193 protein-coding genes and 1 pseudogene (2 of these 194 cut by a window edge) are annotated in these 230,686 nt (G+C 65.5%); 95 read left to right on the plus strand and 99 right to left on the minus strand.

Annotated elements, in window-relative coordinates; genetic code table 11:
- Window positions 1–469 carry the 3' end of an ABC transporter permease gene (locus ABD188_RS17835; protein ID WP_425561356.1) on the plus strand. Its footprint begins 587 nt before the window's first position, so 469 of the gene's 1,056 nt are visible here — the last part of the coding sequence; its start codon lies off the left edge, out of view; the stop codon is at window positions 467–469.
- Window positions 470–592: 123 nt separating this feature from the next.
- Complete coding sequence (locus ABD188_RS17840; protein WP_344067226.1) at window positions 593–1,768, plus strand: ROK family transcriptional regulator; 1,176 nt, start codon at window positions 593–595, stop codon at window positions 1,766–1,768.
- Window positions 1,769–1,835: 67 nt separating this feature from the next.
- Here the strand turns inward: ABD188_RS17840 and ABD188_RS17845 are convergent, their stop codons facing one another.
- The 3 genes from ABD188_RS17845 to ABD188_RS17855 are packed head-to-tail and all read right to left on the minus strand — an operon-like array spanning window position 1,836 to window position 5,118.
- On the minus strand, window positions 1,836–2,546 hold the full coding sequence (locus ABD188_RS17845; protein WP_344065467.1) for a glycosyltransferase family 2 protein: 711 nt from the start codon (window positions 2,544–2,546) through the stop codon (window positions 1,836–1,838).
- On the minus strand, window positions 2,543–3,907 hold the full coding sequence (locus ABD188_RS17850) for a PIG-L family deacetylase (protein ID WP_344065470.1): 1,365 nt from the start codon (window positions 3,905–3,907) through the stop codon (window positions 2,543–2,545). The genes ABD188_RS17845 and ABD188_RS17850 overlap by 4 nt, the downstream gene beginning before the upstream one ends.
- Window positions 3,907–5,118 (minus strand): acyl-CoA dehydrogenase family protein, encoded by a 1,212-nt coding sequence (locus ABD188_RS17855; RefSeq protein WP_344065473.1) that lies wholly within the window; start codon window positions 5,116–5,118, stop codon window positions 3,907–3,909. The genes ABD188_RS17850 and ABD188_RS17855 overlap by 1 nt, the downstream gene beginning before the upstream one ends.
- Window positions 5,119–5,324: 206 nt before the next feature.
- Here ABD188_RS17855 and ABD188_RS17860 point away from each other — a divergent pair, with 206 nt between their 5' ends.
- The 4 genes from ABD188_RS17860 to ABD188_RS17875 all read left to right on the plus strand — a co-directional run bounded on the left by ABD188_RS17860 (window position 5,325) and on the right by ABD188_RS17875 (window position 8,196).
- Window positions 5,325–6,068 carry a DUF72 domain-containing protein gene (locus ABD188_RS17860; protein WP_344067229.1) on the plus strand — a complete coding sequence of 248 codons (744 nt, stop codon included), beginning with the start codon at window positions 5,325–5,327 and terminating at the stop codon, window positions 6,066–6,068.
- Window positions 6,069–6,078: 10 nt separating this feature from the next.
- Window positions 6,079–6,408, plus strand: coding sequence for a VOC family protein (locus ABD188_RS17865; RefSeq protein ID WP_344065476.1), 330 nt, complete (start codon window positions 6,079–6,081; stop codon window positions 6,406–6,408).
- Between the two features lie 59 nt (window positions 6,409–6,467).
- Window positions 6,468–7,547 (plus strand): DNA polymerase IV, encoded by a 1,080-nt coding sequence (locus ABD188_RS17870; RefSeq protein WP_344065479.1) that lies wholly within the window; start codon window positions 6,468–6,470, stop codon window positions 7,545–7,547.
- A 103-nt stretch (window positions 7,548–7,650) separates the two neighbouring features.
- Window positions 7,651–8,196, plus strand: coding sequence for a hypothetical protein (locus ABD188_RS17875; protein WP_344065483.1), 546 nt, complete (start codon window positions 7,651–7,653; stop codon window positions 8,194–8,196).
- Here ABD188_RS17875 and ABD188_RS17880 read toward each other — a convergent pair whose 3' ends face one another.
- The 6 genes from ABD188_RS17880 to ABD188_RS17905 form a co-directional block, all read right to left on the minus strand.
- Complete coding sequence (locus ABD188_RS17880) at window positions 8,197–9,183, minus strand: aldo/keto reductase (protein ID WP_344065486.1); 987 nt, start codon at window positions 9,181–9,183, stop codon at window positions 8,197–8,199.
- A gap of 216 nt (window positions 9,184–9,399) precedes the next feature.
- A complete protein-coding gene (locus tag ABD188_RS17885) occupies window positions 9,400–11,133 on the minus strand; it encodes a glycoside hydrolase family 35 protein (RefSeq protein WP_344065488.1) in 1,734 nt (577 codons plus the stop codon).
- Window positions 11,134–11,178: 45 nt separating this feature from the next.
- The gene (locus ABD188_RS17890) at window positions 11,179–12,105 is read right to left on the minus strand and encodes a carbohydrate ABC transporter permease (RefSeq protein ID WP_344065491.1); all 927 of its coding nucleotides are present in this window, start codon (window positions 12,103–12,105) and stop codon (window positions 11,179–11,181) included.
- Entirely contained in the window at window positions 12,105–13,064 is a 960-nt protein-coding gene (locus ABD188_RS17895) for a carbohydrate ABC transporter permease (protein ID WP_344065494.1), read from the minus strand. Before ABD188_RS17895 ends, ABD188_RS17890 begins: the two co-directional genes overlap by 1 nt.
- Before the next feature lie 106 nt (window positions 13,065–13,170).
- A complete protein-coding gene (locus ABD188_RS17900) occupies window positions 13,171–14,526 on the minus strand; it encodes an ABC transporter substrate-binding protein (RefSeq protein ID WP_344065497.1) in 1,356 nt (451 codons plus the stop codon).
- A gap of 47 nt (window positions 14,527–14,573) precedes the next feature.
- A complete protein-coding gene (locus ABD188_RS17905; protein WP_344065500.1) occupies window positions 14,574–16,673 on the minus strand; it encodes a beta-galactosidase in 2,100 nt (699 codons plus the stop codon).
- 180 nt (window positions 16,674–16,853) lie between these two features.
- Here ABD188_RS17905 and ABD188_RS17910 point away from each other — a divergent pair, with 180 nt between their 5' ends.
- From ABD188_RS17910 to ABD188_RS17940, 7 genes are all read left to right on the plus strand, one after another.
- A complete protein-coding gene (locus ABD188_RS17910; RefSeq protein WP_344065503.1) occupies window positions 16,854–17,909 on the plus strand; it encodes a LacI family DNA-binding transcriptional regulator in 1,056 nt (351 codons plus the stop codon).
- Between the two features lie 237 nt (window positions 17,910–18,146).
- The gene (locus ABD188_RS17915; protein WP_344065506.1) at window positions 18,147–18,587 is read left to right on the plus strand and encodes an iron chaperone; all 441 of its coding nucleotides are present in this window, start codon (window positions 18,147–18,149) and stop codon (window positions 18,585–18,587) included.
- A gap of 150 nt (window positions 18,588–18,737) precedes the next feature.
- The gene (locus tag ABD188_RS17920; protein ID WP_344065509.1) at window positions 18,738–19,760 is read left to right on the plus strand and encodes a 3-oxoacyl-ACP synthase III; all 1,023 of its coding nucleotides are present in this window, start codon (window positions 18,738–18,740) and stop codon (window positions 19,758–19,760) included.
- On the plus strand, window positions 19,754–22,447 hold the full coding sequence (locus ABD188_RS17925) for an alpha/beta fold hydrolase (RefSeq protein ID WP_425561384.1): 2,694 nt from the start codon (window positions 19,754–19,756) through the stop codon (window positions 22,445–22,447). Before ABD188_RS17920 ends, ABD188_RS17925 begins: the two co-directional genes overlap by 7 nt.
- Window positions 22,444–23,412, plus strand: coding sequence for an NAD-dependent epimerase/dehydratase family protein (locus ABD188_RS17930; RefSeq protein ID WP_344065515.1), 969 nt, complete (start codon window positions 22,444–22,446; stop codon window positions 23,410–23,412). The genes ABD188_RS17925 and ABD188_RS17930 overlap by 4 nt, the downstream gene beginning before the upstream one ends.
- Before the next feature lie 126 nt (window positions 23,413–23,538).
- Window positions 23,539–25,761: a PEP/pyruvate-binding domain-containing protein gene (locus tag ABD188_RS17935; RefSeq protein ID WP_344065518.1), complete on the plus strand. Its 2,223-nt coding sequence runs from the start codon at window positions 23,539–23,541 to the stop codon at window positions 25,759–25,761.
- Window positions 25,762–25,867: 106 nt separating this feature from the next.
- Window positions 25,868–26,575, plus strand: a complete 708-nt coding sequence (locus tag ABD188_RS17940; protein ID WP_344065521.1) for a head GIN domain-containing protein — start codon at window positions 25,868–25,870, stop codon at window positions 26,573–26,575.
- A 37-nt stretch (window positions 26,576–26,612) separates the two neighbouring features.
- Here ABD188_RS17940 and ABD188_RS17945 read toward each other — a convergent pair whose 3' ends face one another.
- From ABD188_RS17945 to ABD188_RS17960, 4 genes are all read right to left on the minus strand, one after another.
- Window positions 26,613–29,792 (minus strand): phospholipase D-like domain-containing protein, encoded by a 3,180-nt coding sequence (locus ABD188_RS17945; protein ID WP_344065524.1) that lies wholly within the window; start codon window positions 29,790–29,792, stop codon window positions 26,613–26,615.
- Window positions 29,789–33,382 carry a hypothetical protein gene (locus ABD188_RS17950; RefSeq protein WP_344065527.1) on the minus strand — a complete coding sequence of 1,198 codons (3,594 nt, stop codon included), beginning with the start codon at window positions 33,380–33,382 and terminating at the stop codon, window positions 29,789–29,791. Before ABD188_RS17950 ends, ABD188_RS17945 begins: the two co-directional genes overlap by 4 nt.
- Window positions 33,379–40,890 (minus strand): hypothetical protein, encoded by a 7,512-nt coding sequence (locus ABD188_RS17955; RefSeq protein WP_344065530.1) that lies wholly within the window; start codon window positions 40,888–40,890, stop codon window positions 33,379–33,381. Before ABD188_RS17955 ends, ABD188_RS17950 begins: the two co-directional genes overlap by 4 nt.
- A 92-nt stretch (window positions 40,891–40,982) precedes the next feature.
- Window positions 40,983–42,167 (minus strand): AI-2E family transporter, encoded by a 1,185-nt coding sequence (locus ABD188_RS17960; RefSeq protein WP_344065533.1) that lies wholly within the window; start codon window positions 42,165–42,167, stop codon window positions 40,983–40,985.
- A 198-nt stretch (window positions 42,168–42,365) separates the two neighbouring features.
- Here ABD188_RS17960 and ABD188_RS17965 point away from each other — a divergent pair, with 198 nt between their 5' ends.
- Window positions 42,366–42,536, plus strand: coding sequence for a CsbD family protein (locus ABD188_RS17965; protein ID WP_344067232.1), 171 nt, complete (start codon window positions 42,366–42,368; stop codon window positions 42,534–42,536).
- An 86-nt stretch (window positions 42,537–42,622) separates the two neighbouring features.
- Here ABD188_RS17965 and ABD188_RS17970 read toward each other — a convergent pair whose 3' ends face one another.
- Window positions 42,623–43,984: a class I SAM-dependent methyltransferase gene (locus tag ABD188_RS17970; protein WP_344065536.1), complete on the minus strand. Its 1,362-nt coding sequence runs from the start codon at window positions 43,982–43,984 to the stop codon at window positions 42,623–42,625.
- Window positions 43,981–45,360 carry an FAD-binding oxidoreductase gene (locus ABD188_RS17975; protein WP_344065539.1) on the minus strand — a complete coding sequence of 460 codons (1,380 nt, stop codon included), beginning with the start codon at window positions 45,358–45,360 and terminating at the stop codon, window positions 43,981–43,983. The genes ABD188_RS17970 and ABD188_RS17975 overlap by 4 nt, the downstream gene beginning before the upstream one ends.
- A gap of 89 nt (window positions 45,361–45,449) precedes the next feature.
- Between ABD188_RS17975 and ABD188_RS17980 the strand changes: the two genes are divergently transcribed.
- A complete protein-coding gene (locus ABD188_RS17980) occupies window positions 45,450–46,130 on the plus strand; it encodes a hypothetical protein (protein WP_344065542.1) in 681 nt (226 codons plus the stop codon).
- Here ABD188_RS17980 and ABD188_RS17985 read toward each other — a convergent pair.
- Together ABD188_RS17985 and ABD188_RS17990 are read right to left on the minus strand one after the other, a co-directional pair.
- Window positions 46,091–47,395 (minus strand): glycosyltransferase, encoded by a 1,305-nt coding sequence (locus ABD188_RS17985; protein WP_344065545.1) that lies wholly within the window; start codon window positions 47,393–47,395, stop codon window positions 46,091–46,093. The genes ABD188_RS17980 and ABD188_RS17985 overlap by 40 nt on opposite strands.
- A complete protein-coding gene (locus ABD188_RS17990) occupies window positions 47,392–49,557 on the minus strand; it encodes a glycosyltransferase (RefSeq protein WP_344065548.1) in 2,166 nt (721 codons plus the stop codon). The genes ABD188_RS17985 and ABD188_RS17990 overlap by 4 nt, the downstream gene beginning before the upstream one ends.
- A gap of 117 nt (window positions 49,558–49,674) precedes the next feature.
- On the opposite strand from ABD188_RS17990, the gene ABD188_RS17995 reads away from it, so the two are divergent.
- Window positions 49,675–50,853 carry a polysaccharide pyruvyl transferase family protein gene (locus ABD188_RS17995; protein WP_344065551.1) on the plus strand — a complete coding sequence of 393 codons (1,179 nt, stop codon included), beginning with the start codon at window positions 49,675–49,677 and terminating at the stop codon, window positions 50,851–50,853.
- A 29-nt stretch (window positions 50,854–50,882) separates the two neighbouring features.
- Here the strand turns inward: ABD188_RS17995 and ABD188_RS18000 are convergent, their stop codons facing one another.
- Entirely contained in the window at window positions 50,883–51,218 is a 336-nt protein-coding gene (locus ABD188_RS18000) for a winged helix-turn-helix transcriptional regulator (RefSeq protein ID WP_344065554.1), read from the minus strand.
- A gap of 79 nt (window positions 51,219–51,297) precedes the next feature.
- Here ABD188_RS18000 and ABD188_RS18005 point away from each other — a divergent pair, with 79 nt between their 5' ends.
- Window positions 51,298–51,957, plus strand: a complete 660-nt coding sequence (locus ABD188_RS18005) for an FMN-dependent NADH-azoreductase (protein ID WP_344065556.1) — start codon at window positions 51,298–51,300, stop codon at window positions 51,955–51,957.
- 36 nt (window positions 51,958–51,993) lie between these two features.
- On the opposite strand, the gene ABD188_RS18010 is transcribed toward ABD188_RS18005, so the two are convergent.
- From ABD188_RS18010 to ABD188_RS18030, 5 genes are all read right to left on the minus strand, one after another.
- Entirely contained in the window at window positions 51,994–52,890 is an 897-nt protein-coding gene (locus ABD188_RS18010) for an SDR family oxidoreductase (RefSeq protein WP_344065558.1), read from the minus strand.
- A 97-nt stretch (window positions 52,891–52,987) separates the two neighbouring features.
- On the minus strand, window positions 52,988–53,683 hold the full coding sequence (locus ABD188_RS18015; protein ID WP_344065560.1) for a hypothetical protein: 696 nt from the start codon (window positions 53,681–53,683) through the stop codon (window positions 52,988–52,990).
- Between the two features lie 101 nt (window positions 53,684–53,784).
- Entirely contained in the window at window positions 53,785–54,414 is a 630-nt protein-coding gene (locus ABD188_RS18020; RefSeq protein ID WP_344065562.1) for a hypothetical protein, read from the minus strand.
- Between the two features lie 42 nt (window positions 54,415–54,456).
- Window positions 54,457–54,999, minus strand: coding sequence for a methyltransferase family protein (locus ABD188_RS18025; protein ID WP_344065564.1), 543 nt, complete (start codon window positions 54,997–54,999; stop codon window positions 54,457–54,459).
- A 62-nt stretch (window positions 55,000–55,061) separates the two neighbouring features.
- Window positions 55,062–55,916, minus strand: a complete 855-nt coding sequence (locus ABD188_RS18030; RefSeq protein WP_344067235.1) for an aldo/keto reductase — start codon at window positions 55,914–55,916, stop codon at window positions 55,062–55,064.
- Window positions 55,917–56,098: 182 nt separating this feature from the next.
- Here ABD188_RS18030 and ABD188_RS18035 point away from each other — a divergent pair, with 182 nt between their 5' ends.
- From ABD188_RS18035 to ABD188_RS18045, 3 genes are all read left to right on the plus strand, one after another.
- Complete coding sequence (locus ABD188_RS18035) at window positions 56,099–56,488, plus strand: SHOCT domain-containing protein (RefSeq protein WP_344065566.1); 390 nt, start codon at window positions 56,099–56,101, stop codon at window positions 56,486–56,488.
- A 190-nt stretch (window positions 56,489–56,678) separates the two neighbouring features.
- Window positions 56,679–57,692 carry a pyridoxal-phosphate dependent enzyme gene (locus ABD188_RS18040; RefSeq protein ID WP_344065567.1) on the plus strand — a complete coding sequence of 338 codons (1,014 nt, stop codon included), beginning with the start codon at window positions 56,679–56,681 and terminating at the stop codon, window positions 57,690–57,692.
- On the plus strand, window positions 57,689–58,846 hold the full coding sequence (locus ABD188_RS18045) for a cystathionine gamma-synthase (protein ID WP_344065568.1): 1,158 nt from the start codon (window positions 57,689–57,691) through the stop codon (window positions 58,844–58,846). The genes ABD188_RS18040 and ABD188_RS18045 overlap by 4 nt, the downstream gene beginning before the upstream one ends.
- Window position 58,847: 1 nt before the next feature.
- On the opposite strand, the gene ABD188_RS18050 is transcribed toward ABD188_RS18045, so the two are convergent.
- The 5 genes from ABD188_RS18050 to ABD188_RS18070 form a co-directional block, all read right to left on the minus strand.
- Window positions 58,848–59,069, minus strand: coding sequence for a three-helix bundle dimerization domain-containing protein (locus tag ABD188_RS18050; protein ID WP_344065570.1), 222 nt, complete (start codon window positions 59,067–59,069; stop codon window positions 58,848–58,850).
- Between the two features lie 157 nt (window positions 59,070–59,226).
- On the minus strand, window positions 59,227–59,667 hold the full coding sequence (locus ABD188_RS18055; protein ID WP_344065572.1) for a DUF1801 domain-containing protein: 441 nt from the start codon (window positions 59,665–59,667) through the stop codon (window positions 59,227–59,229).
- Between the two features lie 4 nt (window positions 59,668–59,671).
- Window positions 59,672–60,061, minus strand: coding sequence for a hypothetical protein (locus ABD188_RS18060; protein WP_344065574.1), 390 nt, complete (start codon window positions 60,059–60,061; stop codon window positions 59,672–59,674).
- A 249-nt stretch (window positions 60,062–60,310) separates the two neighbouring features.
- Window positions 60,311–62,068 carry an AfsR/SARP family transcriptional regulator gene (locus tag ABD188_RS18065; protein WP_344065576.1) on the minus strand — a complete coding sequence of 586 codons (1,758 nt, stop codon included), beginning with the start codon at window positions 62,066–62,068 and terminating at the stop codon, window positions 60,311–60,313.
- A 34-nt stretch (window positions 62,069–62,102) separates the two neighbouring features.
- The gene (locus tag ABD188_RS18070; protein ID WP_344065578.1) at window positions 62,103–62,354 is read right to left on the minus strand and encodes a DUF4242 domain-containing protein; all 252 of its coding nucleotides are present in this window, start codon (window positions 62,352–62,354) and stop codon (window positions 62,103–62,105) included.
- 178 nt (window positions 62,355–62,532) lie between these two features.
- Here ABD188_RS18070 and ABD188_RS18075 point away from each other — a divergent pair, with 178 nt between their 5' ends.
- Window positions 62,533–63,417, plus strand: a complete 885-nt coding sequence (locus ABD188_RS18075; protein WP_344065580.1) for an SMP-30/gluconolactonase/LRE family protein — start codon at window positions 62,533–62,535, stop codon at window positions 63,415–63,417.
- 29 nt (window positions 63,418–63,446) lie between these two features.
- Here the strand turns inward: ABD188_RS18075 and ABD188_RS18080 are convergent, their stop codons facing one another.
- From ABD188_RS18080 to ABD188_RS18090, 3 genes are all read right to left on the minus strand, one after another.
- Entirely contained in the window at window positions 63,447–64,070 is a 624-nt protein-coding gene (locus ABD188_RS18080; RefSeq protein ID WP_344065582.1) for a Pycsar system effector family protein, read from the minus strand.
- An 86-nt stretch (window positions 64,071–64,156) separates the two neighbouring features.
- The gene (locus tag ABD188_RS18085) at window positions 64,157–64,912 is read right to left on the minus strand and encodes an AfsR/SARP family transcriptional regulator (protein ID WP_344065584.1); all 756 of its coding nucleotides are present in this window, start codon (window positions 64,910–64,912) and stop codon (window positions 64,157–64,159) included.
- Window positions 64,913–65,018: 106 nt separating this feature from the next.
- Entirely contained in the window at window positions 65,019–66,020 is a 1,002-nt protein-coding gene (locus ABD188_RS18090) for a hypothetical protein (RefSeq protein ID WP_344065587.1), read from the minus strand.
- 115 nt (window positions 66,021–66,135) lie between these two features.
- Between ABD188_RS18090 and ABD188_RS18095 the strand changes: the two genes are divergently transcribed.
- The 11 genes from ABD188_RS18095 (at window position 66,136) to ABD188_RS18145 (ending at window position 77,254) form a co-directional block, all read left to right on the plus strand.
- Window positions 66,136–66,762 carry a Pvc16 family protein gene (locus ABD188_RS18095; protein WP_344065590.1) on the plus strand — a complete coding sequence of 209 codons (627 nt, stop codon included), beginning with the start codon at window positions 66,136–66,138 and terminating at the stop codon, window positions 66,760–66,762.
- Window positions 66,759–67,574, plus strand: coding sequence for a hypothetical protein (locus ABD188_RS18100; protein WP_344065593.1), 816 nt, complete (start codon window positions 66,759–66,761; stop codon window positions 67,572–67,574). Before ABD188_RS18095 ends, ABD188_RS18100 begins: the two co-directional genes overlap by 4 nt.
- 10 nt (window positions 67,575–67,584) lie before the next feature.
- Window positions 67,585–69,441: a phage tail sheath family protein gene (locus tag ABD188_RS18105; RefSeq protein ID WP_344065596.1), complete on the plus strand. Its 1,857-nt coding sequence runs from the start codon at window positions 67,585–67,587 to the stop codon at window positions 69,439–69,441.
- Between the two features lie 29 nt (window positions 69,442–69,470).
- Window positions 69,471–69,923 (plus strand): phage tail protein, encoded by a 453-nt coding sequence (locus ABD188_RS18110; protein ID WP_344065599.1) that lies wholly within the window; start codon window positions 69,471–69,473, stop codon window positions 69,921–69,923.
- Window positions 69,920–71,935 (plus strand): phage tail sheath family protein, encoded by a 2,016-nt coding sequence (locus ABD188_RS18115; protein WP_344065602.1) that lies wholly within the window; start codon window positions 69,920–69,922, stop codon window positions 71,933–71,935. Before ABD188_RS18110 ends, ABD188_RS18115 begins: the two co-directional genes overlap by 4 nt.
- Window positions 71,925–72,443, plus strand: a complete 519-nt coding sequence (locus ABD188_RS18120) for a phage tail protein (protein WP_344065605.1) — start codon at window positions 71,925–71,927, stop codon at window positions 72,441–72,443. Before ABD188_RS18115 ends, ABD188_RS18120 begins: the two co-directional genes overlap by 11 nt.
- Entirely contained in the window at window positions 72,440–73,663 is a 1,224-nt protein-coding gene (locus ABD188_RS18125; protein WP_344065608.1) for a CIS tube protein, read from the plus strand. The genes ABD188_RS18120 and ABD188_RS18125 overlap by 4 nt, the downstream gene beginning before the upstream one ends.
- Window positions 73,664–73,697: 34 nt before the next feature.
- Window positions 73,698–73,886, plus strand: a complete 189-nt coding sequence (locus ABD188_RS18130) for a hypothetical protein (RefSeq protein ID WP_344065612.1) — start codon at window positions 73,698–73,700, stop codon at window positions 73,884–73,886.
- Window positions 73,879–74,964: a phage late control D family protein gene (locus ABD188_RS18135; RefSeq protein WP_344065615.1), complete on the plus strand. Its 1,086-nt coding sequence runs from the start codon at window positions 73,879–73,881 to the stop codon at window positions 74,962–74,964. Before ABD188_RS18130 ends, ABD188_RS18135 begins: the two co-directional genes overlap by 8 nt.
- Window positions 74,964–75,635 (plus strand): phage baseplate assembly protein V, encoded by a 672-nt coding sequence (locus tag ABD188_RS18140; RefSeq protein WP_344067238.1) that lies wholly within the window; start codon window positions 74,964–74,966, stop codon window positions 75,633–75,635. Before ABD188_RS18135 ends, ABD188_RS18140 begins: the two co-directional genes overlap by 1 nt.
- A 95-nt stretch (window positions 75,636–75,730) precedes the next feature.
- Window positions 75,731–77,254, plus strand: coding sequence for a hypothetical protein (locus ABD188_RS18145; protein ID WP_344065618.1), 1,524 nt, complete (start codon window positions 75,731–75,733; stop codon window positions 77,252–77,254).
- A gap of 156 nt (window positions 77,255–77,410) precedes the next feature.
- Here ABD188_RS18145 and ABD188_RS18150 read toward each other — a convergent pair whose 3' ends face one another.
- Complete coding sequence (locus ABD188_RS18150) at window positions 77,411–78,466, minus strand: eCIS core domain-containing protein (protein WP_344065620.1); 1,056 nt, start codon at window positions 78,464–78,466, stop codon at window positions 77,411–77,413.
- Window positions 78,467–78,583: 117 nt separating this feature from the next.
- Between ABD188_RS18150 and ABD188_RS18155 the strand changes: the two genes are divergently transcribed.
- From ABD188_RS18155 to ABD188_RS18195, 9 genes are all read left to right on the plus strand, one after another.
- Entirely contained in the window at window positions 78,584–78,997 is a 414-nt protein-coding gene (locus ABD188_RS18155) for a GPW/gp25 family protein (RefSeq protein ID WP_344065623.1), read from the plus strand.
- A gap of 7 nt (window positions 78,998–79,004) precedes the next feature.
- Window positions 79,005–81,158, plus strand: a complete 2,154-nt coding sequence (locus ABD188_RS18160; RefSeq protein WP_344065626.1) for a putative baseplate assembly protein — start codon at window positions 79,005–79,007, stop codon at window positions 81,156–81,158.
- Window positions 81,158–83,314, plus strand: coding sequence for a phage tail protein I (locus ABD188_RS18165; RefSeq protein WP_344065629.1), 2,157 nt, complete (start codon window positions 81,158–81,160; stop codon window positions 83,312–83,314). Before ABD188_RS18160 ends, ABD188_RS18165 begins: the two co-directional genes overlap by 1 nt.
- Window positions 83,315–83,334: 20 nt before the next feature.
- Complete coding sequence (locus ABD188_RS18170; RefSeq protein WP_344065632.1) at window positions 83,335–84,918, plus strand: hypothetical protein; 1,584 nt, start codon at window positions 83,335–83,337, stop codon at window positions 84,916–84,918.
- A complete protein-coding gene (locus ABD188_RS18175; protein WP_344065635.1) occupies window positions 84,911–86,893 on the plus strand; it encodes an ATP-binding protein in 1,983 nt (660 codons plus the stop codon). The genes ABD188_RS18170 and ABD188_RS18175 overlap by 8 nt, the downstream gene beginning before the upstream one ends.
- On the plus strand, window positions 86,877–88,343 hold the full coding sequence (locus ABD188_RS18180; RefSeq protein ID WP_344065638.1) for a hypothetical protein: 1,467 nt from the start codon (window positions 86,877–86,879) through the stop codon (window positions 88,341–88,343). Before ABD188_RS18175 ends, ABD188_RS18180 begins: the two co-directional genes overlap by 17 nt.
- A 148-nt stretch (window positions 88,344–88,491) precedes the next feature.
- Window positions 88,492–90,210, plus strand: coding sequence for a hypothetical protein (locus ABD188_RS18185; protein WP_344065641.1), 1,719 nt, complete (start codon window positions 88,492–88,494; stop codon window positions 90,208–90,210).
- Window positions 90,211–91,435: 1,225 nt separating this feature from the next.
- The gene (locus ABD188_RS18190; RefSeq protein WP_344065644.1) at window positions 91,436–91,744 is read left to right on the plus strand and encodes a hypothetical protein; all 309 of its coding nucleotides are present in this window, start codon (window positions 91,436–91,438) and stop codon (window positions 91,742–91,744) included.
- A gap of 40 nt (window positions 91,745–91,784) precedes the next feature.
- Window positions 91,785–93,365 carry a hypothetical protein gene (locus ABD188_RS18195; protein WP_344065647.1) on the plus strand — a complete coding sequence of 527 codons (1,581 nt, stop codon included), beginning with the start codon at window positions 91,785–91,787 and terminating at the stop codon, window positions 93,363–93,365.
- Between the two features lie 1,122 nt (window positions 93,366–94,487).
- Here ABD188_RS18195 and ABD188_RS18200 read toward each other — a convergent pair.
- The gene (locus ABD188_RS18200; RefSeq protein WP_344065650.1) at window positions 94,488–97,013 is read right to left on the minus strand and encodes a hypothetical protein; all 2,526 of its coding nucleotides are present in this window, start codon (window positions 97,011–97,013) and stop codon (window positions 94,488–94,490) included.
- Window positions 97,014–97,613: 600 nt separating this feature from the next.
- Here ABD188_RS18200 and ABD188_RS18205 point away from each other — a divergent pair.
- Window positions 97,614–98,033 (plus strand): hypothetical protein, encoded by a 420-nt coding sequence (locus ABD188_RS18205; RefSeq protein ID WP_344065652.1) that lies wholly within the window; start codon window positions 97,614–97,616, stop codon window positions 98,031–98,033.
- A gap of 493 nt (window positions 98,034–98,526) precedes the next feature.
- Here the strand turns inward: ABD188_RS18205 and ABD188_RS18210 are convergent, their stop codons facing one another.
- Window positions 98,527–98,691 carry a hypothetical protein gene (locus tag ABD188_RS18210; protein ID WP_344065655.1) on the minus strand — a complete coding sequence of 55 codons (165 nt, stop codon included), beginning with the start codon at window positions 98,689–98,691 and terminating at the stop codon, window positions 98,527–98,529.
- Window positions 98,692–98,825: 134 nt separating this feature from the next.
- Between ABD188_RS18210 and ABD188_RS18215 the strand changes: the two genes are divergently transcribed.
- Window positions 98,826–99,947, plus strand: coding sequence for a hypothetical protein (locus ABD188_RS18215; protein ID WP_344065658.1), 1,122 nt, complete (start codon window positions 98,826–98,828; stop codon window positions 99,945–99,947).
- 474 nt (window positions 99,948–100,421) lie between these two features.
- Entirely contained in the window at window positions 100,422–100,595 is a 174-nt protein-coding gene (locus tag ABD188_RS18220; RefSeq protein ID WP_344065661.1) for a hypothetical protein, read from the plus strand.
- 108 nt (window positions 100,596–100,703) lie between these two features.
- On the opposite strand, the gene ABD188_RS18225 is transcribed toward ABD188_RS18220, so the two are convergent.
- From ABD188_RS18225 to ABD188_RS18265, 9 genes are all read right to left on the minus strand, one after another.
- Window positions 100,704–100,964, minus strand: a complete 261-nt coding sequence (locus tag ABD188_RS18225) for a hypothetical protein (protein ID WP_344065664.1) — start codon at window positions 100,962–100,964, stop codon at window positions 100,704–100,706.
- A gap of 442 nt (window positions 100,965–101,406) precedes the next feature.
- On the minus strand, window positions 101,407–102,474 hold the full coding sequence (locus ABD188_RS18230; protein ID WP_344065667.1) for a hypothetical protein: 1,068 nt from the start codon (window positions 102,472–102,474) through the stop codon (window positions 101,407–101,409).
- Window positions 102,475–102,722: 248 nt separating this feature from the next.
- Complete coding sequence (locus tag ABD188_RS18235; RefSeq protein ID WP_344065669.1) at window positions 102,723–102,992, minus strand: hypothetical protein; 270 nt, start codon at window positions 102,990–102,992, stop codon at window positions 102,723–102,725.
- Between the two features lie 91 nt (window positions 102,993–103,083).
- The gene (locus tag ABD188_RS18240; RefSeq protein ID WP_344065673.1) at window positions 103,084–103,476 is read right to left on the minus strand and encodes a sulfate permease; all 393 of its coding nucleotides are present in this window, start codon (window positions 103,474–103,476) and stop codon (window positions 103,084–103,086) included.
- Between the two features lie 138 nt (window positions 103,477–103,614).
- Window positions 103,615–107,061, minus strand: coding sequence for a MobF family relaxase (mobF, locus tag ABD188_RS18245; RefSeq protein ID WP_344065676.1), 3,447 nt, complete (start codon window positions 107,059–107,061; stop codon window positions 103,615–103,617).
- 122 nt (window positions 107,062–107,183) lie between these two features.
- Window positions 107,184–108,299 carry an alpha/beta hydrolase family protein gene (locus ABD188_RS18250; RefSeq protein WP_344065679.1) on the minus strand — a complete coding sequence of 372 codons (1,116 nt, stop codon included), beginning with the start codon at window positions 108,297–108,299 and terminating at the stop codon, window positions 107,184–107,186.
- The gene (locus ABD188_RS18255; protein WP_344065682.1) at window positions 108,296–109,240 is read right to left on the minus strand and encodes a hypothetical protein; all 945 of its coding nucleotides are present in this window, start codon (window positions 109,238–109,240) and stop codon (window positions 108,296–108,298) included. Before ABD188_RS18255 ends, ABD188_RS18250 begins: the two co-directional genes overlap by 4 nt.
- An 11-nt stretch (window positions 109,241–109,251) precedes the next feature.
- Complete coding sequence (locus ABD188_RS18260; RefSeq protein WP_344065685.1) at window positions 109,252–109,767, minus strand: hypothetical protein; 516 nt, start codon at window positions 109,765–109,767, stop codon at window positions 109,252–109,254.
- Window positions 109,768–109,858: 91 nt separating this feature from the next.
- Complete coding sequence (locus ABD188_RS18265) at window positions 109,859–110,533, minus strand: helix-turn-helix domain-containing protein (protein WP_344065688.1); 675 nt, start codon at window positions 110,531–110,533, stop codon at window positions 109,859–109,861.
- A 301-nt stretch (window positions 110,534–110,834) separates the two neighbouring features.
- Here ABD188_RS18265 and ABD188_RS18270 point away from each other — a divergent pair, with 301 nt between their 5' ends.
- The 17 genes from ABD188_RS18270 (at window position 110,835) to ABD188_RS18350 (ending at window position 127,468) form a co-directional block, all read left to right on the plus strand.
- Entirely contained in the window at window positions 110,835–111,884 is a 1,050-nt protein-coding gene (locus tag ABD188_RS18270; protein ID WP_344065691.1) for an ArdC-like ssDNA-binding domain-containing protein, read from the plus strand.
- Window positions 111,881–112,771, plus strand: coding sequence for a bifunctional DNA primase/polymerase (locus tag ABD188_RS18275; RefSeq protein ID WP_344065693.1), 891 nt, complete (start codon window positions 111,881–111,883; stop codon window positions 112,769–112,771). The genes ABD188_RS18270 and ABD188_RS18275 overlap by 4 nt, the downstream gene beginning before the upstream one ends.
- Before the next feature lie 29 nt (window positions 112,772–112,800).
- Window positions 112,801–113,442, plus strand: coding sequence for a DUF2637 domain-containing protein (locus ABD188_RS18280; RefSeq protein ID WP_344065696.1), 642 nt, complete (start codon window positions 112,801–112,803; stop codon window positions 113,440–113,442).
- Between the two features lie 459 nt (window positions 113,443–113,901).
- Entirely contained in the window at window positions 113,902–114,723 is an 822-nt protein-coding gene (locus ABD188_RS18285; RefSeq protein ID WP_344065699.1) for a hypothetical protein, read from the plus strand.
- Window positions 114,720–115,775, plus strand: coding sequence for a ParB N-terminal domain-containing protein (locus ABD188_RS18290; protein WP_344065702.1), 1,056 nt, complete (start codon window positions 114,720–114,722; stop codon window positions 115,773–115,775). The genes ABD188_RS18285 and ABD188_RS18290 overlap by 4 nt, the downstream gene beginning before the upstream one ends.
- 94 nt (window positions 115,776–115,869) lie before the next feature.
- Window positions 115,870–116,499: a hypothetical protein gene (locus ABD188_RS18295; RefSeq protein WP_344065705.1), complete on the plus strand. Its 630-nt coding sequence runs from the start codon at window positions 115,870–115,872 to the stop codon at window positions 116,497–116,499.
- Between the two features lie 4 nt (window positions 116,500–116,503).
- Window positions 116,504–117,667, plus strand: a complete 1,164-nt coding sequence (locus tag ABD188_RS18300) for a M23 family metallopeptidase (protein ID WP_344065708.1) — start codon at window positions 116,504–116,506, stop codon at window positions 117,665–117,667.
- A complete protein-coding gene (locus ABD188_RS18305) occupies window positions 117,664–117,936 on the plus strand; it encodes a DUF6112 family protein (RefSeq protein ID WP_344065710.1) in 273 nt (90 codons plus the stop codon). Before ABD188_RS18300 ends, ABD188_RS18305 begins: the two co-directional genes overlap by 4 nt.
- A 74-nt stretch (window positions 117,937–118,010) precedes the next feature.
- Window positions 118,011–118,280 (plus strand): DUF6112 family protein, encoded by a 270-nt coding sequence (locus ABD188_RS18310; RefSeq protein ID WP_243073697.1) that lies wholly within the window; start codon window positions 118,011–118,013, stop codon window positions 118,278–118,280.
- 28 nt (window positions 118,281–118,308) lie between these two features.
- Window positions 118,309–119,601, plus strand: a complete 1,293-nt coding sequence (locus ABD188_RS18315; RefSeq protein WP_344065717.1) for a TrbL/VirB6 family protein — start codon at window positions 118,309–118,311, stop codon at window positions 119,599–119,601.
- A complete protein-coding gene (locus ABD188_RS18320; RefSeq protein WP_344065721.1) occupies window positions 119,598–121,061 on the plus strand; it encodes an SCO6880 family protein in 1,464 nt (487 codons plus the stop codon). The genes ABD188_RS18315 and ABD188_RS18320 overlap by 4 nt, the downstream gene beginning before the upstream one ends.
- Before the next feature lie 33 nt (window positions 121,062–121,094).
- Complete coding sequence (locus tag ABD188_RS18325) at window positions 121,095–121,859, plus strand: hypothetical protein (protein WP_344065724.1); 765 nt, start codon at window positions 121,095–121,097, stop codon at window positions 121,857–121,859.
- Entirely contained in the window at window positions 121,856–123,334 is a 1,479-nt protein-coding gene (locus ABD188_RS18330; protein WP_344065727.1) for an ATP-binding protein, read from the plus strand. Before ABD188_RS18325 ends, ABD188_RS18330 begins: the two co-directional genes overlap by 4 nt.
- 44 nt (window positions 123,335–123,378) lie before the next feature.
- Window positions 123,379–124,377 (plus strand): DNA-processing protein DprA, encoded by a 999-nt coding sequence (gene dprA / locus ABD188_RS18335; protein ID WP_344065730.1) that lies wholly within the window; start codon window positions 123,379–123,381, stop codon window positions 124,375–124,377.
- A gap of 34 nt (window positions 124,378–124,411) precedes the next feature.
- Window positions 124,412–126,217 (plus strand): TraM recognition domain-containing protein, encoded by a 1,806-nt coding sequence (locus tag ABD188_RS18340; RefSeq protein WP_344065733.1) that lies wholly within the window; start codon window positions 124,412–124,414, stop codon window positions 126,215–126,217.
- A gap of 224 nt (window positions 126,218–126,441) precedes the next feature.
- Entirely contained in the window at window positions 126,442–126,888 is a 447-nt protein-coding gene (locus ABD188_RS18345) for a single-stranded DNA-binding protein (protein WP_344065736.1), read from the plus strand.
- A 16-nt stretch (window positions 126,889–126,904) separates the two neighbouring features.
- Window positions 126,905–127,468: a hypothetical protein gene (locus ABD188_RS18350; RefSeq protein WP_344065739.1), complete on the plus strand. Its 564-nt coding sequence runs from the start codon at window positions 126,905–126,907 to the stop codon at window positions 127,466–127,468.
- Between the two features lie 613 nt (window positions 127,469–128,081).
- Here ABD188_RS18350 and ABD188_RS18355 read toward each other — a convergent pair.
- Window positions 128,082–128,735: a TetR/AcrR family transcriptional regulator gene (locus ABD188_RS18355; protein WP_344065741.1), complete on the minus strand. Its 654-nt coding sequence runs from the start codon at window positions 128,733–128,735 to the stop codon at window positions 128,082–128,084.
- Window positions 128,736–128,805: 70 nt separating this feature from the next.
- Between ABD188_RS18355 and ABD188_RS18360 the strand changes: the two genes are divergently transcribed.
- Window positions 128,806–129,084, plus strand: a complete 279-nt coding sequence (locus ABD188_RS18360) for a putative quinol monooxygenase (protein WP_344065745.1) — start codon at window positions 128,806–128,808, stop codon at window positions 129,082–129,084.
- A 38-nt stretch (window positions 129,085–129,122) separates the two neighbouring features.
- The gene (locus ABD188_RS18365) at window positions 129,123–130,358 is read left to right on the plus strand and encodes an FAD-dependent oxidoreductase (RefSeq protein WP_344065748.1); all 1,236 of its coding nucleotides are present in this window, start codon (window positions 129,123–129,125) and stop codon (window positions 130,356–130,358) included.
- Between the two features lie 151 nt (window positions 130,359–130,509).
- Here ABD188_RS18365 and ABD188_RS18370 read toward each other — a convergent pair whose 3' ends face one another.
- Window positions 130,510–131,097 (minus strand): TetR/AcrR family transcriptional regulator, encoded by a 588-nt coding sequence (locus ABD188_RS18370; RefSeq protein WP_344065751.1) that lies wholly within the window; start codon window positions 131,095–131,097, stop codon window positions 130,510–130,512.
- Between the two features lie 199 nt (window positions 131,098–131,296).
- Between ABD188_RS18370 and ABD188_RS18375 the strand changes: the two genes are divergently transcribed.
- The 5 genes from ABD188_RS18375 to ABD188_RS18395 are packed head-to-tail and all read left to right on the plus strand — an operon-like array spanning window position 131,297 to window position 135,817.
- Window positions 131,297–132,316: a fumarylacetoacetate hydrolase family protein gene (locus ABD188_RS18375; protein ID WP_344065754.1), complete on the plus strand. Its 1,020-nt coding sequence runs from the start codon at window positions 131,297–131,299 to the stop codon at window positions 132,314–132,316.
- A gap of 51 nt (window positions 132,317–132,367) precedes the next feature.
- Complete coding sequence (locus tag ABD188_RS18380) at window positions 132,368–133,387, plus strand: VOC family protein (RefSeq protein WP_344065757.1); 1,020 nt, start codon at window positions 132,368–132,370, stop codon at window positions 133,385–133,387.
- The gene (locus tag ABD188_RS18385) at window positions 133,384–134,607 is read left to right on the plus strand and encodes an acetyl-CoA C-acyltransferase (protein WP_344065760.1); all 1,224 of its coding nucleotides are present in this window, start codon (window positions 133,384–133,386) and stop codon (window positions 134,605–134,607) included. Before ABD188_RS18380 ends, ABD188_RS18385 begins: the two co-directional genes overlap by 4 nt.
- Window positions 134,607–135,461, plus strand: coding sequence for an ABC transporter substrate-binding protein (locus ABD188_RS18390; protein WP_344065764.1), 855 nt, complete (start codon window positions 134,607–134,609; stop codon window positions 135,459–135,461). Before ABD188_RS18385 ends, ABD188_RS18390 begins: the two co-directional genes overlap by 1 nt.
- The gene (locus ABD188_RS18395; protein ID WP_344065767.1) at window positions 135,458–135,817 is read left to right on the plus strand and encodes a hotdog fold thioesterase; all 360 of its coding nucleotides are present in this window, start codon (window positions 135,458–135,460) and stop codon (window positions 135,815–135,817) included. The genes ABD188_RS18390 and ABD188_RS18395 overlap by 4 nt, the downstream gene beginning before the upstream one ends.
- A 4-nt stretch (window positions 135,818–135,821) precedes the next feature.
- On the opposite strand, the gene ABD188_RS18400 is transcribed toward ABD188_RS18395, so the two are convergent.
- The 3 genes from ABD188_RS18400 to ABD188_RS18410 are packed head-to-tail and all read right to left on the minus strand — an operon-like array spanning window position 135,822 to window position 139,355.
- Window positions 135,822–137,747 carry an acetoacetate--CoA ligase gene (locus ABD188_RS18400; RefSeq protein WP_344065770.1) on the minus strand — a complete coding sequence of 642 codons (1,926 nt, stop codon included), beginning with the start codon at window positions 137,745–137,747 and terminating at the stop codon, window positions 135,822–135,824.
- A gap of 49 nt (window positions 137,748–137,796) precedes the next feature.
- Window positions 137,797–138,393, minus strand: a complete 597-nt coding sequence (locus ABD188_RS18405; RefSeq protein ID WP_344065773.1) for a cupin domain-containing protein — start codon at window positions 138,391–138,393, stop codon at window positions 137,797–137,799.
- On the minus strand, window positions 138,390–139,355 hold the full coding sequence (locus ABD188_RS18410; RefSeq protein ID WP_344065776.1) for a fumarylacetoacetate hydrolase family protein: 966 nt from the start codon (window positions 139,353–139,355) through the stop codon (window positions 138,390–138,392). Before ABD188_RS18410 ends, ABD188_RS18405 begins: the two co-directional genes overlap by 4 nt.
- 193 nt (window positions 139,356–139,548) lie before the next feature.
- On the opposite strand from ABD188_RS18410, the gene ABD188_RS18415 reads away from it, so the two are divergent.
- Window positions 139,549–140,772, plus strand: coding sequence for an FAD-dependent oxidoreductase (locus tag ABD188_RS18415; RefSeq protein ID WP_344065779.1), 1,224 nt, complete (start codon window positions 139,549–139,551; stop codon window positions 140,770–140,772).
- Window positions 140,773–140,929: 157 nt separating this feature from the next.
- Here ABD188_RS18415 and ABD188_RS18420 read toward each other — a convergent pair whose 3' ends face one another.
- From ABD188_RS18420 to ABD188_RS18475, 12 genes are all read right to left on the minus strand, one after another.
- Entirely contained in the window at window positions 140,930–141,973 is a 1,044-nt protein-coding gene (locus ABD188_RS18420) for a family 43 glycosylhydrolase (protein ID WP_344065782.1), read from the minus strand.
- Entirely contained in the window at window positions 141,970–143,187 is a 1,218-nt protein-coding gene (locus tag ABD188_RS18425) for an SGNH/GDSL hydrolase family protein (protein WP_344065785.1), read from the minus strand. The genes ABD188_RS18420 and ABD188_RS18425 overlap by 4 nt, the downstream gene beginning before the upstream one ends.
- Window positions 143,188–143,221: 34 nt before the next feature.
- The gene (locus ABD188_RS18430; protein WP_344065788.1) at window positions 143,222–144,238 is read right to left on the minus strand and encodes an ABC transporter permease; all 1,017 of its coding nucleotides are present in this window, start codon (window positions 144,236–144,238) and stop codon (window positions 143,222–143,224) included.
- Window positions 144,235–145,101: an ABC transporter permease gene (locus tag ABD188_RS18435; RefSeq protein WP_344065791.1), complete on the minus strand. Its 867-nt coding sequence runs from the start codon at window positions 145,099–145,101 to the stop codon at window positions 144,235–144,237. Before ABD188_RS18435 ends, ABD188_RS18430 begins: the two co-directional genes overlap by 4 nt.
- Window positions 145,102–145,216: 115 nt before the next feature.
- On the minus strand, window positions 145,217–146,296 hold the full coding sequence (locus ABD188_RS18440) for a sugar ABC transporter substrate-binding protein (protein ID WP_344065794.1): 1,080 nt from the start codon (window positions 146,294–146,296) through the stop codon (window positions 145,217–145,219).
- Window positions 146,297–146,377: 81 nt separating this feature from the next.
- On the minus strand, window positions 146,378–147,193 hold the full coding sequence (locus ABD188_RS18445; RefSeq protein ID WP_344065797.1) for an ATP-binding cassette domain-containing protein: 816 nt from the start codon (window positions 147,191–147,193) through the stop codon (window positions 146,378–146,380).
- A 127-nt stretch (window positions 147,194–147,320) separates the two neighbouring features.
- Window positions 147,321–148,346, minus strand: coding sequence for a LacI family DNA-binding transcriptional regulator (locus tag ABD188_RS18450; RefSeq protein WP_344065800.1), 1,026 nt, complete (start codon window positions 148,344–148,346; stop codon window positions 147,321–147,323).
- A gap of 176 nt (window positions 148,347–148,522) precedes the next feature.
- On the minus strand, window positions 148,523–149,146 hold the full coding sequence (locus tag ABD188_RS18455; protein WP_344065802.1) for an MFS transporter: 624 nt from the start codon (window positions 149,144–149,146) through the stop codon (window positions 148,523–148,525).
- Window positions 149,121–149,810, minus strand: a complete 690-nt coding sequence (locus tag ABD188_RS18460; RefSeq protein ID WP_344065805.1) for an MFS transporter — start codon at window positions 149,808–149,810, stop codon at window positions 149,121–149,123. The genes ABD188_RS18455 and ABD188_RS18460 overlap by 26 nt, the downstream gene beginning before the upstream one ends.
- A gap of 46 nt (window positions 149,811–149,856) precedes the next feature.
- Window positions 149,857–150,924, minus strand: a complete 1,068-nt coding sequence (locus tag ABD188_RS18465) for an alpha/beta fold hydrolase (protein WP_344065808.1) — start codon at window positions 150,922–150,924, stop codon at window positions 149,857–149,859.
- Window positions 150,925–150,927: 3 nt separating this feature from the next.
- Window positions 150,928–152,307 carry a hypothetical protein gene (locus ABD188_RS18470; RefSeq protein ID WP_344065810.1) on the minus strand — a complete coding sequence of 460 codons (1,380 nt, stop codon included), beginning with the start codon at window positions 152,305–152,307 and terminating at the stop codon, window positions 150,928–150,930.
- 31 nt (window positions 152,308–152,338) lie between these two features.
- On the minus strand, window positions 152,339–152,515 hold the full coding sequence (locus tag ABD188_RS18475) for a hypothetical protein (RefSeq protein ID WP_344065811.1): 177 nt from the start codon (window positions 152,513–152,515) through the stop codon (window positions 152,339–152,341).
- A 69-nt stretch (window positions 152,516–152,584) separates the two neighbouring features.
- Between ABD188_RS18475 and ABD188_RS18480 the strand changes: the two genes are divergently transcribed.
- Together ABD188_RS18480 and ABD188_RS18485 are read left to right on the plus strand one after the other, a co-directional pair.
- Window positions 152,585–153,826, plus strand: coding sequence for a PucR family transcriptional regulator (locus ABD188_RS18480; protein WP_344065813.1), 1,242 nt, complete (start codon window positions 152,585–152,587; stop codon window positions 153,824–153,826).
- Window positions 153,827–154,323: 497 nt separating this feature from the next.
- A complete protein-coding gene (locus ABD188_RS18485; protein ID WP_344065815.1) occupies window positions 154,324–154,695 on the plus strand; it encodes an amidase family protein in 372 nt (123 codons plus the stop codon).
- 301 nt (window positions 154,696–154,996) lie between these two features.
- Here ABD188_RS18485 and ABD188_RS18490 read toward each other — a convergent pair whose 3' ends face one another.
- Genes ABD188_RS18490 through ABD188_RS18505 form a run of 4 tightly spaced genes read right to left on the minus strand, consistent with a single transcriptional unit; the run spans window position 154,997 to window position 158,861 of the window.
- Window positions 154,997–156,511, minus strand: a complete 1,515-nt coding sequence (locus ABD188_RS18490) for an acyl-CoA synthetase (protein WP_344065818.1) — start codon at window positions 156,509–156,511, stop codon at window positions 154,997–154,999.
- 36 nt (window positions 156,512–156,547) lie between these two features.
- A complete protein-coding gene (locus ABD188_RS18495; protein ID WP_344065821.1) occupies window positions 156,548–157,000 on the minus strand; it encodes a MaoC family dehydratase in 453 nt (150 codons plus the stop codon).
- Window positions 157,001–157,016: 16 nt separating this feature from the next.
- Window positions 157,017–157,895: an amidohydrolase family protein gene (locus ABD188_RS18500; protein ID WP_344065824.1), complete on the minus strand. Its 879-nt coding sequence runs from the start codon at window positions 157,893–157,895 to the stop codon at window positions 157,017–157,019.
- 48 nt (window positions 157,896–157,943) lie between these two features.
- On the minus strand, window positions 157,944–158,861 hold the full coding sequence (locus tag ABD188_RS18505) for an SDR family oxidoreductase (protein ID WP_344065827.1): 918 nt from the start codon (window positions 158,859–158,861) through the stop codon (window positions 157,944–157,946).
- Between the two features lie 126 nt (window positions 158,862–158,987).
- On the opposite strand from ABD188_RS18505, the gene ABD188_RS18510 reads away from it, so the two are divergent.
- Window positions 158,988–159,467 carry a MarR family winged helix-turn-helix transcriptional regulator gene (locus ABD188_RS18510; protein WP_344065830.1) on the plus strand — a complete coding sequence of 160 codons (480 nt, stop codon included), beginning with the start codon at window positions 158,988–158,990 and terminating at the stop codon, window positions 159,465–159,467.
- Window positions 159,468–159,475: 8 nt separating this feature from the next.
- Here ABD188_RS18510 and ABD188_RS18515 read toward each other — a convergent pair whose 3' ends face one another.
- Together ABD188_RS18515 and ABD188_RS18520 are read right to left on the minus strand one after the other, a co-directional pair.
- Complete coding sequence (locus tag ABD188_RS18515; RefSeq protein ID WP_344065834.1) at window positions 159,476–160,651, minus strand: serine hydrolase domain-containing protein; 1,176 nt, start codon at window positions 160,649–160,651, stop codon at window positions 159,476–159,478.
- Between the two features lie 54 nt (window positions 160,652–160,705).
- Window positions 160,706–161,584 (minus strand): alpha/beta hydrolase, encoded by an 879-nt coding sequence (locus ABD188_RS18520; RefSeq protein WP_344065838.1) that lies wholly within the window; start codon window positions 161,582–161,584, stop codon window positions 160,706–160,708.
- 162 nt (window positions 161,585–161,746) lie between these two features.
- On the opposite strand from ABD188_RS18520, the gene ABD188_RS18525 reads away from it, so the two are divergent.
- The 5 genes from ABD188_RS18525 (at window position 161,747) to ABD188_RS18545 (ending at window position 167,179) form a co-directional block, all read left to right on the plus strand.
- Entirely contained in the window at window positions 161,747–163,282 is a 1,536-nt protein-coding gene (locus ABD188_RS18525) for an ABC transporter substrate-binding protein (RefSeq protein WP_344065841.1), read from the plus strand.
- Between the two features lie 131 nt (window positions 163,283–163,413).
- Window positions 163,414–164,262, plus strand: coding sequence for a carbohydrate ABC transporter permease (locus ABD188_RS18530; protein ID WP_344065848.1), 849 nt, complete (start codon window positions 163,414–163,416; stop codon window positions 164,260–164,262).
- Window positions 164,259–165,092 (plus strand): carbohydrate ABC transporter permease, encoded by an 834-nt coding sequence (locus tag ABD188_RS18535; protein WP_344065851.1) that lies wholly within the window; start codon window positions 164,259–164,261, stop codon window positions 165,090–165,092. The genes ABD188_RS18530 and ABD188_RS18535 overlap by 4 nt, the downstream gene beginning before the upstream one ends.
- Window positions 165,093–165,094: 2 nt before the next feature.
- Complete coding sequence (locus ABD188_RS18540; protein WP_344065854.1) at window positions 165,095–166,078, plus strand: alpha/beta hydrolase; 984 nt, start codon at window positions 165,095–165,097, stop codon at window positions 166,076–166,078.
- A 72-nt stretch (window positions 166,079–166,150) separates the two neighbouring features.
- On the plus strand, window positions 166,151–167,179 hold the full coding sequence (locus tag ABD188_RS18545; RefSeq protein WP_344065857.1) for a helix-turn-helix domain-containing protein: 1,029 nt from the start codon (window positions 166,151–166,153) through the stop codon (window positions 167,177–167,179).
- 47 nt (window positions 167,180–167,226) lie between these two features.
- On the opposite strand, the gene ABD188_RS18550 is transcribed toward ABD188_RS18545, so the two are convergent.
- On the minus strand, window positions 167,227–168,255 hold the full coding sequence (locus ABD188_RS18550; RefSeq protein ID WP_344065860.1) for a LacI family DNA-binding transcriptional regulator: 1,029 nt from the start codon (window positions 168,253–168,255) through the stop codon (window positions 167,227–167,229).
- A 279-nt stretch (window positions 168,256–168,534) separates the two neighbouring features.
- Here ABD188_RS18550 and ABD188_RS18555 point away from each other — a divergent pair, with 279 nt between their 5' ends.
- The 5 genes from ABD188_RS18555 to ABD188_RS18575 all read left to right on the plus strand — a co-directional run bounded on the left by ABD188_RS18555 (window position 168,535) and on the right by ABD188_RS18575 (window position 173,851).
- Complete coding sequence (locus ABD188_RS18555) at window positions 168,535–169,830, plus strand: ABC transporter substrate-binding protein (protein ID WP_344065863.1); 1,296 nt, start codon at window positions 168,535–168,537, stop codon at window positions 169,828–169,830.
- Window positions 169,831–169,908: 78 nt separating this feature from the next.
- The gene (locus tag ABD188_RS18560) at window positions 169,909–170,817 is read left to right on the plus strand and encodes a carbohydrate ABC transporter permease (RefSeq protein ID WP_344065867.1); all 909 of its coding nucleotides are present in this window, start codon (window positions 169,909–169,911) and stop codon (window positions 170,815–170,817) included.
- Entirely contained in the window at window positions 170,814–171,638 is an 825-nt protein-coding gene (locus ABD188_RS18565) for a carbohydrate ABC transporter permease (RefSeq protein ID WP_344065870.1), read from the plus strand. Before ABD188_RS18560 ends, ABD188_RS18565 begins: the two co-directional genes overlap by 4 nt.
- A gap of 75 nt (window positions 171,639–171,713) precedes the next feature.
- On the plus strand, window positions 171,714–172,685 hold the full coding sequence (locus tag ABD188_RS18570) for a glycoside hydrolase family 68 protein (RefSeq protein ID WP_486348059.1): 972 nt from the start codon (window positions 171,714–171,716) through the stop codon (window positions 172,683–172,685).
- Window positions 172,682–173,851 (plus strand): serine hydrolase domain-containing protein, encoded by a 1,170-nt coding sequence (locus ABD188_RS18575; protein ID WP_344065878.1) that lies wholly within the window; start codon window positions 172,682–172,684, stop codon window positions 173,849–173,851. Before ABD188_RS18570 ends, ABD188_RS18575 begins: the two co-directional genes overlap by 4 nt.
- Before the next feature lie 292 nt (window positions 173,852–174,143).
- Here ABD188_RS18575 and istB read toward each other — a convergent pair whose 3' ends face one another.
- The 5 genes from istB to ABD188_RS18600 all read right to left on the minus strand — a co-directional run bounded on the left by istB (window position 174,144) and on the right by ABD188_RS18600 (window position 179,575).
- Window positions 174,144–174,941, minus strand: coding sequence for an IS21-like element helper ATPase IstB (istB, locus tag ABD188_RS18580; RefSeq protein WP_344065881.1), 798 nt, complete (start codon window positions 174,939–174,941; stop codon window positions 174,144–174,146).
- Window positions 174,941–176,152, minus strand: coding sequence for an IS21 family transposase (istA, locus tag ABD188_RS18585; protein ID WP_344065884.1), 1,212 nt, complete (start codon window positions 176,150–176,152; stop codon window positions 174,941–174,943). The genes istB and istA overlap by 1 nt, the downstream gene beginning before the upstream one ends.
- 193 nt (window positions 176,153–176,345) lie before the next feature.
- The gene (locus ABD188_RS18590) at window positions 176,346–177,587 is read right to left on the minus strand and encodes a ricin-type beta-trefoil lectin domain protein (protein WP_344065887.1); all 1,242 of its coding nucleotides are present in this window, start codon (window positions 177,585–177,587) and stop codon (window positions 176,346–176,348) included.
- Between the two features lie 202 nt (window positions 177,588–177,789).
- Window positions 177,790–178,395, minus strand: a complete 606-nt coding sequence (locus tag ABD188_RS18595; RefSeq protein ID WP_344065890.1) for a cysteine hydrolase family protein — start codon at window positions 178,393–178,395, stop codon at window positions 177,790–177,792.
- Between the two features lie 16 nt (window positions 178,396–178,411).
- On the minus strand, window positions 178,412–179,575 hold the full coding sequence (locus ABD188_RS18600; protein ID WP_344065893.1) for an alcohol dehydrogenase catalytic domain-containing protein: 1,164 nt from the start codon (window positions 179,573–179,575) through the stop codon (window positions 178,412–178,414).
- A 172-nt stretch (window positions 179,576–179,747) separates the two neighbouring features.
- Between ABD188_RS18600 and ABD188_RS18605 the strand changes: the two genes are divergently transcribed.
- On the plus strand, window positions 179,748–180,809 hold the full coding sequence (locus ABD188_RS18605) for an FUSC family protein (protein ID WP_344065895.1): 1,062 nt from the start codon (window positions 179,748–179,750) through the stop codon (window positions 180,807–180,809).
- A gap of 49 nt (window positions 180,810–180,858) precedes the next feature.
- Here the strand turns inward: ABD188_RS18605 and ABD188_RS18610 are convergent, their stop codons facing one another.
- The 8 genes from ABD188_RS18610 to ABD188_RS18645 form a co-directional block, all read right to left on the minus strand.
- The gene (locus tag ABD188_RS18610) at window positions 180,859–181,854 is read right to left on the minus strand and encodes a VOC family protein (RefSeq protein WP_344065897.1); all 996 of its coding nucleotides are present in this window, start codon (window positions 181,852–181,854) and stop codon (window positions 180,859–180,861) included.
- On the minus strand, window positions 181,851–182,747 hold the full coding sequence (locus tag ABD188_RS18615; RefSeq protein WP_344065901.1) for an alpha/beta fold hydrolase: 897 nt from the start codon (window positions 182,745–182,747) through the stop codon (window positions 181,851–181,853). Before ABD188_RS18615 ends, ABD188_RS18610 begins: the two co-directional genes overlap by 4 nt.
- Complete coding sequence (dmpG, locus tag ABD188_RS18620) at window positions 182,744–183,793, minus strand: 4-hydroxy-2-oxovalerate aldolase (protein WP_344065904.1); 1,050 nt, start codon at window positions 183,791–183,793, stop codon at window positions 182,744–182,746. Before dmpG ends, ABD188_RS18615 begins: the two co-directional genes overlap by 4 nt.
- Window positions 183,790–184,746 (minus strand): acetaldehyde dehydrogenase (acetylating), encoded by a 957-nt coding sequence (locus ABD188_RS18625; RefSeq protein WP_344065907.1) that lies wholly within the window; start codon window positions 184,744–184,746, stop codon window positions 183,790–183,792. Before ABD188_RS18625 ends, dmpG begins: the two co-directional genes overlap by 4 nt.
- Window positions 184,747–185,559, minus strand: a complete 813-nt coding sequence (locus ABD188_RS18630) for a 2-keto-4-pentenoate hydratase (RefSeq protein ID WP_344065910.1) — start codon at window positions 185,557–185,559, stop codon at window positions 184,747–184,749.
- A gap of 12 nt (window positions 185,560–185,571) precedes the next feature.
- On the minus strand, window positions 185,572–187,338 hold the full coding sequence (locus ABD188_RS18635; RefSeq protein ID WP_344065913.1) for an FAD-dependent monooxygenase: 1,767 nt from the start codon (window positions 187,336–187,338) through the stop codon (window positions 185,572–185,574).
- Window positions 187,339–187,364: 26 nt separating this feature from the next.
- Window positions 187,365–188,702, minus strand: a complete 1,338-nt coding sequence (locus ABD188_RS18640; RefSeq protein WP_344065916.1) for an MFS transporter — start codon at window positions 188,700–188,702, stop codon at window positions 187,365–187,367.
- Window positions 188,703–188,806: 104 nt separating this feature from the next.
- On the minus strand, window positions 188,807–189,754 hold the full coding sequence (locus ABD188_RS18645) for a 3-carboxyethylcatechol 2,3-dioxygenase (RefSeq protein WP_344065919.1): 948 nt from the start codon (window positions 189,752–189,754) through the stop codon (window positions 188,807–188,809).
- 322 nt (window positions 189,755–190,076) lie between these two features.
- Between ABD188_RS18645 and ABD188_RS18650 the strand changes: the two genes are divergently transcribed.
- Window positions 190,077–190,763, plus strand: coding sequence for a GntR family transcriptional regulator (locus ABD188_RS18650; RefSeq protein ID WP_344065922.1), 687 nt, complete (start codon window positions 190,077–190,079; stop codon window positions 190,761–190,763).
- 369 nt (window positions 190,764–191,132) lie between these two features.
- Window positions 191,133–192,182 carry a cytochrome P450 gene (locus tag ABD188_RS18655; protein WP_344065924.1) on the plus strand — a complete coding sequence of 350 codons (1,050 nt, stop codon included), beginning with the start codon at window positions 191,133–191,135 and terminating at the stop codon, window positions 192,180–192,182.
- Window positions 192,183–192,284: 102 nt separating this feature from the next.
- Here the strand turns inward: ABD188_RS18655 and ABD188_RS18660 are convergent, their stop codons facing one another.
- From ABD188_RS18660 to ABD188_RS18680, 5 genes are read right to left on the minus strand one after another with little or no spacing between them, the layout of a single operon-like run.
- The gene (locus ABD188_RS18660) at window positions 192,285–193,490 is read right to left on the minus strand and encodes a cytochrome P450 (protein ID WP_344065926.1); all 1,206 of its coding nucleotides are present in this window, start codon (window positions 193,488–193,490) and stop codon (window positions 192,285–192,287) included.
- Window positions 193,491–193,506: 16 nt separating this feature from the next.
- Complete coding sequence (locus ABD188_RS18665; RefSeq protein ID WP_344065930.1) at window positions 193,507–194,274, minus strand: ABC transporter permease; 768 nt, start codon at window positions 194,272–194,274, stop codon at window positions 193,507–193,509.
- The gene (locus ABD188_RS18670) at window positions 194,274–195,071 is read right to left on the minus strand and encodes an ABC transporter permease (protein ID WP_344065933.1); all 798 of its coding nucleotides are present in this window, start codon (window positions 195,069–195,071) and stop codon (window positions 194,274–194,276) included. Before ABD188_RS18670 ends, ABD188_RS18665 begins: the two co-directional genes overlap by 1 nt.
- Window positions 195,061–195,945 carry an ABC transporter ATP-binding protein gene (locus ABD188_RS18675; protein WP_344065937.1) on the minus strand — a complete coding sequence of 295 codons (885 nt, stop codon included), beginning with the start codon at window positions 195,943–195,945 and terminating at the stop codon, window positions 195,061–195,063. The genes ABD188_RS18670 and ABD188_RS18675 overlap by 11 nt, the downstream gene beginning before the upstream one ends.
- Window positions 195,942–197,027, minus strand: coding sequence for an ABC transporter substrate-binding protein (locus tag ABD188_RS18680; protein WP_344065939.1), 1,086 nt, complete (start codon window positions 197,025–197,027; stop codon window positions 195,942–195,944). The genes ABD188_RS18675 and ABD188_RS18680 overlap by 4 nt, the downstream gene beginning before the upstream one ends.
- Window positions 197,028–197,163: 136 nt before the next feature.
- On the opposite strand from ABD188_RS18680, the gene ABD188_RS18685 reads away from it, so the two are divergent.
- Genes ABD188_RS18685 through ABD188_RS18705 form a run of 5 tightly spaced genes read left to right on the plus strand, consistent with a single transcriptional unit; the run spans window position 197,164 to window position 202,626 of the window.
- Window positions 197,164–198,297 (plus strand): CapA family protein, encoded by a 1,134-nt coding sequence (locus ABD188_RS18685; protein ID WP_344067241.1) that lies wholly within the window; start codon window positions 197,164–197,166, stop codon window positions 198,295–198,297.
- Window positions 198,294–199,676 carry an MmgE/PrpD family protein gene (locus ABD188_RS18690; protein ID WP_344065942.1) on the plus strand — a complete coding sequence of 461 codons (1,383 nt, stop codon included), beginning with the start codon at window positions 198,294–198,296 and terminating at the stop codon, window positions 199,674–199,676. Before ABD188_RS18685 ends, ABD188_RS18690 begins: the two co-directional genes overlap by 4 nt.
- A 32-nt stretch (window positions 199,677–199,708) precedes the next feature.
- On the plus strand, window positions 199,709–200,242 hold the full coding sequence (locus ABD188_RS18695) for a MarR family winged helix-turn-helix transcriptional regulator (protein ID WP_344065945.1): 534 nt from the start codon (window positions 199,709–199,711) through the stop codon (window positions 200,240–200,242).
- Window positions 200,187–200,825, plus strand: coding sequence for an HtaA domain-containing protein (locus tag ABD188_RS18700; protein ID WP_344065948.1), 639 nt, complete (start codon window positions 200,187–200,189; stop codon window positions 200,823–200,825). Before ABD188_RS18695 ends, ABD188_RS18700 begins: the two co-directional genes overlap by 56 nt.
- Window positions 200,818–202,626 carry a glycoside hydrolase family 3 protein gene (locus ABD188_RS18705; protein WP_344065951.1) on the plus strand — a complete coding sequence of 603 codons (1,809 nt, stop codon included), beginning with the start codon at window positions 200,818–200,820 and terminating at the stop codon, window positions 202,624–202,626. Before ABD188_RS18700 ends, ABD188_RS18705 begins: the two co-directional genes overlap by 8 nt.
- Window positions 202,627–202,683: 57 nt before the next feature.
- Here the strand turns inward: ABD188_RS18705 and ABD188_RS18710 are convergent, their stop codons facing one another.
- The 6 genes from ABD188_RS18710 to ABD188_RS18735 are packed head-to-tail and all read right to left on the minus strand — an operon-like array spanning window position 202,684 to window position 209,848.
- Window positions 202,684–203,901 carry an ROK family transcriptional regulator gene (locus ABD188_RS18710; protein ID WP_344065954.1) on the minus strand — a complete coding sequence of 406 codons (1,218 nt, stop codon included), beginning with the start codon at window positions 203,899–203,901 and terminating at the stop codon, window positions 202,684–202,686.
- A 17-nt stretch (window positions 203,902–203,918) separates the two neighbouring features.
- Window positions 203,919–205,352, minus strand: coding sequence for a glycoside hydrolase family 5 protein (locus ABD188_RS18715; RefSeq protein ID WP_344065957.1), 1,434 nt, complete (start codon window positions 205,350–205,352; stop codon window positions 203,919–203,921).
- Window positions 205,353–205,366: 14 nt separating this feature from the next.
- Window positions 205,367–206,248 (minus strand): carbohydrate ABC transporter permease, encoded by an 882-nt coding sequence (locus ABD188_RS18720; protein ID WP_344065960.1) that lies wholly within the window; start codon window positions 206,246–206,248, stop codon window positions 205,367–205,369.
- The gene (locus ABD188_RS18725; protein WP_344065962.1) at window positions 206,235–207,113 is read right to left on the minus strand and encodes a carbohydrate ABC transporter permease; all 879 of its coding nucleotides are present in this window, start codon (window positions 207,111–207,113) and stop codon (window positions 206,235–206,237) included. Before ABD188_RS18725 ends, ABD188_RS18720 begins: the two co-directional genes overlap by 14 nt.
- Window positions 207,114–207,166: 53 nt before the next feature.
- Entirely contained in the window at window positions 207,167–208,411 is a 1,245-nt protein-coding gene (locus tag ABD188_RS18730; RefSeq protein WP_344065965.1) for an extracellular solute-binding protein, read from the minus strand.
- 39 nt (window positions 208,412–208,450) lie between these two features.
- On the minus strand, window positions 208,451–209,848 hold the full coding sequence (locus tag ABD188_RS18735; RefSeq protein ID WP_344065968.1) for a GH1 family beta-glucosidase: 1,398 nt from the start codon (window positions 209,846–209,848) through the stop codon (window positions 208,451–208,453).
- 330 nt (window positions 209,849–210,178) lie between these two features.
- Here ABD188_RS18735 and ABD188_RS18740 point away from each other — a divergent pair, with 330 nt between their 5' ends.
- Complete coding sequence (locus tag ABD188_RS18740; protein ID WP_344067243.1) at window positions 210,179–211,528, plus strand: glycoside hydrolase family 30 protein; 1,350 nt, start codon at window positions 210,179–210,181, stop codon at window positions 211,526–211,528.
- Between the two features lie 43 nt (window positions 211,529–211,571).
- On the opposite strand, the gene ABD188_RS18745 is transcribed toward ABD188_RS18740, so the two are convergent.
- A complete protein-coding gene (locus tag ABD188_RS18745) occupies window positions 211,572–214,409 on the minus strand; it encodes a discoidin domain-containing protein (RefSeq protein WP_344065971.1) in 2,838 nt (945 codons plus the stop codon).
- Window positions 214,410–214,858: 449 nt separating this feature from the next.
- Window positions 214,859–217,936: a beta-glucosidase gene (locus ABD188_RS18750; RefSeq protein WP_344065974.1), complete on the minus strand. Its 3,078-nt coding sequence runs from the start codon at window positions 217,934–217,936 to the stop codon at window positions 214,859–214,861.
- Window positions 217,937–218,905: 969 nt separating this feature from the next.
- Here ABD188_RS18750 and ABD188_RS18755 point away from each other — a divergent pair.
- Window positions 218,906–219,658 carry a GntR family transcriptional regulator gene (locus ABD188_RS18755; RefSeq protein WP_344065977.1) on the plus strand — a complete coding sequence of 251 codons (753 nt, stop codon included), beginning with the start codon at window positions 218,906–218,908 and terminating at the stop codon, window positions 219,656–219,658.
- Between the two features lie 296 nt (window positions 219,659–219,954).
- Here the strand turns inward: ABD188_RS18755 and ABD188_RS18760 are convergent, their stop codons facing one another.
- The 5 genes from ABD188_RS18760 to ABD188_RS18780 all read right to left on the minus strand — a co-directional run bounded on the left by ABD188_RS18760 (window position 219,955) and on the right by ABD188_RS18780 (window position 224,283).
- A complete protein-coding gene (locus tag ABD188_RS18760) occupies window positions 219,955–220,161 on the minus strand; it encodes a LacI family DNA-binding transcriptional regulator (protein WP_344065980.1) in 207 nt (68 codons plus the stop codon).
- A complete protein-coding gene (locus ABD188_RS18765; protein WP_344065983.1) occupies window positions 220,139–220,711 on the minus strand; it encodes a hypothetical protein in 573 nt (190 codons plus the stop codon). The genes ABD188_RS18760 and ABD188_RS18765 overlap by 23 nt, the downstream gene beginning before the upstream one ends.
- 163 nt (window positions 220,712–220,874) lie before the next feature.
- On the minus strand, window positions 220,875–221,771 hold the full coding sequence (locus tag ABD188_RS18770) for a carbohydrate ABC transporter permease (protein WP_425561385.1): 897 nt from the start codon (window positions 221,769–221,771) through the stop codon (window positions 220,875–220,877).
- Between the two features lie 32 nt (window positions 221,772–221,803).
- A complete protein-coding gene (locus ABD188_RS18775; RefSeq protein ID WP_344065986.1) occupies window positions 221,804–222,802 on the minus strand; it encodes a carbohydrate ABC transporter permease in 999 nt (332 codons plus the stop codon).
- Window positions 222,803–222,954: 152 nt separating this feature from the next.
- On the minus strand, window positions 222,955–224,283 hold the full coding sequence (locus ABD188_RS18780; RefSeq protein WP_344065989.1) for an ABC transporter substrate-binding protein: 1,329 nt from the start codon (window positions 224,281–224,283) through the stop codon (window positions 222,955–222,957).
- Window positions 224,284–224,480: 197 nt separating this feature from the next.
- Here ABD188_RS18780 and ABD188_RS18785 point away from each other — a divergent pair.
- Together ABD188_RS18785 and ABD188_RS18790 are read left to right on the plus strand one after the other, a co-directional pair.
- Window positions 224,481–224,603 (plus strand): annotated as a pseudogene (locus ABD188_RS18785) (LacI family DNA-binding transcriptional regulator); the annotation flags it as partial.
- Window positions 224,604–224,666: 63 nt separating this feature from the next.
- Window positions 224,667–225,455, plus strand: a complete 789-nt coding sequence (locus ABD188_RS18790; protein WP_344067247.1) for a substrate-binding domain-containing protein — start codon at window positions 224,667–224,669, stop codon at window positions 225,453–225,455.
- A gap of 65 nt (window positions 225,456–225,520) precedes the next feature.
- Here ABD188_RS18790 and ABD188_RS18795 read toward each other — a convergent pair whose 3' ends face one another.
- A complete protein-coding gene (locus ABD188_RS18795; RefSeq protein ID WP_344065992.1) occupies window positions 225,521–228,412 on the minus strand; it encodes a glycoside hydrolase family 2 TIM barrel-domain containing protein in 2,892 nt (963 codons plus the stop codon).
- Between the two features lie 437 nt (window positions 228,413–228,849).
- On the opposite strand from ABD188_RS18795, the gene ABD188_RS18800 reads away from it, so the two are divergent.
- A protein-coding gene (locus ABD188_RS18800; RefSeq protein ID WP_344065995.1) for a glycosyl hydrolase 115 family protein crosses the window boundary here: on the plus strand, window positions 228,850–230,686 show its 5' portion. The gene runs 1,661 nt beyond the window's last position; only the first 1,837 of its 3,498 coding nucleotides appear in the window; its start codon is at window positions 228,850–228,852; the stop codon falls past the right edge of the window.

Genomic DNA, 230,686 nt, shown 5'->3' on the forward strand with positions numbered 1-230,686 from the left:
CATGCTGATCTGGATCTTCGCGATCGTCGCGGCCCTCGGCTGGGTGCTCCTGAATCGCACGACCTTCGGCCGGCGCACGGTCGCGATCGGCGGCAACCGCGAGGCGGCGCGCCTCGCGGGCATCAACGTCAAGCGCCACACCATGTGGCTGTATGCGATCTCCGGGCTGTGCGCCGGCATCGCAGCGGTCATGATCATCGGCCGCACCACCGCGGGCACCTCAACGCACGGCGGGCTGTACGAGCTCGACGCGATCGCCGCGGTCGTCGTCGGAGGCACCCTGCTCGTCGGCGGACGCGGCACGATCACCGGCACCGTTTTCGGCGTCCTCATCTTCGCCACCCTGACGAACGTGTTCGTTCAGAACAATCTCACGTCGTCCGTCCAGCAGGTCGCGAAGGGCATCATCATCGTGGTCGCCGTTCTGCTTCAGCAGCGCTTCGCCAAGCCCACCGGACGACAGACGTGACGGATGCCGCGCCGCGTCGCAGCGGACTATTGATCGACCCTCGTTACGCGGGCGCGGCATCCCGTCGAAAGTCCGGCGGACTTCGGCGCCCGGCAGCCCGCCGATAATCGGAATGTGGCGAAGATGACCATCGAGCCGACTCCCACGGTGTCGGGAGTGAGCCAGCTCTTCCAGCTTCTGCGCGACGGCGTTCCGCGTACTCGCGCCGAACTCGCGAAGTCCACGGGGCTCGCACGCTCCACGATCGCGGCGCGGGTCGACGAACTCATGCGCCTGGGGCTCATCATCCCGATCGCTGAGACGGTTTCCACCGGCGGCAGGCCCCCGTCGCGGTTCGCGCTCAATCCGACCGCCCGACTCGTGCTCGCCGCCGATATCGGCGCCTCCCACGCGACTCTCGCCATCACCGATCTCGCCGGCTCCATCATCATCGAACACAGCGAGCCGCTCGATGTCACGCTCGGGCCGGTGCCGGTGCTGACGTGGACGGTCGAGAACGCCATCGCGATGCTCGAAGGCATCGGTCGCTCGACGAAGGACCTCACGGCGATCGGCATCGGCGTGCCAGGACCCGTCGAGCACTCCACGGGCCAGCCCGTGAATCCCCCGATCATGCCGGGTTGGGATCGCTTCGACGTCCCGGGGTGGGTGCAGCAGCACCTCGATGTGCCTGTGCTCGTCGACAACGACGTCAACATCATGGCTCTCGGCGAGCGGGCGTTCGCGTGGCCCGGGGTGGACCACCTCATCTTCGTGAAGGTCGCCACGGGCATCGGAGCAGGGGTCATCTCGGGAGGATCGCTGCAGCGCGGCGCGCAGGGCATCGCCGGCGACATCGGTCACGTGCAGGTCGCCCGTGGCGCGGGAGTGCCATGCCACTGCGGCAACAAAGGATGCCTCGAGGCTCTCGCCTCGGGACCCGCCATCGCGCGCGCCCTGCGCGCCCAGGGGGTTCCCGCCGAGAACGGCGACGATGTGGTGGATCTCGTCAAGCGGGGGAACATCGATGCGATTCAGGGGGTGCGCCAGGCGGGCCGCGACATCGGCGAAGTGCTCACGACCTGCGTGAGCCTCGTCAACCCTTCCGTGATCGCCATCGGCGGCTCGATGGCCCGCGTGGGCGAGCACCTCATCGCCGGGGTGCGCGAGGTGGTCTACACGCGATCGATCCCGCTCGCGACCGAGCATCTGGCGATCGTGCAGTCCGCGGCCGCCCGCAACGCCGCCGTCCTCGGTGCCAGCATGCTCGCCATCGAGCATGCGCTCTCACCCGAGACGCTGACGCTCGTCCACGCCTGACCGCGCGGCGGGCCGACCGGTCAGCGGACGAAATCGCTGATCGCGGCCTCGGCCGAGCGCATCACGGTCAGTCGATGTCGATCGCGAGAGCCTGCTCACGGAGGTAGCCGGCGTATCCACCGGGCGTACGTCCGATGGTGCGGCCCGATGTGAGCACCTCCGCATCGTCGCTAGCGACGACTTCTCCGCCGAGGCGCCGGCAGCGATCGACGAGCGACACATCCTCGTGCTCGGGTGCCGCCTCGAATCCGCCCGCCTCGAAGTAGATGCCTGCGCGCACGCCGAGACTGGCGCCGTGCACGTGGCCGTTGGGAACGCCGGGCGTGTGGGTGGCATGCCAGTGCCGCTGGTGACGCGGGTCGAGATCCGCGAAGTCCGGCCGGACCGTACCGACGAAGATGTCGGCGCCCGCGTGCGCCGCGGCGATCTGCACGGTCAGCCACGACGGAGGCACGGCCGAGTCCCCGTCGGTGTTGGCGATCCACACCTGGTCCGGTGCGAGTGTGTCCACCTCGTTCCACGCCGCCGCGATTCCCAGCGCTCGCGCCGCGCCCACGAGGTTCTCCTCGACCGCCAGGGCGGTCAGTCCATGCGCGCCGACGATGCGCGCCGACCCGTCGGCGCACGCGTCGAGTACGACTCGCACGATGCAGAGCATCCCGGTCTCGCTGAGGCGATCGATGGCGATCTTCAGCGCCGTGAGACACCGATCGAGCAGCGCGGCCTCGTCGTGCACCGGGACGACCACGATGACGGCCTCGATCGGCGCTCCGGTCATGCCAGTCCCTCGCGCTGCGCCACCGATCGCGCCGGGGAGCGCTCGAAGACCTCGAGCACGAAGTCGCGCTCTTCGTGGCTCACCGTGGTGTCCCATCCCGCCATGCGTCGCAGTGCCCGGTGCACGGCATCGCCGGTTTGCGGATAGTCGGAGACGGGATGGCGCCAGTGGCAGGCCACCAACAAGCCCGCCCCGCACGACTCGATTCGATCGATCAGCCGATCGAGATCCTCCGGCGAGAAGTAGTAGCCGATCTCTGAGAGCACGACGGTGTCGAATGTGCCCTGGGGCCACTCGTCGGGAACGCGCGCGACGATGAATCGCACGTCGTCGCCGACCACGCGGCGCCGCGCCTTGCCCACCGCGGCGGGCGCGGCGTCGATCGCGGTCACGGTGTCGGCTCGCAGTCTGAGCTCGGCGGTGACGTGCCCGGTCGCGCATCCCACTTCGAGCACCCGTCCGAGGCGCTGGAAGGGTAGCGAAGCCATCAGGATCTCGCGTTTGCGCTTCTCATACCAGCGGGATTCGAAGCCCCAGGGGTCTTCGTGGCGGTCGTAGAAGCCGTCGAAGTACTGCGTCGGCACGGAGGCCGACGAGGCGGATTCCTGCACGAACACCTCCCGTGCGCGCTCGAAGTGCATCCTCATCCGTTCGTGCAGAATCGGCTCGTCACCCGGGGACTCCGAGAGCGGGTCGATCTGAGTGCGGTGCTCAGCCATGGCCTCTCCCTTCGCCGAGCGCTCTTCATCGGTCAGGGTCAGTGCCTCGGCGTGTCGCCACGGCACCTCGCCAGGACGGGCCCAATGCCACAGCCAGATGGGATAGCCGAGATGGCGGATGCCGCGCTCAGCGCACAGCTCTGCCACCACCTCGGCGGCGACGCGATGGTCGCGGTGCCCGTCGCCCGACCAGGGCGCGACCACGAGCAGGCCATTCCCGCCCGCGGAGTCCGTCCGTTCGTGATCGAGCACCCGTGACAGGTCGCGACGGAAGTCATCGCGCTGTTCGTGGAGGCCGGAATCGGGGAGCAGGAGAAAGTGCAGCTCGGCGGCCGGCGCGACGTGCCGGACGGCGCGTACGACCTCATCCCGGCGCGCGGCGGACAGCCGCGCACGCGTGTGGGTCGTCGAATGGGGATGCGAGCCCTCCCCATCGGTTGCGACGACCACAGTCACCCTCGCGCCGGCGGCCGCCACCCGTGCCATCAGCCCGGCGGCGCCGAGTGTCTCGTCATCGGGATGGGCGGCGACGACCACCAGTCGACGGATCGCCACGTCCAGTTCGGGCACTTCGTGGAGGCGCCCATCAGCGTCCCAGACCGACTCCGCCGTGCCGGCATCGAGGTGCGAGAAGACAACCATCAGGACGACTGCTCCCAGGACGTCAGTTCACATCCGATGCGTGCGACATCCCGCAACCCATGGTGCTGGCGCAGGTACAGGTGCAGATCCGACACGCGGCGGGCAAAGGACGCATCCCCGACGAGCGGCGCCGGTCCGAGAGCCGCATCCGCCTCTGCCATCGTGAGCGTGACGGCATCGACGACGATCGTGCGGACGCGCTCGGCGAGCAGCTTCGAGCTGCGGCGGTCAGCGGCACCGCCCAGGTCGATCAGCGTCGCCGCCTCGGCGAGCACAGCACGCGCACCCCAGAGCGCGGCATCCGCCCTGCCCAGGTGCATGAGCGACAGCTGATCCGCGCGGGCCGACGACGCCGCCGCGGACAGTGAGCCCAGCAAGGGGGCGGCGGCGCCCCACCACACGGCTGCGACCGACATCCCTCCCCACGCGAAACCGGGCCGCTGGAGGTACCAGCCTGGTTCGCCCACCGCGATGGCGGGAACGTCCGCGAAGGCCACGGGTGCACTCACGATCTGAGGGAGGCCGCGAGCGTGCCACGGTCCGGGCTGCGCCGTCACACCTTGAGCACGCAGATCGACCGCGAAGAGTCCTCGGTTCGCATCGTCGACGAGAGCGGTCACCAATGCGTGACTCGCGTCCTGCGCCAGCGAGCACCACGCCTTGGTCCCGTTGAGGGTCCAAGCCTCCGGATTGCGCGTCGCGCGCAGCGTCGAGCCTGGCGCCTCGGCCGCATAGACGCCCCACGATGAACGCGGGGTCGCGCGCACCGCCCCGACGCCCCAGGGGTCCCGACCGCGAGCGAGATCGGTGCCCGATTGTTCCAGGATCGCGAGCGCATCGAGGTGGGGCTCGAGGATCCGCGCCGCGGCCACGTCGAGCGCAGCGGTGCCGGCCAGCAGTTCCCACAGCTGCGTGGTGCCGCCGGAACCCGGACGCGGGGCGGTTGCTCCGACCTCGACGCACCAATCCAGCGTCGTCGCGATGTCGACTCCGAGTCGGGCGATCTGTCGGGCGGAATCCAGCGCGGTCTCGATGCTCTCGCTCACCGCGTCCGAAGGGCCGGCCGCCGCCGTTGGGGCGAGCGTGACACGGTCGCTTACGCCGGCTGTCGACGCAGTGTCACCGTGGGCGGGATCGCCCGCGTCGACGGATGCCGGCGTCCGCACCGCACTCGCGGGTGCGGGCTCCGATTGCTCGGTGATGATGGACACAGCTGCCTCCCACGAGCAACGTAATCGCGCGCCACTCAGACTCCCGGGGGCTTGACAGATATCGCGAACCGACACCGAGGTCAATCCCACCGCAGCCGATCGTGCGCGGCCCTAGCGTGATGCCGTGACTGCGACCTCGACGACCTCGCCCCTGCGCCCCTCCGACGCAGGCGAGAGGGCGGAGGATCGAGACGTCTGACCAGCGGATCCGCATCGGCACGTCGGGTTGGAGTTACGACCACTGGGAGTCGGTCCTCTACCCGCCGGGACTCCCCGCGCGGGACCGGCTCGCGCGGTACGTCAGCGAGTTCGACACGGTCGAGCTGAATGCGAGCTTCTACCGGTGGCCGCCGGCATCCCGCTTTCGCAGCTGGCGAGAACGACTGCCGGCGGGGTTCGCGATGTCGGTGAAGGCGGCGCGCGGCCTCACCCACGGCAAGAGGCTGTACGGCCCTGAAGACTGGCTCACCCGCATGAGCGCGGGCTGGCACGAGCTCGGCGACAAGCGTGCCGTCGTGCTCGCCCAGCTGCCGCCCGCGATGGCGAGGGACGACGAACGCCTCGCCTACTTCCTCGAGAGGACTCCGCAATGGATGCCGGTGGCGGTCGAGTTGCGGCATCCGTCGTGGGATGCGGACCCCGTCTACGAACTGCTGGAACGCAATGATGCGTCGTATTGCGTGATGAGCGGCGCCGGACTGCCCTGCCGGCTGCGCGCCACGAGCGAGATCGTCTATGTCCGGCTTCACGGGCCGAGCGACGAGCACCTCTACGGCGGCTCCTATCTCGACGAGGACCTCGTATGGTGGGCGGAACGTCTCATCGAGTGGCGGGATTCGGGTCATCGCGTCTTCGCCTATTTCAACAACGACGGGGACGGAAACGCGGTGCGCAACGCGCGGTACCTCAAGACGCTGGTGTCGGCGCGCAGCCAGGTGCAATCGAGTTGAGGAGAGTTCGATGAAACTGACATTCCTTTACCAGCCGGTCTCGGACCTGCAGACTGCGGTGGAGTTCTACCGCGACGGCCTCGGCTGGGATGAGGCGTGGCGCGAGAGCGACGACACCGTGGCATTCTGGACGCCCGACCGCGCTGCGCAGGTGATGCTGTCGTACACCGAGCAGCCGGCGGGACCGATGTACCTCGTCGACGACCTCGGCGGATGGATCGCCGAACACGCCGACCTCGAGGTGGTCATCGCGCGATACGAGATTCCGGGCGGGACGGTGGCAGGCTTCGCTGCCCCCGGCGGCAGCGTGTTCTACGTGTTCGACCAGCCCGACGCCTGAGAGCCGCACCTCGAGAGCGGTACCGTCGCCGTGGGAGAGGCCTCAGGCAGACTGTTCCCATGAGCGACAGGCTTCGTGGGTGGGTGCTTCACGTCGACCTCGACCAGTTCATTGCGGCCGTCGAGGTGCTGCGGCATCCGGAACTCGCCGGCAAGCCGGTGATCGTCGGCGGACGCGGGGATCCCACGGAGCGAGCAGTCGTCTCGACGGCGTCATACGAGGCCCGCGAGTACGGCGTCGGGTCGGGGATGCCGCTGCGTATCGCCGCGCGCAAGGTGCCAGACGCGGTCATCCTGCCGGTGGATGCGCCTGCGTACAACGCCGCGTCGAACGAGGTGATGGCCACCCTGCGCGCCCAGCCCGGCGCCGTCGTCCAGGTGCTCGGCTGGGATGAGGCGTTCGTCGGGGTCACCACCGACGATCCCGAGGCGTATGCCCGCAATGCGCAGCTGGCGGTGCTCGAGCGGACGGCCCTGCACTGCAGCGTCGGTATCGGAGACACCCTCGTCCGCGCGAAGATCGCCACCGGATTCGGCAAGCCGCGGGGGGTCTTCCGCCTGACCGCCGCGAACTGGCTGGACGTGATGGGCGACCGGCCGACCATCGACCTCTGGGGCGTCGGCACCAAGGTCTCGCGACGCTTGGCCGAGCACGGCATCCTGACCGTCGCCCAGCTCGCCGCGGCCGACGAGTCCGGCTTGGTCGCGGAGTTCGGACCGAAGATGGGTCTCTGGTTCGCCCAGCTCGGGAGGGGCGACGGCGCGTCGGTGGTGGACGACACCCCGTGGGTCGCGCGCGGGCACAGCCGCGAGACGACCTACCAGCAAGATCTCACTGAGCCCGCGCAGGTCGACGATGCGGTGCGAACGCTGGTCGACCAGGTACTGGGCGACGTCTCCGCCGAAGGGCGGCCCGTGATCGGTCTGACGCTCAAGGTGCGTTATGCGCCGTTCTTCACCAAGATCTTCACGAAGAAGATCCCGGCGACCTTCGACCGCGAGGCCGTGCTGGCGAAGACGTTCGAACTCGTGGCGAAGATGGAACCCGATCGCCCCATCCGCCTGCTCGGCGTGCGCGCCGAGATGTCGATGCCCGACGATGCGCGGGAAGGACACACGCCCACTCGCGGGGGCTGGTAGCGGTCGCACGGTAGGTCAGAGCTCTGCACATGTATCAGGCCGGTCCGGTTGCGACTCGTCATCCGCGAGAACGTGCGACACGACAGACGGGAACGGTGAAGAGATGGCGTCCTTCGTAGAACTTCAGCTCGGTGGCGGCTTGCGGAGCGTGACGAAGCTCAAGTGGCGGGACTGGCCGACGCGCTCCTGGTTGAGCTGGGTCTCTGCGGGCGTCTACGTCGTCGCAGCCGTCGTCGTGTGCCTCTTCATCGTCCAGGCCGCCGACGACCTGCCCGATTGGGTGCTCATGGTCAGGCTTGTGGGCACCGGACTGCTCGTCCTCGTGATCGTCGTGCGGCTGCTCATGGAGGCCACCGTCTCGAAGCCGCTGCCCGGTGAGGTCCCCGCCGGCGACCGCAAGCTGATGGATCCGTGGTGGTCGACCATCCACACCACGACGGGTGTGGTCCTCGGCCTCTGGCTCATCCCGTTCGTCGTCGTCGCCATCCTGACGATCCTGTGGGAGGTCGTGGAGATCAGCGTTCCGGGCTTCGGCGACGAGGAGATCAACGGCAACCGGATGTTCGACATCCTGTTGGCGTGGACCGGCTGGCTCGTCGCGGGCGGCATCATCGCGCTGGCGGCCGGGGTCGCGCTTCCGGTGATCTGACTACCAGGCGTAGGCCTCCGGCGCCTGCCCACCCGGACCCGGGAACAGCTCGTCGAGCGCACGGAGGTCGTCATCGCTCAGGTGGATGTCCACGGCCGCGACCGCCGACTCCAGCTGCTCGACTGTGCGGGGTCCGATGATCGGACCCGTCACGGCCGGCTGATGCAGCAGCCATGCGAGTCCGAGGGATGCCGGGGTCCAGCCGCGCTCGCGCGCGAACTCGTCGTACGCATCGAGCTGGTCGCGACGTTCGTCACGCTTGGACGCGACTCCCGCGGCCGCAGAGCGAGCCTTCGGATCCGTGGAACCGCCGCTGAGCAGGCCGCCCGCGAGGGGCGACCACGGAAGGATGCCGAGGCCGTAGTTCTGCGCGGCGGGGATGACCTCGAGCTCGATCGAGCGCTGCACGAGGTTGTAGAGCGACTGCTCGCTGACGAGGCCGAGGAAGTTCCGCTGCTGGGCGATCTCGTTGGCCTGGGCGATGTTCCACGCGGCGAAGTTGGAGCTGCCGGCGTAGATCACCTCGCCCCGTGCCACGAGCACCTCCATCGACTGCCAGAGTTCGGGCCACGAGATGTGGCGATCGATGTGGTGGAACTGGTACAGATCGATGCGGTCCGTCTGCAGCCGCCGCAGCGACCCGATCGCCTCACGGCGCACCTGCCACGCCGACGCGCCGCGCGCATTGACCACGTCGCCCTCCGGCGTGGGGTCGACCATGGGCGAGTGCACCTTCGTGGCCAGCACGACGGTGTCACGCACGCCCGGGCGCGCAGCGAACCAGCGCCCGATGATCTCCTCGGTCGCGCCGCGACCGCCCGCCCCGCCGTATCCGTTCGCGGTGTCGATGAAGTTGACACCCAGTTCGATCGCGCGATCCAGGATCGCGAATGAGTCCTCCTCAGACGTGCGATCGCCGAAGTTCATCGTGCCCAGCACGATTCGCGATACCGAGGTTCCTGTCCGACCGAGCTGCGTGTAGTCCATCACGCCATCGTCACACATCCGACGTGGGGGTCAGGCCGTTCGGGGACCACTCCCGATTCAGCGACCCTGACTGGCTCGCCTCTCGGCCGGTCAGCACCCGGGCCACAGCAGCGCGGTCGTTTCCGGCATCCGCGCCACATATCGACGCAGCGGATGACGGAAACTGCCGCGGACGCGATGCAACCGAGGCGGAGATCCAGACCGGACGGCGCCGGGTCACTCCTCCTGGTGGCCCAGCAGGGCTCGCGGGACGAACCGGGCGGTCGGGTCGACGGTGTGCTCGAGCTCGAGGATGACCAGGTGGTTCGTGCCCGCCACCGTCGTGGGGGCGGGGACGTAGAGCGTCTGCTGCGGTCCGTCCGCCCAGTACCGCCCGAGATGGAATCCGTTGATGAACGCGTATCCCTTCGCCCACCCGGACGTGTCGAGGAACAGGTCGGCCTGCTCGTCGAGCGTGAACTCGCCCGTCAATGCGACGGGACCGGGCGTCGGGGCCGTGGCGCCGTCGGCGGGTGCGATTCCGGCGGCCCGCGCCTCGACGTCAATCGGCGTGGCGCGCCAGCCGGTCAGAGGTGCACCACCCAGCGATGCGGCGCCGATGAGCCCCTTCGGCTCGCCGATCCGGCTGTCATAGTTGACGCGGCCCTGATCTTCCACCAGCACCGTCAGCCGCTCCCCCGGCTGCACGACGGCCGAGTGCTGGTTGCGGGATCGGCTCAGCCGGATCGCCGGCCCCCCGTCGACGCTCACCCATGCGAGGTCGCGAACTTCGTCCCATGCAAGCACCTGCGGCCACGGCATCGCGGGCAGTTCGACGTCGTAACGCACCAGGGCACCCGTGAAGCCGAGCTCGTCGAACGTCGGAGGCTTCTCGTACCGCTGAGCTGTCGCGTCGAGCTCCGGCATCCAGTCACCCGCGTCGTGGAGGTCGACGGAGAATGCCGGCGCATCCGCCTGCGCTGACGGGGCCGGACCCGACACCTCCGCGTACCGGGCGATGACGTCGCGGAAGGCGAAGTACTTGGCCGTCGGGCTGCCCGCCTCGTCCAGCGGCGCGTCGTAGTCGTACGACGTCACGAGCGGGGCGTAACGACCCTTGTCGTTGGCGCCGTTTGTGAGCCCGAAGTTCGTGCCGCCGTGGAACATGTAGAAATTGACGGATGCTCCGCTGGAGAGCAGCGTCTCGAGCTCGGCAGCGGCATCCTTCGGATCGGTGGTGTGATGTGCGCCGCCCCACCAGTCGAACCACCCGTCCCAGAACTCCATGCACATGAGGGGGCCGCTCGGCTGGAACTGGCGCAGCGTCGCGAGGCGCTCCGCCGCACGCGAACCGAATGATCCGGTCAGGTGCACGCCGGGCGTGCTCCCGTCCCGCAGCATGTCGGGCTGCGGCTGGTCGACGGTCACGAGCGGAACGGTGATGCCGGCATCCCGGGTCACGCCGACCAGCTCGGCGAGGTAGGCCTTGTCGTCGCCGTACGCGCCGTACTCGTTCTCGATCTGGACCAGGATGACGTTGCCGCCGCGATCGATCTGTCGAGGCGTGACGATCTCGTAGACCGAACGGAGGAACCGCACCGCCTCGGCGAGGTAACCGGGCTCGGAGCTGCGCAGCCGCATCTGCGGGTCGGCCGTCAACCACACCGGGAGCCCGCCGTTCGTCCACTCCGCGCAGATGTACGGACCGGGACGGACGATGGCATACATCCCCTCGGCCGCGACGGCGTCGAGGAATGCTCCGAGATCGTTCCAGCCCGCGGCATCCCACTCGCCCTTCACCGGCTCGTGCACGTTCCATGCGATGTACGTCTCGATGGTGTTGAGGCCCATCTGGCGCGCCTTGCGGATGCGGTCGGCCCACTGTTCGGGATGCACCCGGAAGTAGTGGATCGCACCCGAGAGGATGCGGAACGGCTCACCGTCGAGCAGGAAATCGGGGTCGCCGATCACGAACGTACGTGTGCCTCGAGACAATGGATCCCCCGTCAAATTCGCTCAGCCCTTCACGCTGCCGGTCGCAAGCCCCGACTGCCAGTACCGCTGCAGGAAGAGGAAGGCGATGATCAGCGGGATGATCGACACGAACGAGCCGGTGATCACCGTCGAGAACAGGGCTTGAGTGCCGCCGCCTGCAGATGCCGCCGCCTGCAGCTGCGCAAGACCGACCGTGATCGGGTACAGGTCGGACGTGTTCAGCATGATGAGCGGCAGGAAGTAATTGTTCCACGTCGCGACCAGCGAGAAGAGGAACACGGTGACGAGTCCCGGACCGAGCAGACGGAGACCGACCTGCCAGAAGATGCGGAACTCACCCGCGCCGTCTACGCGAGCTGCCTCGATCAGCGTGTCGGGGATCGCGTCCGCAGCGTAGACCCGCATCAGATAGACACCGAACGGGCTCACCAGCGACGGGATGATGACGGCCCAGGGAGTGTCGGTGAGACCTGCCTGCGAGAAGAGCAGATAGGTCGGGAGGGCGAGAGCCGTGAGCGGGATCATCACCGCACCGAGCGTCGCGCTGAACAGCACCTTCTTGCCGGGGAACTCGTACTTCGCGAACGCGTAGCCGGCCATAGCCGCAAGGAGCGTCGCACCGAATGCCGACACCGTGGAATACACCACGGTGTTGAGCATCCAGCGGATGAAGATCCCGCCGCGGATGGTGAACAGCGTCTGCAGGTTGTCCCACAGCGACAGCTCCGGCGCGAACCACAGCCCGAACGTCGAGAACAGGGCCGAGTTGTCCTTGGTGGACGAGACGAACAGCCACCACAGCGGAAGGATGAAGTACAGGGCGCAGAGCCACAGCAGCACGGTGAGCAGCATGCTGCGCCGACGCGAGGGGTCGTAGTGCCGACTTCCGCCGCGACGACGACGAGACGTGCCTGGAGTGACCAGAGTGCGGGTTTCGGTGACAGTCATCACAGCCCCTTCCTCTCGCGGCGCGCGCTTCGTTCGGATCCGAGCTGGACGAAGTACGAAATCACAGCGATCACGAGTCCGAGCAGGAACGCGACCGCGGCCGCATAGTTGAGCTCCTGATTGATGAACGCCAGGTTGTAGGCGTAGTAGTTCGGCGTGAACCCGTTGGTGATCGCGGCCGGTGCGAGCGCGTCGAGCAGGCTCGGCTCGGCGAACAGCTGGAACGAGCCGATGATCGAGAAGATCACGGTCAGCATGATCGCTGGACGGATGGCCGGGATCTTCACGCTCCAGGCGAGCCGGAACTGACCCGCGCCGTCGATCTCAGCGGCTTCGTACAGCTCGCCGGGGATCGACCGGAGGGCCGCGTACATGATGATCATGTTGTAGCCGATGAACTCCCACGTGACGATGTTCATCATCGAGTAGAGGATGTTTCCGGCCGACAGGAAGTCCGGTGTACCGAGGCCTGCCGCCCGAGCGATCTGTGCGATGGGTCCGAAATCGGCGCCGTAGAGGTAACCCCACATGAGCGTGGCGACGACCGCCGGCACGGCGTACGGCATGAAGATCAGCAGTCGGATCCCCTTGGATCCTCTGGCGCGCATGGTGTCGAGCGCGAGTGCGAAGAAGAGCGCGAGGCCGAGCATGATCGGTACCTGGATGATGAAGAAGAGAGCCACCCGGCCCAGCCCACCGAGGAACTGCGGATCGGTCAGCGCGCGTGCGTAGTTGGCCAGGCCCGCGAAGACCGAGCCACCGATGAGTTTGCTCTCGAACAGACTGAGGTAGCCCGCATAGACGAGCGGGATGACGAGCATCGTGATGAACACGATGAAGAACGGCAGGAGGAACAGATACGCGGCGCGATTCTGCTTTCGCTTTGTCGGGCTGGTGTGACGCTTGGCCTTGACCGGTGGTGACGGGCGCTCAACGGTGAGCGCCGGGGTATTCGACACGATGACTCCTTATCAGTGCGGCTGGCGTCCGCAAAGTCTCGGGTTTGTCGGCTCTTCAGAGCCGGGTGAAGGGCGCCCGCCGCGCACGCGACGGGCGCCCTGGGACTCACTCGACGGTGAAGCCCTGATCCTCGGCGTACTTCACGAGCTGGTCCTGCCATGTGTCGAGCGCGCTGGAGATGTCGCCCTTCGCCTCGATCACGGTCCCGATCGTCTCGGAGTAGGTCGAATACACGTAGTCCATGAACGGCAGCCACTGGAAGTCCGTGTCGACCGTCGTGGAGATCTCGGCGAACAGCTTGTTCACTTCCTGCCCGCCGTAGAACTCCGACTGCTGGTCGACCCACTCAGGGTTCTCGAGCACCGACACCTGAGGCGGGAACAGGAACTGCTCCGTCGCGAGCATCATCGCCGACTCCTCGTCGTTGTTGATGAACTTCGCGAGCTCGTACGCGGCGATGGGGTTCTTGCTGCCGGCGAGGACCGCGTCGGACGAGCCGCCCCAGTTGCCCGAGACCTCGGCTCCCTCTTCCCACTGCGGCAGCGGCGCGGCGCGCCACAGACCTGAGGTGTCCTCAGCCGTGCCCTGCAGGAACACCGGTGCCCACGCTGCGGTGAGCCATCCGGCGTACTTGCCGTTCGCGAGACCCTGATACCACTCGTCGTTGAAATCGACGTCGGTCGAGATGAGGTCGTCCTGGATCAGACCCGTCCAGTAGTCCGCCACCTGCTTCGCCTCGTCGCTGTTGACATCGATCTTCACGGTCTCGGCACCGTCGTACCCGAACGGCTTGATGCCCGCCTGCCAGAAGAAGCCGATCATCTGGCCCGCCTGGGTCGCGCCGAGGTTCGAGATGTACGACCCGGTCTTGTCCTTCACGGCCTTCGCGGCTGTGGCGTAGTCGTCGTACGTCGCGGGCGGGTCGGTGATGCCCGCCTTGGTCAGGATGTCCTCGCGGTACAGGTTGCCCATCGGGCCGACGTCCTGCGGGATCGCCCACACCTCTTCCGCCGGCGAGACCTGGTTCCAGGCCCATCCGACGTAGTCGTCGGCGAGCTCGTCGGCTCCGTACGGCGTCAGGTCGAGCAGCGACTCGGGAAGAACGAACGAGGGGATGTACTGGTACTCGATCTGCGCGACATCCGGCGCACCCTCGCCTGCCTCGATGGCGCTGCGCAGCTTCTGATAGTGCGGCAGGCCCTGGCCCACGTTCTCGACCTTGACCTTGATGTCGGGGTACTTCGCTTCGAAGAGGTCGACCTCGTTCTGGATGTCGGGGACCCACGTCCAGAAGGTGAGGTTGGTGGGGGTGGTCATCGCCTCGTCGATCTGATCCTGCGTGATCGTGTCGGTGCCGCCGCCGTTGTCGCCCGTCCCGCCGCCGCTGCAGCCGGAGAGGATCAGAGCAGTGGCAGCGATGCCGCCCAGCAGCGCCGTCGCTGTCCTTGGTGCCTTGTTCATGGTTGCTCTTTCTTATCTGGGGTGTCGGATCAGGGTGATCCGGGGTCTCACCGACTGACGAAGGCCTTGGTCGACCACGCATCGAGTGAGAGTGCGGTGCCCGCCTCGAGGGCGGCGCCCGTCACCAGGTCGGTGACGGGAAGCGAAAGGGTGATCTGCTGTTCGGGGAAGCCCCAGTTGAAGACGAACCACGCACGCTGTCCGGTTGGCAGCAAGCCGGACGAGACCGTGACGGGCAGAGATGTCGTGCCGGCAAGCTGCGAACCGATCGCGGTGGGTGCGGCCCATCGTGCGATGTCGGAGGCGAACTCGGGCGAGGGCACCGTGCCGACGACCGAAACGCGCCCGGCACCGGCGCGGTTGGTGGTGACGGCCGGGAACTCGTCGAAGCGAGGGTGCTCGTAGCGGGCGAGCACCTCGGCGCCGTCGACGATGAGACCGTCGAGCCACAGCGTTGCGGCCGCCGAGTCGGTGCGGAGTCCGTCCGTGCCGGTCACGGGGATGCTCGCGTCGAGGTTGGAGTACTCGTCGTAGCGAACGCCCGCCGCTTCGCTGAGCCCGGGGGGCGCGACTTCGACGCGGGCGCGGGCTTCGTCGTCGGCGTAGCCCGTGCGCACACCCATCACGAGGTGTCCGCCCTGCTCGGCGTAGTCACGCAGGAGTGCGAGATCGGCATCCGTCGTGATGTACAGCCCGGCCGCCACGATGACCGGGAAGCGCGTGGCCAGTTCCGCGGCGCCGATGCCGTGAGCCTGGTCGACGTGGAGGATGCGCGCCTGCCGCCCCGAATCGACGACTCCGCGGTGGAAGCTGTCGATGATGTGCTCGTAGGCGCGGGTGTCCTTGCCCCCGCCGGATTGGAACGGCGGCGTGAACTGAAGGGCGAAACGGCTCGGGTTCGACCACAGGATCGCCACGTCGGCATCCGGCTCGTAGCCGTCGAGGGCGTCGCCGATGCTGCCGAGCGCGGCACCGAGTTCTGCGGCTTCGCGATAGATGCGTCCGGGCACGAGACTGTGCGGCAGCACGCCGCCCCAGTACGTCTCTGCGCCGTACGGAAGCGTGTGCCAGTGCCAGTACTCGATCATCGCCGCGCCCCTCGAGATCAGCGCGAAGGCGGACTGGGCGAGCTGTCCTGGATAGGGCGGGAAGTTCAGGTCGGGCCCGCTGATCGACTGGGCGTTCGTCTCGGTGACGAGGTATCTCGACTGCTTCGACGAGAACAGCCGGTCGGCCTGACGGAACAGTCCCGCGACCCCCGTCGTGGTCCAGTGGCTCAACTCGGGCTCGGACCTCAGCGCGTCGAGGCGATCCTGCGTGCCGTAGTAGGGGTTTCCCGCCGTGATGTCGAGACGCTCGTTGAGCTTCTCGTCATCGACGGCGGGCCGCGGGTAGGCCAGGCATGTCATCACGAACTGGTCGTCCCGGCGGAACTCATCGACGAGATCGGCCTGCCAGGCGATGAACTCGGTCGTCAGTGTGGCCTGATAGCGACGCCACGCGAGGTCGTATTGCGGGAAAGTGTTGCCGTCGGGGCGCCACAGCTGCGACCACTCGGTGAGGCGGTGCGACCAATAGGTCAGCCCCCACTCCCGGTTGAGCGTCTCGACGTCGCCGTACCGTTCCCTCAGCGACTCCACGAACCCGGCGAACACGCCCTCGTTGTGGAAGAGCTCGAGCCCGGGCTCGTTGTCGACCTGGAACCCGATCACTGAAGGGTGCCGAGCGTGTCGCTCCAGGATCGCGCGGATGACGCGCTCGGCGTACGTGCGGAATACCGGGTGGGTGAAGTCGACCTCCTGGCGGGCGCCCCACGGGATCCGGACGCCCGTGGCGCGCTCGCCCGCGATCTCGGGGTGGGAGACCTGCAGCCACGGCGGCACCGCGTACGTCGGCGTGCCCAGAATGACCCGGATGCCGCGCGAGTATGCGCCGTCCAGCACCGGCGTGAGCCAGTCGAGGTCGAATTCGCCATCGCGCGGCTCCCAGGTCGACCACACCGATTCGCCGACGCGGATGACGGTGAAACCCGCTGCCTTCATCAGGTCGAGATCGACTTCGAGCCGATCCGCCAGGTGGTACTCGGCGTAATACGCGGCCCCGAAGAGAACGCCACTGGGGCGGTAGCCGTTGGTGAGTGAAACCATCCTGAATGAACTCCGTTGTGTCGTCTTCGTGGGGCTTACGGAGCACGCTATTGGGGAATGTTTTCGATAACAAGCTTTCGTGACCAGAATGTTATCGATAAACTGAGCACGCTTCATTGACATGCGGATGTCACGCGCGCCGCTAGTCTCAAGCCACCAGCACACGCATCGGAGGTCCCGATGGATGCGGACGCAGCCAGCGCTCCGGCACCAGCCACCGAACCGCCGCCCGCCGAATCCCCGAACGGAAAGGCCGCGACGATCTATGACGTCGCCCGGGTGGCGGGCGTGTCGCACCAGACCGTCAGCCGATTCATCAAGGGGTACGAGGGCATCCGGCCCGAGACTCGGGACCGAGTGCTCGCGGCACTGCAGCAGCTCGGCTACCGACCGAATCTGACCGCCCGGTCGCTGCGCAAGGGCACCTCGCATCGCATCGCGGCCCTGACCCACGCGATCGATCAGGTCGGCCCCAGCCGGATCGTGCAGGGCGCGAGCGAAGCAGCGCGCGAGGCCGGTTACCTCCTCGACATCGTCTCACTCGACATGGCCGATTCCCGGTCGATCCAGGAGGCACTGGAGCTCGTCCATCAGCTGGATGTCGCCGGAGTCCTGGCGCTTGCATCGACGGATGAGATGGCTGACGCCTTCGCCGCCGCCGACTTCCGGGTGCCGACGTTCATCGCGTCGGAGAAGGACGACGTGCTCACGGGTCACCCCGAGCTGACCAACCGCGGCTTTCCGGCGGTGATCGCACACCTGGTCGACCTCGGCCATGAGGGATTCGTGCACATCGCCGGACCCTCGACATGGTTGGCGGCGCGTAACCGATCGCGGGCCTTCACGTCCGCCCTCGCGGTCCACGGACTCGACCCGATCGCGATCCTCGCCGGCGACTGGTCGGCGAAGTCCGGGTACGACGCCGTCGCCCGCCTGTCGCAGGAGCTGCCGGCGACCGCGATCGTGGCCTCGAACGACCAGATGGCTCTCGGCGCGATGCTCGCCCTCACCCACCGCGGCCTTCGTGTGCCCGACGACGTGAGTGTCACCGGCGTGGATGACATTCCCGAAGCCGCATACTTCTCGCCACCGCTCACCACACTGCGGATCGACTTCGCAGCCCAGGGCCGGGCCGCGGTGATGGAGCTGCTCGGTGGAGTGTACGAAGGCACGCCGCCACTGCAGTCAGACCTGGTGATCCGCAACTCGACCGGCCGAGTCGGCGGCTCGCCGTAGGCGGCCCTTCATGAACGTGTCGGCCAAGACCGTCTCCAACGTCGTGACCGGCGCGGTGCATGTCAGGCCTTCGACACGATCGGTCGTCGAGGCCGGCCATGCGATCTGAGACGAGCCCTTGCGGCACAGCCTCGATCGAGCAGGATCGAAGAAGCACGTGACGGTCGCTCTCAATAGCCTGAGAGCGACGAATCGTACGGGCCGGCATCGCCGGCCAGCATCCGAAGGAGAATCACGATGGCCAAGAGCGACACATCCACAGGACTGACCGCCGAGGAGCGCGAAGCCGTCAAGCAGCGGGCGAAGGAGCTGCGCGACCAGGAGAAGGCCGGTAAGAACCGCGCTGCGGGTGAGAAGGCGGTCTTGGATGCCATCGCCGGTCTGGAGCCGGAAGACAAGCCGCTCGCCGAAGGCCTCTACAAGGTCGTGAGCGAAGTCGCGCCGGATCTGGTGCCGAAGACCTACTACGGCATGCCGGGGTTCGCCAACGACGAGGGCAAGATCGTGGTGTTCATCCAGCCGGCGAAGAAGTTCAAGACGCGCTACGCGACCATCGGCTTCGAAGACCGCGCCAACCTCGACGACGGTGACACCTGGCCTATCGGCTTCGCGGTCCGCAAGTGGACGCCGGCCGTAGAGAAGAAGGTCACGGAACTCGTGCGCAAGGCGGTCAGCTGACGCGGCACTCCATCTGAGGCGAATCATCGCAGAGGTTTCGGGCCGCTGCATCATACCCTTCTGCGGCCGTGTGCTCGACGCGGCTGTGCACGGGCGTAAAGTAGCCCTCTTGAGGAACTGTGCCTGACGGGCCCGTTCAACGGAGGTCCCGTGGCTGGAAATGCGAACACCCGCTTCGACAACGTCTCGCTGCTGTCGGTGGCGAGCACCTTGCCCAGTCGGGTGACGACGTCGGAGGAGATCGAGGACCGCCTCTCGTCGGCGCTTCGGCGCCTGAAGCTGCCCGGCGGTCTGCTGCAGCGAGTGGCCGGGGTTCTCGAGCGCCGTAACTGGGCGGCCGACGAGTCCTCCGATGAGGCGACGGTGCAAGCGGGTCGTCGCGCACTCGCCGAGGCCGGCGTGGACCCTTCTGAGGTCGGCCTCCTCATCAACACGTCTGTCACGCGGAAGCATCTCGAACCCTCGGTGGCGGTGCGGCTGCACCACGGCCTCGGGCTGCCGACCTCGGCCATCAACTTCGACGTCGCCAATGCATGCCTCGGATTCGTCAGCGGCATGAGTCTCGCCGCGAGCATGATCGAGTCCGGCCAGATCCGGTATGCGATCGTCGTCAACGGCGAAGACGCGGACGAGATCCAGACCAACACGATCCGTCGTCTGCTGCGGCCGGATGTCGGTCGCGACGGCTTCATGAGCGAATTCGCGTCGCTCACGCTCGGATCGGGTTCGGCGGCCGCGGTGCTCGGCCGCACCGACGAGCACCCCGCGGCGCACCGCATCCTCGGCGGAGTCACGCGCGCCGCCACTCAGTTCCACGAGCTGTGCGTCGGGAGCGTGGACGGCATGTTCACGGATGCGAAGGCACTTCTGAAGGGCGGACTCGACCTCGTCGTCTCCGCATGGAAGGAGGCCTCGGTGGACTGGAACTGGTCGTCGATGGACCGGTACATCACCCACCAGGTGTCCTCGGTGCATACCGCCGCCATCGTCAAGGCGGCGAAGCTCGATCGCACCCGCGTGCCTGTCACGTTCCCCCAGTACGGCAACGTGGGGCCGGCTTCGATCCCCATCACGCTCGTCGAAGAGCAGGCGACGCTCTCCAAGGGAGATCGCGTGCTGCTGATGGGCGTCGGCTCGGGGCTCAACACCGCAATGATGGAACTCGCCTGGTGACCGAGGGCGCCACACTTCCCCCGTCCGGCCTGCCCGGACTCGATCCTCGCTTCAGCCGCATCGTCAGCGCACCGGGCCGGGGCATCGATGCAGGACTCGATCGTGAGTGGCATTGCCTCGACACCGGGGACGAACTGGCCAGGCTGGGCGTCCGGCCCGTGGGCACGATCCTCGCGGTGCACGGCAACCCGACCTGGTCGTATCTCTGGCGTGCGCTCGTCACGGAGTCCGTGCGTGCCGCCGAGGCGGGCGAGCCGGCGTGGCGCGTCGTCGCCGTCGACCAGCTCGACATGGGATTCTCGGAGCGCACCGGAACGCACCGTCCGCTCGCGCAGCGCGTCTCGGACCTCGGGGCGCTCAGCGAGGCTCTCGCGCTCGACTCGCCGGTCGTGACGCTCGGCCACGACTGGGGCGGTGTGGTGTCACTCGGCTGGGCGGTCGGCCATCCGGCATCCGTCGCCGGGGTCATGCTGCTCAATACGGCGGTTCACCAGCCCGACGGCGTGCCGATCCCGGCGCCGCTGCGTCTCGCGGGTGCACGCGGGGTGCTCGCGGCCTCGACGGTTGCCACCACGGCATTCCTCGACACGACGCTCGCGCTTGCATCGCCGGCATTGGATGCCGCGACCAAAGACGCGTACCGCGCGCCGTACCGGTCCGCCGACCGGCGTCGCGCGATCGGCGACTTCGTCGCCGACATCCCGGTCGACGGCAGTCATGCGAGCAGTCCCGAACTGGCGCGCATCGCCGCGGGTGTCGCCGAGCTGGACGTACCCGCGCTCCTGCTGTGGGGGCCTCGCGACCCGATCTTCAGCGACCGCTACCTCGACGACCTCGTGGACCGCCTGCCGCATGCCCAGGTGCATCGGTTCGAGGGGGCGGGCCACCTGCTGGCCGAGGATCGTCCCTATGCCGACGCCCTGCTGGCGTGGCTCGGCGATCACGGCGAACGCCTCACCGGGCGAGGTGCGGAGTCGCTGCGCGCCGCTGCCACCACTGTCTCTGGATCCACGGAAGATTCGGACTTCGTGCCGATCTGGCGAGGTCTCGACGACCGCCGGGGCGATGAGGCGATCGCCGTCATCGATATGTCGACCCGCAGGTCCGAGCCGCCGCGACGGGTGAGCTGGCGTCAGCTCGACGACCGCGTGCGCCGAATCGCGACCGGGCTGTATCGGGTGGGTGTCCGGCGGGGCGATCGTGTGTCACTCCTCGTCAAGCCCGGCCCCACTCTCTCAGCCGTCGTCTACGCCTGCCTGCGGATCGGCGCCGTCGTTGTCGTAGCCGACGCCGGCCTCGGCGTGCGAGGCCTCACACGCGCGGTGCGCGGGTCCTGGCCGGACTTCATCATCGGTGAGACCCTCGGCCTCACGGCGGCGCGCGCGCTCGGCTGGCCGGGAGTGCGGATCTCGGCTGCGCGCCTTCCGAGGGCGGCGGCCGCGGCGCTCGGCGTCTCGTACAGCCTCAGCGACCTCGTCCGCGGGGGCGATGACGCGACCCTTCCCGCCGCTCCGCTCCCCGACGACGACGCGGCCATCCTCTTCACGTCGGGATCGACAGGACCGGCGAAGGGTGTCGCCTACACGCACCGACAGCTGTCCGCGCTGCGAGACGTGCTGGCGGCGCACTTCGGCGTGACGCACGAGTCGGGGCTGGTCACCGGATTCGCTCCGTTCGCCTTACTGGGCCCGGCGCTCGGCACCCGCTCAGTGACCCCCGATATGGATGTGTCGTCGCCGCGCACGCTCACCGCGACGGCGGTGGCAGCCGCCGTGCGCGAGTCGGATGCCCGGATCGTGTTCCTCTCCCCTGCCGCCATCCTGAATGTGGTCGACACCGCGGGGGCGCTCGCCGCCGAAGACCGCGATGCGCTCGCTCGCGTGCAGACGTTCCTCTCCACGGGCGCTCCGATCAGCGCACGGCTTCTCGAATCGGCCGCCGAGCTCATGCCGAACGCGACACCGCACACGCCGTACGGGATGACCGAGTGCCTGCTCGTGACGGATGTCACGCTCGACGGCGTGCGCGAGGCCGCCGAAAGCCCCGATGCGGGCGTGTGCGTCGGGCGCCCGATCGGCTCGAATCGCGTACTCGTCAGCGCACTCGACGCCGACGGACGCGCGACGGGTGTGCCCGGCGACGAGCCCGGAGTCCTCGGTGAGATCGTCGTCTCGGCGCCCCACCTCAAGGACCACTACGACCGGCTGTGGCTCACCGACCGTGCCGCGGAGCGCGAGACCGACACCGGCGACGCGGCGGACGCATCATCCCCCCGCTGGCACCGCACCGGAGACGTCGGCCACCTGGACGAGCTCGGACGCCTCTGGGTCGAGGGGCGGATGCCGCACGTCATCGTGTCGGGGGACGGTCCGATCGCTCCCGTCGGACCGGAGCAGCAGGTCGAGCGCGTCGACGCGGTGCGCCGCGCGGCCGTGGTCGGCGTCGGACCGCACGGACTGCGCCAGGCGGTCGCTGTCGTCGAGACCCTGCCGCCGGCCGCGCACGCGGGGCTCGCCGAGCCCCACCTCACCCGTGCCGTGCGTGCGAGCACCGGCATCCCCCTCGTGGCCGTGCTCGCCGTCCCACGGCTGCCCACCGACATCCGGCACAACTCGAAGATCGACCGGTCTAGGCTCTCGGCCTGGGCGGAACGCGTCCTCGCCGGAGGAAGGCCCGACGCGCCGTGATCGTGCTCCTCACGGGGGCGTCCGGGTTCCTCGGCCGGGCCGTCGCGAGCGAGCTGGTGGCCGGCGGCCACGACGTGCGCACTCTGCAGCGACGGCCATCGGAGGTCGACGGAGTCACCGACATCCTGGGCTCGATCACCGATCCGCTGGTCGTTGAGCGGGCGATCGACGGGGCGCATGGCGTGGTGCACCTCGCCGCGAAGGTCTCGCTGGCGGGCCGCGCAGAGGACTTCCGCACCGTGAATGTGGCCGGAACGCGATCGATGCTGGATGCCGCCGAGCGCGCCGGTGTGGCTCGCTTCGTCCAGGTCTCGTCTCCGTCGGTCGCGCACGCGGGTTCGGCCCTGGCCGGCGTGGGTGCCGCGCCGGCCGACCCTCGACGCGCGCGCGGCGAGTACGCGCGTACGAAGGCGGAGGGCGAACTGATCGCGCTTGCGCGGGACTCGGCCGAGATGAATGTCGTGGCCATCCGTCCTCACCTCGTCTGGGGGCCGGGAGACACCCAGCTCACCGCTCGCATCGTCGACCGCGCCCGCAGGCGGCGGCTGCCGTTGCTCAACGGCGGCACCGCGCTCATCGACTCGACCTATGTGGACAACGCCGCGACTGCGATCTCGGCGGCTCTCAGCCGCACCCCCGAAGCGCACGGCAAGGCATACGTCGTCACCAACGGCGAGCCACGACCGGTCGGTGACCTGCTCGCGGGCATCTGCCTCGCGGCGGGTGTGCGGCCGCCGCGCTGGAGCATTCCGGCCGGGCTCGGGCGCGCCGCCGGCTCGATGATCGAGCGTGTGTGGGCGATCCGGCCCGGGGCCGACGAGCCGCCGATGACCCGCTTTCTCGCGGAGCAGCTGTCGACGGCGCACTGGTTCGACCAGCGCGAGACGCGCCGGGCGCTGGCGTGGTCACCGGCCGTCTCGATCGACGAGGGGCTGCGGCGCCTGGCGGCGAGCTACTCCCGCTGAGCCCGTGGTCGGTGTGATCGCCGGCCGAGCCCCGGTCGCCCGCCGGTCGAGGGATGCCGGGAGGTCTTGACGGCGGAGCGAGTGCCCGGTTGCATCGAGACGGGGGAACACAGAAGGGCGCACGCGATGACCGGCTTTCTTCCTCGCTCCGCGGCATACTCCTCGCCACCGGTGCCTCTCCCCGTACCTGAGGGTGCTCCCAGCCCGTCGTTCGCGTTCCTGCGGCGGTCGGCCACCACTGATGATGCGCCCGCCGCCCCCGATCAGCTTCCCCTCGCCGTCTCCGAGATCGATTCGTCCGACACGTTCCGGGCCGTCTCCACCGACGCCGGCGACCTGGTGGCGAACGGACGAGCGGCCAAGTTCCTCATCGACCGACGCAACCCGATCGCGCCGTCGGCGAGGTTCGTGAACGGCAACTTCGTCCGAAACGGTGTCGTGCCCGACGAGGCCAAGTTCCACTACCCGTTCGGCCGGGCGACGTTCCGCATCCCCGAGTCGCTCGACATCTTCAACGCCGTCACGTATTTCACCGTCGACAAGCGCTACATCGCCGGCAGCGTGCGCACCTACCATCTCGACGGGGCGTCGGACCCGGTGTACGGCCTGCAGTTCTACCCGCAGGATCTGATCCGCGAGCACGCCGTGGTCGAGGCGGTGACGACCATCCGCGCTCGGCTCGGCATCACCGACGCGCGCTTCGCATTCGTTCCGACCGGATCGCAGCAGACGACGGACACCGTGATGGATCAGTTGGCCTCGCTGCAGGTCGAGGTGCTCCCGCTCGACCGGATCCTCGGCGCCATCCAGTACCTGCCGCTCAACCTCGGCGAGGCGTGGGGGTACCTCCGCATCTTCCCGGACGACACCGATGCGCTGACGGCCACCGACATCCCCGTCTTCGACGAGCTGCCGCTCGATCTCTCGGTCGTCGCCGGCGTTCTCACCCGCAGCGTGCAGGACACCAACTCGCACGTGAACCTGAAGTCCAAGGAGCGGGGCACTCCGAACGCGGTGCTGCGCGACGCCGGGCCGGGCAATGAGCGCCTCGCCCCGTTCGCCGATCGTCCAGTGCATCTCGTCGTCGGCAAGAACGACTTCACCATCGAGGCGACGACGCCCGAGGTCGTTGCGGCCAAGCTCGCCGAGCGCATGGGTCGTCCGCTGACGCGACTGCAGTGGACTCCCGAGACCGACCTGCGTTCCTTCGACGAGATCGCCATGGGCACGACGCCGCAGACGCGCGCGTTCGCCGCACGGTACGGGTCGAAGGCCGCCAATCTCGGCTTCCTCGCTCATCGCGATGTGCTGGGCAGGGTGGGCGACGCGGGCAGCCCCAGCGCGCAGCGCGGCTACGATCTCGTACCGCGCGGTTTCGCGGTGCCACTGCAGGCCTATCAGGAATTCATCGAGCATCCGCCGAATGCCGACGTGCGGGAGCTGATCGATTCGTTCGTCGCCGCAGAACAGACGGGTGGGCTCTCTCCGCAGGAGCGCGGCCGGCGGGTCGACGACATCCAGTCTGGAATCATGGCCGCATCGTTCCCGCCGGGTGCGCTGGAACGCGTCCGCGCCAAGATCGACGAGGTGATCCCGGGCGTGGAAAAGGTCAAGGTGCGATCGAGCGCGAATGCCGAGGACGTTCCGGACTTCGACGGGGCGGGACTGCACGACAGCTACGCGGCCGACACCACCAAGCGCGACCGTCCGATCGGACCGTGCATGGTGGAGGAGGACGACGGGGATGACGGGGAGGTCAAGCGCAAGGTCAAGCCGAAGTCGGTGGGCTGCGCGATCAAGGGCGTCTACGCGAGCCTCTGGAACAAGCGTGCGGTCGAGGAGCGCAGCTTCGCCCGCATCGACCAGGGCACGATCGCCATGGGGATCGCGATCGTCCCGGCGTACGACACGGGATCGGATGTCGCAGCCAACGCCGTGGTCGTCACGCGGGTGCTGAACACCGACGGCGTATACGGCTACTCCTTGTCGGTGCAGCAGGGGAACAATCTGGTGACCAATCCCGATCCCGCGACGTACTCCGAGGTCACGATCGCCGCCTTCATCTCGGACGACGAGCCGACGAGCCTCACCGTGACGAGGTTCGCGAAACCCGCCGCGGATGCGCCGGAGCGGACCGAGCCGGTCCTGTCCTCTGACCGGATGCTGGAGCTCGTCGACCTCGCCAGACGCGTTGAGCGCGCATACTGCCGCGCGACACCGGGCTACTACCCCGATTGCGACTTCTCGCCCGCCGCCAACGACAAGGCCACCGCACTGGACCTCGAGCTGAAGATCCTGGATGACGGCCACCTGGTCTACAAGCAGGTGCGGGAGTTCGGCGGGCGCTGATCGAGCCCGGCGCAGTCCCCCAGGGGCATTGGGGGGCCAGCCCCCTGTCCCGACGCCGACGCGGTTCGTAGGCTCGTTTCATCCCTCACAATCGCTGGAGGTCGTCATGCATACTGTCCGTTTCGCCGTCGCACTCGTCGCCGTCGCACCTGTCCTTGCTCTCGCCGGCTGCATGCCGTTCGTCGCGACCGGCCCGATGACCTCGGAGGAGCGGGACATCGGCGCGGTGTCCACTGTCGTGCTCGACACCTCCGGTGACATCTCGATCTCGGAGGGAGCGCCGGCCCTGGTCATCCACGCGCCGCAGGATGCGCTCGATCGACTGACCTCGGACGTGGACGGCGACACACTGGTGCTCGGCACCACACCCGGCGCGAACCTGCGACTGGGCGAGGTGCGCTACGTCCTCACCGTTCCGGATCTCGAGGCCATCGAGCTGAACGGTTCCGGCGACATCGACGCGACCGTGTCGTCCGCAGACTCGGTGCGACTGGATCTCGACGGCTCGGGCGACGTCGAGTGGACCGGACTCGATACCGGCAAGGTCGACATCGGCCTCTCGGGTTCGGGTGACGTCGAGCTGACGGGCGCGACGGGCGAGCTCGCCGTCGAACTGTCGGGCAGTGGCAACGTCGACGCCGACGAACTGCAGGCTCGGGATGCCGTCATCGCGATCGACGGGTCGGGCAACGTGGATGTCGCGGTGAGTGACACCCTCTCCGCCGAGATCTCCGGGAGCGGACGGGTGACGTACTCGGGAGATCCGTCGGTCGAATCCGACGTCTCGGGTTCGGGGGACGTCGTTCGCGACTGACACCCGCCGTCCGTCCGGGCGCCCGATCCGGTCGGGATCAGCTCGGAATCAGCCCCCCGAGCAGCCCCATCAGGCTCGGCCCGGCGAGCCCATTCGGGTCGATCACGTCGGCCGTCTCGGGGATCACCGAGGGGTCGGCGGGGCCGGCGTAGACCGGGCTGCAACGGCCGAGCCCGCCCTGCAGCAGCAGGTCGCGCAGCAGGTCGAACGCCGACTCCGGCTCTGCGAGCCTGGTCCACAGTGCCGAGGTGTTCGCCGGGGTCGTCGCCGCCGCGACACCGAGCCGGGCCGCCAGGAGTGCCTGGCGCATTCGGGCGAGGGTGACGCCCGCGCCGCGATCGTTCAGCCTGCGGTCGGTCGCGGCCACGTCGCAGCCGCCGTCGAACGTCATGCCGCGACGGCGCCAGTGCGAGGTGCCGATCATGGCATACGCATCGTCGACCAGGACGATCGTGGACCGCCCGACGGCGTCGCGGCCCGGGAACCCGATGGGGTGGAATGCGGCCACCCGATCGCGGTCGGCGCTGATCAGGTCCTCCAGAGCCGTCTTGCGGTCGCGATACGCCGCCCGGACGAACGGCGGCTTTCCCGGTGCGAAATCGGGCTGCCGCGGGATGCAGATCATGACCTTGAGCAGCGGATTCGAGCTGAGCCGGGACTTGAGGAGAGCCGTAAGGTCGACCAGATTCTGATCCGGCGTCGCACCGCCCAGGTGCGCAGTGGTGAGGAACATCGGGGACTCGATCAGGACGTACTCCCGAGCCTCGTTGATCGCCCGCGCCAGCGACCACATCGCGTCGCGCTGCCCTCGCCTGGCCGTCGCGATCTCTCGCTGGATCTCGTGGCGCAGCCTCGGCTCGTTGTCGAACCCGAACGTCAGCGAGCCGTCCGCAAGGCCGAGCGCGTCCTCGATGCTGTCGGCCAGCGCCTCGACCGTGTCGGTCTCGGACGGGACGGGAAGGAGGGAGAGCTCCGGCGAGTCGGTGATGGCCGAGATGGTCTCCAGCATCGCCCCTGCCAGATACGGCGCCGCCGCTGCGGGAGCCGGGTCGGCGGGGGGCTCGTCCCAGTTGTCCCCCGCGGTCTGCATCAGCCACCCCAGCGCCGTGGCACTGGTCGGGACGATCGACTGGGACCGCTTCAGGGCGTGGAAGGCGAGGTCGTAGGCGAGCTGCCCGCTCACTCGCACGCCCGAGATGTGCGCATCCGGACCGGCGGGGTTGCCCGGCGACCCCTGCTCCGGCGCAGTGGACCGCGTCTCCCATGTGTAGCGACCCCCCGAGAGCACGGCATCCCAGACGTACGGCTGGCCGGCGGTGAGCTGCGCGCCCAGCGCCAGAATTGTCTCGAACCGAGACTGCGAGGGCAGTCGCGGGCCGACGCGTGGCCAGGTGCCCTCATTCGAGAGCCATCGCACCCAGTCCGTGAAGTCCGCCGGAGCGGGGGTCGTCGGTGTGAGCTCGGGGATGCCGAACACCTTCGACGGCGCGATGGACGACCGGCCGTCCGCTGCGACGAGCGCCGCCACCGTCGGCGAAGCGGTGCCCCCGAAGGTCGCGGTGTTGTCGGTCCAGACCTGCGCGGCACCGACCGGCAGTTCGACGGAGGACGCGATCCGCCTGCTGGTGTCTTGTGCGAGCAGCAGGATGTCGATGCTCAGCATCGGGCTGCCCGGAGTGTCGCCCTGCACGAAGCCGAACGGATTGACCAGCAGCACCGAGGTCGCGCCGGCGGCCTGCACCACGGCAGACCCGCCGTTCCCGCGTACGAAGCTCGGGTCGGCGCCGATCTCGCGGATGAGCTGGAAGGTGCGCGAGAACACCCGAACGAACGTCCCCACCGGGACCGAGCCCGCGGGAAGGGTCACGATGACATCCCACTGCGGCTGGCCCGCGGCGGGCACGCGCCAGTTGGCGGTCGGTGCGCTCGCCGCCGCCGTCGGGTCATAGGCGGCAACGGCCGCCGCGGCGCCGGCCGGAGCAGCCGGAGTGCCGGGGATCGCCGGCCAGTGCGCGGCCGAACCCGCGGTGGCGGGCAGGGCGAGGGTGGTGTCGATGGCCGGCGACACGATGAGGCCGATCCGGTCGGCCGCAGCCGGCCAGGCCGCGAGGGCGGCGCCCATCGCACCGAGTACGTCGTTGCCATCGAGCAGGAAGGCGAAGTTCGCGAGCGTCCGGCGGACCGCCGGCAGCGGAGCGTTCGCGGGCATGTCCGTCTCACCGGGCACATCGGCGTCGCCCGGTGCGAGGGAGCGGTTGCCGAGCACCTGCCAGTCGAGGTCCACCGCGACCACCCGGAAGAACTGACGCGCCAAGGTCACCCCGGCCGGGACGGCCGGCGGCACCCACGTCACCGTGTCGAGGGTTCCACCGGGAGCCTGGCCCCACAGGATCGGAATGGGCGGCGGCGTCCCGCCACCGGCCGGTGCCGGGAGAGGCGGGTATCCCAGGTGCTCGCCTGCGGCCAGATCGGCGAGCCCGTTTTCTGCGACCGGCCGAAGCACCGCCGGTGCGGCGTCGAGGACCTTCAGGGCGGTGTCCACGGCGGCCGGCCCGCTCCGGCGCGGACGATAGGCCCCGCCATGCGGGGTGACGACGTGCACCCTCGTCGCCACGGAGCCCGCCAGGGCGGCGATCGACCCGACCCCGCCCGCCCCGCTGACCGTGCCCGCCGAATAGGCCACCGGACTCAGAGCGTTGCGCCATGACAGCAGATCGGCGAAGAGGGCCGCCACCGCGATCGGGTCGATGATCAGCCCACGACGATCGTGGAACGACACGTCACCCGCGTCGGGCAGAGGCTCGCCGGCGCGGAACCAGCTCATCAGCGGCTGCGCGGGCGGAGTCGCGCCGTGGATCAGCATCGCCACCGGGATCGGGCGGTCCAGGGACCCGAGTCGCGTGCGCACCAGCGCTTCGAGCCGGTGGATCGCCTCGGGATGAAGGGCCAGGATGCCGGCAGCCGCGGTGATCGGATCGCCGGACGGCCCGGAGTACCGCACCGGCGCGGCGACGACCTCGTAGATGCCGGTGAACGGCGCCACGGGGGTGCTGTCAAGGGTCAGCCGGAGCGTGGTCTCATCCGGCGCACCCGGGGTCGCGGACTGCCACGTCATGGACAGCGCGGGCACGGTCACCCCGAGCACATCCAGGCCGTTCGCGTTGACCTGGTTCGTCACGTCGGCGGGGGTCAGCACCTGCTGGTTCACGATGGTCATAGCAGCGGTCCGATCGTGCGGGTGAGAGTGGTGGTCGTGCCGTCGGGGGCGACCAGCTGGACAGTCGCCTTGCCGGCGGCGCGGAATCCGATGCCGATCGTGCGGGTCCGCGCGGCCCTTCTCGTAGCGGCGACCGGGATCGTCGGGGTCGGACTCGTGAACAGGGTCCTCGGCGGCCGGGGCGGCAGCGGGATGTCGCCCAGCGAGACGTCGACCGTCGCCGGCGCGGCGATGCCTCGCCGCTTCAGTGCCACCTTGAGGCGGTAATCTCCGGCGGTGGTCGAGTCGGGGACGGATGTCGCGAAGCTGAGCACCCACCCACCGGTGAGGGCGTCCACCTGCGGCGAGGTGATGTCCGGTGGCGTATCCGCCGGCACCGGCGGCACCTCGATCACCTTCTCGGTGATGCGGCCCAGCGGATCCGTGATGCGCACCCTCACCGCGATGCGGGCCGCGGCATCCGTCCGGCGCACCAGGAGGTGCAGGGACGTGCTGCCCGCCGCCGTCTCGTCTCGCCACAGACCGGACGCGCCCGCCCCGGGCTGCGCGAGCGGAAGGGCGCTCAGGGCTGCCGATCCGGGGGTCAGTGCGACCTCGGTGACCGAACCGTCTGCGGCGATCAGCTGCGCGTCCGCAGCCAGCCTGTGCGGGCCGAGCACGGTGTCGGGCACCGGCGCCGTCGTGGTGAGGTCGATCCTCGTGAGTGCCGATCCGGGCGTCGGCAGGACTGCCACCGGCGACCCCAGATTCGGCGGTCCGGACGGCGGGACGACGACGGATCGGGGCACGCTCGGCGCGGACCGGCCGGCGTACTGGCCCCGGGTCGGATCATCCGCGGACCAGGCGACGGCACGGTAGTACACCGGCTTCCACGAGCCCTGGTCGACGGTGTCTGTGCCGCTGACCCTCAGGATCGGATGCCCGGCGCTCCCCGTGATCGTGTAGGCCGGGGTGGTGGTCGTGATCGTCTCGTGCGGGGGGCCCATGGTCTCCACTCGCGCTGCCGCGTCGGCCACCCTGGTGCGATAGAGGTCGATGCGCGAGATCATCGCTCCGTTGTCGCAGCCGACCCGCACCGTCGCGAAGTACGCCGCGGGGCTCACGGCCTGGTTGACGCCCTGGCCCACCTCCAACGACGGGGGCGGCGGCGTGACGACGACGGGAGCGGCGAAGCCGACGAACCGCTTGCCGCACAGCGGGTCAGCGGTCGTGGGCCACTCGGACTCCACGTTGCCGGCGCTGACCCCGATCACGAGGTAGCACTGGATCTCCTTGGTGCCGCGCGGCAGTTTCACCTGCACCGACGTCTCCGTGATCGGATCCTTGCTGGTGCGGGTCCACGGCCGGCGGTCCGGGTTGGCGCCGAAGGCGACCTGCAGCGCCGTGAGCCGCTGAGTCAGGGTGTCGGACGCACGCTGCTCCGGCATCCCGTAATGCGCGCGCAAGGTCGCCTCCGAGGCGGTGTAGACCTGATAGGCGACTGCCCCGCCCATCGCTCCCCACTCGAGCCGAGCATGATGCAGACCCTCGCCGTCCCGCATCGATGCCAGCGTGACGTTGTCGAAGCTCGTGCTCAGAACCGGTGGTCGCGGGTCGGCGGCCGAGAGCACGGTGACGGTGTTCCATTCGCTCGTCCGCTGCGGCGCGATGTGCTCCTGCCCGCGCGCCCACAGACCAAGCCCCCACCGTGCGGTCGAGGCGAAGTCGAGGGAGAACCCGGTGACAGTGACGCGATATCGACGGGTCGACCGATCCTGCAGCGGCACCGGCGACGTGTGCTGGCCGTCCACGGTCAGGTGCACCGTGGACGCCGCCAGGCCGGCGCCCGGTGTGGCGGCGACGATCGCACCGAGCGGATCGAAGTGGAGGGTGAGCAGCGCCCCCTCCCCGCCCGCGATGAACGTGTCGGATGTCGGTGGCGTGAGGTTGGCAGGCGGATCGGATGCCTTCACCTGCGCATAGCGGCGAGCAACGACCGTGATCGTGTGCGGGCTGCGACTCGTCCAGTTCCAGGTCAGGTCGAACTGCAGCGATGAGGGGACCGGCCCCTGCGGTGTCGGAACCCCGGGTCGCGGTGAATCGAGGCGCGCGGCCGTGAGGGTCACCCGGCTGACGGGCGGCTCGGCGACGTTGATGCCGGACTCGGACCACCCCGACCAGAGGCCGAAGATGTCCTGGTTCGCGACCGAATAGCGAAGAGAGTTCGGCGTGATCGTCGGATCGATCGGCCACGTCGTGTCGGCGAGGCTCCGCACCGCAGGGGTGTCGGCATTGCGCGCGGCGCCGATGGGCTGCAGAGCGCTGTCGTCGACACGCCGATCGAGCAGCATCTCGGCGGGACGAACGGGGTTCGTCGCACGCCGCGCGTAGGCGTGGCTGCCGATGCCGAAGTCGATGAGCGGCGGCGGCTGATTCCACGTGATCGTGACCACGGGCCGATACGGTCCGTCGAGCGCGGCTGGGGATTGCACCCCGCTGCTCGTGGCCGCGAGGCCGCCGGGTGTGGGTGGCGGCAGCAGCAGTTGCGGCGACAGCACGAAGCAGGCCCGCTCGACCTTGTTGCCCACGTCGTCGAGGAAGGTGCCGGTGATCATGAAGTCGGGCGGGGTCGAGGGCACGAAGACGGCCGCGAGCGTGAAGTTGTCGCGAGCGGCCCACGGGTAGGCCGTTCCCAGTCCGAGGACGAGCGCTGCGAGCGGATCCGAGATGCCGCCGTAGACCAGGATGCGAAGCGGGTTGAACTTCGCATCCGCCGTCTGGGTGCCGGTCGGCACCACCATCGGCCGCTGATACTCCCGCAGCATCTGGCCGCTCCCGAACGCCGAGCTGGCCATATCGGCGAAGTCCGGCAGCATCGCGTCGTTGAAGACCTTGATCATCGCGACGGGGTCGGCGAGCTCCCATGGTGTGATCGGGATGCCGGCGGCGATCTCGTCCTGCCACCCGTAGAAGGGCGCGCCTCGGCGGAATCGGTCGAGCGCGGCATCCGGTGGGGCGAGCAGGGGGTCCGACACCAGTCCCTGCGGGGCCGACAGGTCGGTGTGCGCGGCGGTGATCCCGGCGCTGGGCAGACCGACGATCTCCACTTGACGCCAGTTCGGGTCGTCGGCCAGATCGACCGGCGCGGTGACGTCGTCGACGGTGATCGCCCCCGAGACGAGCAGACTCCGGATCGCCGGGCCGGTGATCCTCACCTGGGTGGCTCCCGCGGGCACGGCCCGCATCGCGACCACGACCCCGCCGAGCGGCATGCTCGGATAGGCGATGACCAGGCCGGCTCCGCCGGCGGTGACCTGCAGGGTCAGGTCGTCGCAGGGCTCGGACAGAACGATCCCGAACGGAGTGCGGCTGAAACCCACCTTCCGGTCCGACTTGCCCGGGGCCTTGGCCCACACGACGAACGGCTCGATCGGGTAGCCCAGCGCCGGGTCGAACCCCCAGCGCAGCTGGATGCTCCCCGCACCCGCCAGCTTGCGGCGCTCGGCGATGGAGGCTGCCGGATCTGCCTTGAGGTGCTGCCGCGAGACGGCCGTCCAGTCGATGATCCCGCCCTTTGCGGCGAAGACCTGAGGGTCTACGAGGTAGCTCATGCTTCCTCCTCCCAGGGTGCGCGGGTCAACTGGAGGTCGAGCATCGTCGTACTCTCCTCGGTCTGGTTCAGGAACGGCAGGTCGGGCATTCCGAGCGCCACAAGCGCGGCGGTGAGGTGTTTGCCTCGAGCGCCCGACTTCAGCACGATGACGACCCGCTGCTCTCCGGGCGCGAAGATGACGCCGTCCACGATGCCGCCGTCTCCGCCGGTGCGTACGGTCAGCCATTCCCGCCGGGTGAGCGCCCACCGCTTCGCGGTCTCCTCACCCGTCGGATCGACCAGAAGCTCGGGGTATGCGCGGAACCGCGACAGCGCCGCATCCGCATCGATGAGCACGGCGACCGGCTGCGGCGTACCGCCCGAGGCCTGCTCCCAGAAGACGACCACCCGAGGCTCGCTCGGAGCGCTCCACGGTTCGAGGTGGTGGGCGCGAAGATGCCCGTCGATCTGGGCCCCGGTGGGACGCGTGCCGAGGCTCGCAAGCATCGAGGAGAACGTCCCCGTCTCGCAGGACTGCGCGGTCGGCAGAACTCCCATCACCGATGACGCGAGCCCCCGCCGTGTCGAGTAGCGACCGGTGGTGAAATGCCGGCGGAGCACGCGCGGTCCGCGCGCGGTCTTGGCGGCACCGACGTCCACCATCTCGACATCGAGCAGGTAGCCCATGTCGGGATGCAGCGGCAGCGGCAGGTCCACGACGCTGTGCGACTCGGCGAACTCGTCGACGTCGACGCACGGTGCGGCGGGTCGGCCATCCGGCCGGCCCTTCTCCTTCATCTCTTCGATGCCGTGCAGCCACGGCGACTTGAGCGTCGCGGGCACCGCCTCGAGCGACCCTCCAGGCCCGCCCAGGATCGGCAGCGGCATCGGGATCGTCGGCGTGTCACCGGGGTGCATGCCGTTGGCCGCTTCGAGGCGGATGCGGAGCTCTTTGCCGTACTCGGCGAAGATCCGATCGACGTCTGGCGTGTTGAACACCAGCTTCAACGGCTCGCCCCCGAGCACGTCCAGCTCGTTGTCCTCCGGCGTCGTCATCATCAGCCAGGAGTCCAGTCGGACGGCGACCGGCTCGTCGGCGACCGGCGTTCCGGTGCGATCCAGGAAGACGCGACCGGTCTCGTCGCGGGGATCCACTCCGATGGTGTCGGTGCGGAACCAGAAGGTCTGGGTGCCGCTGCTGCTCCCGGTGGCCTTCTCGGGCTTCTTCTGCTTGCGGTTGACGCTCCAGGCGACCGTGATCCGGTACCGCGAGTCCGGCTTGAGCAGCGCGGTGTTGGTCGCGTCCGGACTCGTGGCCTTGATCAGGCGCTCCTTGTCCTTCTCGACCTGGTGCTCGTCCCAGTCCGATCGCACCAGCTCCGCTCCGGTGAGCATGGACAGCGCCGCAACGAGGTACTGCGTCGGGCGGGCGGGCTCGACGTGAGTGGCCATGCCGGGCGTGAACGCCTGCTGATCGAAAGGCTGACCCAGATCGACATAAGCCGCGGCCGGATCGCCCTTGATGCGCAGCAGGGCAGGCGCCTGACCGATGACCGCCCCGAAATTGACGAGGTCCTCGACGTCGTAGCCCCATGGGCCGGCGAGGTCCGCCCACCGCGGCGGCAGGGTCGCACCCGCATCGAGGAAGTCCGCCGCGGTGAGCACGACCCGTTCGAGCTCGTTGAAGCCGGCATCCAGCACCCGGGCGACGACCGGCGTGAAGATCTTCTGGCGCAGGCGGGGCACGATGAGCAGGATGCTCATGTCGCGGAAGCCGTCCGTGGTGTGGATGCGGATCAGGTTGACGAACTCGCGCTCCTCATCGCGAACCTTGGCCACCTTCATCCGCCGGCGCGCGTCCCGGTCCTCGAAGTTCGTCGCCTTGCCGAAGTCGAACTGCGGCGACGCGAGCACCTTCACCGCGCATCGCGCGCCCGGAACCTCCGGCTGAGTCGCCGCGGCACTCCCGGCGGCGGCTTGGACGTCGCGCAGGGCCTTGAGCGCGGCCGAGCTGATCGTGTCGCGCAGAAGTGGCACACCCGCCGCCACGTCGGCCTGAAGTCCGTCCAGCGTGTAGGCGCCGGCTTTCGCGGTCAGATCCCGCAGCCCGGGGAGGGCGCCGAGGGCTTTGGCATGGAACGCCTCGCTGATGCGCACCGATCTCGACTCGGTGCCGGTCGTCACGAGGTCGCGCACCGGGTCGTCGTCCGCAAGCAGCTCGCCCCGCCCCGGCGACAGCGCGCCGAACCCACCACGGATCACGAGCGGCTTATCGGACCCGTGAGTCGAGATCGTCTCGTGCGGGATGTCGCGGGCCTCGGCGTCGGCCACGTCGCCCAGACGGCCTCGCGGCGTCCGGAGATCCAGGAGGCGCCCACCGTCGACCGCCAGATCACGAGACCGCAATCCGCCGAGGAGCGCCGACCGGTCCGGCTTGATCCGCTTCCGCTCGCAGGGCACGACACCACCCAGCACGTAGGCGGGAATGACGCCCCGCAGCATGTCCACGTGCGGATCGCCCGTACGCCATGGCTCGGAGACGTGCAGGGTCGTGTCGGGCGCACCGGAACGCATGCTTGCATCGGGATCGGGCCAGGCGATGCCCTCGAGATCCCACCCGGTGGCCGACGGCCCGATCGCCTCGAGCTTGAAGGTCCACATCGTCTCGGCGGGCGGCGCGGCTGGGTCGCACGCCGACCCCCAGCGGTCGGTGATCATCTCGGTCCGGCGCTCGGTCTGCTCCAGCGCCTTCGTCGCGGGATCGACTTGCCAGGTGAGCAGCGCGAGCTGGGCCGCCGGGTTGGCATCGGTGGCACCGCCGATCGTCCACCACGCGGCGGCCGCGTCACCACCGGCCAGCGTGACGGGCTCGACCGTTCCATCGGCTCGCACCCGCTCGAGCGAGAGCTGGCTGATCTTGTAGGCGTACAGGTCGGCGGAGCGTTCCGCGAACCCGTCGGCGGGCAGACCGGGCGCCGGATCGAGGGGGATCTCGAGTCCCCCGATCGTGACGGATCCGTCGGGTCCGGTGGGCAGCAGGAACGAGATCACCGGGATCGCATCGATCGGCACGACCGGCACCGTGCTCCCGTCCGCCGGGAAGTCGGTGGACGCCACGGCGGTGCCGAGCGAGGTGTCGATGCCGCGATCGACGCCGGTGCCCTGCGCCAGGGCGGGCGACCGGGACTGCAGCGAGACCTTCTCGACGAGGGGCGAGATGGGCGCCTGTGGCTCGGGGCTCGAGATCGTGATCTCGACGCAGCCCGACAGCTCGAAGAAGAACAGGTCGATGTGGCCGCAGGCCTTGCCGTGGACGTAGAGCGACAGGTCCTTCGAGGGCGGCGGCTGCTCCGCCACGATGACGGTGAGGCTGGCATCCGCGCCGATCGAGACGATCCACAGTCGCAGCTCGCCCGCGACCCAGATGTTGCCGGCGAGCGTGAAGGGCGTGAAGCCGAGGACGGCATCCATCCCACCGCCGAGCGTGAGATACAGGCCGGACGACTTGTCGCCCCACTCGAAGCCGGCGCCCAGCCCGAGGGCGATGCCGAAACCGGTGATGGCCGGCAGCTTGCCGTGACCGTTGTCGAACTCCGCGATCGCGTTGCCGCGGAACATCAGGTACCCGGTGCCCTTGACGATGCCCAGCACATCGACCTCGACCGAGGGGCCGTAGTCCGTGCGTGCTCCGAGGTAGATGTGCCAGTCGTGGGCGTTGCTTCCGAACGGGAACATCGCCTCGATCGGGATCACGATCTTGATGAGGTCCTCGACCTCCCATTCGACCAGGATGCCGATCAGGAAGTGGTCGGGGGTGATCTCGATGACCGCCAGCACTCCCCCCGTCATCCCCAGATCTCCGACGCTGGGAGGCGGGGACACGATGCGGGCGTTCAGCATGATGAGGACGCGTGGGCCGGGCAGCTCGAGCAGGAACGTGCCGTCGAGGTTGATGATGTAGCCACCCTCGATGGTGCCGATGAGGATGCCGATGCCGAACGCCCAGTTGTCGATCTTGGGCTCCCACAGCACCGGACCGCTCCCCGGCGCCTTCAGCAGGTGGGGCTGTCCTTCGGCGTTCTTGAGCCACGCCAGAGCGGGCACATTCGTCTGCGGGTGCGTCAGCTCGGCGCGCCGGTAGTGCATGCCGAAGATGCCTCGGAAGCCGAAGATGCCGAGGCCCGTCGACCCGAGCGGTATGCCCGCGGGCAGCACGACGTTCAAGCCGATGTAGACCCCTGTCGCGGTTCGCGCGCCGTCGACGATGTTGGCGATCTCCACCGCGGCTGCGATCCGGACGCTGACCGGGCGGATGGTCAGGTCGATCTGGCCGCCGATCACCTTCTGGCCGGCCGACTCGCCGATGCGCATGTAGCCGGAGCCGACGAGTGCGCCCGGGATGTCGACGGATGCGGCCAGCGCCGTGAGCTCCGGTGCCCGGGCCTCATCGAGATACGCGCGGACGCTCGCCTGGTCGACCGAGACCACGCCGAGGTCCACGCCGAGCGCGATGTCGACTTCGAGGGTCATGGGGTTGGACTTGGAGAGCCGAGCGCCAGCGATCCGCAGGATCTGGCCGAGCGGATCGGCGATCGACAGCCCACCACCACCGCCGGCGATGTCGATCGTGTAGCCGCGCGACGCGTCGAACACCGGCAGAAGGTCCCAGCGCTCGGTCGCGATGTAGTCGGCGGAGGCGCCGGGCGGGATGTCGCGGTTCGTGAGCCGGATGCCGATCGCCTTGTAGCGCACCTTCAGCGGCTTCTCGCGCTCGATCTTGACGATGTCGAGCAGGTTGATCGACCAGTCCATCTCGACGTCGACGAGGAGATTCCCGGTGTACGCGCCGTTGCGGGTGGTCTGCGAGTACTCCGCCCCGAACAGGATGACGCGCTCGATCCGGAACCAGGGCAGGACGGCGACGATGGCCGGTGCGGCCAGAGCCGCGCCGGCAAGGGTCGCCTCGACGACGGCGCCGTCCCGGCCTTCCACGGCATCGCGGACCGCGTCCACCGGAGGCGCGGCCGCCAGCAGCGGCCAGAAGCTGAGGTACGACCCCAGCACGGTGAGCCAGACATCCTTGTCTGCCGGCATCGGGTTGACCTGCGGCATCCAACCGAAGAAGAACAGGCCGTCCTTGTCGGCTGGATCCGCGCCCGCCGACAGCAGGAAGTCGATCCGACCTGTGGACGGGTCGGTCTGCAGGAGCGCCCGGAACAGTGTGATGCCGTCGGCCGGGTTGTCGGGACCGACCGGTGCGCCGCCGGCGAGACTCTGACCGCGCGGGATCGGCGCCCCCGCGGCCGAACCCAGGTTGCCCTGCAGCCGGTCCTCCGAGAACGTCTGGAAGTCCACCTCGAGGTCGAGCTGCGCGGCGATCAGCCGACTGTCGACGACTCGGACCTTCGCCTTGACGCTGCGGAACCAGTCCGGCGGCGGCGACACCTCGGGCACCGGGGGGTCAGCGGGCGGAACGGTGACGGTGGTGGGAGTCGGGACCGGCGCGGGACGATGCACCGTGACCGAGGCGTGTCGCCCCGCTGTGTTCGCGGTGTACTCCACTGTGGCGAGCCAGTGCGCGCGATCGTTCGGTGCCCCGTGGCTCGGCCAGCCGACATCCCCCGACCACGTGTTCTGCTCCGTGGGAGTCGGCGCCTGCGGGTTGGCGAGCACCGGGCGCACCTGGAAGTTGAAGTTCTTCGCCGGATAGGCGCTCGCGATCGCCGTGCGCGCTGCCTGCGCTCTGCGGTAGGCGAGCTTGGTGTTGTACTCGAGCTTGGCCGGATCGCCCTCGTAAGAGGCATCGCCTTGGATCTTGATCGTGGCGCCGTTGGGCAGCGCGTCGAAGTCGCCCCGGTATGCAGTGATCGGATTCTGACTGCCGGGTTCCCAGTTCATGCTCACCTTGTCGGTGGCGGGCGTCGTCGACATGCTCGAGTTGCCCGAGCCGCCCGGGGAGTCCCAGTGGAAGTAGAACTCTCGCGTGGTCGCACCAGTGGTGCCCGGGCGATCGACGTTGAACGTCCGGGTGGCGCTGGCCGCGATCGTGGTGACGAGCGCAGACGTGGTGCCGAGGTTGCTGGCGCCTTCCGTCCAGACGCGTGCGCTGTCCGGCGGTACCGTGCGGATGGTCACCCCGTCGCCGGTGCCCTGATCCAGTGCGAAGGTCAGGTCGCCCGACTGCGCCGTGATCTGTGCAGCGGAATCCGTCAGGATGGGCTGACCCGGCACCGTCAGCGTCGGCTGGTCGACCAGCCGCGACACCGCGATCCGCATCTTGACGGGATCGGTGCCGGGCGCGCCGGAGCTCACCTCGACCTCGACGATCGCGGTGTGGTCGCCGATCGAGAGATCGAGGTCGTACATCGTGTGGTCGTCCGGCTGGGCGGTGCCGTTGATCGTGCACTTGCGCGAATACGGGGTGCGGCCGCCGCTCACGTCGATGATCAGCGTCGAGTGCTCCGGCACCCATGCCGTGGCTTGGATCACACCGGCAGTGGTCGCGCCGCGCTCGACGCGGAACGACCGCCCGTTGCCGTCGAATCGAGGATTGAGGAGCAGCTCCCCCGAGCCCTGCTGGACGAGGGCGGCTTCGAAGTCGCCCCAGAGGCCCGACGTCTTGCCGACGCCGATCAGCAGCTCCTGCGCGCCGCACTCGAAGGCCAGATTGCGCAGCCCGTCGGGCGAGATGAAGATCCTGGCCTCCGGCAGGTACAGCCCGGTCCAGTCGTCGCCGATGCCGGTCTTGGCCGCGAGCGCGGGCGGGGTGTAGTCGCGATCCAGGTCCAGAGTGGCGCTGCGGAAGCCGAAGCCGATGACCCGGTCGTCGGCACCCCCGACGTACGCGTACGGCGGATCCATCGAGATGAACTCCGAGACCTCGAGCGACCCGGGGTCATCGAGACCCGAGACGCCCGCCGACGCCAGCGCGAGGATGAGCGTGTCTGGATTGCCGTTGCCGTGCGTCACCCGGAACTTCAGCCGTGGCAGCGTGAGGGCCACCTCGGTGTGCGAGGGATCGGGTTCCAGCACGCCGATGCTGCTGACCTTCGCGGGATGGAAGAACGGCGGACGCAGCTTCGGCGCGTTGAAGATGAGGTCGAAGGTGAATCCTGTCGACGGGTCGTCGGCCTGTGCGCCCGTCCGCCAGTCGGTGAACAGCTGGCCGACTCCGGCGTTGGCGGCATTGAAGTTCGGCTGCGCCGCCTGCACGATCTGCGAGCCCGCCCGGGGAACGAAGAGTTCGAAGTCGACAGTGGTATCGGCCAGATCGAAGATCGGCTCGGATCTCGACGGATCGTGGGCAGGCGTCGCCTCGCTGACGTCGGCGGTCAGTGAGCCGGTCGCGGGATTGAGCTGCAGCCGGCCGTTGACCTGACAGTGTCCACGCAGGGTGACACCGAGATCGTCGGTCGCCTGTTCGAACGTGACCACCCGGAGCGCGGAGAGAGCGGCATGAAGAGCCCCCAGGTTCTCGCCTCGAAACAGATACGGCAGCACGACGTCGAGCAGCGCGAGGTTCGCCATGTGTGAAACCTAGCCACTGGCGAGGTCGAGCGTAAGGCCCGAACGGCGCGGCGCAGACACGGGAGCGGGCGACGTCCCGGTCGGCTCTCGTGCTACTGCGCGGTCGCTCCCGGCAGGCTGGACACGCGGTCTGTCACGTCGGGTTTTCGTCGCGCCCATCGTGCCGGCGTCGTCGGCCCATCCCAGACCTGGATCGCACCCCATACGACGGCGGTGATGGGAACGGCGAGCACCGCGCCGAGCACTCCCCCGAGCACGGCGCCGACGGTCAAGGCGATCAGGATGACGAAGGCATGCAGTCTGAGCGAGCGTCCCATCAGGAACGGCTGCAAGAAGTTGCCCTCGAGCTGATTCACGAGCACGACCACACCCACCACCAGCAGGGCGTTGAACCATCCGTTCGCGACGAGCGCGACGAGCGCGGCGAGGATTCCGGCGACGGTGGCGCCGACGATGGGGATGAAGGCGAGCAGGAACACCAGCACGGCGAGGGGCAGTGCGAGGGGAACCTGCAGGATGAGCAGGCCGATGCCGATGCCCAGGGCGTCCACGAACGCGACGGCAGCGGTGCCGCGGATGTAGCTGCCGAGCGTGGCGACGGTCTTGTCGCCGATCCGGCGCGCCCGCGCGTAGTGCGCGCCGCGGAACGGGCGGAGCAGGAACTCCCAGAGCTGCGGGCCGTCCTTGAGGAAGAAGAACAGCACGGTCACCAGTAGCACGAGCCCGGTCACGAAGTTCGCCACCGCGCCGATGCCCGCGAGCGCACCCGAGCCGAACTGGGCGCTGGTGAGGAACTCCTGGATCGACGTCCACCATTCGTCGAGCTGATCCTGGTCTGGCGCGAACGGGAGGGTCTTGACCCAGGCGATCACATGCTGCACGCCCTCCTGCGCCTGGGAGTACAGATCATCCCACTGGTTGCGCACCGCCCAGGTGATGAGCCAGACGATCAGCCCGAGGATCACCACGATGGCAAGCAGCGCGAGCAGCGTTGCGAGCAGCGACGGGACTCCCTTTGCCCGCATCCATCGCATGACGGGCGCGAAGGCCGCGGCCATGATGAGGGCGATCACGACGGGGATGGTCACGACGGTGAGCTGCTGGATGCCCCAGATGATCCCCGCCGCGACGATGACGACGACGATGATCTGCACGCCGCGGATCGCGACCATGCCGAACCCGTCGGCCCACAGCCGCCATGGCGCCTTGTCGGTGTCGATCTCGATCGGATCGCCCTCGATGTGCACCCGCCGAGGCTCATTGCTGAACAGTCCCATGGGTCGACGGTAACCCGCCGGCGCCAACCCTTTGGCGGGTTGACGACGTCTGGTCGCCCGAGTAGGCACAGCTCGGACGCTTCATCGACCCTGACGGTCCGATGTGTCAAGCCCCTGGTTCGGATGGCCGGCGCGGAGTGAACTGTCATGAGAGTCGCACAGACCACGAGTGGTGCGACCACTACGAAGGAGACCGTCATGGGTGTCGACGACAAGATCAAGAACGCTGCACAGGACCTCACCGGCAAGGGCAAGGAAGCGGTCGGCAAGGCCACCGACAACGAGCGCCTCGAAGCGGAAGGCAACGTGGACCAGGCGGAAGCGAAGGCGAAGAAGGTCGGCGAAGACGTCAAGGATGTCTTCAGCTAGTCCCACCCGTCGATAACCTGCATGGGTGCGTCGACGCCGTTGTCAGTGAGGGATGCCCGGTGGGCATCCCTCACTCGACGTTCAGGCTAGGGCGTCCACCAGGGCCGCAGCGGCAGTCCGCCCGCGGGCGAACGGTCGTCGGGCTTGACGGCCAGCACCTGATGCAGCTGGATCCCGCCGGTCTCGAAAGCGAGCCGCGATCCCGCCATGTACAGCCCCCACACCTTTGCGGCGGGCAGCCCGATCTCGGCGACCGCGTCATCCCAGCGCTCGACGAGGTTGGCGCACCAGTCGCGCAGCGTCATCGCGTAGTGCGGGCGCAGGTTCTCTTCGTGCAGCACCTCGAGCCCGGCATCCTGAGCCTCGGTGATGATGCGGCCCGAGCCGGTGAGCTCGCCGTCGGGAAATACGTAGCGGTCGATGAATCCCTGTGCCGACGGCTCGGTCTTGTTGTCGGATCGAGTGATGCTGTGGTTGAGCAGCAGCGCTTCGGGCCGCATCCGGGACTGCAGGAAGCGGAAGTAGGACGGGTAGTTGCGCACTCCGATGTGCTCGAGCAGGCCGATGGACGACACCGCATCGAATCCGGTCTCGGCGATATCGCGGTAGTCGCCGTAGCGCACCTCTGCCAGGTCGGTCAGGCCCTCGTCGAGGATGGCCTGCTGGGCCCAGGACGTCTGCGCCCGCGACAGCGTCACGCCGGTGGCCTTCACCCCGCGACGCGCGGCGTAGCGCACCATGCCTCCCCACCCGCATCCCACGTCGAGCAGTCGATCGCCCGGCTTCAGCCGCAGCTTCTCGAACACCAGCCGGTACTTGTTCTCCTGCGCCTCGTCGAGCGAGGCCTCGTGGCTCGGATAGCACGCGCACGTGTAGGTCATCGACGGCCCGAGCACCCACTCGTAGAACGTGTTCGACACGTCGTAGTGGTGATGGATCGCCTCGGCGTCTCGGCTCTTGCTGTGCCGGAGTCCGCCCGCCACGCGACGCCAGCGCGGTGGCACCTCCTGGGGCGGCGGGGCGATCGGCCGCAGATGCTCGAACCCGATCGATCGCACGATCTGCGCCATCACGCGGGGCGACGGGCGCTTGAACTCGAGGCTCTCCGCCAGCGTCTTGAGCAGCTCGTAGGGATCGCCGGGGTGCACGCCCCGGATGTCGAGGTCGCCCGCGATGTAGGCGCGGGCGAGCCCGAGATCACCGAACCCGGTGGCGAGGTACGTCGTGCCCCGGGGCGTCTTCAGGTCCAGGGCGAACGGCGCGTCGGCGGGTCCCGCTGAACTGCCGTCGTATGCCGTGAACCGCAGCGGGAGCCTGCCCCCGGCGAAGATCTCGAGCACCTCGGCGAGGGTGAGCTTCGGCGGCGTGGGCGTCGGCGTCGTCGGGTCTGGGTCGACGGGATCGGTGGTGTCCGCGGCATCCGCAGCTCGCTCGTCGAACGTCGTCATCGTCGTTGCACCGCCTTCGCATACAGGCCGAGGAGTCGCGAGTCGGGGTCGTACCGCTCCTTGACCTCCCGGTAGGTCTCGCCGCCGTACAGCCGGTCGAACTCGTCCGCCGAGTAGTACGCGTCGGAGTACAGCGACTTGTGCCCATCGAGCTCACTGACGCGGCGCTCGATCCTCCGATTCGTCTCGCCTTCGGTCCGTCCGACGGGGACCGTCGACCAGAACCCGACGTTGACGTACGTCTGCCGCGGCTCGATCGGATACAACGGCCAGCCGTCGTCGTCGCGCAGCCGCAGCGGGCACAGCCAGATCGGCGTGATCGGCACATTCGCCAGGAACCAGTCCACGAACTCGACCGTGCGCTCGATGGGGATCTCGACGTCCTGGATCACGCGTTCGCGCGGCGGGCGCCCGTGCAGCTTCTCCAGGCGATCGCCGATGTCGAACCGCCGTTCCAGCCGCATGAGCTGCCAATACGAACTGCTCCGCCGGTACCGGCGTGGCCAGAAGCGGCGAACGAGCGGATGCTGCGCCCCGAACGCCTCGGAGCACCAGAACCAGTCGGTGTCCCATCGCCACAGGTAGTCGTGAATCGTGAGCCGGTCGGCCGTGACCCCGTCGTCGTGCTGGATGGAGCGGTAGAAGATCTGTCGGCCGGTGTAGTCGCTGACCGGGCCGGGCGCGTCGGTCTGCACACCGACGCACAGGTAGCTCTCATCGGCGCTGAACACCACACCGTCGAGGTAGTCGACCGCGACTCCATCGAGGCGACCCGTGGCGACGATGCGATCCATGGCCTCCACCAGTTCGGCGACCGCGTGGAACCGCAGGTGGGTGAGCGTGACGAACGGCTTGACCGTTTCGAGCTCGATCCGCAGCCGCACGGCGTAGCCCAGCGTCCCGTACGAGTTGGGGAAGGCACGGTACAGATCGGCGTGGTCGCTCGGCGACGCAGTCACAACCTCGCCCCCGCCGGTGAGGATGTCCATCTCCCGCACCGACTCGTGGGGCAGCCCGCTGCGGAATGACGTCGACTCGATTCCGAGCCCGGTCACGGCGCCGCCGAGTGTGATGGTTTTCAGCTGAGGCACCACGAGCGGTGCCAACCCCAGGGGCAGCGTCGCGGCCACCAGGTCCTCGTATGTGCACATTCCCGCCACGTCGGCGGTTCGCTCGTCGACGTCGATCGCGATCACGTCCGTCAGTCCGGACGTGTCGAGCCCTGCGACCCTCGCCTTCTCCCGCGACCGGAACAGGTTCGAGGTGCGCTTGGCGAGCCGGACCGGGGCCGTCGGCGGGATGGCTCGATAGCTCTCGAGAATGCGCTCCACGCCGGCCGCGTGAGGGGTGACAGCGTCGGTTGAGGGAGCGGACACGCGTTCAGGTTAGTCCGCGGCCGAATCGGGGTGAAGAGGGGGCGCGACCGCGCCGGCCCATCGGCGCCCAGGCCACGTACGCTGGAGGGATGCCGCCCGTGACCGTCGTCATCCCCTGGCGCCCGGCTCCCTCGCGCGTCCCCGCGTACGACTTCGTGCGCGACTGGTATGCGCGCCACCTCCCCGACTTCTCGGTGCGCACGATCGACACCGAGGATGACGTCTTCGTGCTCGCCGCCTGCCGCAACCGGGGCATCGCCGCCGTCGATCCCGATGAGGTCGTCGTGGTGTGCGACGCCGACACGATTCCCGAACCCGAGCCGCTGCGAGAAGCGGTCACCGCCGCCCGCGCCAGCGGACTCGTCCACTTGCCGTACACCGAGTACCGGTGGCTCGGCCGCACCGGCGACGCACAGCTGCGCGCCGGCGTGCCGGCCGAGGAGTGCGAGCACGAACTCGTGATCGGCGCCTGTTCGGGCGTCTATGTGACGACCCCGCGCACGTGGGCGCGTCACGGTGGGCAGGACGAACGATTCCGAGGGTGGGGATTCGAGGATGCCGCGTGGTACCTCGCTCACGAGGCCCTCCTCGGTGGCCCGCCGGTGAGGCACGAGGGCCGGGTGTACGCCCTGCACCACGCGGCAGAGGTGCGGGCTGGGGCGAGGTACGAGGCGAACGCCGTGCTCATGGAGCGGTATCGCGCCGCCGAGGGCGACCCGGTGGCGATGGCTCAGCTCGTCGCGGACTCGAGGCCGGTCAGCAGCTCGTAGGCGATCCGAGGGCCGGGTCGTTCGGCCTGGTCCCTTGAGATGCGCCGCAGCAGCGGCATCCCGACGAGGTCACGGACCGCCGCGAGCGCCTCTGTGAGTTCGTGGACGGCGGCGCTGTTCGGGTCGAGCGCCCGACCCAGCCCGGTGCGCTCTATCGCGGCGGCGCCCGCGAACTGGTCCGTAGAGAACGGAAGGACGAGCAGTGGCACGCCTTGCCCGATCGCCTCGGTCACCGAGTTGTTGCCGCCGTGCGTGACCGCGAGCCGCGCGGCGCCGAGCAGCCGCACCTGCGGCAGATACTCGCGGACGAGCCAGCCGTCAGGTAGCGCCCCGAGCTCTTCGGCTGGGGTGGATCCGGTCGCGATGGCTGCCGGCATCCCGATCGCGGCGAGCGCTTCGGCGACGCGACGCAGGACATCGCCGCGGACCGACAGGAAGCTGCCGAAGCTGACGTACGCGTATTCGCCGGTCGCGGCCATCCACTCCTCGACCTGTTCGTCGACGTCCTCCACGCGGCGGGTGGAGCCGAGGAACGCGTGCGGTGGCAGCATCCGTCCATCGCCGTCCGCCAACTCGCCCGGGTAGTTGTAGAGCACAACGTCGCCATGCTCGGCGAACGCGTCGTCGGTCTGCGGCGCCGCGGGGTCGAGCGTGCGCGCGGTGCGGTTCCATTCGGCGGTGAAGCGAGCCGACACCTCGTCGCACAGCGAGCGCAGATCGGCCAGCTCGTCGGGCCCCGGTGAGAAGGCCGTGGGCCAGAAAGGCGGGTAGCCGTAGACCTCGCCCGCCACCGGAAGAGCGCTCGGGTGACCGAGCACGACGTCCGCATACGCGATGCCGGCCGTCTGCAGTGCGAGCCGTGCGCTGAACGCCAGGTGGTCGACCAGGATCACGTCGGGCTGCACCTCCTCGACCGCGGCCAGGGTTCGTCGGCCGGCATCCACCGGCTCCCACATGAGGTCGGTGAGGCGCTCGCTCGCCTGATAGCGGAGCGTCGGCACCATTCCGCGTCGGGTCGCATCGAAGAATCCGCGCAGCGAATCGGACTCATCTCCGGGCTGCTCCTCGGCGCGGATGACTCGCGCGTTGCTGCCACGCCCGAGCGGCAGGTCGTAGCGCTCGAGGCCGAACCCGCGCACGATCGGATCGGTCGCGGCGCCGGTCGCGACCACGACCCGGTCACCGGCATCTCGCCAGGCGGTCGCCAGCGTGGCGAGGGGCAGCAGGTGCGAGGCGTAGTCGGGACTGATGATCAGCACCGTCACAACGCGACTCTGTTCACGGCGCTTGCGGCACGGATGAGCTCTGCCTCCTCGGCGGCGACACCGCGGTAGACCGGTCCGAGGGCTGCGGCCATCGCCTGGATGGTGAAGCTCGTGCGCACCATCTCGTGGGCGGATTCCGCTCTCGCTCGGTCAGGGGTTGCCGCGACGTCGAGCGCTGCGCCGACACCCGCCTCGAGCCGTGCGGGGTCCCAGGTCTGCGTCAGCACGCCGGTGGTCCCGTCCTGCACATATGTCGCGGGGCCGCCGCCGTCGGGAGCGACCACCATCAGCCCGGTGGCCATCGCCTCGAGCAGGGCGATGCCGAACTCCTCCTTGACGCTCGCGCAGACGTACACCCCGCCTGCCGCCGTGAGTCCGGGCAGGCCGAAGCGTGCCGCGGCCAGCCACAGCGCCGCCACGTCGTTGGGTCGATGGCCGGCGAGGATGAGGCCGCTCCGATCGCGGTCGGCCGCAGGCACCGCGGCATCGATGCGGTCGAGCTGCTCGCGCTCGTCGAGGGACGGGTGCTCGAGATCGCCGCCGATGATCAGCAGGTTCGCCCGCTCGCGCAATGGCCCGGCCGCCCATACTTCGACGAGCGTCGCCATGCCCTTCACGCGGTGCAGCCGGCCGAGGCTCACAACGAGCGGCAGCTGGCGACGCTCGTCGGGCAGGCGCTCGATCAGCGCGGCCAGCTCGGCGATCGCCTCCGGCTGCTCAGCGCCGGTGCGGCTGTCGCGGGCCGAGGCCACCGCACGGTCGACGACTTCGAGGTCGACTCCCTCGGCCACGATCGTGTGCCGCTCGGGGTGCGACGTGATGTCGATGCCGACGAGCTGGCTCATGTCGCGCTGCAGCTCGGGGCGCGGGAACAGCACAGTGTGCGCAGCGTTCGAGGCCAGGTTCTGAACGAGGTGGGTGCGGAACCAGAAGTGCTCGCGCAGGTCGGTCGCCCCGAAATCCTCGCGCGTGAGCGCGCCCGACCGGTCGAGGGAGCGGATCACGGCGTGCGGATCGGGGGCGACTGTGAACACGGTGGGGATGCCGAGCTCGCGCGCGACATCCGCAGCGGCAAGGCTGCCGACATCCGTCATCCGCAGATGCAGCAGGTCGACCGGTCCCGCGGCGCGCAGGATGCGACGGATGCCGCGCCGCGCCGTGACACGCAGCGGCCAGGCTGCGGCGGACGGCACCGGCTGCGGCAACAGCGGCACGCGGCCGTAGACATGGCCGGATGTCGCTGACCCGATCTCGAGGAGGTCTTCTGCGGCCTGCGCGACCGGTCCGCGCGAGAGCGTGATCACACGCTGAACACCGGTGCTCGGATCCGCGACGAGGGCATCGCCGAGGCGCACGAGCAGCGTCGCGATTCCGCCGTTGTCACCGGCGCCGACGGCCGCGAGTGACGGGTCGATGTCGGCGTGCAGGAACAGCTGCCCGATGGTCAGACCGTCCGCCCGGGCGGTGCGCGCGTCGGGGACCGCGTCGAGGTCGATGAGGGCCAGCCGCGCGGCCTCGGCCAGCCTGCCATCGCCGCTGACGAGCTCCTCGAGTGCATCGGCGATGCTCGGGATGCCGCGACGCTGGCCGAGGGCGGCGATCGCCGCGACTCGCGCGTCCTCACTGTCGCGGCCGTCACGGGCGATCTCGAGCAGCAGGCGGCTCGCGATCGCGGGACGGATCAGCCCGAGCGTCTCGATGAGCCGTGACCGCGCACCGGGCTCGGTGGTGACCTGCAGAGCGGTCTCCAGGCTCACTGCCAGGGTTTCCGCAGCGGCGGACGACCATTTCTCGAGCGTGCGCTGAGCGAGCATCCCCGTGAAGCCGCCGGCGGACACCTGGCCGATCAGGCGCCCCATCGCGTCGAACCGAGGCAGGCCCGAGCCCAGCGCCCACGCGGCATGCTCGCGGATCGTCGCGCGATCGTCCGACAGGAGGGAGGTCAGCATCCGCGCAGCCTGCTCGTCGAACACCTCGGCGAGAGCGTGCACGGCGGCGATCGCGGCGACCTGATCGTCGCCGTTCAACGCGGTCGCGAGTACTCGCAGCGTGCGCACCCCCGGGTCGCGACCGGCCTCGAAGGCGAGGTCGTCGGCGAGGCGGATTCCCTCGACGATCCCGGGGGCGTCGCGCACTGCATCCAGAGCCGTCTGAACGCCCATATCGTGTCCTGTCGTCGGCCGCCACGAGCGAGCGGACGTTCGATGGTAGTCCTGCGGGATGAATCCACCCGGTGGGCTAGCGTGAACGGGTTCACGCCAATATCCTGAGGAGCTTTCATGCACGTTGTGGCACTCGGCGACGTCGGTGTGATCGACGACATGATGCACATCGGCGATGAGGCGATGTTCCAGGCCGCCCACGACGAACTCGACTCCCGTGGCGCGTCGCTCGTGGCCGTCTCTTCGGTTCCGGACGAGACCGCTGAGCGCTATCGAGTGCGGGCCGTGCCGCGCATCCGATTCGACGGACTGGGCCGCGCCGCCTCTGAGGCCCGACTGGAGGCCGTGCTGGCACGGGCAGACGGACATACGACGCTCGCGCCGGACGACAGCGCACATGCCGTGGTGGCGGCGGTCGCGGACGCCGATGGCGTGTTGATCGCCGGTGGCGGCAACCTCGCCTCCACCTGGCCGCTGCATGTCTACGAGCGGGCCGCGCTCGCCGGGATCGCGGCGCGGCTGGGTCGGCCGCTCGTGGTCACGGGGCAGACGCTCGGACCACACCTGCACGGCCGTGACCGTGAGCTCGTCGCAAACCTGCTGCGCTCGGCGAAACTCGTCGGCGTTCGCGAGTCATCCTCGCTGCAGCTGGCCGCCGACCTCGGTGTCACCGCGCGCCTCGGCGTCGACGACGCGTCGTTCGTGGGTATGCGGTCAGGCGATGGCCCGCCGGCTCGCGACGGCGTGCTCGTGAGCCTCTCGCTCTCCCTCGGACGGGCGCCGCGGGCCGACACCGTCGCTCGGATCGCCGCGCTTCTGGATGAAGCCGCCGACGTCGTCGGCGGTCCGGTGCGTTTCCACGCCCACTTCGGATCGCTCTCCGGCACCGCCGCGCGGGGTGACGCGGTGCTGCACGACGAGGTGCGGGCATGCATGCGGGCGCCCTCGACGGTCGTGCCCACCGGAGCACCGCGGGCGGCGGCATCCCTTGCACGATCCTCCGCCCTGCTCATCACCGGGCGGTACCACCCCGCGGTGTTCGCGACGCCCGCGGGCGTCCCGGTGCTCGGGCTCGTCACGGACGACTACACGGCCGTCAAACAGCGCGGGGCGCTCGCGCACTGGGCGCAGGATGCGACCGTGCCGATCTCCGAGGCGGACAGCAGCGGCATTCCCCGATTGCGCGGGCTGTGGCACGAGCGCGAGCGCATCGGTGCCGACGCGATTGTCCTTCTCCCCCGCCATCGCGGCGATTCACAGCGCTGGTGGGATGCCGTGGCGACAGCGCTCGGCTGAGTTCGTCGCCGTCGAGCGCAGCCGTTCGCTCAGCGCGCGAGACTCAGGTTCTCGCGTGCCCAGAGGCCGAGCTGGTCGAGCAGCGGCACGAGGCGTTCACCGCTGGGAGTCAGCTGGTATGTCACCGCAACGGGCGGACCGGGGTCGACGGTCCGCACCAGCAGATGCGACTCCGCAAGCTCTGACAGCCTGTCCGACAGGACGGCGTCGCTGATGCCGGCGACCGCGCGGCGCAGCACGACGAACGAGAGCGGACCGGCGCCGAGTGCGTCGATGATCATCCCGTTCCAGCGCTTGCCCAGGATTGAGAACGCGAGGGTGACGGCGGCGTCACACGCATGCCCTCCCTGCTGCTCTGCATCCATCCGCCCATTCTATTGGTGCTACGCTCGTCTTAGGCACTCTGTATTTCTTAGTGACTAGTCGAATCTGATCGGAGTTCTCGTGACCCTTTTCCGTCTGGATGCCAGCATCCTGCCCGCCACATCCGCCAGCCGTTCGCTCGCCGACCTGGTCGAAGAGGAGTGGTCCGCCGCGCATCCCGACTCGGCGATCACCCGCCGCGACCTCGCCGCAGATCCGGTTCCGGCGACCGCGTGGCAGGATTCCGTGCTGGGCCGTTTCGCGCCTGAGCCGGACCGGACGGATGCGCAGCGCGATGCGATCGCGCTCGCGACGGCATTCGCCGACCAGCTCGTGGATGCGGACGCCCTTCTGTTCGCGGTGCCGCTGTACAACTTCGGCGTCTCTCAGCACTTCAAGACCTGGTTCGACCTCGCGTACACCGATCCGCGCATCGATCCGACCGGCACCGCCCTGCAGGGAAAGCCCGCGACGCTGGTGACGGTCCTCGGCGGCAATTACAGCCCGGGCAGCCCGAAGGAGGGCTGGGATCACTCGACTCCGTGGCTTCGCCGCGTCCTGCAGGATGTCTGGGGCCTCGATCTGCGCGTCGTGCAGCGGCCCTTCACCCTCGTCGGCGTCAACCCTGCTCTCGACCAGTTCACCGACCTGGCGGCCACGCTCAAGACCGAGGCCGAGTCCGGCGCCCGTCAGTCCGGCCGCGAGCTCGCCGAGCTGCGCGGCAAGCCCTCAGCCGCGTAGCGCCTCCGACGCGAGCGAGCGGCACCGGGGCGGCCCTCAGGGCGTCGGGGTGCCGCCGTTCACGTTGAGGGTCTCCCCCAGCACATAGCTCGATTCCGCCGAGGCGAGGAACACGTACGCGGGCGCGAGCTCCGCCGGCTGGCCGGCGCGGCCGAGCGGAGTCTGCTCGCCGAACTCGGCGATCTTCTCCGGCGGCTGTCCGTCCGTGACCTGCAAGGGCGTCCAGATGGGACCAGGGGCGACCGCGTTCACGCGGATGCCCTTCGGAGCGAGCTGCTGCGCGAGGGCCTTCGTGAAAGCGTTGATGGTGGCTTTCGTGGAGGCATAGTCGACCAGGATCTCGGACGGCTTGTACGCCTGCACCGAAGTCGTGTTGATGATCGCCGAGCCCGCCTTCATATGGGGCAGCGCAGCCTTGGTGATCCAGAACATCGCGTACACATTCGTCTTGAACGTGTCGTCGAACTGCTCGTCGTCAAGGGTGGTGAGATCCTCGTTGTAGACCTGCTTGCCGGCATTGTTCACGAGGATGTCGATGCCGCCGAGTCCTTCGACCGTTCCCGCGACGAGGTCGCGGCAGTATTCGGGATCGCGGAGGTCGCCCGGCAGGGTGATCACCGTCACGCCCGCGTCTTGGACGATGCCGGCGATACGCTTCGCGTCGACCTCCTCGTCGGGCAGGTACGACATCGCGACGTCTGCGCCCTCGCGCGCGAACGCGATCGCGGTCGCCGCGCCGATCCCGGAGTCCGCGCCCGTGATGAGCGCCTTACGCCCGGTGAGGCGGCCGCTGCCCCGGTAGCTCTCCTCGCCGAGATCCGCCTTCGGCGTGAGCTCGGCATCCAGACCCGGTTCAGGCTGGTGCTGCTTCTTCGGCTCGAAATCCGCGTAGAGCTGGGTCGGGTCGATGAACGTGTACTGATCGCGTGCCATGCGGTCAGCGTAGGTAGTGCCTCGCCGACTCCCCGGGGGCTGGTGGCCGCGGACTTCGCGTGCTATCGGTCAGTGGACTTCAGAGTGCCGGCGCCGGTCACTGCGGGGCGACATCCGCCCGTCGTCGGTAGTTCTGGATGAGGATCAGGATGCTGACCGCGAAGACCCACGCGGGGAAGATCAGTGTCGCCCACAGGCTGAGCGTCGTGACGAAGAGCAGGACGATCGCGACGGCATAGGTCACGAACGACAGCCATCTGGGCATGACTCCGGTGCGCAGCCACATCGTCGCCAGTGAGATCAGCAGCACTCCGGCCATCCGGAGCGCGTAGACGTTGCTGACCTGCAGCATGACCGCCCGCCCGAAGTTCCCCACTTCGACGCGACTGGCCGCGTCGGCCACGAAGGGCACAGTGGCGACGATGCCGCCCGCGATCGCGGCAGACACGAAGACCATGGCCAGAAACAGCAAGCCGCTGCCGATGAACACCGAGGAGAACAGCTGGTCTTCCGACTCCTTGAAGCGATCCCTCACGACTCCCATGAACCACAGAAACGCAATGCCTGCGAAGGGAACCAGCGACAGTCCGATGGTGAGGCGAGTCACTGCAGCGTCGTCGAGCCAGTCGGCGGTGGGCGAGAGATGATCAGGCAGCGAAAGGCGCATCAGGACCAGTGCGACCGTGAAGAGGATGGCGAACAGCACTCCGGCGAGCGCTGCCGCTCGCGGCGTGTTCAGCCGCCTCCCGATTTCGGGCTTTCTGGCCGGCTCCGGGCGGGACGGTTCGGTCATGGGCGGCTCCGTCCGTGGTGTGATGCATCACCGAGGCTATTCCACGTGTCCGCCCCGTGACAGGGGCACACGGCATCCCTCGGACCAGCACCTCGAGCACCTCAGAAGGTGACCGGGAAAGTCAGCAGAGCGATCACCCCGATGAGCGAGAGTGCTCCGGCGAGCCCCAGGACGATCCGCGATGCCAGCAGTGAGATGCCGCGCTGAGCGATCGCCGAGAGGAACAGGACCAAGGCGAAGAGCACCGTCATGAGGGAATACCTGTCGCTCTTGTCGTTGAAATCGATGCCCTGCTGGAACTTCGCGTCGGCATCGGCCAGTGCGGCGACGGATTTCTCGGTTCCGGGAGGCACATAGACCTTGAGGGCGAATGGTCCCTTCTCGACCCGCCCGTCCGCCTCCCATGCGGTGAAGGCCTTCGCGAACTCGGGTGAGAAGCGGTCCTCGATGTAATCCGCGAGGTCTTCGTCGCCCTGAGCCTCGGCGATCACCCACTGGGCGTACACCGCGAGGTCGAGCGCGCGCGCATCGCGCGCTTCGCTCTCGAAGCTCGCCGCGTCGATCCGCGCATCGGACGCCTCGTTGAAGGCGACGGACGAGTTGCCGCCCCACTGCGAGGCCTGGAACCCGCACCACGCCGTCAGAACCGCCACGAGCGAGAGCAGGAGGACGGCGATGAGCTCGTGGAGCTCGCTCGGATGCGGGCGTGGCGCCGGTGCCGCTTCGTCCATGCCCCGAAACCCTTCCCCACGCGGAACCTGTTCCCCGTCACACTATTGCCTGCATTGATCCGGTGACGTCGATGATCCCGTCTGCGGGGCGTGCCACGGGATGAGGCGAGGAATCCAGCGGCGCACGTGGGAGCGGTACGCGGCGTATTCATCGCCGAAGGTGCGGGCGAGCGTGGGCTCCTCATAGACCATGACGAAGGCGGTGAACGCGGCCCAGATGATCGCCGCGTAGATGAGCACGGCGACGCTCGCGAACCACATCGCCTGCGCGAGGATGATCGCCAGCACAGCGACGTACATCGGGTTGCGCACATGCCTGTACAGCCCGGTGACGACGAGGTGCTCGGTCGGTGCGATCGGTGCGGGGGTGCCGATGCCCTTCAGCGCGAAGCGAGCGAAGCATTCGACCAGCGCGATCGTTCCGGCGACTCCGAGCGCCAGCCCGGCCCATTTCACCACCGGCGGGTCGAGGTGCCACGCCTCATCCTGCCCCTGAGCCAACAGGAACGGGATGAGGAACGCCACGACTCCTGGCGCGACGATGAAGAAGACCAGCGATCCGATGACGGCAGCCGTCCGGCCCATGCGCTGAAGTATTCGCCTCGCCGCCGTCGCTGTCCAGCATCCGGGATCAACCAGTCACGTGGTCATCTCTGCCGCTTGTCGAAGTTGATCCGTGCAGCGGGGAAGATGATGCGTCCGACCCAGTCGGGCATGCGGAAGAACGGCCTGTTCCGGTCCAGTTCCGCGATGGACGCCATCTCCTCGGAGGTGAGCGCGAAGTCGAAGATGTCGAAGTTCGACCTGATGTGCTCAGGGTTCGTCGATCGCGGGATCGCGATGTTGCCGCTCTGCAGGTGCCACCGGAGGATGACCTGGACGGGCGACTTGCCGTGCTTCTCGCCCAGCCGCGCGAACAGGGGTTCGGCGAGAAGCCCCCGGTCTGCGTGCCCGAGCGGGTACCACGCCTCGAGTACCGTGGCGAACGGGGCGAGGAACTCCTTCAATTCGCGTTGCTGGAAATACGGATGACACTCCACCTGCGCGACCGCCGGCAGGATCTTCGCACCGCTGACGAGATCGGTGAATCGCCGCTGATTGAAGTTGCTCACACCGAGCGTCCGGACTTTTCCGTCCGCAACCGCCTCCTCCATCGCCTTCCATGCGCCCCTGTAGTCCCCGTACTGCTGATGCAGGAGGAGCAGGTCCACGTAGCCGGTTCCGAGTCGCGCCAGGGTCCGGTCGATCGCGACGACCGCTTTGTCGTAGCGGAAGTCCGGTGGCCAGAGCTTCGAGGTGACGAAGATGTCCTCGCGCGAAAGGCCGCTGTCACGGATCGCCGCTCCTACCGCGCGCTCGTTCAGGTAGGCGTTCGCCGTGTCCACCGATCGGTAGCCCACGTCGAAGGCGCAGGCGAGTGCGGGTCCGCAGTCCGCCGATCGCACCTGGTAGACACCGATTCCGAGTTGCGGAATCTGCGCTTCGTTGTTCAGCGTGATCATGTTCACAAGTGAAGTCTCCTCGTCGAGACGCGGATGCGGGTCAGTGCCGTTGGAGCAATATCACCCTCACTGTATGAGGCCGGATGACGGCGCCGGCCATACCTTGAGCTGAGACCGATTGCTCGACCTCACCGTGAACAGTCGCGCGTGACCCTCACGCCGACGGAATGAAAGGCGTCATCATGCTGACCGGCTCCTTCTGGGACTTCCTCCTCTGGATCTTCTGGTTCTACATCCTTTTCGCGTGCATCTGGATCTTCATCACGATCATCTTCGATCTGTTCCGCGACCACTCGCTGAACGGCTGGGGCAAGGCCCTCTGGGTGATCTTCCTCATCGTCGTCCCGTTCCTCGCTGCGCTGATCTACCTCATCGCCCGGGGCAAGGGCATGACCGAGCGTGAGCTCGAGCGCCGCGGGCAGGCGCAGAGCGAAGCCAACAGGTACATCCGCAGTGTCGCCGGCACCTCGTCCCCCGCCAGCGAGATCGAGTCCGCCAAGAAGCTCCTCGACTCGGGAGCCATCACGCAGGCGGAGTACGACTCGCTGAAGGCGAAGGCGCTCGCCGGCTAGTCGCACGGGGCTTCCGGAGGAGCCCGAGCGGGTGCCGGCCACCTGACTTGCCGGTGCCGATGCTTCCGGTTACCGTGGACGCGTGAGCCCTACCTGTCGTTGTTGTCGCTGAGCGCCAGCCGCTCTCTTCGACGACCACAGACAGCGTCCGCGCCTCTGAGCGCGCGGCATCAGGATCAGGACACCCATCGTGCGTTACGCATCACACGTGGCCGACCTTGTCGGCAACACCCCGCTCGTCCAGCTCAATACCGTCACGCGCGGCGTCCGCGCGACGGTGCTCGCCAAAGTGGAGTACTTCAATCCCGGCAGTTCGGCCAAGGATCGCATCGCCAAGAACATCGTCGACGCAGCTGAGCGAGACGGCCTGCTGGGTCCGGGCGGAACCATCGTCGAACCCACCAGCGGTAACACCGGTGTCGGCCTCGCACTCGTCGCCCTCCAGCGCGGGTACCGGATGATCTTCGTCGTGCCCGACAAGTTCGCGGGCGAGAAGGTGGCCGTGCTCAAGGCCTACGGCGCGGAGGTCGTGACGACTCCGACGAGCGTGCCGCCCGAGGATCCGCGTTCGTACTACAGCGTGTCGGATCGGCTCGCCCGCGAGATCCCGGGCGCCTTCAAGCCCAATCAGTTCGCCAATCTCAATGGTCCGCGCGGGCACTACGAGACGACCGGACCCGAGATCTGGCGCGACACCGACGGCAGGATCACTCATTTCGTGGCCGGGATCGGCACCGGCGGCACGATCTCCGGCACCGGAAGATACCTGAAGGAGGCGTCGAGCGGGGCTGTGACCGTTATCGGCGCCGACCCCGAGGGGTCGATCTACAGCGGCGGTCCGATCCACGGCTACCTCGTCGAAGGTGTCGGCGAGGACTTCTGGCCCGCGACATTCGACCCGTCCGTCGTCGACGGCTATGAGCGCGTCACCGACGCCGAGTCGTTCGCGATGACGCGGCGCCTCGCGCGCGAGGAGGGTCTGCTCGTCGGCGGCTCCTCGGGAATGGCCGTCGTCGCCGCACTCCGGGCGGCGAAGAGTCTGCCGTCCAGCGCCGTCGTCGTCGTGCTGCTGCCCGACCACGGTCGGGGCTATCTCTCGAAGCTCTATGACGACGATTGGATGCTCGACCACGGCTTCGAGGTGACGCCCGCGGGCACCACTCCGCATCCGTTCACCTCGACCCCCTCAGGAGGGACAGCATGACCGCTCAGAACGCGGCGCACGGATTCGCGAGCCTCGCGGTCCACGCAGGCCAGGACTTCGATCCCACCACGGGCGCCGTCATCCCGCCGGTGCATTTCTCGACGACGTTCGTCCAGGACGGGATCGGGGGCCTTCGGAACGGATACGAGTACGGGCGGAGCGGAAATCCCACGCGCACGGCTCTGCAGCGACAGCTCGCCGCTATCGAAGGCGGCGTGCACGGGTTCTCGTTCTCGTCGGGCCTCGCCGCAGAGGACACCCTGCTGCGGGCGGTGCTCCGCCCGGGTGACGACGTCCTGCTCGGAAGCGACGTGTACGGCGGAACCTATCGGCTCATCGCCCGCATCCTGGGTTCATGGGGGGTCGGCCTCCGTGTCGTGGACATGAGCGACCTCGCCGCCGTGAGGGCTGCGCTCGAAGAGCGTCCGGCGCGGATCGTGTGGGTCGAGACACCGTCGAATCCGCTGCTGCGCATCACCGACATCCAGGGGCTCACCGCACTCGGCCACGATGCCGGCGCGCTGGTCGTCGTCGACAACACGTTCGCCTCGCCCGCCTTGCAGCGCCCCCTCGCCCTGGGAGCGGATGTCGTGGTGCACTCCACGACGAAATACATCGGCGGCCATTCGGATGTCGTGGGTGGAGCGCTGGTGCTCAACGATGACTCCCTCGCATCCGAAGTGGGCTTCCTGCAGTTCGCCGTCGGGGCCGTCTCGGGGCCGTTCGATGCGTGGCTCACGACCCGGGGCATCAAGACGCTCGACATCCGGATGCAGCGCCACAGCGAGAACGCTGCCGCTGTCGCCGCTCTGCTTGACGGACACGACCGCGTCGCGCGGGTCTTCTACCCCGGCCTTCCGGCGCACCCGGGCCACGACCTCGCCGCGCGGCAGATGTCGGCGTTCGGAGGGATCGTCTCGCTCGAGCTGGAGTCGGCTGCCGCGGCGCGGCGATTCGCCGAGTCCACGCAGCTCTTCCAGCTCGCCGAGTCGCTCGGCGGGGTCGAGTCGCTGGTCAACTATCCGGATGCGATGACGCACGCCTCCGTCCGCGGTACCGAGGCCGCAGTCCCCGAAGAGGTGGTTCGACTTTCGGTGGGCATCGAGACGATCGACGACCTTCTTGCGGACGTCGACCAGGCGCTTCGCGCGTAGCTCAGGCCGGGTGACCCGAGCGGTCCGCCGACCACCCTCGCAATCGCTCCTTGGCTTGGCGTTCTACGAGCGCCGGTGCATAGCTTCTGATCGGATGCCCGCCGAAGGCTTCCTGCGCCTCGAACGCGACGGCTTCCACATCGGGGGGCGGCACGTCGGGGAACTGCTTCTCGAGCCGATCGATGATGCTGGCGATCTCGTTGTCGTCGTGCGAAGTATCCATGGTCCTGTCGTCCTTTGTCGCGTTAGATCGACACAGATAGGCGACCGGGGTCCGGGGCAGCTATGACGTCACGCTACGCCCACATCCGAACAGCCGCAAACGCGGGCAACACCTCATCCCGGAGCGGACCGACGGCGCGGGGCCGAACGTCTCGTCGCTACCCGTCGGCCTTCCACAGGATCTCGCGTATCGGCCCGTCTTGGGATTTCGATTCGATGAACTCGAACGACGCCTGAACGATCTGCTCCAGCACTGCCACGTCGATGTCGCTGAGCCGCGTGATGTAGACGCAGTATCCCGTCGTGGAGTGCTTGCCCAATCTCGCCAGCAGATCCGAGTGGCGGGCCGTGCCATCCATCAGGTAGACGGTCAGTTTGCCTTTCCTGGGATAGAAGCCGATCGTGTGGCCGTCGCCTTCGCGGCCGCTGTCGTATTTGTAGTGGTACGTGCCGAACCCGATGGTGCCGACATTCCACAGCGTCGGCTCACGGCCGCTGATCCGCCGCATCATCTCGATCAACGTCTCGCTGTCCCGGGCAGTCTGGTCGTCAAGCGAAGCGACGTAGTTCTCGACCGAGCGGTCGCCGTGGTCGTCCATTGCGTCAGCCGATCGGGAAGACGTACGCCACCAGCGCCACGATGGCGGCGACGGCGAACGCCAGGAGGGTGATGAGCAGCGCCTTGCGCTGGTCCTTCCGGCGGAACTCCGCCTCATGGACGGTCTCCTCCGAGCCGAGCTCTCCGAAGTTGTAGAGCCCTCGCGATGCGAAGCCGACGCAGAAGTGAAAGGCGGCCTGCAGGAATCCCTGCGCCGACAGGAACACGGGCAGCGCCACCAGCAGCCGCCACGGAGCCGCCCAGCCGAGGGCGAACGCGACCGCCAGGAACACGACGGCGATCGCGAGCCCGACGAACCCCGACATCCGACGCCGCCGGATCTCGGCCGGCCCGATGTTGCACACGCCCGGCTGGTACACGGCTGTGTTGTTCATGCCGACATTCTGACGCACGGCAGCCCCATTGAATCGGCGGGACATCAGGAAATGAAGAAGCCCCGACCGTTACCACGCGGCCGGGGCGAGACGAATGAGAGTTCGCCTATCCCCCCTATGGTACCGCACGGGGCGCCGTCGCTGGTCCGGCGCCGTGTGCCGCCTCCGGCCGCTCAGTCTCCGCTGCCGGGCCTGACGCCCGGACGATTCAGGGCACGACGAGCACAGCCGGCCCCGCATCATGACCAGTCAATCCCTCTCGTCGCGCAACATCCGCGCGCTCTGATCACGACCGGCAGCGGCGCGCCCGACTCGCATCCGGGTCCGATCGGTGAGCACCTCCAACGCGTCGATCCAGTCCGTCGTCCGGGGATGCCCGTGCGCTCGGCCGAGTTCGCACAGCGCATCGAGGATGTACCCCTCCAGCCACACGTAGGGATCGGCGAGGCGATTGCATCGTGCATGGGCATCCATCATGATCTCGAACGCCCGGTCGGTGTCACCCCGGGCCTCGGCGACGAGGGCGAGCGCGCGCGCCGACATCCCCTCCCAGCAGGGATCGCCGAGCTGGCACGCTCGGGCGAACGCCTGCTCCAATACCGTTGTCGCGCCCGCCAGGTCGCCCTGGACGAGTTTCGCCTCACCGAGGATGGCCTGGGGCCAAGGGAGGAACGCCAGCCAATGGTCACGCTGTGCCACGACGATCGATTCAGCCAGCCAGGATTCTGCCTCCGCGGGCCTCCCCGAGAGCAAGGCGGCCCGTCCGAGCATCGCGAGACCGTACGCCTGCCGACGTGGTTCGCCCGCCGCTGCCGACTGGGCGATCCCCGCCGCGAGCAGTTCACCCGCGCGGTTGAAGTCGCCGCGGTCGCTCGCGATCGCTCCAAGGTAGGTGGTGGCCTTCGCCTCCACCGCCGGCCAGCCGTCGCCGTACCTCAGTGCGTCATTGAGCCAGCGCTCGGCCCGGTCGTAACGCGCACGGAGGAAGTCGACGTATCCCAGCTCGGCTCGGACCTCGGCCACGGCCGCCCATAGCCGGTGCGTTCTTGCGATCTCGTCAGCCTCGTACAGCCGCGCCAGGCCCTGCTCGTCCGACCCACGGAGCCCGTGGATCAGAGCCTCGGCCAGTGCGATCCGCGCGGTGACCCGTCGTTGCGGGTCGCCGGCTCGGTCGGCCAGCTCGGCTGCCGCACTGAGCGCCTCGATGCCTGCCGTGATCGACCCCGCAGACACAGCGGCCGAACCCGCCTCGGTGAGCGCGTCGATCGCGGCTGCGTCCACCGCATCCGGCCGGACGCGGATGCGTTCGCGATATGCCGCGTCGATCGTAGGCCCGGGAGGCACGCCCAGTTCCTGGTGGAACAGCTCCCGGCACGCGTTGTATTGCCGGTCCGCTGCCTGATCGTCCCCGGCCAGCCGATAAAGCCGGATCAGGAGAGCCTGGTGATTCTCGTCCAGGGGACTCATGGTGCAGGCGCGCAGGGCGTAGCCGAGGGCCGTATCCAGATCACCTGTCGACATCGATCCGAGCGCAGCCTCGTGCAGGACTGCCTCGGAGACCGCCGCCAGGTGTCGCTGCTGCGAGATCAGCCAGGTCTCGTACGCGCCGGCATATCGAACCGCCGTTCCGTCGAGCAGTCCCATGCCCAATCCCGGAAGGTCGACTGCCTCAGACCAGGTGCCGCGCACGAGCACCCGAACGTCCACCACCGCATCGGAGGGCAGAGTGAGTGCGACCGGATCGCCGTCTATCGAGGCGCCCTCGCCGAGTCCACGACGGATCTCGGCGAGGCACCAGCGGAGCGCCCGAGCCGGGTCATCCGCTTCGCCGAACAGCATTTCGGCAAGCTGGGCCCGGCTCGGGCGACGTTCGCTCAGGAGCAGGTACGCGAGGAGAGCCCAGCTCTTGCGGCTGCGAAACTCGTACTGCTCGCCCGCGGAACGATCAATCAGGGGGTGTCCGAGGAGCTGCACAGTCAGGCTCGGACGATCGATGATCGCCGCCACGCCCTCATGCTCTCGCATTTCCCTCGACGAGTGGTCAGGAGTGCTCGTGGACCGGGTAGATCTCGTCGGCGACCAGCCCGTGGGCTTCGCGGTGCACCGTGTTGGCTGCATCCGCATCGGGCGCCTCGACGAGGCAGAAGATCTTGCCCGCCTGCTCGTCGACCCAATAGCGGATGTAGTTCACGCCGTGCGCGCTCTGGGTGGCCAGGTCAGCCTGATGCGCGCCGGCGACGTCGGCTTCCGCAACGCCTCCCTCGATGGTGTGGACGTCCATGAAGAGCGTCATGAGGTGCTCATTTCTGTCGTGACCGACGCGGTTCGCCGGATCTGTTGCTGACAGCACATCGCACGTGCGTTTGACGCGGCGTTTGACGTTCGACGCTGGACGGATTCGGGCGTTCGATGGGACGCTGACGTACGTACGAGGATCAAGTCAGGGCCCCTCGGAACGAGAAAGGCGACGTGTGCAGATTCCGACCCAGCTGACGATCATCGACGATCGGATGCAGCATGTGCGAGCGGATGCGCATTACACCGTCTGCTACACGAACGGAAAGTGGCTCGAGGGTCCGTCCTACTCGGCACAGGGACGGTACCTGCTCTTCAGCGACATCCCGAACGATCGCACTCTGCGACTCGATGAGATGAGCGGTGCTGTCACCGTGTTCGATGAACCGTCTCGTTTCGCAAACGGCCGGACGCACGATCGCACCGGACGGCTGGTCACGTGCCTGCACGGCGACCGCAGTGTCGTGCGGCGCGAGCACGACGGCCGGGAGGTGACCATCGCGGCGACATACGGCGGTCGCCGGCTGAACAGCCCCAATGACGTCGTCGTCAGCTCTCGCGGTGACATCTGGTTCACAGACCCCACCTATGGCATCCTCAGCGACTACGAGGGTCACGAGTCAGTGCCCGATCAGGATGTGCGCGGGCTTTATCGGTGGACCGAGGGCTCAGCGGAGCCTGTGCTGGTGTCGAGCGAGTTCATTCAGCCGAACGGGCTGGCGTTCGCCGACGATGAAAGCAGGCTCTTCGTCGTGGACAGCGAGCGCGACACGATCTCGGCCCTGACTCTCGACACCGGAGGGGGTGTCCACGCGCGGCGCACGGTGGTTGCAGACGGGCTCGGCTTCGACGGCATCCGTGTGGATGCCGCGGGTCGGATCTGGGCGGCCACGCGGGACGGGGTCAGCTGTTTCGACGGCGAAGGAAGCGAGCTGCTGCGGATGTCGCTGCCAGAGCCCGCGTCGAACCTCGAGTTCGGGGGCCGCCAGCGCAACGTCCTTCACGTCACGGCGACGACGAGCCTGTATTCAGTGCGGATGTCTGTGCGCGGGAGGTCGTGAGCTCAAGTGGGCGAGCGAGAGTAGGGCTGCTACGGGAACAGGGTTCGGACGGCCTCGAAAATCGCCACGGCCGATGCGAACACCACACCTGCAATGGTCGCGGAAATCGCGAAATAGAGCCTGCGGAACTTCTTGTACGCCCAGCTGGCGCGTCCGTGCACCGTGCGAGCCAACTCCTCATTCAAGGAGAGCGTCGCCACGTTTCGGCAGTACTCGACATATTCCGCATTGTCTTCGTGGCTCGCTATCCAGCCAAACGACGTTCTACCGTTCCGAGCGTGGTCGTGGCCCTGCGGCCACAGGTTCTTCCTGTTCGGCAGGATCGTGTAAAGGCCCACCAACAATGCGATGAAAAGGGATATGAATGCCACCCCGAGGCCCCAGCGTGACACAGGTGCAAGGTGCCCGACAAGCGGTGACTCGCCCGTGACCGTCGCGCCCATTGCGGCGATGAGAATCGAGTCCGCCGTCAGCAGCAGACCCGCCTTCGTGTCACCGAAGGCCACCTGCGACTGAACGTCGTCCTCCATCCAATGCAACCATTCTTGGGGTTTCTGATCGTCGTTCCACCCCTCGTCGGCGGCACTGTCCTTGGACTCACTCATCTCAATCCCTGACTTCTCCGGGGTGACGAAGGTCGCGGCTGTGTTCACAGGCAAACACTCGAAGTGGACCGGCTTCGTTCAGAGGACGCTCGGGGTCATCGAGCGGGCAGGCTAGGGCACTTGGACTCGTTCATTTAGGCCAGGTTCCGCGATGCCGGAGTCGACCCGCACATCTGGATCCACGCGCGAAAGACGGCGCTTGGTTCCACGCCCAACTCGCGTCGCGCGATGTCGCGGTACCTCACGTACGTACGTCTGGCTTCAACGAAGTTCCCCTCCGCCGCGTGGGCCTCCGCCAGGACTCGATGCGCACTCTCCCGGAGGGGTTCGACAGCGACTGCGTCCACCGCCGCGTCGATCGCCTCGCCATATCGGCCGGCGCGGCGCAGCGTGCAACTCAGCACCTCGAGTGAATGAAGCATCCGCTGCCGAATCCTTTCTCGCTCGAAGATGACCCATTCGTCGTACCAACCGGGAAGAAGTTCCGCGACTGTCGTCGTCCAATTGGGGACGTGGAGATCCTCCTCCCCGGCGGTTCCGCTGATCAGGCGATCCGCCCACTCGCACAGGGCGTCAAGGTCGGTCGTCGTGTGCTCTCGCAGGAACACGCTCGCCTTGTCGGATTCGAGCACGGTGATTCCCGCGCCGCGCAGACGCCACAACGCTGAGCGGAGGTTTCCCGACGCCCTGTCGTCCGAACCGTCGGGCCACAACGACCCGGCCGCCTGCCGTCGATCGACTCGGCCGCGCTGCAACGCGACGAACGCGAGGACGCGTTTGCAACCCTCGGGCACCAGGTACAGCTGACCGTCTTGCAGGACCGTAGGATTCCCGAGGAGGTAGACCACATCGGACGCCGCCTGACGAGGTTCCATGTACGCGACGGTCATGGCCAGACCCCCTGCTCGACCGATGTGTGAGACGCCAACGCTAGGGACGGTAGGGGGGCGGCGTCACCGAAGCGTCACAGCTGCGGCTTCTTATTCAGTCGAACCCTCATGCGCTCTGGACCTGTTCGACCGACGGCTCCCCATCGTCATCGTGGTGCTTGTGCTTGCCGCAGCCGCAGTCGTCTGAGTGATCGTCCTCCGGCTCCTCAGGCTTGTCGGTGCCGCACGGCTTATCAGAGCCGCAGAGCCGATCGTACACCGCGAGGATCTCGGCCACTGGCCCTCCGAGCAAGGTCTTGCACCAAGTCTCCTCCGACTCCTGGGCGCACGTGCGGACTGCCTGCTCGCCGACGAGAAGTGAGACCGTGTACACCCCGTTGGACCATGTCGTCAGCGATGTGCACAGGCAGTCGATGTACGCCGTTGTGTCGCCGAAGCCGTTCCAGATGCGCGCCAGCTTGCGCTTGGCGACAAGCGCGCTCGCGTACTGCTTCTTCAGGTCGACCTTGGCCGCGTCGTCGGCGAGGGCGGCGAGAATCGCGTCGAGATCCTTCTTGACATCCTCCACACGCGCCGCAAGTGCAGCCGGTTCCCCCGTAAGACTCGTGAAGCAGTCCTTGGCCTTCGCAATCTCGGCCTTGTAGCGCTCGATACGGTGAGCCAGTTTGCGATCGCCCTTCTCGCTGTCCGCCGGCGGATCGGGATCGAACGCGAACTCGACCGCGCAGCATCCGCCCGTACCCTCGCAGCAGTTGAGCTGCTCGCAGACTTCCTCGTACGCATCATCGAGGCAGCGGACGACCCGGTCCTGCTCAATGAGGCACTTGATCCGCTCGATGAGGTGCTTGACCTGATGCTTCATGTCCTGCACTTTGAGAGCCGCCTCGTGCCGCTTCTCCCGGTAGCTGATCCGCGCCTCGGCGTAGGTCTTCTTCGCCTCTTCGAGGGCCTGCTCGTGTTCCTTCGAGTACTCGAGTTGCGCGGTGAGGCCCTTGTCGCGACACTTGCGCCCATCGATACCCGACGACGGGTCGCACCCGCCCTCAGTCGTCGACGGACGACAGCGCTTCCTACCCGGATCGGTCTGGGCCGGATCTTCCATGTTCATGGGTGCTCCCTTCGGCTGACAGCACCCCGAGTCTCGGCAGGTTCCTGTCACCGAGCCGTTGCGCGAGACCGGCGCCGCGACGCAGCGGTGACGCGCGCACGCCGAGGATGACGGAATGGCGGGATTCCAGGCGCTCGAGGCTGCAGGGGTGAGCATCGTCGCCCTGCTCAATCGGCGCTTCGCCGAGCGCGATGGAGGGGCCGGCGTCGCCGCCATGCTCGCGAACACCCGCGAGCTGAAGACGATGGCGCTCAACAGCGGCCAGCTCATCCAGCAGCCCTCGATCTCGGTCTTCTGCTACCGGGTCAGCGTCGATCATGAGACGCGGCCCGGCTGGTCTGCGGTCGCAAACGGCGACGGCATTCCGCGTATCCCCCTTCGGCTCCATTTCCTCATCGGCGCCTTCGCCGCGACGGTCGAGGAGGAGCTGCTGTGGCTCGGGCTGACGGCTCAGATCCTGGAGGGAGAAGGTGTGCTCACCGGACCGCTCTTGCTCCCCGTCACGCTCCCGACGGGCGGCACGGTGAATCCCTGGCGCCCGGGCGACGTCATCCAGGTCGTGACCGACGATCTCGCCCTCGACTCGATGAGCGAGGCGTTCCAGTCGCTCAACACCGACTATCGACTCCAGTTGCCGTACCTCGCCCGGGTCATCTGCATCGACGGTGCGCAGCAGGACATTGCGGAGCGGATTGCAACGGTCGCTGCACGAGTGGATCGACTGACTGAGGTGCCGGTGTGAGCACAGACACGATCGAGACGAGCATCGGACGTGCTCCGGTGCTCCACCGCCTCGCCCTCGGCATCGTGGTGCGGGATGCCGTGACCGATGCCGCAGTCACCAGCTCCTTGCGGGTGGGATGGGAGGCCTCGGGCCACCTCCTTCCTCGCGACGCGACTGACGACTGGCCGTGCGTCGACTTCGAGACGGTCGGCGGGGGCCGATACCGATTGCGGGATACGCCCCGCCGGCCCGCCCTGCTCACCGTCCGAGTGAACGACCCGAGTCGGCGATACGTGTCGCGCCGACTTTCTGTTCAACTCTGGTCGCACGACGAGTTGACCGACCCGCTCCCCGCGAATCACATCGCCGTCCGGTCGCGCACCTTGCAGGTCTGGCTATGGCCAGGTGCCGCGCACCCGCTCCCACCTGGCACCACAGCCATTCGCGGAAGAGTCGTTCGCAATGGCCGCGCCGTCCCGTGGACACGCGTGAGCGGGATCGGACCGACCGGCACAGCGATCGGGCGAGGGCACGGGGACGATCGCGGCGAGTTCATCATTCGACTGAGCGACACCTCGCAGAACCCGGTCCAGAGCAGTGTGCCCGTGCGTGTCATCGTGCGCGGGCCGACCAGCACCCCGGAACTGCCACCGATCGAAGTGGTCACGCGGCCCGCGAATCCACCGGCCCCGGGCGACCTCGACAATGCCGTGCTCCGAGGAGTCGCACCGCCCGCGGGGCATGTGCTCAGCATCCCCCCACCACCGCAGTTCATCGTCCCCGTCGGCGGAGTGCACGTGCCCACCTCCGACATCCCGTTCCTTCCGTGAGGAGATCCGCATGCCCGAGTACCTGACCCCAGGCGTCTACGTCGAGGAGACGAGCTTCCGCTCGCGCTCGATCGAGGGCGTCGCCACGTCCACGTTCGGAATGGCGGGGCTGACCCGGTACGGCCCTGTGCCGTACATTGCGACGCTTCCCGGGAACCGCGTTCTGACGATGACACCGAGCGCGACCCTCGTGACGAGTTTCGCCGAGTTCGAGCGGGCGTTCGGAGGGCTCGATCCTGTCGGAACGCTCACGGACACGACGAACTATCTCGCGTTTGCCGCGCGCGCGTTCTTCGCGAACGGCGGGCGTCGACTCTACGTCGCCCGCGTGTTCCCCTTCACACCTGATCCGAACGACGCGACTGCGATCGGGCTCACCGAGAACCTCGCACAGTTGGCGGTGGGAACCCCCGTCGTCGGGACCTTCCGCGCGCGCTGGCCCGGTGTCGCCGCCCAAGGGATGTCGGTGTCGGTACGGCTGAAGCGAAGCAAGAACGTGTTCAGCGGAACGCTCAAGGGAGTCCGACCCGGCGCGTTGATCGAGTTGTTCTCCGACAACACCGTCCCGAAGGACGACGATCCGCCGAACACGGCCGCGCTTCGCATCGTGGACGCGCTCAACGCCACGACAGTCGGCCTGCGGAAGGCAGACGGCACTGTGGAGGCCGTGCCTCCAGGAACGCAGTCGGCGTTCCGCCTCACCGTGACCGTCGACGTGCGGTGGGGCGGGCGCTTCGACTCCTACCCGGGGCTCGAGGTGGATCCGTCGGGCACGAACCCCCGTTCGATCGTCAATGTGCTCCGCTCCGGTGAACCGGCGGATGAGATGGCGGTCGTGTGGTTCGACCCTGGGGCCGCCCCGGCGTCGCCCGCGGATGTGCTTGCGGGCCTTCTGACCCTCAGCTCGGGCATCGGCGGCTACCTGACGCTCGGCGGCGAGGGCACCGGGCTCACGGCATCCGTCATCAAGGGTCGCGAATCGGATCCTGACGATCCGTCGCGAGCCGCGGTGGGTCTCGGCGCCCTCGCGGAGGTCGAGGACATCGCGATCGTCGCGTCGCCCGACGCCGTCCGGCTAGCGAAGGCGGAGCAGGTGACGGCGACGAACGACCTCATCGAGCACTGCGCGCCAGGGGCTTACCGGATCGGCATCGTGGACCCGCCCAAGGACAGCTCGATCTCGAAGGTCAGGGAGTTCAGAGCGCAGTTCGACACCTCGTACGCGGCGCTCTACTACCCATGGATGGACATCGTCGATCCCACCGCGCGGCCCGATCCCGGAGCCCCCCCGCCGCTGATCCAACTTCCGCCGAGCGGCTTCACGGCAGGCATCTACGCACGCAGCGACATCGAGCGCGGCGTGCACAAAGCGCCGGCCAACGAAGTCGTGCGGGGCATCGTGGGGTTCAAGCAGAATGTCACGTTCGACCGGCAATCCGTGCTCAATCCGGAAGGCATCAACGCCCTGCGCTTCTTCGAGGGCCGAGCGAATCGCGTGTGGGGCGCCCGGACGATGAGCTCGGATCCGGAGTGGAAGTACGTCAATGTGCGCCGGCTGTTCCTGTTCCTCGAGCATTCGATAGAACGTTCTACTCAATGGGCGGTCTTCGAACCCAACAACCACCGCCTCTGGGCGTCGATCCGCCAGTCGGTCGAAGACTTCCTGGTCACGGTCTGGCGAACGGGCGCCCTCATGGGCACGAAGCCCGAGGAAGCGTTCTTCGTGCGGTGCGACCGCACGACGATGACCCAGAACGATCTCGACAACGGACGCATGATCTGCCTCATCGGCGTCGCCCCCACATATCCGGCGGAGTTCGTGATCTTCCGCATCGGGCAATGGACTGCGGACTCGCAGCAGAGCTGACGTGCACCGAAGTGAAAGGCAGGTGACTCATGGCAACTCGGGACAATCCGTACGGCGCCTTCAACTTCCTCGTGAAGCTGGGCGATCAGGGCGGTGAAGATCAGATCGTCGGTGGCTTCTCCGACGTGAGCGGGCTCGGGAACGAGATCAAATACTCGGAGTACCGCAATGGCAATGAGGGCGAGAACCATGTGCGCAAGGTTCCCAACATCAACAGCACGGATGATGTGACCCTCAAGCGGGGCGTCATCGGCGATCTCAGTCTCTTCCTGTGGTTGAAGTCGCAGCGAGAGGGCGACCTCGACCCGCGCACGGTGACGATCACCTTGATGGACGAGGGGCGCAACGATGTCTGCTCGTGGGTGCTCCACCGCGCTCAGCCGAAGAAGTGGGTCGGGCCCACGCTCGCAGGAAAGGGCGGTGGCGAGGTGGCGATGGAGGAGATCCACCTCGTCGCCGAGCGGATCGACTTCAACTCGTGATCGTCACGACGGCCTCCGGGGCGCCGGGGCACCCCGGCGTGTACCTTGCTCAGCCGCGGACGAGGACTGTCCTGCGGCCGGAGCGGCTCGACATCGCGGGGTTCGTCGGTGTGGCCTTGCGAGGACCCGTGGACGAGCCGGTTCGCATCGAGCGCTGGTCGGAGTTCGAACGTCTCTTCGGCGGTTTGGAACGGACGCCCGGAGGTCCGCTCCGGATGCTGCCCTACGCAGTGTCGACCTTCTTCCGGCAGGGCGGTCGGGCGGCCTACGTGCTGCGGGTCGCTCCGCACGGAGACGAAGGCCCGACGTCGCTCGACGCCACCGCGCGATTCCGGCTCACCCTGCCGAGCGGCCAGGAAGCGTCGTTGATCGCCGCGGACGAGGGCCTCTGGGGGAATCGACTCGTCGTGAGGCTCCACTACCGCGTCGACCAGCGGTTGGAGGCGGAGGTCCGCGACGACGGTGTCCTCGTGCTGCCCCCGGGAGCGAACGCGCCGGCGGGATCGCTGCTGCGGCTGAGGCACCCTGACGCCGTCGTCGATCCGGCGATGCGGTGGGTGGCATCGGTGGACGCCCGGCTCCCGCGTGGCTCGCCCCAGCCGGTGCGTCTCGATGAGGCGGCGGCGCTCGTCGCCGGCACCCGCGCCAAAGTCGACGTCGTGACGGGCGCCCTGCAGATCGATGACCTCTCGCGGCCGGACCTCGGCGGTGAGTACCTCGGGGGACTGGGGCTCCGCCCTGATCATCCGCGGTGGATACACACCGTTCTGATGGAAGGCCGCCCCGCCCGGACGGACGGGGATGCCGCGGCACGACGACATCTCCTTGCTCCCGTGGACGACTGGTCGGACCTCGACTTCGCACCGCCACCGGAGCTGTCGCCGATCGACGCCGAGCTCATCGGAAAGGGTGGCGACCGCTCGCCTCTGATCGACGGCAGCGCGTTCTTCGACCCCGGCTTCGTCGACTTCCACACGATCGACGAGGACTCCGGACCGGACGATCCCGACCCTCATGTGGGCGTGGATCGCATGGCGCGCGTCCGCGAGATCGGACTGCTCTGCGTCCCTGACCTCACGTGGGACGGCTATGCACCCGTTCCTGAACCGCCGACGCATCATCCGCTGAAGCCGCTCCCATGCCGATGCCGCTCGTGCGCGGCGGACGAGCCTCAGACCGACTTCCACACGGTGGTCTCGGTCGGCGGCGGGCTCGACGCGCGAAACGCCGACGACCTCGACAAGCTCGCGGCACGCCAGGAGCGGGTTGTCGAGCTCGCCCGCGCGTGCGGGCGCTTCGTCGCGCTGCTCGATGTCCCGGACCAGCTGTCGGTCGCTCAGATCGCCGAGTGGCGGTCGCGTTTCGACACGAGCTATGCCGCCGCATACCACCCATGGCTCGCGGTCGCGGATCCGGTGGACGGACGCGCCATCCCGTTGCCGCCGTCCGCGTACGCGGCAGGCATCATCGCGGAACGGGAGTCGAGGCTCGGCCTGTCGTGGGGGCCGGCCAACGAGCTCGCGGCAGGGGCGGTGCGTGCGGAGGCAGTCGTGACGGATGCCGCGCATGACAACCTCCATGCACTGGGGATCAACGTCTATCGTGCCGAACGCGACGGATTCCGGCTCTCGGCTGCGCGGACCCTCTCGACGGATCCCGACTACCGGCAGTTGTCGGTGCGGCGCCTGATGACGATGCTGCGTCTGACGCTGCAGCGGCAGTGCGCCGACCTGGCTTTCGAGCCGAACACGGCCGAGTTGCGAGAAAGGCTCCGGCAGATGGTGACGTCGCTTCTTCGCGACCTCGCACGGCAGGGGGCCTTCGCCGGGCGGACGGAGGACGACTCCTTCTTCGTGCGGTGCGGGGACGATCTGAATCCGCCCGAATCCCAGGCGCTCGGCCGGCTCATCGCCGAGATCGGCGTGGCCCCCGCCGTTCCCTTGGAGTACATCCTCGTGCGGATCGCCCGCGATCCCGACGGCTCGCTGACGGTGGTGCGCGATGGGCGATGAGTTCCTCCTCTCCGCATTCAAGTTCAATGTCTGGCTCACCAGGTCCACGACTCGACCGGGATCGGGCGACGATCCGGCTCCGGCCGTCCTCGGCACGGGGGGCGCGTTCGCCGAATGCAGCGGACTCGAGCTCGAAGCCGATGTCAAGGAGTACCTCGAAGGCGGCCGGAACGACGGGGTCATCCGTCGCGTGGGACGGGTGAAACTGGCGCCCATCGTGCTGAAACGGGGCATGTTCTCGGCCGATGCCCACTCGCGCGCCAACTCCGACCTTTGGATGTGGCTCACGCGGATGGTGAGCGGAGTGCTTCCCGTCACCCGCTATGACGGGCGTATCGAGATCGTGGCTCCCAACAAGCAGATGACACCGCTCGCGACGTGGACATTCGATCGCGGCTTGCCGCAGAAGGTCACCGGTCCGACCCTCAACGCGAAGACGGGTGAGATCGCGATCGAAGAGCTTCACATCGTCCATGAGGGTCTCCGGATGGTGGTGGAGAAGAAATGACCAAGCTCGAACCAGCCACCCTGACGCGGCTGAAGGATGGGCCCGCATCGGGCAAGAAGGGCCCGAAGACGTACGTCGTCGACGGCTCGCCTGAGAAGGCGAAGTTCGAGGTCCAGTTCAACCCCACGAGCCTCAAGATGTCTCGCTCGAACAACATCGACAAGGGCGGCTCGACGACCAATACCCAGAAGAGGCAGGCATTCTCCGCGCAGCCGGCCACCCTCTCGTTCGACCTCGAGTTCGATACGGCCGAGGAGGCCGGCCCCAGCGGGAATCCGAAGGACGTGCGGGACTACACGCGGATCGTCCGCCAGTTCATCGAGCCGACGCGGGAGGACCCCAAGAAGCCACCGCCGGCGGTCCGGTTCCAGTGGGGCGCGTTCATGTTCCAGGGGATAGTGACTCAGCTCACGGAGGACCTCGACTACTTCGCCCCGAGTGGGACGCCGCTGCGCGCCAAGGTGTCGGTGACGATAACCGAGCAGAACCCGGAATGGGACGCCAACGAGGTCGGCACCGGTGCACGTGATGCTGCATCAGCCGCTCGACCCGAGGGAGCCACGAATCCGAACGCGCCCGGGGGTGCGGGGACCCCGAGTCCGCCGCCGGGAAACGGTCCCGGCTCACCCCCGTCGCCGAATCCCATCTCGACCGCGCTCGCGCGCGCGGGTGAGAGCGTTCAGCAGCTGCTGACGCGACTCGACGCCGATCCCGCCACGTGGCGATCCGCGATGGCCGGCCTCGACAGCCCGCTGGCCCTCGATGCCGGCACGCAAGTCCAGCTCGGCGCCTCCGCGTCCGCGTCTGCCGGCATCGGAGCCGGCGCCGGCGCCGGCTTCACCGCATCGGCGGGAATCAGCGCGGGCGGGGGCTTCACGGCATCCGCCGGTGTCGACGCCGCAGTGACGCGGGCGGCACTCGGCCTCGAGGGCGCAGGCGCGCTCGGGCGCGGCGCGGCTGCCGAGGCGACCGCCGGGTTCGTGCTCGCGGAGGCGGGAGGCATCGCCCGAGCAAGCGCGCGCGTCGACGCAGACACCGCGCTTGCGGCGCAGGCGAGCGCCCGCGCATCTTTCGCTGTGCCCGAGGGGTCCGTCGTCGCAGGGGGGCAGGCCAGAGCGAGCGCCGCGATCCAGCCCGACAGTCGCAGCCTGACGTACGGCCGCGGCATCCCCCTTCGCGCCCGCGTATCCGGTGACGCTGCGGCGACGCTCCGGAGGTGAGACTGCCGTCACGACTCCTGGAGAGGTCACCGCGATGGCCGTGCACGTCGGCGAGATCCACACCGAACTCTCGGGGACCCGCGGACCCACGACCGATGCATCGGATGCCGCCGGCAGTGGCGCCCCGCAATACCCCGGGGTCCGCGAGGACGAGTGGCGAGGCATGCAGGCCCACATCCTGAGGCTCCGCAGCCGGGTGTGCGCGGAGGACTTCGATGACTGAGTCGCTCCTCGCCCTCGCCTCGCCGGTCTTCACCATCGCGCGCGAAGCGGTCGGCGCTCTCGCTCGCGACTGCGTGCGGCTCGTGATCGACGAGGGCGTCGAGGGACTGCGGACGATGGAGGCGCAGTTCGTCGCGAGTGGGATCGGTGCTCCCGGCCCGCCCGGACTGATGCTCCACGTGGACGGCAGCGAGTTCGACTTCGGGACTGACATCGAGGTCGCGGTCGGTGGCGAAGGGAACCAGTTCGTCGTGTTCGAGGGCGCCGTCTCGGGCCTCGAAGTCGTGCTGGGCGACAGCGAGCCACCCCGGGTCGTCATGCTCGCAGAGGATCGGCTCATGCGGCTGCGGATGACCCGGCGCATGCGCACATACACGGATGTGACGGATGCGGACGTCGTCCGCCGAATCGCGCAGGAGCACGGGCTCGACGCCGACGTGTCCGCTGAAGGCCCCCAGTACGACGTCCTGCAGCAGGTGAACCAGAGCGACCTCGCCTTCCTCCGCGAGCGTGCGCGTCTGCTGCAGACGGACGTGTGGTGCTCCGGCCGCACGCTCCACTTCAGCGATCGGCCCGCGCGCCGCGGCGAGAAGATCACTCTCACACACGGCTCGGACCTCCTCACGTGCCGGATCTCGGCCGACCTCGCGCACCAGCGCACGGACGTCACGGTCGGCGGGTACGACGCGCGAGCCAAAGCCGTCATCGACGAGCGTGCAGGTGCCGACACGATCGAGGCCGAAGCATCCCCGGGTCGCACCGGACCGAAAGTGCTCGAGAAGGCACTCGGGGCGAGCGCCGGCATCCGCGTCCGCGAGGTTCCGCAGACCACCGCAGAGGCTTCGGCGTGGGCACGCGCCGAGATGCTGCGACGCGCGCGACGCTTCGTGACAGCGCGCGGACTCACGAGAGGAATGCCCCAGCTCACCGTCGGCAGCCAGCTGCGACTCGAGCTCGTCGGCAAGCCCTTCGACGGCGACGGCTACTACGTCACGCAGGTGACCCATACCTACGACAATGTGCGCGGACTTCGGACCTCGTTCGAGGCCGAGCGCGCGACGCTGAACGAGGCCGCGTGATGGGTCTTCCAGAACCGGCCGATGGACAGGGACCTCGATTCTTCGGGGTCTATCCGGCGCTGGTGACGAAGATCACCGATGACCCTGCGCACCTTGGCCGTGTGCAAGTGAAGTACCCGTCGCTCGGCACCGAGGGCGACCGGGATGTGCGGGGATGGGCGACGTTGTGCTCGCCCTACGCCGATAAGGACCAGGGCCTGCAGATCATGCCCGAGGTCGACAGTGAAGTCGTCGTGGCGTTCGAGGCGGGCGACTTCCGCCGCGGGTACATCGTCGGTGCCGCGTGGAACGGAAAGGCGGGTCAGCCCGAGTCCCCCGCCTCGCCGAACAACATCCGAGTGCTGCGCACGCGGGAAGACAGCCGCCTCGAGTTCGACGACACGGCCGGGTCTCCGAAGATCAGCATCACGACCAAGAGCGGTCACAAAGTCGTGCTCAACGAGGCGCCACAAGAGATCACGATCACGCACATAAACGGGTGCAAGATCACGCTCAACGCCTCGGGCGGCATCGACATCACAGCCAACACCGTCGTCAAGGTCTCGGCGCCGTCGCTGAAGGTGGATGCACCGACATCGACGTTCACCGGCATCATCAAGTGCCTTGCACTGGAGACGGATGTATCGGTCAAGTCGCCGGTCTACAGCTCAGGAGTGGGGAATCTCTGGTGAGCGACGTCGGGTACGTCATGCGCTCTCCCTGGTACTGCCGGGCCCGGGAGAAGATCGACCTTCGGTCACCGCTTGCGCAACGGCCGCGGATCCAGATGTACGACAGTTCGGACTTCGTCGACCGGCTGCTCGTGGATCCGGCCGACAGCTCCGGGTTCGGCGACGACGACGTCTGGACCTACCCGGTGCCGGTGACCCCCGGTCCGACGGACGACACGCGACTCCGTCTTGCAACATCCCGACTCGTGAGGACGAACCTTCGCAAGCTCTATCAGCCCCTTCACGAGCGGTTCTATGTCGTCGTCGTCGAGGTCTTCTGCGACGTTCCCGGCCTGCCGCGCGCCGGCCACCACGATGAGATAACGGTGGGCTTCCGCACGCGGCGACTGCACACGTCGCTGACTCGGAAGGGACGACCTGCACGACGGGTGGCCGCGAATCTCGTCGCCGAGCTCGCCAAGCAACAGGGCCTCGGCGCGTGCGTCCCCACGAGCAACGACGTCCGCGACGTGTGGTGGGCGGATGCCGCATGGCGCCGCCGGTTCGAGGAGGATCACGCCGCGGATCTCGCCGAGATCGACTGCCATACCGACGTCCAGCAATGGCTGGTGTCGCCCAAGGGCGGCGGCCGCTGGCGCACCGTGTGCGACCAGACCGACGCCGTGCTCGAGGGCGAGCATGAGGAGATCATCCGGATGACGCGGCTGCCTGTTCGCGAGAGGGATGCGGAGTGCGCGGAGGATGCCGGACCGACTGGGCCCGGATCGCGCTCGCTGTGGTTCGGGGTCATCCCGACGTACTCGGGCGAGCACTGGCTCGCACCGCAGCCCGGAGGACGACCGCCGGTGATCGAGCGCAAGCTCGACGACCACGCCATCTACGAGATCGAGTGCGTCGTCGAGGAGACCCGTGAGGGCTGCCCTCCCCTCACGTGGGTCAGCGCGCCGACGGAGCCGTTCCGACTCGCCGATCCGATGGATCCGGCGGGCACGAAGAACCGCACCGTCACGATCACCCTCCCCGACTTCCGGCGCCTCGCCGCACGAGCGGCTGAGAAGCAGGGACCGGGCGGCATCCGGATCGTGACGCCACCGGACTCGCAGATGAAGTTCAACCCGTTTGGCGGCGGGATGCCGAAGTCGGGCGAGGGACGCATCGGAGCGGGAGCGGCGATCTGCACCTTCGCCGTCGAGCTGTTCTTCATCGTCGCGTTCTTCCTGTTCCTGATGTTCCTCCCGATCGTCGTCCTGCTCTTCCAGCTCTGGTGGCTGCTCGCCCTGCGCTTCTGCATCCCACCTCGGGTGGGTTTCTCCGCGGTCGCCGACTTCCTCGCGACGGGCAAGGTGATCGGAGGCGCGGGATGGAACGCGACGCTCGCCGCCGAGCTCGACATCGCACTCGGCACGGACCTTCGCGACGTGCCCGTGACCGGCGGCTGGGCGGACGAACTCGCCGCGGCGAAGGACCCGAGCGGCGCCTTCGTCTTCAAGAACGACTCGAAGATGACTCACGCCCTGATCGTCAGCACGGATCCGCGGGATGCCTCGCAACCGACACCGCTCCCCCACGAGGTGAGTCCGTCAGACCCGCTGTGCCCCGTGCCGGCACCGGTGCACTGACTGACGCATTGCGCCGTCCCGATGCCAACCCTGCGCTTCACCCCCTGATCCGCCGCACCTTGAGCAACGCAGGACGAGTCGTTTGGTCAGTCAGCCGACCAGGAGATCGGCGTGCTTCGCCGAGCACGACGCTCATCGGGACGCCTGCTCGGCCAGTCACGGACCCTTGTAGGAGACCTTCACCTTCGTGAGCCCGATGACGCTGTGGTAGTTCAGCTGTTTTATCGCGTCCTCATTGCCCCAGTCGACGTGGACGCAGCCGTGCGACGTGAGGTCGAGCGGGCCGGCGTGCAACGCTTCGCCCTTGTTGTAGAAGACCGCGAAACTCATGTTCGAGGCACGGAAGCCAGTCGAGTCCTTCTTCGTGTACCGCTTGTTCGGTCCTTCACGGTCAGACCACTTGAAGTCGACGCCGGGGGTGCCAGACGCGCTGCCACTGTTGTAGCCGAACCCCTCGATGCGAGAGACAGTGAAGGAACCGGCATCCGTTCGCATACCGGCAGACCCCGCGGAAATCGACAGCACGAAGCCCGGGAGCTTGACGGCGTTGCCGTAGTAGCTCACCGTGGCCGTCCCTGTGGAGAAGACAGCGCCGTCGACGTCGGTGTTGGTGCCCGTGAACTCCACCTCGACGAGCTGGATCCAGGGCTTCGTCTCTTTGTCGGTCTTGACGTCGAACCCGCGCTCCACGAGCGCCAGGGTGTCGCGCTCGCCGAATGCGAACGATCCCTTGGGACGATAGCGCTGAACGATTGATTGGCCGGCCGCGCCGGATGAGACGACGTGGGCGAGTTCGTGAGCGAGGAGGTGTCGACCGTACCGCGTGTGCGACTCTGGCATGGATCCGCCCAACACAACGTGGCTTCCGACGGCATAGGCCGCGGCATCGACGTCCCGCGCCGACCGGGCGGCGCGGGCGCCCTCGTGGATGCGCACGGTGCTCAGGTCCGCGCCGAAGCGGGACTCCCATTCGACGCGATCGGCCGAAGCAAGCGGTCGCCCCGGCTCGCGCACCGTATCTCGGACGGATGACGGGGCCGGCTCGGCCGTCGGCGACGGAAGACCACTGAGGGACCGAGCCAGTCGGCCTCCGCCATCGAGGTGCTCAGTCGCCTCGTGCGCCGCCCGTTCTGCCGAGCCCTCGCGGTCGTCGAGCAGGAGGGAGGAACGCGGCGCGGGCCGATGCTGCACCCGCGCTGAGGTGCGAGGCATGCCCACAGGGTAGCCCTCGCCTGCTTGACGGGCAATGGCTCGCCTCTTGCCGCCGCCCGCACCACAAACCGGCTCCGCGCAACGCCCCCGTGACGCCCCACGCGCGACGATCGAGCCATGGTGGACGTGGTCGATCGTTGGACAGGCACCGGCATCCGGCTTCCGTTCCTTCCCGAACCGAGCGAGCCGAACGCGCAGAAGAGCGCGAAGCTCGCGTGGCTCGACGGAATGGAGCTGATCCGGCAGTCCGTCACGACGATCCTCGACACTGAGCCGGGCGAGCGCATCATGCTGCCGGGCTTCGGGTGCGGGCTGCGGCGCTATCTCATGGCACCGAACAACCTCACCACCCGCACGGCGATGGAGTCCGACATCCGCTCGGCACTCGAGACGTGGGAGCCGCGCGTCCAGCTGACCGAAGTGGCGGTGACCGAAGGCGACGACCCCTACCTCGTGTGGGTCGACATCGCGTACGTGCGCCGGGCCGACCTCCGACCGGACAACCTCGTGTATCCCTTCTATTTGAGGTAAGCCGCCGATGGCACTGATCGCACCGATCCTCGACAACCGGACGCAGGAGCAGCTTCGCGACGAGCTCGTGCGCCGCATCCCGGCGTACTCCCCGGAGTGGACCAACCACAACGAGAGCGACCCCGGCATCGCCCTGCTCGAGCTGTTCGCACACCTCGGTGAGTCGCTGCTGTACCGCTTCAACCAGATCCCCGAGACGACACGCATCGAGTTCCTCCGCCTGCTCGGCGTACAGCCTCGACCCGCACGGCCCGCCCACGTCATCCTGTCGGCCATCACCGAGGTGCCCGCAGGGATACAGGTGCTGAAAGACTCCGAAGCGTCCGCGGGGAAAGTGTCGTTCCAGACCGAAGACGAAGTCTACGTCTGGCCGCTCGAAGCGGTCGCTGCCGGCAAGACGGAGACCGCTGACGGCGCCGCCGACAGCCGCGCCGATGCACTCAGCCGCGCGGGCATCATTGACCCGACGAAGGCGGCCTTCTACCGCACCGTGCTCACGTCGCTTGATCCGAGCGTGCCCGAGGCGGCGACGATCGACGTGAGCAAACAGGTGGACGGCGCCCTGTGGGTCGCTCTCCTGGCCCAAGAGACGACGGAGCTCGCCGCGCTCGCGGGCAGGACGATCTTTCTCGGCGTCGCCTTCGACGAGAGGTTCGACCCTCCCCCCGTGCTCGGCAAGCTCACTCCGGACAAGACCGAGGCTCTGCGTGCGGGCGCCCTGACCGAGGATCCGCCCGCGACCCTATGGCAGCTGTGGACGGAGCAGAAGGATGCTGATGGCAACGCGATCCTCGTGCCGCTCTCCGTGCTCGGCGACACGACTCGCGGCATGGTGACGACGGGAGTCGTGAAGCTCGAACTGCCTACGTTGCCACGCCTGCGGGGCCTCGGGGATGGCGGCGCCGACAGTCCGCCGCCGATCGACGACGAGGGGATCCGCGAGAAGGTCATCGCCTGGTTGCGGGTCACGCGCCCTGCGGGCAACGACATCGGCGACGCGATCCAGCGAGTGCGGTGGGTCGGTGCCAACTGCGTTGCCGCAGAGCAGACCCAGACGCCGGCCCCTGAACTGCTCGGGACCGGAACAGGGGATGCGGACCAGCGATTCCCGCTGACTCACTCTCCCGTGCTCGAGAAGACGGTGCACCTCCAGGTGGAAGAGCCGGAGGGGTGGACCGATTGGGTCGAGGTCGAGAACTTCGCGCGGAGCAAGCTCGAGGACCGCCACTTCACGGTCGACCATGAGAACGGCGCCGTCGTCTTCGGCCGCGCGCGATTCCCCCAACTCGGCGAGCGCGTCCGGGTGCCGTCGTATCGGTACTCGAAGGGAAAGGACGGGAATCTTCCGGCGCGCGCCATCACGTCCCTCCCGAAGCATCCGGCTGTGACGGTGACGAACCCCTTTCCGTCGGAAGGCGGTTCCGACTCGGTGCCGCTGCGTGACGCGCTCGCAGCAATCCCCGCTGAGGTTCATCGGCGAGATCGCGCCGTCTCGACCGAGGACTATCGAGACCTGGCCGAGGAGATCGCGGGTGTTGCGCGCGCGGAGGTCTTGGCGACGTTCCATCCCGACACGCCTGCTGTCGAGGCCGCGGGCGTCACGACGGTCGTCATCCTGCCGAGAGTCGACGTTCGCAACCCGGACGCGCCGATGCCCGACATCGGGTTGCTGCGCCGGGTCGCGATGTACCTCGAGCCGCGCAGACTTGTCACGGCAGAGCTATACGTCATCCCGCCCGAGTACGTTCAGATCGCCGTTTCGGTCGGCGTCCGGGTGCGCACCGGCTACCAGGTCGACGCGGTGCGACGCTGGGTCGAAACGATCGTGCGACAGTACCTGTCCGCCGTTCCGCCGAGTGGACCCGACGGGAGAGGCTGGCCACTGGGACGAACCGTGCGCGCCGCCGAACTCGAGGCAGTAGCCGTGCAGGTCGAGGGTGTCGAGTATGCCATGGGCACACGACTCGCACTCGTTATTCCTGCGACCAAGACATCGCCCCGGTTCGTGATCGAACAGGAGACCGTCGCGCTGCAGCCCTGGCAGCTGCCCGAAGTCGTCGCCATCGACGTCAGTCGCGGCGACCCGGTCGAGCCGGGGACTACGCCGGATCCCGCCGATTCGCCCCAGACGCCCGTACCTCTCCCGCCGGAGGTGTGCTGATGTACGGAGACCGCGGGATCGCGTTGATCGCCCACGAGGACCAGTGGGCGCGGTGTGCTCACCAGCACACCGTGCTGCTGCCAGGCGGCGGAATCGGCCTCGACTGGACCCCCGTGCCGTCACCGAGGCAGTCCCGATGGGATGCCGAGAGCGAACAATGCGGCCCGTCCGAGAAAAAGGCGGATCCACCGTGCGCCTCCGGCATCGCGCACGACCGGTGGTGTCGGACATGGCACACGCGCCCGCTGGACGGCATGGTCGAGGCCACCACGCGGAAGGATGCACCGATCGCGAACTGCCCGGGTGCCCTGCGGCACCCCTCGGGAGTGGCGATCGACACCCTCGACCGCCTGTACGTCGCCGAGTCCGCAGGACACGCTGTGATGATCGCCGATCTCTGGTCCGGACGCGTGATTCGCCGAGTGCCGATGCGAGGTCGTCCCGTCGATCTCGTCGAGCACGGCGTCGACGGCAAGCCTGGTGTGCTGGTCCTCACTCGATCGCCGAACCGCATCGTGGCGGTCGACGGTCGCGCGGAACGGTGCGCCACGATACGCCCGCTCCGGCGGCCGTGCGCACACCCGTCCATGAAGCCGACGCGCATCACGCTCCTCTCGGGCCGAGTCGTCGTGCTCTGGCGAGGCGACGGCACCGCCATCGTTGCAGATGACGCAGGAAAGGAGCTCCTCGAGGACCCCGCTGCCAGCGACATCGAAGGGACGCCGGAGGGGCTGCTCGTCGTCGCACTCGCACCAGGAGATCCCTTCCGGCGGTTCTCCGAGCGGGAGGACTCGCTCATCGAGGATGAGCCGCTCGCGGCTGCGGATTACGACGGCGGAGCCGTCACCGTCGATCCGAACGGTCGCGTGGTCTACACGACTTCTGCCGCCCCGCGCACGACGCAGGGCCCGAAGACGCGCCACGCGCGCGAGGGCGTCGTCACGACGTATCGGCTCGACAGCGGCGTCTACCGCACCCGCTGGGGCCGCGTGTTCGTCGATGCGTGTCTGCCGACCGGAACAGGGCTCACGATCCGCGTGCTGACGACCGATGAGGACGAAGTAGTCGACCCGCTGCCGCCGTCGACGCCGGCCCGCGGCATCCCGCGTGTGCGAAGCCCCGAAGAGACCCCGCCTCTTCCTTCCTCGAGCGCGATGAAGGACACGAACCCGCTCCCGGTTGTGCCGCGCGGAGCCGTCGGAGCCCTCGCCGCCGTGGACCCCATCGTGACGGGCACGGAATGGGCAACCTATGAGACGGGGGTGGCCGCACCACCCGGCCGCTATCTGTGGCTTCAGCTCGTACTCACCGGAACGGAGCGCACGTCCCCGCGTGTCCGTGCTGTGCGCGTCGAGCGACCGGGGCACGCTCTGCTCTCGACCCTGCCGCGCCTCTTCTCGAGCGTCGACGAGCAGGCAGACTTCCTGCACCGATATCTCATGGCCGCGGAGGGGATGCTGCATGATCTCGACACCGCGGCCGCCGAACGTCGCATACTGGTCGACCCCTTCACGACACCCGATGAGTTCCTGCCTTGGCTCGCGTCGTTCGCCGGCATAGTCCTCGATGACCGTTGGTCCGAGGACGCTCGTCGCGAACTCCTGGCGGAGGTCTACCAGCTCTTCGCTCGGAGAGGCACGATCGGGATGCTCGAGCGGATGCTTCGGCTCTATCTCGGGCGAGATGCGCGGATCGTCGAGCGCTGGCGCCTCCGCGGGCTCGGCGGGGGCATCCTGGGGTTCGATCCGACGGACCGGCTCTACTCTCCGACGGTTGCAGGCACTACGGTCAAGGCCGGCATGCTGGGCCATTTCACGATCGGCGGCGAGCATCCCGACACGAGCTCCTACAAGCGCCTCGCGCATCGATTCACCGTCCTCGTTCCGGGCTGTCTCAGCACGGAACAGCGCGACGTCGTGGACGATCTGATCCGCGTTCACAAGCCCTCGCACACTCTCGGCGACGTGTGCGAACTGGGAGACGGAATGCCGGTCGGCCGCTTGCGTCTCGGGCTCACAGCCTTCGTCGCGCCACCGCCGGGGCGATCGGTCAGCGTCATGGGACGTGCCCGTCTCGGTCAGGGCAGCACTGTAGGCGCGCCGACTCTGGGCTCCCGGGTCAGCGGGACGAGGCTCGGAGGGGTGCGTGTCGGATGAGCGAGCTGAGCATCGAGCGGATGACCGCTTCCGCCGCGGACTGGCCGGACCCCGACCAGGTCCCGTCGATGCTCCGCCATGTGGCGAACGGGCGACTCGACGACGCCCTGCGACAGCATCCGCTTCCGGATGGGGAGTGGTGCGTGCGGCGCCTCGACCTCGCCGTCGAGCTCGATCCCGACCGGCCGCTCAGCGCACTCGAAACGAGCTGGGCCGATCGAGTCGTCACGGCGTTGCGACGGTCGCTGCTCGACGGATCGACCGATGTCGTGCATTTCGCACGACCCGAAGCGGTGATCGACGACATGCTGGCGGGCATCGTGTCGCGCGACTGCGGGCACGCATGGGCGTGGAGGCAGGTAGGACTTCTCCGCCCCGCCGATCCCCAGCCGGATGCCGATCCCCTTGCTCTGCTCCTCGTCACGCTCGAACGCCTGCAGCGCGGAACCGCTGCAGCACTCGTGCGGCTCGTCGCGCACGCGGGTGTGGCACAAGTGCACCGCATGATCGGCCCTGGGGGATGGCAGCGACTCGCGACTATCGCGACAGCGGAGTCGGGAGTTGCGTGGGTCCCCTCGGCTCCCGGGCTCGCGGTGGCTCGACACCCCGCCGACGCGGACCCTCGACCGGACCGCGCGATGCCCGGGTCGGGTTCACTCGAGACGCGTCCCCAGGTCGATGACGCTCGTCCCGAAGTCGATGATGCGCGTCCCCACGTCGACGACGCTCGTCCCTCCAACGACAGCTCGATCGCCCAGCTCGCCAGCGCCGTGGTATCCAACGGGGTGCTCTCGACGGCGTTCCGCGACTCCGGACTCCGCGTGGATGGGGTGACGCTCCGCTCCTGGGCGGTGCTCGCGCTCGCAGAAGCCGATCCCCTTCTCCTTGGACGGTCAGCACGAGATCTTGAGGATCTGGTCCGATTCGTCGCCGACCGTCTGCAGCCGCAATCTTCGCCTGGCTTCTCGGGAAGTGCGCGGACGTCGCACGTGAGGCCGGACGGTCGCGCGAAGACGCGCACGACCACCGTCGATGCCGCGCTACCCGACCCTCCAGGTGGAGATGGCGGAGGCCCATCCGGTGATGCCGGACCGGACGACGAGCAACCGATGCATGACGCACCCGCCACCGCTTGGGGCGGCCTGCTCTTCCTGCTGAACACGGCGACGGCCGCCGGACTGCCCGAGGCACTCCAGGCACCGCCCTTCCGCGCTCGAACGGCCGGGTGGGTGCTCCACGGCATTGGGCTTCGGCTCCTACCGATTGAGGCAGACGATCCCGTCCTGCTCGCGCTCGCCGGGGTGTCGGAGGTTCCGGTAGGGGACGCCGATGAATCTGAGCGACGAGCGCTCGCCGAGTGTGCCGGCCGCTGGGCGGCGCAGACCGCCGACCTCCTGCGAGCATGCGGCGCGCAATTCGGGGAGGACGCAGAACTGGTGCGGCGAATTGCGCGGCGAGAAGCGATCATCGAACGCGAGTCGGGCTGGATCGAGATGACTCTTCGCTTGAGTGACGTCGACCTCGACGTGCGTCGGGCCGGTCTCGACCTCGACCCCGGGTGGGTGGCGTGGCTCGGGAACGTCGTGAGGTTCCGCTATGAGTGAGCTCGCCTATCTCGTACCGCCTCTCGTCGACGCAGACAGTGCCGACCTCACGGCGCGCGCCGGTCGACTGGCGTGGCGGATCGCTGACGTCGTCGAGCAGAACTGCTCTCCGGAGTCCGGAGCGATGGACGCGGTCGCCTTCCTGCGCCGCTGGGCCGAGACCGCCGACTCCCGGAGTGCGCCCGAGCACCTTGCCGTCGGATCGCCGCTGCAGCGGATCGCGCGGGGATTCGGGCTCGCAGAGGAGGAGGTCGATCTCCTGGTGCTCGCGGGCGTGCCGGAGGAGCACGAGGGCCTGGCCGCGACCTTTCGCTCGCTGCACCCGACGAGCGAGCCGCGGCCGACCGTCGGACTCGCCGCACTCCTGCTCGGAGGCAAACCCACCGATCGTGCCCGTCTGCGCGCGATTCTCTCATCCGGCTCGGCGGTGAAACACTCCCTCATCCGGCTCGAAGGAACAGGGCCGTTCTTCGAGCGGTCGCTCGTTCTCGCCGAAGAACTGTGGCCCGCGCTGCACGGCTGCGACGCATGGCCGGCCGGGCTATCGCGCGTCGCGAACACGGGCAGCCCCTCGGGGATGGATGCCTGGCTGCTTCTCAGGGATGTCGAGGCGTGCATCAGCGCGGTCCAGCGAAACGCGCGGTGCCTCATCGCCGTCCCCCACGACGACCCGAACATCGCTCGCGCGCGGTGCGAAGCGATCGCGTCAGCGGCAGGACTCGACGTTGTCGGTGCGGCAATGCTTCCCGGGGATGCTCGGGGAGCGGCGCTGCTCGTCGTCCACGCCGTCGCCCGCGGGGCCGTACCGATGATCGTCCTCGACCACGTCGAGCACCCCGTAGACGTGCCACTCGGCGACTACGACGGGCCTGTCCTCGTCGCGACCGCGCCTGGTGCGCTGGCACCGCCCGCCGATCGGGCTCTCCTCCATGTCGATCCGAGCCCCGCACCACTCGCGGCCGTGCGCGATGCATGGGCAGCGGCCATCCCTGCCCTCGCCGCAGATGCCGGCATGCTCGCGGCGCGGCATCCGCTCGACCCCGCCATCACCGCGCAGCTCGCCCGAGACTTCGCGGTCGCAAGGGAAGATTTCGACCTTCGGCGCGTCTCCAAAGCCGTGCGCAGCCGCACCAGTGTGAGCCTGCCGTCGGGCGCGCGACTCGTCGTCCCCGAGGTGACGTGGGCGCAGCTTGTGCTTCCTCGTGAGGCACTCGATCAGCTCCATGGTGCGGTCGACCGCCTCTCAATGCAGTCCACGGTGCTCGACGACTGGCGGATGCGTGAGCACTCGCAAGCGACACGTGGCGTGCGCCTGCTCTTCACAGGACTGCCCGGGACTGGCAAATCGCTGGCGGCGGCCGCACTCGCGACGGCAGTGGGGACCGATCTCATGATCGTCGACGTCGCGCGTCTGGTCTCGAAGTGGCTCGGCGAGACCGAGAAGAATCTTTCCGCGACGTTCGAGGCGGCCGAACGCACGCGTGCCGTGCTCCTTCTCGATGAAGCGGATGCGCTGTTCGGGACACGCACCGAGATCTCCGATTCGCACGACCGCTACGCGAATCTCGAGACCGCGTATCTCCTGCAGCGCGTCGAGCAGTTCGAGGGGCTCTTGGTGTTGACGAGCAACCTTCGCCAGAACATCGATCCCGCGTTTACGAGGCGGCTGGACTTCGTGATCGAGTTCCCCCTTCCCGACCTGCCCGCTCGGATCGCTCTGTGGGAGCGTCTCCTTCCCCGCGAACTCGGCTCGGTTCGAGGGGCCGACGTCGATCTGGAGGCCCTCGCCCGCCTGTACCCCGTCCCCGGGGGCTGGGTTCGCAACGCGGCAGTCGGCGCGGCGTTCGCGGCGGCCTCGAGCGGCGAGCCGATAACACAGCGCCGCCTGGTCGATGCGGTGCGCCGAGAGTATCTGAAGGCCTCTACCCCCTTCCCCGGGGAGCCACAAAGGAGACGAGATGACCACGATCGATGAGTGGACGAGTTCTGCCCGCGCCCACGATGTCTCCGACGCATCCGCGCAGCTGTCACTCTGGCCATGGAACTCGCTCAGGCCCGCGAGAGGGATGCTGCTCGACAGCGACGATTTCGAGGTGCTCCTGGGCAATCCGCGGGCGAAGCACATGCTTCACAACGCCTGGCTGCACGGAAGTGGCGTTGTGTGGGGGATGTCCGTCGAACAGAGCGGCGAGTGGGACCTCAGAGTCTCGCCTGGCGTCGGAATCGACGGGCTCGGACGGGAACTCCACATCGACGCACCGCACTGCTACTCGGTGAAGGAAGAACTCGAGAAGGGCCATGACCCCACGTGCAAAGTGCGCGACGTCGAGTTGTGCCTCATCCTGAGCTTCGATGCGTGCCTCGATCGGCCCGTGCCCGCACTGGCCGACCCGTGCGACGTCACGCGTGAGAGCCAGGAGTACTCGAGGATCAACGAGCGGGCGCGCCTTCGCCTCGTTCGCGGACACCCAAGAGTCCCTCGCACCTACCATCGCGTGCGGGTGCTTCTCGGCCTCGATGAGGTCCGCGAGGACGACGATCCCGGGCGAGAGGCAGTCGCCGCGCGCAACGAAGTGCTGGCCGCGCCGGCGCATGATCGCGCCCCGGAACTGCTCCGGTGGTTCCGGTGCCTCGCCGCGCGCGATGCTGCGCAACTGACCCCGACGGGCGACGTATGCGACCCGGATCTCTTCCCCGTCCTCGACGGCGACGCGGGCATCGTGCTGGCATGCGTGCGCATCAAGGTGAAGGACGAGTCGGGATGCCCGGTGATCGACGGCGAGATGTGCATCGATGACTGCTGTCGCCGCACGGTGATGCCCACGACCGTGATCCAGGACCTGGTGTGCGCGCTCGCGCCCGGGCTGATCGGTGCGGGTGACACGCCAACGACTATCGGGCCCCAGGCCGTTCCCGGAAGCATCAAGTGGGGCCACCGTCCTCGGGAGCTCTCGTTCCAGGTGACGGCGGACCTTCTGCCTGCGACGGTGACCCGCGATGCGGTCATCGTCAGCTCCCTGTCCCCCGCGGGATGGATCGTGGAAGACCTGGAGCGCCGCCCTCGCTACGACCCGGAGCACAACCGGGTCATCGTCCGCCTCGCCGACCGACCGGCGAATCCGATCATCCGCGTCCTCGTCATCGGCACAGGGCCGACGCCGGTGTACGGCGCTCAACCTCCGGTACCCCTCGCGGGCGTGGTCGGAGACGACGCGGGAACCACGGGTCAGGGCCGAGACGCCGTCCTCACGACCGAGAACCCCTTCTTCGAGCCGACGGAGGGTCACGAACCGCCGCATGCGTACGAAGCCGCACAGGGGCCACAGACGCCGGCGTCTCCGGCGTCTCCGGCGTCTCCGGCGTTCAAGATTCCGACATCCGCTGATCTCGAGGGAGATGACGATCGTGACTACGACGAAGAGTGACTGCGGCTGCCACGACACCCCCGCACCTTCCGTCATCAAGACGATGGGTTCGGAAGCGGCGCCACGGGCGGTGTACGTACCGCGAGACGCCGTTCGCGAGGCCGTGCCCGCTCCCCTCAGACCGGCGGATCCTGCTTCGGCCGCTGGCATGACCGTGCTCGACGGATTCCGTGGACTCAACCCCCAGGACGGGCTCTTCCTCCGGGGCGAGCATCTAGCGGCAATCCAGGACTACTCGCGCGCGCTGACCTCAGCACTCGCGACCGCCAGTGGCACGGGAATCGTTCACGGACTCGATGTCTGGATCGACGACAAGGATCTTCTGATCTCGCCCGGGCTCGCGATCAGTCCGCGCGGACGGCTGCTGCTGCTCGGCAGGGTCGTGCGGATCTCGCTCGACGATCTGCCTGCCCTTCCCGCAGATGGCTATTGGAAGGTCGAAGTCCACTGGGCATCGGACACGTCCGGGTCCGCCCCCGCGTACGGCAGCCTCTGCGCCGACGAATGCGCCGACGGCGGCTCAACGATTCGCCCGTGGCGCGATGAGGGTGTCGAGGTCCGGATCGTGACCGAGGTCCAACCAGGCTTCGACGGGGTGTCGGATGCGCGCCTGCGCGGGAACTGGTTGTCGTCTGCGTACTTCGAACGCGAGCGGTTCAGTGGGCAGCCATGGCTCGTCCCAGGGGTGCCTGACACCGCGATTCCGCCGCTGCGCTCGCGCGACTGGACGGATGGCACGCCAGTGCCGGACGAACGCGGCGTCCCCCTCGCCGTCATCTACACTGCGGGGCGGTCGGCCGACTCCGGCTACCGCGTCCAGCTGTGGACCGCGCGACGGCTCGTCGACGGGCCCGCCGCACACGCGACGTGGCGAAGCCGGCTCGCCATGCGCCCGTGGTCGGTCTTCATGGCCCAGATCCTTCAGTTCGAGGCCGAGCTGGTCGAGACATTCGATGAATCCGTCGGAATAGATGGTGCGGACATCCGCGATCTTGGAGATGCGCACCAAACCCTGCAGGCGATGCGCGGGCTCTTCGAGGCCACGGATCGATTCATCAATGGCGTCCAAAACAAGAGCGTGCGGGATCGACGTGACTTCAACGAGCTCGCAGTGGTCCGAGACGAAGTCGCGGCGAGCCCTCTCGCGAGGGCGCCGCTGCCTGCCGTCTTCGAGTTTCTGGGCTTTCGTGAGCTTCCCCCTGCGGGCTACCTCACGATGGGTGATCTCGAGAAGGGTGTGGAGTCTAGGACCAAGGCGTTCTTCGGCGCCGGCGTCGACGTGCGCATCCGCCATCTGCGAGCCGATCAGATCGCCGACGAGGTGCTCGCCGCGCAGCATCGCGACCGCATCCCGCTCCGTCCCGTCGGGGATCCGCCTCCGAAAGTCGATGTCCTCATCCCCAGCGAGCCGACGGACAAGGCGACGCTCAAGACCCCTGCGTACGGCTGGGCCGCCTTCGTCCGTCGCGGCCCCGAGCCCGAGCCGGCCGCCGCGCCTCCGATCGAGACGACGGATGTGGGCGTCTACATAGTCGAGGATTCCGACTTCGTGGCCCAACTGGACCACTTCCCTGAGGATCGCCTAGACAAGATCGAGGGCTCCCTCACGGAGCTCATCGGAACCCTGAGATATCCGAAGGGCGAATGGGAGTACCCCGGAAGTGACGTCGCGGAACGGATGCTCGCAGCACTCAAGGACCGGCGTGCGCTCGGCCTCCTCGCCTTCGCACGCGACGATGGTCCGCTCGCGGCGTCCCGTGCGGGTCTGTTCGGCATATCACTGGACTCGGGATTCGAGCTTCCGGTCCTGGCCTTCCATCCTCGAAAGCTTGACGCGATCGTGGTGGTCGCCCAGCCATCGGACTAGCTACCCACCATGCCGCAGAATCTCAATGCCCAATCCCGAGGTCGCCATGAGAGGTGAGGCGATGTTCGGCGTATGCACGCTGAGAGTCGAGGTGCAGCCCGAGCATCTCCTCATCACGATCACGACGAGTCGGGCACTCGATGCGAGCGCACAGCGATACTTCGTCTCACGCCCTAGAAGGGTTGCATCGACGCGTGAGGCGCTCGAGCTCACTGAGGACTTCCTCCACTCGTTCGGGGTTTGGCAGGAGGGGGGTCCACCCAGATTCCCGAGTTCCTCGTCGAGAGAGACGAATGGAACCCGGTGAGGTGCATTAGCTCAAAGCATTTGGAGCTAGCCGAGGTCGTAGAAAGAGGCGTTCGCGGCGTCCCAAGAGACGTTCAAATGACACGCCCGACGCCGAGAAGAAGCGGAGAAGAAGATCATGTCTGAATCGCAAACCATCGTCCGGCCCGAGCAACCTGACTACCTCGCGCCGGATGGATCTGAAGTTCGTTTGCTGTGCAGAATCGATGGGGGTAGCGCCGCCGAGTTTCTGCTCCCAGCGGGCAAGACCTCGCGTCCCGTTGCTCACCGCACTGTAGAGGAGCTCTGGTACGTTGCCGAGGGACGTGGAGAGATGTGGCGGAGCAGCGACAGGTCTCCAGAACCCACACGGCTGATCGCAGGCACATGTGTGAGCATCCCCGTGGGGACGGCCTTCCAATTTCGATCCGACCCGGATGCCGATCTGCGCATATTCGGCGTCACAATCCCTCCATGGCCTCTCGACGAGGCGATGCCGGCCGAGGGTCCGTGGGAGCCGAGCGTCGGCTAAGAGATCGCACCGGCCGTTCGTTGGAATTGCGTAAAATCTCCAAGGCTGGCATCCGCGGCAGCCAAAGTGAAACCGGGCAACGCCCCGATAAACGGCTCGGCACCGTCGTGCAGGAGCTGGGGCAGCCGATGCCGGGCCGACGGCTCGCCTCATGCGTGTGACGTCCACGTGACGCCGGGCCCCCACATGAATATGCAGCGCAGCCGAGTTGATGCGGTGGGCGGACCGGCCAGTCAGGCCGGGCCGCTGATGGACCGAACGGCGGGGCATAGCCAGCCGTCGCAAGTCGTGAAATCTTGTAAGCCGCAGAGCGCCCGACGTGCATACTCTTGTCAGCGCTTGCCCCGGGAGTATATTTGGAAACTCGCGGGGAGGCGACGGAAGTCTACTAACGAACGAGGAGACCCCATGCGGGTTCTCGTCTATTCACGGGTGCGGCTATTCGGAGAGTGCGAGGCGGCATTCCTCGACTCCGCGGACTTTGTCGCGGACGTTTCGACCGTGCAAAACGTCCTGGATCTTGACGTCACAGCGATGGAATTCGGAGCCGACGCCGCGCTCATAGACGTCACGGCACCGCCGGCCCGGTCGGCGGTTCGACAAGTCGAGTTGCTCTGTCCTGTCGTGTCGACGATCGCGATCGCAGTCGTCGAACGGCTTCATGCTGGCCCTCTTATCCGGATTGAGCGCCAAATTCGGAGCCACTCCTATGGCTAGCTTCCTAGTTGTTACGCTTGGTGTTACTGTCTCGTGCCTCTTGTGGTTCTATCTGGCGTGGTTCGCCATCGAATTCGTTGCCCAGGCCTGGGCTGTCGTGCGCCCACAATCCTTCAAGAGTTGGAACCGAAATGAGCTCGATGTGCTATTGGGCTCATTGGTGGAGCGTCCCGCGGTGTCCGTCATCATTCAGTTCCTGGAATTGCCAGCGTTTTCGCTTGCTTGGCCCGCCCTTGCCCGTACGAGCCTCTCCGCTCTGAAGCGCAAGACGAACCGCCAGTGGCTAGCGAGATACTCGCTGCGGCCCATACATGGTCAAGTCAGCGTTTTCCTGGCCTGCGTCCTCTTCGTTGTATTGATTCTCAACGACGCCAATCTTGCGTGGAAATTCCTTCTCGCATCTGTGACATGGCTGGTGCTGATTGCGGTGATCCTCAAAGAGGTGTCCTACCTGATCAGTCCCCTGCCTGATCGACTGCGACGATCCAACGTTCCGCCCTGGCCGCTGTTTGCGCTGGTGGCGGTTGCGGATGCAACCGCTCTCACTCTTGCGGTGGCCAACTTGCGCTCGTTACAGGACGGCGGGGGCCGAACAGTAACTCGATTGTTGCCCTCGTTCCTTGAACTGATCAATGTACCCGACAACATCACTTCGCTTCTCGCAGTGAATGTGACGGCAATCCCGATAGCGGTCGTGGGCCTCCTCTACTCCACAGCCATGGTAAAGACACTCGTGTCGTTCTCTCACTTCACGCGAACGGACGAAGATTATCGAAGTCTCGCTGAGTTGTCAGTGTTGGCAGGCAACACCGAAGACGGCGCAAAGTGGATTGCGAAGGTCAAACAACACGATGTGGCATTCCGTACTGTTGACATGCAGATTGCGTTGGCATCAGGTGCCTTCGATGATGCGGCGATCGACGCCGGGCGGGTCCTTGTTTCGGAGGAGGAACCCGACACCCGCGATCGTCGGCTCATGGTACTGACCTTTTATGCTCTACTTCTTCCGCTGACCAGTGAGCGGGCAAGTGATTTTATCCGCTACTTCTTTGAAAACACGAGCGACTCAGCAGCCGCCAGTTTCCTCCCGGACTTGTTTGGCGAGTATCCCGACGAGGTGACCGCGGCGGTAGACGGGATCGATAGGGAATCGGCGCCGCTCACCTTCGCAACTGTGATGAGGATAGAGGGCGATCTCGCGAAAGCCGCGGCCGTCCTAGAGGAAGCACGCCCGGGCTCCGAGCTAGAAGAGGTGGTCCGCCTGGTCGCCCTTGGCGTCATCCACCTGTACGATCCAACCACCTCTGAGGAAGAAGACGAAGACTATGCGCTGCGTTGGCGGCAGTCAGCCTGGCCCGTAGTCAAAGCATTATCGGCAGACCTTAGCGCAGCTGAACGAGTAATACCACTAATGGATCTTATTCGACTGGAGTTCGCTCTCGGTGAGATCGCCGAAGTCGACGACGAAGACGTGTCAACCTCGGAAAGTGAGCTTGCAGTGTTTCATCGAGATGTCTACGAGGTCGTCGACACCTTAGGAAGTCACGATGTCGTGGAACGATCGCGCAAATTGTTTCTCCAGGCTGTAGAATTCAGAATCAGCAAGTCGCCAACGACCTAGGCACGCAGGACGGTGGCGCCCACCGCCCGAGCTTCTCGATACGTGCTAATTGAACGTGCCTTTGATGGCTCTCCACGGTTGAGGGTGTAGTCGGGGTGGGCGCCGCGGTTGCGGGTAAGGGGTTACAGGTCGTCCGGGATGGAGGTTCCCACCCGGCCGATCCGAAGGACCTCGACGTGCTGAACGCTACCTTCGCACGCCTGTCCTCACGACGTTGGCACAACGGCTTGAAACGTCCGGTTCTTCGGGCAGCCGCAAACCGAAGAGCCGCGGAATTCCGGGGCTCAAAGCCTGTATCAGGAGCGGGGCTTGGCCACTCCGCCCTCCACTCGCCGCGCGACGGGTGGAGCCTCCGACGGAGTGGGACCGCCCGAAGTATCTTCGAGACAACCCTCCCGATACGAAGAAAGCGCCCCAAAAGAGGGGCGCTGTCTTCGTAGCAGGAGCGGGGCTTGAACCCGCGACCTCACGATTAGGGTTCGCGAGCAGGAGCTTCACGCTCGACCTCGGCGAATCTCGATTCATCTCGACCTGACCGGGACTTTCTCGCCCTTTGATCAGTTGTTGTGCATTCGATTGTACGAGTCAGTTCGACCGAGTTCGAGCCAGTTCGCTCCCATTACTGATGGATACGTGGGGACTACTCGAATTCATCCATGCCCGTTCCGACGAGCGCGGTAGCGGGCGCACCGCCCTGATTCGTGCAACGTTGACGAGGCGGAGAGACTCTCATGCGCGAGCGGTTGGCGTGCGCCCGTCGGGCATCTCATCGCGCGGGTTATTCGCGCGATGATCGCCCGGGCGGTCTGCGGCGAGAATGACGCCGACGCCGCGGACGCTCGGCGACCCGCTTCCGAACGCTGATGAACCCTCTGCCGCTCGGCGCGGTTGCCGCCTCCCGATCCTGGGAGGTGATGGTGGATTCGGACTGCAGCCGGTCGTCGAGCCCAAAGTAAAGACCGATCTCGTACAACAGCGTCATGCGCAACCTGTACGCAACGCGCCGCGGTCGGCGGCGCTGGGAGACCGCATCATTTAGCCGGATGACGCCAAGCCCCGGGCAGCCGCGGTGTGGGCCGCACCCGAAAGGGGGGCGGCCCTCTTCTCATTGCACGAGACGACTCAGCGCTCGCACATGATCCCGTCCCGATCGGCGTCGCGAGCGATCGACTGGAGGTTGTACAGGGAGGTTGATTGGTACGGATTGCCGACAAGCGGCTTCGCGACACCACTCTTCTTATCGACGGTGATTCCGTTCTTGCGGATGCCGTCGTGGTAGTCCGCGTTGAGTGCCGTGCAATTCGCGTACACCTTCCCGGTCGCCGGCGCCGTCGAGGCGCTGGACTTCGCTACCGAGGCGTATCCCGACTGGCCACCCACGACTTTGACCGACAGCGTGGCATACGCATCCGTCGGGCGTACCCGATAAGTGCTAGCCGTCGCACCCGAGATGGCGCTGCCGTTGCGGTACCACTGGTAGGTGAAGCGAGTGCCACCGGTCCAGGTGCCAGGCCTGGCCGTCAGGGTACCGCCCACGGCGGCGGTACCGCTGATGGTCGGTGTCCCAACGAGCAGCACCTTGACGGTCTTCGCCGATGTCTTGGCTACGGTCGTGTAGCCGGCGAGCTTCCCCGTGACCTTGACGGAGATCTGTTTGCCGGCCTGGGCTGATGTCAGCTTGTAGGTCTTCGCGGTGGCGCCCGTGATCGCGGTGGAGCCGGAATACCACTGGTACGTGAGGGCGGTGCCACTGGTCCAGGTGCCGGGTTTGACGGTCAGGGTACCGCCCACGGCGACCGTGCCGCTGATGGTCGGTGTTCCAGCGAGCAGCACCTTGGCGGTCTTGGCCGAGGTCTTGGACACGGTCGTGTAGCCGGCGAGCTGCCCCGTGACCTTCACCGAGATCTGCGTGCCAGCCTGGGTGGATGTCAGCTTGTAGGTCTTCGCGGTGGCGCCCGTGATCGCGGTGGAGCCGGAATACCACTGGTACGTGAAGTCGGTACCGGACGTCCACGTGCCGGGTGTCGCGGTGAGAATGCTGCCCACGGCGGCCGTGCCGCTGATTGTCGGTGTGGCCACGACTGCCAGCTTCGTCGTCTTGGCCGAGGTCATGCCGACGGTCGGGTAACCGGTGACAGCGCCGGTGACTTTCACCGAGATCTGCTTGCCCGTGAGAGTGGAGGGCGGCACGAAGGTGGATGCCTTCGCCCCGCTGATCGCGGCACTGTCGGCGTACCACTGGTAGGTGAAGCTGGTTCCTGTGGTCCAAGTCCCGGTCTTGGCCGTGAGGGTGATGCCGACGGCGACGGTGCCGCTGATCGTCGGTGTTTCGGCGCGGGCCAGCTTGACCGTCTTCGCCGAGGTCCGGCTGACAGTCGGGTAGCCGGTGAGCGTCCCGGTGACCGTCACCGAGATCTGCGTGCCAGCTTGGTCGGTCGTGGGAATGAACGTGGCTGTATTCGCACCGTCTATCGCGGCACTGTCGGCGTACCACTGGTAGCCGAAGCCGGTGCCGGTGGTCCAGGTCCCGGGATTCGCCGTCAGCGTCGAACCGGTCGCGGCGATGCCATTGATCGTCGGAGTGCCCGACAGCAGCACCTTCTCGGTCGGCCAGGACGTCCCGCCGTTCGGCACGTAACCCGGAATCGACCCGGTGACTGTGACCGAGATCGCCTTGCCCTCTTGTGCGGAGGTCAACGTGTACGTCGCGGCGGTCGCGCCAGCAATGTCGACGTCGTCGGCTGACCACTGGTACGTCCACGTCGTGCCGGTCGTCCACCACCCAGGGTTCGCGGTCAGGGTGCTTCCCACCGCCGGTGTTCCCGAGATCCACGGGCGCTCCCCCTGAACGCGAGGCGTGAGCGCGAAGTCGATGCCGCTCGCTGCCACACCGGCGCTGACGTGCACCGGTATGGCGCCGTCGAGGGTGAGAGCGTTCTGGTAGAACTCCTCCACCCACGGTGCGCCGGGCAGTTGCTCAGGGCCCCCGCAGTCGCACCCGTACCGGAACTGCACGGTGTAATCGCCGGCAGGGAGGCCAGCGATGGTGTAGCTGCCGTCGGAGGCGATCAGTGAACCCCAGTAGTCGACGCCCGTGGCGTGCGGGTCGCCTCCGGCTCCGACGGGAATCGCGAACATCCACCGCGATGTGCCACTACCGATGGGAGCACCGTCGTCGGTAGTGACCCTACCCGAGATGGTGGCGCCGGAAGCCAGGGTCGCGTCGACGTCGCCGCGGCTCTCTCCGTCCGTCAGCGTGATCACGTCGGCGTCGGCGAACTGCGCCTTGTCGATCCACCATTCCTTCGCGACGTCGCCGGACCCCGTGAACTGGACCTTGTAGTCACCGGCCGTCAGCCCCGTCGCCGTGTAATCACCGTTCTCGTCCGCGACCGCGAATGCCGCCGCGTTGCCCGGATACTGGTCGGCAGGATAGACGACGGCGTAGGTGCTTCCCTCGCCTACGGCGGTCGCGGGCAGGTCGATATGTCCTGAGATCGATGCCGCCGAGTCGAGTGCGACGTCAACGCCCCCCGCCGCCGTCGCTGGCGGCGGCGCGGCGATCGCCGGTGATCCCCACACGCCGCCCACTACGGCGACCGACGCGATAACGGCTGTTGCGCGCGCGCGCCACGAAAGAATCTGCATACGTCCCCAAACGTCAACGGGCGAAGCCTTCCGGCAACCTCTCAGCGGCCACCGAATCTTCGTCCGAGTCCCCACCACAGATATAGCAGAGATAAAGGATGACGCCCGACCAGAAACGGCATGTCCGACCCGCCGTAGCGAGTACCGGCGAATGTGCCGACCGCTCATCTAGCTAACGCGCCGAACCTACCAACGCCGATGTTGAAGCGCGCAAGGGTCCCCGAATCTTGCATCGCCCGCTATGGGACCGGCTTCCGGCCGCCCACGTGAATCGCCGCTAAGCCCTGGCGGCACGGCACGGCACGGGGCGTCGCTATCTCGAGTACGCATAAACAGTCCCCAACACAGCGGCAGCTAAGCGACGCTGGAGGCGGTGACCCGAAGGGTCTCGGGTGCCAACCAATCCCACGCCGGGGACGCGTCGGCAGCTCATGCTGAGTGCACGCCGAGGGACCGGCTTGTGGCGGGCTAAGCGGTGAGAATATTGCCGGTATGCGTCGTCGGGTGTTGAGAGTCGCACCGCAACGGACCTGCTCGGGCCCGCTAGGACGCTTCTGGAGGTCCAGTGATGTCGAAGTCAGCGCCCGCAAGGAAAAGCTGGTGACCACGCGACGGGCACGGAAGGTGATCGCGCTGACTACAGCGGTGCTTGCTCTCGCCGGCTGCACCGTGAATAGGGCTCTCGACATCGCCAACATCGACGACATGACCCAATCGCCCGACTTTTCGGTGACCTCTGCGCGGGTCGAGCAGACCGTGGGAGTAACGGAACTGATTCTGGAACTGGCGATCGCTAACCCGTCAGCGAGCATCGTCCTGTTCAACCGGGTTGATCTAGGCCATAGCTACGTTCTCCGGTGCGACGGCGAACCGCGTCGGTCCTCTTCTTCTGGGTCACCAGTGTCCACCTGGACGTATGAGTGCATAGGCGACACGGACTGGCCAAGCGATACGAGCGAGGCCTACCTCACGATCCACTCCGATCACCAGGTGGTGAGGCTGTCAGGCGATTGGTTTTAGCGAACGCGCTCGACGTTAAGCACGAGTCCATCAGCACACTGCTGCCGGCGACCTGATCCCTTCGACACGATGCACAGACTTGAGCCGCAAGTAAGGTGGCGCCGTGGGCATCGACCGACAGAATCTCCTCGATCGTCGCGAGATACTCGGCCGCTCACCTTGAGGACGGGCTGACCGAGCTGGACGTTCTGCTCGCGGCTCGGCGGCGCGCAAGTCCACCCGCGAGAGAGCAGGCGACCAGCCCCATCGATTGCCAGCAGCTACATGGCGAGCAGCCTCTGGGCGAGGATGCTCGCGCAGCGGCATAGCGAAAGTCTCGCATTCTCCCGCCGAAACATCCGAGGCACCTTCGAAATCGCGATGACCGGTCACTCTCTTCCGCTGAGGCGGCTTCGCCAGTAGCGTTCGGAGAACCATGGTCGGCGGCGAGCCCTGGGGAGCGGAATGCCGCCACGTGCGCGCTCGCGCCAGCACTGTGTCCGCTGAGGGGAGGTCAGACATGGTCACGAACATCGATCCGCGCCGCGTGACAGGTGTGGGAGGGGAGGCGGCGTTTATCGGGCAACTGTTCGACGAGGACGGAAGCCGCCGCGATTGGACGCAGGTCGTCGAGGAGATGGGCGATATGCAGGCAATGCTCGCTCTCATCGAGTACCACCTGCGCGATCGTCTCAACGCGCCCAAACCCCGGGGCTACCCGCCTCGGGTGTTCGTGTCGTACCGGCGCACAAACGACGACACCGTCGCATGGGTGCAGGATCTCGCCGCGGCCATCCGGACCGAGGCTACGAGGTGGACCTCGATGTCAACGAGATCGATCGCGACCGGCCGGAACCCGATGCACTGGCGGAGTACATCGCTCGCCTCGCTCTCGCTGATATCTTCCTCGTCATCCTGTGTGAGGAATACCTTCCCTCAGGCGGAGGTATGCGCGCGTGGCTGTTCGAAGAGTGGTCGCGAATCGAGAGGATGCGCGACTGGGGCATCGCCGAGGTCATCGCGGTGCACCGCTCCGGATCACTCGAAGACGATGTCAACCCGTTCGTCCGACTTAGCGGGACGCTCGACGCCGTCATCGATCTCCGCGAGGAACCGGACGACTTCTCTCCGGTCGTCGAGATCTTCGGCCGTTGGAGCGGCCGGAAGTTGCCCGAATCGCGGGCACGTGAGATCGCCAACGCGGCCCACGCCGTGATCGCGGCGGCTCGAGCGAAGCGATGGGACGACTGCGAGACCGCGTTCGTCGACCTGAGCCAACTGCCCGACATCGAGTCGACCGAGGAGTACTGGCTCGCGTCCGTGTGGCGGAACGCGTTTCGCGACGACGACGACGTCCTCCGGGATGCTCTCGCCAGGCTCATTGAGATGAACCCCGGAATTCCGTCGACTCAGAGCGCCGCTACGGCGCTCTGGCTGGCCGACCGCGAGACGGCCGCGTTCTGGCACTTCGCCGGCCTGTCCGAAACCCGATCGCTATGGCGCGGATGGGCACACCATGTCATGGGAGAGTTCTTCCGCACCCGAGGCGCGTGGCTCGCGGCGCACAACCACCTTTCGTTCGCCGCCGACCTGATCGAGAGGCAGAGCGGACAACCCGATGGCGTCGGAGACCGTGACATGGCAGACGCTCTCGCTGAGCACATCGAAAAGTCCGGGTATGTGATCGCACGCGGTTGCGAGCACTGCAAAGCAAAGTTCATAGCCGGGCGAGTGTGCGTCCTGTGCGGGGTGCAGGACACGAGAGCGGAGTCAGACGAGTGCAGTTTCTGCAGCCATCCCCTCGTCGAACTCGATGAGTGCCCCTTCTGTCCCATCTGCCGGTCCGGCGTACGTGGATCACCGTTCGAGGGGGGAAACGTCCAGATCGTGACTCGGGAAGTCGGCGGACGATACTCACTCCTCAGCGGCACCTGAGGTCAAGCCACCTCGCCACCGCTCTACGGCCCGAGTTGATCCGGAATGTCGCCGAGCACCTGCCTGATCGCCGGAGCACGATCAATTGCGCGATCGACGAGCTCCCGCTCGTCTACCGCGACGCGCACGGCCCCACCCCAAATAACTATGGCGGCTCCGAATCCGTCCGCTTGCCCTCTTACCAGCACGTACAACGACGAATGAAGACCGCGGAGACTCGCGGGATACTGCCTCAGGACGGCATCGTCATTCGACGGCCGCCAAGCAAGACGATCGTCGTCAACCTCCTCACAAATGTCCGCTGAGGACATGGCAATCGCACCCTCCCACGCCCGCCCGCGACGTCCCTCATTCGTGCGTTGCCCGTAGAGGGATCCTGCCCGTTCACTCTCCTAAGCACCTCGAGCGTCGAACCGATGGCGCTACCTCCGCCAGCGTGACTCTCAAGACAGGCTCCCGGGTTAGGCTCCGAACGTGAGCGATGACATCGAGGGTGCGCAACCTCGATGCGAGCTGGATGGGGTGGTGATGCGCGACATTCCAGGCGGATGGAAATGCCCTGCCTGCGGCCACGTCTATGCGCCACCCATCATGCAACAACAGCAACAGCTGCGAGACTTCGACGGACCGGCAATCCACGGGGGGTGAACGGTGCTCGCCGGTCGATCCCGCGTTTACCTCGCCACTGGGTTGCGGACCCCTCGGGCGGCAAGTCTCCCCGTCGCATCGCGCTCGGGCGCGCGTCACCGCAGACCTTCAGCTCCAAGTGTGATGGACGTGCCAGCCGAGCTCAGCCCTGAAAACGTCGAACACGTAAGACTCGCCGGCTTCATCCGTTGCTTGGAAGCGCCACCCGCGGAGACCGGTGGCGCCGGCGGAGGCAGCCGACCAGGTTGACTCGCGCAGCCGGGTTGGGATGTCGGTGACCCGCCAACGTCGACCGGCATACAACATCCTTTGCGGGATGTCGTCGACCATCCATATGGTCAGGTCTTGTTCGATCTCGACGGCGCTCATGACATCACAGAATAGAACATTTGTACTACGCGCGGTAGTGTGAACTCGGCCGGAGGAGGGGCGACCGGCATTCGATGGGTACAAGCAAACGCTACGCCCACCGCATCGACAGGATGATGGACGACCGGATTCTGCAGCGCTTAGCGGCGGAGCACCCGCTACAGTCGCTCACGTCGAAGGAGTTGCAGACCGAGACGCTCCCTGTCACGAGAGATCCTCAGCCCAAGGCGTGTCGAGCGTGGGTGCGCTTCGGGCCAAACGCGGTCCAGGTCGAGGCTCTCGTGGTCGTGTGGAACGACGTCGCGTGCGGCATCCAGTTCACGGCCGGCGAACGAGAACTGCGCTGTTGGGTTTGGGCCAATGCCGTAATGCCAGCGTCCGGTTGAGGCGGCCACGCGCCCTCGATCGGGACGCCCGTCTGCCGCCCCTGGCTTTTCGATTCTCATCTCGCGAGCGACCCACCGACCGGGCGAAAGCCAGGCCCTTGGGACGCTCGCATCCACTGCCTCGGGTCAGTGAGCGACGTGTCGCGAGACCGCCTAAGGCGACTCGCGACTTCGATCTCGGCAGCGCGTGCTGTCTCGAGCTCCCGCTCAGCCGGGGGCAGATCCTGCATGGCGATCCGCGCGATAAGAAGCTCGGTTGGCAGTGAGACCTTGCCTCGCAAAGCGCGCGCCGAATTCTCGATGGCGGCCTCGGCCTCCAACCGGGCGCCGTTCTTGCGGATGTGTGACTCCGCATCCCTGACCAACTCGGCCATGCGCCTCTGACGAGTGGCCGTCGAAAAGACAGATCTCGCGCTGCGAACAGCCGCTCTGACCTCGCGGCTGGTGAGCCGATCGATCCGCTTCATCCGGTCCGTCACCGCCTGAGCGGCACGGGCGTACATGATCTGCTCCGCGTCGACCGGCGGGAGGCCCACTCGCACGCGCATCGCAGCGTACGCCTTGGCGAAGTCCAGTAGCCGATCACCGTGCTCCAAAAGCTCTTCCGTCAGGCTGACCGTTAGGACGGTGAACTGTCGAAGACGCTCAGGCAGGTCAGCCTGTCCGAAATAGTCGTCCGCCGCACGATCGTTTGCCCTTCGCTCGGCAGCCATCGTGCGATGTAGTTGCCTCGGCGGGAGTCCCGCGCGTTCAAGTCGGCGTCGCAAACGATTCGCCGCAGAGTTCGCGTCAAGATCCGCTCGATACCTGACAGGATCTTTGCGTCGCGCACGCTGATTAGCAGCGAGTCGGTCCTTGTTCCGGTCAGCCCAGGCTTTACGCGCGTTCTTCATCTTCTCCGGATTGGCGTCGCGCCAAGCAGTAGCCCGCTGCTTCTCGACCTCGCGATGGGTCGCGTGATAACGCTTGTAGTATTCACGGACTTTCTCCGGATTCGCCTCGACCCACCGTCTCCTGTAGTCGGTCACGTGCTCGGGATGGGCCTGCTTCCATCGCTTCGAGCTTTCGTTGGCGCGGCGCCGCCTGTCCGCGAGGATGCGTTTGCGCTTGGCAGACCGTCTCATGGACTCACGGTTGAGCTCCCGCGCCCGCTCTGGGTTGTCAGCCTTCCATCGCCGATTCAGCTCACGAACTCGATCGGGGTTGGCTTCTTTCCACCGTCGTAGGGCTTCAGCACGGCGTTCGTGAGGATCCTGCGGCGGGCGCCGATCTTGACCGTCCTTCTCACCGTGCGACTCGCCGAGCCCTATCGAGTCCCGTGCTTCCGTAGTCCGCCGGGCCTGCTGGTCTGAGGCGTTTTCAAGCAACTCGCCTACTCCTCCGGCGGCTCGGGGGCGAGCTGGACGATCAATTCAATGAGCTCGGCGCGATGCGCTGAGGGATTCGTGATGACGCGTCCGACGGCCGCACGAACGTTTTCCAGGTCCGTCACGTCCAGGGCGATCACCGGCTCAATGCAGTACGTGACGTCGTTCTGAAGGTTGTAATCGCTGTCGTCCACTCCGATCTCGGGGTAGTAGAACAGCGATGCCAGCGCGGTTCGATGCAACAGCTCGTCGAACTGATCTTGGGGCAGAGCCATGCGCGACCTCCGGAAGTGATCCAGCCTTGGTACCAACACAATGGCCCGAACATGAGGTGCGCAACAGCCACCAACGCGGCGCGCGGTCGGTTCAGCTGCTGTAAACCCGCGCCGGCGACCGAGTGGTGCGCTCCAACGCGATGCCGTCGGTCATCACGGGAGCTCGCAGTCGGCGAAGGAGGCGTTCCTCGTGGAGGCGCACACGGACGAGTCGCGCGAGGCTAATCGGACCAGCAACCACGAACTTGGTGGCGTTCCAAAGACATAGCAGAACAAGGATGTTCACCCACCCCGGGGCGCCCTGACCCAGAAGTGCTGCGCACAGCAGAGCCGCTGCCATGTAGGGCACCGCGATGAGCATCGCGAGCATGCCCCACTTCAGACCCCGCCGAGTGAAGATGGCGGCCAGCAGGATGTTGGTCGGCATGCGCCGACGCAGAAACGAGCGGATGCGGATGCTGAGGCTCCAGATCAGTCCGAACACGCGGCGGCCCTCCGTTTGCTCGGCAACGAGAACCTGGGAGGACTGACCACGAGGGCGTCGTACCGTCGCAACAGGCGACGGCGCATGTGAGATTGCCTGACTAAAGGGTAGAACTACGGCCCGACAAACGGAAGACCGCTAGAGCCGTTCGACATTCACTGCACGCGCACTCCCCCATCTCGATCGCGATTCATCTGGCACGTCGCGGGCCAGACTCGTCGCCGCCCTCAGCGCGGCGCTCGCACGCAGATAATCCCTGTTCTGGCTGGTCGTTGCAGGGGCGCCGCCAAGCGCGCAGCGCCCGGTCACCCCGAATCGATCGCGATAAGCAGCGACCACTTGAGCGTGACGGCGCCACGCACCTGCACCGGGCCCTGCGGGTTCCACACCCAACTCGACCGCCCAGGACTCGCGCTCGCGGAGAGCTCGATCGAGGAGATCCCGTGCGCGTTGCTCCATCAGCAAACGCCGCTCGTTCAGCGCACAGCGCATCTCCGGGGCCATCGGTCCGATTGCCTCGTCGATCAGCCCCACGATCGTGCGCGGTGCCTTGCGACCGAGGCTCCTGTCGTTGCCGCTCGCTATCGCCCTTTCGAGTCGCGACTGGAGCACCGCTGCGATGTCTGCCGCCCCGTCGAAGTTCCGGGAACCCACGAGGAGGGGGACGAGCGCGTCGACGAGGTGGTGATGAGCTTCGGCGCGCCTCAGCTCGGCACTGAGTGGCGCGAACCCATCCGAAGCCACAACTGATGCGACCTGCAAGGCAGAAAGTCCGGAGTTCTCGATCAGCTCCACCCACCGCTCGCGCTGTGCCGCGGCGGCCACCGTCTCGTATTCCGCGGCCAACTGGGCGATGGACGCCCACCGATCCTGCTCGGCCGCGATCATCTCGTGAGCCGACAGCTCCGCGCCGACGTGGAGCAGCACGCCTTGCAAGACGGACTGTGCATTTGCCTGTGGAGTATCTCCGGGATGCGGCCCCGCGTGAACCGCGTCGGCACGATCGACGGCTACATACGCGTTGTTCGCTTGGCGTCCGCGTGTCATCGCCACATACAGACTTTCGCGGGTCATCCCACCTGCAACCAGCGCGTGCGCTGTGTCCGTGGTGATGCCTTGAACTCGGTGCGCGGTGATCGCATAGCCGAGGTCAACGTGCTCGGCAACGTACGAGCTCGGCAGCATCACCGCATTTCCGCGCCTTCGATCAGCGCGACGCACAAGCATCCTTCCGCTCTTCGTCACCTCGGTTACTCTCCATCGGTCTCCATTGCGCACCCACCCACGGCCGGCTGCGAGATTACGGTCATTCAGACGAGTCAGGACGATGTCACCGGCCGCAGCGGCACTTCCATCGTGCAACCTCACTTCGCGGGTCCCGCTGATCTCGCCGTCGAGGATGCGCTCGGCACGGGCCCGCACATTCAGCGAAGCCACCGTGGCCGCCGAGTCGGCGACGAGCACACTCGACAGTCCTCGACGAATGTCTTCCCGCCAGGCGGCGTACGCAGCGTCGATCATCACCTCGGTCTCACCATCCACGATCCGGCCGTGGGCCACGTAGGTGTCGATGACGTCGGTGTCTCCATCGCGGAGTTGCACGGATGCCGTCTTCTCCCATGCACACACGAAGCGATGGACGTCGAACAGCTCCGGGGCATCATCACGATCGTGGACGAGCAGAGCGAATGCGCCGCTTGCATCGACCGCTTGGAGTTGAGCGTGGTCCCCCACCAGGAGCACTTTCGCGCCGGCATCGGTCGCGAGCCCAGTGATGCGATCGAGAGACAGGGTTCCAGCGAGCGAAGCTTCATCGATGATGACGAGCTGTCCGACGGAGAACGTCGAGCCGTGCAGGAGGTGATTCGTCCACCATTTCGCAGTGTTCTCCGTCGAGATGCCGAGATCCTCTGCCAGGACGCGGGCCGCACCAGCCGACGGCGCCAGTCCCACGACTGAACCCGACCCGTGCGTGGCTTCCCACGCGATGCGCAACGCGCGCATGGCCGTCGTCTTTCCCGTGCCAGCGGGTCCCACGAGCACGTCGATCGATCGGCCCGAGCTGACAATTGCGTTGAGTGCCGCAACCTGGTCAACTGCGAGCCCGTCGCCTCTCGCTCGATTGCCAGGCTCGGCGGGCCAGGTGGCCGCGACAAGGGGCGCGCGCGTGTCCCGCGATCTTTCGAGCAGCCGCGCCTCAGCCTCAAGCAGCAACTCGGCCGTGAACACCGCGCTTCGTCGCGCACGGAAGACCGAGGATCCATCGGCACGCTGGAACTCTCGCGGACTATCCGCGATCTCGGGAGGTGACAGCCGCAACGAGGCCATTTCCGCTGCATCCGCGACCAGTTCGACGACAGCTTCGCGATCGGATGCCGAGACGAAGCGCATAGACATCGTCTGCCTCGCGGCCTCTGCGATGAGATTCCAGCGGCGCCACGTCGTCCGCTTCTCAGCAACGGCGTGCATGACCTTCTCGCCCAATTCTGCGATGGCGCCGGAGGGGATGTCGGACCCTCGTACTGACTGCTGCTGCGCGTTGTTGGCGACGACAGTACGCGCCCACTCGGTCGCGTCACGACCAACAAGCCGAGCCGCCCGACTGCGCCACTCCGCTGCAAGTTCGGCAAGCGAATGGAGTTGTTTCTCGGGACGCGTTGAAAGGGTCGCCTGCGCACGCAGCTTCATGACCGTGACTGCGTTCGGTCGGTGACCGTGAACTTTCGTAAACGCGTCGATCAAGACATCCGCCTCGTGATCTATCGCATGCGATCGAGCGGAGAACTCACCCACGACCTGCTCAGGTACGCCTGCAATTGCCCAGGTGACGTTGCGATCGCGTCCTCGATCGCGGGCCTCCCATTGCACGCCGACCGCGCGAGTGAGCTCGTCGGTGAAGATCGCTTCGTGCAACTCAGATAGCGCCACGACTGCCGCATGCATGGGACGGCCATCCAGCGAGCGCCACTTCCCATCGAGCGAAGTCTGAACCTTGTTGCTGATGACGACGTGCGTGTGCAGGTGCGGGTCACCCGCCCGACTGTCGAAGTGATCGAAGGCCGTTGCGATGATCCCTCGCACAGGAACTTGCGCAACAGCTCCATCGACACCGGTTGCACCGGTGCGCGTCGCTGCAACCTCGCGTTCCATGTATGCGACCACGTACGCAACAGCCTGCTGGTGTGCGCTCGCGATGAGTGACTGAGTCTCAGCATCGGCAACACCCCACAGCACGCTGGCCGACTTCGGAATCGAGAACGTGAAGTCGAAGCCGGCGACGGCGCGCTGTTGGGAAGCAGTCGCGTACTCGGGATAGGCGCGACCGAGCGGCTCACCCGTAACTGGGTGCCGACCCATTCCGATCAGCAACTGAAGCTGGGACTCAGTGACCGTGTCGCCGTCGCGCAGATCGTTTCCCAGCGCTGCGAGTCCCATGCCCATCCATCGGCCAGCAGGCGTGCCCTCGGCGTTGTAATAGCGCGTAAGTGGAGTGGACAACGAGCGCGCCCCATCCCCCGCGGCGACCGTGCGAAGCAGATACTTATAGCCGTCGCCGGCACTCATCACCCGCATCGAAACCGTCATCGCGCTGCCTCCGACTGTCATGGAGGAGGTGCGCGCCCTCGATCTGCAAGAGGCGTGGCAGCTTTTGATTCTGAGTCTCGTGCGACCGCGAGGGGTCGCACCCGGGTTGCGAGTAGTCGAACTCAGGTCGTGGGGACGGGGTTCGCGAGCCAGGCGGTCAATGTGGACTGGAACAGTTCTGGATCGACGTTCGCTTCCCATCCATGGGGAGCTGTCTTGGTTGCGACCAGCTTCACCGTGCCATGCGCGGCAGCGAACTCCCTTGTGAGTTCGAACGGGATCTCTTCGTCGCCGTCCGAGTGGATCACAAGTGTGGGGATGCCCAGAGTGAACTCGTCGATCCAGTCGAGGCGGTGGAAATCGAGGGGAGCCGGAATCCCTATGAGCTTGCTTCCGGCCGATGAAGCCATCGTGCGGGTGACGAGTGCAGCAAGAAAGGCTGGCAGCCGGGCGCGACGAATGCCGTGACGGACAATGGCCATCCAGTTCGTAGCCGGCGCGATGAGCGCGAGCCGCTCGAACGCCGTTGGATCGTGTCGCAACAACTCCAGCGCGATCCCGGCGCCCATCGACCAAGCGACGACGTATACCTGCGATGCGCCGCGCGACCGAGCGAATCGCACTGCGTCTGCGAGATCGAGCCACTCCCGTTGACCCAGGTACGACACTCGGGCAGCGGGACCGTCACCTGCGCCGCGATAGGTGATCACGAGCGAGGTGAGGCCTGCGCGCTCGGCAGCTTCGACGGACCGGAGCGTCACCAAGCGCGAGGTTCGGATTCCTTCGACGTGGATGACCCAAGGAGCGTCATCCCTACCGGGGAATAGCCAAGCGGGCGCAACTTCTCCGTCACTCAGCGGGATCGCGATGTCCTCCCACTTCGGGTCGACCTCCGACGGACTGTTCATGACATGACCGGTGAGCTGCGCTTCGAATGGATCCGAGGGGATAGTCGAGGTCGAGCTGAGGACGCTTCGGAGCACGTACCGCTCGTCGACCCTGTGCACGGGACCGATCAGGATGTGCTGTTGGAATTCCTCCCCGAACCAGAGCCCATACCTGCCCGGAGCCGAAGTGAGGACGCTCCTCGGCAATTCGACGCTGTCTCCGACCCGACGCGCGACTATCGCCTTACGGCGCGGCGCTACTCCCACCACGCGGAATGCAAGCTTGCGGATCAACCACGCGATCGGTGCGATCACGACAACGATCGCGACGATCCCGACGGCAGGGATCATGCGACAGCTACCTTCGGATCGGCACTCGACATCCGAACTACAGACGGCGCACGCATCTGGCGGTCGAGTAACTCCGCTGTGGCCCGCAGGAGAACGCGCTCGCTCTTCGTCAGAGGTTGGCTGTTCGCGATATCGGTGAGGCGAACGGCGAGCCGGTACGCCTCATGAACGGGATCCTCGTCCGGAATGTCGGCGAGCGTCATTCCTCGTCCGACATTCGCACGTTTGAGAAGGCGTCTGAGTGTGGCATGCATCGAGCGACGGCTCGCGCGAACGATGGCGAAGACGATGATGCCGGCGCAGATGAGCACCACTCCTCCGTAGAAGGGGATAACGAACATGTCCCCTACCAACTCGACAAGGGTGGACCTCCCCGGTTGAACCAGCCGCAGCGTGAGGTAAACGATCTCGAGGAGGCTCGCGAGAATGATCGCCCCAGCGCCCACCCGTATCAGGATGTACGGGCGAGGCTCGCGCCCACGGATCCCGATGAGCATACGAACCATGATCACGATCACCCACGCCATGTAGATGCACGCGTAAGCCCACAGACCCGCTTGATCAGCGTTCTCCTTCACGAAGTCGTTTGACGTCTTGTCGCGCTCCGCGATCAAGAAGAAGGGGATCGTGAAGGAGACGAGCATCGCCGGCAGCTCCCAAAGACTCTTGCGGTGGAAACGCGTACCGTCAAGAGTTCGTGACGCCTGCATCACGAACCAGAACGCCGTGGTGGCGAGGAGATTCTGAGCGAGATTGACGACGTTCGATCCGCCTATCCACTCATCGAGAACAGGGAGAGGAACCACCACACCGACCATGAAGATGGCTCCCAGGCCCGTGATAGTTGCGAACCACGTGAGCCTGCTCGAAGGTTCGCGAATTGCGGAGGGCAAGCGCAGCAGCGTGAGAGCAAGGAGCGCGAGGAAGGCGACGGTCTCCATTCCGATGCGCATCAGCCGAACACCGCCTCGTCGCGCCCGTGACGCGGTCGCAGCACAAGCCGGGACAGCATCTGCGACAGCTTCTCGGCCTCAGCCTCCATCACCAGCCCGGTCTCGTTGAAGTCGAGATCCTCTTCGAAGTCGGGGGTCGCGATTCCGCGTGCGAGCACGGTCTGACCAGCCCGAGCATGCTCATGACCGGGGTGCTTGATCGGAAGTGTCGTGCATCCGGTGTGCCCGAAAGCCACGTGTGACAGCTCATGGAGCACGGTGTGGAATTGGTACCACCGCGGGTCGGACTTACGAACCAGAATCTTCGCCGAGTCGGCGGTGAGCAACACCAATCCGGTGATGTTCTCCCAGTCGCGATCCCCCACCGGTTCGACAACGATGCGCCGGCCGCTCGCGTGCGCCACGCACTCGACGATGTCGGTGAGTTCCGCTTCCGCAGGCAGCTTCAGCCGCCGAAGCTGCGCCTCGACGCGACTACGGAGCTCATGCTGGTTCCGAGAAGCGGTGTACGTCATAGCGGTCCGTCCTGCGACCGCATCGCCAGCGATGCGACCGCCCGACCTGCACAACTGTACGCGCTTGCGCAGTCAAGCGCTCGGGTCTATCTCACTGCGCAGAGATGGAACGCAATGACTGCGCAATCGCGCGGAGAGCAGCCGGCGAGACCTCGCCGACCGCCCGCGCAGAGATCGAGTCCGCCCCCGAGTCCTTGAGTGCCTCGCGGAAATCGAGGTTCGCCTCTGCCGCCTCGGCCGCCTCGTCGTCATCCAGGTCCAACAGGTATGTCGGGGAAATTCCGGCGTAATCGCTCACGCCCTCGAGCAGGCGGACGCTTACACCGGTTCCCGCTCCCCCACCGATGAGCGCAGCCCAGTTCTCGGCGCTCAGAGAAATTCCCCGCTCCGCCAAGTCCCGGAGAAGCTGGTGAAGGTCGAAGGCTGAGCCGTCGGCTCGCGGCGCGTGCGCAACAGCGGTCAGCCGGCGACCGAGCTCGCGTGGGCGCGTCTGCACCAGAGCTTCGATCTCTTCCACCGCACCGTCGAGGGCAGCTACCCGAGAGATCTCATGCGGGTGCACCCCGAGTGCTCCGGCGATGTTCTCGATGTCGTTCACATCGAAAGGGGCGGCACCGCGCAGCCTCGAGTAGAAGTAGCTCGACGAGATCCCTGCGCGCTCGATGAGCTCCTGGTTCGTCATGCCGGCGGCGTCTCTGAGTGTCGAAATCGCCCGCGCCAGGTCCATCGACCAGGCGCCTGCCTCGCCGAGCGCTCGTCTAGCCACGAGAACAGGGTATCGGTGTACATGCGAACGGCCTCATTGCGTATATACGCAGAGCATGGCGTATCATCAATCTATGAAGGCACACTCGTGGGACTCGTCATAGTCGAAATCGATAGCTGACCTACGGCGCGCACCCAACCACTTCGCGCGCTGAGCTTTGCACCTCCTCATCGCAAACGGCGCCATAAGAGAATGCGATCTCGCGAAGGTGCCTCTTCGGCTCCCAATGGAGCACCTCAGTGTTATCGACGCGCGAGTCGCGCGTCACCACTCAGGAGAGGTGGTCGTCGTGTCCGACTCGATGGCAAGACCCGACTCGGGATCGAGGCTCACGGAGTTACATGATCGGCTCGTTCAGTCCGTGGAAACGCTGATCCATAGCGACGACTGGAAACGCGCGCTCGAGTTCACGGCTCATTTCCGCTCGCGGTCGTTCAACAACACTCTGCTGATCTGGGCGCAGCACGCGGCCGCGTTCGAGGCGGGGATGGTCACGCAGCCGATGCCGACCTATGTCGCGGGCTTCAGGCAATGGGAGGACCTGGGCCGCAGAGTCGTGGCGGGGCAGCACGGCTACATGATCTTCGCGCCGCGAACGGCGCGGTTCGCGACATCCACCCCCCTGGATGCATCATCGTGGCGTCGCCTTGCGACGCGGGAGCGCCCACGTTCCGGCGAGACGGTGCGCGTCGGGGTGACCGGCTCGCGGCCGGCTTACGCATGGGATATCACGCAGACGACCGGCCCGCCGGTCACAGAGCCTCCGGGTCCGCAGCTCCTACGAGGAGACGCGCCGACCGGGCTGTGGGTCGGGCTCGCGACATTGGTCGAGGAGGAGGGGTTCAGCCTGTCGCTGGCAGCCGGCGCAGCAGCGCTGGATGGCGCTAGCGGGCGTACAGACTTCTCGAGGCGGCACGTCGAAGTCCGGGAGGACATGGATGCGGCCGCGCGAACGAAGACGCTCGCGCACGAGCTCGCACACATTCGACTGCACAATCCGGGCAGTGAAGCAATGCCTCACCGCGGGATCGGGGAGGTAGAGGCAGAGTCCGTCGCTCTCATTGTGGCCGCCGCGCATGGCATGGACACCCAGGAGTACACGATCCCCTACGTCGCCGGCTGGGCAACGGGAGTGCCTGACATGGATGCTGTCGCGGTTGTGCAGCAGACCGGCGAGCGCGTGCGGCGGGCGGCGGTGGCAATTCTCGAACAACTGCCGACCGAGCAGATCAGCGCAGGCGATCCTCCCGGCTTTGAGCGCCCCGGACCTGCACTGAATCGGGTCCGGTCAGTCACGGCGTCGAACCCGGCGCGAACGACCGACCACGCGATCGCGAGGAGTTTGTCATGAACATCGCAGAGGTGCTGCTGCAAGTCGGGCGACTAGACACTCGCCGAGCGGCGGTGCAGTTCGCGGCTGCAGGACTGCCCATCTTCCCGTGCGAGCCGGGTGGCAAGCGTCCGCTGACCGGTGCTGGATTCTTCGACGCTACGCGCGACGTCGAACAGATCAGGTCGTGGTGGATTCGCTCACCGGGCGCGAACATCGGGCTGCCCACCGGCCATGCGTCGGGCATCGACGTTGTCGACGTGGACGTCAAGCCGCACGGATCGGGCTTCCCCCTGCTTCGCAGGGCCGTCGACGAAGGACTCCTCGACGGAGAACTCGCGCGCGTGCGCACGCCATCGGGCGGACTGCACATCTACTTCCCGGCGTCCGGGACCGCTCAGCGGTGCTGGCAAGCAGCCCGCGCACACATCGACTTCCGCGGTGACGGCGGCTACATCGTCGTCCCGCCTTCAGTGACTCGCTCCCAGAGCGGCACGAAGGCGTACACCCCCTTCTCGCTCTCGTCGGGTCCGGCCCTGCCCGTGGATGCTGTTGCGTTGCGCAACTTCGTGGATCCGCGGCCCGTCCGTGAAGCTCGAGCGCAGACGGATGCGGTCAGCGGCGAGGTGCTCGCCCATTGGGTGTCTCGACTTCGCGAGGGTGAACGCAATCACGGACTGTTCTGGGCGGCGTGCCGACTAAGCGAAGCAGGAGTGATCGCGGACGCGATCATCGAACTGCTCGGACCAGCCGCTGCCCGCATCGGACTGGACGCGGATGAGATCGAACGCACGGTCCACTCGGCATTCCGGCACACGCATCCTGGCCGGGCGAGCACCGGCGTGACCGCTCTCAGCAACTCGCCGCCGGCATCACGGATGTCCCACTTGACGCGGGGCTTGCCGTGAACCGTGCGGAAGGCGGCATTCGTCTTGCAATGCTGACCGCGGTCGTAGGCACAGTCTTCATCGCGGCAGGCGCGTTCTGGCTCTCGTTCACCTCACTCGCGGACCTCGCGCGGCGTTCCGGTCTGGGACACGACCAGGCATGGGCCTGGCCACTGATCGTCGACGGAATCATCGTCGTCGCGACCGTCGCCGTGGTCGTACTCAGCGGAACGCGCGCCGCGTGGTACCCCTGGATGCTGCTCTTTGCAGGCGCGCTCATCTCCGTGGCCGGCAACGCCGTCCATGCTGTCGTCACCGCGAGCTCGGACGTACCGCTCGTGCTGGCCGCGGCTGTCGCAGCCGTCCCACCCCTCGTACTTCTCGCCATCACCCATCTCACATCGGTGCTGACCCGCCATGCCGCCCCATCCACATCCGGTCAGCGAGCTGAGCCCGAGGTGGTGGTCGACTCGATCGCTGACGAGAGAGTTTCCCTGCGTGTCGTCGCCGCCGAAAGGCCGCGCGCACTGGCCAACGAAGGGCCCGCCCGCGCAGCGGAGCTTCGCGCGGCCGGATGGTCGAACCGCGCGATCGCTGAGCGCCTGGGGGTCCATCCGGCGACGATCGGCCGATGGCTGCAGGACCGCGTGCCCCACACCGGGCCACAGAACGAACTGACAGAAGGGAGTTGAATGATGCACGAATCACCGACTGGCCACGAGGACGGGACTTTCAAGCGGTTCACGGAGCGTGAAGCGCTCGAACTGACGACTGATGACTTCCCAGTCTCATCGCGGCATCCCCACTTCGTGGCAGACGCCGAGAAACGGATCCGAGCCGGCCTCGCGCCCGAGCACCAGGTCAGCTGGGTTCGCGTCTCCGACCTCCTGAGCTCGGGAACTGGTCGGATCGCGGGCCGCGGGATCGACTTCGAGGCCGAGCTCGCTCGACGGCTACGGCATCCTGTCGACCTCACTCGACGGTCCATCCGGGATCGCCGCGCGTCACTGCCTCCCCTCGACGCGTTCGGCCGCGGCCACTCCCAGACGACTCGCAACGCGCTCGGGCGGAGTTGATCTGCGATGGTCTCGCGCTCGAATCCCTCAGCAACGGAGACCCGCCTGCGCACCTTCTTGCCAGGAGGTGCCACCATGGCGGGATCAGAGCAACCGACGAAGACGACGTTCAAGGACCCAGAGGGCCTTCGAGCGGTCCTTGAACGCTTGAGCGGCGCCGAAGCCGAGGGGTGGCAATCGGACCGCGAGGTCGCCGACCTCATGCGCTACGCGGCCTTGCGCTATGCAGCGCTCGCCCGCAAGCACGGACTCGACCCGTGGGAGGCTGCGGGATTCGCCTTCGAAGCGATGCGAGCCACCTCTGCGCGCCGCGCCGACGATCCCTGGGCCATCGTGACGCGCGCTGTGCAGATCACCTGCATCGCGGAAGAACGAGCGCGTGGTCTCCTATGCTCCGTCCACCAGGCTCGCCGACCCCGGTACTCGGTCTTCCACGACGCCGAGCGCTTCAGTGACCGCGAAAACGCCCTGCCCGACTACCACCCTGCGTTCCGAGTTGCGCCCCCCGATCACGACGCGCCGGAGCCGGGCGGTGCAATCAATTCCGCGATCGAAGACGCGATCGCGCTGTTCGCCCTCGTCGGCTGGCCCGCCGACACCGTGCGCGCCGGAGTCGAGTACGTGTGCGCGCGGCTTGCCGACGCGACCTCGCGGCCCGCGGCATTCGAACAGCTCCGCCGTGACCAGGCCGCGCGGACACTGTTGGACCTCCCGCAGGCTGCGTGGAGAGCGATGTTGCAGGTGTTGCTCGGCTGCCCTGACCCCGCGCAGGAGCACACGGCTGCGGGCCGCGGTATCCTTCTCCGTCTGCTGGTCGGCGATTCGCTGGAGGCACTTCTTCACGATGATCGCGTCTTGGCCAGCCTCCTCGACAACGCGCCCTGCCGACGACCATGAACCAGCAGGGGCACGTCGAGCTTGAGCGATCCGTCGACTCCATCCGGGTCGGATCGAGACACCGTGCCGATCTCGGCGACATCGATGCGCTTGCCGAATCGATCGAGAGTCAGGGGCTCCTCCAGCCCATAACAGTCACACCCGAAGGCGTCCTCGTCTGCGGAGCGCGCCGACTCGCCGCACTGCGGCAGCTCGGTGTTCGGAAGGTCAGCGTGTGGATCCGGGGCGGTATCTCGGACCGGCTCACGCAGGTGCTGGCCGAGCAGGACGAGAATGCGCTGCACAAGCCCCTCTCGCCGACCGAGGCGGCCGCCCTGTATCGCGAGTGCAAGATGCTCCTCGCCGAAGACGCCGCGCGGCGGCAGGTTGCATCGCGGTTCGGCGCTGGCGACACCCAGCCGCAGCCAGGCGGCGCCGTTACGGTAACGGCACCGTCGAAGCGCAACGACGGCGACACCCGCACACAGGCGGCGCTGATGGTCACCGGCCGACGCTCCTTCACGACGCTGGAGCGCATCGGCCGGCTCCAAGACATCGCTGCGGATCAGTCCTTGCCCGCAGAGGTTCGTGTTCGCGCACGGGCCGAGCTCGATGCGGTCGAAGGCGGCGCCCCGGTCCTCCCCGCGTTCCGTCGCGTGAGCGAAGGCCAGGTCCTCGCGGAGCTCGAGACGGTCGCCAAATCACCCAGAGTGACCGCAGAGACGCGCGACGCGGCGAACACGGCCGCCTCGAAGATTCGAGCCGGCGAAGCACCGTCGTGGGGTGAGGACCCGCGACAGTTCGCCGCGCATGCGATGGCGCAGTCAAAATCAGACCAGCCGGGGCCCGCCGCCATGCACAAGGTCATCTCGGCTGAGCTCAAGCGGTTCGTCTACACGTGGGATGACCTCGCCAGATGGTGGGAGCGGTTCGACCCGGGTGTCATCGCGTCCGGGCTCACGCCGGAAGAGTGGCAGCGATTCGAGCAAACCCTCGAGGGCAGTCGAAGGTTCGCCGAGCGCGTTCGTGCGCTCCGCGCCGACGACGCGACGACGTCGCGGCGCGCCAGCTGACGTCGCGCCCGAGACAGCCGCCGCGCACCTTTCCGTCGACTTCGCTGCCCACTGATCGACGGGACCTCTCATGCACGCTCAACGCCGTGGACGGATGGTAATCGCCGGGGTGATCGCCGGTGGCGGCATCCTGATCCTGTTGATCGGGATCGGTGCATACGGCCTGCTTCGAGGACCAGCATCGACCGCGCCTCCATCGACCGCGACAAGCAGCGCGTCGAATCCGGGCGTCGCCGCCCCGGTCATGCAGCCCCGGCCCCTGGCTGCCACAGCCCGCTCCGAAGTGTTCGCCCGGTCCGTGGCGGATTCGCTCTTCCGCTGGGACACCCGCAGCTCAGCGGGACCGGCCGAGTGGTCACAGCCCCTTATCGACGTCGGCGACGCGGACGAAGCTGCTGGCCTCGCTTCAGACGTCCGGGGCTACCTGCCAACAGTCGAACAGTGGGACCAGCTCGAGATGTACGGGACAGTTCAGCGGCTCACGATCGACGTGATCCGGGTGCCGGCCGCGTGGGCGGGTGCTGTCGCTCAGGCGGCACCCGGTCAGCTGCCGCCCGGCGCGATCGCGTACACGATCAGCGGAATCCGCCATCGCAACGGCACATGGGACGGCGAGCCGACGACGACAGCAAGCGAGGTGACGTTCACCGTCTTCATCGCCTGCCCCCGCGATCAGCATTGCCGGCTCCTGCGTCTCTCGCGCCTGAACGAGCCGCTCGAGTGACGCGATGTCGAAGATTGTTGGCCTGCTGCTCGTGCTGTTGATCACCTTCCCAGCGATCGGGCTCGTCGCAGTCGCGACTCTGCTCAGCCCCGCAGTCGCGTCGTGCTCTATCAGCGGTCTCGTGGTCGGCCCGATTCCCGAGTCGTTGACGGCTCGCTCGCGGGATGGGCACGAAGTCACCCTGGATCGACGCCAGCTGACTCACGCCGCGACGATTATCACGGTCGGCGCACAAACGGTTGGGGTCGGTCGCCCTGGCGTGGTAGTCGCGATCATGGCCGCCCTGACCGAGTCGACCCTACAAATGCTGGCGAATTCGACCGCCTATCCGGAATCTACGGCGTATCCGAACGACGGCGACGGCTCCGATCACGACTCGCTCGGCCTTTTCCAAATGCGTCCTGACGCCGGATGGGGAATCGTCGCGGAGCTGATGGATGCGTCGTACCAGGCCCGCGCGTTCTTTGGCGGCCCGACGGGACCCACCGGCGGTTCGCCCGGGGGGTTGCTGGATATCGCCGGGTGGCATTCGCTCGACCCGGGCGTCGCTGCGCAGGCCGTCGAGGTAAGCGCCTATCCCGATCGATACCAGAACTATCAGCCCGTCGCAGAAGCAATCCTCAGGGCACTCATTGCGAGGTCGTCGAGCGTCGGCGCACGCGAGGACCCGCGGGTGCCGGAGACGACGAGGGTCGTGTTTCCACTCCCGCCCGGTACCTACAACGACACCTCGAGCTTTGGGTGGCGCACCGATCCGTTCACGGGCAAGCGGACCTTCCACGAGGGCAGCGACCTCACCGCCGCAGGTGGGACGCCGATCCTCGCGATCGCCGATGGTCTCGTGACCTTCGTAGGGCACAACGGTGGGTTCGGCAACCTGATCATCGTCGAACATCGCGTCGGCGGCGATCGGGTCGCCTCGTACTACGCGCACATGTGGGATGGCGGCATCCACGTCGTGGCGGGCAGCAGCGTTGCGGCTGGACAGCACATCGGCGATGTGGGCTCGTCGGGACGTTCCACAGGTCCCCACTTGCACCTCGAGATCCACCCGGGAGGGCCATCGCATGCGCCGGTGAACGCCATCGACTGGCTGACCGAGCACGGCGCCGAAGGCATAGACAGCGGGGCACTCGTACGCGCCGCGTGCGTCGCACCAGCATCATGAGCACCAACGTCTTCCCGGACTTCGGCGCCGTCGGCGCCGCGGATCAGCTACGCGACATCGTCGGCGCACTCATGATGTTCGCACTCATCACCTCGGTCCTCATCCTCGTCGTCTGCGCCGTCACATGGGCGTTGGCCGCGGGGCACGGGCATTACCAAACGGCAGCGCGGGCACGGCTCGGGGTATGGCTCGCGTGCGGCACGGCCGCGCTCGCCGGCGCCGCCGTCGCACTGGTCAACTTCCTCCTCGGCGTCGGCGCCGGCCTGTAGCAAGGAGCGATCTCGCAGGAACCGCAGGCGCTCCTCACCTACGACACCCATTTCGTCCAGGCGAGGAGAGCCCCGTGATCGACATAGACCCGAATGCCACAGGTCTTCCAGGCATCGAGCAACTGCGCGTCATCGTCGGGGCGGTCATGACGATCGGCCTCATCCTGAGCGTTCTCGCGCTGATCGTGTCCGCGATCGTGTGGGGCTTCGGCGCGAACTCCTCCAATCCTCACCTCGCATCTCGGGGCAAGCTCGGCGTGCTGGTGTCATGCGGCGCCGCGATCATCTGCGGCGCCGCGGTCACGCTCATCAACTTCTTCTGGGGCGTCGGTCAGACCGTCTGACCGGCACGAAGATCAAGGGCGAATCGCGATGAGCGTATGCGACGTGCCGGTCATCGCCACGGTCTGCGACACGGTCGGCCAAAGCACCGCGTCCCTCATCGCCGCGCCGTTCGACTGGCTCGCCTACGCAATGGGATCAGCCGCGACCTGGCTGTTCGAGGCGGTGTGGACCGCGTTCGACAGCACCACGCTCGTCGACGTCAAAGCCCCCGGATACATCGATGTGTTCAACGTGCTCTTCGGGGTCGCCGTCTTCGTCACCCTCGTCTTCTTCTGCTTTCAACTGATCACCGGGCTGATACGGCGCGACCCCGGTGCGCTCTCGCGAGCCGGATTGGGATTGGGCAAATCGATCCTCGGGTCGTTCGTCGTGATCTCGCTCACCGCCATCCTCCTGGAGCTCACCGATCAGCTCGCGATCGGCATCGTGCACGCCACAGGCAACACGATGGCCGGCATCGGCGACCGCATAACGCTGCTTATGGTCGGCCTCAACGCGATCAACATCACCACCCCGGGAGTGGGCGCGATCGTCACCATCTTCCTCGCCGGACTGGCGATCAGCGCTGCCGCCATCGTCTGGTTTTCCCTCCTGATCCGCAAGGCGCTGCTGCTCGTCGCAATCGTCTTTGGACCGATCGCACTAGCCGGATCGACGTGGGATGCGACCAAGGGCTGGTTCGGAAAGTGGGCGGCGTTCGTTCTCGCGCTGATCCTGTCGAAGCTCGTGCTCGTCGTCATCTTCCTCGTCGCGGTGGCGCAAGTGGCAGCACCCATCGACGCCGATCTCGCATCGATCAGCGACCCGTTGGCCGGGATCGTCCTGATGTTCATCGCCGCGTTCGCGCCATACATCACCTACAAGTTCCTCAGCTTCGTCGGCTTCGACATGTACCACGCCATGTCCAGCGAGCAAGAAGCGAAGTCGTCGCTCAATCGACCGGTACCGGTGCCCACTAGTCCGATGGCGGGGAACGCTTCGAAGATCCTCGGCGCGACAGGACAGCGCAGCGGCGGCGCCGCGACCGGCGGCACTGCTGCCGGTGCCGGGACGGCGACCGCCGTCGGAGCTGGGGTCACAGCGGGTGCGGCGGTCGTCTATGGCGCAGCGACGGCGGGGCCGAAGGCCGGCGGCGCCATTGCGGGAGCAGCAAGCGCTCAGACGTCCAGCGCAGACGGTGCGGGTCCGGCCGAGTCGAACTCGCGCGGGGTAGGTCGGGTGCATGAGGCGCCGCCGGGAGTCGCCACGCCCGGACATCACTCGTCCGCACCGCGGCCGCCGCTGAGGGTTCCACCGAGACAGGGAGAGCCACGACCATGACACGACCGAATTCGAGCTCTGACTTCCAGCCGGTACCCGTGCAGTTCTCGCGATTGGCCAGGCGCGGAATCCTTCTCGGACTGTCTCTTCCACAGCTCATTGCAGTTTCCTGCGCCCTCGTCACGATCGTGGCCTCGCTCTACACGTCGGGCGCTGAGGCGATCGCGTGGACGGCCCCGATCTGGCTGTCAGCGATCCTTCTGGCCACCGTAGGCGTCGGCGGACGAAAGCTCGTCGAATGGACGCCCGTCCTGTGGCAGTGGTCATGGCGGAGGTTGACCGGGCAACTCGTCTACCGCAAGCGAGTCGAACTGCTACGGCCCGTGGGCACACTGGCGCTTCCGGGTGACGCAGCCCGGCTACGCGAGTGGGTCGATGTCGAGTCAGGCGCCGTCATGATCCACGATCCTCACGGGCAGACTCTCACGGCGACTCTCGCCGTTTCGCACCCCGCGTTTGTGCTGCTCGATCCCACCGAGCAGCATCGTCGAGTGACCGGTTGGGGTCGTGTGCTCGCCAGCGCCTGCCGTTCAGGTCGCATTTCTCGACTACAGGTGTCGGAGCGAACTCTGCTCGACTCCGGCACAGGGCTGGACGAGTGGTGGGATCGCCATGGAGTGGACGACGGCCGCTGGGCCGCCGCGACATACCGGGAACTGATTGCACGCGCGGGCCCGGCTGGCGAGCGACATGCCACGACGATCAGCATCGCGCTGGACCTGCACGCCGCTGCACGGCAGATCCGCGCCAGCGGCGGCGGAGTCCGTGGCTCGGCGAACATCCTCCGCCAAGAGATGGCCTCGCTTGTGAACTCCCTCCGCGCCGCTGATCTCAGCGTCGGCGACTGGCTCGGTCCGGACGATCTCGCCCCCGTGTTGAGGTCGGCATATGATCCCGCGGCGAGCCTCACCCTCGACCGGCATCCGACGCTCGGTCACTCGCTGGCCGACGCAGGCCCCGTCGCGGTCACCGAGACCTGGGACGGGCTGCGCAGCGACACCGCTCATCACGTCGTCCTTTGGATCAGTGAATGGCCGCGCTCTCAGGTGTACCCGGGATTCCTCTCGCCACTGGTGCTGTCCAACGGTGTGCTGCGCACCGTCGCCTTGCATTACATCCCCGTGCGGTCCGACCACGCCGCCCGAGACATCCGACGCAAGAAGACAGAGCTGATCAGCGACGCCCAGCAGCGCCGCCGCATCGGACAGATCGAGGATGCTGCTGCCGCCGCCGAGTACGAAGACGTGCTGCAGCAAGAAGCGGATCTGACTGCCGGCCACGGCGTCCTGCGCACAGTCGGACTGATCGCCATCTCCGCCCCGACGCGAGCGGAACTCGACGTTGCCGTCGCAACCGTCGAACAGGCCGCTATCCAGGCCTCCTGCGAGACGCGCCGGCTGGTCGGCCAGCAGGCGCAGGCCTTCGCCGCCGGCGCGCTGCCCCTCTGTCGGCCGACGTGAGCGTGCGCACCTAGTGAGTGATTGGAGCACCTCATGAACACCGACGGCACGACCGGTCTGATCGCTGTCAACGCCTCGACCGCGATGCGCGAGATGGCCCACGCTACGATCACGGTCGACGAACCTGCCGATCTCCACCCCCTGATCGATGAACTGCTGGGCTCGCTCCGCTCGCTCGTGCAGATCGCAGACCAGCTCGCCCACGCCCACATGCACCACCGCGGTCGAGCACGGAGCGAGACCGGAGATGCCGCGCTCGGCGCATGGGAAGCAGACAACGCCACGTGGTCCCTCGTGCGGGCGCGCGAACTCCTCGACGCCGCTGAAGGCGCCGTCGACCTCGCCTCCCAAAGCGCAAGGCAATTGGCCTGGGTCCCCGCCGAGCAAGGCGAACGCTGGCTGAATGTCGTCTTCCTGGAGGGCGCTGACGCAATACGAGTACTCGACACCATTGAACGGTCAGGTGCGCCGGCCGCGATCTGGCACCTTGCGCAGTGGGATCTTGGCGATGAGACCACCGAAGCGGCCCTCGTCAACGGATACGTGTATGAGGGGATCCCTACATGTCCTACCGATCGCACGGCTGAGGACCACGCGTCAGGGTACGCGCTTATCCACAACCCCATGCTCGGCTACGTCTCACTGTTGCGTCGATTTCCCGGTCATCCGGACGGCGCGGTAATCCCCGCGCAGCCGATTGGTAGAGCGGCGATCGAAGCGCAAACTCGATCCCTTCCCGCGCGGATGCTGGCGCGGCCCCCCGCAACGAGGACAGCCGTGAGGAGCGTCGGACTGTGAGGGGCGACGAGCAACTGCACGCCACTGTCCTAATCAACCCGCGCAACGAGCGTCGTCGCCAGCGCCGACGCCGGGAGCGGGCAGCAGCTCGACTCGCCACCGACGTACGCAAGTCGCGAGCGCGCGAGAGCAAGGACCAGTGGGCTGCCGAGCGAGCCGAGGTGCGCGCGGCGGCCTACCTGCCCGCCGCTGGCGAAACCGGACCGGCCGCGCTGCGGATGCCGCGCCGTCTACGACTTCCGCAGCACCAGGACACGTCAGCCACCATGGCCGGACACTACCCCTTTCTCGCCGAAGCAGGACTCGGATCCGCCGGAGTCTTCGTCGGGCAGGACCTCTACTCCGGCGGCTCCTTCGTGTACGACCCGTGGGTGCTCTATCAGCGCGGAGTCATCACCGCACCCAATGTCGTGCTCGCGGGGATCGTTGGATCGGGCAAGTCTTCGCTCGCCAAGTCCCTCTATTCTCGCTCGCTACCCTTCGGTCGCCGCGTCTACGTCCCGGGCGATCCCAAGGGCGAGCACACAGCGGTTGCGGAAGCGGTCGGCGGCCGTGCCATCATCCTCGGCCACGGTCTCCGCAATCGTCTGAACCCGCTCGACGAGGGGCATCGCGCTTCGGCGCTGTCCGACTCCGAATGGACCGCGCAGGTCGCCGCGCGCCGCCGCGACCTGATCGGCGCGCTTGCAGAAACGGTGCTCGAGCGCTCCCTGATGCCTCTGGAGCACACCGCCATCGACCTCGCTCTGACGGACGTCGTGCGCAGCGCAGACGTGCCTATCCTCCCCATGGTCGTCGACCGCATCCTTTCACCGACCCGATCAGACGACCACGAAGACCGCCTCGCCGAAGACGGCCGCCTCGTCGGCCACGCGCTGCGGAGACTCGTCGCAGGCGACCTGGCGGGCCTGTTCGACGGACCTTCGACAGTCAGGTTCGATCCGTCCCTGCCAATGGTGTCGCTCGATCTGTCCCGGGTCGCCGAGAACTCCACCCTGGTGTCGGTCCTGATGACGTGCTCGTCGGCGTGGATGGAGGCGGCGCTGGCCGACCCAGCTGGCGGACAACGCTGGGTCATCTACGACGAAGCGTGGCGGTTGATGGCGTACCCAGCACTGCTTCGCCGGATGGATGCGCAGTGGCGACTGGCACGTCACTACGGCATTGCCAACATGCTCGTCTTCCACAAGCTGTCTGACCTCGACAACGTCGGCGACTCCGGGTCCGCGATGCGCGCGCTCGCGTCGTCACTCCTTGCCAACGCCGAGACACGGATCGTGTACCGGCAGGAACCCGATCAGCTCGGATCCACCGCCGCCGCGCTCGGACTGACTCGCACGGAGATGAATCTGCTGCCCGCGCTCAGTACCGGGCAGGGGCTGTGGCGCGTGAAGGATCGTAGCTTCGTCGTCCAGCACCAGCTGCATCCCGACGAGCTCACGGTCTTCGATACGACCGCTCGGATGACGCCTTGACCGCAGCGATACCGGATGCACCGCTCCCCCAAAGGAGGCACCTCATGGACCACTCGTTCTCCGAAGATCGCCTTGCCCGCATCAGCTTGGCCATGGCTTCCGAACCCGGCGACACCGTCACCGGCATCCTCGTCGCGCGCGTCGGCGCGGCAGAGACGCTCGCTCTGGTCACCGCAGAGACGTCGCTGCCCGCCTCTATAGATCCCGCCGAAGGCAGCCTTTGGCGGCGGAGGCTCGCACCGCGGCTCGACCCGGGCCACGTCGACAGCGTCCGAGACGAGATGGAACGCCGCAACCTGACGATGCTCACGACGGAAGACCTCACCTGGCCGGCCGAACTGCAACAGCTCGGCCCTCGGGTGCCGCTCGCGCTCTGGCTCAGCGGACAGCCCAGCCGCCTCGAAGGCATCACCGCGAACCGCATCACGCTGGTCGGAGCCCGCGCCGCGACGAGCTACGGCGAGCACATCACCATGGAACTCGCCGCAGACCTCGCCTCACAGGGCCGAGTCATCTGCTCGGGAGGTGCGTACGGCATCGACGGCGCCGCACACAGGGCCGCCACGATGTCACGCCCGGGATCTACCGTCGCGGTCCTCGCGACTGGGCTTGACCGCTTCTACCCCGTCGGCAACCAGCAGCTGTTCGAGCGGATCCAGGACTCCGGAGGCCTTCTCGTCAGCGAACTGCCGCCGGGAGCCTCGCCGACCAGATGGAGGTTCCTGCAGCGCAACCGGCTGCTCGCCGCACTGAGCGGCGCGACCATCGTCGTCGAGGCGGGCTACCGCTCGGGGTCGCTCAACGTCGCAAGCCAAGCCCACTCCCTCGGGCGACCCATCGGTGCCGTCCCCGGACCCATCACCAGTCCCGCGAGCGCCGGCTGCCACCGACTCCTCCAGGAAGGCATCGCGACGATCATCACCGACACCCGAGACGCAATCGATCTGCTCGACTCGACCAACAGTGTTGGAGTCGACCGTCCATTCGGATCCGCCACGGCCGCGCGCCGACCCCTTCGGCTCGAACCGGACATCAGCCTGTGATCCCCTCGGCGCGCCGCCGCGGTGAGGCAGCCCCATGACCACGCCAAAAGCGCCGAGCTACGGTGACGAGCTCACCAATCTCGGCCTCTGCGTCATCATCGCCGGTGCCGCGGTCGCGACCCTGCTTCGCGCGGCGGGCTCAATTGCAGCCTGGGTGACGGGGCTGGACCAGCCCACCGCCGGAATTGCAGCGGGGCTCACCGTGCTGCTGAATCCCGGTGATCCGGGCGTGGCCATGCGAGCGCCCGGCATCAACCCCGTCGTCTACTGGGTGTGCGCGGGGCTTTTGATCCTTATCGCCACGGGCGTCAGCATCCTTGGCTGGCGGCTCGTCCGGGGAACGTCCCGACGGGGTCGAGTCGACCCGCACCACATCGAGGGGATCGCCGGTCGAGACGACGTCGCCAAGGCCGCATCCCAACACGCGCTCATGCGGCGCGCGGCTCACCTGCGCCCCTCCCTCACGCACGCACGCCCGGCGGATGTCGGCTATTTCATCGGTCACTCCCGGTCGTCGGCGGTGTGGGCGAGCGTGGAGGACTCGATCCTCGTCATCGGTCCGCCAAGATCCGGGAAGGGCGCGCACATCGTCATCAACGCGATCCTCGATGCCCCGGGTGCCGTGGTCACCACCTCCACCCGCCCCGACAACCTCACCGCCACTCTCCGCGCGCGAGAACGCCTCGGCCCAGTCGCCGTGTTCGATCCTCAGAAGCTCGCCGAGGGGATCCCCGCCGGTCTGCGCTGGTCGCCGATTCGGGGTTGCGAGAATGCCCTGACGGCGATGATCCGCGCCACCGGGCTCGCCGCCGGCACTGGTCTCGCCGCCGGTGGCGTCGAATCTGGCGGGTTCTGGGAAGCCAAGACCCGCACAGCCCTGCAGTCCCTTCTGCACGCGGCTGCGCTCGCCGACCGACCACCCAGCGAACTGTTCCGTTGGACGCTCGATCCCGCGGCAGCCGCCGACGCGGTCGCCATTCTGATGAACGACCCGCGCGCCGCGACCGGCTGGGCCGACTCGCTCCAGGCCATGCTCGAAGCCGACCCCCGAACCCGGGACTCCATCTGGCAGGGCGTGTCACTTGCGCTCGGGGCGCTCGCCGACCCGCGCGTGCTCGCCGCCGTGTCACCGGGCGAGGGCGAATCGTTCGACCCGGAGTCCTTCCTGCGGAGCAACGGCACCCTATTCCTCCTCGCTACTGGCGCCGGCGCCAATAACTCCGCAGCTCTCGTCGCCGCGTTCGTCGAAGACGTCGTCGAGTCCGCCCGGCGGATCGCCGCCCGCAATCCCGGCGCCCGCCTGGACCCGCCACTCCTGCTCGCCCTCGACGAGATCGGCAACCTTGCCCCACTCCCATCTTTACCGACGCTGATGGCCGAAGGCGGCGGCACCGGCATCACCACCATGCCGGTGCTGCAATCGCTGACCCAGGCACGCTCGAAGTGGAGCGACAATGCCGCCGGCGCGATCTGGGATGCCTCCATCATCAAAATCATCCTCGGCGGCGCCTCCAACTCCCGCGATCTCCAAGACCTCTCCACGCTCATCGGCGAACGCGACGAAGCCACAGACTCCATCACCGTCGGCGACCGCGGCACCCGATCCTCACAGCGATCCGTGCGCCGGGTGGCGATCATGCCGCCCGACGTCATCCGCACTCTCCCGTTCGGCACCGCACTGGTCATGTTCCGCGCCGCACCGCCAATCGTGACCCGGCTGCGCACCTGGACCTCGCGGCGCGATGCGAAGTCGCTGCTCAACGACCGCTCCGGGCTCGAGACACTGTTGCGGCAGCCTCATGCTGCTCCACCGCCCGCCTCGGACGAGCCGGTGGAGTAACCGCGTTCGACCACACTTACCTCCACGCGCACTACATGCGGTCCTTCATCAACCGATCGAGCTGGATCGGCCGCGAGGCGCCCCGTCGTGCCGGTAGCCGGCTCCTTCTCGGACCGCTCACGACCGTGAGGTCAGCAACCGACGTCATGGTCGCAGGAACGTCGCGTGCACCTTGTGGGTGAAGCGGACCAGCACGGTCCGCCCCGACGCAAAGGATCAGTCCGATGGCTCTCCACACCCAGCAGTCCATCTCCGGCTTCATCGCCTCGGAGCCGCAGCAGTCCATCACGGAGAACGGCGACACTCGCCTGTATGTCCGGATCGGGCAGCCGCACTTCCGCCGCAACGAGGACGGAACCTTCACCGAACTCGAGCCGAGCTTCCACGACATGGTCGCGTACCGCGCGACCGCCGAACGTGCCCTCTCCCGGTTCGCGAAGGGAGACTCGTTCATCGCCGAGGGCTACATCCGCACCTTTTCTATCGAACGCGACGGGCAGGTCGTCGATGCGGAGGAGTTCGTCGCCAAGAAGCTCGGCCACGATCTCGCCCGCACCAATTATGAGGTCGACCGGACCCGACGGGCGGCCGCGATTGGGCGCAAAGCGCCGACCAGGCAAGTGTCAGTGACCGGGCCAAGGAACGCCGTCGCCAGCGCGCTCGGCGTCTGATCGGACAGGCTGACCGATGCTTGGCAGTGCCGGCCGCGACGAATCTGAGCCGGCCTTTCGCGGCGACGAGCCCGATGGCGCCGATGGTGGGGCGAGCGCTGGCCCACCCCAGCCAGTGAACTGGAATCTGCTCACCGCCGACGAAGCCGAGATCCATTGGATCGAGTTGAACAAGTGGGTGAACTGGCTGCGACGAACCTACGGCCTGCCGGCATCCGTGGTCCCGCCATTCTGGCACCGGCATCCGGAACTGGTTTGGGAGCTCTCCGCGCTGCACCTCCACTGGCTCTGCGCGTACGATCCCGATCAACACGCATCGGCCCCGCTCGGCTGGCACCACGACTTCGCCGATGCGCGCCAACGCCTCCATGATTGGGTCAGCCGTTGTGGCACACGCCTCGATAAGGATCGGCCGACACGCCAAACACTATGGCCAGGCGAAGACGCAGGCGACGCGATCGAAGACGTGGTCATCACAAACCGTGACGAGGACTTCGTGGCGTTCGTTCTCCACGATCTTCACAGCCGGGATGAGGCAGAGCGACTCTTCTACTCGACCATGAGCGATGGCGGGGCATGAGATCTTCTGATCTGTGGCGGCGAGTGTGGTGCGGATTCCGCGTGATTCCCGGTTTCACGCGAACGAGGAGTTTCTCCACGTCCGTGTGGGATCGCAATGGGGTCGAGATTCAGTGCGAGCTGCAACAACTTTGACTCAAGCTGCCCCTGTTTCTCTCGTCACTACCGAGGAGGTTTCCGGCGATCTTCGTTTCAGTCCGAGTCGATGCGCTTCGTCGTTCCGCAGTATCCCCGCTCAGGCGATGCTTCAGCGTTTAGATATCGGCGGAGGAGGCGGATACCCAGGTCCGGATCGAGGGCGCTCGCATGATATCCGCATTCGTTGCACGGTCGCTACGAGCAATCGAGCGCCGCGACGGCGACCGACAGGCAATCGGCCCGTCGCTGGTCAGTTGAACACTGGTACGTCGTGCCTGGAGCGCGGCACTCCTGATGCTTGACGGTACACACTGAGTACGCAACGGACGCCGAGTGATGCCGAGCTGAAAGCCGCGTCCACCGAGGATCGGGTCCTTGTCCGCCCGACCCAGTCCGGTCCCGCGACCGGAGGGCACTACCCTCGCGGGGAATAGCTCTCGCAACGCCCCCTACCGCTCGAACCCAGGTGGCGTAGTTCAACGGAGTAGATACCGAACGCCCAGTTCTTTCAGGTGCTGGTCAAACTGATCGTCATCGAGGCCGAGCGCCGAGAACTCGGGGCCGTAGGCGACGCGGACTACCCATGCGGCGAACGCGGTGTCGAAGCAGTACCGCATCGCGGAGAGTGGATCGTCATGCCGGATGTCGGCCTCGATCCGGCTGAGGAGCCCGACGAACTGGCCCTCGAACTCGGCACGGTAGGTCGCGCCGCGCTGAGCGACTTCTGCAACGGTGCTGGAGAGCAGGACGATTGCACGGAGGAACTCTGCGTTCTCGCGGAATCGTGCGCCCACTTCGCCGAGGGCTCCGCGTACGAGTTCTTCGGGCAGGAGGCCCGCCCAGCGTTCGTCACGTTCCAACTCGGACTGGCCGGCACGCACCCTGCCCAGCCCGTGCTCGTACACCGCGAGGAAGAGATCGTCCTTGTTGTCGACGCGGTCGTATATGAAACGCGGCGCGACGCCTGCCGAATCGCAGATCGCCGCGATCGTAAACCCCTCGTATCCGCGCTCCGAGAGTAGCTCGACGCCGGCATCGAGGACTCGCGCCCACGCCTCACGGCTGCGCTTCTGTCTCGGGGCGCGAATTGAAGTGCTCGTGTCTCCTCCTGAGATCCGGTCTTGACACATTGTGCCATCAAAGGATAGAACCGTAGTCACCGCTACGCTTTTGAAGTTCAACGACGAAGTCAGAGGATCCATGCTTCTCATCACCGGCAGCGCGCGACCGGCATCCGACGCACGCGAGCGTCTCGTCGCGGCAGCGCGCGAGATCACCGCGGCCACGCAGGGTGATCCCGGCTGCACCCTCTACCAGTTCGGGCTCTCCCTCGACGGCAACGTGATCGTCAGCGTCGAACTGTGGCGCGACCAGGCCGCGCTCGACGCCCACATGAGCCACGAGCACACCCAACGCTTCCTCTCGGCACTCGACGGACTCATCGACGGAGAACCCGTCATGCAGCAGACCGAACTCTGACACTCACCCGATCACCACCACTCAACGAGGAGTATGAAATGGCACGAAAAGGACGCGTCGTCGTCATGGGCGCAGGACCGGCCGGCATGGCCACCGCGCTCTCGATCGCGCAGACCGAGCACGACGTAATCATGCTGGAGCGGTATCCCGCCGCCCGACCCGCGGGCAACATCTTGAATCTCTGGCCACCGCCCATCAAAGCCCTCAGGCTGATGGGGGTCGACACCGTCGACCTCGGTGCACCCTGTCAGTCGGAGTTCCGCAGCGCCTCCGGTCGAGTGCGCGCCGTCGTGCATCTCCCCCAGGATGTGATCGATCAGTACGGCGGCGGATTCATCGGGATGCTGCGCCCTCAGCTCTACAGCCGGATGCTGGCCAGCATCCCCGAAGGCATCCTGCGCACCAACACCCAGGTCACATCGTTCGACCAAGACGAGAGCGGAGTCCGCCTCGACCTTGCCGACGGCAGCACCCTAGAAGCCGACCTGCTCGTGGGCGCCGACGGTATCGACTCCCTCGTCCGCCGCACCCTGTGGGGCGACGCGCCCAAGCGCGAGCACAACCTGCACATCATCGGCGGGTTCACCTTCGACGACACCCTCGACGTCCCCACCGGTCGCTGCGTCGTCTCGCATACCCGCACCATCCAGGGCAGTTGGACATCCATTCGCCACGAAGGCCGCGCAGGCTTCCAATGGTGGGTGCTCGGCGCGTTCGACTCCTCCAAGGAGTTCGCCGGGGACCTGCAGGCGACCGCCACCAAAATGGCCGAGGGGTTCGCGTCCCCGCTCCCCCAGCTCGTCGCCGCGACCGATCCGGGCAGCCTGCAACGCTGGCCGATCCGCGACCGTCCACCCCTGGAGAAGTGGTCAAAGGGTAGGGCGACTCTCGTCGGCGACGCCGCGCATCCGACCTCTCCGTATGCCGCCTACGGTGCCGGGATGTCGATCGAGGACGGCTTCTTCCTCGGCCGCCGCGTCGCCGGCGTCGACATCTCGGATGCCGGAGCGCTGACCGCCGCGCTCGAGAAATACGAGGCTCCACGCCGTGCGCACACCGCGTTCCAGGTCGACATTGCTTACAAGCTCGGCAAGATCTTCCACCACATCCCGGCCCCCGTACGGCCGATCCGCGACTTGTTCTTCGACCACAGCCCCTTCCTGCAGAAGATGATCGGCGACGGCACACCTGGAGAGATCCTCAAGCAACTCGACGAGATCGACGATGCGGAGCGCGAGTTCCAATCGAGGCGGGGTGCGTCGACGAGTGCCTGAGCTGAATGTCGGCATCGGTCATCCCCCGAAGGCCATCGTTGTCATCCAAGGCCGGGCCCCAGATGCGCACCTGACTCATCTGGGTGACCGGATCGGCTTCATGTCGTCGCCCTCGGACGCTGGTCCGCCGCGCATGATGCTCACACATTGTCTAGTGAGCAGCTCTAGTGGCGATGCCTTCCAAGCCGGCAGTGAGGAATCTGCTTGCGATGTCGCGGTCGAGGGGGTCGATCTGGAAGAGCAAGCGGAAGTAGAGGGGCGCGTATAGCAGTTCGGCGATGATCTCGGGAGCGAGGTCGGACCGGACCGTGCCCTCGTCCATGGCTCGTTCGATGAGTGAGTTTACTGCGTGAGAGCGCGGTAGCCAGAAGCGTTCCTTGAACTCGTTCATGGTCAATGCGTCGTACTGGCATTCGGCGATTAGCTGTGCGACCAAGCGACCTTCTCGCCCGGAGTAGATCTCTGCCAGCGATCCGAGGTGCTCGCGCAAAGCATCGAGAGCCGGAATGTCCTCGCGGACCGGAGTTCGCGCGACGTGGTTATCCAGGAATGTATCGATGATGAGCGCAGCCTTGCTCTGCCACCATCGGTAGATGGTCGTCTTGCTGACACCGGCTTCCTTGGCGATTCGCTCGATTGAGAGCCTCTGAACCGTGAGTGCTTCGGGCTGACGCTCGTCAAGCAACATCATCGTTGCTTCCAGAATCGCCCGGTGGCTCTGTTCGCTTCTAACGGCCATGTCATGAACCTTATTGTGAGTGGCGTGCTCGCACCCGCAGCCCGCCCGCGTTGCTGATGTCCGCTGCCACGACGAGGTTGGGCTGGCCGAGCGGGCGCTCCCGCTCCTTGGCCTCGGACCGCGCCTCCTAAAGTCATCGTATCCGAAACGGTACGTACTGTGTAGTATCGTGATGAAAACTCATTGCGAAGGAGCACTGATGCCCGGCACCGTTGATCCGTTCTCGATCGCGACTTTCGAGCGCGATGGGCAGAGCATCCCGGTTGTCGTGGCTGGCGGTCGTGCCCATGATCTTCGGACTGTCCTTCCCGATCTGATCCGCACAACGGACCTGTTTTCGCAGTGGGATGCGAACCTCGATGAGATCGCGCGCTATCTGGCCGATCATCCGGTCGGTGACGATGCGGGCATTGATCCATCGGCCCTGCGCCCGCTGCCGCCGGTACAACCAGTCGGTGCCGTGATTGCAGCGGGGGCGAACTACCGCGAGCACGTCCTGCAATTGTCGGTGGCGCACAAGTTGGGGCGCAGCGATGCGACCGACGAAGAGCTTCGTGTGGAGGCTGCTCAGGAGATAGATGAGCGCGCACGGGTCGGCCACCCGTACGTCTGGGCGGGCCTCTCCTCCGCCGTCTCTGGAGCTCGCGACGACATCCACTTGCCGGAGGTCGGAGAGAACGTCGACTGGGAGCTTGAGCTAGGTGTGGTCATCTCCCGTCCCGGGTTCGGGATTTCTCTCGAGGAGGCTGGCGATTACATCGCCGGCTACACGATCTGCAACGACTTGAGCATCCGCTCCCTGATCCCGCGTCGAGACGTCGCGATGATGGGGACGGACTGGTTCCGGTCGAAGAACGCGCCCGGGTTCTATCCGACCGGGCCGTATCTCACTCCGGCGCGTTTCATCGACGATGTCTCCGAACTGCGCATCCAGCTGTGGGTGAACGGTGAGATCAAGCAGGACGCGACGGTCGACGATCTGCTCTTCGATGTTCCGCAACTGATCTCGTACGTCAGCGCCCATGTCCCCCTCGAGGCCGGAGACATGCTGATCACCGGCTCGCCGGCCGGCAACGGTTCTCACTTCGGGCGCTTCCTGCAAGCCGGCGACATCGTGGAAGCAACTATCACCGGGCTGGGCACCCAGCGCAACGCTGTCATCGGCCGCACCGGCCAGCTGCCTCCTTGGTACGCCCAGGGCAACCGCACCGCTCCATAGTCACTCGATCCACCCACAAAGCTCCGTTCACGTCATCGAAAGGACTCACTGATGAGCAAGTACCTGTCCCACCTCTCGCACGTCGAGATCTACGCCACCGACATCGACGAGTCCGTCCGGTTATACGAGAACAAGATCGGACTCAAAGTCGTTGGCCGTGACGGCGACCGTGTCTTCTTGCGCTGCTGGGGCGACTACTACGCCTACAGCGTCGTGCTGCGCCCCGGCGCTCAGAGTGGAATGGTCCGGATGGCGTGGCGCACCAACTCGGATGAGGACCTCGACCTCGTCGTCGAGCGCATCGAAGCGACCGACTTCCGCGGCAAGTGGCTTGGGCCGGCGGACGGCCTCGGCCGCTCCTACGAATTCACCGGCCCATACGGTCACACGATGCAGCTGTTCTGGGAGGTGGAGCTCTACAAGGCCGAAGGCGAGGACGCCTCGACATACCCCGACCGTCCCGCCAAGCGCATCACCACTGGCATTGCACCGCGCCAGCTCGACCACGTCACGATCGCCTCGCCCGACGTTGAAGGCTTCGCGAATTGGTACCACGAGGTGCTCGGATTCCGGATCATGGCGTTCGCGAAGCTGCCAGAGCCGCGGATCACCTTCTTCGGCGTCACCACTACCAATGAGAAGTCGCACGACCTGGGCATCCTGCTCGATTCCTCCGACGTCCCCGGACGGATCCACCATTACGCGTTCTGGCTGGACACCCCCGACCAGGTCACCGAAGCCGCAGACGTCCTTGGAGAGAATGGCGTGCCGATCGAGTTCGGCCCCGGTTTCCACGGTATCGGTGAGCAGAACTACCTGTACTTCCGCGAGGCAAGCGGGCTGCGCATTGAAGTCAACTCCGGGGGCTACCGGAATTATGTCCCGGACTGGAAGCCGAACACGTGGGAGCTCAGCCAGGGCCCGAACGACATGTTCCGCAACGTCACCCTCCCGCAGTCCATGCTCGAAGCCTTCCCACCGGCTGCCAAGCCGACTGCGACGGAGCAGGGAATCGTCCCGGGAACAGAGGCCGACCTGATCGCGGCGGCCGCGGTGCACGCGAACCCGTGACCCGCGACCTGACGGCGGGCAGCGATCCAGTCATCGTCGCCGCCCGCCGTGGACCCATCGGACGCGCACGGAAGGGCGCGCTGGTCGATGAGCGACCCGAGGATCTATCCGTCAGCGTGCTGCGAGCGACACTCGACGCCGTCCCCGGTCTCGACCCGGCCATGATTGAGGACTTCTACCTGGGCTGCGCCGTGCCCGAAGGCGTTCAGAATGAGAATATCGCCCGGCGCATCGCGATCCTCGCCGGGTATGACTCGCTCCCGGCGGTGACCGTCAACCGATTCTGCGCATCGTCGCTGCAGGCGGCGCGGATGGCGGCGAACGCCGTCCGCGCCGGGGACGGCGACGTTTTCCTGATCGGTGGAGTGGAGTCCGTTTCCCATCAGCTCCCCGTGGAACTACGTCGTCACCCTGCGTTCGGCGATGCCGCCGCGCGCGTCGAGGACATCTTCGCCGATGCGGAGGAGTGGAGCGACCCGCGCCTCGGGGGTGTACTTCCGGATGCCTATGTCTCGATGGGCATCACCGCTGAGGTCGTCGCGCGTGTCACAGGCACGACGCGCGAAGATCAGGACGAGTGGGCGGCGGAGTCCCAGCGCCGTGCGGCGGCCGCGGAGCAGGCCGGCTTCTTCGCACGCGAGATCACACCATACCGACGCAAGGACGGCTCGGTGATCGATCGTGACGATGGGATCCGCCCTGCCACGACCGTCGGGGTCCTTGCTGAACTGCGCCCCGCCTTCCACCCCGCGGGGACAGTGACCGCCGGGAACTCGAGCCCACTTAATGACGGCGCGTCCGCGGCGCTGATAATGAGTGCCGAACGTGCCGTCCAACTCGGCGCCACCGCGTCAGCCCGCATCATCGCGACGTCAGCATCCGCACTGTCTCCCGAGATCATGGGGCTAGGACCGATCGAGGCTTCCCGTAAGGCCCTCGCACAGGCCGGACTGAGGATCGACGACATCGACATCATCGAACTGAACGAGGCCTTCGCCGCTCAAGTCGTCCCGACTGTCCGCAAACTCGGCGCACACCCCGATCGGGTCAATCCGTTCGGAGGCGCGATCGCCCTGGGACACCCATTCGGATCGACCGGCGTGCGGTTGCTCACAACGCTCATCAACGGGCTCCAGCACACGGATGGGGCACTGGGGCTGGCCACCCTCTGCGTCGGAGGCGGACAGGGCATGGCCATGATCATCGAGAGGATCCACTGATGCTGCGCCAGTCTCACTTCGTCCCGCCCGTCCCGATGATCATCGCAACTGAAACAGGACTTTTCGATCGCGCCGGTGTTCACGTCACGTCCACCGACACCCGGGGCAGCGACGCGCAGTTCGAGCAGCTCGCGGCTGGCGAACAAGACCTCGCCGTGACCGCCTTCGACAACCTGTTCGCCTGGAATCGCCGTGGCATCCGCCTACGAGCGATTGCCCAGACCGAGCGAACGACTCCCCTGGCGCTCTTCACACAGCCAGACATCTCACACCTTGAGGACCTCACCGACCGCACCTTCGCTGTGGACGCACTCGACAACGGGTTCGCGTTGGCCGCGCGTCGGATTCTGGCGGATTCGGCAGTCACCGTCCGGTTTGAGGAAGTGGGTGGTGTGCGAGAGCGGATGCAGGCGCTCGTCGCCGGCGACGTGGATGCGACGCTCCTCGGGCCACCTTTCGACACGATCGCGCAACAGCATGGCCTGCACCGGCTCGCGTCGATCAACGAGCTCCTCCCGGGCTATCCCGGGCAAGTCCTCGTGACCCGCGAGGACATCCTTAGTTCTCGTCGAGATGAGTTGCAGCGATACGTGCGGGTACTCGAGCAGGCGGTGGAACTCGCCCGTCGCTTGACCGACGAGGAAGGCATCGCACTGCTCGCCGGAACTGGCCTGCCGGATTCCGCTGCCACGGCGCTGTGGAACGAACGTCCCCGGACATTGCGCATCGATGTCTCCGGTCTGATCATCGTCGCCGGGGTTCGCCGCGACTTGCAGCTTCTGCCGGAAGACCAGGGCGATCTGAGCGGCCTGTTCGATGCCTCGTTCGCCAGCGAGCCGAAGCAGGCCTCATGAGACAACCGGTCGAGGAATGGCTCGGTGCGAAGGTCGTCTCCGAGGGCAACGGTACCGCCGTCCTGCAGATGACGGTCACGGAGCAGCACGTGAACGGCTCCGGCTATCTGCACGGCGGGGTGATCTTCAGCCTCGCCGACGCGGCCCTTGCCCACGCGGCGATCATCCCGCGGGACGGAGCGACGCTGAACGCTCAGATCGCGTTCATCGCGCCGAGCCGCCCTGGGGAGGAGATCACCGCAACCGCCACGACGAGCACCTCATGGGGAACCAACTCCCTCGTCGACGTCACCGTGCGCGCCGGCGACACGATCATCGCCGCCGTCCGCGGTCACGCGCGCCTCACATCGCGCTGACCTTTCACTCGGCCTGCAGTGCGGCTGCGAATGCCGCGTACTCTTCCATCAGCGCGGGGTCGTCGACCGCACCGAGGTCTGCCACATCCGCCAGGTCGGCTCCCTGGATGAGACGCTTGACCGGCACTTCAAGCTTCTTCCCCGTCCTCGTGTGCGGGATGCCGCGCATGACGATGATCTCGTCCGGCAAGTACCGCACCGAAAGATGCGCTCGAATCGCGGCGACGACCGCAGCACTCGCGGCCACGTCCTCCGCCCCAGGCGCGAGCTTGATGAAGAGCGGCATGTAGTAGTCATCAGCGCCGATCTCAGCTCCGACGACGAGTGCTTCGGCGACCTCGGGAAGTGCCTCGACGACCGTGTAGATGTCGGCCGAGCCCAGGCGCAACCCATTGCGGTTGAGGGTCGAGTCGGAGCGGCCGTGGATGATGATGCCGGCATCGTCGAACTCGATGAAATCACCGTGCCGCCAGACCCCGGGGTAGGTGTCGAAGTAGCTGGCGAGATAGCGGGAACCGTCGTCGCCCCAGAAATGCAATGGCATCGAGGGCATGGGCTGCGTGATGACGAGCTCGCCCTTGCCTCGAGTCGGGCTGCCGCGCTCGTCCCACGACTCGACACGTACGCCGAGCGCAGCTGCCTGAATGTATCCGACACGAACTGGGAGCGTCGGAACGCCGCCGACGAAGATCGACGCGATGTCGGTGCCGCCGCTCATCGAGCTCAGCCAGACATCCCCAACGTTCGCATACACCCAGCGGTAGCCGTCCGCGGACAGCGGCGACCCCGTCACCTGCACGCACCGCAGCGCCGATAGTTCATGCTCGTCATCGAGAGCCAGCGCAGCCTTCGCGCAGGCATGGACGAAGCCGGCGCTGACTCCGAGCACCGCGGTGCGCGTATCCGCAGCGACCCGCCAAACACGGTCGAGCGAAGGAAACGTCGGGTTGCCGTCGACGAGGACTGCCGTCGCGCCGATGGCCAGCGCGGACACGAGTGAGTTCCACAGCACCCAGCTCGTGGAGGCGACATTGAAGTAGCGGTCACCGGGGCGCAGGTCGGAGTGGATAAGCAGCATCTTCAGCATTTCGAGCAAGGCGCCGCCGTGACCGTGAACGATGCCTTTGGGTACGCCCGTCGTCCCTGACGAGAAGAGCACCCAGAGTGGGTGGCTGAACTCGACGTCCGCGTATTCGAGGTCGCCCCCTGTCGTGATCGCGTCCTCCCAGTCGACCGCGGTGGTGTTGGTGAGCGGGGGCGTGATGCTGGTGTGTCCCGTTGCCCAGACGACGCTCTGCACGGTCGGCAGAGCGTCGAGGATCTCGGCCAGCTCGGCCCGCCGGTCACGATCACGGCCCCCGAGTCGGTACCCGGGCGCGGCGATGACGACCTTCGGGGAGAGCTGCTTGAAGCGGGAGACGATTGCCCCGGGGCCGAACTCTGGCGCGCAGACCGACCACACCGCGCCGAGCGACACGGTCGCGAGGAATCCGACGACCGCTTCCGGGACGTTGGGAAGGATGCCGACGACTCGGTCGCCGACTCCCACCCCGGCCGCGCGCAAGTAGGCAGCCGTCCCGGCTACCTGCTGGCGCAACTCCTTCCAGGAGATCTCGCGGGAGTGGTTGTCCTCCGCCACACAGATGAGCGCGGTTCCGTCGTGGCCTTCGAGCAGCTGCCGGGCGAAGTTGACCGTCCGGCCTTCGAACCATCGGGCGTGCGGCATCGGATCAGTGGTCACCACTGGTCCGGCATCACCACCGAGGTCGACGCCAGCGAACTCTGCAAACAGTTCCCAGAACCGTTCCGGCTCGTCCACGGTCCAGCGCCACAGGTCAAAGTAGTCAGCACCGGGCTCGATACCACGCACCCGGAGGAACTCGGCAAAGCGTGCGACACCCGACGCGGACATCAATGTGTCGTCAGGCATCCAGATCACATCGCCGACCGCGGCGTGATCATCAACGATCATGGACGGTTCACCGTTTCAGCGCGCCCTGTCGCTGCGCCGCGATCTGTGACGCAGCAAGTGGTGGAGTGCCGATCAGAACGAACAGCACCCGGGCGGTCTTGTCCGTTCGGTTCGACCAGGCATGGCTGGTGGCCCGCTGCACAATGACATCGCCCGCGGCAACCGTCGACTCCCCCTCGTCAACGAGCAGCGTGATCTCGCCGGAGAGCACCACCGCGTAGTCCAGCGAGTCGGTGCGATGGAACCAGAAGTGCTTGCCGTCGCTGTGTTCACTGCCGGCTTCTGCGGCTTCATGACCGTCGATCTCAGTGAAGATGACCGAGTCTGCGGCATCGGGATAGACGGCGTCAGGCGGAAAGTCCGCGATCCGAAGAATTGTCTGACCTTCCGAGGGAAAGGAGGGGATGTCCGCGTCAGCGGCTGCAGGATCGTGATCAGTGACATGGTCGATGCGGCCGGGCGGTGTAGTCCACGCCACCGTCGCACCGAACCCCGGGATCGCGTCGGACTCGAACGAGTGCGGCGCGGGCCCGTCTGCGAGGATGATTGCCCGGCCTGTGTCGTCGTGGCCAGTGACGACGCGGCGCACCGGCAGGCGGGTCACGCGTCCACCTCGTCGTCGAACGGATAGGGGCGCGGCTCCGGCCACCACGGTGGAACCTCCTTCTCCGGGGAGACCTGATTCCTCAGAGTGCCGACGCCCTCCAACTCGAGCTCGACGACATCCCCCGGCTGCACGAACCGGTCGATCTCAACCCCTGCGCCGAACCCCATCGTCCCTGATCCGATGAGGTCGCCTGGTTGCAGGCCGTCGAATATCGAGACGTATGCAACCAGCTCGGCCGGCGTGTAGACGAAGTTCTCCACCCGGGTGTCCGCGCGGACTTCGCCGTTTACGCGCACCTGGCCCACCAGCCCCTCAATCGAGGGGATCTCATCAATTGTCGTGATCCACGGCCCGATGCCGTATGCGAAGTCCTTGCTGTGCTGGGCACCCATGCCAATCGGCCCTTCGAGCGCTTGCACGTCGCGGAGGCTCCAGTCGTTGAAGATCGTGATTCCGAACACATGCCGCATCGCTTGGTCCGGGGTTAGATTCCGGCCAGGCTTGCCGACGATGTACCCAATCTCGAGTTCGTAATCGAGTTTCTCCGAGATGTTCGGATACGGAATGACCTCGTCGTGACCGTAAATGGTCGCGGTCGAGCCCTTGAAGAATCCCGGGCGTTCGTACACCGCGCGCACAGGCTTGGATCGCACGACGTTCCGGAAGTAGTTCTCGATGTGGGTCCCGAAAGTGAGACCGTCACGGATGACGGGTGGGTCCACCGCCGCCCTCCATGTCACATCATGGAGCGAGGTTGATGCGTCGTCTGCGGCGGTCAGCGCTCGGTGTGCGTTCTCGAGGAACGCGTCGCCTGCAGCGATGCCGGCGGAGAGGCTGCCCGGAAAGATCGAAAGAGCGATCTGGCGGGATCGCTCCGTAGTTGCCCCTCCCCTTTGGAGAGCGAGAGCGAATGCACGAGCGAGGTCGATCACACGCCCGGCTTCCGGTTCGACGGCCACGACGCGAATCTGCTCTCCGTCGTGGCCGGATACGGTGATGCGTCCCAGTTTCATCGCTCTCCTTCGAGTATCAACTTAATGTGTACGATACGTGCTGTTTCGAATGCTAGTCAAGTGCGCACAAGTGGTCTTGCGCATTCGATACGGCACGTTTAGTATCTGACCAGTTGGACTCTTCACATTGGAGTGACGGATGACTTCACCGGCGCGTAAGCCGACTGCCGCGATCATTGGCGCGGGCCCCGCGGGACTCTCCGCGGCCCTCGGGCTTCACCAGAAGGGATGGGACGTCCGCCTGTACGAGCGATACCCCGAGGTCAAGGCGGCCGGCAACATTCTCAACTTGTGGCCGGCACCGCAGAAGGCGCTGCGAGCGCTTGGCGTCGATACGGAGAACCTCGGCGCGCCCGCTTACACTCAGTTGCGTCGATACGACGGACGAGTGCGCGCCGAGTTTCGTATGCCGGAAGCCGTGGCTCGTGAGTACAACGGCGGTTTCATCGGGCTGATTCGCTGGGGGCTTTATAAGCGCATGCTCGATGCCCTGCCGGAAGGCGTGCTGAAGCTCTCGCACAAGTTCGTTGGCCTCTCCGACCGCGGCGACTCGGTGCGAGTCGAGTTCGACGAAGGCGAACCGGTCGAGGTCGACCTAGTGATCGGCGCTGATGGCATCGACTCCTCCGTGCGCAAGGCCATCTGGGGTGACTCACCCAAGCGTTACCACGGTCTACACCTCATGGGCGGCTGGTTCCTTGGCGACGAACCAATCGGCACGCGTGGTGTCTTCGCACACGACCGCACTGTCCAGGGAAGCTACACGCCGATTCGTCATGAAGGCCGTGACGGCTACGAGTGGTGGGTGTTGGAAAAGTGGACGTCAAAGGAGCCGTTCACGGAAACCGACATCCGGAAATACGCCCTCGAGCGCGTGAGCCATTTCGATGAGCCACTGCCCACGTTCATCAGGAAGACGCCGCCAGAGAACACACACCGCTGGGAGATCGTCGATCGCGAGCCGATCAAGCAGTGGGCGAAGGGTCGTGTCACGATCATCGGCGACGCCGCACATCCCACATCGCCCTATGCCGCGTACGGTGCCGGAATGTCCATCGAGGATGGATACTTCATCGCCAAGGAACTCGCGGACGTGGACGGATCGGACACGGCGGTCCTCATCAACGCACTGCAGCGGTTCGAGGACATGCGGAAGCCTCACACCGGCCCCGTCAGCCAAGGCGCTTACATCACAGGCAAGATCTTCCACCACGCACCGGCGCCGCTGCGCCCCCTCAGGGACTTCATGTTCGACCACACCCCGTTCCTCCAGAAGAATCAGGGCGACGCCGTTCCGGCGCAGACGATCGCGCAACTCGATCTGATCGAAGATGCGCCGTCGCCGCACGTGTCAGCCGGCTAACACGTCGAGTCTGGTCGCGTCGTCCGAGCGCGGCGTCACATTTCGTTGAGTACTTGCGCCAGGAGGCCGAGTGACTTGGTGAAGCGGACCGGCTGCCCGGCGACGTGGACCTATTCGAGCATCGCGCCGATCCCGATTCACGGGGCCACGGTGCGTATCAGGCGAAGTCTTCGATTCGCCATTCGTCGCGCCAGTCGATCACGGGCCTGTCCTCATCGAATCGAAGGGGTAGCCAGACATACACGGCGCGGGACGTGTCCGCGTCGGGCAGCTCCATCGCTTCTGTGGCATCTCCCGTTGCATTCTCGGTGAATGCCACGCGGAAGGCCTCTTCCTTGTTTGATTCCGCAGCTGCGAGGTCCGGCAGCCAGCGGTCCCCCAGGGCGATGTAGAGGTCGCGTTTGTGTGGGTGACGGAAGATTGAGCTGATCTGAGTGCGGTACGACGTGCGGCTGGTGTCGAAGGGGTGCGGGTCGCCGAGGACCGCGAAGGGCCCGTGGTAGGAGGGCGCCGCAGCGACCTCGGAGGGGTTCGGGTAGTACCAGGAGGTCCCCGAAGTGATGAGGTGGTGGCGGGATCCGCGGCGGAAGTATGCCGGCGCTTCTCGAACGTCTGGTGGCTGAGCGCGGGGGAAGTGGGTGGAGTAGTACCCGGTGACGGCGGTGTAGTCATCTGTGAGATCTGCGCAGATGAGTTCGCTGTGCACACGTTCGAAGTAGTAATAGCCCTTCCCGTCCGTGGGGTCCACGACGAGGTCGAAGTCACCGGCGTTCATACCCAGCGGGCGGTAGTCACTGCTGACGATTTCGTACGGTCCGAGGAACGCGTCCGCGGTGAGGATCGTGGAGAGCTGTTCGTGCCCGGTGCCCATAATCTTGACCCAGCACACGTACTTGCCGGTGCGCGTGTTGTGGATGATGTGGGGGCGGTCGACGAACCGTGAGGGGTGGAACGGCGAGTCGGGATCGTCCGGGGTCGGCGGAATCAGCAGGCCCCGGTCTTCCCAGTTGTAGAGGTCCGTCGAGGAGTAGCAACGGATGCCCCAGTGCCAGATGCCGCTGCCAGGCGTGGTGTGCTCCTTGTTCTCCCCGTACCAGTAGAAGACTCCGTCTTCGTGGAAGATCGAGCCGGCGTGGCTTTGGATCGGCTTCCCGCCGGTGTCCAGCCACTCAGCGCCGGGCCTGATCGAGTCGTAGGTCACCGGTCCAGCGTTTCGCGCGGGGTGATGGGGATGAGACCGCCTTCGCCGAACACGTACTCTGCGAACCGGCGTCCGACTTCTCGGTAGAGAGTGGCGTCAGGGTGTAGGCCGTCGGGCATCGAGTACGTGGCGGTGTCCGCTTCGCCGTAAAGCAGTTGCCCGTCGAGGTAATGGATGGCCTCCCCCTCGCTCTGTCGAACCTCCACGACGTGGCGGAGATGGTCGCGGGAGATGGCGAGGCTGAGCGCTCCGGTGGCGATGTCGGCTTCAGTGCCAAGGGCCTTGAACCGGTAGGCCCCACCCGGGAGGTCTTCGCGTGCGGTGGGTCCTGGTCGGTCTTCGTTTCCCGGCCAGAGGAGCGAGGACGCGACCACGATCGGGGTGGTGGGGTGCCCGACCCGGATGCGGTCGATGAATCCATGCACACCGGGCACGAACGTGCGCTGGTCCATCGCGCGGGCGCCGACGATGTTTATCCCGATTTTGAGGGTGATCACGTCAGCGGGCGTAGCGGCGATGGCGTCGGCGACGAAGGGGTCAAGCATGCACTGCCCCGCGAAGCCGAGATTGATGACATTGAGTCCCGCGTAGTCGGCTGCGACCAACGGCCATGGCGCGGTCGGTTTGTCGGGTTCACTGCCGTGAGAGATCGAGCTGCCGTGGTGGATCCATACCGGGCGTGCGGGGGGTGTGCCGGGTTCGATGGGCTGGTTGCCGTAGACATCGACGAGGTCGACCATCATGATCTGCGGAAGCAGAATTTCCACGGTCTTCTCACCGGCGGGTAAGCCGCTGAATTCGAGGAGGGAGCTTTCGCGGATGTCCTCAGTGCCGAGGTCGTCTCCGGTCAGGCTGGTCATCTCGATGGCGTCGGTGGGGCTCTTGACGATAGCGATCTCGCGACCGTCGACGCGGGCGACGAAGCTGTTCTCCTCCGCGAGGATGTCGGCCACTTTGAGTCTGGTGCATTTCACGCGCAGATTCACCACGGTCGACGCGGTGGTCAGCGTGAGCCTCACGCCTGCGGGTCGAGTGGTGGTTGCTCGCACGTGCGCGGAGTGAGGAGGGAAGTGCGACCAGTAGCGCTGCGGGATGCGAACGGGCCGGATGGCGCCGTCGACGTTCTGCAGTTCGAGGTGTCCGCTGATGTGCACCACGCTGGCGCCGATGCGGACTGTTTCCCCGAACGTCGTAATGGTGGGGGTCTCCGTCATGGTGCGCCTTTCGTTGGCAAGGGATTGCGGGGCATCATTCGAAGCGTTCGCCGCCGCGGACTCGGTCCAGCAGGATCGCGCCGAGCAGGAGGAGCCCGAGCACGAGGAATGCGACGTTGATGTCGGCTCCGTTGAGTCGGAGCATATTGTCTACGGCGGCGATGACGATCAGGCCGATCGCGCCGCCGATCGGGTTGCCGACTCCTCCGCGGAGGAGGCTGAACCCGCCGATGAGGACGCCGGCATAGATCTGGAACTCCAGACCCACGCCGAGTGTGGCGGACGCGCCACCGAGCGCGCCGGCGTAGAGGACGCCGCCGAAGCCGGCGCCGAGAGCGACGAGGATGTACAAGCCGACGACGATGCGGTTGGTCTTCAGCCCGGCTCGCTCGGACGCGCGCGGATCACCGCCCACGGCTCGGATATGCCTGCCAAGCCTGGTGAGTCCCATCACGACAGCGGCGAAGACGACAAGCACGACGCCTATGAGGAACAGTGTGGGAAAGGGGCCGACGCGTCCGGCAGTGAATGCGTAAAGCGCCGGGATGAACGCAGAGATCTGCCCGGGCTTGCCTAACGCGACCAGCGCGGCTCCGTGCAGCGCGACGAGCATGCCGAGGGTGATGGTAATCGGGTTGCCCTTGCAGAAGACGATCGTGAAAGCGTTCACCACGCCGATCAGCACGCTGGCGATGACAGTGACCACCATGGCCTGCCAGATTGGTGCGCCCGCTGCGTACTGAGCGGAGAAGAGCGCCGCCCCGAAGCCGATGTGGGCGCCGATGCTGAGGTCGAGTGCCCCGCCCAGCAATCCGATCGCTGCCAGCGATCCGACGATGAGGGGAATTGCGACGGAACTGGCGAGGATCCCCAGGTTGGACGCGCTGAGGAAGATCGGCCCGGCCCACAGGGCTCCTACGATGAGCACGATCACGAGAGTGATAGTCACCGAGGTGATGGAGTTTTGGCTGACGCCGGTCCAGATCCTTGCGGCCACGGTGGGCTCATGTGGTGAGTCGATGGCGTCGTCACGCAGCGCTGTGGCGGTCATGACTGTTCCTTTCGTCGGCTGAGGCCGTCGATGGAGACGGCGATGACGAGGATGGCGCCCTGCACGACGCTTTGCCACGCGGAGGGAAGTCCGAAGAAGACAAGGGCAGTCGGGACGGTGGAGAGGAATCCGAGTCCGATGAGGAGGGCCCAGATATTGCCGACGCCGCCGCTGACGGCGATTCCGCTCAGGATGACGGCGGAGATGACAGGCAGCAGGTAAGTGCTGGTCGCTCCGCTCTGGAACGAGGGGGTGGATGCCACATAAATGGTGGAGGCGAGGCCCGCGAGGCCGCCGGATATGGCGAAGACGACAATCCGGGTCCGCGGCAGGGAAATCCCCCTGGCCTTCGCGGAGAAGGGCGCTCCGCCGACGGCCATCATGCGCCGGCCGTACCGCGTGCGCGGCACGAGGAAGCCGGTGACGAGCACGATGACGAGCATGGGCCAGAACACTGCGGGAAGGCCGATGAAGTTGGCCGTTCCGAAGTCCCGCAGCCATGAGTTGGGAGTTGCCAGCGGTGCGGGGTAGCGAATGCTGTGCAGGGAGATGCCCACGAAGTTCAAGGCGAGGGTCACCAGCAACGGATTCAACTTTGCGAGCACCACGACGGAAGCGCACAGCAGGCCCCAGAGCGCGCCGGCCGAAGCAGCGATCAAGACGACCGCGATCGGATGAAAGCCCGCGCGCAGTGCTTCCAGAGTGGCGACCGCGCCGATACCAAGAGCAGCCGGCTGGCTCAGGTCCAGGCCGGCGCCACTGATCATCACAAGGCTCTGCCCGACGGCGAGGATTCCGGCGACGGCCATCGTGAAGCAGATCGCATTCAGAGTCTGAGTGCTCCAGAAATCAGGGCGGTTCATTACGGAGACCACGACAAGGACGAGCCACGCTAGCCCCGCCCAGAAGGCGGGACCTAGCGCCGCGAGGCGGGAGGCTCCCAGTCGGGGCGCCTCCCGCTCGCGGAGGGTAGTGACCTCAGCCATTGCTCGCTGAAGGGCAGAAGGTGTCGTACGCGTTGCTGGACAGTCCGTCGGCGATCAGCTGCTTGAGCCGAATGTCGATGGCAGGCATATCCAGCGTCTGCTGTCGATCGGTGAGGCAGGCTGAGATGGAGACAGCGGCATCCTCGAGAGTGTCTGCCATTGCGGGTGCATCGCCCGCGGCGATCTTCTTCACCAGCTGATCGACCGCTGCGATCGGGTAATCCTCGAAGAAGTACACCGAATCGCCGAGGAGCCCGGCAGGCGTGCTGTCTCCACTGAGCAGATACGCGCCCTGACCCCAACCAAACGTGTTCGCTCCCCGGCCCAGCTGATCGGCGGCCTGCAGGACTGCGAAGACTGTGTTGTCGCCGATTCCGAGGGTAAGAATCTTCTCGGCCTCGGGACGGCTGACAAGCGCGTCACGGGCGGCGGTGGTCGCTGTATCTACCGTGTTGCCGCCTTCAAAGTTGACGATCTTGGACTTGTCGATGTTCGGGCAGACGGACAGCAGTCCGTCTTCGGATCCACCGACGCGGAGATCGTTGACGGGTCCGGCGTTCGCCTGCTCGCCGAGTAGCACAAGGTCCGCGTCGCAGTCCCACATCGACTTCGCCTCCTCACCGAGTGCAACTCCGGTGTCCTTGCCGGCCCCCTCGTTGTCGACCGCGACCAGGTACATGCCCTTCTGAGGGAGGTCGAACGTGATACCCGGGATGCCGGCGGTCTCGAGCTTTTGCTGGATGACTTCCTGGGTGCCGGCATAGTTGAATTCCATGACCGTGCTGCAGCCGTGCTGGATGAATAGATCCACGTTCGTGTTCGCCGTGGGTCCGTCGCTGTTGTTGTTGAGTTCGTAGTACTTCCAGCCGTTCTTCTCCGCCAAGGCCTCGGCGGCGTCGCCCTGTGCCATCGAGCCGGCATCCTTGCCGCCGACGCCCATGCAGAGCGTGAAGTCCTCCGCGGCGGCGGCGCCGCTGGGGCTGGTTTCGCCCCCTCCGCTGCAGCCGCTGAGGGCGAGGGCGAGACCGACTCCGACGGTGGCGAGGGTGAGTGAACGAGTTCTAGTTGACATGGCGATCTACCTTCTTTGGTGATGGGACGGGTATTGCGAGCAGACGGCGGGCTGTGACGGTCTTTGCCGAACGGAGCGGGTTCAGTCCGCTGCGGGACGGATGGCACCGGTGATGAGGCCGACGATGTCGTTGATGGGGGTGTCGACCATCTCCCGGTGGGCGATGGTGCGTCCCAGCCGCATGACCGTGACGTAATCTGCGATCTCCTCGAGCTGGGCCATGTTGTGGGTGACGAGCAAGACGGCCACACCGCGATCGCGAAGCTTCTTGATCACTTCCACTACCTGCGCGGTCTCTCGGACACCGAGGGCGGCAGTGGGCTCATCCAGGATGACGATCCGCTTGCCCCAGAGGATGGCTCGCGCCATCGCCAGGCACTGGCGCTGGCCGCCGGACATCTGCTTCACGCTGGCCTTGATCGACGGGATGCCGATGCCTAACTCATCCAGGGCGGCGCGTGCTTGCCGGCGCATCGACCGATCGGAGAGGAACCCAAAGAACCTCAGGATGCCTGCACGGGAAAGCTCCTCGCGACCGAGAAAGACGTTCTGGTACGCATTCATAGTGTCGACTAGTGCGAGGTCTTGGTAGACCGTCTCGATCCCGGCTGCCAGCGCGTCGTGGGGCGTTCGAAGAACAACCGCCTCTCCGTCGATCACGAGCGACCCCGAATCGGCGTGTACGGCACCGGACAGCGACTTCAAGAATGTCGACTTGCCTGCGCCGTTGTCGCCGACCAGCCCGTGAACGGTTCCGGCGCGAAGGGTGATCGACGCATCAGCCAGAGCGACAACCGCTTCGTACCGCTTGGCGATGTGCTCTGCACGCAACACAACCTCTCGGGCGGCAGGCGCTGCTTCTTCATCTCGTACGGCCGTCGGTGACGCAGGTGTCATTGCCGGTACCTTCCCCATTGAAGTCGTGTCTTGCACGTCGTGAGGAAGACGATAGGCGTGACGGGTTAGCGTCGTCAAGCGCTTTAAGTAAAGCACTTTACAATCGGAGTCGCCCGTGTGGGTCTGGCTAACGGACGGGTGCTGGCCCAGTCGTGCTCCGCACGGTGACGCTCGTCTGCAGCCTGGTGATCGATCGCGGAGTCGGTTGTGCGATGGCGGCGAGCAGGAGACGCACGGCCGCGATGCCAGTCTCCTCGAAGGGTTGGCGGATGGTGGTGAGGTCGGCGGCGTCTGCGGCCGGCCCGTCGTCGTAGCCCATGATCGAGACATCCTCTGCGACGCGGAAACCGAGGTCGCGGGCTGCGCGCAGGGCACCAAGCGCAAGGTCGTCGTAATGTGCCATCACAGCGGTAGGAGGGCTTGGGCGGGTGAGCAGTTGCCGGGCGGCTCTCCCGCCGGCAGCTTGGTTGCCCTCGCAGGAGACCACGATCACCTCGCCACCGGCAGCGCGAAACTCTTCGGCGGCGCCGTCGAATCGCAGTTGGGCCTGGGAGACGTACTCGGCGAACTGGCTCTCCTGGATGTACCCGAGGCTTCGGTGTCCGAGCTCGAGCAAGTGTCTGGCGGCCTCGCGGCCCCCTTGTACGTCGTCGACGGTGACAGCGCTGTAGCGGGGGCTTTCGGCGTCGACCACCACCACGGGTAGTCCGCGTTCGTGTAGGCGGAGCTCGATCATGTCGTCGATGGGCTGGCCCATCACGATAACCCCGTCAAGGTGGCCCCGGACAGGCAGCGACGCCAGTACGGGCGATGCGGAGATCGCAGCCGATTCTTGGTCATACAAGACCAGTTCGAGATCGGTCCCGCTGAGGGTCTGCATCACGCCGACCAGACGGCGAAGATAGCTTGGGTATGACGAGAACGGGGCGATCACCGCGACACGTCCTACCTGTCGCCGCGCCCTTGTCGCCGCCTCGGACTTGGGGACGAAACCCATCTGATTGGCGATTTCGAGCACGCGCTTCCGGGTGGCGGCGCCCACTCGAGCCGGCTTGTTCATCGCGTTGGAGACCGTTGCGATGCTGACATTCGCCTCCCGCGCGACGTCGTAGATCGTCGGGTGCCGCTGGTTGGCGGGCGAGGCTTCACTCATGAGGCCAAGTAAAGCACTTCACATGCGGAGGGCATACGATGCGGACCTGAACGTCTCGCGATACCAACAGCCGCGGGTCCTCGTCCTCCTTCGGGCTCAAGTTGCCGAACGTCGAGGGATCGAGGCCGTCGAAGGATTGGCCCCGGTCCACTTGCTGCCGGGGTTCCGGGTTCGGTTCAGTCGATGCCTCGGATGCGGGTAACCAGCACCGCACCCACGACTCCGACGAGGGCCGCCACTGCAAACCAGAGCATGTACCCGCCGCCGGCGCCGAAGAGCGCGGTTCCGACAGGGATAACGACGACTCCGGCAAGGAACGGTGACAGCGAGGAAGGTAGCGAGTTGGCGATGTTAAGTACGCCGAGGTCTTTGGCAGTGTCTTCCGGGTTGGGTAGTAGGGCGATGCAGAGTGCCTGGTCGACGGCGAAGAAGAGGCCCGCTCCTGCACCGACCACTGCCGATCCAAGCAGGATTATGGTCAGCCCGCTCTGTCCGAACAACGGTGAGACGGCGACGAAGGCTATGCCGAACGACATGATGATGCTGCCCCAGAAGACGAACGGTTTGCGTTTAGCTAGGCGGTCGGAGAGGAACCCGCCCGCAATGCTGAACAGTACGACCGTGGCCACACCGATGATCTGCGCCAGTGCGTTGAACGCGAGCTGTTCGCCAATGTCCATCCCGTAGACCTCGCCTAGGAACAGGGTGAGGTAGGTGGCGATACCGGCGTACGCCAACAGGATCAGAAGTTTGCTCAGCCACGCCCACCCGAAATCACGGTGAGTGCGCGGGTTGAACACGAACGCGGAAAGGACCTGCTTGACGCTCCACGGCGTGGTGGGGGGGGTTCACTCGCACCCGGTCTTTGAGAGTGAAAGCGAAGATGAGGGCGAGGACCATACCGATGAGGGCGGGGACTGCGAACCGCAGCAGGTCGGTGGGCAGCAGAGTGAGCAGCACCGCGCCAACCACGAGCGAGATCGGTGAGATCGCGCCGACAATCCCCGAAACACCGCCGCGACGCTCCTCGGGCACTTGGTCGGCGAGGGTGGCACCTTGGGCAGCGAACGCAAACTGCACGGTGGTCTGCGCGACACACAACCACACCAGCAGCAAGCCGACGTTCGGGGCGAGCCCGCAGAAGACAAGGGCGATGGTCGTGGCGGTCGCACCCGCGATGATCCACGGGCGTCGCATACCGAACTTGGATGTCGTCCGATCGGAAAGTCGTCCGGCGATGGGCTGGGCGATCAGCGCGAAGAGGGAAGCGACCCCGACGACCAGTCCGAGTTGGGAGGGCGCGGCATCTAATCCAACGAGACTCTGGATCTTCACGGACAGCCCGCCGACCGCCGGGGCGAGCACGGCGAGATAGAGACCGAAGTTGGAGAGCGAGAAAGTGAGGACATATCCGCGCGGGGTGCGTTGCGGACTTACGGTAGGCAGCGCAGTGGTCTGAGGCATGGGAACTCCGTTGTTCGATGTGTTGGCGGGCTGAGGCAGGAGCGCGTCAGCTGGTGTGGGCGGTGAGCCAAGCGAGGACGTCGGTGCGAACCTCTGTCGCGTCGAGATCGTCGAGGAGGTCGTGGCGGGCGTCGGGGATCAGGATGAGCTGCTTATCCGCGGATGACGCAGCGGCGACGAGCTCGACGCTGCCGTCCGGGTCGGTGGACGTGTCCGCGGTGCCGTGAATGACCAGCAGTGGCATGGTGAGCTCCTGGTAACGCGACCAGTTGCGTGCGGACCGCGTTCCGGCGGTACCCGCGGTTAGCATGTTCATCCGCGCTCCTGTCACGATTCGAGGGTCGTTCTCGAGTTTTGCCAGCGCGACACGATCGCGGGTGATCCCCTCAGTTCCGTCGGCGACGGCGGCGGCTGGGACGGCGGCCAGTTTGGCGGTGGGTGCAAAGAACCCGGCGAGCCGGGCGAACGCGAGCAAGGGTTCGCTCGCTACGTATTTCACGCCCGGAGCGAGGAGGATGACACCGGCTATCCCCTCGGGGTTGTCAAGTGCACTGGAGATGGTGACCAGGCCGCCGAAAGAGTGGCCGGCGAGGTAGAGCGGCAGCCCGCCGTCCCTGCTGCCGGCTATTGCCGCGCGTGCGGTCAGATGGTCGCGGATGGCATGGTCTGCGCCGGTGATGGTTCGAGGCCCCGGGGATCGCCCGCTGCCCCACATGTCGAACGCGTACACGGAGAACCCATTCGCCAGCAGATGGGTGAACAGTCCCGCGGAGTCCTGAACGTTCCGCTCGGCGTAATCCCCCCACCCGGCCTGGAAGAGCACGACTCCGCGAGGACTTTCTGCACGCCACACGTATCCGGCCACCCCGGTGCCGATATCCCACGGGGCGCAATGAATCGGTTCCGCATCGACGATCAGGTCCTCGACGTGAGCGATGCTAGCCGACGTGATCGCGCTGTCGTTGAGCGGCGGGGTGGTTTGCCAGGGCATCCGGGATGCCCGCACCTTGTACCCCAGCCACCCGACGACAGCAGCTGCGAGCACAGATATCGCGATGAGGCGCCCGATCTGGGTCCTCGACCCCGCCGGCCGGCGCCGACTGCGGATGGTCACCGTCTATCCGTTCGCGACCGTCGCGAGGGGCGCGTGGCGGTGCAAGTCGTCCCAGTCCGCGTCGGTCAGGTCGAGGATCAGTTCGGTGAACGCGATCGCTTGGCGGCGCAAAGCATCCACGTCAATGAATTCCATGACCGGTTCGACGTTCAGCAGGTAGTCGGGGCCGGTGATGAAGTTGCCCGCAGGCAGGCCCGCGGTGTGCCAGAAGGGGCCGCCGTCTCCTGGCCACATCATCACGGCAGGGTTACCGGGCAGAGGCACGAACGGGCGGAGGACGAGCGACTCGGTCACTTCTGCGCGATCCAGTGATGCCCGCAGCAAGTCGATTATCACCGGGTGTGGGCTCGAGAAGAACGCTCCGAACTCGTACGGTGACACGTCGGTGCCGCATTCCACATCCGACCGGCTGGGAAGCGCCCCGAGGTGCTCCAGGCAGATCGCGGCCGCCACCTTGGGTACCAGGTCGTCCTTGTGCGCGGCGAGCCACGCTTCCACGCCCCATGCGAGTTCGATGGCGAAGTGCCCGGCGGACAGGAGAACTACCACGCCGCGGGCGAGATCGTCGCGGCGGGCGAGGTGCTCCGCCATGGCGATGATCGCTTCGGGACCGTTGTCTTCGACGCCGTTGGTTCCGTCGGTGTGGGATTGCAGCACCACCAGTTCGTCGGAACGACCGGGAATGGTTCCCACCACGTTGTGGGTGATGGTCGAGACGACCTCTGCGTCCAGCGTGAGGTGCGCGTCGGTACCGTTCAGGATCGCGGCTCCCGCTTCGCCGGAGACGATCAGTGTCGGCAGGTCCCGGAACACCCCGTCGTAGACGAGGTAGCCACCACGGACCTGTTCTTCCGGGAGATCGATGACCAGGATCAGTCCGGCAGCGCCGGCTTCTTCGAAGAGCACGAGCTGTTCGCTGATCCCGTTGGGCAGCCACAGCCGCTTGTACGGGGTATTGGGGTTGTAACCCTCGGCGTGAAGCGGGAGGGCGGGCGCGCCCCAGTCGAGGCTGTCGAACATCGCGGAGGGCATTACCGGGGGGGTCACCTGGATCACGCCGATAGTTCCTGCTGTTGGAACTGCGGAGAGCGGGCCGGCCACGCCCTGCGGTCCGGTCGATCCGGAGTAGGACGCGTACGAGGTGACGGGAACGTCAGTGCCGTCCACCTGCAACGACCAGATGCGCGGGGCCCACCGTTGGAAAGGGATGGGCTCGAGGTGCACGTCACGCACGCCGGCTGCTTCGAGACGGTCCGCGAGGTCTGCGATATAGGAGGCGTGCTCGGCCGACCCGGTGGCGCGGAGCCCACGGTCATCCAGATCCTGTTGCCATCGAGCCAGTTCGTCGGTGGAAATGAAGTCGTCGGGATGGATGCGGTTCATGCGGGGGCGCTCTCCTCGCTAAGGGATCGAATCATTTGGTGTTACCGGCCACCGCGGTCCGGCTGGCAGGAAAAGTCGCGGCGGCCACGGCGATGGCGTGCGTGATCGGGATGGTGATGAGCATCGCCTGGTGCGACACGAATGTCTCGGCGATCGACCCGCGGAGGATGATTCGCCGCACCGACATTGGTGGGGCCTTCAGTGACATGATCTAAGCCTGAGGCGCAAGCGACACAAAAGATACGCGCCATATCCCAATGTTGAGCGAGGAAATCTTGTGACATCTCCGAACCGCAGGGAGCCCGAGCTCTGGACGATTGGCGGCCGCGCCGCTGACGAGTGGCTGGCCGAGCATCGCCGAGATCTCGTGATGGCGAGCCTGAGGCAACTCAAACCCGAGCGTGATCAGGCCGCCGAACTTCGCTGGATCGTCGACTACAACATTGGTCTCTACATCCAAATGCTCGGAACTCCCGACCTCACACTCAATGAGGAAGCCGCCGGCGATCTCGTCGCATCCGCTGCTCGACGCGCAAGCGAAGGTGCACCCATCGAAGAGGTGATGCGGAACTACGTCGACGTCGCCGCCGTGATCTGGCGGACCATCGTGAACCGACTAGCACCTGACGAAGCCACCCGCAGCATCGAAATCACCGCCGGAGTCTTCCGCTACCTGCGCGAAGTGTCCACCCTCGTCTTGAGAGGCTTCCACCACGAAGCCGCACGCGTAACGATTGGCGAACGCGATGCCAAATACGCCGTCTACTCCGCACTGCTGAACGGCACCGAACCCGAGACCGTCGCTAATCGAGCGGGCATACCCCTCGCGACTCGCTACCTCATCCTCAGCCTGCACCTCGAACAGCCCACCGATCCCGAACCAGCGCCACCTGGGCGAGCAGCACAACTTGACCAGCACCGTCGTTCCAACACCGTCAACCGCGTCCTTGACGAATTTACTACGGGCGACAACCTCGCCCTTATCCGCGACCCGGGCGGCACCGCCCTTGTGCCGCTCCCCGTCATTGCGCCTTCCGATGAGGTCGAGTCAGTCCGTCTACTTATCACTGAGCTCGAAGGTGCTCTAGCCGCGCCGGTATACGCCGCCTGCGCGATCGCCACATGCAACGACGTTCCTGCGGCGGCAGTTCTCACCGAAGAAGTCCTCGAACTCGTCAAGTCAACGGGGCAGGCAGCCGGCGCATGGTTCCTCGATGACATTCCAGTGCTCTACCAACTCACGCGTCCCGGCCCCGCCCGCGATCTACTCTCCCGCCGACTTCAACCCCTCGATGACCACCCCGACTGGGAACGCACGCTGCGCACATACGTGACTACCGGCTTTGACCGACGCGGCACCGCCCGCGCTCTTCACGTGCACCCCAATACCGTTGACTACAGGCTCTCCCGAGTAGCGGAAGAATGCGCGCTTGACGCAAGTGACCCCTCAGCTCGTCCAGCCGCGTTCGCGGCCCTCGCCATTCGAGACGTCGAGGCGAACAAGGCTCACCCACGTTGACACGACCACTCTGGCTGCGGGATCTGCTCGGCGGGCGGCGGTGCCGACGCAGCGGCAGCAGCGGGATCGTTGGGAGGAACTGCCGACAAGCTCGCTAACGATCTGCTGTGCGAGTGCTGAGACTCCACCGTCAAAGGCCGACCGACGGGCTGATGTGAGTGCTCAGAGATTGCAGACGCCGTCAGTGATGTCCAAGAGTCAGCACGACAGACTCAGTGCCTGGTGCGACTGCTCTCGTCTGAGTCGGAATGAGTGCTCTAGAGGAACTGCTGTAGGGCATCGATCAGCGTTTTCCACTGCGGGTCGCGGTTGGGTCAGATGTTTCCATACGACTGCAGACGTAGCCACAGCCGACCTGGTACTCGCGGTCAGCGATGCCAAGTCGCCCACCGGCGCCCGTGTGCCCTAGCGACGGCGCGGCGCACGCGAGTCGCTCTCGGCTCGCCGGATGCCTCGGCCGTTTGACCTTGTTCTTAGTCCCGCGCTCTGCATCCATCGTGAAGGACAACTTCGACATCAAGGGTCAAGTGACCTGTGCTGGCTCACTCGCCCTTGCTCACAACGTCGCGACCAGCGACTCCGCCGTCGTGGACAATCTCCAGGCGGTCGGCGTTGTCATCATCGCGAAGGCCACGATGGTCGAGTTTGCGTTCCGGGACGGCGGTAGCAGCTGGGGATACAGCTCTCTCGGCGGACAACCCCTGAACCCGTACGACTCGAGCTACGAAACCAGTGGCTCCAGCGCCGGCTCAGGTATTGCCGCCGCGGCTGCGCTCGCGGCGATCACCTTCGGCGGTGACACAGGCGGATCGGTGATACCCCTTCTGCGCGGATGTCGCTGGTCAGCTATCGTCCCAGCACCGGCCTGATCAGCAGGATGGGCATGGTTCCGATCACGACGTTCTCCGACACTGCCACAGTCATGGGCCGCCGTGTCGAGGAAAGTCGCTATCGGTGCTATTGCCATCACCGGTGTCGACAAAGCACCCCGCCACCCTCGCGAGCCAGTCCTACCACGCGACATGTCGTCCAGTGGACCCATGGCGCGCGATTGTGCGTTAATAGCTCTCAACTCTCGACGAATCATCATCTATAGAGTGAGTGCACGCGGCGGGCCGACCTCGCAGCTGATCTTGCGATCCGATGGCACCGAGCAGTTGCGGGATAGCATCACGGCTGCTTCCCCGCGAGCAGCGCCTTCAGATCGGCTTTGCGGACCTTCCCAGAGGCCGTACGAGGCAGCTCGTCGACGATGACTACGTGCCGCGGCAGTTTGTATCGGGCGACATCGCCATCGAGCTGCGCACGTACGGATTCGGTGGAGACGACGGTCGATGTCGGACGGTTCAATGTGACAACAGCCCAGGGCACCTCTCCCCACTTGTCGTCAGCCACTCCGATGACCGCTACCCCCGTTACGCCCGGTATCTGGGCGATGAGATTCTCGACTTCGGCGGGGTAGATGTTCTCTCCGCCGGAGATGATCATGTCTTTGAGTCGGTCGGAGATGTAGAGGTAGCCGTCGGCATCGAGGCGGCCGAGGTCGCCAGAGCGGAACCAGCCATCCCCTGTGAACGCGGCATCCGTCGCCTCGGGCAAGTGCAGGTAACCGGGGAAGACGTTGGGCCCCGCGATCTCGATCTCACCGACCGCGTCCGGGCTGACATCTGGCCCGCCCTCGTGCGCGATACGCACGTCCGTGAAGAAGTGCGGCAGACCGACGCTGCCCTGCTTCGAACGCGTCATCGACGGCGAGAGGGATGTCGCACCGGGCGATGTCTCCGTCATCCCGTACCCCTGCGAGAAGTGCAGCCCCCGCTCCTCATACGCGTTGAGGATGCGGGTGGGAACTGCCGAACCACCGCAGGTGAGCTTGCTGAGGGTGGACAGATCTGTCTTGGCCCAGTCGGGGTGGTCAGCCATGAGCTGATAGGTGGTGGGGACTCCGCTCAGCATCGTGACGCCGTGATCCGCGATGAGGCGAAGCGCTCGCCCGGGCTCGAAGCCCTTCTCAAGCACGATCGTTCCTCCCTTCAGGATCACGGGCAGCGCGCCCATGCCCAGAGACGCGACATGGAACAGCGGCGAGATCATCAGCGCGACATCGGTCGACACGATGTCGTAGTCGATGAGCGAGTTCAGCGCCACCCAGGTCAGGTTCTGATGCGTCAGCACCGCCCCCTTTGCGCGGCCAGTGGTTCCCGAGGTGTAGATGACCGCGGCGGGATCATCCGGCAACGCGTCGATGGCCGTGAGCTGTACCCCGTCGGGTGAGTCCCCCCGCAGATCGCCCGCTTCCACGACGTGGGCGATTCCTACCGCGGACACGAGCGGGGCGGTCCGCTCGGAGAACTCGCGGTCGCGGATCAGCATCCGTGCGCGGCAATCCGCGAGGATATGGAGGATCTCGGGTGGCGCCAGGCGGGTGTTGACGGGGACGAAGACCGCCCCCACCTGGGCGCAGCCGAAGAGAGCGGCGAGGAATTCGGGGCTGTTCTCGCCGATGTAGGCGACGCTGTCGCCTCTGCGGATGCCGCGCGATGACAGCAGTCCCGACACTCGGTCTGCGAGATCAGCGAGCTGCTTATACGTCACCGTCGAACCGTCGTCGTAGATGAGCGCGGTCTTGTCGGGCGTCTTAAGGCGTCTCTTACGCATCCAAGAGCCGAGTCCGGGGTGGTGCATGGCATCCTCTCCGTCGAGGTTTGATGACGAGCGCGGCTACGCGTAGAAGCGGTACAGCCCGCGGGCGACAACCGCAGGCTTGGTGCCGCCTTCGATCTGGATGGTTTGGTCGACCGCGAACTGGTATCCGCCGGGCACTTCGGTGACTTCGGCGATGACGGCGCCGCCGCGGATGCGGGCGCCGACTGTGACGGGCGAGACGAAGCGCACCTTTTCGAGGCCGTAGTTGACCTTGGTGGTGACGCCGTCGAGGTCGAACAGCTCCGACCAGAACTTCACGGTGAGCGACAGCGACAGGAACCCGTGCGCGATGGGGCCGCCGAAGGGTCCGGATGCCGCGCGCTCGGGGTCGACGTGGATCCACTGGTGGTCGTCGGTGGCGTCGGCGAACAGGTTCACGCGATCTTGGGTGACGTCGATCCAGTCGGTGAAGCCGAGGTCGGTGCCGGCGAGGCCTGCGGCGTCAGCGTACGGATATGTGGTGGTCATGAGGTGCCTTTCGGGGTCAGAGGCCGAGCAGTCGGGCGGCGTTGTCGCGGAGGATCGCGGGCAGCACGTCGGGTTTGATCGCGGTCTGCTCGACGTCGCGCAGCCAGCGGTCGGGCGTGAGGAGGGGGAAGTCCGAGCCGAACAGGACCCGGTCGTTGAGGTAGGAGTTCGCGGCGCGGACGAGCGACTCGGGGAAGTATTTCGGGCTCCAGCCGGACAGGTCGATCCAGGTGTTGTGCTTGTGGGTGGCGACCGAGAGGGCCTCGTCCTGCCACGGCACCGACGGGTGGGCCATGATGATCTGCAGCTCGGGGAAGTCCGCTGCGACGGGGTCGAGCCGCATCGGGTTCGACAGGGCGAGCCGCAGCCCGCGTCCGCCGGGAAGGCCCGCGCCGATACCGGTCTGGCCGGTGTGGAAGAGCGCGGGGATGCCGGCATTCTGGATCGTCTCGTAGATCGGGTAGAACCGGACGTCACTGGGGTCGAACCCCTGCACGGTGGGGTGGAACTTGAAACCCCGCACACCGTGGTCCTCGGCCAGCCGCCGCACCCGGTCGACAGCGTCGGGGCGGCGCGGGTCGACCGAGCCGAACGGGATGAGCACGTCGCTGTTACGGGCGGCACCGTCTGCGATGTCAGCGCTCGATATCGGCGGCTGGCCGAGCTGCGTCTCAGCGTCGACGGTGAATACCACCGCCGCCATGCGGCGCTCACGGTAGTACGCGGCCACGCTGTCGAGGTCGGGCCGGGGGCCGTCGGCCTTGAAGTACTTCGATGCAGCCGCCTCCAGGTCGGCCGGCAGCGACGAGTGGCCGTGCGCGTCGATCTCGATGTGCACGTGCACGTCGATCGCCGTGAGCGCATCGACGTCGATCGCGGGTTCGTAGTGCGTCATGATCCTAGACACCGGTCGTTGAGCGAGCGAAGCGAGACGAAACGCATGTCACCTCTGCAGCCCGTCAGGCAGCGGTGGGAACGTCTCGCCCACCGTCTGCAGCTGCCCACCGAACTCGGCGGTGAAGTCGGCGTCGAGAGCGTCGTACGACCAGCCGCCGTCCCGATATGCCGTCGCCACCGCCTCAGGATGCGACCAGACCTGCAGCCGGTCCCCACCGATGCCGATCGCCTGACCGGTGACGCCGGCCGCGGCATCCGACGCGAGGTACGCGATAAGCCCCGCGACATCGTCCGACGTACCGAAGCCGAGGTCGTGGCGGAAGAACGCCGGCATCGCCTCCCCTGCCGCGTCGGCTTCGACCGCTGCCGCGAAGTACGGCACCGTCGCCGTCATCGCCGTGGCCGCGACCGGAATGACCGCGTTCACCGTGATACCTGCGCGCTTCAGCTCGAGCGCCCACGTGCGCACCATGCCGACGATGCCAGCCTTGGCCGCGGCGTAGTTCGTCTGACCGAAGTTGCCGCGCTGACCCGTCGGCGACCCGATGCAGACGATGCGACCGGCGACCTCGTGCTCGCGCATATACGTCACAGCCTCACGGACGCACGTGAACGTCCCGCGCAGGTGCACGTTCACCACGGTGTCGAAGTCGTCGTCGCTCATCTTCCACAGCACCGTGTCGCGCAGCACACCGGCATTCGTAACCAGGATGTCGAGTCGCCCGAAGCTCTCCACCGCCGCAGCGACGAGCTTCCTCGCAGTCTCGGTCGGACCCACCGGAGCGACGACCGCGACAGCCTTGCCGCCCGCGGCCTCGATCGACGCGACCGCGTCAGCTGCGGTCTGCTCGTCGACATCATTCACGACGACGGATGCCCCGCGCCGGGCGAGCTCCTGCGAGTACGCGAGACCCAGACCGCGCCCGGATCCGGTGACAATCGCTACCTTGCCGTCCAAAGACATGACCACTCCTTCGTGCGTAGTACGACGAGACTCAACCCGAAAGGGACATCGAGTCAACTATTACTATCCGCAACTATTGGCAATGTCAATCATTGCCTGCCTAAACTATTCGGTATACTAAGGCGTATGGCAAGCGGGATGGAAACCATGGATGACGCATCGCTCTCGGCCGACGAACGCATGCGCAACTCCCCCCTGGCGGAAGACCTGAGCTTTCTTCTCGCCAGGGCCAACGCGCTCGCGCTTGCCGCTGGCAATCTCGCCCTCGCCGGGCACGGCCTGCGGGTGAGGTCTTACTCCGTCCTTGCGCTCGTAGTCGACGAGATTCGCCCATCTCAGCGGGATCTTGCCGCATTCCTCCGCCTGGATCCCAGTCAGGTTGTTGCCCTCGTCGACGATCTCCAAGAGCGAGGCCTCGTTCGTCGTGAGGCAAACCCCGCGGATCGTCGGACCAACGTCGTGGTCGCCACGACCGAAGGCCGAGAGCTGTTCGGCGCGGCTCAACGGGACACTCGCGCGGCCGAACGCGAACTGCATGCCCACGTTGCCCCGGCACAGCGCGCGGCCCTCAGTGAACTGCTTGAACTGATCGCCTTTCCTACGTGAGCGAGCCCCTAAAGACAGTCCCGCACCGCGTCGATGAGCGTCTTCCACCGCATGTCTCCGTGGGGTCCGATATTGCGCATTCGGCTGCAGATGTAGCCGAAACCGATCTCGTACTCGGCGTCCGCGATGCCCAGGCGGCCGCCCGCACCGGTGTGTCCGAAGGATGCGGGTCCGAAGCCAGGCATGCTGGGTGACGTGAGCTGGTAGCCGAGCCCGAACCGGATATCGGGCCCCGCAGTACCACTCTCGATGAGTGTCTCGACATCGTCAGTGCGCGGCTCGGTTGCCAGTCGCATCGTCTCGTCACTGACCAGTCGAACGCCATCGACGGGGCCGAGCAATGCGGCATACATCGACGCGAGCGCGCGAGCGTCGGTGATCGCTCCGATGCCAGGGCGTTCGGCGCTGTAGTGAGCACGAACCTCGTCGGCATCAGAGAAGTCCGGATCCATGGGTGGGTTCTCGCGCATGAACGCCTGCCGTTGCGCGGCGTACGATCCAGGCTCAGCCGGATCCTCGACCGGGACCATCGGGCTGATGCCTTCCCAGCGACCGGGGACCACCCTCCCATGAAGCGCATCCGGAAGGCCGATCCACATGTCGATGTTCAGTGGTTCGGCGATCAGGGCGCGAACGTGCGTTGCGATTGATGAACCGGTCGCTCGGCGCACCACTTCGTCGAGCAACGTTCCGTAGGTGACGGGGTGGTAGGCCATAGCGGTTCCTGGTTCCCACAGCGGCTCGGCGCCCGCAAGTGCGGCCGTAACCGCTTCCCCGCGATGCAGGTCAAGTCCTTGGAGGCCCGTCCCCAAGGGCGGATATGGCAGTCCGGCGGTGTGCGACGCGAGCATCGCGACGGTGATGTGTTCTTTGCCGCCGGCTGCAAATTCCGGCCAGTAGCTCGCCACGGGAGCAATCGGGTCAATGGCGCCCCGATCCACCAGCGCAGCCAGGACCGTGGCGGTGATTCCCTTGCTGGCCGACGCGACCATCATCAGGCCGTCTTCCGGCATGGGGCGACCGTTGACGACGTCTGTCCCGTCCCACAGGTCGACGACCCTGACACCGCGGTGGAAAACCGCAACGGCTGCCGCGTCTTCCCCAGGCTCCACGAAGTTGCGGTGGAAAGCCGCTGCGACGGCCCCGAATCCTTCCGACACACCCGCCGTCGCACTAGCGGCCATGGCACTTCACTCCGAAGGAGAAGGCGTCGGATGGTAGCCCGACCGCTGACTCGGTCATCCGAGGACCTTCAGAGCTCGGCGCAACGCCTCAAGTCGGGTCGATTCGATCAACTTGCTCAACGCGCTTTCAGGGGCCATCCCCTCGACGCCGTGCGCAAGTCCGGGGTACACGTGCAGTTCGGTCGCCACTCCCGCTTGTAGGAGGCGAAGGGCGAATGCGATGTCCTCGTCTCGGAATGGATCGAGTTCACCCACGTCGATGAAGACTGGCGGAAATCCAGCCAGGTCGGTCGCCCTAGCAGGCGCCGCATATTGATCGGCCGATCCCCCGCTGAGGTACCACGACCATCCTTCTCGGTTCTTCGACCCGTCCCAAAGGAGTGCGCCCAGCTCGTCGAACTCGCCGTTGGATGGAGTGGCGGTCCGGTCGTCGATCATTGGCGCTATGGCCAGGACGAAGCTGGGCAAGATGCCGCCTGAATCGCGGACGCGCAGAGTGGTGCCCAGCGCGAGTCCACCACCGGCGCTGGCGCCGAAGATCACCACTCGATTCGGATCGATGCCCAGCGTGTCCGTGTTGGTGGTCAACCATGAGAAGCCGTTCACGCAATCGTCCACAGGAGCCGGGAATGGGTGCTCGGGCGCGAGTCGGTACTCGACGCACGCCACGATGCACCCCAGGGTCTCGGCGAGGCGCAGCGCGGTGGGGTGTTCGAAATCGATGGTCCCGGCCCACATTCCCCCGCCGTGAATGAGGTAAAGGGCGGGCCTCGGGTCATCTGCTGTCCGTGGGCGGTAAACCCGAACCAGCACCGTCTCGTCTCCCTCACCGGCATGGTGATCCTGCCACGTGACCGTTTCAGACTCCGCCTTCGCGGGGAGAATTGCATCGAGAATGGCCACCGAAGTGGCTCGACGATCGACCACATCCATGGTCGGATAGTCCGCCGGGAACAGTCCCTCCACGGCGGCAAGTGCCGCACGATGTTCCGGGTCCATACGCTCGTGGAAGTCCATATGCGTCCTTTCGGGTTCGAATCGTCGGCTCGGATGCCGTCTCGGGTCTCGGTTCGACGACGACAGGGCGACTTCGGCGTGGACCTTCATCATCTTGTGCTTGGGGCATCGTGCGGCAAAACCGCCATCTGGCGTCCGAATGCTCGCTCTTGCGACGCAATGGCGGTTACGCTCGCCTACCGCAAATCGAAACACTGGCACGAGGGCGCCACCAGACAAACGCCCGTCACCGTCAAAGGAGATGCGATGCCCGAATCCAACCGTCCACTTGACCGCTATCGCCCATTGGGGCTCCTCGTCGCAACAGGTGTGGTCAGCGTTCTTGCACTCGCCGGCTGCGCCGCACCGGGCAGCTCAGCACCCGACTCGACCGAAACCCCGTCCGATGTCAGCGCCGAGCTCACATCGGATGACGTCGTCGTGTCGATGCTGCTCGAGTCCGGCGGCGCCCCCGCAGTCAAGTCGCTGGCCGCAGAGTTCACGAAGCAGCATCCGAACGTCACGTTCGACATCAAGGAAGACAACTTCCAGAATCTGACCGCGAACGCGGCGAAGATCATCGCGTCGCCCGATGCGCCTGATCTCGTGCGCTATCCAAACGTTGCTGAGCAGGCGAAGAACGGCACGATCACCAACCTCGACGCGTACGCTGCTGCCTTCGGCTGGGATGACTGGCCCCAGTCGCTTCTGGGTCAGATGCGCGTCAACGACGACGGCACGCGCGGCGCGGGTTCGCTCTATGGCATGGGAATCGGCTTCAACGTCACCGGCGTGTACTACAACAAGAAGTTGGCCGAGCAGATCGGAATGACAACCCCGCCCGAAACCCTCGACGACTTCGTTGCCCTGCTGGACGATGCGGTGGCAGCTGGGCTGACACCCATGTCGATGGGCAACAAGGGATGGAATGCCAGCTTCCCGCTCCAAGGCATCCAGAACCAGCTGCCCGGCGTCGACGACCTGCGGGACTGGATCTACCAGGTTCCCGATGCCACGTATGAGACCGACTCCGCTGTCGAGGCCGCGACCATGCTGCAGGACTGGAACAACAAGGGCTACTTCCTACCCGATGTCAACGCGATCGATTACCCAACCATGGTCAGCACTTTCGCCGAAGGCAAGGCGGTCTTCATCCTGGATGGCGACTGGAACAACGCGGCTTATGACGGCGCTGGAGGCACCGACACATTCGGCTTCTTCCCCTTCCCCCCGGTGACAGCCGATGGGAGCCTTGTCGCCATGGCGTCGCCGTCCACGTACGTCCTGCCCAAGTCCGCGAAGAACGCGGCAACCACCGCCTACTTCCTCAACTGGGTCGCCACCGACCCAGAAGCCCGCGAGATCGTCGTGACTCAGGCAGGATCCAACCCGGGCGGACCGACAGACCTGGAGCTGCCCACCATCGACCCGAGCTCGCTTGCCAGCCTGACATTGCCCTTCGGCACTGAGGTTTCGGACCAGGGCGGTGCTATGGACTTCATCGCGAACGCGACCGCGGGCATCTGGCCGACAACGATCGGCCCGAACTCTCAGCTGCTGCTGGCCAACAAGATGACGCCGGATGAGTTCGTCGCGTCGGTGCAGAAGCAATACGAGACAGAGCTCGGACGCTAACTGTGACTCACACTGAGGCTGGCCCCGCCCCACGGTCCAACGTCGGGGCTGGCCGCACTCCCTCCAATGCGGAGCGAGTGCGGCCGGCACCGAGCCTGAGGCGGAGGCGGACACGCTCCCTTCTCCGCCGGATGTCCGGTTGGCTTTACGTACTCCCCGCGCTGGGCGTCTACGCCTGGCTCGTCATCCAGCCTTTCGCCCTCTCGGTCCAGTACTCGTTCTACCAATGGAACGGCATTGGCCCATCGAAGTGGGTCGGGTTCGACAACTACATCGAGGTCTTCAGCGACCCGAACCGATTGGGTGCGATCGCCAACGCGTTCAAGCTGATGTTCTTCTACACCGTCCTGGCGGTGGCTCTGGCGCTGCTTGCCGCCGCAGTCACGCGGGGCATGACATCGCGATGGGGACGCGTGTCGCAGACCGTCCTGTTCTTGCCACAAGTCATCCCCCTCGTGGGTGCGGGCATCGCGTGGGAGTGGCTCTACCAGCCTCAGGGACCGATCAACGAAACGCTCCGCGCAATCGGACTCGGCGCGCTCGCCAAGCCATGGCTGTCGGACTTCGACACGGCTCTACCGGCCGTCGGCTTTGTCGGCACTTGGCTGCTGATCGGCTTGTGCACGATGCTGCTGAGCACAGGGATGGGAAAGATCGACTCCACCCTCTACGACGCAGCCAAGGTTGACGGTGCGGGACCCGTTCGCGAGTTCTTCGCGGTCACGCTCCCCGGCGTCCGAGCAGAGCTCACGGTGTGCGTCACCGTGACGCTCATCGCTGCGCTGGCCAGCTTCGACGTGGTCTACGTCATGACGAAGGGTGGTCCCGGGGTCGCGACCATGGTCCCCGGAATGGACATCTACACGATTGCCTTCGCACAAAACCGCATCGGTGCTGCATCGGCAATGGCCGTTGTGCTGATGATTCTCGTGCTGATCGTGGTCATCCCGGTACAGAGATTGATGGCGGAGAAACGATGAGTACCATTCGAACAAGCCCGCCGCGGCCCTGGACCGGTCGCATCGTGCTCTTCCTGCTCGTGATCATCACGCTCGCACCGTTCGTCGCGCTCATCGGCACTGCACTGCAACCTTCTGGGACGGTTCCGACCGGTTTGACCATCCCGAGCCCACCCCATTTCGAGAACTTCGTCACGGCGTTCCAAGTAGCGCAGCTTCCAACCCTGATGTTCTCGAGCGCGCTTCTGGTGGTCATGGTTGTGCCAGCGGCAATTCTGCTCGTGGTGATGGCCGCCTATGGAATCGTGCAGCTTCGAATCCCCGGGGCGCCCTTCGTGTTCCTTCTGTTTCTGCTGGGCCTGACCATCCCATACGAAAGCTTGATCACGCCCCTCTATTACTTGATGCGGGACGCGCATCTGGTCAACACGCGATTCGCGATCGCTCTGCCGCTCATCGCGCTCTACCTTCCGTTCGGAGTGTTCTGGATGCGCGCCCACTTCCTTGGTGTGCCGAAGGAACTCGGCGAAGCGGCCTCCATCGACGGCGCAGGGTCGTGGAAAGCCCTCCGCTACATCCATCTGCCCGTCGCCGCGCCGGCCATCGCCTCCCTTGCGGTGCTGTTCTCCTTGTGGACCTGGAATCAATTCATCATCGCGCTGGTGATGATGGATGACCCGCTCAAGCGCACCGTCGCCGGGGCGCTCGGGGCCTTCCAGGGAGAACACAGTACTGACCTGGTGCTGATCTGTGCCGCTGCAGTGCTGATGATGCTGCCAACGATCCTGGTCTTCATCTTCCTGCAGAAGCTATTCGTCTCCGCGCTACTCCAGGGGTCGGTGAAGGGATGACCGTGTCCTCTGGCAACCAACCGGTGCCGGCACCGCCGTTCGACCCGGAAATCGCTGCCGCGTTCGCCATGCAGCTCCAGCAGACGTCGCCCATCACGTTGGCTGACATCCCCTCGAAGCGAGCCGAGGACGATGCCGCCGCGGCGGATGCGGTCGAACGGATCACACAGCTGGGGCTGATTCGTGAGGATCACCAAGTCCGAAGCTACGACGGTGAAGCGATCGGACTTTCAATCGTGCATCGCCCAGAGCGCACCCTCACTAGCCCGCTGATCTACTACATCCACGGCGGGGGCATGATGATGGGCAATCGGTGGAGCGGCTTCGACGTGTATCTGGATTGGATCAACCGGTACAACGCTGTGATCGCGACGGTCGACTACCGCCTGGCACCAGAGGCCGTATTTCCGACCCCGCAAGAAGACTGCTACGCAGCGTACGAGTACCTGGCGAACAACTCCGACTTATTGAAGCTCAACCTGTCGAACGGGCTGATCGCCGGAATCAGCGCGGGCGGCGGGCTGGCTGCCGCCGTCACGCTAATGGCTCGGGACCGGGGAGGTCCGACATTCGGCGGTCAGCTACTTTTGGCGCCCATGTTGGACGACCGGGGAACCTCACCGTCCACTCGCCAATTCTCGACGGGTTTGTGGAACGCCGCCGAGAACGATTTGGGATGGCGGTCGGTGCTCGGATCTCTCTACGGAACTGATGAGGTGCCTGAGTACGCTGCACCCGCCCGTGCATCGGACCTCGGCCGACTCCCGCCGGCCTTCCTCGAAGTTGGCAGCGCCGAGGTCTTCCGCGACGAGGTCGTCGAGTTTGCCAGCGGAATCTGGAAAGACGGAGGCCAAGCAGACCTGCACGTGTGGTCGGGCGGATTCCACGGATTCGTCACGTTTGAGCACACAGTTATCGCTCAGGGCGCCGCAAACTCCCTTCTCAACTGGATGGACCGTACTCTGGGATTCACCGGGCGGCCTTGAGCTTGGCGGCTCGGAATCGTCCCGTAGCAGAACGAGGCGACGACACCCACCACGCAATGAAGGCGAGTGGCGATGAAGGAGCTTCTTCAGCGACTGAGCGCGGTCGACGAAGACGCCAGTGCCGCAGTGAAGATCATCCTTCATTTCGACACGCTCTTGAGCCAAGGCGCCGGCCTGGAGTCATTTGTTCGCGGTGCCGCCGTGTTGTCCGGGTACCCCGCGGGACTCGCCCATCCGCAGCACCAACTCTGGTTGCGAATCGATCAGCGTGGGCGCGCTGTCGAGCCCGTCGACGACCTGGACCTGATCAAGACCTGGGCGCACAAGGAGCTCGACGATGGATCCGGAGCGCTCGTTTGGGTCGAACGATCCGAGAACAGCGTCATCGACTCCGTTCTCCTCGAACGACTCGCGGCCGGGGTCCATCTCACGCTCGAGCGAATCTCACCCCTCAGCATCGAAGACGACGCCGGCGCCGTTGAGATCTTGCTCTCTAAGACGTCCCGCGACGCGCGGCGAAAGGCCGCCAGTCGCCTACGGCTGCCGGAATCAGCACTCGTCAGCATTGTCGCTTCGCCGGCTGCCGCACCTCCCCCCTACGCTGGTCGGTCCGCTCTCGTCTCGACGCCAGTGGGAAACGTCCGAGCATCTATCATCGAGACACTGACCTTCCCCAGCGGACTTCTCGCGGGTGTCGGTTCCGTCGTGACGCTCGAGGACTTGCCGCGCTCCTGGGCCCAGGCGCAGGTTTCGCTCCGACTCGCGAACCCGCTGGTGCCGATCGTGCGCTGGGAAGCGCTCGGCGGTCTTGCGCTGCTCGCGGATGTTCCTGCTGAAGCATCGCAGGGCCACCCCGACGTCGCCGCCGTCGGTGCGGCCGCCCGCGAATGGGGTCTCGATCTGCTGGAGGCCCTGGCGCGAACTGACAGCAGTCGAGCAGCTTCGGCCGCCCTCGGACTGCACCACTCGACTGTTCAGACGCGCCAAACGCGCGTGGAAGAGACGCTGGGTTTCAAGCTGGGGACGGCCGAAGGCCGAACGCGTCTCATGATCGCGCTTGCGCTTCACCGTCTCGCGGTGCCGACTTCGAGCGACGGCTGAGCTCCGCCGACCACATTCGTCGACGCCGGGAGGGGAATGCGAAATCGTCACCGGGACGAGGGGACTGAGATTGATTCACGCTCCACGACCGGCATTTCGATCAACACTTCCCGCTGCGCTTCCTGTGAGAGAAGCAACTCGACTGCCCGCCTGCCCATTGCCTCGTGAGGCAACGCCACCGTCGTCAGACCGGGTCGCAGATACGCCGCCAACTCGTCATTGTCGAATGACGCGACGGAGACATCGGTAGGGACTCGCAACCCCTCTTCGGCGAGCGCCTGGTATGCACCGAACGCAATTCGGTCGTTCAGGCATAACAAGGCACTGGGCGCTTGGTTGCGACGAAAGAGCGCTCTCGTCGCCTTGTATCCGCCCTCGGGTTCCCACAGCCAGATCGATTCCTCCGACATGAACGTCAGATCGTTCTTGGCCATCTCGCTCCGGATGCCGGCGACGCGCCGCGCCACAGTCACCGATCGAAATTTGTCGCGTTCGACTTCGTCGTTCTGCCCGATCAGGGCTATGCCGTCGCGGTGACCGCGCTCAATCAGAAGCTGGACCGCCCGCCTGCCGCCCGCCTCCTCGTCTGGCAGCACGGACATGGCGTGGAGTCGATTCGAAGCGTTGAGCATGACGACTGCGGTAGCGGACGGGAGCTCCGGGACGAAAAGCTCGCGGGCGCGCATCGTCGCAAAGATGATGCCGTCGACCTGCCGATCTAGAACGGCAGCGATCGCCTCCGCCTCACGCTGAGGATCGCCGCCCGTCTCTAGCAGCAGAACGACGTGGCCAGCGGCCTCTGCCGCCTCCAACGCGCCCTTGATCAAACCGCTGGCGAAGCGAGTGGTTGCGACGAGATCCGAGATGAACCCGATTGTGAGTGTTTTGTCGGTGCGGAGGCCCCGCGCAGCGACATTCGGCCGATAGCCGAGGGCTTGCGCGGCGGCATTGACTCGATCGTGCGCATCCTGCGACAAACGGGTGTCAGGCCGCCCGTTGAGAATCATCGAAGCCGCTGTGATGGACATGCCGGACAGGCGAGCCACATCGGCGAGCGTCGCGCGCTTTCCGGACATCACACTCCTTACGATTCGGTCACGCTACCCCAGTTGATTACTTTTCTGGCTTGACAAGCCGTGATCACCCCCACACTATTAGACCATGCTAAAAGCATTTAGCACCGGGCCGCCGGCACCCTCCGGCACTCGGCCAGATTCAACACACGGCCACCGCGGCACCACGCACGACCGCTGATGGCTGGCCGAGATCTGCATCACAAGACAAAGGAGTCAATCGAGATGTCAACCTCTCGCTCACGTGCTCGATTCGGAGGCACGACCGGCGCTCTCGCGGCTTTGGCCGTAGGCGCGCTTGCCCTCGCCGGTTGCGCCCCAGGAGGGTCGGGCCCAGCTCCGACCAATTCGACAGCTGTCAGTACCGAACTAACCACCGAGGACGTCGAGCTCACGATCGCAGACGAGACCGGCTTCCCTCTTACCGATGATCTGACGGCTGAGTTCACCAAGCAGCATCCGAACATCACGTTCAACGTCACGCGCGACACGTTCCAGAACCTGACGGCCAATGCCCCGAAGCTTCTCGCCGCGGACACGCCACCCGACCTGATCCGGCTCCCAACAATCGGTGACACAGTCAAGGACGGGTTGCTCGCGAACCTCGACCCCTACTTTGACGCCTACGGATGGGACACCTGGTCTCCCGCCCAGTTGGCGCCCCTGCGGGTGAATGAAGACAATGTGCGAGGCTCAGGCTCGCTGTACCAACTCGGCCTCGGCTACAGCGTCACCGGGATCTACATGAACACGAAACTCGCGGATCAGCTGGGCATCGATGCGCCACCCACGACGCTGGCAGAACTCGAAGAGGACTTCGCAACCGCCAAGGCCGCGGGCGTCCTGCCAATCATGGCAGGCGATAAGGATGGCGTCGTCAACTTCGTCGTCCAGGCAGCGATGAACCAGTATGGCGACCGCCAGGAGATGGCGGATTGGATCTTCAACGTCCCCGACGCGACGTATGACACGCCTGGAAACGTTGAGGGTGCGGACCTGGTTCGCAAGTGGGCCGATGCGGGCTACTTCCCGACCGATATCAACGCCATCGACTACCCCTCCTTCGTCACGCGTTTCCAGGAAGGGGAGGGGCTCTTCACCTTCAACGGCAACTGGGCCGCCGCAGACACTCAGGCAAAGATGGGCGACGACGTCCAGTTCTTCCTCGTGCCGCCGGTCGAAGATGGTGGGGACCACGTCGCCATGGGCGCCGCCAACTCGTTCTCCGTCGCCGCGGGCTCGAAACACCTCAATGAGATCGTGTACTTCCTCAATTGGATCCACACTGATCCGAAGGCGCGCCAGATCGTGACTGACGTCACGGGGGCCTCGCCCGGCGGTGATCCGAGCCTGCCGCTGCCTGAGGTCGCACCCGGCTCACTCATCGAGAACGCATTGGCAATGTCGGCCCAGATCAACGAGGAAAACGGCCAGGTCGACTTCATGGCCAACGCCACAGCCGGCATCTATGCGGGTGCGATCATTCCCGAGTCGCAACTCCTTGTCACCAGCAAGATCACAGGTCAGGAATTCGTGACAGCCGTGCAGGACTTCTACGCACAGGAACTCGCCGGCTGATGATCGCTGCAGCAATCGAACGAAAGGCGTCGGCCGCAAGTCAATGCGCGCCGAGTGCGCTGAGGACCCACTGACGTGATGACTTCGATTGCCCCCCGTCGGGCTGCAAAAGCTGCAGCCCGACGGGGAAACCTCATCGGATGGCTCTTTGCCCTCCCCGCCCTGCTCGCATACTGCGGATTCGTGATCTATCCGCTCATCGTTGGAGCGCAGTACTCGTTCTATCGATGGAATGGGGTTGGCCCTTCAGAGTGGGTCGGTTTCGCGAACTATCTCCGCGTCTTCACCGACCCGACATTGCTCGGATCGATCCGCAACGCATTCTTCTTGATCGCGTTCTTCACGATCATCCCCGTTTGCTCGGGGCTCATGCTAGCGACGCTCATCCGATCGATGAAACCTGGATTCGCCTCGAGCGCATCGCAGACAGTATTGTTCCTACCCCAAATCATCCCGCTCGCCGCAGCGGGCATCGCCTGGTCGTGGATGTATGCGCAGACCGGTGCGGTCAACCAGATCCTGAACGCGGTGGGCCTCGGCTTCCTGGCCAGACCGTGGCTCGGGGATTTCCAGACCGCCTTGCCTGCCGTCGGGCTCATCGGATCATGGGTACTTACCGGGCTGTGCACCGTTCTGTTCCTCACCGGTATCGGCAAGATCGACCAATCTCTCTACGAGGCGGTCCGTCTAGACGGCGCAAGCTGGTGGCGTGAGTTCTTCACGATCACCTTGCCCGGTCTCCGCCAGGAGATCGCCGTTCTCGTCACCTTGACCGTCATCGCTGCTCTGAGCAGCTTCGACATCATCTACACCACCACGCTGGGCGGGCCCGGCCGTGCGACACTCGTCCCAGGAATCTCCATCTACCGCATTGGATTCACGCAGAGCGAGGTCGGTCTCGCCTCGGCATTCGGGATCGTTCTCATGGTGCTGGTGCTCATCTGCGTGCTACCCATTCAGAGGCTCGCGAGAGCGGGTGAACGATGATCGTCAACAAGTCCGAGATCTACATCGGGCGGGCGGTACTCGTCGTCGTGCTTGCCATGACGCTGCTTCCGTTGATCAGCATGTTCTCCGCCGCGCTTCAACCGGCGAACGAGAACCCGACTGGTCTAAAATGGCCGACCGATCCGCAATGGAACAACTTCCTGACAGCCTTCGAGACGGGGCACGTCTGGCAACTAATGGGATCCAGCCTGTTCATCGTGATCTTCGTGATCCCGATCAGCCTTCTCTTCGCGACCTTGGCGGGCTACGCGCTGGGAAGCCTGCGGATCCGAGGTGGCCGGTTCCTCTTCGTCTTCCTCATCCTCGGCCTGACCATCCCCTTCGAGGCCCTGATCATCCCTCTCTACTACCAGATTGAAGCCATAGGAGTGCTGAACACCCAGTGGGCGATCATCCTCCCGCTGATCGGTCTGTACATGCCCTTCGGGATCGTATGGATGCGGGCTCACTTCATCGGCGTGCCGTCGGAGCTTTCCGAAGCCGCACGTGTCGACGGAGCCACAACTATGCAGGAGTTCCTTCGAGTTCAACTGCCGTTGGCCCGGCCAGCGATGTCGGCCCTCGCGATCCTCCTCTTCCTGTGGACCTGGAATCAGTTCCTGCTCCCCGTCGTGCTGGTGGCCGACCCGCTGAAGCGCACGGTGGCAGGCGCGTTGACGTTCTTCCAAGGTCAGTACTCAAGCAGCATCCCGCTCCTCAACGCAGGCGCGCTCATCATCATCATCCCGACGATCATCGTGTTCGTCATCTTCCAGCGTCAGTTCATCCAGGCCCTCCTGCAAGGGGCGGTCAAGGGCTGATTGGTCACTCCCATCCCGCTTCCTCCCCGGTCGTCCTTCGGACGCGCCACGACCCCCAAAAAGAATCCGGACCCGATGACCTTTTCGCTCGACACCCACTGGGTGTGGGACTTCTGGCTGGCCGACGACGGCGACCTGTTCCATATGTTCTACCTCCACGCGCCGAAGTCGCTCGGGGACCAGCATCTCCGCCACCGCAACGCGAAGATCGGTCACGCCACATCGCGCGACCTCAGAGTCTGGACCGACCTCGGAGTGGTCCTCGAACCCGGGAGCGAGGGAAGCTTCGACGAGACAGCCACCTGGACGGGCAGCATTCTTCGCGGTCCAGACGGGCAGTGGCGGATGTTCTACACGGGGACAAGATTCCTCGGTCCAGACACCCACACGAACGTCGAGACCGTGGGAGTCGCCATCTCGACTGACCTCCACACGTGGACCAAGGCCCCCGGACCCATCACCCAGGCCGACTCGCGGTGGTACGAAACGCTCGGCGACTCCGGCTGGCCCGAAGAGGCATGGCGCGATCCGTGGGTATTCGCCGACCCCGACGGCAACGGGTGGCACATGTTGGTCACGGCAAGGGCGAACGAAGGCGACGAGATCGACCGCGGCGTCATCGGCCACGCGACCTCTCACGATCTGGAAACGTGGCACGTGCAACCTCCGCTGAGCCTCCCGGGAGCCGGCTTCGCTCACCTCGAGGTCCCGCAAGTGACGCTGATCGGAGACCGCACTGTCCTCCTTTTCTCCTGCGATAGTCAGACCCTTGCCGGTACCCGCAAAGGCGAGACGGGGGGTATATGGGTTGCCGAGTTGGATTCGGCTACCGCGCTCTATCCAGTGGGCCAAGCGACGCTTCTGACCGATGAATCGCTCTACAGCGGGCGGCTGGTGCGGGACCGAACGGGCGAATGGGTGTTGCTGGCCTTTCGGAACCACACCGACAATGACGAGTTCGTTGGGATGCTGTCCGACCCCCACCCAATCGATTGGCCAGCGAACGACGGAGCACCGTCATTGGCAATGCGGGCGGGCAGAGCATGAATGTGCAGCTAGACGGCACGGTTGCGACAGGACTGGAGCCCGTCCGCGACGCGTTCGAGGCCAGCTTCAGAGGAAAACCCGAAATGGGCGCGGCGCTCGCAATCCGCTTCCGCGGCGAAGTCGTCGCCGATCTCTGGGGCGGCTTGGCAGACCCAAGCCAGCGGATTCCTTGGAGGAAAGACACGCTGAGCGTGATCTTCTCGTGCACCAAGGGATTGGTGTCGATACTCGCGGCCCGACTGGTCCAGGACGGACTCCTCGACTACCAAGCTCCCGTTGCGGAATACTGGCCCGAGTTCGCCGTCGCGGGAAAATCCGGCGTGCGGGTGATGGATCTCCTGGCCCATCGCTCCGGCCTGTCTGCGCCTCGTGAGCCCCTCGAACTTGGTCAGATCATCCATTGGGACACGGTTGTGCGCCAATTAGGGGCACAGGAGCCATTGTGGGAGCCAGGAACTGGCTACGCGTACCATGCGATCACACATGGCTGGCTTATCGGCGAAGTCATCCGGCGGATTACCGGTCGCAGCGTCGGCGAGTATTTCTCCGACCTGGTCGCGGCACCGCTTAATGCGGATGCATGGATCGGGCTACCAAGCCGCCAAAGTGCCCGAGTGGCTTCCATGCAGGTCGGATCGACCCTTTCCGAGCTGACCCGACAACAAGCCGCCGCGCGAAAGCCGGACACGATCGACTGGGGCCTGCAGGCAATGACGTTAGGTTTGGCCCTGCCCCCCGAGTTGGTCGCCCCCGGCGAGGGTTTCAACGATCCCGCGGTGCAGGCTGCAGAGATCCCGGGCGCCGGGGGAATCTCCACGGCGCGTGCACTGGCGAGCATCTGGTCATCAACGATCACGAACACAGATGGGGTTCGACTTCTCGACGACGCCACCGCCGCTGTCGCCACAGTCCCACAGAGCGAAGGTCCTCCCGTTTGGGATGTTCCGGCCCCGTGGCCCCGATGGGGAATGGGATTCCAGCTCGACTCGGAGGCTCGCCGATACCTCGGCCGGTCGGGATTCGGGCACGATGGCGCCGGCGGCCAGTCGGCTTTCGCTGACCCAGAGTTCGGCATCGGATTCGCCTTCCTCACAAACCAGATGGAGGCGATTGACGACCTCCGAGCGACGAGCATCATTGACGCGCTCAGGCACTGTCTCGCGTGACGTGCGCCAGTGACGGGGAATTCGGTTCGATAACTTCATGCCACGTGGGCGCGCCCACCAGCCGTGATATCAAGGACTGCGACGAGGCCGAGTGACGTCGGTATTCCCTGACAGCTCGACTTCCGCGACGTAAAGTTGTTGTGGTGTGGCGGGAGACGATGAACCGGAATGAGCTCCGCGTTGCGACGGGGCCGGGAACGGACGAGTCTTTCGGTCTGCGGTCTGACCGCTGTCGACGGCGCTCGAATTCTGAACGGTTTCGGCGCTTGAAAAGTGAACGGTTGCGGGCAGTCTAGCGACGGGTTTCGTCGGTGGTGGTGCGGATACTGGGGAGGCTGTCGATGCCTCGCCCGCGGAGCCGGTAGCTGGCGCCTTTGAGGGTGAGGACGTCGGCGTGGTGGACGATTCGGTCGATCATCGCGGCGGCGACTGCTTGGTCGCCGAAGACGCCGCCCCAGCCGCTGAACGGCAGGTTGGAGGTGAGGACGAGCGACGCGTGTTCGTAGCGAGATGAGACGAGCTGGAAGAACAGGTTCGCGGCGTCTTGCTCGAACGGGAGGTAGCCGACCTCGTCGACGATGATCAGCCCGTAGCGCCGCAACCGGGCGAGCTCCTGCGGGAGCCGGCCCTGCCGGTGCGCGTCGGTGAGGCGAGCGACCCAGTCCGTCGCGGTCGCGAACAACACCCGATGCCCATGCCGTGCAGCGACGATCCCGAGTGCCGTCGCGAGATGGGTCTTCCCGGTTCCGGGGGGACCCAGCAGCACGACGTTGCGGGCTTCCAGCAGGAACCCGCCCGACGCGAGAGACGCGATCTGCTGCCGACTCGCGGGTTGGGCATCCCAGTCGAAGTCCTCGAGCGTCTTCCGGGCCGGGAACCCGGCGGCTTTGATCCGCAGCTCCGCGCCGGACGCATTGCGGGCGCTCACTTCCCGTTCGAGGACGGCGGCGAGATAGTCCTCGAACGACCATCCGGCGTCGCGTGCTTGATCAGCCATCCGGCCGGCGGCTTCGTTGATCCGTGGTGCTTTCAGAGCGCTGGCGAGATAGGTGATCTGCTTCGCGGCGTCCGTTGTCTTCGTCGATGCCATCAGTCGGCCTCCTCACCGGCGAGACCGAACGCTCGGTCGTAGTCGCTCAGGTCCCGGGCCAGGTCATCGCCTGCGACGACAGCGCGAGGGTGCTGGAATTGCTTTCGAAGACGGGCTGCGAGCTCCACGTGCCCGGGATCGGTGACGGTCATCCCTCGCGCCCAGACCCGCGCGTGGTCGGCGACGACCCGCCCGTCTGCGCGGACTCTGACCCTGTCCAGGTCGGCTGACACGTCCACGAGCCGTCCGATGATCCGTGGATCGACGGAGTAGTCGTTCGTGTCGAGTCGGACGTAGTAGTCCCGTCCGAGACGGACCCGGTTCCGCCATCCCAGATGCAACGGGATCGGCGGCAACGGCAGCATCGCCGCCCGATCCGCGTCCAATCGATCGACCGGCGCCGCCTTCGTGGTGCGCACCACCCGGCCGTTGATCCGCTCCAACCATGCCGTGAACTGCGCGTCAAAGTCCGCCGGTGAAGTGAACGACCGGCCGGGCATGAACGACTTCTCGAACCATCCGTTGCGACGCTCAACGACACCCTTGGATTCCGGATCCTTCGGTGGCAACAGCACGAGCTTCGTCGCCAGCGTTCCCATGAACGCGTCCACCCCGGTCGCGTGTCGCTTCCCGCGGCCGATGCCGGGCTCGTTGTCCCAGATCAGCCGGCGCGGAACCCGACCCAGCTGTTGGATCAGCTCCCATGACCCCAGCAGCAGATCCTCGGTCTTGCGCGTCGGGATCATCCTGGCGGTGATGAATCGCGAATATGCCGGTGTGATCACCAGCACCGGTAACAGCTTTGTCGTGCCGTCCTCGAGCGGGATCTTCTTAGGCGGGAACCACAGATCGCACTGGGCCGCGTCACCGGGATCCCAGGTCAATCGGTCCGCAGGGTCGATTCTGCGATGCTCCGGTCGCAACCGTTTCACGTTCTCCCGGAACCACGTGATCGAGCCCGGCCATTCGACCCGCTCGGCGATCACCACCGCCGGCAACTCCGGATCGTTCTCAAGCAGGGCACGCACCCGCGCCTCGAACGGAGAGAACGACGTCGGGGCCGCTCGCCGCTCATATCTGGGCGGCGCATCTGACTGCACCGCCTTCACGACGGTGGTTCGCGAGATCCCCAACCGCTCAGCGATACGCGCCTTCGGCACGCCCTCCGCCGCCAGCCTCCTGATCAGCGCCCAATCCTCCAAAGTGATCACTCTCCAATCGTTGAGTGTTCACTTTTCAACCGTCGTTACTGTCCAGTTTTCGAGCGTCGTCGACAACCGCTCATGACCCCAAGTTCAGAAGGAGCAACTTCTTGTCTCCTCTGGCAACTCGACCGGGCGATCTTCTGCGCAAGGCCCGAGGCGCATCATCGCCGGACTGATGCCCATAGCGTCGAGCCAGCACTCAAAGGATGGCGTTGAGTCGGCGCGCAATGTCCTGGGGACTAGCGCCGGCCCTCAACGCGACCGCAATCGCGCAGTAACGGAGTGACGCGTTCTTCTCGGTGCGGTCCGGGGCCAACCGGATGGTGAGGGAAGGGATGGTCGTCGCGTCGCCACCGGCGGCGCCGAACGCCGTCACCGACCCCAGATCCAGTCGCACCGCATTGCACGTGGCCGACACACTCGTCACCGACGTGCGCAGTGCCCCGTCGGAGATTTGAGTGCCGTGACGCCCCTGGACGGTGCCCTGGGTCGCTCCGTCGATGAAGAGCTGCCCGGACTCCACACCTACGCGATCAGCACGCAAAGCGCCGACGAACGACGCTGGGCCGTACTGCCACTGCGCTGGCGCTCGAGCTCCGTCGCGCGCCGACCATACGGCGGCCCCCCACTGCTGATCCGCACCACTGAAGCAGTCCCAGATCTGCAGGGGAGCGCCATCCCGCCCTCGCGGGCCATCTACGTCCAGGCACTTGCCAGTGGACGGATTGAGCAAGGTGCCATTGGCGTGCAGATTCCAGAGTTGAGCGGCAGTTCCGTTACAGCGGTATGCCTGAACACGCGTGCCATTCGCACTGCCCGCAGCAACAACGTCGAGGCACTTATCCAGCGATCGGACCGTGCCGTCCGTCGGACGTGACCAGGACTGCGCATCTGCATTAGTACAGGTGTGCAGGCTGACGCGGCTGGCGTCAGCTCCACTTGGCGGCCCCACCTCCAGGCACATTCCTCCGAGTCCGACCAACGGTCCCCTGGCCACGGGAAAAGCGAAGCGCTGGGTCTCGTCGTCGACGCACCCGCGGATGCCCAGTTCGGAATCGGTCGTCGCCGTAATGCATCCATTGCCCGTCGATGTCGCAAGCTGATCTTCTTGGCCGATCCAACGCTGTGCACGATTCCCGTCGCAAGTGCGGAGCTGAACGAGATATCCGAAGTTCCCGTACGTGCCGCTGTCGAGACACTTGCCGAGCGCTCGTAATGTTCCGTCGGCAAAGGGCTGCCACGTCTGCGCGGGTGTGCCGTTGCACTCGTACAACTGAATGGACGTTCCGTCGGCGGTCTCAGCCCCCGCCACATCGAGGCACGAGCCGCCTGGGCCCAGCACTATCCCGACAGGCGGTTGATCAGGCGTGGTCGCAGCAGCAGCGGAGATCGGAACGGAAAGACTGAGAGCTGCCACGAACGTTGCCAGCAGTCTTGCCATTGGAGGGAACTTCGCACGCCGGGCCATAGACGCTCCAATCTTCGGATTCGGTCAAGAGCCGCCGTGGCCGTACTCGCAGAGACAGTCCGCTCGTCCGACTTGGCAGTCCCCGACTTTATCGTCTTCTTAGACTAAGACCAAGCTTTAGCTCAAGATCCGCCCTGCAGGGGCAAGACTGCATTCGACGAGGATCCCGAACGAGTCAGACAGATACCGCCAAGTCCGCGATCAGTTCTTGACTTGTTGCGATAGTCGCGAGCAGCACGAGGGATTGGATCGTCGCATCATGGATCTCCTGAGTGGCTGCCGAACTCGCATCCTCCACGAGCACGACGTTGAAGCCGAGGTCTGCGGCGGATCGCACGGTGCTCTCGACGGAGACGTTGGTAGCCACGCCGAAGATGACCACGGTCTTGATGCCTTGATCTCGCAGCAGCTGTTCGAGAATGCTCCCGGCGAATCCGCTGACACGCTCGTTGGTGAGAACGATGTCGCGGTCGCCGGGACGGACCGCCTCGAGGATCTCCGTTTGCCAGGTGCCATTCACCAAGCACTTGTGTTCGGCGACGATGCTCATCAAAGGTGAGTTTGTGACGAGAGTTTCGTGGCCGGCATCCCAACCCACGCGGGTGTAATAGACGGGAAGCGAGGCGGCACGTGCGGCCTCGAGCACAGCTGCGCCTTTCTCGACGATTCCGCGTTCGGAAGCGCTGGCTGCGAAGAAGGGACCGAACGCGCCGTCTGGCTGGACGATGTCATTCTGAAGATGGACGGCGATGACGGCAGCGTGTGCGATGTCGATTGTCATGATGGACTCCTGTTGCTCAGAATGTTGCGCCGGGCGCGATGACCACGTTTGTAAAGCCGCCGGTTCGGCTCTCTAGCGAGGCCAGAGCTTCATTGACTGCCGAGAGCGGAAACACCTCGTGGTCGAACACCGAGAGATCCAGGGTCCCGGCGGCCGCCATCGCAGCCATGTCCTGACCTTCAGCCACGGAGAACCAGAGCGATCCGATCACGCTGATCTGGAAGCACATCAGACGGAACATCTCAAGCGGAAGATCCTCTGACATGCCTCCGATGTCGACCATGCGACCGCCGCGACGGAGGGACTCGATTCCGGCGAGTGTGATTTCTTTCGGCGCCCCGGGACCAACAGCATCGATGAAGATGTCGGCTCCCAGCCCGTCTGTGTGTGAGCGAACCCACTCGGGGATCGGCTGCTCGCCGTGGGAAATCGTGACGATCCGTCGCGGCGAGAGGAGGCGAACGCGCTCCAGAAGCTCGGGGTTGCGCGCCATGACGAGGATCTTCGGTGCACCCATCGCCAGCGCATTAAGTACGGCTCCTACGCCGAGCGTGCCCGTACCACCATTGATAAGCACGGTCGTGCCGGAGCCAGCGCCGGCCTTCCGGAGCGCGGAGTACGCGGTTCCGAGGTAGCCGAACCGGCACGCCTGTTCGAAACTGACTTCATCCGGGAGGATCACCAGACCGTCAGCCGGCGCCTTCTGGAACTCACAGAATCCACCCTGGGGATAGTCCTCGAAGATCGTCTGGGATCCTTCGCCGAAGCCGAAGTATCCCTGGAAGGTGTAGGCCGGGTCATTGATCCGCTCTCCCCGCCGGGATGCGTGCGAATCACCAGAGTCACGACCGGGGTTCAGATAGACCCGGTCGCCCGGGCGAACATTCCGCACCTGGGTGCCCACGTCCACAACGACGCCGGCGGAGTCCAGCCCGAAGATGGCCGGCAGCTGAGGGAGGGGGAGGAACGGGAACCAGTCGGGATACGACGTGATGACGTTCTTGAGGTTCGGGACGACGTTGCACGCCTCTACTCGGATGACGACATCTCGCTCGCCGGGAGTGGGTCGCTCTACCTCGTCGAGTTGGAACCGGCCACCGATCTCGTGGAGGCGTGCGGCATTCATCGTCAGGGTCACAGAATCGTCGATGTCGACTTCCGCTGCGGTAACTGTGCTCATCAGTTGACTCCTTCGTCAAAGTTCGGCCCTCGAGCCTTCGCGTCGCGGTGGACGTGGGAACCACCCTAGCGACTGGCATGCAAGCATGCAAGCATGCAAACTGCTAATCTGGGAGGCGCGGAGGCGCAGCCTGCGCCTCCCCGCTGCCGAAGGACTTCGCGCGGTGAATACGATGACCAAGGTCGCCAGCGTGAGAATCTCTCAATCCCTCCGTGCGGTAGTCCGCGACCTCACGCGTATCGGCCCCCATAACAACGCGCATGCGCCGGCGATCCGCCTCGGGATCTCAACACTCGCTCCCGCCCTGCTACTGCTGTCCCTGGGCCGGGACGACCTGATCCCCTACGCGCTCCTCGCCTCAACGGTCGCCGTCTACGGGCGCGCGAGTAATCGGTGGTCACGGGTTCGCATGCAGGCGCAGGCGGCGAGTGCGATCGTGCTGGCCATCACACTCGGCGCGATTGTCGCGGGAGCGCCCTCGTGGGTGCTCGTCTGCGGTGCCGCAATGACCGCAGGCGTCACAACCCTGTTGTCTGATCGCTTGCGTTGGGCGCCTGGCGGCGCGCTGTTCCCGACATTCAGTTTCGGAGTCGCCTCGTCGATTTCCGGCGCGGACATCGGAACGATTGTCATCACCGCTGTGCTAGCCGCTGCGTTCGCACTGAGCATGGCTGCGGTCGCTTCGGCGCGCAACCCGAGTGGAAACGCTCACGTGCCAGCATCCCCAACTCCATCGTCGCGCGTGAGTATCACCCACGCGACGGTATGCATGGTCGGCGGGCTGCTCTCCGGTCTGCTGGCGGTGATGCTCGGGTTTCCGAATCCGTACTGGGCGGTCGTGGCGGCCGTCGTTCCCATCGTGGGCATGTATTCGGCCGCGCAGTTGCTGCGCGCGGTCCACCGATTGGTGGGTACTGCCGTCGGCCTGCTGATCGCGCTTGTCCTGTCGGCCTTTTCGCTTAGTCCGATAGCCACACTCCTCGTGATCGCAGCCCTCCTGGTGGGTACCGAGCTGGTGATCGCGCGCAATTACTCGTTGGCGATGTTGTTCGTCACGCCGGCGATCATTGAGATGAGTCTGCTGGGAGTCGAGCGATATCCCGTCGCAGAGTTGCTGCAGGCACGCTTGTGGGAGACGATCATGGGGGTTTGTATTGCGACACTCCTGGTCGGCGCTACACACCGGGTACGGCATCCTCGCGGTTCGTCTGATTCGCGCCGGCGCGGGTCCTGAGGCTAACTCGCCGTACCCACCACGCCGCCTCTCTTGCGCGAGGCGAGGGCTAGAGGCTGGCGCTGCCCGTCGTGTCGCGACCACGGCTGCCCGGCGAGACATCGATCGGATCGCCATACCACGTGAGTCCTTCGGGAAAGTCGACCGGCTTCCACTCGATCGGCTCCCAATCAGGCTCGAAGATCAGGTAGCCCCCTGCGTAGAGCTCCACGCGGTGATCGGAACCGGGGTCGTGGACGTAGAGATACATCGCCTGGCCGATTCCGTGCTTGCCTGGTCCGACGCCGAAAGAGACGTCAAGATCGCGAAGGATGTCGGCCGCAGTGAGCGCATCCGACATGTTCTCGAGGTTGTAAGCGAGGTGGTGGAGCTGGCCGGACTTCTCATCGCGGTTCGCGACGATCGCAAGATCATGCATCTGCGGCGTTACCGACATCCACGACGCCATGACGGTACTTGGGCTGTCGGGAAGGTAAGCGAACTCACGTCGTTTGAATCCAAGGTTCTCGCGCACCCACTGCTCTGCCTCGTTGATCGTGGACGGCGAAGTCTGCACGTTGAAGTGATCCAGCCGCCGGACGCCGAGACCGCGCCGCGTCGAGCTGTTCGAGGGGAGCTTGGATCGCAGCCCTTCGGCGGCCTGGGGGCGGTCCATGTCGTAATACAGCTCAAACGGGTGGTCTCCTCCAGGCACCAGGAACCGAACCGCAGTGCCACGGCCGCGCTCGCTGCCTGCAGGCACCTCGACCGTCTCAACCTCGAGCCGTTGCAATTCCTCATTGAACAGCTCGACATCCTGGGGTCGCTTGACGCGGAAGCCGTAGGAGTTGACGATCGCGTCGTCCTGCTGGGTGAGCACGAGCGAGTGGTGGCCGAGTTCCTGGTACGCGCGGAGGTAGGCCGTGTCCCCCACCCGCTCGACCTCTTCCATGCCCAGGATGTCACGGAAAAACCACAACGATCGTTCGAGGTTCTTAGTGCCCAGGTCAATGGTTCCCGCGTGAGCGAGTTGGGGTCCGGGGTCGTACCGGTCGGAGATGGTCATGCGCCAACCGCCTTGTCGGCATCGCCGCGATCGAGCAGGAAGTCGAGTTGGATTCGGTTGAAGACTTCGGTCTGCTCGTACTGGGGCCAGTGACCGGCGTTCTCGATGACGGCAAGCCGACCGTTCGGAATCAACGAAGCGATGCGACGGCCCTCGTCGACCGGGCCGGACGGATCCTTCGTGGTCCACACAACGAGTGCCGGGACCTTGATCTCGCGCAGGTCATCATCGGTGATCATGTTCCTCTTCCGCGTCTCGAGATCTTGCAAAGCCATGTTCATCTCGCACGCCATCTTCCAGTCAGGCTGTTGGAAGATCTGCTGGCGCGTACGGATGAGGTCATCGGTGACCATCGCGGGATCGGCCATCAACCACTCGAGACGGGCCTTCACACGCTCCCAGCTGGGGTCGTTCGCCGCCTCCATAGACAGTGTGTAGAGGCGCTCCATCACGACTGGGTTGGCCATGGTGCCACCCATGGTATTCAGGACGATCCGCTCGACGCGGTCCGGATACAGCTGCGCGAACTTGGCGGTGACCCAACCTCCGAGGGACTCACCGGAGAAGTAGGCGGTGTCAGCCTCAAGGGTATCGAGAATCGCAGTCACCTGGTCGAGATAATGGGGGATCTCGAGGGGATGTTCCGGCTTGGACGAGTACCCGTGCCCGATGAAGTCGAATGCCCACACATCGAAGTGCTCCGCATGCGCAGCGAGATTGCGCACATAGGCTTCGGCATGGCCGGTGATGCCGTGCGCAAGTAGCAGCACGGGCTTGCCCGGTTCGCCGGCGTGGAGATACCGGGTGCGGTAGGGACCGGACTGGAGGAAACCCTGCGAGAAGGACACCTGACTCAGGTCGCTCCAGACACTGGTGTACGGATGCTCGGTCATGCGGATACCCTTTCCTTGCGTTCTGCGACCAAGTCGAGGGCGACGTCGACGATCATGTCTTCCTGGCCGCCGATCAAAGCGCGTTCACCAACGCGAACGAGGATGTCTCTCGTGTCCAGGTCGTAGGTCTGCGCGGCACGCTCGGCATGACGGAGGAAACTCGAATACACACCGGAGTAGCCGAGGGTCAAGGTCTCCCTGTCCACCTGTACGGGGCGATCTTGCAGCGGTCGGATGATGTCATCGGCCGCGTCCTGAAGGGCAAACAGGTCAGCGGATATGTCCCAATTGTTGAGGCGCGCGACGGCGACAAACGGTTCGATGGGAGTGTTCCCGGCACCGGCACCATGACCGGCTAGGGACGCGTCGACCCGGTACGCGCCTTCCTCTACGGCAACGACTGAGTTCGCGACCGCGAGTGAGAGATTCTGATGCGCGTGGATGCCAATCTGGGTGTCGGCATCCAGCACCTCGCGATATGCACGGACCCGACCTCGCACGCCGTCCATAGTGAGACGGCCCCCGGAGTCGGTGACGTAGATGCAGTGTGCGCCATAAGACTCCATGAGTTTTGCCTGCTTCGCGAGCGATGCAGGATCCGAGAGATGGGACATCATCAAGAACCCGGAGACGTCCATCCCCAGTTCGCGGGCAGCTCCGATGTGCTGGGCCGAAACGTCGGCTTCGGTGCAGTGGGTGGCGACGCGCACAGAACGCACCCCGAGCTCGAAGGCGCGCTTGAGGTCATGAACGGTGCCGATCCCGGGCAAGATCAGAGTCGTCAACACGGCGTCGTTGATCGACGAAGCGGCGGCTTCGATCCACTCCCAGTCGGTGTTGCTTCCCGCCCCGTATGTAAGGCTGGATCCTGCCAATCCATCGCCGTGCGACACCTCGATGGCGTCGACGCCGGCCTGGTCGAGGGCGGCGGCGATGCGACCAACCTGGTCCGGCGAGATCCGGTGCCGGATCGCGTGCATGCCGTCGCGCAGCGTGACGTCCTGCAGATAGACGTGGGCGGGGGTCCGTTCGGTGGGGGTGCTCACGCGACCTTCTCCTCTACGCGGCTTGTGTCCGAATCCACGAGTCGCTCAGCGACTCGCAGGGCGGCGGACGTCATGATGTCGAGGTTTCCTGCGTAGGCAGGAAGGTACATTGCGGCTCCTTCGACCTCGAGGTAGACGCTCACCTTGGTATAGGAGTCTGTTCTGAGCTGTGCTGGCACAAGCCCGTCAAGTTCGCTGCCTTCGTCGGAGAACTGGACGACCTGCTTGAGCCGGTAGCCCGGGACGTACTTTGCGACAGCGTCAACGTACGATCGCACGGACTGTGCGACGCCCTCACGTGCGTCGACGTCCAGTTTGCCGACGATTGCCAAGACCGTGTCCCGCATGATCACTGGCGGTTCGGCCGGGTTGAGCACGATGATGGCCTTCCCGCGCGCGGCACCACCCACCTCTTCGATGGCTCGCGATGTCGTTTCGGTGAACTCGTCGATGTTCGCGCGCGTCCCCGGACCGGCTGACTTTGAGGAAATCGATGCGACGATCTCGCCGTAGAGGACCGGGGTGATCGCGGAGATGGCGGCGACGACCGGAATCGTTGCTTGGCCTCCACAGGTCACCATGTTGACGTTCGCGGCGTCGAGATGCGCGTCCAGGTTGACGGCGGGAACCACGTACGGGCCAATCGCTGCAGGTGTCAGGTCGACGAGCCGCTTGCCGTATGGCGCGAGTTTCGCGGCATTGTGCTTGTGCGCAGATGCTGAGGTCGCATCGAAGATTACCTCGATGTCGTCAAACTGTGGCGAGGCGATGAGCCCGTCTACACCGTCGGATGTGACTTCGTATCCCAGGCGAGACGCGCGTGCGAGGCCATCGGAGTTCGGGTCGATGCCAACCATCACTGAGAACTCAAGGGTCTCGCTTAGTCGGATGATCTTGAACATCAAGTCGGTGCCGATGTTGCCCGACCCGATGACAGCTGCCTTCTTACCCATCTACTTCTCCATCCCGCAGGTGGCAGACACCACGCCCAGCGGGCCGATGCTTGCAGATATGTTGTCCCCGCTATTGAGCGGGACCATTGGTCCCAGCGCGCCGGAGAGTACGACTTCACCCGCGCGCAAAGGCTGGCCGATTGCTGCCGCGGTCCGAGCAACCCACAGCAGTGCATTGAGCGGGTCTCCCAGGCACGCGATGCCCTTACCCTCAGAGGCCCCTGTCCCGTTGACGTGCAGGGTCATCGAGACGTCGCGCGGGACGAACTCGTCCAACGTGAGACGGCGTTCGCCGAGGACGTACTGAGCGCTCGACGCGTTATCGGCGATGGTGTCGACGATCGTGATGTCCCAGTTCCGTACCCTGCTGTCTACGATCTCTAGCGCCGCGACGGCATAGTCGACTGCTGCGACGACGTCGGACAGCTCGGTTCCGAGCACGTCCGATTTGAGGACGAAAGCGACCTCGGCTTCAATCTTCGGCGCGATGAGTTTGGCGAGGTCGATCTCGCCGCCGTCGGCGACGTGCATGTCTTCGAGGAGCACACCGAAATCGGGTTGGTCCACGCCCAACTGCGTCTGCACCGCGATGGACGTGAGTCCGACTTTGCGCCCAGTTCGCCTGTTGTTCGCCGACTCCTTTCGGGATAGCACCAGCTCCTGTACGCGGTAGGCGCCGGCGATGTCTGGGATCACATCACGCACGGGGTCAATGGCCGATGCCGTGCGCCCGGCGTCGAGCAGAGCACGCGCCGCCTGGAGTTCTCGCGCGTTGGCGGGAATCGTCTGCGGGTCGTTCAGGATGGTTTCCATTCGGTGCACCAATCAATTTGTCGGGGCGAGCACACGTGCGCCCAGCACATGCGCGAGAACGTCTTCGAGCTTGGTGGAGGCCTCATCGGCATCTGTCGCGCCGACGAAGGATCGCCATGCGACAACGCCATCCGGACGCACCAGGACGGCACCGTCCTCTTCGACCTCTCGACTGCGCTGCCACTCGAAATACAGGTCTTCGACGCCAGGCTCCCCGATCACTATGACGCGCAACCGTGGATGATCGAGCCGTGCTGCGGCGGCGGCCCATGCTCCACCCGTGAGGCCCGTGATCAGCGTCAGCGCACCCTCTCCTACGATGTCGAGCGTCGAGACGCGGCGGCCATCCTTACCCACCAACCATGCGTGGGGAATCTTGGCGCCAGGTCGAGTCGTCGGTTGCACGTAGAGGCCCCGATCGCGCAGCCAGACCTCCTCGACGGCGTCTTCGTCCGGGATCACCGCTGCGGACGTGTAGCGCTGGTTCATCTCTGTCCCCTGCGCGTTGAACTCCTGGTTCTTGAGTTCGATCGCCTTCTCGAGCGCCCTCCGTGCGCGCGCACCGGCGGGGGTGGGTTCACGCAGTTTTTCCAGGCCGCTTGCTCCACCTGTTTGGTCGGCGGCGAGTGCTTCGCGGATCGGAGCATAGTCACGTCGTGACTGATTGGCTCGTTCGACGATCTGTCGCCCGACCGGCGCGCGCTCATCGGTGTAGCTGTCCAGCAGCGCGGGTGCCGCAACGCCGTCGATGACGTACGCGAGCTTCCACGCCAGATTGAAGGCGTCCTGGATGCATGTGTTCGAACCGAGTCCGCTCGAGGGCGGATGCCGGTGAGTCGCGTCGCCACCACAGAAGATGCGACCTGCCGAGTATGTCGGCGCGTATGCCTCGTTGACGTACCAGGGCCCGACGGAGACGATCTCGGGCTCGAAGTCCGGGTCGCCGACGTACGCGCGGATACGAGCGATCGCGGTTTCGTGGGTCAGGTCGGGGTCTCCCTTGGTGATGTCGAATCCCCAGCCGGCGATCCACTCGTCCCACGGGGAGACCGCGCGGAGCAGGCCGAGGCCGATCTCACCTACCGCAGCGTCTGTGTTGACGATCCAGTTGAGGATGCTGGGACGGTGTGCCACGTACTGCCCGAGTTCACCCTTGAACTGGGCGTAAACGGTACCGGCGCGGGCCAGTTCACCCTCCACGCTCAGCCCGGCATCCTGCATGACGCGAGACTTGGCTCCGTCGGCACCGACGAGGTACCTGACGCGCTGCGTGTACACCACACCGGTGAGCCGATTGGCGAGCGTGACGGTGACACCATCGGCGTCTTGCACGCTTGACCGGTATTCAGTATTGAACGAGATCACGGCACCGCGTCGCGCGGCAGCGTTTACCAGGATCGGTTCGACCAGGGTCTGGGGTATGTCGACCATGCTCGACGGGCTGGCACGAAGGTAGTCACCCGATCGGTCGTCCCCTGTGCCCCAGGTCCGCATGCGGGCGATCTCGGGACCCATGAGGCTGGTGGTGAAGAGCGTGTCGCCCATCCACTCCCAAGGAGTCGCCTGCTGCTTGATCTCCTCTTCGATCCCGAGGCTGCGTAGCACCTCCGCCGCGCGAAGATTCGTGATGTGCGCGCGGGGGGTGTCGGCCAACCAGTTCTGCCGAGAGATCGCGTGCACCTTGATGCCGTACGTTGCGAGCGCCAGCGCAGTGGTAGCTCCCATCGGGCCCAGGCCGACGATGAGGACGTCTGTGTCGAATTCTTCAGGAACGGACATGATTCTCCTTCAGTGGTCGTCTGGCGTCACCGCGCGTAGGTCAGTTCGACCGTCGAACTCGATGCGGCGGCATTCTGACGCTGAGCTTCTCGACGTCCCCATGGCCCGCCGACGAGCACCAGCGAGGTGATCGAGATCAGCGATACGGCTAGGAGATAGATGAACAGCGGAATGGTGCTTTGGAACGCTCCGTACAGCGCGGCGGCGATGAGTGGAGCGAACGCGGATCCGAGGATCTGCGAGATGGTGTAACCGATCGAGGCGCCGGAGTACCGGACCTCTGGGCTGAACAGCAATGAGAACAGCGCGCCGGTGGCGCCGCCCGCCGGAGCCATCGCGAGTCCGAACACTCCAATCAGGGCGACGGCGAACAGCCAGATCTGCCCAGTGTTGATCAGCAGGAGCGCAGGCCCGATCGTGACCGCCATCGCGACCGCGCCGACCGTGTAGGTCGTCTTGCGGCCCCACACGTCAGACACTGCGCCAAAGACGGCATAGAGGATGGTCGCGACCACTCCCGCAGCAAATACCGACAGCAGCACCCCGGTCCTGTCCAGGCCCACGACTGCGGTCCCATACTGAACGAAGTAGGACATGCAGATGTAGGCGAACACACCCTGGCTGAGGTAGATGCCGGCCACAAGGAAGATCTGCTTGGAGTGCGTCCGGAAAGCGACGACTGCAGGTACGCGTACTCGTTCCTGGAGTTGGCGTACCTTTTCGAATTCTGGGCTCTCACCGATGGTGAGACGGATCACCAGTCCGACGGCGACCAGCGCCGCGCTGAGCAGGAACGGGATCCGCCAGCCCCAGATGAGGAACTGATCGTCGGGGAGCTGGGCGACGATCAAGAAGGCCAGCGTGGCCAGCGCCACGCCGCCGGGCGCGCCCATCTGTGGGAACGCGCCGAAGAAGCCCCGGCGGCCCGCAGGAGCATGCTCGACCGCCATGAGAACGGCGCCGCCCCACTCCCCGCCGACGCAAAAGCCCTGCAGCAGGCGGAGGAGGATCAGCAGGATTGGCGCCCACAAGCCGATGAGCGCGTAGCCCGGAAGCAGCCCCATGAGGAAGGTCGCGGTGCCCATTCCGATGAGCGACAGTACAAGCATGCGCTTGCGTCCCACGCGGTCACCGAAATGGCCGAACACCACACCACCGATGGGTCGAGCGAAGAATCCGACGCCGAAGGTCGCGAAGGCCAGCAGCGTACCCATCAGCGGTGTGGCTTCGGGGAAGAAGACCCTCGGGAACACCAGAGCCGCGGCAGTGCCGTAGATGAAGAAGTCGTAATACTCGATGCCTGTTCCGATGAAGCTCGCCGTAGCGACCTTAATGGGAGAGGTCTTGCGGGTTTCCGTCACCATTTCTTGCTCCTGCTTCTCCTTTGAGGCGGATGGGTCGCGGCCTCTTGTCGGCTGCTCTTGGCATGCTAGCATGCCAGTTTGCTGGAGGCAAGAGGTGCGGGCGGCTACGCCAAAACGGCCGTTGTGACGCCAAATCCCGCGATGTACTCGGGGATCGGACGGTAGAACGCGTAGTCCACCGAATACGGCCCGAACTCGGCTAGTGCCGAATACGCGGCGATCCAGGTACGGACTTCGTGAGATGAGTTGCCGGCAACTTCCGTCATCTCATCGGGTGTCCACGCATCAAGGTCTTCGAGGCGACCATCGGTGATCAGATCCAGGAAGGCACGGTCCCACTCGGGAGCCAGCGGCTTCAGGGTGCTCGTCCCCGCAGCGAATGCGTGGGCAGCCGTGATGACGCGCTCCTCTCGCGCTGCTCGTCCCTCAGGACTGAGATTCCGTCCGCCACCGAGGAGAGATGCGCGGAGTGCCGCATCAGCGGTGGCGATCTGGGGGACGGGGGGCTCGTGGGACAGCCCACCGGAGCCCACCAGGAGTACGCGGCGGTCGCTGAGGTGCTCTTTGACGAACGATCCAATCGCCGCACCAAGTCGGCGCACGCGTCGGACGGGGCCGAACGGCGGTGCCACCGAGTTGATGAAGATCGGGATGACGGGCACGCGGTCGATACCACCGAACACGATTTCGAGAGGCTGCACAGCACCGTGATCAACCTGCATGTCCAGGGAGACTGTGAGATCGACATCTTTGTTCAGCACATACTGGGCCAGCGAAGCGGCGGTGATCGACTCGACGCTCAGCCGTCCGGCGTGCGTACCGAAGTCGCCGATCGATTCCGCCTCGAGGCCCACGGCAAAACTGGGCATGATGTCGTAGAAGAAGCCGTTGTAATGGTCCGGCGCGAAGCTGATCACGAGATCAGGAGCGAACTCCTCGGCGAACGCCCGAGCGTGCGCGAACGCGCCCTCGACGTCGTCTGTGACGTCCTGAGGGGGATCGACGAAATCCAGCAGCGGACTGTGAGACATGGTGAGCGTTGCGACAGCCATTTGTTATCCGATCCTTGAGATGCGATGGGTGGTGGCGGACGAGCCGATCCGACAGCATCAGTCGCGTGCCCGGCAAAGCGCGACCGGAAACTGGCCACGCGCCGTCTCGTGATGACACTCCGACGTGACATTTTTAGTTCGCCAGCGAACTTCTTTAGTATCACAGTGCTGGCGTCTTTTCGCAACCAATGTGCGATTCGGGCCCGTAATCGGGCACTACCCCCGGCGTGTTTTCAGCGAAACCCACGGCCTACCAGGGCGGTGGCATGCTAGTTTTTCGCTGTCTCACGATTCTGTGTGGGCGACAGAAGGGTGTCGAGCGATGAGTCTCGTGCAGTCTCGCAACACGGGCCGCATGGCCAACTCGATATACGAAACGCTGCGCGAACGACTGGTGTCTGGCGGGTATGCGCAAGGCTCGCGAATCTCGGTCGAAGCGCTCCGAACGGAGCTGTCCGTCAGCAAGCAGCCCGTAATGGAAGCCCTTCGCCTGCTATCTGCCGACGGTTTGGTGGACATCATTCCGCAGGTCGGATGCGTGACGTCTGTCTACCCGGTTCGCGAGATCGCCGACTTCTATGACATGTTCGCCGGCTTCGAAGGGGCGATCGCGGCGGCTGCCGCCGAACGCCGTGTTGATGCGCAACTATATGAGCTCGAAGAGATCTCGATCAGGATCGGAACTCTGCGAAGTCACCCGGACCCGGACGTGCGGGCGCGACAATATCGCGTCCTGAACCGTGACTTCCACGCCAAGATCCACGAGATGTCAGGATCTCGGATCATGGTCGAGACCAGCCGACGCATGTGGGATCTCAGCGATTTCCTGATCAACACGGCTGGCGCATCTCAGCCGCTTGCGTCGGCCACACATTCACGCCACGACGACCACGAGGAGATTCGGCGGGCCATTATTGCCGGAGACTCGCTCGGCGCACGCGAGGCGATGGCGCGCCACATCCTCGAGACCATCGACCTGATACGAAACGACAATAAGATCACCGACTAGCCAGAGACCACCGCAGATTCTTGTGCGGACCCAGCAGACACGAGGTGGGATCGATCTGATCCACCTAATCTGAAAAGTACTTCGCTCGCGAACTAGTTGCGCTAAGATGTCCAGGCAGACGTGTGCGATGCTCTGGCTGTGCGCCGGTCAAACGCATCTCATCCAACGAAGGACACGATGGTCATGACAGCACCGCAACCCGCGCTCGAGACCCCCGAGCGGGACCACAGAGCGTCGGAGTGGACGCCCGCTACCGATGAGACCTTCGGAAGCGCGCACGCCGATTACGCGGAACTGCGACGCGCCAACCCCTTTCCATGGAGCCACGAGTATGGCGGCTTCTGGGCGGTCACCACGTACGACGACATCGTGAACCTGGCCAACGACGAGCGATTCATCACATCCATCCAGAACGTAGTCCCCCGCGTGCCTCGAGCGACCCGAAGGCCGCCTGGTCATTACGACCCTCCCGAGCATGGCGAGTATCGCGCCGCAATCGATCCGATCTTCCGACGCGTGAACCTCCGCGCTCACGAGGAATCGTTCCAGGCAAGCGCAACGACACTCATCGCCGCGATGCTGGAACGCGGCCATGCGGACGCGGTTCAAGACCTCGCCGCGCCATTCGTCGTCGACTGTTTCGCCTCGTTGCTTGGCGTTTCCGCAGACCTCGCCCACCACATTCGCACGGTCGGCGTGCGCTACACCTTCGCCATTCAGGACATGGACGAACAGGTCGTCGGCGAGTGCAGCGCCGAGCTCTATGTCATCGCGGAGAACGTGTACCGTGCTCGGTTGTCTCAACGCCCCGATCCCTCAACCGACCTGGTTGCCAGCCTCCACGCCGCTGCACTCGATCCCAACACTGCCATCACTGAGACGACCGCGATCGCCACGGTCCGGCAGCTGATCGTTGCCGGAATGGGTGCCCCCCAAGCGGTCATCGGAAGCAGCATCGCTCACCTCGCACTCGACCAGTCGCTGCAGGCGTATCTACGCACGCATCCGGAAGAGCTTCCCGCAGCGATCGAGGAACTGCTCCGGCTGCATTCGCCCTATCGGGTGTTTGCTCGAACCGCGTCTGAAGACGTCGTGGTCCACGGTCGACTGGTCCGTGAAGGAGAGCCCGTTGCAATGCTCTTCCCATCCGGCAATCGGGATGGGCGGGTGTTCGAGGATCCGGATGTCTTCAAACTGAATCGTAAAGGGAACTCACACCTGGCCTTCGGGCGCGGACCCCACAAGTGCCCCGCCGCGGCAATGGGACGACGCGAGATTGCGATCGCGTTGCGAACACTCCTCGAGTCGACAGAAACCTTCGAGCTCTCTGGAGACATCAAGATGATGAACTGGCTGGAGTATGGGCCGCGTTCGGTCCCGCTCTCCCTCGTGCCCCGCGAAACGCCTGAGTTCCGCTGAGCTCCGGCGACCAATGCCACGGACACCGAACACCGGTCATCGCACTGCACGACGGGCCGGGAGTCAATGCCTACCGGCGGCCCCCCGATGATCAGCTTGTGATCAGCGGGGATGCGATGTCGCCGGTGTGACGCGAATCGGTGTCGAAGACGGACCGAACTCGAGCCACCCCGACATGACGACCTCACCGGCCAACTCGATGGACGCGGTCTTCTCCAGGATCGCTTCCATCGCGATGCGTAGTTCTGCGCGAGCGAGGGCAGCCGCGGGGCATCGGTGCGGTCCTCTTCCAAAGGCGATGTGCTTGTTGGGCTTCCGATCGATCTGGAACTCGTGCGGATTCTCGAAAATCGCCTCGTCTCGGTTCGCTGACGGGAACATCATCGCAATCGGTTCGCCGGCCAGGACGATTCGACCGCCGATCTCGACATCACGAATCGGAGCCCGAGCGAACACCCGATAGGGCGCGTACAGGCGCAAGAACTCCTCTATCGCATCCGGAATCAAAGCGGGATCTTCGCGCAATCGGCTCTGCAATTCTTGATCGCGCGAGAGATGAACGATGACGCTGCCGAGCACCGCACCCGGTGCGGCTTGCGAAGCGGACAAGAACTGACGGATGCTGGCGACGACCATGTCGTCCGAGATGACTGGGCCCCGGTCACCGGCAAGAATGAGTGCCGAGATCAGGTCTTCATCAGGGTCACCCGGGTTCTCTCGGCGATCATCGACGAGCTCGCGAGCGATCGCATACAGCTCGTCGCTGGCGGCTTCTACCTTCGGCTTGTCCATGGCCAACTGAGAGCGGTAGTACTCCACTTGCACCTTGCGCGACTGCATCATCTTCTCGAGAGGCAGTTTCAGGATGAGACCGAACGAGAGCGCCGCAAAGTACTCGGCAAAATCCTTCGTGAAATCGAAGTCGCTCTGGGCGACGAGGGGGTCCAAGAGCTCGTTCGCAAATCGGCGCAAATCCGGTTCAAGCGCGTCCATCCGTGACTTGCGGAAGACCGGCGTGATGGGTCGCCTATACATGTCATGCTCAGGCGGATCGAAGTGCAGGGGCGGGCGCTTGCCTTGATTGCGCGTCGCCGGCGGCACCACGTTTTTCTCCGACGTACTGAAGACACTCTCGGTTTGCACTCGAATGATGTCGTCGTACTTGAACACGGCCCAGAACCCGCCGAACTTGTCGCTGTGCGCCACTGGTGTGTTGTTGCGAAGATCGGTGTAGTACTCGTGAGTGTTGTCAAACGTTTCGACATACGTGGGGTCGAACTCGTTGGTCAGATCAGTTCGGGTGTCCATGAGATCTCCTTCGCTGTCAAGCCGAATCGGCCCGAACAGCCCATCGGTCGAAGTACCGCTGTGAGCGGACGATGAGCATGTCTATGGCGAACGCGACGAAGACCGCGATGCTCGTAGCAGCCCAGATCACGTTGACGTTGAAGCTGTTCTGGCCGAGGACCATGAGGTAGCCGAGGCCGTTCTGTGCCCCGGTGAACTCAGCAACGATCGCTGCTTGAATCGCCAACCCGAATGTGACCCGAGCGGATGCGGCGATCCACGCGGTGGCAGACGGAAGGTCGACATCTACGAAAATGCGGGTCGGGCTGGCGCCCAGTATGCGTGCGTGCTGCCGAACGTCGCGATCGGCGCTGGCGACGCCGGTTGCGGTCGCGACGATGATCACGAACACGATCACGAACGCAACATGCACAGCACGCGACGCGATCGAGTAGCCGAGCATCACGGCGAAGAACGGATAGAAAACGAGTCGCGGGAACCCTTGCCAGAACGAGAGGAACGGCGCCGCGATCTTTTCCATCATGGCGCTCGATCCGATGAACGACCCGATGATCACACCGACGACCAGAGCTGCGACATATCCGAGGAAGGTGGTGAAGACGGTCGCGCCGGTGTTGAACCAGATGCTTCCGTCAGCAATCCACAGACCCAGCTGCTGGGCAATCTTGGACGGTTGACCGACCAGGAACGAATTGAGCACGCCCGTTGACGCCGCCAACTCCCACCCGACGAGGATCGCCACGACGAAGAGGACCTGCGAGATCACGAGCCACACACGAGACATCAGAACAACCTCCATCTGGCGTAGCGCTTCTCAAGTCTCGAGAGCAGAGCGTCCGCGATGAGCGAGATGATCGCGATCACGATGGCTGCGGCGATCAGCATGTCGGGTTCCCCGAGCACACCACCGCGGGCGAGGTAACCGCCCAATCCGCGAGAGCCCGCGAGATACTCAGCGACGGCGGCCCCCAGCACAGACCAGATCGCCGCCAGTCTCAGGCTGGACATGATCCACGTGCCGACGGCGGGGATATACACGGACTGAGCCAGCTGCCAACCACGAGCGCCCAACATCTGAGCGTTGTGCACATAAACCTGGTCGATGGTGGACAAGCCCGTGAAGATGTTGATGTAGATCATCAGGAAGATCATGGCGACCACGAATGCGATGCTCGACCCGGATCCGATGCCGAACCAGACGATGAACAGCGGGGCGAGCGCGACCCTCGGCACGGCGTTCAATACCGCGAGGAAGGGACTGACGAAGCGTCGCACCAGCCGTATCGGGTAGGTCAGCGCGAGGAACACGCATGCTCCGATCACGCCGATGAGGAATCCGACGAACGCGTTCATCACCGTCGTGGCGACATTTCCCCAGAACTCGGGATCGAAGACCCACTCTCCCAGTTGCGCGAGCGTTCCGAGCGGCGTCCCAATCAGCGTCGCAACGCCCGGCACCTCGCCGATGAGCTGCCAGATGAGGACGAACGCGGCACCGATGGCGAACTGGATGCCGACGATCTTTCCAACGGCGGACCGTGGTGGGACTTCGACCGCGATGGCGCGGGTCTCAGTTCCCATCGCCGACTCCGGCCGCGGACGCTCGGGAACTGGCGATCTGGACCTGTTCCCTGAGGTCCTCCCACAGCATTTCGTGAAGGCGAGTGAATGCCGGCTCGAAACGTACCTCTTGGAGGTCACGTGGCCGCGGGAGCCCGCTGGCCCGATCCGACAGAATCGTGCCAGGTCCGGCTGTCATTGTGATCACACGATCGGACAGCCCGACAGCCTCTTCAAGATCGTGTGTGACGAAAATGACGGTCTGCTTCGTCTCCTCCCAGATGCTCAGCAGGTCGTTCTCCATGATCATCCGGGTCTGTGCGTCGAGTGCGCTGAAGGGCTCGTCCATCAGCAGCACTTTCGGGGTGAGAACGAGCGATGCTGCAATCGCCACTCGCTTGCGCATTCCGCCAGAGAGTTGGGCAGGATAGCGATCGCCAAAGCCCGCCAGTCCCACTCGGGCGAGCCACTCGGTTGCGTCGGCTTCGGCGGATCGCTTTGAGGCGCCGCGATAGCGCAGACCGAGCGCGACGTTTTGAAGAGCCGTCTTCCAGGGGAGCACTGCGTCCTTCTGGAACACGAACCCGACGTCCAGGTCGGGACCGGTCTGAGCAGTCACTCGTTTTCCGAGCACATGAACCTCGCCGCTCGTGGGCGGGCGCAGACCCGCAACCATGTACAGGATCGTGGATTTTCCACACCCCGACGGGCCCACGACTGATACGAACTCGCCCTCGTTGACGGTGAGGTCGATGTCACGTACCGCGAGGTGGGGACCTGACTTCGTCCTGAACGTCTGCGAGACGTCTATGAGCTCGACTGCCGGCGCTGGCGCGCCTGGATGCTGGCTGTTGCTCACGGTCTTGGTCTCCGCTCGTGCGATGGCGTCAGTCACAATGCCCCTTCCGGGATCTCGACACCGAGCGCGTCGAATGCGGCGCGGGCGTAGGTGTTGTCGAAGAACGTCTCGTCGAGTTTGAAGTCCTCGGGTACCGCAGCAGAAAGCAGGGCCGATTCCACGCCCTGTTCGACTTCGGTCTCCGTGAACACGCCGCCGGCGCGCTGGATCCCGGCGTGTGCATACTCCCACTGGAGGTCCCAGCTGTCGCTGACGGCCTCCACGAATTCGGGGGGCATCAAGGCAAGTGCTTCTTCGGGATCGGTCAGGTCCTTCAATTCGACTAGTCCATCCAGCACGCCGGTAGTGAGCACCTGCGAGAACTCCGGATATTTCTTTTCGAAGCCTCCGTTGACAGCGAGTACGGTGTTCAAGGCCATCCCCAGGGGGGCATCTTCGTCCGCTTCGCTATTGGCGACCAAGTAGCCGACACCGCTCTCGACGGCGCGGGCCGCGTTCACGGGCGAGGTGACGAGGATGTCCGCTCGATTCGTCTCGAGCACCGCCTGGGCTTCGGATCCGCTTCCCAGCGGAAGTTCTGTCTGGTCCGCCCAGTCCAGGCCAGCCTCCTCGGCGGTCATTCGGGCCACGGCATGACCGATGCTGCCGACACGAGTGAACGCCCACGTAGCTCCGTCGAACGCGTCGACATCTTCTCCGCGGGTGTCCTCGTATTGAGAGGCGCCGATGATCATCTGTCCCGCGCCCGTGTAGATACCTGCAAGCGGAGCGACGTCGCCTCCCTGGCTGCTGACAGCCAGCAGGGCGGTGGCGGGGACCAGAGCCGCATCCAGGGTGCCGCCGTTCAGGGCGGCCATGAGATTTGAGCCCGAGGGGATGTACTCGATCTGAAGTTCGACCCCGTTATCCTCCAGGGCTTTGGTGAGCGCACCATCCTCACCAGTGGCCGCGTAGAAGGCGGCGAACGTCACGTCGGGGTGGAAGATCCCCACCCGCAACGTGTCGGGAGCAGCGGTCCCCCCATCGTCTGATGACGGCGCGCCGGATGCGCAACCGGTGAGTGCGAGTGCGGCGAGCGCGATGCTCGCGGCTCCGATTTTTGCCTTCTGGTTCCTCATGCGAACACTCCCTTGTGCTGTGAACTGCTCCGTGCAGTTCGACCACCATACCGCAATCTATTTCGCTGGGGAAGTAAATTTGTTACTCTGGGGAAGCGAATCACCGTTACAGGGGCGCACAGCAAAGGAGCGTGTGATGCACGAGAGCACTGAAGCATTAACAGTTGTGGTAGTCGGAGACATTGGCCCCGACCGTCCCGACGCCCGTGAACTGTTCAATCTGAACCGGTCTGTTCTTCAGGAGGCCGACTTGAGTATCGGTCAACTCGAGTTGATACTCTCGCCGCTCGGGGAACGCCTCCCGCAGGTGCGACACACGGCACGAGCGAAGGCGGAGGATGCCGAGGCGTTACGTGAGGCAGGTCTCGACGTCATCACCTTCGCAGGCAACCACACGCTCGACTTCGGAACCTCGGCCATGCTCGACACCGTGCGGATCCTGGAAGCTCAAGGGCTCGCCGTCGCTGGAGTCGGTATCGACCTGCCGTCGGCAATCGAGCCCGTCCTCATAGAGAGACGGGGCCGGCGCATCGCGGTGTTCTCGTTCGCCTCAGTCATGCCGCAGGACTACTGGGCGACGGATCGTCGCGCGGGCTGTGCTCCGGCGCGCGCGTTCACGTTCTACGAACAGATCGAACACGATCAGCCCGGGACCCCCTCGCGCGTGCACACCTTCCCGCACCGTGAAGACCTCAGGCAAGCAGTCGAAGCAGTGCGGGCAGCCCGGGCCGCAACCGATGTGGTTCTCGTCGCGATGCACTGGGGCATTCATTTCATCCCAGCCGTCATCGCCGACTACCAGCGGGACTACGCGCACGCTCTCATCGACGCCGGCGCTGACGCGATCCTGGGTCACCACCCGCACATTCTCAAAGGCGTGGAGATCTACGACGGCCGACCGATCTTCTACAGCCTGGGAAACTTCGGCATGGACACTCCCATCACTCCGGAGCACGTCGCATCGAAGGGGTTCCAGGAGATCCAGGCACTCAACCCGACGTGGGTACCCAACTTCGAGCACCGGTTCAATTTCCCGCCCGACTCTCGCAAGACAATCTTCGCCAAGCTGACATTCAGTTCAGCGGGCGAATTGTCAGTGCGCGCCATTCCCGCGTGGATAAACGACGATTCCCAAGCGGAGATTCTGCATGCGGGTGACCCTCGCCTCAACGAAGTGGTCGACTACCTTGCAGCCATTTCACGCGAAGTGGACCTTGAGACCGACTACCGGATCGATGGCGATGAGATCCTCATCGAGTCCGGATCATGACCCTCGGCCGCGCGATCGGCGAGGTGGCCACGCGCGCTCGGTTCAGTGACATTCCCGAGGCTGTCAGGGAACGGATCTCGATCCATATCCTCGACACGCTCGGGGTGAGCGTGGCCGGCGCGACGGCACCCTGGAACACTCCGGTCTTTCAGTATGTTGAGGCGTCGTCGGCACGAGGGCAGTCGAGCACTTGCTTCGGAGATATCCGACTGGCCGCCGAGGGAGCGGCGATGGGGAATGCGACCGCAGCCCACGGCGCAGAGCTCGACGACTTCCATGTGCCGGGCGGCGTGCACGCTGGTGCGGTCATCGTCCCCGCCGCACTGGCCGTCGCTGAAGAGCTGGATGCTGGGCTTGAAGAACTGGTCACGGCATCTGTTCTGGGATACGAAACGACGATCCGTATCGGGCGCGCGCTCTCTCCGGAGATGACTGCGGATAGAGGCTTTCATGTGACCAGCGCTTTTGGACCGATAGGGGCGGCGGTTGCCACGGGAGTTCTGCGAGGACTTGACGTCAGTCAATTCGCTCACGCAATCGGTATCGCCATCGCGAGCTGCGGCGGCGTAACTGAGTACACCCGCACCGGCGGTGAGATCAAGCGTTTTCACGCAGGTCTCGCCGCGCGGGCAGGCGTTCAAGCTTCTGCTCTTGCAGTCTCCGGCCTGACCGGGCCTGCCCAGGCGCTGGAGGGTGAGCGCGGCTACTTTCACGCTTTTTCCGGTAGCCGCCTTGACCGATCCACGTTCGACGGATTCGGGGAGGAGTGGTCCGCGGATGGGTTGGGGATCAAGCCGTGGTCGACATGCGCCGGCAACCAGCCTGCGATCGCGGCTTTGGAGACCCTTCTCGACCAGGGGGTCGATCCCACTCGGATTGCATCCGTCAAGGTGTGGGCCGACAAGACGGCAGTTGGCCATTGCGCTCACGTCGGTCCGGACCCACAAGATATGACCGGGCTGCAGTTCAGCATGCACATCGCGCTGGCCCTCCGGGCTCTGCGGCGAAGCAACTCCTTCGCGGAGTACCAACGCGCGCTGGACGGCGCCGACCGCGGTCCGCTCACGGCATTCGGTTCGAAGATCCACATTCATGTCGGCGAGGCAGAAGAGGCAGCTTTCTCGACCAGACCGTTCGCAACCGTGGAAGTCACGCTCGTTGACGGAACAAGGCGATCCGCGCGGGGAACAACGCCCGGCGACCCCGGATCGCCCTTGGACTGGGCCGGTCTGAGCCTGAAGCTGAACGACATCATCGGTGTCGAATCCGAGCGGTTCGACGCGCTGTCCGACGAGCTGATGGATGCGCGAAATGGGGTCCGCTTGTGGGATCCTTACGCAAGATTGCTGCCTCGACCGGCGGCAAGTGTCGTCCAATAGCCAACCGAATCTGGACCGAGAGAATGGTGATCATGGTGGTAGACGTCGTTGACGCGATGCGCGACGAGTGGGGAGCCATCCTGCCTGGGGTCGATACCTCGCCACTGGACATCTTCGGCAGATTGAGGCGCATATACGTGCTTCTGCAGACGGAGTCGGACCGGGTTCTCGCCGTCCATGACATCAGTCGCGCCGATTTCGATATCGTGTCGACGCTGCAGAGACATCAGCGATCACTGACTCCGACCGAAATCGCGACCACCACACTGACGTCCGCGGCCGGCACAACGAAGCGGTTACACCGACTGGTGAAGATCGGGCTGGTGACTCGTGAGCCTAATCCCGGGGATGGACGTGGTTCGCTGATCTCACTCACGCAGCGCGGCGTCGATATCATTCCGCCCATCCTCGAGGGACTCTCATCACTCGAGCACACACTCCTCGCCGGCATGTCCGCCGCTCAGCAGCGTCAAGCTACTTCGGCGTTGCGTTTCATCCTTGGAAAGCTGGATGACGCTGCCGATCCACCTTCCTCCGGCCCAAGCGCGCTTCTCAATGCGTCCTGACGGAGGTTCTGACGGAGGTTTTGACGAGGCGGTAGAAGGACAGTACCGTGTCGATACGGGCATGGCATGGGCGGTCAAGGACTCCTTTCTGCGATACGTGCAAGGGTCCGGAGGCTCGATAACAGTTCTCGAGCCGGCGGGGGTAACTGCCGCGCCCGAGTTCCATTTTCCGATTGCGGACCAATCCAACTTCGACCCGGCTGCCGGTGAGGGACACATCCGTTTCGCGGGCGGAGTCACGTTCACCGCACACGGCGGCATGCTGCGAATCGCCTTCTGCGACCCGGTGATCCGGTTCGGTGACGGCGTTCAATTGTTAGCCGATGTTGAGCACACGACGGAGCTCCCGATCGCGGAGTTGCGACTCCCCGAACCCAGCTCCATCGATGGCGTGAGGATGTGGCGTGACGCAAGCGCAATCCTCCTCCCTCATGCTGTGGCGCTCTTCGGAGGGTCATACGCGGCCGGCGAGCAGTTGGCGCCGCTCACGTTGCGCGTTGAACTACATGTGAAGGCTAGGGGAACTCACTCCGACCTCGTTTCACTCAACGAAGTAAGGACGGACCAAACCTCCCATGACTGATAGTCCCAACTCCGATGATCGGCCCGCGGAGCTCGACCGCCGCTACCTTGATGTGACCCTAGACGCCGACGACCGCACCGAAATACTCCTCGCTCAGATGAGTCTCGCGGAGAAGGCGGGCCTTTTCTTTCAGGCCATGATCACGATTGGGCCGAACGGCACACTCGCCGATGGCGATCCCGCATTCGCCATCCCCTCGACGACTGAGTACCTGATCGGTCGTCAGATGTCGCACTTCAACGTGCTCGGAAACACCCCGTCCCCGGACGTGATGGCGGAGTGGCACAACCGGCTGCAAGATCTCGCGAGGACGAATCGGTTCGGTATTCCGGTCACGCTGTCGACCGATCCCCGGCATTCGGCGTCGGACAACCCTGGAACAGCCGTGCGGACGGGCTGGTTCTCTCAATGGCCGGAGCCACTTGGCTTTGCGGCGATAGGCGACGAAGCCCTCGTCGAGACTTTCGGAAATATCGCTCGCCAGGAATATCTCGCCGTTGGGCTCCGCGTGGCTCTTCACCCTCAAATCGACCTCACTACCGAACCGAGGTGGGCGCGCCAGATCGCCACCTTCGGAGAGGATGCGGAGCTGACCGCGCGACTGGCGGTCGCATATATCCGTGGCTTCCAGGGGGCGGAGTTGGACGCTCAATCGGTAGCAACCATGACGAAGCATTTCCCCGGCGGCGGGCCACAGAAGGACGGCGAAGACCCGCATTTCGCCTACGGGCGCGAGCAGATTTATCCCGGTGGCAACTTCGAATACCATCTCAAGCCTTTCGAGGCCGCATTCGCCGCGGGGACGAGTCAGATCATGCCGTACTACGGCATGCCGATCGGGACCGAGTATGAAGAGGTGGGTTTCGGCTTCAATAGGTCGATCATCACGGGACTGCTGCGGGACCGGTTTGGTTTCGACGGCGTAGTGTGCACGGACTGGGGCCTGCTCACCGACGCGAATATCTACGGCGACTTGTTTCCCGCGCGCGCCTGGGGAGTCGAACACCTTTCGCCTCGAGAGCGCCTGATCAAAGCGATACAGGCTGGCGTAGATCAATTCGGTGGTGAGGCGTGCCCGGAGTTGCTGGTGCATGCCGTGGAGGCGGGCGAGATCACGCTCGAGCGCGTTGATCAGTCTGCGCGACGCCTGCTCCGTGAGAAGTTTCGCCTTGGACTATTCGATCAGGCCGATCTCGATCCTTCGTTCGCGCTGACGATCGTCGGCAATGACGACTTCCGGGCGCTCGGTCAGGCTGCCCAAAGCGCGGCAATCACCGTCTTGAGCACTGGTCAGAAGGGACTCTCCCTTCCGCTCGCGGCGAAGGTCCGTATCTACGCGGAGGGCGTAGATCAATCCGCAGGGCTCGACGCGGTCTTTGTTGCCACGCCCGAACAGGCGGAGGTAGCAGTCATCCGACTGTCCGCCCCGTTCGAAGAACGTGCGACGCGGTTCGAGAACAACTTCCATGCGGGCTCGTTGGAGTTCATGCCTGCGGTGATCGACCATGTCGCTCAGATCAGCGAGAAGGTGCCCACTATCGTTGTGGTGTTTCTAGATCGCCCGGCAATTCTCACTCCGCTGATCCCGCTGGCGGCCACCCTTCTCGGCGATTTCGGTGCCAACGACGGCGCGGTGCTGGACGTTCTCTTCGGCAAGCAAGAGCCGCGCGGTCGCCTTCCATTTGATCTACCGAGAAGCGAAGCTGCGGTCGTTGCGAGCGCAGCGGACGTTCCCTTCGACACCGCCAATCCCCTCTTCACATTTGGGCACGGTCTCTCTTTCGATCGTCCCGATCCGTGATGAGTTAGGCGGCTATGGCTGCGCCGTCAGTGTGCTGATCACGAGTTCTCCAGCACGTCACACCCGTGGCGCGTGGATCAGCGCTTCTACGGGCATGAGCGCCGAGCCGAGGGCCACTGTGTCCCCGCCGAAGCTTGCTACGACGAGCTCGAACTGCTCGCCAGCGCGATCCAGACTGTTTCGCCTGATGGCATCTGCGATTCGGTTCGCGAGCCGTTCCATCAGACGAAGACCCACCCATCCGCCCAAGACGACGCGCTCCGGATTTGCCATGTTGACGACGCTCCCCAGCGCGGCCCCGAGCGCCTCGATGGCGTCGTCGACCACCTCCGCGGCTGCGGTCTCGGAGTCGGCGGCGTCCAAGAGCGCTCCGATCGCCGCCCAACCGTTTCCTTCAAATTGACCGCCTGCCGTCCGCCAAGCATCGAGGATGGCGTCCGCACCGATGTAAGCCTCAACACACCCGCGATTGCCGCAACGGCAGACGTTACCCCCGTAACGAATTTTGGTGTGGCCCCACTCCGTGGCGCTCCCGAACGCTCCCCGGTAGAGCTGACCCTCAGAAACCACGCCAAGCCCAACCCCGCGACCGAGCAGCGCCACGACCGCGTGGTTCACTCCTCGAGCGGCGCCGAACCACATCTCCGCGCGGGCAAGCGTTTTTGCGCCGTTCTCGGCGAATACGGGCAAGTCCCCGTAAATACTGCGCGGGATCGGAAACGGCTCCCAGCCCAGGCTCTGCGCGTAAAGAGTCTGGTCGCCATCCGCAGCCGTCTCGACGACTCCAGGCAGCCCCAGCCCGATGCCGACCACGCTGTGCCACTGTTGCTCGTTGCGGCTCCGTAGAGCGATGATCGCTTCGCGTAAGTCGGACTGGATGTCATCGGGCGACGCGCCGGGATCGTTGCCGCGGAACTCGCGGTCGATCATCTTCAGGCTCAAGTCGAAAAGTTCAACGGCAACCCCGCGTTCGCCGACATCCGCACCCAACACATACGCCCCGTCTGCGCGCGGAGCGATAACTGAAATGGGACGCCCGCCTCGCGACGAGACCGTGCCCACCTCGGCGACTAATCCCTCGGCCATCAGTTCGGCGACGATGTTCGCCGCCAAAGCTGTGGAGAGCCCGCGCTCCCGGGCGAGGGCCGCTCGTGTGGTCTCGCGTTCCCGAATGATGAACCGCAGTGCGCTCGCGCGATTCCGCTGTCTGACGGAGTTCACCGTCAGAGACTCGATTGCCGGCGGGCCGCCCGACGACCACTCACGCATCACCATGCTCCGACGGTAGCCGCTCAACGGGCCACCGTGACGCTTCGCACGCGGTTCGCCCGGTTAGCCACGATAATCAGAGATCGGCCATCCCATTCGACATCTACAGCGTCGTTGTCTTCGCAGTCGACCGTCCAGCCCGCAGGGCGTTCGCCGAGATCAAATGCCAGGCGCATCTTCGGGTCGAGCGAGACGGCCATGTACTCCACGTCTGAGTACGGTTGGCCGCTTGTGTGGTGCCACAACCCTTCGGGTGCATCAGCGCCGGTGAGTTCTAAGATCGGCACTTCGCCGTCGTCACGCACACCCGCCCAGGCCGGTATGTGCAGATCTCCGCGGCCGAACAGTGCGTCCATCACCTCGGTTCGAATCTCACAAGCATCAACGTCCACCGCCCTGAGGAATAGGTCGAGTATGCGCCATGCATCGTCGGCGGTGAGCTCGGCTGCTGGATTCGCGATCAGCTCCCAGCCGTCTGGAGCTTTCGCGGATAGGGGCGAGGTCGAGGTGTCGAGCTTCTTCCACGGCCAGAAGTTCCAGCCGATGCCATGTCGTTCGTAGAGCCTGGTGGCCGCGTAGATCCAGCCTGGCGTGTTCTCGCCACCCTCACCCATATAGATAGGCGTATTAAGCAGGTCGCGAACCTCGAGATACTCCGCGATGCTCGATTCGTCAGGTGGACACCAGTAGCGATGGAATTGGAGCGCTTGATTGTCATCGAATCGCTCGCGCAAAGGACCCCAATTGGTGGCCCAGTTGCTGCCCTCGTACATGATGAGATGTCTGTCATCGATCTCGCGAATCGCGACAGTCAACTCACGGTAGAGGTCCACGAGTGCGTCAGCGTAGATGTCTTGCCACTCGCCCGGCAGAGGCTCGTTGAGCAGGTCATAGCCCATTACCGATTCTCGATCGCGATATCGGGTCGCAAGTTCGCGCCACAGCCGCACGGTCAGCGCTCGATTGCGGGGATCCATGAAGAGCTCGGGCTTACCATGCGGAGCATCATCGATGTTCGTGCCCGTCTGTCCGCCAGGCGCCCCGTGCAGGTCGAGGAGGATACGCAGCCCGTGTCGCTCGCTCCACGTCACGGCACGTTCGATGAGCTCGAAACCATCGTCGCGGAAGGAGCCATCGTCATCCATCACACCTCGAGCGTTGATCGGGAGTCGAACGTGATCGAAGCCGAGTTCCGCGATCAGCGCGAAGTCCCCTTCGGTGATGAACGAGTCCCGGAAGCGACGCCAGAAATCCGCCGCACGCTCTGGTCCAACGAGTGTCTGGATCCGCGCTTCTATCAAGCGCGGTGATGATTGCTCGTCGCCGAACAGCCACATGTAGCCTTCGGCCAGCAGCCAGTTGCCGAGCCCGACTCCTCGTAGCGGAATCGGGCCCTCGTCGTCGACAAGGGTGGTTCCGATGGCTCGGACAAAACCGGAACGCGAGACGGAAGTCATCTGAATGGGATTCCTTACTTGAGGCCGGAGAGCGCGAAGCCCTGCACGACGTACCGCTGGAAGACGACGAATACGATCAAGATCGGCACCACCATGAGCGTTGAGGCCGCCATCTGAAGCGAAGGGTTCGTGGCGATCTGCTGGTTGAGGAGGGACAGTCCCACCGAGAGTGTGTACAACTTCTGATCGTTGGCGATGATCAGCGGCCAGAGGAAGCTGTTCCACCCGGCGATGAACGTCAGGACGACCTGCACGGCGAGGATAGGGCCGGACATGGGCAGAACGATGCCAAAGAAGATTCGCCACTCCCCCGCGCCGTCGATCCGCGCGGCTTCGAGCACCTCCGTCGGAATGGTGAGCATGAATTGTCTGAATAGGAAGACGCTGAACCCTGACACCAGCATCGGTAGGGCGATGCCGACGAGGGTGTTGGTGAGCTTCATCCCGTTCAAGATGAGGTAGGTCGGGATCATCGTGACCTGACCTGGGATCATCATCGTGACCAGGACTAAGAAGAAGAGCGCGTCGCGGCCGCGGAAGTTGAACTTCGCGAACCCATAACCTGCTGCAGCCATGAGCAGCAGGCCGAACATGCAGATCACCACGATCAAGAGGGTGTTCACGAGGTAGCGCCCGAAATCGAGCTTCACGAACAGCTCGACGTAATACTCCAGAGTGGGCTGCTTCGGCAGCAGTTGCGGCGGGTAGGCAACCGATTCGCTGCGCGGTTTCACCGAGGCGAACACCATCCAAAGGAAGGGGAACGCGGTGATGAGGGCGCCGATGCCGAGCAGTGCGCCGATGATGATCGTCCCCGGACGTGCCCGCGGGAGATTGATGACGGGTGGGTCCGCGATGCGACGTGCACCGCGAACGAGGGCTTCAGTAGTCGCCATCGGATTTCCTTACTTTCAGCTGAATGACCGTGACCGCGCCGATGATCGCGAACAGGACCACGGATCCGGCACTGGCGTACCCGAACTGGCTCGAGGAGAAGCCCTCCTGATACAGGAAGAGGGAAATGGATGTCGAGGCGCCGAGAGGTCCACCTTTTGTAAGGACGAAGGGCTCATCGAAGAACTGCAGCCAGGCGATGATCGTCGTGATCGTCACGAAGAACACGGCGAATCGCAGCAGCGGGATCACTATCGACACTGTGCGCCGGTAACCCGAGGCGCCGTCGATCGACGCAGCTTCCAGATATTCCTTGGGCACACCCTGAAGGGCTGCCAGGAAGATGATCACGTTCAAGCCGAGTCCTCGCCACACGGCCACGAGCACGACCGAGAACTTGACGACGACCGGGTCGGAAAGCCAGGGCACCGGCGGCAGACCGACCAATGACAGCAGGTAGTTGAACAGCCCGAACTGCGTGTTGAACAGGTAGCCCCACACCAGCGCGACAGCAACGATTGCGGTGATCGCCGGAACGAAGTAGAAGCTTCTGAGGGCGGTGAAGAATCGTCCTTGCGATCGATTCAGAGCGAGCGCAATTACCAGTGAAAGCACGATCACTGTGGGGACGCCGAGGATCGCGAAGATCGCCGTGTTTCCGATCGCCTGCCAGAACGCGGCGTCCTCGAACAGTCGGGTGTAGTTGTCGATTCCGATGAACTGCACTCGCGACCAGTTTCCGAGACCGGCAAGATTCATGTCGGTGAAGCTCACGAACAGCGCGACCGCGATCGGGAGCACACCGAACGTGACGAGCAGCAGCATCGCCGGAGTGACGAATGCGTAGGGCGTTAGACGTGTTCTCATGGCCTCACTGTGGGGGGTGCGGGTGGTGGACCCACCCGCACCCCGGGGTCGGGTCAGTTGACTGACGTTCCGCTCGTCGTGGTGAACAGCGTTTGCAACGTCTCGTCTCGGTCTGCTCCGGTCAGAACGATCGCGTTCAGAGCATCGAGCAGAGCCTTGCCCGTTTCGCCATCCCAATTGGGGACGAGGGGAAGAAGCTTGGAGTCCGCCAGCTGCTCGGAGTAGACGCCCACCAACGGGTCCGAGGCGAGGGCGTCGTCTTCGAGGGCGGCCTTGACGGTGGGAAGCTGCCCGTCAAGCTCGAACCACTTCAGCTGCGTGTCGGGTGCCGACAGGAAGTCAAGCAACTGGAGGGCACCGTCTTCGTTCTTGGTCGATCCCCATACACCGAGGTTGGACCCGGCCAGAAGGGACGTACCGGCTACTCCCTTGGGCAACGTCGTGACGTTCCACTTCCCCTCGAGCTCTGGTGCGGCATCCTCGATTGCGGCCGCCAGGTAGGGGCCGCTCACGAGCATTGGCGTGACGCCCGAGATGAAGCCCTGAGTCTGATCGAAGTCGCTGTTGACGGGAACGCTCCCGTCGGCGTAGAGCCCGGTGTAGAGGTCTACCGCTGATTCGAACTCGGCCGTGTCGAAGTCGATGTTGCCCTCCGCGTCGACAATGTCACCTCCCTGGTCCCACGTCATGGCAACGGGCAGCGCACTGTCCCACTGAGGAACGTAGTAGCCGTATTGCCCGTCTCCTCGAGCAGTCAATGCCTTGGCGTCCTCGCGCAGCTCGTCCCACGTCGCGGGAGGTTCGTCGATACCGGCCTCAGCGAGGATGTCGGAACGATAGAACAGCACGCGGGTATCGGAGACCCAGGGCATAGACAGGACTTCCCCATCAATTGCCGTTGCCTCCCCCGCGACTCCGTCGATGAAGTTCGACGATGCCAGGTTCGGGTAGTCGGCGATTGCCTCTTCGTCGAGTGACAGAAGTGCACCGCTGTCGGCGAAGGTGCGGAGCTTGGAGATGCCGATCTGGAGGAGGTCGGGACCATTGGCGGAAGCAACGGCTGTCGTGAACTTCTGGTCGATGCTGTCCCACGGCACCGCAACTGCTTCCACGTCGATCCCGGTGTCTTTGACGAAGGGTGCGACGAGCGACTCGAAGTTGTCTGACGTGTCGCCCATGACCCAAACGGTGAGCGGCTCGCTTGTGCCACCATCATCGGCTGCGCCGCCGGCGCAGCCGGTAAGGCTGACGCCGAGGATCGCAACCGCTGCTACAGCGGCCTTCTGATATCTCTTCATTGAGGAGATTCCTTTCAAGGGTGATGCGAGGGGAGTGTCTCAGCCGTGGGTGGCTTCGACGGAGGCGGATGCCCGAGTGTGAAGTTGGTGGTGGCGCTGGATGTGAGCGCTGAACCAGCGCGCACTCTCCTTGGGGACACGCTCCTGCGTGCGATAGTCCACATAGACGAGTCCGAAGCGTTTGCTGTATCCCTCGCCCCATTCGAAGTTGTCGAGGAACGACCAGACGAAGTAGCCGCGGACGTCGACGCCTTCGCGGATGGCTTGTGCCGCCGCGGCGAAATAGCCCGAGAGGTAGTCGATTCGTTCGACGTCTCCGATGGTGCCTTCGGGGTCGACGTAGTCGTGGAAGCTGGCACCGCTCTCTGTGATGTAGATGGGGAGCGGTGAGTACTCTCGAGAGAATCGCGAAAGCACGGCGCGGAGTGAGTCTGGAATGACCGACCACCCAAACGAGGTGGTGTTCGGTTGTGCGGGCGTCTCCTGCACTCCGAACGGCAGAGCAGGGTCGTCAGCAGCCACGACGCGCTGATAATGATTGATCCCGGCGAAGTCCACGGGCTCTGCGATGGTTTCCAGATCATCTGAGTGGATCACGGAGTCCAGTCCCAGGGAATCGAGCTGGTCGTGCACACCCTCGCCATAACGACCCAGATACACGGGGTCGAGGAAGACTCGGTTGCCGACGGCGTCGAGGCGATCGGCGGCCGCAAGGTCCGCGACCGAGTCCGAAGCAGGGGTCACGTCAGTGATGATGTTCGATATGCCTACCCGGGCACGCGGGGCGACGCTGCGAATCGCTCGCACTGCGAGGCCGTGCGCGAGGTTGAGGTGGTGGGCTGCGGAGACAGCATCAGAGAGGTCTGTCCGCCCCGGCGCGTGCTTGCCGTAGCCGTACCCGAGGAAGGCCGAACACCACGGCTCATTCAGCGTGATCCAATCGTCCGCGAGGTCCTGCAGCGCACTCACGGTCTGTCGGGCGAACTCCGCGAACAGGTACGCGACCTCGCGGTTCGGCCAGCCGCCCCGGTCCTCGAGAGGCTGGGGAAGGTCCCAGTGGTAGAGCGTGACGAACGGGCGGATGCTGCGATCACGCAGGCCGATCAGCAGCGTTCGGTAGAAGGTCACGGCCTCAGGATTGAGCGGTCCCTCTCCCGTCGGCTGGAGCCGGGACCACGAGACGGAGAGTCTGTACGCATCCACGCTCGTCTCGGCGAGAAGATCGAGATCGGCGCCGACCCGGTGGTAATGGTCACACGCGATATCGCCTGTATCGCCGTGGAAGGTCTTACCCGGAGCGTGGCTGAACGTGTCCCAGATGCTTGGCCCGCGTCCGCCCTCACGCGCGGCTCCTTCGATCTGGTACGCCGCCGTTGCAACTCCCCAGAGAAAGCCCTCGCCGAACGGGCCGAGGTCAACAGAGTGCGAGATCCCCATTACATCCCCCTTTCTCTAGAGCTTAGACTAAGTAGTGCCACTATGTCCACTGAGGATTCGGCCGTGGCATTCTCGGCAGGAGTTCAGCAGCCAGCGTTCGGCGAGGGCGCGTGCGGGATTGGGAGAATCGACTATGCGAACATCGGACGGCTCGCGACAGAACGGAGGCCGACGCCTGCGCTCCCACCTCACGCTCGCGACGCTCGCTCTCTTGACAGTGCCGCCGCTCGCTGTTGGACTGCTGGGCTGCTCGCCCTCTGCGCCACCGGCACCAGAGCGAACCGATCCATCGTTGACGTCGAGGCATGGGCGACCTCCGCCGATGGGTCGATGCGCCTCTCCCCGATCCCGACATCGAGCGACGATAACGAGACGGAACTCGTCCGCGTGGACCCGACCAGCGCGCGCCAGGTCATCGGTGGGTTCGGCGCCGCGTTGACGCACTCGTCCGCCGCCGTGCTGGAAGGGATGCCCGAGTCGTCTCGGAACGCGCTCCTTCGTGAACTGTTCGATCCTGCGGGGGACGTGCGGCTCACCGTGTTGCGAATAGCCCTCGGAGGGTCTGATTTCGTGGTGGACCCCGCCTATACCTATGACGACATGCCCGCCGGCGAGGAGGATTGGGATCTCGAACACTTCAGCACGGCAGCAGACGACGTCTCGTTGCGTCCTCTTCTCCGTCGAATACTCGAGATATCGCCTGAACTGACCATCATCGCGTCGCCTTGGAGCCCGCCCGCCTGGCTCAAAGACTCTGGACGTCTTGACGGCGGCCAGCTCCGGGATGACGACCGGGCTTACACCACTTACGCGACGTACCTTTCGCGAGCTGTCGCGGACTATTCGGCCGCGGGCATTCCGATCGATTTCCTTACCGTGCAGAACGAGCCGCAGGCCCGCTTTCCGGACGGATACCCAGGCACTGACCTGCCCGTTCGCGACCAAGTGCGACTCATCGACGCCTTGGGACCACTGCTCGACAGGAGCGAGCCCCGGACCGAAATCCTCGCCTACGACCACAATTGGTCTCTGCATCCGGCCGATGCGGAGGGCGTGAGCGACCCCGAGACGGAGTACCCATCTGATGTGCTGACCAGCTCGGCCGCTCCATGGGTAGACGGGGTGGCCTACCACTGCTACGCGGGCGATGCGTCGCGGCAGTCCGAGCTGCACGACAGGTTCCCGAGCGTGGGAATCTACGTGACCGAGTGTTCGGGATCGCACGGACCCGACGAGGATGGGGATCATATCTTCAGCAACACCCTGGCGTGGCAGGCGCGGAACCTGCTCATCGCATCGCTGGGCAACTGGGCGAGTACCGTGATGACGTGGAATCTGGCGCTGGATCCGGTCGGCGGTCCCCATGTCGGCGGATGCGCGACCTGCACCGGGGTTGTCACCGTCGATGACACGGGCAGCGTCACCCGCAACGCCGAGTTCTACGTCCTTGCCCATGCCGCCCGCTTCATCCCTCCCGGCTCCACCGCATTGAACACGGCCGAGGAAGGCGACTCGGCGCTCAGCCACACGGCATTTCGCACCCCTTCCGGAACAGTGGTGCTGCTTTTCAACGATGCTCCGGATCCGCGAATGACGAAGGTCATCGTCGGATCGACGGAGACTCATCTGAATATTCCCGGTAGGTCCTTGATCACGCTCCGGTTCGGTTCGACCAGGTAGGTCTGTCATCGTCGGGCCTCGAGACGAGCGACTCTTGGCCACGTCAGTACGACGAGTAGACCGTGACCTCGTCGATTGACCACCATTGCGGAGCGATCCCAGTTTGGGTGATTCGTATGTACCGAGCCGTGGTTGGCTGAATCGAAATCGGCCGCTTCCAGCCGTAGGCGATGCCGGTCGCCGCCGTTGTCCAGCTCGACCCGTTGAGCGAGGTCTGCACTGTATATCCGCGCGGGTAGTCCCATTTCGCGTCGGTCGCAGTTTGCACGGTCACCAATGCGACGGATCTGTTCCCGCCCATGTCGATGCGATACCACTCCCCGCCAGCCATTGGCTGCCCGCTCGCCCAGGACACATTGTTCGCTCCATCGAGACCGCGCGCGGGGGAGGACCCGGGCGCGGTCGACGATGCTGTCGCCGTCCACCCTGCGTGGCTGATCGCAGTTGGCGAGTATGTGCTCAGACCCCCGGCGTACTTCGAGAGGATCGCGTTGAAGCGGTCATTCGCGACGAAGTTGGCCGTACCGAATCGCGACAGCTTCGACTGGAACGTTGCCGCGTTGTCGCTGTTGATGATCGGGACCGGCTTCGGGTTGTTGTAGTACATGCCCCAGTAGGCGAATCCGTCACTTGCGACGCCCTTCACCTTGTACGTCCAAGCGGACCACGACACATTGGCGGAGTTCAGTCCAGCCATGAATCGGGACCAGACATCGTCGTTGTAGTACAACGAGTACTCGCCGTAGAGAATGGGCACTCCTGGATTGGAAAGCTTTGCGGGAAGTCCGTTCAGCTCGTTCGTGACGAGCTGATCCTGGGCACCCCAGTCTTTGGAGTTCGGCATGTCGTAGGGGTGGTACTCGTAGACGACATTCGTCCAGCCATACGTAGACGGCGGCGCTATCGCGTTGAGTCCGAAGAACGCACCGAGGAAGATCGTGTGGTCGGGATCGATCGCACGCACGGTGTCGTACAACCGGTCGTAGTAGTCGCTTTTCTGCGCGACGTCATCCGCGTCCTCGCCATAGTCGATGAGCGGCTCGTTGATGAGGTCATAACCCGCGACGCCAGGGTTGCCGTTATAGCGGGTGGCGATGGCTGTCCAGATGGACTGGACCCAGTTCTGATAGGTCGCGCTGCCCCAGAATCCGTTGGGATTCGGCCCGATCCGACCGCAGCTACCCCACGGACATCCTCCGCCTGGCACTGTATGTACGTCGATGAGGACGTAGATCCCGCGTGCGCTGGCCTCGTTGATCACCCAGTCGATCTTCGCCCACGGGTTTACTTTCCACGTGCCATCCAGGTTCAGGAACTGATTCCAGCCGATTGGGACCCGGATGAAGTTCATTCCCGACGTCTTGATCCTGTCGAGATCGGCCGCTGTGAACCATGTGTCCTGGTGGGTGTTCACGATCGACTGCGCCGTCGAGACTCCGAACCGGGAGACCATCGAGTTGTTCAGAGAGTAGTCGTCGTTGTGGAGACCAGCGGTGAGTTCGCCTACGGACCACCAGTTCCCTGCGGACCCGGTCTGCGTGAGACGGAAGTATCGGGCCGCCTGCGCTACGAAAGCGATGGTTGTGGCTTTTCGGGTTCCGACGCCCGTCGCCACCGAGGTCCAGGTTGACCCGTCGCGGGAGAGTTCGAGTCTGTAGCCGCGCGCCCAGTCGTTCTCGTCCGAGCTGTTCTTGGCCGTATCGAGGGTCACATTGTTCATGGTCACCAGCGCACCCGCGTCGACCGTGAGAGATTGGCCGTTCGTCTGGGCGGCCCCAGTCGTCCACCTGGTGGAGGTCGTTCCGTCGAGAACATTCTGAGGTGCGGCGCCCACCGATGCCGAAACGGTCCACCCTCCGCGGTCCAGACTTGTTCCGCTATAGATCGCGACCTCCGCGACTGACCACCACTGAGGCGATGTGCCGTTGGAGACCAGCTTCAGATACCGCCCGTTCTTGCCGCCCTGGAAGTCGGCGAGAACCGCTCTGTTTGTGCCGTAACCGCTGGCGACTTGGGTCCAGTTCGTGTTGTCGTAGGAGACGAAGAGATCCCAGATGCGAGGAAAGTCGTTCGAGGTCGCGGGGCCTGAGTCGAACAGCACCTTGTCCATGTCGACGTTACGGCCGAGGTCGACGGTCAGCGATTGGCCGGGAGTTTGCGGTGCGCCGGTCTGCCAGACGGTCGAGACACTTCCGTCGAGAACCATCGCCGGCGTGGTACCCGGGGCGCTCGCCGGTGCGCTGGCAGTATGAGTGCCGTTCTGGAGGACCGGGTCGCTGAAGAGGTTGATCTCCCCTACAGACCAGGGTGTGCTCGCAGTGCCGGTCTGGGACAGTCGAACATATCGAGCGATCTGCGGACTGAACCGCAACACGTTGACGCCGTCGATACCCGCCTGGCTCGCGACACTCACCCACGTCACTCCGTCGGCGGATGTCTCCGCCTTCAGTTGGCGCGGATACTGTCCCAGATTGCTGGAGTTGTCGACGGACAGACGGTTGAAAACGGTGGGCGCTCCTAGATCCAGCCGAAGCCACTCGCTCCCGGTTTGGTTTGCCCCTGTCGTCCAGCGTGACGTGCCCGATCCATCGGCCGCATTTGAAGCAGTGCCCGACGACGCCGTCACACTCCAGCCGGTTCGGTCGGCCGCGAACTCGCCCAGCGGCGACATCCAATCCTCTTGTGTCAACCAGCCTCCGATGTTCGTGCCGCGGAGATTGACGGTGTCACCCGTCCCAGACTGCGTTTTGAGGACGTTGCCGTTCGCTTTGAGAAAATCGTCGGAATCGAGCGACGCCGCCTGTGCGGGAGAAGCAGGCGCCAATCCGCTGACGATAAGTGCTGCCATCGCGATTGCTGCTGCAAGCCATGCTTTTGTCACGCTACTCCTCAGCCAAAACTGCCCTGCCCCATCGGCACAGGTCCCCGGGCTCTAGTCTTCCTAAGCAATGCCCTTTGTCAAGTACTTAGATTAAGTTCGACAGAAAGCGATCGATCACATCATCGCCGGGCGATCGCAGACGCCGTACGCCGAACTAGAGCAGTGCGCAAACAGCCCCGACCAAAGCCAGCGCCGCCAGTGAAACTGTTGTCACTGCGAGCCGCCACTCCCGGGTAGCGAACGGAACACGTTCTTCATCGTGAAGAGAGTCAAGAGAGTTCTCACCAGACAAAGCTTTCCCCCAATTCCGTGGCGACCACGGTGTAACCCCAAACTAGCATGCTTGCATGCTAGTTTGTCCACGGTGGAGAAACGTGGGATCGCGTGGGTGCACAAGTGTGGGGTGGTGAGCGCCATGCCCACCACCCCACGCTCAGACCCAGGTAGATCTACCGGACGATGATGACTGAGACTCCCTTCGCGGGCTGCACCAGGTCGCTGCCGGGATACGACACTGACACGGGATGTGAGCCACGTGCGTGCTTGCCAATGGCGATGACAGCCTTACCACCCGTGAGCACGCCCTCGAATGTCTTGCCATCCACCTCGACAGTCACGGTCCCCTCCGCTCGGACGCCGCTGAGAAGCGGCTTCACCCGCACAGTCAGCGTGAACGCCGTCGCGGGAGTGCCCACGAGCTTGTTCGGCGTCGCCACCACCACAGCGGCTGAGCGGACGTACACGGGTTCACTGGTGCTCACACCAGATGGCCCCGACTTCGGCGTTGCGATGACCTGCACCGTCAGGTGCTTGCCCTGATCAGCCAGTGCGACGCGGTACACCGACTTCGTCGCGCCCTTGATCGACGCTCCGTCACGCAACCACTGATAGGTGAACTTCAGCCCGCCCTGATCCCAAACGCCAGGCGTCGCCTTCAGCACCTTGCCGACGGCCACGTTTCCCTCGATCACGGGGATGGTCGTCGCCACCGGCACGATAACATCGCTGGACTTGACCTTCAGTTCGCCCGTCAGCCTCACGTCCGCAGACGAGGCGCCCACGAGCACCGGGACGACACCTGAAGGCAAGATCCACTCGTCCTGATCGACGTCCCAGTAGGACAGCGACTTGGAATTGAGCGTCACGGTGACCTTCTTCTTCTCACCCGGCTGCAGCGTGACCTGAGTCCAGCCTGCAAGAGCCTTCTGAGCGGTGTCGACAGCAGATGTCGGCAGCTGCCCGGCATACACCTGGACAGTTTCACGTCCGGCAACGGCTCCGGTGTTCGTGACAGTCACGTCTGCACGGAACTGGTTCGGCTCACCCGCCTTGCCCTTGTCCACATGGGTCTTGAGCTTGGAATACTTGAAGTTCGTGTACGACAGTCCGTGGCCGAACGCGTACTGCGGCTCGATTCCGAACTCTTCATAACCGCGATACCCGACGAAGATTCCTTCTGAGAACTGCTGGTCCAGACCGATGCCCGGGTACTGCGCGGGCGTACTGACCGGTGTACTCGCTTCATCGACAGGCACCGTGATCGGCAGCCGACCGGACGGGTTCACGTCACCGAACAGGATCCGGGCGATGGCGTTGCCCTGTTCCTGACCGCCGTACCACGCTTGAAGGATGGCGGGCACGCCGCTCTCCCAGTTGCTGGTCTGAATAGCCGCTCCCGAGGTGAGAACAACAATTGTCCGGGGATTAGCCGCTGCGACCTGCTGGATGAGCTCCTCTTGACCGTTCGGCAGATCCAGGTTGGGACGATCGGTGCCTTCCGACGAGTAGTCCCGCGCGAAAACGACAGCCACGTCCGACGCGGCCGCCAACTCGGCGGCTGCGGTCGCCTGTGGAGCGACGACGCCTTCGGGTACCGTCCAAGCGAGCTTCACCACGGGTGCCGCCCCGGATGCTCCCGGCGCGTCCGGAACATTGTTGATGTACTCGACACGGACAGCATGCGGCTCGCCGGCGAGGAGTTCGACGTCAAGCGTGTTCGTGATCGGCGTACCGGACGAAGCCGTCGTGAAAATCGGCGCGTCGTCGAGATACACCGTCGTCGCTCCCTTTGACACGAGCGCCAACTGATACGTCCCGTCGGCCGGCGCGGTCACGGTGCCCGTCCAACGAATGGACAGATCGCGCGTGTTCAACGACCGCGGCTGCAGCGGGAAGTGCGGTGAGGATGAGTTGAACCCGTCGAAGAGGAAGAAACCACCGTTCAATCCCACATATGGCTCGGTCCGATCCAGACCTGGCGTGCCCGAGAAGCTGTTGTTGAAGAAGTACTCAGCGCGGAGACCGTTACCATCTCCCGCCGAAGGCGTGAGGTAGTCAGACGAAATCGGCTGAGGACCCGTGAGCAGCGCGGTTCCGGTGACCGGGTCTGTTCCCGCGATGTGCGTGACTTCAACGTCGTCCCCCGCGCGCGAGGTGATCCCCTCGAGCGGGCTGACAGTGTAGGTGGGCTTCACCTGGGAGCTGCCTCCGCCCTGCACGGCGACATCTGCGTCGGCGCCGATCACAGCGATGGAATCAACGCCGTTGAGAAGGGGTAGCGTCGCCGCGTCGTTTTTGAGCAGCACCATACTGCTCTCCGCGATCTTCCTGGCCTCAGCACCGTGCTCCGCCTCGGGCAGCGGCGCGATAACAGGCGGCGTGTCGAACAGCCCGAGGGCGAACATCGGACGCAGGATGCGCGTCACGGCGTCGTCCACCCGAGCGATCGGGACCTCGCCGGAGTTAATTGCGTCAATGAGCGCCTGCCCGAACCGGCTGGTGCCGGGCGTCTCAGCGGGGTTGAAGTTTCCGGGCATCTCCTGATCGAGTCCGCCGTTGATGGCGGGACCAGTGCTGTGGGTTGCGCCGTAGTCGCTCATCACCCAGCCCTGGAAGTCAAGCTGCTCCTTCAGAATCGTGTTAAGGAGTTCGTCGTTCTCGCACGCATAGATCCCGTTGATCTTGTTGAAAGAACACATCGCCGAGCCGGCGTGACCATCCTCAACTCCCATGGCGAACGGCCGCGTGTAGATCTCCTGCAGGGTGCGCTCGTCGACTACGGCGTTTCCGCCGATGAGTCGGTTGTTCTCCTGTGTGTAGACGCTGTAGTGCTTGATATCTCCGATGACGGGCTGCGTCTGGATGCCTCGAACATTGGCAGCGCCGATCGTACCTGTCAGGAGCGGATCCTCACCGTACGCTTCGAACGCACGACCCGCCTGTGCGACACGAGCCATATCGATTGCGGGAGCGAGCAGGACGTTGTGACCGCTGCTGAACGCTTCCTCGGCTGCGAGTTGACCATACTGCTCGCTGAGCGCCGCGTCCCAGGTCGCAGCCAGTGCGAGGGGGGACGGAAGTTCTGTCGACCGCTGGCCGTTCACATCTGGGTTCGCGATGCGCGTACCGGCAGGGCCGTCAGCCATGGTCAATGCGGGGATGCCGAGGCGGGGAATCGGGGCGTTGTAGAACCCGTAGTAGTTGTTGACCTCGCCGCGCAGCATGTCGACCTTCTCCTCGACGGTCATCTGCGCGAGAAGCGCCGCGGCACGATCAGTCGCTTCCTGCGAATCCTCCCAACCGGTAGAGGCGGACGGACCTGCGCTGACGGCGGTCTCCGCTGCGGCGGGCGCCGAAGTGTTGGTCGCCGCACTCGCAAACCCGGGCGTTGCAATCAGTAGAGCCGCGGAAGCGGCTAGCGCAACCGCCGCGCGCGTTCGACCCACAGCGGGCCTTGGGGATGAAGACATCGATAACTCCTCGATCTGTTGAATGGAGGGTTCAAGTCACTGATGGGTCGACGGCGACCACGCCTTACGAGCGGCATCATCGCAGCGCCCACCACCGGCTCATGAAGAACCGGCACGTGAACAAACCCTTCAGGGGATGTTTCAACTTCTCAGCGACCTGAAATGCCTGATCCAGCTCGGATCCGACAAATCTGTTTAGTTGTGAGACTGAGCAACGAGAGCGATCGCCAGACTCGCGGTACCTTATTCCGGTGCTTAGACTAAGTCCTTGACTTAGATCGATGCAACCTCAATTCCTCGCGTCACCCGCGGAGCGCGAAGGCTTGCCGGCAACCGAGAAACCGAGAAGACATTGAAGGGACGCGTCCGCGGAATACAAAGGGCCCGACGTGGGCGCGCCAACCGCTCGGCCTCGAGCCGAGCCGATCGCTCCGCAGCCGCGCGCAATTGCGGGCTGGATCGCGGATTCAAAACTATGAGACGGAAATGCTGTCGCGGTCATCCTGACTACCTCGTCAGTAGAAGCCGTCAGCAGGGTCCGGGCTGAAGCGAATCGAACTTGATAACTGATACAAGCATGCAAGAACGCAAGAACGCAAGAACGCAAGTGATCTCAGCAACGTCGACTGCTACGGAAGCGGGATGCTTCCCGCTCGGAGTCGACATCAACCACCATTGTTCAGTCGCTCGTTTGCAGTCCGGGGCACGCCGATGAACTCCGCCGGCATGCCGGGATCCGCAGGTAGCATGCTAGTCATCTACCCCGGAACTCGGTCCCGAAGGAGGAAGGGTCAAGTGAGCCTGTCGTCGCCGCGGACTGCGGTCCAGAGAGCCACATCGATCTACGAAGTTCTGCGGGAGCGGTTGGTATCCGGCGAGTACCCTCAGGGTGCTCGCATCTCCGTAGAGGAGGTACGCGCGGAACTCGCCGTGAGCAAGCAACCGGTCATGCAGGCGTTGCGGCAACTTTCAGCCGACGGCCTTGTCGAGATCATTCCCCAGGTCGGGAGCGTGGCGTCGATCTATCCGGTGCGCGAGATTGCTGACTTCTACGACGTGTTCGCCGGGATCGAGGGCGCGGCGGCAGCCGCAGCGGCCTCCCGTCGAGACGACGAACAACTAAGCGAGCTCCGAGAAATCTCTACACGTATCGCGAGCCTTCGCGGGCACCCAGATCCCGGGTTCAGATCTCACCACTACCGAAATCTCAATCGGGATTTTCACGGGAAGATTCACGAGATGGCACGCTCGCAGATCATCGTGGAGTCCAGTCGGAGAATGTGGGACCTAAGCGACTTCCTGATCGCCACCGCTGGCGCTACTCAGCCGCTGGCGGGGGCCATCGGGTCACGCCATCACGATCACGAAGAAGTGCGCAACGCAATCGAACAGGGTGATGCGGACGAGGCCAGGGAGCAGATGGCTTCGCACATTCGCGGTACCTTCGCTCTCATATTCACCGAAGTCACGAACATCAACCTCGGTCGTCTCCCGCGGTAATGGTTATGACAATGACCCCGCTGAAGCATTTAACTCGCTGTTCAAGGCCGTGCTTGTCCGCCACCGCGGCCCTGGCGATCAATCGATGACCTCGTGTTCGCGGTCGCCGAACATATCGACTGGCTCAGCCATCGTCGCTCCAAGGCACCATCGGGATGATCCCACCCGTCGAGGCCGAGCAGCATTATCCCGATTCACACCACACGCGCGCCGCTTTGCCTACGGGTCAACGCGGGCCTACGATGAGCCCAAGGCGCCACAGGGATCAGGGATCAGTCCTATGCGGGGACGAAGCGCTACCGTTCGGGAGCGACCGGCGGCCTTCGTTTCAGTCCGAGTTGATGCGCTTCGTCGTTCAGCACGTAACCCAGATCGTGAATAGCGTTCTCGATCTTCACGCATGCACCATTTGATACGAGGTGCGGGTGATTGAAATACCGGGAGACAGTCCCGCGAGAAACCCCCGCGGTCGTCGCGACGTCACGAATGGTTGCCATCGACATTCCTTCCAGCACGAAGGCGTGGGGAGGTCATTGCGAACGTGAGAGACGAGCGGTCCGTCGATGAGAATCGTCGACTTCGACGCTCAGGGATGGCGACTACGGCAAGTACGGCAAGACCGAGCGATGGAAGGATCATGGGCACGAGAGCCCATGTTGCGACTCCGACGAAGATGACGGTGGACCCGAGGGAGAGGCTGCCCACCGGATCGATCCACACCTTGGTCGGGATGGCGCGGACCGCGCCCGCCCAGCCGGCATCGGGGTTCCAACAAGCGCTACCCATGAGGACGGAAACGCCGACGGCGATGAGTCCGATCCAGCCGACGGCGGCAAAGATGACGCCCCCGGGAAGCGAGGATAGATTGGCGAGCAGGATGTCGGCGACGAGAATCACCGCCATCGCGCTGGCCCCCAGTCCGACTGCGAGGCCGCCCGATAGCGCCTTCAAATAATCGCGCCAGAACTGTCGCTGGCGGGATTCGTCGGCGTTCAGATATCGGCGGAGGTGGCGGATGCCGGCAGCCAGCGCCGCAGGCAGCGTGACAACCATGATTCCTCCCGCTGTAACCAACACGCCCGTGAGTAGCACTTCGCCGAAGAGAGCAAACGCACCTACGGATCCCGGAAATCGGAGTGGTGGGCGCTCGACCTGCGTAGGGCCGGAGCCATCGCGATCGGCACGACGGACAGCCTGCAGTTGGCGACGATCCACTTCAGCCCTTCAGACCCTGCGTGGCCACCCCGTCGACGAGGAACCGCTGGAAGACGAGGAAGAATGCGAGGACGGGGAGGAGGGCGATGAACGATGCGGCCGCGGTGGCGCCGTAGTCGCTGGTGGAGGACTGGTCGTTGTAGAGGCGCAGCGCGATGGGCAGCGGGTAGTTCTCGGGGCTCGTCAGGTAGAGGAGAGGCCCGAGGAAGTCGTTCCATGCCCAGATGAACGCGAAGATCGAGCAGGTGATGAGGGCGGGTTTGATCAGCGGCAGGATGATCGACCAGAAGATGCGGAAGTGACCGGCGCCGTCGATGCGGGCCGCCTCATCCATCTCGCGTGGCATCTGGCGGATGAACTGCACGAGCAGGAACACGAAGAACGCCTCGGTGGCGAGGAACTTGGGCAGCAGCAGCGGGATGAACGTGTCGACCAGGCCGAGATTGTTGAACAGGATGTACTGCGGGATGATCAGCACGTGGAACGGCAGCAGCAGCGTGCCGATCATCGCGGCGAACAGGATTCCAAGGCCCTTGAACTGAATACGAGCGAACGCGTACGCCGCCAGGGCTGAGGAGAAGACAGTTCCAATCACGGAACCAACGGCGATGATCAGACTGTTGAGGAAGAACTTCGCCAGCGGCACGCCCGCGATTCCTTCGGAGACCTTCACGTAGTTCTCGAACGTGGGGCTGTTCGGGATCAGGCCTGGGTTGGAGCCGAACTCGGAATTCGGTTTGAGGGTGGCGAGAAACAGCCAAACCAGCGGATAGAGCACGACCGCGGTGATGCCGAGCAGCATCACGAACCAGACGATGGTCTGCCAGGTCTTGCGCTTCACCCGCCGTCGACGCGGGGCAGGAGGCATGGGTTCGTCGGTGAGCTGGCTTTCGAGCATCTGGACGCCGGAGGCGCCGAAGCTTGCAGTGGTCATCGGTCGTCTCCCGAGTAGTGGACCCAGGATCGCTGGGTGCGGAAAAGGATGTAGGCGATGATCGCGACGACAATGAGCAGGACCCAAGCGATCGCCGACGCGTAGCCCATCTGGCCGTCGGAGAAACCTCTCTTGTAGAGATACAGGGTGATGAAGTTCGTCGACCCGGCGGGACCGCCGGAGCCGTTGGAGATGATGTAGGCCGACGTGAAGACCTGGAATGCGCCGATCAGGCCGAGCAGCAGGTTGAAGAAGATCACTGGCGACAGCAGCGGAATCGTCACCGCCCGGAACCGGTGATACGGGCCGGCGCCATCCATCTCGGCAGCCTCGTACAGCTCTTTCGGGATCTGCTTCAACCCGGCGAGGAAGATCACCATCGTCGCGCCGAACTGCCAGATCGCCAAGAGGATCAGAGCGGGCAGAACCAGCGCGGGGTTGCCGATCCAGCCGCCCAGGTCGATGCCGATCGACGACAGGATGGTGTCGACGGGTCCGTCGTTGCCGAACATCGCCCGCCACACGATCGCGATCGACACCGACCCGCCGATCAACGACGGTGCGTAGAACGAGGACCGGAAGAACCCCGCCCCCCGGTCACGGTAGTTCAGCAGCATCGCGACACCTAGCGCCGCGGCCAACGTGATCGGCGTGCCGACTACCACGTAGACGAGGGTGATCTGCGCGGACTGTGTGAACGATGGGTCGCTCGTGAACATCCGGACGTAGTTGTCCAGCCCGATCCATTTCGGCGCACTGAAGATGTTGTAGTTGGTGAACGAGAGGTACAGCGAGTAGGCCATCGGGAGGAGCGTGAGACCGAAGAATCCCAGCAGCCAAGGGACAAGGAACCCGTACCCGGCAAGTGTCTCCTTCCGAAGCCGCGAACGTTGACCAGGCCGCGGAAGGTCGCTCTCACCGTAACGACGACGGAACAGACTGCGGCCCGACGCGGTCTTTCCTGTCGTGATCACTCTGGTTGATGTGGTTGACATTCGTGACTCCGATGCGCTGGTGACGTCGAGCGAGGTATGGGGGCTGGACCCCAACCCGCTCGCGGGTGCCCTCAGTGCCGAACGCCGCACCGAGGGTGTTGGCGGCCAGCCAAGGTGGGAGAGCCCGAGGACGGGGCTCCCCCACCTGGGGGTCACTGGTTGAGGATGACGTCGATCTCAGTGAAGAGTTGATCGACGGCGTCGTCCACGGTGATGGTTCCGAAGCCGAGCTCTTGGCCGAGCTCCTTGAACTTGGCCTCGACGGAGCCATAGCCGATGATCGGCACCGGGGGCGGGTCACCGAGACGGTCCGCAATCGACGCCTCATAGTCGAGGATCTGCTGCGCCGTGGCATCGAGCTCGACACCGTCGCGCTGGGTCGAAGAAGCCGGTAGTCCCCGGTTTGTACCAAAGATCGCGCCAGCTTCAGGGCTGTTCACCATGAAGTCGATGAACGTGGCGGCGGCCTGCGGGTGGTCGCTGGTCTGTGCGGCCGACAGCAGCATGCCCGCCTTCAGGTAGAGATCCTTGGCGCCCTCCTTGAAGACTGGCGGGGCGACGAGGTCCAGCTCGGGATAGGCCTCTCCCAGGTTGGCAAGATAGCCGGCGCCGAAGTTGTCCCATGTGATCTCGCTGAGCTGCTTTGCTGAGTCGAAGCCCGTTAGCGGCGCCAACTCTTCAATTCGCTGTTGCGGGATCACAACGCCGTCTTCGATGAGCGGGGTGCCTTGGTTCCAGAAGTCGGCCAGGTCCTCCTTGGTGAAGCCGATCTCGCCGTCCTCGTTGAAGACCGCCTTGCCCTCAGAGCGAAGCGCGAGTTCGAAAGTCTGAATGAAGCCGGTCGGGTTGCTCCCGCCCCACACCTCGAGCCCGCCCGCATCGGCCGCGTCACGCGCGTCATACAGCCAGTCGATGTAGTCATCCCACGAGCCACCGCCGAATGGAGCGATGCCCACCTCGTCGGCGAGCGTCGGGTTCTCGAACATGCCGAGGGCGTTCGTCGAGACGGGCATCCCTGCTACGGCGTCACCGACCTTCGCGATGTTGAGCACATTCTCCTCGTATCCGTCGGTCGCGATAATGCTGCCGAGGTATGGGCTGAGGTCGGCGAGAAGACCGTTCTCTGAGTACTGGCGGACGTACGTCATATCCATCTGGAAAACATCCGGCAGGTTCTTGCCAGCGGCTTCTGTCTGACGCTTCTCCCAGTACTCATCCCAGGCGAGGAACGTCGAGTTCACGGTGATGTTCGGGTATTCCTCATTGAAGGCTTCGATTGCCTGGTTGTAGAGGTCGCCACGTACGTCGTTGCCCCAGAAGGCGAAGTCGAGGGTGACTTTCTCGTTAGGGTCGAACGTGGCTGCGGCATCGGGCGCGCTTCCTCCGCTGGCGCAGCCAGCCAGGATCAGGGCTGTGCCGGCCGCGAGTGCGGCGCCGGTGAATACCCGCTTCTTACTGTGGAACATCTTCGTCCTTTCCATGAAAGTGTTCGTTCACTATTGGTGGTGTGGATCACTATAGTGAACGATCACCAAACTAGTCAACGTACTTTCTGAAGTTTCTGTACCGATTTGTGATCGTTCACCGCGATCTTCCCGTACCGTGATGTGATCAGACCCTGAAGCAAGAGGAGCCGATCATGATTGCCCGAGCGGCATCGGGGCGCCGCCCCACGATCATGGAAGTCGCGCGCTTAGCCGGAGTGTCTCATCAGACAGTTTCCAGGTATCTGCGATTCAACGGGGAAGGCCTGAAGCCACGCACCCGCGAGAGCGTTCAGGCCGCGATCGCTGAGCTCAATTATCGACCAAACATCGCGGCGCGGTCGATGCGCGGCCGCGTGACGGGTCGGGTCGCAGTCGTCATGCCATCACTCACCTTCAATCCCAGCATGATGCTGTCCGGCGCAACACGCACCGCCCACGACGCCGGATACAAGGTCGAGATCATTAGCCCCGAGGGTGGAGCGGGTGCCCGTGCGACGCGAATCCTGGAGCTTGCCGACGGTCATATGGTCGACGGCATCCTGTCGTTCTCGTCTGTCGATATACCCGACGCGGATCTACCGGCAGACACCGCAATCGTGATAGCTGCAGAGTTCGACGACGAAATGCGCGGGATCGGCCAGCTCGCCGACGCCGCCCCGATCGTCGAGATCATCGAGCGCCTTGCGATGCTCGGACATCGGCGCTTCTTCCACATCGCGGGTCCCGCCCAGTTTGCATCGGCCCGGGCCCGTGCCACGGCGTTCCGAGAAACCGTCGGCCGGCTCGGGCTGGAATCCATGGGAGTGTACGGCGGCGACTGGTCGGGCGAATCCGGAATAGCAGCGGTCCAGTCGATCCGAAGCGGACATGAACCGACAGCCATCGTCGCTGCGAACGACCTCGTCGCCATGGGTGCTTTGCGCGCCGCCACACAGCGAGGGTGGGATGTCCCGGGTGATGTGAGCCTTACCGGATGGGATGACGCCCCTGGGAGCGCCTTCCTCACTCCCTCGCTGACTTCGGTCGACCTGAATCTCGAGCGCATCGGAGGTAACGCGATGGCGCGGCTGATCGCGAAGCTCCGTGACGAGGCACCTCAGCCATCCGAGGAGTCCGTCAGCAGAATTGTCTGGCGCGAGTCCACCGGTCCCGCGCCGCACGGCTAGGTCGGACGAAAGGGAGCCCGTCGCCGCGATGGGCCGACCCGTGACAGCGCTTTCAGACTCCTACATCACTGGGCGTCGCCGACAGCGAACCGCAGGTCGAGGCGAGCCGGAAAGAGCTCGCGCAAGTAGCGGGGATGCACTCCTGGCCCGCAGGAGGCTGAGCCGAGACCGTATTGCGCAACATCGAGATTCAGCCACACCCGATCCCCCGCTACTAGGTCATTCGGATGCTTCGCAGCGTCGAGATCCTCGCTCGTCCACCGTCGCGTGGTGAACGAGAACGGCTCCAGCGACGAGACGCGCAGCCCTCGATTGCCCCCAATCCCGAACACCACCCAACGGGCGTCCAGGCGGTTCCCGTTCTCTTGCGGCATCAAGTACGGTGTCTGGAGGTCGTCGACTTCGCTTGCATAGCGTCCCACGAGCTGGGCACGGGCGGAATCGGAGTATGCCTCACCCGGCCCGCGACCGAACCATTCGACAGTGTGTACGAAGGCCGGAAGGCCCATCCGTATACCGAGCCGTGGCAGCGGTACCGTCCAGTCGCCGACCTGCTCGACCGTGAGCGACAACCGCAGGTCAGCTCCGTCGGTCGACCAGCGCCATGTGCTCAGCAGTGCGAGCCGCGACCCGGCCGCGCCGGTGCGGGTAATCACTTGCAAATCGGCATCCGTCCACCGGATGGAGTCCACGCGCTGCTGCATGCGATGCAATCCCTCAGCCCGCCAGAACGGCTCGAGCGGCTCGCCGTAGTAGCCGAAGTCGTTGTCGATCGGTGCACGCCAGACATCCAGGCACGGCGAGACGAGGTCGATGCCTGCGAATCGCTGCAGCCTACCGCGCGCATCGAACTCGCCCGGGCCGACAAGAGGTGCGGCGACAAGAGGTGCGGCGACGGGTGCGTGGCGCACTGCTGCCACCGACTGCGGAGGGCGGATTTGCCACTGCGACGCCGAGAGCTCGTGTCCGGCTGACGCCCAGGAGGTACTCGCTGCGAGAACGATGCGGACGGTGAACCAGGTCTCGGCGTCCGTAGCAGGGAAGTCCGGCAGCGGCACGACTGACTCGCCTCGCGCCGAGATATCCGGAAGGGGGAACGATCCCCGTGCGCGTGCGATCCCCTCCTCCTCGAGTACCCACTCCGCTGAGAATAGGGAGGTCCCGACGATGTCCTGAGCATTTGTTACCCGGATGCCACCCGTCACCAGGTCGAGGCGCACGGGCTCAAGCACCTTTTTGAGCTCGAGCAGTCCCGGCGACGGGGTGCGGTCGGGGAAGAGGAGCCCGTCGGCGACGAAATTGCCGTCGTGCAGTTCTTCCCCGAAGTCGCCGCCGTACGCCCAGAAGGTTCGGCCGGAGGTGTCCGTCGTGCGAAGTCCGTGGTCGATCCACTCCCAGACGAACCCGCCCTGGAGCCGCGGATAGCGGTCGAACAGCTCTTGATACTCGGAAAGACCGCCCGGGCCATTGCCCATGGCGTGGGCGTACTCGGCGAGGATGAACGGTTGTGCATTCCGATGCGCGGTGAGCGCAGGGTCGTCGAGTGGCGGCTCATCGCCGCGTCCGATCTGTTCGACCTCTTCGTAGGTGAGATACATGCGGCTGTAAACGTCAACCTGAGCGCTGGTGAAGTCGCGCTCATAGTGGATCAGACGAGTCGAGTCGAGCTCTCGTGCCGCCGATGACATCGCCTCCACGTTGACGCCCGGGCCGCACTCGTTTCCAAGAGACCACATGACGATGCTCGGGTGGTTGCGATCGCGAGCCACCATGCGCCGCATCCGGCTGACCAGCGCACTCTGCCAGCGCACGTCGTCGACCGGATTGCCGGCACCGGGGTCGTCACCCTCGGCGCCGAACCCGTGCGTCTCGAAGTCGCACTCGTCGATGACCCAGAGGCCGTATTTATCGCAGAGTTCGAGAAAATGCGGGTGCGGTGGGTAGTGGCTCGTGCGCACAGCGTTGATGTTGTGGCGTTTCATCAGCAGCACATCGGACAGCATCGTCTCGGCGTCCACTGCCCGACCCTGCTCGGGATGGAAGTCGTGACGGTTGACGCCACGGAACTGAACGCGACGGCCGTTGACCTTGATCAGACCATCGTCGACCTCGACCCTGCGGAACCCGACAACGATTTCGATGATCTCTCCGGAGCCGACAATGCGGCCGCGGTAGAGGCGGGGCTGTTCCGCCGACCAGGGCTCGACCTGATCGATCGCGATGAGCTGGCCCACTGGCGCGTCGATCCCCAGCTCCTCTACGACCACGGTCGCGGGCACGTCTGTGTCCACGCGGAGGAAGCCGGTACCGGTCTGCGCATCGAAGTCCGCCTGGATACGGTGGTCCCCGATTGATCCCGCGCGCCGCAGCTCCACGCTGACGTCGCGAAAAATCCCCGAAAGCCACCACATGTCCTGGTCCTCCAGGTAGCTGTTCGAGGACCATTGGAGCACGCGCACGGCGACCACATTCCGCTCCCCTGGTCGGACGCTCTCAGTGATGTCGAACTCATTCGCAAGGCGGCTACCGCTCGTGGAGCCGAGCTCGATCCCGTTTACCCACACAGTGGCGAACGAGTCCACACCCTCGAACCGGAGGAATACTCGGCCCTCACGCCAGAGTTCGGGTACGTCGAAGGTGCGGACGTAGTCGCCGGTGGGGTTATCGTCGGGAACGCGCGGCGGGTCGAGCGGGAACGGGTACGCCTGGTTCGTGTAGATCGGTGCGCCGTGGCCGCGGAGCTGCCAGTGAGAGGGTATGTCGATGTCGCTCCATGCCGCGGGCAGACCGTCGAGGAAGTCGATCGGCGCGGATGGGTCGGGGCTCAGTCGGAAGCGCCAGCGACCGTTCAAGTCGATGCGTGGCGCGTCCGATCGAGCCCAAGCACGCGGCGGAAGAACTCCGCGGGCAGTCTCGAACCGCTCATAGGCGCGTTCAGTGTTGCCGGTCGACGGCACGGGGCTCCTCATCGGGTCGAAGGTGGTGCGGTGAGGGGTGGGGTCACCGAGTTGGGGCAATTGTAGTCATAAAGTGATCGTTCACCTTACTCTTTGAAGACTATCGGCGTCCATGTACGTCGTCAACGAGCCGCTCCCAAGGTACGGTCCCAGTTCGGCAGTCGCGCGGCGCAGAAGGCGATGCTCGACACATTTGACCTGGAATGTGATCGTTCACTACAATGCCAGTGAACGATCACTCCGCTGAGGCCGTCCCAGGAAGAACAATGTCGTCTACGCCGCATCGTCACCATCAACTCACCCGCGACCGAGGCGCCGGTGCGACGATTGCCGAACGCGGTGAGCGGGTCGCTGTGGCCGTGGCTACCTCAGAACGAGCGGTTCAGCGTGCGGCGACAAACCTCGCGGCGGACATTGGCAGACTCGTCGGCGCCACGGTGACCCTTAGCGATGACCCGGTCGGTGCCCGGATCGTGGTTGGCACGATTGGTCGCTCCCCTGTCGTCGATTCTCTGATCGTCTCCGGGCGCCTTGACGTGTCAGCGCTGTATGACGAGGACGGTGCCGTGCGGTGGGAGGGCTTCACGATCGCGGTCGTGGACGAGGTGCTCTATCTAGTGGGCACGGACCGCCGCGGCACCGTCTATGCGGTGTACGAGTTCGCCAGGGCGATCGGGGTGTCCCCGTGGCACTGGTGGGCAGATGCACCGATTCATCCGCGTGACCATGTGACCGTCGCGAGCGACACGCGGATCTCGGACTGGCCTTCCGTGCGCTACCGCGGCGTCTTCATCAACGACGAGGAGGAGCTGTACCACTGGGCGCGTCAGCACACCGCCGACGACACCATCGGCCCCGAGACCTACGAGCGAGTGTTCGAGCTCCTGCTGCGACTCGGGGGAAACTACATCTGGCCGGCCATGCACATCGGTGCGTTCAATCACGACCCGGAGAACGGCCGTCTCGCGAACGAGATGGGCATCGTGGTCGGCACCAGTCATTGTGACATCCTGCTTCGCAGCAACAATCACGAGTTCCAGCCGTGGGCGGACGCGCGGGCCGAGCCCGTCGAGTATGACTACTCGCTCGCAGGCGCGAATCGCGAGAGCCTCCGTGACTATTGGCGGGACAGCGTCGAGCAGAACAGCGACTACGAGGTGACATGGACGCTCGGCGTCCGCGGTGTGCACGACTCGGGTTTCGAGACGAAGGCAATCGACAGCGACGAAACGCTCGATGAGAATGGGAAGGCTCGCGCGCGCGTGGCACTGCTGCAGGAAGCAATCCACGACCAGCGAAGCATTTTGTCCGAGGCCCTCGGTGTCACCCCGGACCACGCGCCCCAGCTGTTCATTCCGTACAAGGAAGTCCTTCCCCTCTACGACGCTGGGCTCGAGGTTCCAGATGACGTGACGCTCGTTTGGGCGAATGATAACTTCGGCTATCTTCGTCGCTTCCCGTCAGAGACCGAACGCGCGCGTGCAGGCGGGCACGGCCTCTATTACCACTCGTCGTACTGGTCGAACTACACGACGAGCTACCTGGGCACCTCGTCCACCCCGCTCTCTCTTATGCGCTCTGAACTGACGAAGGCCTGGGCGGGCGGCATCCGCCATCTGTGGATTGACAATGTCGGTGGCCTCAAGCCTCTGGAGATCGAGACCGAGTTCTTCCTCCGCAGCGCGTGGGAGGCAGGTCGCGAAACGTCGACCTCTGACATTCGCGACTTCGTCGCCCGATGGGTCGACGACACCTTCTCCGGCTCTCTGGGAACACGCGCCGCCGATATTTACGCCCGGTACTACCAACTCAACAACCAGCGAAAGTACGAGCACCTCTCGGCCGAAGTGTTCGCCCAGATCGGGTATGGAGATGAAGCCGGCCGCCGTCTGGCCGGCCTTCACGCGCTGTTCGACGAGGCGAACGCTCTACTCGCCGAGCTGCCCGCTGCGGAGCGCGACTCCTTCTTCGAGGTGTTCGCCATCAAAATCCACATGGCCTACCTGGTCAACGCCGAGTTCGTGTACGCGGATCGCAGCACCCTCGCCCACGGCCAGGGCAAGTTCGCTGCCGCTGACGCACATCTCGCGACCGCTCGCCGTTTCGGCGATCACCGTCGTCAGCTCATTCACTTCTACAACCGCATCATGTCGGAGGGTCGCTGGGATGGAATATTCACGCCGGAGGCTTTCCCACCGCCGGTCATGCCGCTGCACGCAGCGGGAACACCCGCGTTGCGGATCGATGGCGCAGGTTTGGGCGTCCTCGTGTGGG

The sequence above is a fragment of the Microbacterium pumilum genome (genome assembly GCF_039530225.1).
Classification (GTDB): Bacteria; Actinomycetota; Actinomycetes; order Actinomycetales; family Microbacteriaceae; genus Microbacterium; species Microbacterium pumilum.

Excerpts from the sequence above, each read along its gene's own strand:
- ABD188_RS17840 (WP_344067226.1), top strand. The coding sequence starts at position 593 with ATGACCATCGAGCCGACTCCCACGGTGTCGGGAGTGAGCCAGCTCTTC.
- ABD188_RS17845 (WP_344065467.1), bottom strand. The coding sequence starts at position 2,546 with ATGACCGGAGCGCCGATCGAGGCCGTCATCGTGGTCGTCCCGGTGCAC.
- ABD188_RS17850 (WP_344065470.1), bottom strand. The coding sequence starts at position 3,907 with ATGGTTGTCTTCTCGCACCTCGATGCCGGCACGGCGGAGTCGGTCTGG.
- ABD188_RS17865 (WP_344065476.1), top strand. The coding sequence starts at position 6,079 with ATGAAACTGACATTCCTTTACCAGCCGGTCTCGGACCTGCAGACTGCG.
- ABD188_RS17870 (WP_344065479.1), top strand. The coding sequence starts at position 6,468 with ATGAGCGACAGGCTTCGTGGGTGGGTGCTTCACGTCGACCTCGACCAG.
- ABD188_RS17875 (WP_344065483.1), top strand. The coding sequence starts at position 7,651 with ATGGCGTCCTTCGTAGAACTTCAGCTCGGTGGCGGCTTGCGGAGCGTG.
- ABD188_RS17880 (WP_344065486.1), bottom strand. The coding sequence starts at position 9,183 with ATGGACTACACGCAGCTCGGTCGGACAGGAACCTCGGTATCGCGAATC.
- ABD188_RS17890 (WP_344065491.1), bottom strand. The coding sequence starts at position 12,105 with ATGACTGTCACCGAAACCCGCACTCTGGTCACTCCAGGCACGTCTCGT.
- ABD188_RS17900 (WP_344065497.1), bottom strand. The coding sequence starts at position 14,526 with ATGAACAAGGCACCAAGGACAGCGACGGCGCTGCTGGGCGGCATCGCT.
- ABD188_RS17905 (WP_344065500.1), bottom strand. The coding sequence starts at position 16,673 with ATGGTTTCACTCACCAACGGCTACCGCCCCAGTGGCGTTCTCTTCGGG.
- ABD188_RS17910 (WP_344065503.1), top strand. The coding sequence starts at position 16,854 with ATGGATGCGGACGCAGCCAGCGCTCCGGCACCAGCCACCGAACCGCCG.
- ABD188_RS17915 (WP_344065506.1), top strand. The coding sequence starts at position 18,147 with ATGGCCAAGAGCGACACATCCACAGGACTGACCGCCGAGGAGCGCGAA.
- ABD188_RS17935 (WP_344065518.1), top strand. The coding sequence starts at position 23,539 with ATGACCGGCTTTCTTCCTCGCTCCGCGGCATACTCCTCGCCACCGGTG.
- ABD188_RS17940 (WP_344065521.1), top strand. The coding sequence starts at position 25,868 with ATGCATACTGTCCGTTTCGCCGTCGCACTCGTCGCCGTCGCACCTGTC.
- ABD188_RS17945 (WP_344065524.1), bottom strand. The coding sequence starts at position 29,792 with ATGACCATCGTGAACCAGCAGGTGCTGACCCCCGCCGACGTGACGAAC.
- ABD188_RS17950 (WP_344065527.1), bottom strand. The coding sequence starts at position 33,382 with ATGAGCTACCTCGTAGACCCTCAGGTCTTCGCCGCAAAGGGCGGGATC.
- ABD188_RS17955 (WP_344065530.1), bottom strand. The coding sequence starts at position 40,890 with ATGGCGAACCTCGCGCTGCTCGACGTCGTGCTGCCGTATCTGTTTCGA.
- ABD188_RS17960 (WP_344065533.1), bottom strand. The coding sequence starts at position 42,167 with ATGGGACTGTTCAGCAATGAGCCTCGGCGGGTGCACATCGAGGGCGAT.
- ABD188_RS17965 (WP_344067232.1), top strand. The coding sequence starts at position 42,366 with ATGGGTGTCGACGACAAGATCAAGAACGCTGCACAGGACCTCACCGGC.
- ABD188_RS17970 (WP_344065536.1), bottom strand. The coding sequence starts at position 43,984 with ATGACGACGTTCGACGAGCGAGCTGCGGATGCCGCGGACACCACCGAT.
- ABD188_RS17980 (WP_344065542.1), top strand. The coding sequence starts at position 45,450 with ATGCCGCCCGTGACCGTCGTCATCCCCTGGCGCCCGGCTCCCTCGCGC.
- ABD188_RS17990 (WP_344065548.1), bottom strand. The coding sequence starts at position 49,557 with ATGGGCGTTCAGACGGCTCTGGATGCAGTGCGCGACGCCCCCGGGATC.
- ABD188_RS17995 (WP_344065551.1), top strand. The coding sequence starts at position 49,675 with ATGCACGTTGTGGCACTCGGCGACGTCGGTGTGATCGACGACATGATG.
- ABD188_RS18000 (WP_344065554.1), bottom strand. The coding sequence starts at position 51,218 with ATGGATGCAGAGCAGCAGGGAGGGCATGCGTGTGACGCCGCCGTCACC.
- ABD188_RS18010 (WP_344065558.1), bottom strand. The coding sequence starts at position 52,890 with ATGGCACGCGATCAGTACACGTTCATCGACCCGACCCAGCTCTACGCG.
- ABD188_RS18015 (WP_344065560.1), bottom strand. The coding sequence starts at position 53,683 with ATGACCGAACCGTCCCGCCCGGAGCCGGCCAGAAAGCCCGAAATCGGG.
- ABD188_RS18020 (WP_344065562.1), bottom strand. The coding sequence starts at position 54,414 with ATGGACGAAGCGGCACCGGCGCCACGCCCGCATCCGAGCGAGCTCCAC.
- ABD188_RS18025 (WP_344065564.1), bottom strand. The coding sequence starts at position 54,999 with ATGGGCCGGACGGCTGCCGTCATCGGATCGCTGGTCTTCTTCATCGTC.
- ABD188_RS18030 (WP_344067235.1), bottom strand. The coding sequence starts at position 55,916 with ATGATCACGCTGAACAACGAAGCGCAGATTCCGCAACTCGGAATCGGT.
- ABD188_RS18035 (WP_344065566.1), top strand. The coding sequence starts at position 56,099 with ATGCTGACCGGCTCCTTCTGGGACTTCCTCCTCTGGATCTTCTGGTTC.
- ABD188_RS18045 (WP_344065568.1), top strand. The coding sequence starts at position 57,689 with ATGACCGCTCAGAACGCGGCGCACGGATTCGCGAGCCTCGCGGTCCAC.
- ABD188_RS18050 (WP_344065570.1), bottom strand. The coding sequence starts at position 59,069 with ATGGATACTTCGCACGACGACAACGAGATCGCCAGCATCATCGATCGG.
- ABD188_RS18055 (WP_344065572.1), bottom strand. The coding sequence starts at position 59,667 with ATGGACGACCACGGCGACCGCTCGGTCGAGAACTACGTCGCTTCGCTT.
- ABD188_RS18060 (WP_344065574.1), bottom strand. The coding sequence starts at position 60,061 with ATGAACAACACAGCCGTGTACCAGCCGGGCGTGTGCAACATCGGGCCG.
- ABD188_RS18070 (WP_344065578.1), bottom strand. The coding sequence starts at position 62,354 with ATGACGCTCTTCATGGACGTCCACACCATCGAGGGAGGCGTTGCGGAA.
- ABD188_RS18085 (WP_344065584.1), bottom strand. The coding sequence starts at position 64,912 with ATGACCGTCGCGTACATGGAACCTCGTCAGGCGGCGTCCGATGTGGTC.
- ABD188_RS18090 (WP_344065587.1), bottom strand. The coding sequence starts at position 66,020 with ATGAACATGGAAGATCCGGCCCAGACCGATCCGGGTAGGAAGCGCTGT.
- ABD188_RS18095 (WP_344065590.1), top strand. The coding sequence starts at position 66,136 with ATGGCGGGATTCCAGGCGCTCGAGGCTGCAGGGGTGAGCATCGTCGCC.
- ABD188_RS18105 (WP_344065596.1), top strand. The coding sequence starts at position 67,585 with ATGCCCGAGTACCTGACCCCAGGCGTCTACGTCGAGGAGACGAGCTTC.
- ABD188_RS18110 (WP_344065599.1), top strand. The coding sequence starts at position 69,471 with ATGGCAACTCGGGACAATCCGTACGGCGCCTTCAACTTCCTCGTGAAG.
- ABD188_RS18120 (WP_344065605.1), top strand. The coding sequence starts at position 71,925 with ATGGGCGATGAGTTCCTCCTCTCCGCATTCAAGTTCAATGTCTGGCTC.
- ABD188_RS18125 (WP_344065608.1), top strand. The coding sequence starts at position 72,440 with ATGACCAAGCTCGAACCAGCCACCCTGACGCGGCTGAAGGATGGGCCC.
- ABD188_RS18130 (WP_344065612.1), top strand. The coding sequence starts at position 73,698 with ATGGCCGTGCACGTCGGCGAGATCCACACCGAACTCTCGGGGACCCGC.
- ABD188_RS18135 (WP_344065615.1), top strand. The coding sequence starts at position 73,879 with ATGACTGAGTCGCTCCTCGCCCTCGCCTCGCCGGTCTTCACCATCGCG.
- ABD188_RS18140 (WP_344067238.1), top strand. The coding sequence starts at position 74,964 with ATGGGTCTTCCAGAACCGGCCGATGGACAGGGACCTCGATTCTTCGGG.
- ABD188_RS18145 (WP_344065618.1), top strand. The coding sequence starts at position 75,731 with ATGTACGACAGTTCGGACTTCGTCGACCGGCTGCTCGTGGATCCGGCC.
- ABD188_RS18150 (WP_344065620.1), bottom strand. The coding sequence starts at position 78,466 with ATGCCTCGCACCTCAGCGCGGGTGCAGCATCGGCCCGCGCCGCGTTCC.
- ABD188_RS18155 (WP_344065623.1), top strand. The coding sequence starts at position 78,584 with ATGGTGGACGTGGTCGATCGTTGGACAGGCACCGGCATCCGGCTTCCG.
- ABD188_RS18160 (WP_344065626.1), top strand. The coding sequence starts at position 79,005 with ATGGCACTGATCGCACCGATCCTCGACAACCGGACGCAGGAGCAGCTT.
- ABD188_RS18165 (WP_344065629.1), top strand. The coding sequence starts at position 81,158 with ATGTACGGAGACCGCGGGATCGCGTTGATCGCCCACGAGGACCAGTGG.
- ABD188_RS18170 (WP_344065632.1), top strand. The coding sequence starts at position 83,335 with ATGACCGCTTCCGCCGCGGACTGGCCGGACCCCGACCAGGTCCCGTCG.
- ABD188_RS18175 (WP_344065635.1), top strand. The coding sequence starts at position 84,911 with ATGAGTGAGCTCGCCTATCTCGTACCGCCTCTCGTCGACGCAGACAGT.
- ABD188_RS18180 (WP_344065638.1), top strand. The coding sequence starts at position 86,877 with ATGACCACGATCGATGAGTGGACGAGTTCTGCCCGCGCCCACGATGTC.
- ABD188_RS18185 (WP_344065641.1), top strand. The coding sequence starts at position 88,492 with ATGACCGTGCTCGACGGATTCCGTGGACTCAACCCCCAGGACGGGCTC.
- ABD188_RS18190 (WP_344065644.1), top strand. The coding sequence starts at position 91,436 with ATGCGGGTTCTCGTCTATTCACGGGTGCGGCTATTCGGAGAGTGCGAG.
- ABD188_RS18200 (WP_344065650.1), bottom strand. The coding sequence starts at position 97,013 with ATGCAGATTCTTTCGTGGCGCGCGCGCGCAACAGCCGTTATCGCGTCG.
- ABD188_RS18225 (WP_344065664.1), bottom strand. The coding sequence starts at position 100,964 with ATGAGCGCCGTCGAGATCGAACAAGACCTGACCATATGGATGGTCGAC.
- ABD188_RS18230 (WP_344065667.1), bottom strand. The coding sequence starts at position 102,474 with ATGAGACGGTCTGCCAAGCGCAAACGCATCCTCGCGGACAGGCGGCGC.
- ABD188_RS18235 (WP_344065669.1), bottom strand. The coding sequence starts at position 102,992 with ATGGCTCTGCCCCAAGATCAGTTCGACGAGCTGTTGCATCGAACCGCG.
- mobF (WP_344065676.1), bottom strand. The coding sequence starts at position 107,061 with ATGACGGTTTCGATGCGGGTGATGAGTGCCGGCGACGGCTATAAGTAT.
- ABD188_RS18250 (WP_344065679.1), bottom strand. The coding sequence starts at position 108,299 with ATGATCCCTGCCGTCGGGATCGTCGCGATCGTTGTCGTGATCGCACCG.
- ABD188_RS18255 (WP_344065682.1), bottom strand. The coding sequence starts at position 109,240 with ATGGAGACCGTCGCCTTCCTCGCGCTCCTTGCTCTCACGCTGCTGCGC.
- ABD188_RS18260 (WP_344065685.1), bottom strand. The coding sequence starts at position 109,767 with ATGACGTACACCGCTTCTCGGAACCAGCATGAGCTCCGTAGTCGCGTC.
- ABD188_RS18270 (WP_344065691.1), top strand. The coding sequence starts at position 110,835 with ATGGCAAGACCCGACTCGGGATCGAGGCTCACGGAGTTACATGATCGG.
- ABD188_RS18275 (WP_344065693.1), top strand. The coding sequence starts at position 111,881 with ATGAACATCGCAGAGGTGCTGCTGCAAGTCGGGCGACTAGACACTCGC.
- ABD188_RS18280 (WP_344065696.1), top strand. The coding sequence starts at position 112,801 with ATGCTGACCGCGGTCGTAGGCACAGTCTTCATCGCGGCAGGCGCGTTC.
- ABD188_RS18285 (WP_344065699.1), top strand. The coding sequence starts at position 113,902 with ATGGCGGGATCAGAGCAACCGACGAAGACGACGTTCAAGGACCCAGAG.
- ABD188_RS18290 (WP_344065702.1), top strand. The coding sequence starts at position 114,720 with ATGAACCAGCAGGGGCACGTCGAGCTTGAGCGATCCGTCGACTCCATC.
- ABD188_RS18295 (WP_344065705.1), top strand. The coding sequence starts at position 115,870 with ATGGTAATCGCCGGGGTGATCGCCGGTGGCGGCATCCTGATCCTGTTG.
- ABD188_RS18300 (WP_344065708.1), top strand. The coding sequence starts at position 116,504 with ATGTCGAAGATTGTTGGCCTGCTGCTCGTGCTGTTGATCACCTTCCCA.
- ABD188_RS18305 (WP_344065710.1), top strand. The coding sequence starts at position 117,664 with ATGAGCACCAACGTCTTCCCGGACTTCGGCGCCGTCGGCGCCGCGGAT.
- ABD188_RS18315 (WP_344065717.1), top strand. The coding sequence starts at position 118,309 with ATGAGCGTATGCGACGTGCCGGTCATCGCCACGGTCTGCGACACGGTC.
- ABD188_RS18320 (WP_344065721.1), top strand. The coding sequence starts at position 119,598 with ATGACACGACCGAATTCGAGCTCTGACTTCCAGCCGGTACCCGTGCAG.
- ABD188_RS18325 (WP_344065724.1), top strand. The coding sequence starts at position 121,095 with ATGAACACCGACGGCACGACCGGTCTGATCGCTGTCAACGCCTCGACC.
- dprA (WP_344065730.1), top strand. The coding sequence starts at position 123,379 with ATGGACCACTCGTTCTCCGAAGATCGCCTTGCCCGCATCAGCTTGGCC.
- ABD188_RS18340 (WP_344065733.1), top strand. The coding sequence starts at position 124,412 with ATGACCACGCCAAAAGCGCCGAGCTACGGTGACGAGCTCACCAATCTC.
- ABD188_RS18345 (WP_344065736.1), top strand. The coding sequence starts at position 126,442 with ATGGCTCTCCACACCCAGCAGTCCATCTCCGGCTTCATCGCCTCGGAG.
- ABD188_RS18350 (WP_344065739.1), top strand. The coding sequence starts at position 126,905 with ATGCTTGGCAGTGCCGGCCGCGACGAATCTGAGCCGGCCTTTCGCGGC.
- ABD188_RS18355 (WP_344065741.1), bottom strand. The coding sequence starts at position 128,735 with ATGTGTCAAGACCGGATCTCAGGAGGAGACACGAGCACTTCAATTCGC.
- ABD188_RS18360 (WP_344065745.1), top strand. The coding sequence starts at position 128,806 with ATGCTTCTCATCACCGGCAGCGCGCGACCGGCATCCGACGCACGCGAG.
- ABD188_RS18365 (WP_344065748.1), top strand. The coding sequence starts at position 129,123 with ATGGCACGAAAAGGACGCGTCGTCGTCATGGGCGCAGGACCGGCCGGC.
- ABD188_RS18370 (WP_344065751.1), bottom strand. The coding sequence starts at position 131,097 with ATGGCCGTTAGAAGCGAACAGAGCCACCGGGCGATTCTGGAAGCAACG.
- ABD188_RS18375 (WP_344065754.1), top strand. The coding sequence starts at position 131,297 with ATGCCCGGCACCGTTGATCCGTTCTCGATCGCGACTTTCGAGCGCGAT.
- ABD188_RS18380 (WP_344065757.1), top strand. The coding sequence starts at position 132,368 with ATGAGCAAGTACCTGTCCCACCTCTCGCACGTCGAGATCTACGCCACC.
- ABD188_RS18390 (WP_344065764.1), top strand. The coding sequence starts at position 134,607 with ATGCTGCGCCAGTCTCACTTCGTCCCGCCCGTCCCGATGATCATCGCA.
- ABD188_RS18395 (WP_344065767.1), top strand. The coding sequence starts at position 135,458 with ATGAGACAACCGGTCGAGGAATGGCTCGGTGCGAAGGTCGTCTCCGAG.
- ABD188_RS18400 (WP_344065770.1), bottom strand. The coding sequence starts at position 137,747 with ATGCCTGACGACACATTGATGTCCGCGTCGGGTGTCGCACGCTTTGCC.
- ABD188_RS18415 (WP_344065779.1), top strand. The coding sequence starts at position 139,549 with ATGACTTCACCGGCGCGTAAGCCGACTGCCGCGATCATTGGCGCGGGC.
- ABD188_RS18425 (WP_344065785.1), bottom strand. The coding sequence starts at position 143,187 with ATGACGGAGACCCCCACCATTACGACGTTCGGGGAAACAGTCCGCATC.
- ABD188_RS18430 (WP_344065788.1), bottom strand. The coding sequence starts at position 144,238 with ATGACCGCCACAGCGCTGCGTGACGACGCCATCGACTCACCACATGAG.
- ABD188_RS18435 (WP_344065791.1), bottom strand. The coding sequence starts at position 145,101 with ATGAACCGCCCTGATTTCTGGAGCACTCAGACTCTGAATGCGATCTGC.
- ABD188_RS18440 (WP_344065794.1), bottom strand. The coding sequence starts at position 146,296 with ATGTCAACTAGAACTCGTTCACTCACCCTCGCCACCGTCGGAGTCGGT.
- ABD188_RS18445 (WP_344065797.1), bottom strand. The coding sequence starts at position 147,193 with ATGACACCTGCGTCACCGACGGCCGTACGAGATGAAGAAGCAGCGCCT.
- ABD188_RS18450 (WP_344065800.1), bottom strand. The coding sequence starts at position 148,346 with ATGAGTGAAGCCTCGCCCGCCAACCAGCGGCACCCGACGATCTACGAC.
- ABD188_RS18460 (WP_344065805.1), bottom strand. The coding sequence starts at position 149,810 with ATGCCTCAGACCACTGCGCTGCCTACCGTAAGTCCGCAACGCACCCCG.
- ABD188_RS18470 (WP_344065810.1), bottom strand. The coding sequence starts at position 152,307 with ATGAACCGCATCCATCCCGACGACTTCATTTCCACCGACGAACTGGCT.
- ABD188_RS18475 (WP_344065811.1), bottom strand. The coding sequence starts at position 152,515 with ATGTCACTGAAGGCCCCACCAATGTCGGTGCGGCGAATCATCCTCCGC.
- ABD188_RS18490 (WP_344065818.1), bottom strand. The coding sequence starts at position 156,511 with ATGCACCACCCCGGACTCGGCTCTTGGATGCGTAAGAGACGCCTTAAG.
- ABD188_RS18495 (WP_344065821.1), bottom strand. The coding sequence starts at position 157,000 with ATGACCACCACATATCCGTACGCTGACGCCGCAGGCCTCGCCGGCACC.
- ABD188_RS18500 (WP_344065824.1), bottom strand. The coding sequence starts at position 157,895 with ATGACGCACTACGAACCCGCGATCGACGTCGATGCGCTCACGGCGATC.
- ABD188_RS18505 (WP_344065827.1), bottom strand. The coding sequence starts at position 158,861 with ATGTCTTTGGACGGCAAGGTAGCGATTGTCACCGGATCCGGGCGCGGT.
- ABD188_RS18510 (WP_344065830.1), top strand. The coding sequence starts at position 158,988 with ATGGCAAGCGGGATGGAAACCATGGATGACGCATCGCTCTCGGCCGAC.
- ABD188_RS18515 (WP_344065834.1), bottom strand. The coding sequence starts at position 160,651 with ATGGCCGCTAGTGCGACGGCGGGTGTGTCGGAAGGATTCGGGGCCGTC.
- ABD188_RS18520 (WP_344065838.1), bottom strand. The coding sequence starts at position 161,584 with ATGGATGTGGTCGATCGTCGAGCCACTTCGGTGGCCATTCTCGATGCA.
- ABD188_RS18530 (WP_344065848.1), top strand. The coding sequence starts at position 163,414 with ATGTCCGGTTGGCTTTACGTACTCCCCGCGCTGGGCGTCTACGCCTGG.
- ABD188_RS18535 (WP_344065851.1), top strand. The coding sequence starts at position 164,259 with ATGAGTACCATTCGAACAAGCCCGCCGCGGCCCTGGACCGGTCGCATC.
- ABD188_RS18545 (WP_344065857.1), top strand. The coding sequence starts at position 166,151 with ATGAAGGAGCTTCTTCAGCGACTGAGCGCGGTCGACGAAGACGCCAGT.
- ABD188_RS18550 (WP_344065860.1), bottom strand. The coding sequence starts at position 168,255 with ATGTCCGGAAAGCGCGCGACGCTCGCCGATGTGGCTCGCCTGTCCGGC.
- ABD188_RS18560 (WP_344065867.1), top strand. The coding sequence starts at position 169,909 with ATGACTTCGATTGCCCCCCGTCGGGCTGCAAAAGCTGCAGCCCGACGG.
- ABD188_RS18565 (WP_344065870.1), top strand. The coding sequence starts at position 170,814 with ATGATCGTCAACAAGTCCGAGATCTACATCGGGCGGGCGGTACTCGTC.
- ABD188_RS18570 (WP_486348059.1), top strand. The coding sequence starts at position 171,714 with ATGACCTTTTCGCTCGACACCCACTGGGTGTGGGACTTCTGGCTGGCC.
- ABD188_RS18575 (WP_344065878.1), top strand. The coding sequence starts at position 172,682 with ATGAATGTGCAGCTAGACGGCACGGTTGCGACAGGACTGGAGCCCGTC.
- istB (WP_344065881.1), bottom strand. The coding sequence starts at position 174,941 with ATGGCATCGACGAAGACAACGGACGCCGCGAAGCAGATCACCTATCTC.
- ABD188_RS18590 (WP_344065887.1), bottom strand. The coding sequence starts at position 177,587 with ATGGCAAGACTGCTGGCAACGTTCGTGGCAGCTCTCAGTCTTTCCGTT.
- ABD188_RS18595 (WP_344065890.1), bottom strand. The coding sequence starts at position 178,395 with ATGACAATCGACATCGCACACGCTGCCGTCATCGCCGTCCATCTTCAG.
- ABD188_RS18600 (WP_344065893.1), bottom strand. The coding sequence starts at position 179,575 with ATGAGCACAGTTACCGCAGCGGAAGTCGACATCGACGATTCTGTGACC.
- ABD188_RS18605 (WP_344065895.1), top strand. The coding sequence starts at position 179,748 with ATGACCAAGGTCGCCAGCGTGAGAATCTCTCAATCCCTCCGTGCGGTA.
- ABD188_RS18610 (WP_344065897.1), bottom strand. The coding sequence starts at position 181,854 with ATGACCATCTCCGACCGGTACGACCCCGGACCCCAACTCGCTCACGCG.
- ABD188_RS18615 (WP_344065901.1), bottom strand. The coding sequence starts at position 182,747 with ATGACCGAGCATCCGTACACCAGTGTCTGGAGCGACCTGAGTCAGGTG.
- ABD188_RS18625 (WP_344065907.1), bottom strand. The coding sequence starts at position 184,746 with ATGGGTAAGAAGGCAGCTGTCATCGGGTCGGGCAACATCGGCACCGAC.
- ABD188_RS18630 (WP_344065910.1), bottom strand. The coding sequence starts at position 185,559 with ATGGAAACCATCCTGAACGACCCGCAGACGATTCCCGCCAACGCGCGA.
- ABD188_RS18635 (WP_344065913.1), bottom strand. The coding sequence starts at position 187,338 with ATGTCCGTTCCTGAAGAATTCGACACAGACGTCCTCATCGTCGGCCTG.
- ABD188_RS18640 (WP_344065916.1), bottom strand. The coding sequence starts at position 188,702 with ATGGTGACGGAAACCCGCAAGACCTCTCCCATTAAGGTCGCTACGGCG.
- ABD188_RS18645 (WP_344065919.1), bottom strand. The coding sequence starts at position 189,754 with ATGGCTGTCGCAACGCTCACCATGTCTCACAGTCCGCTGCTGGATTTC.
- ABD188_RS18650 (WP_344065922.1), top strand. The coding sequence starts at position 190,077 with ATGAGTCTCGTGCAGTCTCGCAACACGGGCCGCATGGCCAACTCGATA.
- ABD188_RS18660 (WP_344065926.1), bottom strand. The coding sequence starts at position 193,490 with ATGGACACCCGAACTGATCTGACCAACGAGTTCGACCCCACGTATGTC.
- ABD188_RS18665 (WP_344065930.1), bottom strand. The coding sequence starts at position 194,274 with ATGTCTCGTGTGTGGCTCGTGATCTCGCAGGTCCTCTTCGTCGTGGCG.
- ABD188_RS18670 (WP_344065933.1), bottom strand. The coding sequence starts at position 195,071 with ATGGGAACTGAGACCCGCGCCATCGCGGTCGAAGTCCCACCACGGTCC.
- ABD188_RS18680 (WP_344065939.1), bottom strand. The coding sequence starts at position 197,027 with ATGAGGAACCAGAAGGCAAAAATCGGAGCCGCGAGCATCGCGCTCGCC.
- ABD188_RS18685 (WP_344067241.1), top strand. The coding sequence starts at position 197,164 with ATGCACGAGAGCACTGAAGCATTAACAGTTGTGGTAGTCGGAGACATT.
- ABD188_RS18690 (WP_344065942.1), top strand. The coding sequence starts at position 198,294 with ATGACCCTCGGCCGCGCGATCGGCGAGGTGGCCACGCGCGCTCGGTTC.
- ABD188_RS18695 (WP_344065945.1), top strand. The coding sequence starts at position 199,709 with ATGGTGGTAGACGTCGTTGACGCGATGCGCGACGAGTGGGGAGCCATC.
- ABD188_RS18700 (WP_344065948.1), top strand. The coding sequence starts at position 200,187 with ATGACGCTGCCGATCCACCTTCCTCCGGCCCAAGCGCGCTTCTCAATG.
- ABD188_RS18705 (WP_344065951.1), top strand. The coding sequence starts at position 200,818 with ATGACTGATAGTCCCAACTCCGATGATCGGCCCGCGGAGCTCGACCGC.
- ABD188_RS18710 (WP_344065954.1), bottom strand. The coding sequence starts at position 203,901 with ATGGTGATGCGTGAGTGGTCGTCGGGCGGCCCGCCGGCAATCGAGTCT.
- ABD188_RS18715 (WP_344065957.1), bottom strand. The coding sequence starts at position 205,352 with ATGACTTCCGTCTCGCGTTCCGGTTTTGTCCGAGCCATCGGAACCACC.
- ABD188_RS18720 (WP_344065960.1), bottom strand. The coding sequence starts at position 206,248 with ATGGCGACTACTGAAGCCCTCGTTCGCGGTGCACGTCGCATCGCGGAC.
- ABD188_RS18725 (WP_344065962.1), bottom strand. The coding sequence starts at position 207,113 with ATGAGAACACGTCTAACGCCCTACGCATTCGTCACTCCGGCGATGCTG.
- ABD188_RS18730 (WP_344065965.1), bottom strand. The coding sequence starts at position 208,411 with ATGAAGAGATATCAGAAGGCCGCTGTAGCAGCGGTTGCGATCCTCGGC.
- ABD188_RS18735 (WP_344065968.1), bottom strand. The coding sequence starts at position 209,848 with ATGGGGATCTCGCACTCTGTTGACCTCGGCCCGTTCGGCGAGGGCTTT.
- ABD188_RS18740 (WP_344067243.1), top strand. The coding sequence starts at position 210,179 with ATGCGCCTCTCCCCGATCCCGACATCGAGCGACGATAACGAGACGGAA.
- ABD188_RS18750 (WP_344065974.1), bottom strand. The coding sequence starts at position 217,936 with ATGACCGTCGAGGAGAAGGTCGACATGCTGCGCGGCGAGGTCAACAAC.
- ABD188_RS18755 (WP_344065977.1), top strand. The coding sequence starts at position 218,906 with ATGCTAGTCATCTACCCCGGAACTCGGTCCCGAAGGAGGAAGGGTCAA.
- ABD188_RS18760 (WP_344065980.1), bottom strand. The coding sequence starts at position 220,161 with ATGTCGATGGCAACCATTCGTGACGTCGCGACGACCGCGGGGGTTTCT.
- ABD188_RS18765 (WP_344065983.1), bottom strand. The coding sequence starts at position 220,711 with ATGGTTGTCACGCTGCCTGCGGCGCTGGCTGCCGGCATCCGCCACCTC.
- ABD188_RS18770 (WP_425561385.1), bottom strand. The coding sequence starts at position 221,771 with ATGCTCGAAAGCCAGCTCACCGACGAACCCATGCCTCCTGCCCCGCGT.
- ABD188_RS18775 (WP_344065986.1), bottom strand. The coding sequence starts at position 222,802 with ATGTCAACCACATCAACCAGAGTGATCACGACAGGAAAGACCGCGTCG.
- ABD188_RS18780 (WP_344065989.1), bottom strand. The coding sequence starts at position 224,283 with ATGGAAAGGACGAAGATGTTCCACAGTAAGAAGCGGGTATTCACCGGC.
- ABD188_RS18790 (WP_344067247.1), top strand. The coding sequence starts at position 224,667 with ATGCCATCACTCACCTTCAATCCCAGCATGATGCTGTCCGGCGCAACA.